This is a genomic window from Shewanella sp. KCT (assembly GCF_007636505.1).
In the GTDB taxonomy this organism is placed as follows: domain Bacteria; phylum Pseudomonadota; class Gammaproteobacteria; order Enterobacterales; family Shewanellaceae; genus Shewanella; species Shewanella halotolerans.
Genome location: NZ_LVDJ01000003.1, coordinates 115344 through 346029, shown reverse-complemented (window position 1 = coordinate 346029; position 230686 = coordinate 115344). Strand labels below are relative to the sequence as shown.

Below are 230686 nucleotides of genomic sequence, written 5' to 3'. Positions count from 1 at the left end.
CTGTCCATCTGCTTGAGCACAGATTCGGCGTCATCGAGCATGGCGATCATCACGCTATCGGGCTTACTCTCCTTGAGCTGCTCGCGCTGGCTGGCGATAAAGTCGAGCAGTGACTGCGAGCCATCGTCCCTTGGGATATCAAAGCCCGCCTGGCTCAGGCGATTAAGCTGATTTTCCGACAAGATGCCGTCCTGATGCAGACGCTGAATTAACTTGGGAATATCGCCGATGCCAAACTGCCCCTTGGAAAAGAAGTCTTTGGCCATCGCCTCTATCTTCTGCGCCCGCTCCGCCCTTGGCGAGAGAAATACCGCCTCCTGGGGAATATCTGGGCCTGTCGTTTTCGTCTTGGAGGCTTGATTTGACAGGGTCACCTTGTCACTGGCCGATGAGCCGTCGACATCGCGTGTGTCCTGACCCTGTGTATCAGGGCCATGTGCTTCTTGGCCGTGTGTATCTAGACCATAGCTGTTGGCAATCAGATTGGCTTGTGAACCATTAATGGCCTGGCTAATTGAATTCATTGTCAATTTTTCGACTACTGCAGAGAAATATCCCTACAAGCAGCAAAAACCAGGCCAGAGCTGCTAACCAGAGATCCTAAAGAGACAAGCCGTTAGGGAATCCTAGCCGTTTATTTAAACAACTCCTGTTTATAAGGACTGACACCTTAGGGCTAACAACTATGCACTCACGCCTAAAGGCTATTACTTAGGCTATTACTCAGGCTATTAATGACGCTCCAGCTCATCGATACGGGCGCGGATAATATGAGCCACCTGCTTGACGGCCTCTTGTCCTGCCTCGATCGCCTCGCCCGCGCGGTGGAACTCCATGGTGCCAATCTCCATCACGTTAGGGGTGATCAGGATATCCGGCGGATCCCCCATCAGGCGCACCCGCTTGTGGCGCTGCTCCAGGATATCCATCGACTGAGACATCACAGCCAACATGCCTGGCTCACTGCGATTACCGAGGGAAAACTTGTCGGTCAAGCCGCTGACATAATCCCGTCCCCGAGCCAGGAGATCCATGAAGCCGCTCTCCAGCTCCTTCTCGGCTTTCACCTGCTCAGCCTGACTGGCCTTCACATCGGAAGAGATGGCCACAGGTAGCTGCTGATGGCGGGACTTTCTGTGGGCATTAAGATCCACGGCAATCACCAAATCGACGCCCATGGCCCGGCTCACCGACACGGGCACAGGGTTGACTACGGCGCCATCCACCAACCAGCGCTCGCCAATACGCGCCGGCGGCAAGATCCCCGGCATGGAGCATGAGGCTCGCACCGCATGACGCAGGCTACCCTGCTTGAACCAGATCTCCTGGCCGGTATAGAGATCGGTCGCCACCGCCGCAAAGGGCATCTGCATCTGCTCGATATCCAGGTTGCCGATATGCTGCTGCATCACGTCGAACACCTTCTCGCCGCCAATCAGCCCGCCCTTGCGCCAGCTCAGATCCATCAGCCCCAACACATCCCAGCTGGAAAAGCTGGTCACCCAGGCCTCTAGATCGTTAAGGTTATCTTGCGCATAGGCGGCGCCCACCACGGCGCCGATAGAACAGCCGGCCACCTTGTTAGGGAAGACTCCCATGTTCGCCAGCTCGTTTAGCACACCTATGTGGGCCCATCCTTTCGCCGCACCACTGCCTAGTGCAATGCCGATATTCGCCATCTTCTCTGTTTCTCTCCCCGGGACGCGAGCCACTTAAGCTAGTCACTTAAGTAAATAGCTTGAGAAAGTCGCGTCTTATTGTCTTTAGTTTTCATCATAAGCCAATCTAGGCACTGGCACAGCCCATAGCGGTAAAAATTAATCTAAGCGCTGCGCCTTAGCATTGACTGGCGACGAGCCAGCGCGCAAGTCATGGCTGAATCGCTCACGGCGATGTATAATGCGCCCCTATCTATATTTCGGAGCACAGCATTGCAATTTTCAGATTTTTCACTCGATAAACGTCTACTGACCAGCCTTGAACACATGGGCATCGACACGCCGACCGAGATCCAAACGCAATCGATACCCGTAGGCTTATCGGGAAGAGATCTTATGGCATCTTCTAAGACGGGCTCGGGCAAGACCCTGGCCTTCCTGTTGCCAGCAATGCAGCGTGTCATCGCCACCAAGGCGCTAAGCAAGCGCGATCCCAGGGTACTGATCCTGCTACCGACCCGAGAGCTGGCCACCCAGGTCTACAGTCAGCTGCGCCTACTGGTCGCCAACACCCAATACAAGGCGATCAAGATCCTCGGCGGCGAGAACTTTAACGATCAGGCCAAGGCCCTGGCCAGAGACCCCCACTTCGTGGTCGCAACCCCTGGCCGTCTGGCGGATCATTTGGCCCAGCGTCACCTATTCCTCAACGGACTAGAGTTGCTTATCTTAGATGAGGCCGACCGGATGCTGGATCTTGGCTTCGCCGAGCAGCTCAGGGCGATCAACCAGGCCGCGGATCACAAGCGTCGCCAGACCCTGATGTTCTCGGCAACCTTAGATCACGGCCAGATCAACGAGATTGCCGCCGAGCTGCTCAAGGAGCCGGAGCATGTGGCCATAGGCGCCTCCCATGTGGAAAACCAGGATATCGCCCAGAAGATCTACCTGTGCGACAACCTAAGCCACAAGGAGCAGCTGCTCACCCGTCTGCTACAGCTTGAGCCCCACAAGCAGGTGATCATCTTCACCGCCACCCGTGGCGATACCGACCGCCTTGCTGGCGTGCTGGCCGAACAGGGCTTTAGCACCAGCTCCCTCAGCGGCGAGCTGAAACAGGCGGCGCGTAACCAGATCATGGACCAGTTCAGCCGCGGTCAGCAGCAGATATTGGTCACCACAGACGTGGCCTCCCGCGGCTTGGATCTGCTTAACGTATCCTTGGTGATCAACTTCGACATGCCAAAGTTTGCCGAAGAGTATATTCACCGCATCGGTCGTACCGGCCGCGCCGGCGCCAAGGGCGATGCTATCTCCCTGGTAGGCCCGAAAGACTGGGTCAACTTCAAGCAGGTACAAAACTTCCTGCGTAAAAGCTTTGAGTTCAGCGAGCTGGAGGAGTTGGCGCCTAAGTTTAAGGGGCTAAAAGACAAGCCGAGCCAGGAGAAGCGCCTGGGTAAGCAGCAGGCGAAACCTAAGGCCAAGAAGGCTAAGACTGCCAGCAGCGACAAGCCGAAGAAGCAGCGGGATAAGCGCTTCATCACAGGCGTAGATGTAGGCGATGCGCCTATGCTTAGAAAGCCCAAGGCAAAACTACAGGATACCCCTGAAGATTAACGCCTGGCCCCGAGCCTAAAACCTATGATTAGCGGTCACTTAGCGGGCACTTAGCGGTCACTGAGTATTCACTGAGGGCCGCATTTTATTGCCCGTTTTATCTATCGTCTATCTGCTCTCTATCTGTTCTGTACCCTTTCTGCATCTATTCTGTATTTGTGCTACATCTCCCGACGCTAATCGTATCGGGCGGTTATCTATGGCACATGCCACCGTAATTAAATCAAGCGGCAGACGATAGCGGCGATTTTCACCTAACAACTAGTGCTCAATCGGGCCAATTAAGGTTACAATAGCCGCCATTGATTTTTTTATATTAGGGTTATCATGAGAGTTTGTGGCGTTGAGTTAAAAGGTGGCGAAGCCATCATCTGTTTGTTGAGCTATGAGGGTGAGACCTTTAACATCCCAGATTGCCGTTCTCGCTCACTGACCATCTCTAATTCGGCCAGCACTGAGTCGATCAAAGAGTTCCACTTCGCCTTCAGCAAGCTGATGCAAGACTACAAGGTCGATCAGGTCGCCATCATAGAGCGCGAGCAGAAAGGCAAACTGGCGGGCAGCGCCACCAGCTTCAAGATGGAAGCGGCGATTCAACTTTGCGGCCTGCCTGTGCAGCTGATCTCACCGGTCAACATCAAGGAGCAGCTCAAGCGCAATCCACCTATGGTGGATTTCGAAGGACTGGATCTCAAGCGATTCCAAAAAAGCGCCTTCGAGGTCGCCTACTGCTACCAAAACAAGTGCATCTTCGCCAAGAAAGATTAAGCCTGTTGCCGGGCGCATCCCGCCCGGCGTTTTCTAATCGCTTCACCTTAGCCGTCATCCACTAGGCTTTCGCTTATGTCATCACTGCCCTATCTGCAAGGCTATCGGCCCGAGCTTATCAGCCAGGTCAACGAACTGGTCGAGACCAATAGACTGAGGAGCGTCCTCGAACGCCGCTACCCCGATGGTCACACGATCCGCAGCGACAAGGCCCTGTATGACTACACCATGGCGCTAAAGAACCGCTATCTTAAGAAGTCTTCGCCCCTGAGTAAGGTGATCTTTGACGATAAGATCACCCTCAAGAAGCAGGCTCTCGGCCTGCACAGCTATGTCGCCAAGAATCACGGCGGCAAGACCAAGTCTAAGAATGAGATCCGCATCGCCGCCCGCCTCAAGGAGGTGCCCGAGCCCTTGCTGCGCATGGTAGTGGTACATGAGCTGGCACATCTTAAAGAGAAGGATCACAACAAGGCCTTCTATCAGCTCTGCTGCCATATGCTGGGCGACTATCATCAACTGGAATTTGACCTGCGGCTATGGCTCACCATGCTGGATCTCGAGGCCCAAGGGAAAGCCTAACCATAAAAAAACGCCACATCATGTGGCGTTTTTCTATTCGATACGCAGTTATATCAATCGGTATAAATTAGCTTTTTAGCTTTGGCCCATCATCATCTGGCGCACCTTGACCAGCTGAGCAAACTCGCCCATCTGCTTCTTCGACAGCTTGCTCGCCATAGGGATATCCGCCTTCATAGGATCCACGGGGCGGCCATTGATATGAAACTCATAGTGCAGATGTGGTCCTGTGATGCGGCCCGTCTTACCCGACAGGGCGATCACCTGGCCTCGAGACACTCGCTGGCCCTTGTGCACCAAGGCCTTCGAGAGATGCAGATAACGGGTACGATACTTGTTGCCGTGGTCGATCACCACATATTTACCCGCATATCTATGGTCGGTCACCAAAGAGACGATACCATCGCCAGGGGCTACCACCTTAGTGCCAATCGGCGTGGCGAAATCTGTGCCGTTATGGGGCGCGGTGCGACCCGTAACCGGATGGTGACGATGGCGATTAAAGCGCGAGCTGACACGGTAGTTCTTCTGTAGCGGCACACGCTGGAAGGCCCTTGCCAGGCTGCGGCCCTGATCGTCATAGAAGTTGCCGTCGCTATTCTGGTAGGCGTTGATCGTGCTGCGGCCACGTTCTATGGTGATGGCGAGAATGTCGCTGTTACCCGTCACCTCACCATCGATATATTGATCGCTCTTAAGTACAGAGAATCGGTCGCCCGCGCGCAGATCCCGGGCAAAATTCAGCTTCTCTTTCAGCAGCGTCTCGATACGCTGGATCTCGCCGGCATTCAGGCCGATACGCTGAGCCGACAGATAGAAAGAGCCCTGGATCTCACCGCTTAAAGCCCTGTCCTGCCAAATCCCCTCGATATTGATCTCATCGACGCTGAATCCCCCCTCCTCGTAACGGCTAAACACCACCTGGCGCGCCGCATTGAAGTAGAGTTCGAGTTTCTCGAGCTGGCCCGAGTCATCAAGCCAAAAACGTATGATGTTGCCGGGTTTTAAGGTATCAAGGGCCAGGATGTTCAGATCCGCCTCCAATACCTTGTACATGGTCTGCTGATCCACATTGGCCTCGACAAACAAGCCACTGAGGGTATCGCCAGACACTATGGTCTTAACAAAATCGGCATGAGACACGGTTTCGACCGCTTCGTCTCCCAGGTGCAGGTTAGTCACCAGAGACTCAATATCCAGCGCCACCGGAATGCGTTGTGGCAGGGCCTGTTTCTGGCTTGGCCAGAGCAGCGCCGCGCCCACGACCAGCCCGGCCGCCAATAAGATCTTCTTGTGGGGCGAGGGTAATGCCATGATACGGGATTGAGACATACTCAAAAAAGAAATTTTACCTGCGCGCAACCTGTGCCTCATTTTTCATTATTATGCTTATCATTAGACCCCAAAACCCCATAAAACATGGGGTCGATGCCAAGTTATATCAAAAATAACGGCATTTACAAACTGATCGACAACACAATTTAATGGAATAAACAGAGGTTTTTGGCGACCAAACAGACAAAAAAACTAAAAAGGTGCTGAAAATCCCACTGATATCAGCACCCTTTTAATCTAGCTTAAGGTAAAACTAATTTAATCTCGCTACCCTCGGCACTCTTAAGGATATCGATGCGGCTAGCGATCTGCTCCTTCATCTCGGTCACGTGGGAGATCACCCCCACCATGCGACCGGCCGATTGCAGATCCATCAAGGTTCTGATGGCCAGCTCGAGAGAGTCCTGATCCAGGCTGCCGAAGCCCTCATCGATAAACAGGGTATCGAGCTTAATGCCGCCGGCATAGGCCTGCACCACATCCGATAGCCCAAGGGCCATGGACAGGGCCGCCATAAAGCTCTCGCCGCCGCTCAGGGTCGCCACTGAGCGCACCTTGGCGGTGTAGGCATCTTCCACCTCCAGCTCCAAACCAGAAGCCTTGTTGCCCTTGGCCCGCTCCTCCTTGCGCAGCAAGCGATAGCGCCCCTTACTCATCAGCTGTAGCCTGTGGCTGGCTTCCAGCAAGACATCGTCGAGCAATACGCTCAGCACGAAGCGTTGCAGGCTTATCTTGTTACCCGTGTTGCCATTGGCCACATCGGCCAGGGTACCGACCACGGCGTATTGCTGCTCGAGAGCGCCAGCCTTAAGATCCAGCGCCTTAAGCTGCTCCTGAGTCTGGTGGAGCTGCGCCGCCCTGGCGCTCAGTTTCTGCCACTGAGCCAAGGCCTGCTGCATCACCTGCTCGGCATCCATTTTTTGCTGCTCAAGCGCGCTCATATCCGGCGCCTCACAACCGGCTAAGGCCTCTTGGAGCTGAGACAGGTTGGCCTGATGAGTGATAAGCGCCTGCTCGAACGCCTTAATCTGATTGGACAGCTCGGCCTGATCGGCCTCGGTCAGGCAGGCCTGCTCGAAGGCGGCAACGCTTTCAAATTCCGAAGCCGCTAGCGCCTGTTGGAAACTCAGGCTCTCCTGCTCGGCTAGGGCATTCACCTCACCAAGACGACAGCTGGCCGCCTCCAGCGAAGCTTTGGCCGCCGCGTTGTCCTGCTCCGCCTTGGCATGGGCCGCCCTCACCGATTGCTGGCGCGCCTTAAGCTCTGAGATGGACTTGGTAAGCTCGGCAATGGCCGTGCTGAGCGCCGCCAGGTCGCTAAAGCCCTGTGGAATGGCCGCCCTTATCTGCTGATACTGCCCCTTGTCGCTGGCCAGCTGCTCAGCCAGTTTGCCGTAGTGGGCACGCGCCTCATCCAGCGCGGTTTGTAGCTCTCGTCCCTGGTGCTCGCTGCGCTCAAGCTGAGTCTCTAGCTGGGCAAGTGATTGCTGCGCCGCCTTGGCCCGCTCGAACTCGCTGCTGAGCTCTACAAGTCGCGCCTGATGCTCATCAAACGACAAATCTGCCGCCTCGCCAAGCTCCTCTTGTAGCTGAGATGCACTTAGCTGCAGGCTCGAAAGGGATTGCTGGAGCAGCTTATACTCGCTTCTGGCCTGATGCAGCAGATTGAGCGCGTCGCTCTCTCGCTGCTTGGCGCTCGCCAGTGCCTCGTCGCTCGGCAGGTCAAACTCGCCCATGGCAGGCTCTGGGTGTTCCAGGCTGCCACAGACGGGGCAAGGCTCGCCTGGCGATAACTCTGCCGCCAGGCGCGCCGCCTGACCACGATGCCAACTAAGCTCCAGACGCTTATGGGCATCGATCGCCTGCTTGTGCTTTTCGGCAAGCTCACTGCCTGCTGTCTTAGCCGCCGTTAACTTCTGCTCGAGCGCCGTTATTTCCTGCCCCTGCTGCTGCCAGCGCTCAAACACCTTGAGCTGGGCGCGGCCGTCGCTCAGAGATTGTTGCAACGCGAGCTGCGGCTCGGCGTCACGTTTGAGGGTCTCGCGGCGACTCACCATCTCTTGGCGAGCCATGTTAAGCTCATCTAGCTGTTTGGCGCTCTGCTTACCACTCGCCTCGGCCGCCTGCATCTTGGCCTGACCATCGGCGAGTCGCTCACTCAGTTGATTGAGCTGTTCAAGCTGAGGCGCTAGAGCCTCGAGCTGGGTCAGGCGCTGCTGCTGGCTCAATTGCTCTTGCTCGAGCGCGCCCAGCTGCTCGAATGCTTGCTGGCTCTGATTCAATGCCTGCTCGGCGCTTGCTTGCATCTGCTGACACTCATCTAAGTGCTGGCTTGCCGAGCGCTGCTCGCCGAGGCGGGACTGCATCGCCCGGTAAAGGGGGCTTAGGCTATTGGCGCGACCGGCCGCCTGCAGTCTCTGTTGCCACAAAGTCGCCTCATCCTGGCGAGCCTTGAGCCCCTCGCCCTCGCTTTGCAGCGCCTGCAGGCGATTGAAATCGCTCTGCAGCTTGAGGCCCTTGTCCAGATTCTGGTTGGCCGTCAGCAGTGCCTGCTCGGCTTGCTGCTTGTGCGCTTGGGCGAGTTCCAGCTCGGGGGCTATATTCGCCTGCTCATCGATAAGTGCCTGACCGCTCTCAAGCGAGGCGCCTTCCAGAATGCCACCGCGGCGATTGCGCATCGCCTCGACGTCACGGCGAATTCCGGCAGCCTGCTGCTTGAGGCGCTCCTCGATGCGGCGATAGATGTGGGTCTGAAACAGCTGGCTGAAGATCTTCTCCCTAGCCTTAGAGTCGGCCATCAGCAGCTCACGAAATTTGCCCTGGGGCAGCACCATCACCTGACGGAACTGATCCACATCCAGGCCGGTTAACTGCTCTATCTGCGCGGTAGCATCAGACACCTTGGCCGCCACCAGCAATGTCTCGCTGCCATCTTGTTCGAAGCGAGACAGCTGGGCCTCGCTCTTTTGCAGCGTCACCCCATCACCACTCTTCTTGGCCCTTGGCTGCTCGGGGACGCGGCGAATGAGATAACGCGTACTGCCCAGCTCAAACTCGAAGCTGACCTGAGTCAGCTTCTGCTCATCGGCCATGTCGCAGCGCATCTGGGTGCCTTCGCGCTCATCCCCCGTGGTCTTGCCATAGAGGGCGAAACAGATGGCATCGAGAATCGTCGTCTTACCCGCGCCAGTGGGGCCGTTGATTAGAAACAGCGGGTTACTGCCCAGGGCGGAAAAGTCTATGGTCTGCTCGTCGGCGAAGGGGCCGAAGGCGGTCATGGTCAGTCGCAGTGGTCTCATTGCGCCGCCTCCCCTTTGTGCAGCTCATCCAGTGTCTGTGTGATCAGCTCAAGCTGCGCCTCGTTAAGTGGATCGCCGGAGACCTGATTGAAGAAATCTTTAAACATCTCGAGCTCACCTTTCTTGATGTGATCCGAGGCGATAGCCAGCTGCTGATTATTGGCCATCAGGCCGGTGCGCTCCAGATGCAGCACGTTGGGATAGACGCTTCTGAGCTTACCCATGGCATCTAAGATGGCGTGTTTATCCAGCAGACGCACCATCAGATAATCCTCTCGGCCTGGATCTTTTACCCCTTGCTGCAACAAGTCATCGAGGGCACCCTCTATGATGCGCACATCACGAAGTGGGCTGAGCGGCAGCAGTGTCATGACAGCCTGGCTGTCTGCCGTGAGCTCCACCAGGGTAACCGACTTGTTCTGATGCTGCTCGCTAAAGGAGTATTTGAGGATGGAGCCAGAGTAGCGCACCTGCTCCGCCCCCTTGTATTGCGGGCCATGGAGATGGCCCAGGGCCGTATAGTCGAAGGGCACGAAATGCTTAGGCGAGATCTTGTCTGCGCCACCGATACTCAGTGGCCGCTCCGAATCCGATTCGCTGCCGCCGTCGAGGAAACAGTGGCCTATCACCACCTTAGGCAATCCCTGACTGTCATGGTCCTGCACCTGCTTGAGCAGCTCGACCATCGCCTCCTCATGGCTGCTGGCCTCGCATTCCAATTGCTGTCTGACGGTGGCGGGCTCGGCATAGGGCAGCGGATAAAAGATGGCATCACCGCTGCCTGAGCTTAATCTTATGGGGCTGACCTTGGGCGCCAATGGCCCTATGATATGCAAACCGCTGGCCTGCATCTGGCGTGCGGCAAACCCCAGCCGCTCATGGCCGTCATGGTTACCGGCGATCATGATGACGTCGATCCCAAGGGCGATGAATTCGTTGAGCACCTCATCTAGCAAGGCCACAGCGTTGGCCGGCGGCACGGATCTATCATAGATATCACCGGCGACAATCAGGGCATCGACTTCATGGGTCTTAGCCAGGGAGACTATCTGATCGAGCACATGACGCTGATCGTCCAGCAGGCTCTGATTGTGCAGCTGACGGCCGATATGCCAGTCTGAGGTATGGATAAATTTCATCTTTTCTCGTTTAAAAATGAGGAGGATAGGAAGAGAAGCTCTGCAAGCTATAGTAAGAAATGTCACCCCATTAGGCAATGCGCCAGCCTAGGCTTTCTAGTCGATGGTTATTGCCTTAGGCCAAAACCTAGCCTGCCATAAACTCTTGGCCAGCGTTTTATTTTTTATAAATAAAAAAAACCCACCTTAACGGGTGGGCCTTCTCTGTTTATCAAGCGTGTACGCGTAAGCTATTTATCCGGGGTCAATGCCAGCACGGCGTCGATATCATCAGCGCTGTGACGCTCGGCCAGCTGCTCCCAGGGCTCGCCCCAGGTGCGATTGACGATGCGACCGCGCTTCACCGCGTCCCGCGCGGCGATCTGCTCGGCCCAGCGCTTGAGATGCACGTAGCTGTCGACATCAAGGAACTCAGCCGCGTCATAGGCATGACCCAGCACCAGATTGCCATACCAGGGCCAGATCGCCATGTCGGCGATGGAGTAGTTGTCCCCGGCAATATAAGTGTGCTCGGCCAATTGCTTGTCCAGCAGATCCAGCTGACGCTTCACCTCCATGGAGAAACGATTGATAGGATACTCAAACTTTTCCGGCGCATAGGCGTAGAAATGGCCGAAGCCGCCGCCGAGGTAAGGCGCAGCGCCCTGCAGCCAGAAGAGCCAGTTGAGCACCTGAGTGCGCTCAGGACCAGTCGCTGGCAGGAAATGGCCATACTTCTCAGCTAGGTGGAACAAGATTGCGCCGGACTCGAACACGTTGACTTCAGTATCGCCCGTCTTATCCAGCAAGGCGGGGATCTTAGAGTTGGGGTTGACCGCCACGAAGCCGCTGGAGAACTGCTCGCCCTCCCCTATCTGAATAAGATGCGCGTCATACTCGGCATCCGCGCCGAGGGCGAGAAGCTCCTCAAGCATTATGGTGACCTTCTGGCCATTGGGTGTCGCCAGGGAATAGAGCTGCAAACCATGCTCGCCCTGGGGCAGTTTGGCCTCATGACGGGCGCCCGCCGTGGGGCGATTGATGCTGGCCCAGGTACCGCCATTTTCGCTGTCCATGGTCCACACTTTCGGGGGAATGTAGGTGTCTGACATACTGCTTCCTTTATCTTATTAGTTGGTGTCGCGATCGCGTCGCAATAGTTTCGAAATAGTTTCGAAATAGTCTCGCGATAGCTTCGCGCCATGCCCGCTGGGGACATACTCTGTCCTGGAGTGATCTCGAGGCGTATGCCGACAATTTAAACCCTTGTGGGGTCAATTGGATAGAACCTTTGGCTATAGAGCCAACTGAATTGGCATGAAAGAAAATCGCCATTCGCCGCTAGGCCACAACTGACAGGCGTTCGCTCAATAAAAGGCGTTTCAGACTGACTTAATCCGAATCCGCATCAGCATCCGACTCGCCGGCCTGTTTGGCCTGATACCTGTCTAAGATCCCGCTGCGGGCAAGTCCGCGATGCACATTGCGGCACAACTTGGCGAAGCGGCTCACCTCACCGAGTAATGGCGTGTCCCCCTGCTGGATGGCGCTTTCCCAATAGCGCATCTCGCTGTCGATCAGCTCGAGTAACTTCTTGGGGCAACCGATACAGGAACCCTGAGGGCCACAGACGAAGGTCTCGGGCTCATTGAGCGGCATCGCCTGCTTGACCTGATCGATCAGCTGTAACATGGCGGTGGTGCTATCTGGCTTGCGCGTCACGGGCGTTGAAATCTCACATCGAATCTGACGAAAAATAAGACGGCTATATTATCTTTCCCTTAGCTAACAAAACAGGACCTGGATCATAGCCCCTGGATCATAGCCCCTGGATCATAGCCCCCGAATCATAGCACCCGAATCAAGGCCGCTCGTAATAGATCTGCTGACCCGCAGCGTTAAAGTAAAACGCCTCGAGTAATTTCCCCTTGCCGTCGAAGCGCTCGCGTTTAATCAGGTTGCCCGATTCATCGAAGGTCTTCACCTCTGTATCCACCATGACCCCCTGTCGATACTCCTTGGCATTGATCAGCTGACCATTGCAGTGATAGGACTCGAATCGCCCCTGCTCGACGCCCATCTCATAGTGAGCGAGCTCCTCCAGCGCGCCGCTAGACTGACAGAAACGGCGCTGCTCACCGTGGCGCTCGATAAGCGGATCGAAGCCATATTGCTGCTGAGATTGAAGGCGACCGTTTGGCCAGTAGGTCTGCTGCGCGGCCAGATTGCTCTGCCTATCATAGGCATAGCGCGTCTTTATCTTACCGCTGGCATAGAAGGTTATCTCGCTTAGCCGCTTAAGATCCTGTTTACGAAACAGGGCGTCGCTGGCCAAGCTGCCATCTGGGAAATAGTGACGCAGGCGCTCACGCTGCTCGCCGTCCTGAAAGAAGAGGTGCGTCCAGGGGCGTCCCTGCTCATAGGTGATGGACTCGACTGTCTTATCGCCCTCCAGGCGGCGATAACTTTCTATGATGCCAGCCTCATCGAACAGGGCGACCGCCTGTTCCTCGCCATTCTTGTAGATGACCTGACGTTTCGGCCGCTGGCTTTGCACATGATAGTCCAAGTGCTCACCCTCTCTTTTCCCTTGGCGATACCAACTCTGGGACAGGATACGGCTGCCCTCGGCCGAGAAACTAAATCCATGACGTTTCCCCGCGAGATACTGGGTGGCGCCAAAGTAAGTCGCCGGCTCGCCCCGAGTCGCTATGCCGCTAAAGGGCTTGCCGCGATAGCCAGTGAGGCAGTCGGTCTCGACCCAGATCCCGTAAACCTGCTGCTTACTGCACGCGATTGGCGTAAGTAACTGCTCATCTATAGGCAGCTGAGGCGCCTGATGACAGCCGGGTAACAGCAAGAAGGCCAAGAACGCCGGAGAGATAAGCTTGACGCCAGGCTTCATCTTATCCCGGCTCCATCTTGTTTCTGCTTCGCTCGAGTGCTTGTTCCGGCTTTACTCGAATTGATCTGTTCCAGCGTCCTTTGTATAGGTGGCACGTATCTTCTTCTCATCTAGTGATGTTCCGTCTTGATCAGCTTGCCGAATTGATCATAGAAGGCCCAGTCGCCGGCCTGACGATCGGCGATATAGCTGCCTTCGCTGCGCAGCTCACCACTTGGCCAGTAGGCGCGCCACAAGCCTTCCTTACGAGAGCGCAGGAACGCCCCCTGCTCGGCCCGCTTGCCATTAGCGTGAAAATAGCTGGCCTCGCCTTCACGTTGCCCATCCAGCCACTGCTCCTTGGCCTGGGGCTTACCCGTTTGGAAGTAGCTCAGCTGCTCGCCGCTGAGCTTGTCTTTCTGGTAGTGGGCACGCACCTTTAACTGGCCATTGGGGTAATATTTGGCGTACTCGCCGTGAAGCTTACCCGCAAGATACTCGCCGCTTTCCGACAGCACGCCGTCTTCAAACCAGCTTTGCCAGAGTCCAACCTGCTCTCCGTTTAGCATCTCGCCCTCGCGCTTGAGTTGGCCGTTATTGGCGTAATACTCGCTGTAGTGGCCGCTGAGCTCACCCGCCTGATATTGCTCGCTGCGATAACGCACCTGCTTGAAGCTGTAATAGGCCCGCTCGCCATCGAGTTTGTCCTGGCGGTAATGGCTGACGCGATAGATGTTGCCCTCGGGAATGGGGCCAAAGCTGGGATCCTTCTCCTGGTAGCAATACTCGGTCCACTCGCCCTCCTTACGATCCTCAAGATAATGACCTGTTACCCGGCGACGTCCGTTATCGAACTCGCTGTAAGGCCCGTTTAGCTTGCCCGCCTCGAAGGTCATCTCGCGGCTCACTATGCCCTGACGATACTGACGCCAGGTACCCTGTTTCTCGCCATTCTTGTACTCGCCAGCCTCGTTGAGATCGCCGTTGGCATACCAGCGGGAAAACGCGCCATCGAGCGGATAGCGGCTACGGCCGGCGATTTTCTCATCGCTGTAATGGATAAGTTCTCTGGGTTTACCCGTCTCATAGAAGGATTCATATTTGCCGACCCATTGCCCCTCGATGCGGTTGCCGCGCTCCTTCAGGGTGCCGTCGTCGAAATAGCGCTCGGCCCTGCCTGTCTGGCGATTGTCCTGATACTGATCTAGGCTGCGCAGCTTGCCATTATCGTAATAGGCGATGAAATCTCCATGACGCGCGCCCTGACGCCACTGCTCCTGACGCTGCAACTTGCCCTGTCGATAGGTCTCGAACTTGCCATCTTTCAGCCCCAGATCGTAATGCTCAGTGGCCAGCAGGTTACCCGCCGGGTCGAAGCGCTGCTGCAGGCCATGCAAGGGATACTGCCCGTTGTCGGCCAGAATTTGATCCTGGTAGCGAATCACCTTCTTGGGTTTACCATCGTCAAAATAGGTCTTCTGCTCGCCCGCCTGCAGCCCTGCCTTATAGTTCAGCTCGCTCACCAGGATACCGGCGCGGTTAAAATAGCGCTGAATGCCGTTATGTTCGCCATCGAGGTAGTTTTCCTCCTCGAGCTTGACCCCGGTGTCGCTGTAATGCACCAGAGTGCCCTGGCGCAGATCCTCACTATACTGCCCCTGCAGCGATAACTGGCCATTGGGATAGTAGCTTAGACTCTCGCCGTGCAGGCGACCGGCGACGTAATGCTCGTCGCGCTCAGGCGTGCCATCATCATAGAACGTCTGCCAGCGGCCCTGGCGCTCGCCAGTGGCATCTAGCGTGCCAGTCTCAATCACCTGCCCCTCGCTGTTTTGCGCAAGATAAGGGCCGGACAACTGGTTGTTGGCATACTGCTGGCGCTGAGCCAGCATGCCGTTGGCATGGTAGGTCTCCCACACTCCGTGGCGCAGATTATCGACATAGGTCTCTTTGGCCTTAAGCTTACCGCTGGCGAAATAGCGCAGCACCTGGGTCTTTACTCCGGCCTCATAGACCGTCTTCTGATACAGATTACCCATGTCATCATATTCGGCCCACTCGCCGCTTGGCACGCCGTTGAGATAGAACTGCTCCTCACTCAGCTCACCATTTGGGTTAAACAGCTGCCAGCGTCCCGATTGCAGGCCACTGACATACTCACCGTCCACCAACTTCTGATTGTTGGGCAGATAGACCTGCCAGCGACCATTGGGCACGCCCTGTGCAAACTCCCCCAGGGTATAGCCTTGATTATCTCGCACTAGGGTCACCTGACCACTCAGCGCCATGCCGGTGGCCAGGTTATAGTAGGTGGCAATCCCTTCCTGCTGGCGGATCTCCACCATCAGACAGGAAAGATTCTGACTCGCCGCCACGGGGCTGGCGATAAAGCTAGACACGCCCAGGCCGATCCCAGCCAACAACACAGAATAAGCGCGATTAGAGTGCATATGAGCTTCCTTGTTCCTAACTATCTGTTCCGAACGATATGTTCCTAAAAACATGTTTCTAAAAGACGTCTAAAAAATAATATTTACTGAATAATGCTGGGCGCAGCCAGGCCCTGCTGTTATCGCCGAAAGATCAGCTCATGCTGAGTGCGATAGGGCCAGCTTTGTTCAGCCGCCACCAACTCGCCGTGGCGATATTCGCTGCGCTTACTCAGGGCGCCATCATCATAAAACGCATACTGAGTACCATGCAGGCGCCCCTGCTCATCGAAGCTTGCGATCGCCAGCCTATAGCCCTGGGCGCTGAAACGCTGCCATTTCCCCACCTGCTTACCTGCCCGATATCGGCCTTGCCAATACTCGCGCCTAGCCACGGGGCGCGGCGAATAATCCCCCTCGCTCGGCGGCACTATCCAATCGCCGTCACGCTGACCGTTAAGATATTGGCCACGCGCGTAGATCTCGCCGTCGCTATAGAAGCGCTCAAATTTGCCGATGAGCTCGCCATCGCGATAGTGGATTCGCTCCAACACCTGACCCGCCTCCCCCAGGGATAGATACTCGCCATCGAGCCGGCCATGACGGTTATAGTGGCACTGGGTGCGCATCTCGCGGCTCTGCATCACCCAATCACCCACCTGGTTATCGGCGGCATATTCTCCCTGATAGATGAGCCTGCCATCGCCGCTTCGTTTCTCGGCCTTTCCCTGCTTCACGCCATCGAGATAGTGGATCTTCTCTATCCAGGCGACTTGATTGCTCCGGCTGTGGTTATTATTAGCGGCGTGGCTATTGTTCGCGCCAAGCCTTTTGCTCCCGCCAAACCTGTTGTTACCGCCAAGCTTGGCCTCAATTTTTAATCCGGTGAGTTTACCCGCCAGTGTCTCCTCGCGGCCTATCGTCTCGCCCTCAAGATACTGGCTAACCAGACGCCACTGCCTCAGCTTGTGTTGCTCTATCTGCTTGACCAAGACCTCTTTTTGATAAAAGCGTCTCACCTCCTGGCGGTCGCCATCGGCGAGGTAGCGATATTCCACCTCGAGATAGCGCTCACCATTGTCGCGATACTCAACCAAGCTCTCCGTGCGGCCACGCTCATCGAGGATCTCGCGTTTGGCCAGGCGACCATCTTCGAAATAGTTCAGCTGCTCGCCCGTCTTGACTCCATTTTTCCATCTGTGATGCTGCTTGAGCTGACCGCTTTTAAAATAGGCAAAGTAATCGCCCTCCTCCTTGCCGTTACGATAGTCCTGGGTCACCTCCACCTTGCCATCCTGCCAAAAGGTTTCGGTGCCATGCTTGCGCCCATCGCGCTTCTGGCTTTCCATAGTCAGCTGACCCTGCGGGTTATAGAAGCGGTCACTGCACTGCCCGGTATGGCAGAGGACTCGCACCGGCGCCCCGGTCGGCGTATAGACCATCTCCTGCTGCACAGGCTTGCCCTGGTGATAAACAGACTCGCGCTTAAGCTCGCCTGTTGGGTAATACTCTTTCTGCGTGCCTTCTCTCTCGCCCCTATCGAACTGGCAGTCGCAGCTAAGCTTTCCATCCTCATCGTAAATCTTCACCAAGCCTTGGCGCTGACCCAGGTCATTAAACTCGCCCTGCTCGACCAGGGTGCCATCGCTGGCGAAGAATCTATAAGGTCCCAGGGGATGAGTGCCCTCATCTCCCAGGCGGTCACTGCTTAGGGCGCCACTAAATTGCTTGACCTTGGTGCCGAGATAATAGGGCTCGAAGCGAAACCGCCCGTGGGAGAAACCGGGCAGAGGCTCGAGCGGTTTCTTGAGATAAAACTTGGCCTCGCTCTTTAGCTCGGTCGGTTGCCAGTCCTTATCGAGCCAGTTGCTTGCTTCGGCGGCGCCCAAGCTTACACACAAGACGAGCACAAACAGTAAGATACGCTGCATACTCATCTCCTAGGGCAGTGGCTTGAACTTGAACTGATAGGGGGAGCTCAGCGGCTCATCGTCGATGGCGAGATAGGCCGCGCTGCTCGCCACGCCATCGACGCTGAGAAAACGCCCCTCAACCAAGGCCTTCTCCAGCCCCTCGGCATCCTTAGGCAGACGCGGCGACAGTGGTCGCCCTTCGGCGTCTGTTATCAGCAGCGAACGATATAAACGACTCACCTTAGCCTTGCGCTTATCCAGATTAGATAGCCAGGGAGTGAGGTCCACCAGCCAGGGACGACGCTTATCGCCCTGCCCAATACTCTGCCACTGGGGGCGCCCCTGACAGACAATGCTGCCCTTGATGCTTTTGTCGTAGAAATAGCGCCGGCTGCCATCTTGGCTAGCCAGCACATAGGCGCTCCGCCCCTGACCGTTATCGATAAGGCGCCACTGCACCGGCTTACCGACCTCATCAAATCCTTTATCTATCTGCGGCCGACACACCTCGGAAAGGGCGGTCGGCATGGGAATATAGAGATCGTTACCTGTGCGCGAGACGACCGATGGCTCAGCGAACTGCCATCTCTCTCTCGACTTAGCAGATGCATCGCTGTCAAAGCTGCCCCTTGAGGCTGGCGTTAGCGGTGGATTGGCGAGGTTCGCCTCATAGTCTGACTGAGTCACGAAGGTGATTGCTTTAGTCGTCACCCTATCTCTTAACTGCTCGCCATGGAGGATTGAGAGTGATGTGGGCACCTGGGCTAACTGCAAGATGTAGACATGAGAGGCCTGCTCGCGAAAAAAGAGTTCATCGAGCAAGAGTTGCTCTGTGCTCGTCAGCCACTTAGGCCCCTGACCTACTGGCGCTTCGAAGCCCAACTTGCCGTTTAGACCATTGAAGTCAGGCGACAGGCTATTAACTCCACGATTAGTCACAACCAGGCGATAGCGACCGGGTTTATTCAGTGCATCGAGTGTTAGCGTCGCCTCGCCGAAGCGATAAGGCTGCTTCAACAGCGCTTGCCAGGAGACTTGCTCAGTGTAAGTGCGTACCGGAGTAAAACTCACCTCGGCGCGGATCTGATAAAGCTCCTCCAACTTGGCCCGGCTTTCACCCCAACCGAGCGGCAGCAGATTAACCCCTGAACTGACCACACCCTCCAGGACGCTGGCGCCCCGGGCACTATGACGCCACAAGGGCAGATCTATCTCTCTGTCCCCCCAGTCGATAAGCTGGATATTTTGGTATTCGACCGAGGTGGCAAAGTCCCCCGCGACTAGGCCATGAATATAGCGCAGCTCGATATCATCACCGCCCCAACCCGCTGACATGATCCCTTGGTCTGGCTCCATCATAGGGAGGCTAGCATCAGGATCGTCTGGCGTCATGGGCAAGGTTGGGATCTCAAAGAGATCGTCTTCAGGTTCAAGGGGGAAGCCACTATCATCGATAGTGCTTCCATCATCCTGCCACAGCATGTCGCTCACATAGAGAGTCGATTTAGGTGCCAGCAGCCAGCGACGCGTCTGCCTCCTATCGCCTTTCTCCTGCTGTTCCACCAACAAGAGCCTATCTAGCCAGCCGGTATGCCTGTTGAACCTCAGCAGGCCATAGTGCCGGTTTTCTATTCCTTGTTGCACTCGGCTCTGCTCGAGTGTCGCCGTCACCCACTGCCCCTCGATGGCGGTTATCTGCCAGGGGGCTAACGCGTCTGTATCCGTTTGAATGAAATTACCGAGCTTAAGGGTGTCACCCACACTAGGCGCCTTTGCTTCCCTTTGAGCCAGGGGAATGAGTGGATTGAGCGTGAACAGGGATTTAAACGGCGCCAGCGCCCTGGTTGCCTCTTTGCCCTGCTTCGCCAGATAGGCATCCCACTCATCCTGGGCCTTGAAACGCACCTGACTTTGGCTTGTAGCGACCTTGTCAGCGACGCTTAACCGCATCCCCTTGCGCACTATTTTGGCCAGCGCCGCGCGGCGGCCGGCATCATCGAAACTATTGATATTGAGTCGATAGCCAGGGTCTTGATACTGCAGCATAGTCGGGATGACAGAGAGGCTGACGCCATTGCTGCTACTTGCCGTCGAATCTGTTTGATAGTTGAGGAGCGCCCGGGCCCGGACGCCGACTTGCTGGCTGTCACCATGAACATAGAGGGTACTCATGGTGACTTGATATTCATGGGGGCGGGCATCCGTTTCCCTGCTATTCGCCTCACAATAATGACTCTGAGACGCGAACAGGCTCAAACAGAGCGTCAATGCCGTACAAACAATCCTGTTTTGGCTAAAGGCCATCCTAACTTCCCTGGCTTTGCATGTTACTGAAATGTAATGAGATTAAACTAAACCTCCAGCCATTCTACACAAAACTCAGGTGAAATACACAGCATTCGATTTCCGCTGTCAGCTCCCCTAAGTCACTGACTTACGGCGACAACAGCCCTCTTATGTCAGAGAAAAGACTATAGATAATGCTCCAGCAACAACTTGCCACTCATGGCGATCGACATGGTCACCACCAGCGGGCGGATGATCTTACTGCCCTTAGTCACCACCATGCGCGAACCCAAGGTAGCGCCAATCGCCTGACCCAGTAGCATCACGCCGCCCAGCAGCCAGAGCACCTTGCCGCCTAGGGCGAAGAAGATCAGCGAGGCGATGTTGGTAGAAAAATTGAGCACCTTGGCATGGGCTGTCGCCTTCGCCAGCCCGTATCCGGCGAGCGACACGAAGGCCAGGGCGAAGAAACTGCCGGTGCCCGGACCGAAGAAACCATCGTAGAAGCCTACCCCTAACGCGGCCGTCAGGCCAAAGAGGGTTGGCGACATCACCTGATGCTTATCCTCTTCACTGATGGACTTGGAAAATAGGAAGTAGCAGCCGATTGCCAGGATCAAGAAGGGCAGCAGCAGCTTAAGCACACTGGTATCGATAAGCTGCACCGCCACCGTCCCTAGTGCTGCGCCAAGAAAGGCGCAGCAGATGGCCAATTTCATCTTACCGAGATCCACCATTCCCTTACGCACGAAGTAGAAACTGGCAAAGAAACTGCCGCCACAGGCCTGTAGCTTATTGGTCGCCAGCGCCGCCGTGGGTGGCAGGCCAGCCCACATGAGCGCAGGAATGGTGATCAGGCCGCCGCCTCCGGCGATGGCATCGATAAAACCGGCCAGGGCGGCTACCGCAAACAGCAGTGCCATCAGTTCATAACTCATTTCGAGGGACATGGGGACTCTATAAAGGTTTATTCACAATTGGCCGCTATTAAACGCGCTTTGCATACATTTAGCAAAGGAGTTATCCTCGCCTTAGTGTGAAATAATCTCACAAACAGAAGATGAATCAACTGACACTCCCGCCCCTCAATGCCCTGCGCGCCTTCGAGTCGGCGGCAAGGCACCTAAGCTTTACCCGCGCCGGGAATGAACTCTTTGTCACTCATGGCGCCATCAGTAAGCAGATAAAAACACTAGAGTCTTACCTAGATGTCAGCCTGTTCAGCCGCCAACATAGACAGCTCAGTCTCACGCCTGAGGGCGAGCGTTACCTGCGCCATATCAGCAGCGCACTGCAAAGCATCAGCCAAGCCACAGAGGAGCTGAGGTCACAACCGGGTATCGCGCAGGCACTGTCGATCAACGTCCTGCCCAGCCTCACCATTAACTGGTTGATCCCGAGGCTCGAGGAGTTTAAGGCCCGCCATCCCCACCTCTATGTGGATCTCTCCATCGGCGACTTTCAGGTGGATTTCAAGCGGGATAAGTATGATGTGGCCATTCGTAGCGCCACGGTGCGCCCGACCCATTGCCATGTACTCAAGTTGATGGATGAAGATCTCTGCCTGGTCTGCGCGCCGCAGCTTGCCGAGCAGATAGACAGCCTTCAAGCTATCAATCGTCAGACGTTACTGAAGCACACCACCCGCCCCGAGCTTTGGCCACTGTGGGCCGAGAAGGTGGGACTTAAGCTGACCACAGACAAGATGTTGGGGATGGAGCACTTTTATATGCTGAGTCAGGCGGCGGTCAGTGGCATGGGGCTTGCCCTGATCCCCCGCTTCTTCATCGAAAAGGAGCTGGCAGAGGGCAGCCTGGTGCTCCCCTTAGCTACCCAATTTACCAGCCCCTACGCCTACTATGTGTTGACGCCTAATCTACCGCCGTCAAAGCAAAGTGAGCGACCACTCAAGGTCCAGGCCTTTATCGACTGGCTGCTGGAGATCTTTGCCCCATACCGCCACCAAAGCGACGATCTAAGCTAGAACTTACTCGAGCAGATCGCTCGCGTCGAAGGCCTCGAGATAGTTAACGCCCTGGCCCACATCGAACTCGAAGTTGAGCACCTTGAGGCAGGTATCGAAGGTCTTCTCGCCAAACCACTCCCGGTCGAAGGCATGCAGCGCCTTGATGATCCCGGCCTGACCACCATCTCCCTGGAGTTTGACCGGCGTCAGGGTGGCGATAAAGCTTGCCACCAGACCGTAGAGGTCCTTCTCCGCCTCCCCTTCGGCAGCCCACAGCTGAGGGTCGGCGTAACGGCGAGCATAATGACTGGTGGCGATATCCAGCCCTATGCCGAAGTTCACCAGTACGGCCTTATCGTCGCTGCAGATGATGTTTTTCGGGCAGATGGCGCCGTGATAAATATCCATCTGATGCAGATACTGCAGCGCCGACAATAACTGAGTAAACCAGGTTGCCGGTTGCCCAAGCTGAATATCGCTCAGCTCATCCAGCGACACGCCGCGCTCCCAGGCGCGGCTGATAAACAGCTCATCGCTCTGGGGCAGCTGGCCGAAATTCAGCACTTGCTCCACGTGGGGGTGATAGAGTTTCGACAGACTGCGATAGAGGCTGCTGAGCATCAGCCAGTCGGTCTCCACCTTGGCATAGATGGAGACGCCGCAGGGATAATTGCCCTGAAGATGGCGCGCGCGCCAGAACTGGCTGTGCTCTGTGGCGGCGATGAACTGCTCCAGCTGATAGTGATGATCGATAATGGCGCCGCTGGCAATTTCGATCCGCTCCGGCAGGGTGTCGCAAACGCCGTTGTCGATCAATGCCGCGATATCACAGCGGATCATGTCCAGATCTGTGGTACCTCCACTGGCGGCCTGGCGAAACCATTGATAGATCCTCGGCTGACGGGTCTGCTCCGCCAATGAAAGAAAACTGGCGGCGAAGGCGGCGATATCTTGGCTGGCATTGAGGTTGTCCTTGATATCGATAAACTCGACATCGCCGAGATCCGAGACGAACAGACAGTTACTCTGCCAGCCGCCAACCGTGACTCCTCGGCGATGGATCTGCTGCAAGCCAGAGACGGCGCGGCGCAGGATCTCCAGTAGCTGATAGGTGGTTAACTGCTCATGTTCGAGCACATCCAGCGGTACGCCCCGTGGCATCCGAATGGGCAACACCAACTGCTCGCCATCTTGAATAAGCGGCGCGCATTGCGGCACACCGCTACAACCAGCCAGAGTCTGCAAGCGCTTAAACTCATCGCGCAGACGCAGCTCATATTGCAGCGACTCATCGCTGTTCTCAAACTGAGTCGGCACTAATACCTTGAGCAGCCAGGGCGCCGTCCAACCGCCGGGGCTGTACTCCGCCTGCCACACCTCAAGGCCGCTCTGGATGAAGAGACACTTGAGCTTAACGAAATCCTGGATCTTATTGTTGCGCTGCTCAACCAGGGCCACCTGGCCTATGGTCTCAAGCACCATCTGTTTCTGCTTGTCGGTCACCTGATGCTTACGCGGCGCCGTGAGGCCCCACTCCTTAGTCAGCGCGGCAACGATCTGACTCGGGGTATAGATGCTCAAAGAGCCCTGCTGTTTCTCAAGCTCAATCTCCTCGCCTTTTCGTCCGGTGACGAACACCATCCCCTGGCACCAGGGGGCATAGACGCCCACGGGGATCTTGTGTTTGACGTTGCCCGCCAGCACACGGGCCACATAGTTGGCCTTGGCCAGGCTGTTATCTACCTGACGGCCATCGAGCGACCAGGCATGCAGACCGGCGTCCAGGCGGCCGATATAGCCCTTCACATCGACCACATAGACGCCCCACTCGCCGATCACCAGTGCGTCGACCTCCATCGCCTGTCCCGACTTGGTGGGGATCTCCACATTGGTCAACAAGATGTAGTTGTCAGGCAACTCGTCGGCCAGCATGGCAAATGCCCAGCGCTCGGCGTCATTAACCGGGGTCCCAAAACTGATCTGCTTCGCCATCTGCTCTCCCTAATACCAGGCTTGCTTATCCTGTAGCTTACGTTACAGCAAAAAAAAGCCACTATAAATAGTGGCTTAATAAATTAGTTGCTTTTAAAATTAGTCGCGATTAATGATGACAGTCGTCATCGCATTCATGGTCATGGTCGGCAAACTCATCGTCACCTTCCTGATGCTGCATCACGCCCCAGCCGTCAGTCGCCCCACCGAACTCGGCGGCAAACTCGTTGAGCTCAACCTCCTGATCGACGATGGCCTGATATTCCGGCACCATGTTGATGCAGACAATCAATTCCCACTTGCCGAGCTCGTCGTTGAGGTGTAACTCCAACTCACCTTCGAGCTCTGATTGGGAAAGTTCTTCCACCGCAGATTCGGCGTCGCGCTGATCGTCAAAGATCAGGAAAAAATCCACATCCAAGGCCTTGGTTAAATCGATACCGGCCTCGGCCATGGCGGCTAACATCTTGCCATTATCATCATCTGGGAACTGCATAGTTTGACTCCTTCTGGATCTCTTGGCGACGAATCACTCAGCGACGATTGTCACGCTTTCGCCGTTGTAGCTGACCACCTGTCCGGCAATCACCTTCTTACGTTTACGGGTCTCGACTTCACCGTCGACGGTCACCAGGCCTTCGCTGATCACCATCTTGGCTTCGCCGCCAGCTGAGGTCATGGATTGCACCTTCAATACTTTATAGAGTTCGATAAACTCTTCACCCGGTAACAGGGTTAAGGTTTGGGCTTCTGTGGTCACGCTAACTACCTTTATTTAACTGAGTCGGCGGGAGTATATCACTCTGGCCTATTGCGGGCTATCACTGCGCTCCGAGGCGAGCAATCCATAATAGCGATCGTCCACCCAGGCATCATTTAGCCTGAAGTTATGCCTTAAGGTGCCCTCAAGGACGAAGCCACACTTCTCAAGCACCCGGGCCGAGGCCAGATTCTGGTCAGTACAAAGCGCGATAAATTTATGGGCATTAAACTGCAGACAGGCCCAATCGATCACCGCCCTGAGGCTCTCGGTGGCATAACCGCGCCCCTGGCCACTATTGCTTAGCATATAGCCCACCTCGACCTGACCCAGACTGGTATCGACACCGTAAAAGCCGGTAAAGCCGATAAACTCACCATCCTCAATGGTTTCGATAACCAGGGTCAGCCAGGCGCCAGACTCGTAATCCCAGGGCGCGAGACGCTGCTCAAACTTCTCCCGTAAGACAGGTTCGGTTTGAGGCGCCCTGACATAGCGACTTTGCCGCTCATCCTGATGGACCGACAAGAAGTGTGGCCAGTCCTCAGGCATGAGCGAGCGGATCTTTAAGTTGTCTGTATATAACTCGACAATCAAGAGATTAACCGCGGCTGGTCACTTCGAGTAGGTGGTAGCCGAACTGGGTCTTAACTGGGCCTTGCACTTCGTTTAGCGGCGCACTGAAGACCACCTCGTCGAACTCACGTACCATCATGCCTGGACCGAAAGAACCCAGGTCGCCGCCCTGCGCCCCTGACGGACAAGAGGAATGAGCCTTGGCCATCTCACCGAAATCTGCGCCGTCTAAGATCTGCTGCTTGATCTGTGCGCACTCTTCTTCGCTGCTAACCAATAGATGACGTGCTGTTGCTTGTACCATGTGGCACTCCTTTGATTTCCCTAAAAATGAATAAAATAAAACCCAGCAAGTATAAAACATTTGCTGGGTTTAAAAAGGTGTAACCCTCAGATTATGCTTTAGCGCCCTGAGCTTTTATCCAACGGTGGATTTTTTGCTCCATTACCGCCATCGGCAGCGAGCCTGAGGTTAAGATCTGATCGTGGAACCCTTTGAGATCGAACTTGTCGCCCAAAGCCTTTTCCGCCTCGGCGCGCAGGGCCAAGATTTTCAGCTGTCCCACCTTGTATGAGAGGGCTTGACCTGGGATCGCCATGTAGCGCTCGACCTCGGCGATGATGTCGGTCTCGGCCATCGGCGAGTTATCCTTCATATACTGAATAGCCTGCTCGCGGCTCCAACCCTTGGCGTGCAGGCCAGTGTCTACCACCAGACGCATGGCGCGCAGCATCTCATCGGATAGCTTACCGAAATACTGGTAAGGGTCTTCAAACAGGCCCATCTCGATGCCGAGATACTCGGCGTACAATGCCCAGCCCTCTTCGAAGGCGGTATAGCCGCTAAAGCGTTGGAACTCGGGCACACCGGACAGCTCCTGCTTGATGGCGATCTGGAAGTGATGCCCAGGTGCCGCTTCGTGCAGTGACAGCGTCGTCATCCCCCACTTAGGCTGCGCCTTCAGGTTGTAGGTGTTGATGTAGAAGACGCCAGGACGTGAACCATCGACCGCTGGTGCCTCGTAAGATGCACCGGCCGCTGACTGCTCGCGGAAGCTCTCAACCGGCTTGACCACATAGTCGGCCTTAGGCATGACATTGAAGTAGTTAGGCAATACGGCGTTGATCTTGTCCTTCAGTACCATGTAGCCATCGATCAGCCCCTGACGCTCGCTAAAGAAGTATTGCGGCTCAGAAGATAGTGAAGCAAAGAAGGCCTTGAGATCGCCCTTGAAGCCCACCTGCTCTCTCACCTTATCCATCTCACTGAGAATACGCGCCACCTCATTAAGGCCAATCTGATGGATCTCATCGACCGGCATGGTGGTCGTGGTGTGGGCATTGGCTAGGTGCTGGTACCAGAGTTTACCGTTAGGCAGCCCCCACCAACCATCGCTGGCTCTGGCCACAGGCAGATAGGTTTCCTGGAAATATTGCTTCAGCGACGCTAGTGCTGGGATCAGCTCTTTGCCGATCAGAGTGTCATATTGCTGAGTAAGCTTCTGCTTTTCCTCTTCACTAAAGCTCTCGGGCAGATTAGTGATAGGCGCATAGAAAAGGCTGTCGCTCGGCTGCTCGACTAACTGGGCATCCAACTGCGGAATGATGCGCTCGACCAAGACTCTTGGTAGCACGGCCTTGCTGGCAATCCCCTCGTCCATGCGTGCCTGGGCCAACTTAGTCCAGTTGATGAAGCCCGATAGACGCGATAGCCAGTTTTCATAGTCTTTAACCGTGTTAAATGGCTGAGCACTCTCACCGCTGCCCAGCTGCACCATGGTAATGACTGTGCTGTAGAACTGGTTCATCGGCATGAAATAGGATGGGAAGGTCTCGGACACCAGCGCCATGTTTCTGTCATAGGTAAACATGTCGTAGCTCAGCTGCAGCGGCTCGGGTAAGGCGCTGCGATCTATGGCCTTTACCGCCTTCAGGTAGCGACTGTTAAGCTCGTGACGCGACTTGAGATACTCCTCGGTCAGATCGCCGCCAAATTGGTCGTTGTAGTCATTGACGCCGACAAAGGTGGCGTACATTGGCTCTAGTTTGAGCATGTCGTTGAAATAACGATCCACTAAGGCGAGGTATTCCTGCTCTGCGCTTTGTGCCTGAGGCGCCACAGTCTGTTCTGGAGCAGGGGCATTGCTCTTGGCCTGGCTTGCACTGGTTTCCTTGTCTGAGCAGCCCACCACGGCCACTAAAGCTGATATCGTCAATGCGAGAAGCGTTTTGTTCATTCGAGTTATATCCTTCATATTCTGTGCAAGTGAGTGTTGTTTTCTATAATTACCTTAGGTGTATCTGAGGAGCGAGCTAATGATTTACTCATTTAGTAATTCTGGATTCAGAGATCCCGAAACTGGCGTCTACAACCAAACCTATTTTATGGAGGTGTTTAACCGTGAGTGGCACCGCCACATGCGCGAACGCCAGACGCTGGCCTTATTGTATCTTTGCCCACACATTCATGAAACAGTAAAGCAACCTCATTTACTGGAATTATTCATGAAACAGGTTCAAGAAGCGATACTTAGGACAACGGATATGGTCGCCAGACTGAATCAGGATAACTTTGCCTTGGGGCTGTTTAACATAGATAGAGAAGGAACCGAAATCGTTATCGCCCGCATAGAACAGAAAATAATGGATTTTAACCAGGATTATCAACGCAAACACAGCAACCGCATCGACTATGAGCTGGCCGGTTGTCTCTGCCAACCCGAGAGCGATCTCAACATCGAAAACCTGTTTGAAGATGTCCGCTCATTGACCCACACCTTAGAGGGGCAGAAGGAACACCATACGGCGATGCATTGCCTGAACTAACTTGTATACTTGTCTACCGGCATAAAAAAAGCCCCTTGCGGGGCTTTTTATTTTAAGGCTTAAAGTGCAACGTTATAGATACGTGCCTTTTCCTTGATATAGGCGAGATAACTTGTTGCTGAACGCTTAGTCTTCTCATCCTTAGCAGCCTTCAAGCAGGCATTGTATGCAGCTTTAATCTGCTTAGTACCTAAATAAGCCAAAGTTAGTTCAAACTCAACTTCACCTTCACTCACACCGCCGGCAGCCAATGCTTTTTTCAGCACAGGGATCGCCTCTTTGTGTTTCTCTTGCAGGGTCAGAAGACGGGCTTGTTTAAGGTAAAGTTTACCATCGTTATTGATGGCAGCAGCCTTACCATAATAATCTGCCGCTTCCTTTAGCTCTTTAGCATTGTGATAGAAGCCACCCAGGATAGATAAAGTTTTCTCATCTTCCTTAATCAGGCCACTCTTCATATGCTTTTCATAGATTTTCGCCGCGCGGTATGGTGAACCATTTTGCGCCAGCAGCTGAGACAGACGTGTGATGTTACCCGCAGTCTCTAAAAATCCATTCTTATAAGCTAAGTCGTAGGTTGCTAATGACTTATCATAGCTTTCAGTCATCAAATAAAACTGCGCTAACTGTACCCATAGACGGCCATCTTGTTGGAAAAGCGGCACCATAGTCTCTAGGACTTTAATCGCATTTTTATAATCTTTCTTGTTGAAGTAAGCAGTCAGCTTCATCTGGTACAAGCCTTTATCTGGCTTAGTACTGATAGACAGACCTTTATCGACAACGCCGAGCACCTTATCCCACTCTTTAAGTTCAGAATAAGCGATACCTATACGACGATACACTTGTGGATCTTCTTTACAGGTAAACTTCATCCACTCGTAGTAGTAAGGGATAGACTCTTTAAACTTCTTTTCCTGAATCAACAGGTCGGCATATAGACGTAGGGTTGCACCATGGTCTGTACCACCAAGAATGTCAGCGTCAACGGCTTGCTTCAGGTACTTGATCGCCGTACCCATCTGATTTTTTTCGGCATAAAAGTTACCCAACATACGGGCAATATAGGCCTTATCAAAAGCATCGCGTGGGCTGGCTTCAAGCAATACGGCAATCGCTTCGTCGATATTGCCTTCTTGATAAGCTTCGAAAGACTTTTGGACTTTCTTTGCCGAGCTTTGGCCTACGGCCTTAGACTGGCGCTTCTCAATGGGGCATTTTTCGGCAGCACTTGCCGCTGGTGCAACGACCAGGCTTCCACCGATGGCAAGCAATAGTGCGGCTGCAAGTGTATTAACCTTTTGCATCTCTATTTGCCTCCATCAAGTTTAAAGTCTAGTTGTACCGTCATACCAGGTTGCTTAAGGGCTTTACCGTCAACAATCTTTGGCTTGTACTTCCACTTCTTCAGTGCACGCTTAGCTTCTTTGTCGAAGATACGCTTAGGATCGGCGTTGATCACTTGCACATCTTCTACACCACCAAGTTCGTTGATAGTAAAACTAAGTTGTACCCAACCTTCCTTACCGTCACGTGCTGCAGCAATCGGGTACTGTGGCTCGATACGAACGATAGGTGTTGCATCACCGTCACGAGTCATCATGTTACCCAGCTTGAAGCCGGTAGATGCGGCACCCGCTACTACACCACTCATGTTGAAAGACATGTTGGTGTCTATGTCTGATGAGCTATCAGGCGGTGGCGTATCTGGTAAAGGTGGCTGCTCAGGTGGTGTAGGTGGCTTAGGTTTGACCCTAGGCTTGTCCTGCACTTTCGTATCCTGTTTATCCATACTGATCTCAATAACCGGAGATTCAGTGGCAGTGTCGGCGCGTTTCGCGCCGCCACTGACCAAGAAGGCCATGAAAACAAACAGGGCGAAAGTAACAGCACCACCAATTAATAATGATACTATTCCTCTCAGCATATTAGTCTTTCCCCGCTGATACCGAAATCTTGTTGATCCCAGCTTTCTTCACATTGTCCATAACCTTTACAACAATGCCGTGTTCAGCTTCTTTATCAGCTTCGATCAATACAGCCGCTTCTGGTGATTCAGCCAACATACGCTCAACGTTTGCTGTTACACGCTCGATATCAACCTGACGGTTTTCCATCTTAATTACGCCTGTCTTGCTCACACCGATAAAGATGTTTGCCGACTTCTGAGTTGTCGCTTGAGAAGCCTCTGGCTTGTTGTAGTCAAGACCAGATGGCTTAATGAACGACGTTGTTACGATAAAGAAGATCAACATGATAAACACGATGTCGAGCATCGGTGTCATATCAATTTGCGCTTCTTCTTCTATACTTGAATGCTTTTTACGTGCCATGTTCAATCTCTCTCTAGTGGTGTGGCAGGCTATCTTTTAGCTTTTCCATACTGATTTTCATCTTGGCGTCTAGGCGAGTACTAAAGAATACTCCCGATAACGCTGCGACCATTCCCGCCATTGTCGGCATGGTTGCCATTGAAATACCAGCTGCCATCATACGAGCATTACTCGTCCCATGAACTGCCATCACATCGAATACCTGTATCATACCGGTTACGGTACCTAGTAGACCGATCATTGGACAGATGGCTACTAAGGTTTTGATAATCAGCATACGAGCATTCATATCTTGTTTCGCTTGGGATACCCAAGCTTCACGGATACGGTGTGCATGCCAAGAGGTTGAATCCTCTCGCTTGTCCCATGCGGTGATAATGTTTTTGTGCTCTTTTGGCGCAATCAGATTGAGATACCAATAGCGCTCAAGCATTAACACCCACATGAGGAATAGCACTGCCGCAACCAACCAGAGGACGTCGCCCCCGGAGGCCATGAAGCCCCTGACGGAATCCCAGATGTCCATCAGGTATAGCATCATTAGGCGTTCCTCTTCTCAGCGTGCTCGGCAACAATACCCGCACTTTGCTCTTCAAGTACTTGAACAACTGACTTGCTACGTGCAATCACGATAGCGTGCATTAGCATTAGTGGCAGTGCAGCAACCAGACCTTGTACGGTCGTCATCAGTGCCATAGAGATACCACCAGCCATTAACTTAGGATCACCAGTACCGAATAGCTGGATGCTTTGGAAGGTTGCAATCATACCTGTTACTGTACCCAGTAGACCCATCATAGGTGCGATAGCCGCTAGCACCTTGATGATAGAGATACGAGTCTCAAGTGCTGGAGTTTCTTTCAGAATCGCTTCGTCAAGTTTCAGCTCAAGCGTTTCAACGTCAACATCTTTGTTGTCGTGGTATGCCTTAAGTACGCGACCCAGAGGGTTGTTACCTGGGTTGTCGATGTTCTTACGTTGTGCGTTAACTTTCGCGCCAACAACATACAGAGTCACCAGACGCTCGATAGAGATCAGGGCACCAAGAACAAGCAGACCGATGATGATGTAACCGATAGTACCACCGGCTTCGATACGCTCTTCAATAGTTGCCTTCTGAGTGAACACGTTTAGCAGTACACCACGTGCAGGGTCAACGAACAGCTTGTGAACGCCAGAAGTTTGACCTTCAAAGTTTTTAACGCTGGCAACTTGCTCGCTACCAGGCTGTTGTGAAAGCTGCTGAACCAGACCTAGATCGGCGTTATAAACAACATATTGACCATCTGCTAGCAGGTTGTAAGCACCAACACGAGTGATCTTGGTGTTGTGAACGTTACCGTCGATACCCGTTACGGCACCGTCAAAAGTAACCACTTTACCAGACTCAGCCATTTCGAATAGCTGCTCTTCCCAGAACTTCTCTAGCTCTTCGATTTTTGGCAGTTCTTTACGTGCACCTAGCTCAGCGATGAAAGCATCACGACCAGGGAACTGAGCGCTTACGTTTGATGAAACAAGCTTACCAGCGAAATCACCGGCTTCACCTTTAACAACACCGAACATCTCACCCAAGTCACCTTGAGCAATCTTACGGTCTTCTTCTAACTGAGCAATTTTACGCTCGTTATCGGCAAACGCTTGAGAAAGATCTTTACCGCGTTGTTCTTCAGCCGCTAGCGCCGCTTTTTCACGCTTTAGCAGTGCAGCTTTATCGCCACGCTCGGCTTGGAACTCGGCTTCACGCTTCTTGTTTACTTTAGCAGCGTTAGCACGATCGGTTTGAACTTGCTTAAGTAGCTGGTCGATGTTCTTAGGCGCATCAGCAGCGCTCACCATGCCAGCAGTTAAAGACAGACTTGCAGCAACGATTGCTGTAGAGATTAACTTTTTCATTATTGTGCAGCCTCCGCAGCTGGGATTGGTAACGCGAACATATCTGGAGCACCCTGGCCACGAGCCTGGCGAATTGCTTTAGTAATGTTACGTAGATAGCTATCTTCTAGCTTATCCCATGCTTTTGTCTCAGGATTGAACATCCATGCAGACTTTTGATCTAGGCTTTGTGCGTAGTAGGCAACGCGACCGAAGTTGATGAAATCAACCAGGATCTCTTTACCGTCAAGTTGCAGCTTACCGGTTTCAACATTCAACTTAGAACCGTATTCACGCTCGATGTTATAAGCATCAAGGATCAGACGATATTTTTCAGCCAGCGTTACGTTAGCTGTATCTAGAGTTTCACGAAGACGCTTGATACGGGCTTCACGAGTTTCTTTGTTAAATGGCAGATCCAGAGCAACAAACTGCTCTAGTGCATCAACCATCTTGAACATTAGCGGTACAACGCCTTGACGTAGCTTATCAACACCGTTGATGTCTTCTTGGATAAGCTTCATGGTGGCTTCTTGGTCTGCTACCAGGCCAGCTACATAATCGTTGTATGACTTAGTTGACTCACGAGTGTCTGCAACTTGGCCATATTCAAACGCCATGTCTTGCGCTTGATCGTAATACTTATCAACTTTCTTTTGAGATGCGGCTGCATCTGCATGAATTTTCGCATCCGCTTTCTGAACATCAGAAAGTGGATCGGCAACCACTAAGTTACTGCCTGCTAAGGCCAGCGCGCCAATGAGCGCCGTAGCGATTTTAGTTCTATTGCTTACCTTGGACATAGTTCCCAACCAATTTGAAGTGAAAAATAAAAGGTTTAACTTATTGGCAACACGGGTTTTCTGCTTATATTTGCACGAATTCCGCCACCATAAGTGTGCATTTCTCTTGTGATTGTTAGTTATTATCTTCCCTTTTCTACACCAATCAAGGTGTAGACCCGCAGGCATCATTTCACAAAATGTTGACCTGTGTCAACATTTGGAAACGGCTAAAACTAGCAGAAAAAGCTCTTAGGGGCTGAAAATAACACAAGAGGTGTTTTTTCAAACAAGTCAATATTTACAAATCTAATTCGCATGAGCCGACATAAACAACAAAGTATAAATAACTATATGATTTTATTTGCATAAGTGAGATAACAAAAACCAAATACCCTGTTAACATATTGTTAACCAAATAACTTTATCGCAAACGTTTGCATCAAATTATGTTGTGCTGGTATTACCACGTGGTCTATCTGAAACATCTTTTATACATATAGCGAATTGAGTCCCGCAGATACTAGATAGTTTTATTTATGACAATCTTCCAACCCAATATCTGACCATCGTTGTCTTCAATCTGGTTAATACTGCTTAAGTTCACACCCAGTTCAATTAGATTAGCTAACATGGCTGAAAGTGCCAATTCATCTAGAGATGCTTCGACGAGCTCGCCGAGGCGATCTCTTAATGTTTCAATCTGCTGACGAGCAAATATTAGATATTGCTGCTTCTTTGCCAAGGGCCAAAATAGACCTTGTTGAAAAAGGCTCGCCACATAGGTAAGCAACTCACTGTCCTTCAGTCCTTCCTCATCGGACTGAGCCAGGGTTGAAATCTCCTGATTCAATTGGTGGCGCAATCGCTCGCACTCGGTATCTTGCTTGATGCGCTGAACATCTTCTGCGTTGATAAGCGAGCCCATCTGCAAAATGAGCGATTCCATGGTCTCGAATACTTTGGTGATCGAATGCTGACTGACGACATTCAATATTCGCCGGTTACGATTAATGATCATCGAACGGCTATGGTGAGTCACCAAACTAAGTCTACCTCCGGGCTTAAGCACACGAATCGCCTCCGGAATGGAAAGGGCTAAATCAGAGTACTCTATACCATATTGAGAGATAACTAGGTCAAAACTATTGTCCTCAAAAGCCAAGCACGAACAATCTATGTGGGAAAGCAGTGATACCCTCACCTCCTCATTTAACGCTAACGCGTCTAAATTAGTGTTTATTTGGGCAAGGTCTACACCTATTACTTCACCTTTCTTATTAGCGCCTTTGAAATGTTGATTCAATAGCAGCGGTAGTGCCCCGTTGCCAGTAGCGAGATCCAGCACCTTAAAGTTATCTGCTAAGGCATTAAAATCCTGATGCCAATTTGTCTCTAGCACACCAGAGTAATTGCCAGAAAAACTGTCACCAAAAGATGTCAGATGTCCCTGTAGCCAGTATTCGTCCCAATGATGGCTCATAATGCTCGCCCTTTTGTCGTTTTTGTTACCGGCTTTTATTAATACCATAAAAAAAGGCCCTAAATAGGGCCTTTTTATCAGATATTTATACTAAAACTATTAGCTTACTCTTAGAACTTCAGAGTGTAGCTTGCGCGGTATTCGCGGCCATAGTTGTTGTACAGGTCAGCGTTTTCGAACTTACCGTCTGAAGATAGAACAGGATCTTCGTCAGTTAGGTTGTTAACACCTAGCATGATTGAACCGAATGAACCTGCATCATAGGTGTAGCTGATGTTGTGGATCAACCATGAATCTAAGCTACCTTCTGGAACAATAGTGTCACCAACTGACTTGCTTGACTCGTAAGTGCTGTCAGTGTAGTTCATGTTCCAAGATACGCGGTGGTCACCCATTGTATAAGTAGTAGTAAATACAGACTTGTACTCAGGCTGTCCTGACCAACCAGCAGTGTCGATTGCTCCTGAACCACCTTCAACTTCTTCAACATACTCAAGAACGAAGCTGTTAGTCCATGCGATACCGAAGTCACCGAAATCAGTTTCAAAGTTACCGTTTAGACCAACGTCGATACCTTTGATCTGTAGCTTATCGCTGTTGCCATAACCAGTACCAACTTCTAATGCCTTACCTAGTTTACCTGCTTCACCTGGAGCACGAACTACGTAGAAGGTATCAGATGGAGCCAGGTTACCACTTGCAATACCACGCATTACGTTAGTGATAGAGCGACGGCTGATAACGTCATCAATCTTCAGGTCGAAGTAGTCAACCTTAATACCAAAGTTATCTACGATATCCCATGCAAGACCCAAGTTGATGTACTCAGAAGTCTCAGGACCTAGGTCCTTGTTAGCACGGATGTAAGTATCGTATTGCTTCTCTGGACAATCAGCAATGCCGTTAGATACACAGTATGGGTAGTCAGTACCGTCATCAGCACTGAAAGTGGTTGCAGCATATAGCTGATCCAGAGCTGGTGCACGGAACGCTTCAGAGTAAGAAGCACGTACAACTAAGTTATCCAGAGCTTGCCAACGGACAGATGCCTTAGGCGCTACGTTGTTACCGAAATCGCTGTAATCATCGTAACGAGCTGCGATGTTCAGTTCGATGGTGTCAGTCAGAGGCATAGCCGCTTCATAGAATGCAGCCCATACTTGACGGTCGCCGCCAGCAGAGTTACCGGCGCTACCACCGATCAGACCCGCTTCAGATTGCGCGTCATAGATAGAAGCGAAATCTTGCTCGAAGTACTCCATACCGAAGTAGTGCGCAACAGCACCACCTGGCAGTTCAAATGCATCGAAACCGATACCAGCATTGTACTGGTGGAAGGTAGCACGGTCTTGAGTCAGAGTAGTGGCCTTCATGTTGTTTACACCAGCTTCAGAACCCAGATCGATTCCGTTAGCTTCGTTGTAAGCAAGACCAGAGTAGCTCAGGTAGTATTCACCGATAGACTTGTTATCGGCCTTGTTGTAGTGGTAGTAGAATTCCCAAGTCGCATCGTTCCACGCGCTGATAGAACCACGAAGACCAGTCAGGTAATCTTGGTTGTAGTCATCTACGTTACCGTCACGAGTACCGATACCAACCCAACGGAAGTAACCTTTAGTTTCTTCGCCGTAAGGGTTATGTGGGTTATCGGCAGACATATTGTTCCAAGCAGCAGCTGGAGGTGCATAACGACCGAAAGAGTTGTTCTGAGTGAACATGATGCGACCGAACCACTCTACATCTTCAGCGATTTCATAGTTTGCATCTACATATACAGTGTTACGGTCAACAGAAGCTTTGTTGTAAGAAACGTTACCGTATGCATACATACAGTAAGTTGAACCTGGGCCCCAGTCATCGTCAGCTTTAACAGTCTTGAATACGTTGTCGCCGTATTGTGCTGCTAAGTCATCACAAAGTGGTGAAGCTTGAGCTTCTGAGAAGTCTGGAGAAGCAATGGTTGCACCATAGATAGACCAGCCATCAGTTTCGCTGTAAGCCTGGATTTCACCGTCACCGTTCAGGTCACGCATCCAAGGAGCTGAGAAAGCACGGTCGCCGTCGGCGATACCCTTACGGTCTTGGTGGTCGAATGCAAAGGTAATGTTACCCTTGTCCATTTCATAACCAGCAACCACAGAGAATTCTTTACTTGTAAGGCCGCCATCACGGTCACGTGAACCGCCACCAACGTTGAATTCGATACCTTGGAAGTTCTTCTTCATGATGATGTTAACAACACCAGCAATCGCGTCAGAACCGTAAGTAGAAGAAGCACCGTCGGTTAGAATTTCAATACGCTCAACCGCTGCCATAGGGATGGCGTTAAGGTTAGCAGAAGAACCACCTAGAGTAGGTGAACCTGGGAAACGCTTACCATCGATCAGAACTAGGGTACGGCTTGAACCAGCACCACGTAGGTTGATTGTTGCTTGAGACTGAGCAGAGCTACCTGAACGCTCAGAGAATGAACCAAAAGAGTTTAAGTTACTGTTACGTAGCGCATCGGCTACTGTAAAGTTACCTTCAACTTTCATATCGTCTGCAGTGATCGTTGTTACAGGTGAAGCACCTTCAAGATCACTACGCTTAATGCGTGAACCAGTAACTTCAATACGTTCAACTTTATCTGCAGCTTGCTCGTCTGCCGCGAATACTGCTGGGGCAGTAAAAGCTGTCATAGCTGCACCGCTAACTAGTGCGAAACGCACTGAATTAGCTAATAAGCTGTTCTTATACATGTTGTTTCTCCCTGGACTTTATTTTTTATTTTTGTGTGAAAGTAAACACAAATAAACACCAATCGTTACACTTGTGCACATTCGCCAACAAATAGAACCACATGTGAAACATTTAATCAACAATCGCATCACTATTTTCACAGATTTAATTGGCGATCGCTCAATTTGTAGACGCCTGTCACAATAAGTCAGATTTTTGTTAGCTGTAACAAGTCAACGATTTTTGGCTAATATTGCCGTTACCAAGCATTACAACTAGAGAGACGAAACAGATAAACCGAATAAAAACAATCAAATACAAGACAAAAGCGTGCATAAGCCATAAGCAGAACAAACTAAATTAGCCAAGTTATTAATTAGCGGTTTATCAAACTAATGATCGACAAGATGTTAAATATAGGTAGTTGTCACAAAGAGCTTAATTGTAAAATCACGCTGTCATTTGGGTAAAATCGGCAACCGCACGTAAAGAATTGATTACAAATTAACCTGCTGGTAAAGGTTAAATCGCAGTAACTCTCACATAAGGCCAAAATTTGGCAGCATCAGGGGTAGTTAAGATCAAATAAGGTAAGGACTAAGTTTAAACCAAGACCCGACTATGACTAGAATCAGCGCAGATCGAGACTAGTCTAGAGTCAGGCAATGAGACCTAGCTTCGACTCTTGATAGACACTTAAATGGCGGCGTTCAAATTCTCATAAATAGAATGGATGGAAGGGCTTAAGGCGGAAGTATCACTCGCCATCAAACAGATAAGAATTGGGATTTTAGAAAGGTAATAAAAAAGCGCCTATTAGGCGCTTTTTTTGAATTGATCAGACTTTCACTCTTAATCACAAGGTGTATTACAGAGTGTAACGAATACCTATGGCTATACCGTCTTCTTCGAATTTAGCCTGGGCTTCAGCATCGGCACCTTCAAACTTACTGAAGTCTTTACGGCCTTCAACATAAAGCACTGTGTTGGCATCCCACACATAGTGCAGACCAACAACCACGAACTGACGCTTGAACGAAGAGTTAGGGTCAACATTGTTAGGCTGGATCACATAGTCCTTACCCGCATCTAAGATGTTGTACGAAACAAAAGGACGGAAACCGTTGTCGAACTTGTAAGAGAATAGCGTTTCGACACCGTACGAATCCTTGATCAGACGACCCAGGTTATCGGTATCGTGGTTCTCGTTCTTGTTGAAGTTAGCCGCGCCATAGAAACCGTCGGCGTCCCAGTTACCCCAGGTCACACCCATACCGTAGATCACGTCGATTGCGGTGATCTGCTCAGAAGTCTTTCTGAAGGTGACATCAAACTCACCACGGTTGATACCGGCAGAGACAGAAAGCTTGTCGTTAACCTGATAGGTCGCAGACGCACCATAGGTGTAGTTGTACTTAACTTCTTCTGAATCTAAGACAGGATCTTGGCTGTCCCAACGCTCTTTACAGTCGGTAGACAGGTTAGGATCATATTCACAGGTATAGAACTTATCGTTCTTTAGCTGCGCCTGAACCGCAAAGCTCAGATCGCCTACGCTGTTACGGTACTGAACGATCTTGTCACCACGACCCACACCGTTTACCGCACCATCTGCCTTGTTATAGGTGTAAACACCGGCAGCGTTACCGTCCCATACGAAACCGTAGTTAGTGTTGTAAACCACGTCATACCAAGCACCCCACTGCTTACCTATGGTCAGGCTACCATAGAGATCGTGGGCGATACCGACATAACCGAGACGGTTGTTAAGAAAGTCACCGCTCTTAGATTCGAAGTTACTCTCACTGCTGTAAACGATTTCGCTGTTACCGAATGGGTTAACACCCCACTCCAGCTTAGTGAACGCCTTCCAGCCGTCGCTCATCTCACGGGTGAAACCAAAATTGATCCGTGACGCACCGTTAACCACTTCAGTTGAACCTTGAGTGTTAATAACACGGGCATCAATAAAACCACCAATTTCTACCGCATTTTTATCGTCTTTATAGATTTCGATAGCGGATGCAGCGGGGACAAAAATGACAACCGCTAACGCTGTTGCTATTACACTCTTCTTCATCTGTTAGTCTAACCTTTTGTTATGTTCAGTTTGCTTTATCTTATTGTGCGACATTCCGTTGTTTTATTTCGTTCCAATTTCAGCTAAAGACTAGCAAAAGATTAGCATTCCCTCAAAGACGAATATCACAATAACGGCGCTATTTTTCACCAAGTTAACTAAAGAATGCCAGAAAACTCAGACTTTACACCAAACGTTAACAACTCATCACTATCTCAACAACCAGAAAACAACTAAATTAACGACATTTGCTTGGCCACAAGATTATTGAAACTAGTGTTTAAAATTGAAAGTATGGGATCAGAAATGGGTGCGATCTGTTTATTCAGATAATACTGATAATCGATCTTTCCGAGTAGATGCTGTACAGGTTCGGCGCCATTTTGCGTCATCAGGTAGCTAATTTTTTCGCCACGCTTACCATGACTGTCATCGCCACTTCGCTGGCACCAGAGGGTCGCCGCCTTCACATGGGGTGATGACTTGGCGGTATAGTCTTCGATGTTGCGCCTGAGGCGTTTAGAGAAGATCAGCTTGTCGTCGAGCTTTCCCTGCTGCAGCGCATCCACAATTTGTTTTAAATAGCCGAGCACATCCTGCTTGGCAAACAGGCGATAATAGAGCTCGGCCTGCACCTCCCGCGCCAAGGGGCTCCAGTCACTCCTCACCTGTTCCATTCCCTTGAACACCAGCTTGAGGCTTTGGTCCTCCTGCAGGTAGGCGCCCACATAACGCTTCTTTGAGCCCTCGGTCGAGCCACGCAGTGTCGGCATGAAGAACTGCTCAAAATGTCGCTCATATTCAAGCTCGAGATAACAATCTAACTGAAACTCCTGCTTGAGCTTGAGTCGCCATTTCTCGTTGATCGATGCGACCAACTCCCTAGCAAAGGCGTCGATATCACCGACACGCTCGGGCGAGGAGATATGCACGAAGGTAGAGTCGGTATCGCCATAGATAACGGTCAAGCCCTGAGCCTCAATCCATTGCTTGGTCTGCTTCATGATCTCATGACCCCTTAGGGTGATCGAGCTTGCCAGGCGCGCATCGTGGAATACGCAGCCGCGAGACCCCAACACTCCGTAGAGAGAGTTCATGATGATCTTTATCGCCTGCGACAGGGGGGCGTTAGCTTCGCGCTTGGCTTCTTCGCGCTTGGCAGACAGGCTTGCGATAAGCTCAGGCAGAATAGGAGAATTGCGACTAAACTGGGCGCCCAAAAATCCGGGCACGGTGTCATTGCCTTCACTTGCTCCCTTTACCTCAGCATTAGCCCCTTCTTTTAATCCTTCCACCAGCCCCTTGGGATCGATTAAGAAGGTTCTGATAATAGAGGGATAGAGGCTCTTAAAATCGAGCACCAATATATGTTGATAGAGACCGGGTTTGGAATCCATCACATAGCCGCCTGGGCTCTCTATGCCATCGCTGACCGGCACACTGGGCGCCACATAGCCGGCGCGGTGCAGATGGGGCAGATAAAGATTATTAAACGCCGCCACCGAGGCGCCGACCCGGCCGAGCTCTAAGCCGGTTAGACGCGAACGCTCCATCACAAAGGCCAGCAGATCGGTTTTGGCAAAGATCTCCCACACCAGGCGACAGTCGGTAATATTGTAATGGGCCAGCGCCGCCTTATCCTCACGAAACAGGATCGCTATCTCCTCGGCGCGGTGACTGACGTTGTGAATCGCCTTCCCCTCGCCGAGTAGCTCTCTGGCGACAGACTCAAGGCTAAAACTGTCAAACTGATAGAAGGCCGCCTTGAGCCAGTCGATGCCATCGAGCACCACACGGCCCGGCAAGATTAAGGTCTCGGGTCGATATTTGTTATCGACACGCCAAGAAAGCTGAGTGCCTAGCCTGCCAAGCGTCAGCGGAATATTGAGCACCTTGGCTCTGCGATACAAGAGCGCCAGGTCGAAGGTCACAACCGCCCAGCCTATGATGATGTCTGGATCATTGAGCTTAAACCAATCCAGCAGCGCCTTAATCAACGCCGCCTCATTGGGCACAAGCTCTAGATACTCAGGCGGCGAGTCACACGCCTCCCCCACCATGATCACCTGTTGATAGGGCTCGCCGCTGGCCGATTGGCCGTACAGCCCGACACTAAAAAGCTCTCCATCCATGGCACATTCGAAATCCAGCGAGACCACAGCCAGCTTAACTTCTCGATTAACATCTAGCTCACTCCGTCTGGCCCGCTCGGCGATGAGCGTAGGCGTGTCTAGTGCTTGGCTTTGCCAGCGGCCGATAAACTCTACGTCCAAGGCGATGTAACGTTCGATGAGATAACGCTGCTCGGCCCTGAGTTCAGACTCGTAAAGGGAGATCCCCTTATCGATGGCGATACGGCTTAGATGACGAAAGCTTTGATTATTGGCGAAATAGAGGGCGCTGACCGGCTCATCGTCGAAGGTGGTCAGGTTAAGCGCTTCGCTGCGTATCCAACTCTCATGGTTGCCGCCGAGCAGACTCAATTCATCCTGAGTACGACAAAAACAGATGCGCTCGCCATTGGGCACAATGACCCGAACCGGCCCTTCGGCCGTACTAAGGTAATAATGTAATTCGCTGCCTTGGTGGTGACGGGTTAAGATCCGCCCTTTTACGCTCACCAGCGGGGTGTTTAAATCATGCAAGCCTGGCTATTATCCAATTAATTTCAACACATTAGGTGACACGACAACAAATAAGTCGTGAATTCCTTACTTCAACTCTTCTTAGGCTATGTAATCACTGTTATTATGTACAGCATTATTTGCCAGCACTAAGCCTTCATGTTATCTGCCGACGTTAAAACCCAGATCCGAACGATTTACAAAGAGATTGCCGCCGCCCTGCCTAACTTTAGATCGCGCCGGGAACAAAATTATATCGTCGCCGAGATCTCCAAGACACTCGCCGGTGAATATGACAAGCATAGACGCATCATAGTGGTCGAGGCAGGCACTGGCATAGGCAAGTCACTGGCTTATATCTTAGGCTCGATTCCGCTGGCACTAGCGAGCAAGAAGAAGGTCTGTATCGCTACCGCCACGGTTGCCTTGCAAGAGCAGCTGCTCAATAAGGATCTGCCCTTCTTCTCCAAGCAATCTGGGCTTAATTTCACCTTCGGCCTGGTAAAGGGGCGTCAGCGCTATGTCTGTCTCTCTAAGCTTGAGATGCTGATCGGCGGCGATGACGGCACTCAGATGGCCATGTGGCAGACCAAGCCTGACCATAGCCAGGTCGAGCTCTTACAAGGCCTGCTGAAAGACTTTCACGAAGGACGCTGGAACGGCGAGCGAGACACACTGTCTCAGCAGCTGCCCGATCACCTGTGGCAGCAGATCGCCTGTGATAAACACAGCTGCCACAGACAACTCGCCAGCCACAGGCACTGCCCCTTCCATAAGGCCCGTGAAGATGTCGACACCTGGGATGTGCTAATTGCCAACCATAGTCTGCTGTTTGCCGATCTCGAACTGGGCGGCGGGGTGATTCTGCCAGATCCGGAAGAGCTCTATTATGTGATCGACGAGGCCCATCACCTGCCGATAGTGGCCAGAGACTTCTCCAGCGCCCAGGCAACCCTTAGGGGCGCCATCGACTGGCTGGAAAAGGTCGGCAAGACCAGCGCCAAGCTGCAGAACCAGCTCAAGAGCAACAACATCATAGCCCCCGCCCAGGCCATGCTAGATCACATCAACGATCTCACCAGCCTACTCACCAGCGTCGCCCAATATTGCGACGGCCAGGCGTCCAAATTTGATAACCCCGAGCGGCGCATCCGCTTCGAACACGGCAAGCTACCGGCGGCCTTAACCATGCTGGCAGAAAACCTGGCCACGGCGTCGAGCAGTGCGCTCAAGCAATTTAACAAGATGCTGGTGCTGCTCAACGAGGCGATTAAGGATGGCGAGCTACCTAAGCATCAATCTGAGCAGCTACTAAGCGAAACCGGCTTCATGTTACAGCGCCTGGAGAATCTGCAGAAGCTGTGGAAGATGATGGCCAAGGAAGACAGCGCCAAGGGAGCGCCCATGGCTCGCTGGGTCGAGCATCTGGTGGGTAAGCAGAGCGACTATCTGTTTAATGTCTCGCCGATCGAGGTGGGTTATATGCTCGAGAACCTCCTATGGGAGAAGGCTGCCGGCGTGGTGCTATGTAGCGCGACCCTGAGGGCACTGAACAACTTCAATCACTTTACCCATCAGGTGGGGCTCTCCATCAACGATGGCAGTCGCTATCTGGCCATGGACAGCCCCTTCGACTTCCAGCAGAACGCCACCCTGTATCTGCCCAAGATGCGCACCGAACCTACGGACGATCGCTATACCGACGAGCTGGCGGAACAGATCCTCACGCTTATCGACGGTGAGATGGCGACCCTGGTGCTATTTGCCTCCTACTGGCAGATGGAGAAGGTGGCCGATCTGGTCAGAAGCAAGATTAAGTCGCCGCTGCTTATTCAAGGGGAAGCCTCCCGTCAGCAGCTGCTGCAAGATCATAAGCAGCGCTGCGATAATGGCGAGGTCAGCATCATCTTCGGTACCGGCAGTTTCTCTGAGGGTCTCGACCTTCCCGGCGACTACCTGACGAACCTGATTATCACAAAACTACCCTTTGCCGTGCCCACCTCACCGGTGGAACAGGCACACGCAGAATACATTAAGGCAAAGGGAGGAAATCCCTTCTTACAGCTGACGATCCCAGATGCTTCGCGTAAACTGATCCAAAGTTGTGGTAGATTACTGCGTAAAGAAGAGGATTATGGCAGAATCACCATATTGGATCGCCGTTTAGTGACCAAACGCTACGGCAAATCCCTACTGGATGCCCTGCCTCCCTTTCGTCAAGTCATTGAATAAAAAGCTATCTAATAGAAAGCAACCGAATAGGATAACCATTGGATCTATTACTCGACCCAGGTAGCTGGGCGATTCTGGCTGCGACCGGCTTTATCGCAGGTTTTATCGATGCCGTCGCCGGTGGCGGCGGCCTGCTGTCGATCCCGGCCCTGCTCACCATAGGCATTCCACCCCATACGGCGCTGGGCACCAACAAGCTGGCGGCCAGCTTCGGCTCCTCCATGGCGGCCTTTACCTACTATCGCAAGCAGTTTTTCACTCCCAGGTTTTGGTATCACGCCTCCATCGCCACCTTTATCGGCGCTGTCATAGGCACCTTTGTGGTCTATCTTATCGACAATCAATGGCTGGAGAAGTGGCTGCCGCTGTTTATCATCGCCGTTGCCCTCTATACACTACTCAAACCTAACGCCATGGGCTGCCCCACCTATGAGCCACCGGTAAAGGCGCCCTCGAAGTTCAAGCAGTGGCGCCAAGGGCTACCGCTTGGCTTCTACGACGGATTTGCCGGTCCAGCGACCGGCGCCTTCTGGACCATCAGCAGTGTGTCTCAATATAAGCTGCCAGTGCTCAATAGCTGCGGCCTTGCCAGAGCCATGACGCTGATCAGCAACCTCACCTCACTGAGTGTATTTCTGGCATTAGGCCAGGTGAACTTGATGGTTGGACTGTCGATGGGGCTGTGTATGATGCTAGGGTCATTTATCGGCGCCCGCACCGCCATCAAGTTTGGCGTGCCTTTTATCCGCCCCCTGTTTATTAGCATAGTGATACTCATCGCCATTAATCTGGCCTGGGGAGCCTGGGCATGAAGACAAATGAACTTATCTACCGCCTGCGAGTCCAACTGAAACAGTTAGAGCAAGAGGTGCTGCAACACGACAGCCAATTGCCTAAGGGGCAGCGCAAGCTGCTGCAAGAAACCGAGCGATTTAACGACAATCTGTTTAATCAGGCGGGTGCTCAGCTTGGCCCCTGCATTGATCAGCTCAGTAAGAAGATTGCTCAGCTGGAGAAGTTGCTTCAGGGCAATATTTCGGCGACGACCATCGCCCTGGCCTGCGAAGGTATTCAGGACAGGTTTACCGCCCTGAGGCGCGCGTTGAATACTACGGCACTAGGGGTAAAGTCGGCCGAGCAGCAGAAGGCGTCTCGCATCGCCCACGCGCGCAAGCGGCGACAGAAGAGCCATGCCCAGAGCGGATTTAGTTGGATCGCGGCCGGCGTGATGAATAACAGCCACCAGCTCTATGAAGAATTGAACAAACATATGAACTGGGTTCACACCTTTGAACAAAAAATTGCGCATTTGCAATCTAAGCTTGAAAACTGTCATAGTGCTGACAAAATTGCACTGCAAAATGAAATACTTTTGGTCCATCGCCGCTTAGGCAAGTGCCGACAAGCTATCAGCTATATAGAAGATCGTATTCAGGCGTTCGAACGCCCATACAAGCATCAGAATCGTTAAGGAGCAACAATGAAATCAATCAAGCCAATCACCGCTTTAATCGCTCTGCTTGGTGCCTCATCGGCAATGGCTGCCAACCTCTCCATCCCCATGGCATTCGAATACCTTGCCCTAGATGGCAAGAAGGTAGAAGGCAGCCTGTTTAATCACAAATCTGATCTTGAGCTAAGCCAAGGCACGCACAAAATCGCTATCCGTTACCATGACATGGTACAAGACGACTTTAGCGACAGCGAAAGCTTTGTAAAATCATCTCCCTTCATCGTGACCCTGGCGGTTGACGGCGACTATGATTACCGCCTGCAGCCGGCCGAAGGCGAGATCATCAAGAAGCCCAAATCATTCGCCAAATCACCAGCGGTAGTGATCAGCCGTATCGATGGCGGCGCGGTCAACTACAAGGTGACTCACACCGAGCTCACTGAAGACAGCTTCGTCAGCAAGCTGTTTAACGGCAACTCGGGTCAGGATATCGAAACCGCAGCCGCAGCCGCGACAGGTACAGCCGTCGCCGCTCATGCTACTGCGCCTGTGCAACCAGCTGGTACTGTCGAAGCCGTCACCCTACCTGCCACGCTACCGGCCAATCCAAGTGCAAGCGATGCCGATCATGCTCAGCAGATGTTGCAATACTGGTGGCTACATGCCGACGACAAGACACGTAAAGAGTTTATGAGCTGGGCTATCAAACAGCTGTAACTTTTAGATGGTTCCACTCGTCTATCACGCCAGCTATTCACAGCTGGCGTTACCTCACCACCACAGATTTCCCATCACTAAATACCAGGCACTCTACCAATACCTGTTGGACAGACAGATAGTCGACCCGACCGCATTTCACTCCCCCGAGGCAGTCGGCCTTGAGTGGCTGAAATCAATCCATTGTCCCGACTATGTCATGCAATTTATCGAGCAGCGTCTGCCCGACAAGGCGGTGCGTCGACTGGGATTTCCTCTGAGCGAGCGGTTGACTCAGCGGACACTCTACTCTGTCGGCGGCAGCCATCTTGCCTGCGAGCTGGCGGTAAAACACGGCATAGCCCTGCAACTGAGCGGCGGTTATCACCACGCCCACTATCAATTTGGTAGCGGCTACTGCGTATTTAACGACCTGATCTCCGCCGCCCTGCATGCTCAGAGCCTGGAGGGGATAGAGACAGTGCTCATCTTCGACTGCGACGTGCATCAGGGCGATGGTACCGCCGCCATGGGCCAGGCCTATGACAACCTCTACACCTGCTCCATTCACTGCCAGGAAAACTTCCCCGCCCGCAAACAGATCTCAGATCTCGATCTGGAGTTGAGCCGCGGTGTCGGTGATGAGGAATATCTCGAGGCTGTCGCTCAAACCTTAGCGCTCGCTATTCGCCTCTATAAGCCGGATCTGATTATCTATGATGCTGGGGTCGATGTGCATCAGGATGACAGGCTAGGCCATCTCAATATCACCACTGAAGGGATCTACCAAAGGGACAGGCTGGTGCTGGACAACGCCAAGGCGGCCGGCATTCCCATCGCCTGCGTCGTCGGCGGGGGGTACAGCAAGGAGATAGAGGTGCTCGCCGAGCGCCACGCGCAAGTTTTTATTGCCGCTCATGCCATATGGTAGCAAACTAGATTATGCTTAGTTAAACCACAACGGAGCCTGAGGGAGAGACCTATGCAACTGGAAATTCGCAATTATTACGAAGTGCTGTTGATGGAGTTACTGTCTGATGAAGGATTATTTGACGAGCTACCCGAAGACTATTTAGCCGATCTCTGCTGCGTGACCCTAAACCAACTGCCGGTGCGCTATATACGTCATCTGGTGGATACCTATTTCTTCGAAGACTACAACGAACTCAAACAGATGAAGGAAGAGATCCAGACCGCACTGGAAAAATCGCGCGCCTTCTTAAAGTCAAAACTACCGGAAGAGCAGATTCAGGCAGAGTAGCCCAGGGGAAACGTCAGACAATTCTGGTGCATCGCCGTCATATGCAAAACCAACCGCCGGAAACTTTCTCTGGTGGTGAGCGACTTTCTGCTATCAGACTTCCCCAGAATAAATGGGCAGAATACCTTGTTAAACCATTGGTAGCTAAGCCTCAAGTAGCTGAGCCTAGAGCACGACAACTCACGCAAGCCAGATGCCTGATGTCCGTTACATCGACGAGATTGAAACAGATAAGGAGGATTTTTAGATAGACTATTTATCATCGAGTGTACCACCTGAGGTATTTCTGAGTTAACTCGTTGATAATAGTTAGGATTGGAGGTTCCCCTAGAGCCAACACCCCGGCACATGAGTCGCCTGCTGCGGTTGCTCCCTTCCGGGCCTGGCCGAGTTCACAAGTTATCATTGCGGGGGGACCCTAGGGTCACCATAGATTCTCAAGCAATTAAATCCTTAAGACGGCGTGCATTATCTACTATGGCAGCCCGGCAATCAAGTCAATAACCAAGAGTAATCGCCAGAATAGGCCCAACTGCCCATTCTATAAACAAAAGCCCGCGAGTGCGGGCCAAATTCCATCGACGCTCATGGTGTCTACAGGGCCAATATCGCCTTGTTCTGTTCGATCACCTTAGGGCCGATACCCTTTACCTGGGTTAATTCTTCAATACTGTTGAATTTACCGTGAGCATCTCGGTACTCGACTATGGCCGACGCCTTAGCTTCACCGATCCCCTTGAGCCGAGTCAGCTCCTGGGCGCTTGCGGTATTGATATTAACCTGGCTTAGGCTCGCCTGGGCCGTGTCGGCAGGTATCGAAACCTGTTCGGCAGCCAGAGCGGGAAAGAGGGAAAATGACGCTACGACGAACGCAGCTAAAAGTAGGTTCTTCATTGGGGCTCTCCTTAAATATCCTTATGCTGTTCATGGCCAACAATCCATTTTCCTCGGCCACCTCGAAAACATAGAACAGCTTCAAAAATTTCGCCAATTCGTGACCGACAAATATACCGAGCCGACCGCCGCGAGAGATAGATCACAAAATAAATTATATTAATTTATTTCAGTCTGTTATTAATTAGCGCCCCGTTACCCAGCCGCCGTAAAAAAAATTGATCGCCAGACGTCACTACAGCGTGATCAACACAGCAAACAGCCACAGAAAAGCGATCTGAATCACACCCAAATAAGTATGAAATGTAGTTTTGCCACAGAAAAAATTTAGTTGCGCCCCGCAACCGCTAGGCTAGTGTAGAGCGCCAAAATAATAATTAAGGAACCCCTATGTCCCTCGACACCACACAAGAGGCACTCGCCGCACCGCCAAAGCAGGCAGCCCAAACCAACTTGCCGATTCTGTTCGGCGATATAGTGCTGTTCGCCTTGCTCTATAACTTTCTGCCTTTCGAGCCAGGGGTGAATACCGGCATCGCTATTCTCGTCTTCGCCGCCGTGCTCTGGCTGACCGAAGCGATTCACATCAGCGTCACCGCCATACTGATCCCTATCATGGGCGTCTTGCTAGGGGTTTTTGAAACCAAGGCAGCCATGAGCAACTTCGCCAACCCTATCATCTATCTCTTCTTCGGTGGCTTCGTGCTGGCCGCAGCCCTCAACCATCAGGGCATTGATAGACGCATCGCCCAAAAGGTATTGACCGCCTCCAAGGGCAAACTCAGCATCGCCTGCATGTTGCTATTTGGGATCACAGCGCTACTCTCCATGTGGATCAGCAACACGGCCACGGCGGCCATGATGCTGCCTCTGGCCCTTGGGATCCTCAGGCAACTGGATTTCAAGGAGCACAGAAGCACCTATCTCTTCATGCTACTGGGCATCGCTTACTCGGCCAACATTGGCGGCATCGGCACCCTGGTGGGCAGCCCGCCGAACGCGATCGCCGCAGCCCAGGTCGGCCTGAGTTTCGCCGACTGGCTAGAGTTTGGTCTGCTTACCGTAGCACTCATGCTGCCTAGCATGTTGATTGCTCTCTATATCTACCTAAAACCCAACCTCAATGTGGTGTGTGAGATCCCCAAGAGCAACGAACATCTCGCCCTGCAGGGTAAACTCACCTTGCTTATCTTCCTTACCACTGTGTGCTGCTGGATCTTCAGCAAGCCTATCTCCACCGCACTGGGGGGAATTAAACAGTTCGATACCATAGTGGCACTGGGCTCAGTCGTTATGCTCGCCGGGCTTGGCCTGGTCGACTGGAAGAAGATTGAGAAAACTACTGACTGGGGCGTGCTGATCCTCTTCGGTGGCGGCCTCACACTCAGCGCCATCCTCAAAACCACGGGCACCAGCGTCTTCCTGGCCCACTGGGTCACCGATATCTTCGGCAACACCCATATGGCGCTGTTTACCTTTGCGGTGATCTTCTTTGTGGTGATGCTTACCGAATTTGCCAGTAACACCGCCAGCGCCGCGCTCCTGGTGCCTGTATTTGCCGCCATCGCCGAGGCGTTAGGCCTGTCACCTGTGATGCTCTCTGTGCTTATAGGTATCGCCGCGTCCTGCGCCTTCATGTTGCCAGTGGCCACACCGCCAAACGCCATCGTTTACGGCTCTGGCTTTATCAAGCAATCGGAGATGATGCGCGCCGGGGTGATCATCAACTTCATCAGTATGTTGGCGCTCTATGTGATCGCCCATCTGTTCTGGACCATCTAAAAACACAAAAGCCTGCAACTGCAGGCTTTTTTATTCTTCTATCTAAGGACTCACATAAGGCTCTAGGCTTTAACTTCCAAATTAGTCGTCAAATTAGCTGTCGATCTAAGCCTCGAAGGCTTGAGCCAGATCGGCAATAATATCCTCACTATCTTCAAGGCCCAGGGAGATCCTCAGCAGGCTATCGCCTATGCCGGCATCCATTCTCGCCTCTGGCGAATAGGGCGAATGTGTCATCGAGGCGGGATGCTGGATCAAAGACTCGGCGTCCCCCAGGCTGACCGCGATTTTAAACAGCTTGAGTCTATTAGCGAACGCCTTGGCAGTGTCGAAACTGCCTTTAAGTTCGAAGGCCACCACGCCGCCGGCTCGACGCATCTGTTTACCCAGCAAAGCATGCCCAGAATGTCCCTTGAGGCCAGGGTAATAGACTCTGGCCACCTCAGGATGCTGCTCAAGATATGCGGCGACCCGCTCGGCGTTATCGCAATGGCGCGCCAGTCTCACATCTAAGGTCTTGAGTCCTCGCAGGATCAGCCAGGCATCATGGGGAGAGATCACTCCACCGATATCCTTAAGCACCTCGAGTTTCACCTTAGTGATCATCTCCTCAGTCCCGCAGACGATGCCCGCGATCACGTCACCATGACCGTTGAGATACTTAGTCGCACTGTGGATCACCATGTCGATCCCCATGCTCAGCGGGCGCTGCAACAGCGGCGTCATGAAGGTGTTATCGACTATGCTCACCAGCTGATGTTCTTTGGCCAGCGCCGCGATAGCCTCAAGATCATAGACATCCAGATGTGGGTTAACAGGCGTCTCGCAAAACAACGCCTTAGTGTTGGGGCGAATGGCCTGAGCTATGTTGGCGACTTCGCAGAAATCCACCAGGGTCACCTCAATGCCGAAACGCTTAAACTGCTCCGTCATCAGGGCAAAGGTACAGCCATAGACAGCCTTGGAAGCGACCAGGTGGTCGCCCTGGCTTAGATTGGTCAGCAGGGCCGCAGATACCGCCGCCATGCCGGATGCGGTCGCCGCTGCGGCTTCGCTGCCTTCCAGCACCGCCATCTTACGTTCTAGTTCTGCCGTAGTGGGATTGCCAAGGCGAGTGTAGATATAGCCTTGTTGTTCGCCGGCAAAGCAATCACCGCCCTGCTCGACTGTCTCAAAGGTAAAGGTGGCGCTTTGCACCAAAGGGGATACCAAGGCGCCGTGCTGATTGGCCTCATGCCCTGCATGGATCACCTGAGTGGCAAGTTTCCATTTATCTTGCATACACTTTCTCCGTCATACTCGCAGCCTATTATTGTTGGCTTATATTTATTGGTTTAGCGTGGCAGCGATGCATTAACTTGCCCAGTTTAGGGACGCGGAGTAAACCTGCTTAGCGAAATTATCTCCTATTTGGATGTAAAATCTTTGTTACGAACAGTTGTTTTACCTAAGACGCTAACGGAGAAGTCTTTCAGCTCGCCAAGCAGGGCCGTATGTATCTTACTCAGCCTAGGTCGGGAGTCTGGGGTAAACACCACGGGGCGACACAGCCGCATGGTCTGATAGCCTAAACGCGCCGTGAGCAGGCCGCCGCCCAGCCCCTGTGCCAGTCTCGCAGAGATCTTACCTGACATCTCCAGTGAAAACAGCTGAGTCCCGATATCGGTGACAATCTCGCTCGTGCCGGCATAGATGATGTTAGTTATCACCGACCGGATAAGCTTGATGCGGCTCCAGTAACCCAGTTCTATGCCGTAGCAGCGCGCCAGCTCAGCTATCATCTTCTGATTGCGCCAGAGTATGATCGCCATATCCAGCACGGCGATAGGACTGGCCGCCAGCAAGAGTGCCGATTCGCTGGCATAGCGATGCACCAGTTTCTTTGCCTTGGCATCGACCTGCGGCAGCACGCTGCTCTCGAACAGTATCAGGCGTTCGGCGTCGTTATGCTCCTCGTGCACCAGGCGGTAATAACTATTGGTGTCAATTTCTTCTGGTAGGTTTGAGATGAGTCTGTCGATAAACTTGTCCGCCTCGCCCCTCTGCATGCTCTGAGATAAGCGCTCACTCACCGCCTGGGCCTCTTCTACCGCGCGTAGTCTGCGCAGTTGGCGCCACTCCTTCACGCCTATGGTGACTGCCCAAAGACTCACGATGGCGGTCACGCTACCATAGAGACCAAACAGCCAAGGGCTCTGAGCCCACGCTTCCCTTAGGGTCAACCCGAGCTCCACCAGCAAGATACTACCAATCCCGAGCAAGGACGCCTTGGCAAGCCATGACCATGAGCGCCGACGCGCGCCAGACGGCGACTTGCTAACGATACCATCAAGCTCAGGCACCAGCGCCTGGAGCGCCGCTTCGTCCAGTTCGCCTGTCTCGGCATCCTCGAACACCACCTGGTCATCGAAGCGCTCTGCCGCCTTAAGCTCGGTAACGCTTAACGCCTGCTCTGGCTCGAACACTTGCTTCTTTTCAATCTGCATATCGGCTTTACTCATAACGCTTTTCGGTGCCCTCATTGCAATGCATGCTTTCTAACCGCTATCTCTCCGCACTCTTGTGCCCGATTTAACTCAGCTTGTCGCCGAGCAAAAACTGCAACAGGTGATCCAGGCGTATGTGCTCAAACTGCGCCTGGTGGCCAGACTCGGCCAGTCGCGGCGGGGCGAAATCGACAAATTCGAACCCTTGCCTCCGCCAGAAATCGCCGCCGGGTAAGTGAGTGGGGACTTCGCCCGGGAACATGGTCACCTCTTGGTTTGAGGCAAGCTCTATCCCCTTCACCACCTCGACCGATTTCCCCTGGCTCTGCACCATGCCGTGCTGAGTCGCCTTGATGGCACTGATCGCCATCACCTCGACTTCACAGCCTTCAAACTGGGCATGTTGCTGGCTGCGTTTCACCAGATGAGACAAGAGCGATAACACATTGCCCTGCTGGTCCCGGGTGATGTGATCTACCTTGCTGGCAGCAAACAAGAGCTTATCAATCCGCGGTGCGAACAAGCGTCTCAGCAGATTCGATTGCCCGAAATGGAAACTCTCCATGATAGCATCGATTGCCCCCGTCATATCATCAAACTGCGCCTTGCCGTGATTGAGCGGCGTCAGGCAGTCGACCAGCACCAGCTGGCGGTCGAACTTGGCAAAATAGTCACGATAGAAGGGTTTCACCACCTGGCTAACATAGCTGTGATAGCGCTGCTTCAATACCTGATAGTAGCAATGCTTTGGACTCTCTTCTGCGGCGTCCAGTTCGGCCTCGCTCAGATGCAGCAGGGGAAAGAATGCCAGTATGGGGGTATCTGCAAGCTCACCCGGCAGCAGCATGCGCCCGGGCTGAGCATGGTAGAAGCCTTGCTCCTCGACAAGATCCACCAGCAACGCCTGATAAAGCCCAGCGATCTGCTTTAACTTAAGCTCATCGGCGCTTTGCTTGAGGTCTAGCTCCCGACAAGCCGCGACGAATGCCTGATAATGGGCGCTCTGTGACAACACAGCATCGCGGCGCGCCTGCACCTGGCACCAGTCCTTAAAACTCAATTTGAGCATAGGCAGATCCAGCAGCCACTCGCCTGGGTAATCCACTATGTCCAAATAAAGCGTCGCGCTGTCGGTAAATTTTGCCCTAAAGCCTGCCGAAGGCTGGTATCGAATGGCGAGGCGCAGCTCGCTGATGGTACGGGTCGATTGTGGCCAGGCAGGCGTCTCGCCGCACAAGGCGCTCATGGCGCCCTCATAGTCGAAACTCGCTATAGTCAGATCCGGCTGTAGGGCACGTTTCACCCCGTGTAGGCGCCCCTCACGGGAGACCTGCAGCAGCGACAATGCGTTGTGGCGCTGACCGACACCGGCATGCAACAGTTGATTAACCAGTCCGGTAATGAAGGCGGTCTTGCCTGCGCCCGATAAGCCGGTTACCGCCAGGCGAACATGATTGTCCGTGGTGCGTTTAACCAGTGACTTGGAGTGATGGCCGAGTTGACGAAGAGAGCGGTTAAATGAATTCATCATTTGCTTTTACTATTGGCTAAGGGCTTTATGGCTAAGAGCGTTACGGTTAAGGGCTTCTTACCTTAATACGGCTAAGGGCGGTATACACCGCCCATTGAAAGGATTTAAAGATTGTTGATCTGCTGTTTAAGATCGAAGCTGTCTGAGGTGACATGCCTTTCAAGATGCTGCAACCTGAGTTCTAAATCGCGGAACTGGTTGTTGACGTCTCTTAAGGCTGCCTTAGCCGGCTCTCCTGCCTGCCATACCTTCTTCTTCACCTCGATCTCCTTGTGTTGTTGCTTGTTCTTTGCGCTGCCGGGTTTGATATCCAAGATCATCCAGAGTAGTACGTAGATGATAAGAATAACCCCCGATCCCCCAAGCAAAAATATCGATGCGGCGACCACTCTGACCAACCAGGTTTCGAAGTTGAAGTAGTCCGCTATCCCTGCGCACACTCCAGCTATCTTGCCTGACTCGGGGATTCGATATAAGGGTCGTCCCTTAGATTCGCTCATCTCGATTCCTCCACTGCGGGGCCTCGCTATCTAAAATCGCTTCCAATGTCTCTATGCGTTGGGCCATTTTATCAGCTTTGCCGATTAGCTCATTCAGCTGAGCATACTCTTCTTCAGTGAGTCCCTGGCTCACTTGGCGTTTGCTACGATAGTGCAGAATCAGCCAGATGGGCGCCACCACTACCATAAAGATAATAATTGGGGCTATTAATAAATCCAAATCCATAACTCACCTCAGAATTGTTGTTATTTAGTCTGTTTCTTGGCTTTCGCTGCTTTTACCTTAGCCTTCAGGGCTTCTAGCTCTGCACTAACGGCATCTTCAGCTTCCAGCGCGGCGAATTCATCGTTCAGTGTCTTCTGGTTACCCAGATCATAGGCTTCCACCTGAGATTCAAGACCTTCGACACGACGCTCATACTGCTCGAAACGGCTCATGGCATTGTCAATCTTGCTCGAGTCCAACTGACGCTTCACTTCTAGGCGAGAAGACGCAGTCTGCTTACGCATAATGATAGTCTTCTGACGTGCCTTGGCGTCGGCCAATTTCTCTTGCAGCAGGTTCACTTCCTCTTTCAGGCGTGCGATCTGCTCTTCGACAACGACTAGCTCCTGCTCTAGGGTGCTTGCCAACTCACTGGCCTTTTGCTTTTCAAGCAGAGCAGCCTTAGCTAGATCTTCACGGTCTTTCGACAGTGCCAGTTCCGCCTTGTCCTGCCAATCCTGAACCTGCTCCTGCACCTTAGCGATACGGCGAATGATCTCTTTCTTCTCTGCCAGTACCTTGGCTGAGGTAGAACGAACTTCTACTAACGTATCTTCCATCTCTTGGATGATCAGGCGAACCATTTTTTCTGGATCTTCTGCTTTATCGAGTAATGCGCTGATATTCGAGTTAATAATATCTGCAAAGCGAGAGAAAATTCCCATAATACTGTCCTCAAATTTATGTTGGTTTCGCCTAGATTAATACATTAAGTGTGCCAACTTAACTATACCGATTAAAAACAATCAGTTAAACATATTTATAACTTTTTCTTTATTTTATTTCACAGGGCACATATTATAATTTTCACCAATAATTAGCGTGAAAGACTAAAAAATAAAGTGGCCAATCAATTTCAACAAGACAACCTCATAGGTCAGTCGAACGCTCTACTGGAAGTCCTTGAGCACGTTTCAAAAATTGCACCCTTATCTAAGCCGGTCTTAATTATTGGCGAGCGCGGAACCGGTAAAGAGTTGATCGCCGAGCGCCTACATTATCTCTCCAAACGCTGGGATCAAAGCTTTATTAAGCTAAATTGTTCATCGCTCAGTGAAAATCTATTAGAGAGCGAGCTCTTCGGCCACGATGCAGGCGCTTTCACCGGCGCCAACAAGAAACACGAAGGACGGTTCGAGCGCGCCGATGGCGGCACCCTGTTTTTAGACGAGCTAGCCAACACCTCAGGTTTAATCCAAGAGAAACTACTACGCGTCATCGAATATGGCGAGTTTGAACGTGTGGGGGGCAGCAAGACGGTACAGACAGATGTGCGCCTGGTGTGCGCCGCCAACGAAGATCTCCCCTCACTGGCCGAAGCGGGGGAATTTAGGGCCGACCTGCTCGACCGCTTGGCATTTGATGTGATCACCTTGCCACCACTGCGTCATCGCCCGGAAGATATTATGCCCCTGGCCGAATATTTCGCCATCGGTATGGCTCGCCAGCTGAAACAGCAGCAATTTGACGGCTTTAGTCGCAATGCCATCGAGCAATTACTGGATTATCACTGGCCGGGCAATATCCGTGAGTTGAAGAACGTGGTCGAGCGCGCCGTCTACCGTAATACGGATCTGGATGAACCGATCGACAGCATTATCATAGATCCCTTTGCTTCCCCTTATAGGCCGACCAACCGCGTCAAGACCAAGTCCCGTCAGGTGCAGAGTGAACAGGCCGTTGAGCAGGAGAGCCCAGCGACGCACGCTACCGAATCAGCCAGCAAGGCTAACGGCCTAGATATCAGCTTCCCACTGGACTTTAAAGAGCATTGTGAGCAGCAGGAGATCTTGCTGCTTAAGAAGGCGCTGGAATCGGGGCAATACAACCAAAAGAAGACGGCGGAGCTACTCGGACTCAGCTACCATCAGCTGAGAGGCATCTTAAAAAAGTACAACTTACTGGATAAATAAGCCCACCAGGGGCAGATGATGTTTGCCCCTAACTCCAGACCACTGTTAAAATAAACCCCTTCATTCAAATAACTATTACATCTGCTGATGAAAGAGCTGCTCAAACGTCTCACGTTAGGTTCGGCGTTTTGTTGTATCGTGCCACTGTTGTCGGCCTGTGGACCGACGCGAGTGCCCTCGGGATTGGTCTATTGCTCTGAAGGCAACCCTGAGTCCTTCAACCCCCAGTTGGTCACCTCTGGTACCACAGTCGATGCGACCTCACAGCAGCTTTACGACGGTCTGGTGGATTACGACGCCAGAACCGGTGAGATGACCCCGTCTCTCGCCACCTCCTGGCACCTCAGCGATGATGAGAAGGTCTACACCTTCGAGCTTCGCCAAGACGTGCAATTTCATCGCTCCGACATCTTTACCCCGAGTCGCAACTTTAATGCCGATGATGTGATTTTCTCTTTCAACCGCATCATAGATACCGACAACCCCTATCACTTTGTCTCTAAAAGCGGTTACCCCTTCTTCCAGAGCATCGGCTTTGCCGAGCTTATCGACGATATAGAGAAGATAGATGACTACCATGTCGCCTTTCATCTCAAGCATAAGGATGCCTCCTTCCTCTCCAACCTGGCGACAGGCTTTGCGGTGATCCTTTCTAAAGAGTATGCCGACCAACTGCAGCGCTCCGGTCAGGAAGAGTTGCTGGACAAACTGGCGATAGGTACCGGCCCCTTCAGGCTGATCGACTACGTGAAGAACGACTTTATTCGTTACTACCGCAACCCCTACTACTGGCGCCTGACCCCAGAGGTCGATCAGCTGGTGTTTGATATCACGCCAAAGAGCACTACCCGCCTGGCTAAGCTGATCACCGGCGACTGCAACGTCTCGGCCCTGCCTAAGGCCGGTGAGCTGCCGGTGGTGATCGAGAAAGAAGATCTCGAGGTGGAGTCGCTCCCCGGATTTAACGTCGCCTTCTGGGCTTTTAATACCGAGCGGATCCCCTTTAACGATGTCAGGGTGCGCCGCGCACTGGCCCACGCCATAGACAAAGAGAACATCCTCAGGGCCGTGTACCAGAAGACGGCCGAAGAGGCGGTGGGCCTGCTGCCGCCACTCTCCTGGGCATATTCGGCCAACGAGAAGATGATCGACTACGACCCAGAGAAAGCCCGCGAGCTACTCGACGAGGCTGGGGTGAAAAACCTCACCATAGATATTTGGGCCATGCCGGTCGCCCGTATCTACAACCCCAACGCCCATAAGACCGCCGAACTGATCCAGGCAGATCTGGCCAACATTGGCGTCAAGGTCAATATCGTCAACTACGACTGGAGCGTCTTCAATCAGAAGCTGAGCCAGCATGGTTACGATTCGGTACTCATCGGCTGGAACGCCGACAACAGCGACCCCGACAACTTCTTTACTCCCATTTTGAGCTGCGCCTCTGTGGGCTCAAACAGTAACCGTTCGCGCTGGTGCGACCCTGCCTTCGACCATATCCTTAACGCGGCTAAGTCAACCACAGACAGAGAGAAGCGGGCGCGTCTCTATCAGGAGGCCGAGCAGTATGTGGCCGAGCAGGTACCTATGCTGCCCTTCGCCCATGCCACCCGCATGGTGGTGAAACAGAAATCGGTGACCGAGGCTAAGCTGACCCCCTTTGGCGGCATCTCCTTCACCAAAACATCTGCCCAGCCTCGCCTTACCAGCGACAACAAGGAGAGTAACTGATGGCCAGATACCTGATCCGTAGGTTAAATCTTTTCCTGGCGACCTCACTGGTGCTTTTCCTGGTGATGTTTATCGCTACCGGTAAGTTTCCCGTCGCCCACACCTTTGCATTAACGGGCCTGCAATCACCGACAGCTCAAGAACTGACGCAAATTGCGCAAGATTATCAACTCGATAGCTCGCAGGCACATCAGTTTCTCGCCTACCTACAGCAGCGCCTGTCGGGTAACCTGGGCATATCGGCCACCTCACAGAACCCGGTGTTCGACGAGCTCACCGCCGTGCTGCCCGCCAGTTTTGAGCTGGGGATTGTCGCCGGGCTGATCGCCCTGGTGTTGGGCCTGCCGCTGGGAGTACTGGCGTCCTTGAGCAAGCATAAGATCACTCAGCACACCATCATGGCGATCACCCTGACCGGTTACTCCATTCCCGTGTTCTGGCTCGGCCTGTCACTGTCGCTCTGGTTTGGGGTACAGCTGGGCTGGCTGCCGATTTCGGGGCAGATCAATCTGCTGTATGACATACGCCCGGTCACCGGTTTTCTGCTGATCGATACCTTGCTGTCGGACTCGCAATATGCCACCTCGGCCTTTATCGACGCCCTGCTGCATATCATCTTGCCTGCGGTGACCCTGGCGGTGCTGCCTTTTACCGTAGTTGTGCGTATCACCCGCGCGGCGATGATATCCATCATGGATCAGACCTATATCAAAGCCGCCGAGGCCCGCGGCCTTCATACCAGCATCATAGTGCTGCGCCACGCATTGCCAAACGCCTTTATTCCCGTGCTGAAAAACCTCGGCCTCATGCTGGGCGCCTTTGCCAGCTATGCTATGGTGGTGGAAGTGATCTTTAGTTGGCCAGGCGTGGGCGCCTGGTTGGTCTCAGGGATCTATCAAAGGGATTATACTGTGATACAGGGCGGGATCCTCGCCGTCGCCTTAATCATCATCTTCTTAAGTATCCTTATCGAGGTGATCCATACGGCAATGAACCCCCTCAGCAGGAAAGAGCTCTATGCCGCAAATTAAAATCTATCAGGAAGATCACATCCCCTCGCCCCTGAGCCGGATCTGGTCCGCCTTTACCGATAACCCGTTCGCCTTCGCTGGGCTCTGGGCCGTCTGCTGTCTGCTGCTTTTGGCTCTGTTTGGCCCGCTTATCGCCCCCTATAGCCCTGAGCATCAAGACCCCTTGGCGCTACTACTGGCGCCCTCCTGGGAGCCCACGGGCACGGTGGAGCACTTCCTCGGCACAGACGATCTGGGCCGCGACATCTTCAGCCGCCTGCTCCATGGCGCCCACCTCACCTTCGGCATGGCGCTGGCAATCGTTATCACCGCCCTGCTGCTGGGTTTCATCATAGGCTCCATCTCGGGCATGATGAAGGGCCTCAAGTCGAGTATCTTGAGCCACCTGCTGGATGCGCTGCTGTCGATCCCCTCGCTGCTGATGGCGATTCTGGTGGTGGCGGTCACAGGACCAGGGCTTGGCAACGTCTTCTGGGCCGTGGGCATCGCGCTTACCCCGCAGTTTGTCCGCGCCATTCACCAGGCGGTGCACGAAGAGTTACAGAAAGAGTATGTCACCGCCGCCAGACTCGATGGTGCCAATAGTTTGCAGATCTTCTGGTATGTGATCCTGCCCAACATCATGGACACGATGATCATTCAGACCACCTTAGGGATCTCGGCCGCTATCCTTGATATCGCCGCACTGGGCTTCCTCAACCTGGGGGCCCAGGCCCCTAGCCCAGAATGGGGCGCCATGGTGTCTCAAGGCTTAGATAATCTGCTCACCGCTCCCTGGACGGTCACCATACCCGGCGTCGCCATCCTCTGTAGCGTGCTAGCCATTAACCTGGTGGGAGACGGACTGCGCTCTGCCCTCTCGCCGATTCGCTCCTAACGAGACGCAGCTATGCCATTACTGGACATTAGAAACCTCACCATAGAACTCGATACCCCCCACGGCCGCGTCAAGGCCCTGGAGCGTGTGAGCCTTACCCTCAACCCTGGCGAGGTTCACGGCCTGGTGGGCGAGTCGGGCTCGGGCCGCACCCTGCTGGCCAAGGCTATCTTAGGGATCCCGGGTCACAACTGGACCATACAGGCGGATCGCATGATGTGGGATGGACAGAACCTGATGGACATGTCCCCCAGCGAGCGCCGCGTGCTCATGGGCAGCGAGATGGCGATGATCTTTCAAGACCCCATCAGCAGCTTAGATCCAGCTATTGCCGTCGGCACCCAGATCATCGAGGCGATGCCGGAAAACAAGGAACTGCCCTGGTGGAAGCGCGGCAGCGACAAGCGCAAGAAGGCCCAGCAGTGGCTGCATAAGGTGGGTATAAAAGAGACCCAGAAGATCATGTCCAGCTACGCCTGGGAGCTCTCCGACGGTGAGTGCCAGAAGGTGATGATCGCCATCGCGGTAGCCAACCAGCCTAGGCTGCTGATTGCCGACGAGCCCACCAACTCGATGGAGGTGCGCACCCAGGCACAGATTTTCCGTCTGCTGAGTAAACTCAATCAACTACAAAACGTATCTATCCTATTGATTAGCCACGAGTTAGAGACGCTTTCTCAGTGGTGTGACCGTTTAACCGTGATGTACAGCGGTCAGGTGATGGAATCGGGAGTGACCAGCGATGTTATCGCCAATCCCTATCACCCTTACACCAAGGCGCTGTTGGATAATATTCCCGATTACTCCAATCCCGAGCACCACAAGACCATGATGCAGACCCTGCCAGGCTCGGCGCCTGCGCTACAACATCTGCCCATAGGTTGCCGACTCGGCCCGCGTTGCCCCCAGGCCCAGAAACTCTGTGTGAATCAGCCGAGCCTGTGTCACCAGAAAGACCGCTATTTTGCCTGTCATTTCCCTTATCACAATGAGCCATGCCATGAAGAGCCCCTTACTAAAAGTTAATCGACTCAGTAAAACCTTTTTCGCCGGCTATAAGGGATTTAAGCGCCAGTATAACCATGCCCTCGAGCCCATCTCCTTCGAGCTTAATCGCGGCGAGACCCTGGCAATTGTGGGCGAGACGGGCTCGGGCAAGAGCACCCTGGCCCGTATCTTGGTAGGCGCCGAGCAGCGCACCGATGGTGAGATTTTATTTGAGGGCGAAGCGCTGGAAAGCCGCAACCTGAAACAGCGTTGCAGGCTCATTCGGATGATTTTTCAGGACCCCAACACCTCGCTCAACCCGCGCTTGACTGTGGGTGAACTATTGGATGAACCCTTAAGATTCAATACGGATCTGGACAAGCAGGCGCGCTTCGCTCAGGTGGTGGATACCCTGCGCAAGGTCGGCCTATTGCCAGAGCACGCCGACTTCTACCCTCACATGATCTCAGAGGGGATGAAGCAGCGGGTCGCGGTGGCCAGGGCCTTGATGTTAAACCCAAAAATTATCATTGCCGACGAGGCGTTGACGGCGCTGGATCTCTCGGTGCGCTCGCAAATTCTTAACCTTTTGCTCAAGCTGCAGCAAGAGATGGGACTCTCCTACATCTTCGTGTCCCATAACATGAATATCATTCGCCATTTCAGCGATAAGATCATGGTATTGCACCAGGGCAAGATGGTGGAAAAAGCCACCACAGAGAAGCTGTTTAATGCCCCCGAGCATGAATATACCCAGCGGCTTATTCAGGAACAGACCATGTTTTCCTACAAGCGTTAAACTGCTCCAACCACTGGAACATTAACGTCTTATTATTAAAAAAGGTGTGCCATTTCAGCGTGGTTTAATTATCCTTATGGCACTTTTTCAAGAGAAGCAGAAACATGATAATCAAACCCAAAACACGTGGCTTTATTTGTACCACCACTCATCCGGTTGGCTGTGAAGCAAATGTACTAGAGCAAATCAACATCACTAAGGCAAAAGGCCCTGTCGCCAATGGCCCTAAGAAAGTATTAGTGATCGGCTCTTCAAGTGGCTATGGTCTATCTTCGCGCATTGCGGCAGCCTTTGGCAGCGGCGCGGCAACCCTCGGCGTCTTTTTTGAAAAACCAGGTACCGAGACTAAACCTGGTACGGCTGGCTGGTATAACTCAGCGGCCTTCGACAAGTTTGCAAAGCAAGACGGTCTCTATTCTAAGAGCCTTAACTGTGATGCCTTCAGCCATGAAGCCAAGCAGAAGGCTATCGAGCTGATCAAGCAAGATCTGGGTCAGGTAGACATGGTCGTCTACTCACTGGCCTCTCCGGTAAGAAAACTGCCTGACAGCGGCGAGCTGGTACGCTCTTCACTGAAGCCGATTGGCGAGACATACAAGTCTACCGCGGTTGATACCAACAAAGATCTGATCATCGAAACCAGCGTAGAGCCGGCCACAGAGCAAGAGATTGAAGATACTGTTACCGTCATGGGCGGTCAGGATTGGGAACTGTGGATCAATGCCCTGGCCGAGGCCGGCGTACTGACTCCAGATTGTAAGACGGTAGCCTACAGCTACATAGGCACAGAGCTGACCTGGCCTATCTACTGGCACGGTGCCCTGGGCAAGGCCAAGATGGACCTTGACCGCGCCGCACACGCGCTCAACGACAAGCTATCGGCCACCGGCGGCAGCGCCAACGTCGCCGTGCTTAAGAGTGTGGTCACTCAGGCCAGCTCGGCCATCCCTGTAATGCCACTCTACATCGCCATGGTATTTAAGAAGATGCGCGAAGAGGGTCTGCACGAAGGCTGTCAGGAGCAGATCAACCGTATGTTCCACGAGCGCCTATATCGCGCCGACGGTGCAGCACCGGCAGTTGACGAGGCTAACCGCCTGCGTCTGGATGACTGGGAACTACGCGATGAGATCCAGCAGCACTGTCGCGACCTATGGCCAACCATCACCACAGAGAACCTCAGCGAACTCACCGACTACCGTGAGTACAAGGAAGAGTTCCTCAAGTTGTTTGGTTTCGGTATCGAGTCTGTAGACTATGACGCCGATGTGAACCCAGAGGTGAACTTCGACGTCGAGCAGTTCTAAACCGCTCGCTCATCGATAAAAAGCCACGGCCATTGCCGTGGCTTTTTGTTGTCCGGCTTATTGTCCCTGAAGCGCCTCAGAGGCACTATCAGGCCGCGATTGATTCAAGCTACTATGTCGCCCCATAAAAGCTGTCTTCTCTCAACTCATCTCTTCTAAGCGGCGTTGTGAGTAGGCTAAAGACAATCTCCCTACCAATCCCGCCATAGAAGACAAATAAGAGTGATAACTGCAAAGGCAGATGCTGATCGCTACTGGCTAGAAGCCTAGACCATACACTCGATAGAAAGGCCGTTATCGACACCCACCTCCCCTAATGAAACGGCGAAAATGCCTTCTATGCAGCAACTCAGGCTGATCTCCCCCTCAGTCGGATTGCCACTCTGTACTCACAGGCAAACCGAATTGAATGGCCTCTGGCCAAACCTTAGCAACAAAAAAGCCAGTCACTAGGACTGGCTTTTGGCAACTCATCTTATTCTCAAGATAAATTATTCGGCTGGCGTGTAAACCACTTCCGCCTGAGCCTTCAGCGCGGCGATAAGCGCGCGGTAGTCGTTCTCACTGTACTGAGAGTTCAAACGTTGCTTAAGCGCTGTTACCAGGCTCTCATCGACACTCTCGGCTTGATTAACCTTATCTAGGATCACCACGGCATAACCGTTAGCCAGGGCTGCGGTATCAACCACAAACTGCTCGGCTGGCTGGGCCATCTCAAACGCCTTGCTAACGATAGAGGTATCGATACCTTGCTCGCCACGGCTTAGCTGAGTGCGAGTAATCATCTCGGCCGGGATCTCACCGCCCTTGATGGCTGCCATCATCTCTTGCGCCTTGTCGCGCGCCTGCTCGTTAGCCTTGTCTTGCTTGAGACGCTCGACAATGGTCGCCTTCACCTCTGCAAACTCCATGGTGCCCGCCGCAGCATGCTTGTTCACACGCACCACGACCACATGGTTGTCACCCAGCTCAATCACATCACTGTTCATGCCATCGAGCAGAACCGTGTTAGAGAAGGCCGCCTTAAGCACATCGGCAGAGTTTAGTGGCTCTGGCGCATTGTCGCGGGTAAATACTGGGCTGGTCTTGACCGCAACGCCCACTTCTTTAGCCGCTTCGGCCAGGGTATCAGGCACTTCGTAGCTCACGTCAGACAGGCGCTGTTGCAGGGTATAAAACTCGTTAACGGCCTTGTCTTGCTGGATCTGAGCAACGATCTTGTCTTTCACTGCCTCGAATGGCGAGGTCGATGCCGCTTGTAGATCGAGCAGCTTGATGATGTGGTAACCGAAGCTGGTCTTCACTATGTCTGAATACTGACCCTTTTCCAGCGCGAATAGTGCCTGATCGAAAGGTGCTTCCATCACGCCCTGTTCGAACCAATCCAGCTTACCGCCCTGCTCACCGCTGAAGCTGTCATCTGAATCACTCTTAGCCAGCGCTTCAAATTCTTCGCCCGCCTTGAGCTTAGTCATAATAGCTTCGGCCTTAGCCTTAGCTGCATCTTCATCATCACCCAGGCTCACCAAGATATGGGCGGCCAGACGCTTCTCAGGCTGCAGGTACTGCGCCTTGTTCTCGTCGTAATAGGTCTTAGCTTCTTCATCGCTTACCTGAATCGCCGACGCTAACTGATTGGCACTTAGCTCGATATAATCCAGCGCAATGGTTTCAGGACGCACGAACAGCGACTGATTTTGCTGATAATAGGTATTCGCTTCTTCGTCGCTCACGCTTACAGCGGCCAGCATAGGCTCGGCATCGACCACATGGTAACGAATGTCACGGGTTTGTCCCTGAATTTTTGCCAGATACTCGGCTTCACCAGGCAACACAAATTCAGAACCGACAACGGTCACCACTAGCTGACGACGTGTCATGTCACCACGCATCATGTCGCGGAAGCTGTTGGCTTGATAGCCTAGCTGGCGGATCAGGGCTAGGTAACGGTCGTTGTCAAACTTACCGTCGGTTTGGAAGGCGGGCTCATTCATGATAGCCGCTTTGATCTGTTGATCAGAGACTGTAAGCCCTAAGTCGGCGGCGGCTTGATCCACCAACTTGTCGGCGATCAGGCGCTCTAATACATTCTGCTTCACGCTAGCCAGGTAGCTTTCGTTGCTGGCCAAGGTGTCGTACATATCACCCAGTTGCTGCTCTAATCGAGCACGCTCGCTTTGATAGGCTTGCTCCAGTGCAGATTTACTGATCTCTTCACCATTAACCGTAGCCGCGCTCGGCTCCGAAGATGAACCCAAATAGCTACTCACGCCAGTAAATGCAAAGGACAAAATGACAAGAACGAGAATGCCTTTAGCAATCACGCCCTGTGAGCCTTCGCGAATCTTTTCTAACATCAGACTTCTCGCTCGTTGCAATAAAAATAAAAAGGCGCATCACCTATTGGAGGATGCGCCATTTTTGTAATTTGTAGACCTAGTTTACACAGTGCGTAATGTTAGGCCAACGGCTTGATAATGAGGGTTACATTATCAAAACCCCTACTCGTAAAAAGCACTGTCTAAACAGTGCTTATCAAACTACTCGTAAGGTTTACAAAGGCCACCTTAACTAAGTGCGTCTTAGTTTACAGCGTCTTTAAGTGCTTTACCGGCCTTGAATGCTGGAATGTTTGCTGCAGCAATCTTGATCTCTTTACCAGTCTGTGGGTTGCGACCAGTACGCTCTGCGCGTTGACGCACTTCAAAAGTACCAAAACCAACTAGAGAGATTTTATCGCCATCTTTTAAGCCATCAGTCACAGCAGAAATAAAAGAATCTAGAGCACGACCAGCGGCCGCTTTAGAGATATCAGCACCAGAAGCGATTTTCTCGATTAGTTCAGATTTGTTCATGTCATCCCCTTGAATTTAATTTTTGCGCCGCAACCAAATCCTTCTCTAGAGCGGTCTGCGGAGGCTTTTTATAACAAGCTTGAAACTAAAGTTCAAGCCAAATAGGAAAACCTAAGAAATAAAATTGGAATAAGCCTAAAAACCAGCAGCGCCAAGGGCTGCAGCTAAAATGCTATCCACAGACCTAGGCTACCACAGGTTTAGATTTTAAAAAGCCCCTTTTTGCATTTTTTTTAATGCAAATAGGCATTTTCTTGCGTTAGACCAAATTTTTAACAACTTCAAAGCCTTCGATTGGTCGTTCTAGCGCCAGCTTAAGCACTTCATCCACCCAACGTACCGGTCTGATCTCAAGGTCAGCCACGACATTGGCTGGGATTTCCTCGAGGTCACGCTCGTTCTCCTTAGGAATAAGCACCAGCTTAGTACCGCCGCGATGGGCCGCCAGCAGCTTCTCTTTCAGGCCGCCGATTGGCAAGACCTCACCGCGCAGGGTGATCTCACCGGTCATGGCCACATCGGCACGCACCGGATTGCCTGTGAGGCTAGAGACCAAGGCGGTACACATGGCCGCACCGGCAGAAGGACCGTCTTTTGGCGTAGCTCCCTCAGGCACGTGCACGTGAATGTCGCGCTTCTCGTAAAAATCTGGGTTGATGCCCAGCTGTTCGGCGCGGGCACGTACCACTGTCATGGCCGCCTGAATCGACTCCTGCATCACGTCACCCAATGAGCCTGTGTAGGTCAGCTTACCTTTACCCGGCACAGAGGTGGCTTCGATGGTGAGCAGATCGCCCCCCACTTCGGTCCAGGCAAGGCCTGTCACCTGACCAATCTGGTTGTTCGACTCGGCCTTGCCATAGTCGAAGCGCTGCACGCCGAGGAAAGACTTGAGGTTGTCTTGATTGACATCCACATGCTTCACCGACTTGTCGAGCAGGATCTGTTTAACTACCTTACGGCAGATCTTAGACAGTTCGCGCTCCAGCGCACGCACACCGGCTTCGCGGGTGTAGTAGCGAATGATGCCAATAATGGCGCTCTCATCGACGTTGACTTCGCTGGCCTTGAGGCCGTTACGCTCTATCTGTTTAGGCAACAGATGCTGCTTAGCGATGTTGAGCTTCTCATCTTCGGTGTAACCCGACAGCCGAATCACTTCCATACGGTCGAGTAGCGGGCCAGGAATGTTCATCGAGTTAGAGGTCGCCACGAACATCACATCGCTCAGATCGTAATCGACTTCCAGGTAGTGATCGCTAAAGGTCGCATTCTGCTCAGGGTCTAACACCTCAAGCAGCGCCGACGCCGGGTCACCACGCATGTCGCTGCTCATCTTATCGATCTCATCGAGCAGGAAGAGCGGGTTCTTAACGCCAACCTTAGACATCTTCTGGATCACCTTACCCGGCATTGAGCCGATATAGGTACGGCGATGACCCCGGATCTCGGCTTCATCTCGCACGCCGCCGAGCGCTACGCGCACATACTTACGGCCCGTTGCCTTGGCGATAGATTGTCCCAGCGAGGTCTTACCCACACCCGGTGGCCCCACGAGACACAGGATAGGTCCCTTGAGCTGTTTAACACGGCTCTGCACCGCCAGATACTCAAGGATGCGTTCTTTAACCTTTTCCAGACCATAATGGTCTGTATCCAGCACATCCTGAGCCTTGGCGAGATCGCGCTTGATCTTAGAGCGCTGTTTCCAGGGCACAGAGATCATCCAGTCCACATAACTGCGCACAACTGTGGCCTCGGCGGACATAGGCGACATCATCTTCAGCTTGTTGAGCTCGGCGGTAGCCTTTTCTTTGGCCTCGCTCGGCATGCCGGCTTCTTCAATCTTACGGGTCAGGGTCTCAAACTCGTCATGAGACTCGTCGATATCCCCAAGCTCCTTCTGTATCGCCTTCATCTGCTCGTTGAGGTAATACTCGCGCTGGCTCTTCTCCATCTGCTTCTTCACGCGGGAGCGAATGCGCTTCTCCACTTGCAGCAGATCGATCTCCGACTCCATCATGGCCATCAGATATTCCAGACGCTCGGAGACGTTAACCATCTCGAGCACCGCCTGCTTATCTTCAAGCTTCAGCGGCATATGGGCCGCCATGGTGTCGGCAAGGCGCGCGGCTTCATCGATCCCCGAGAGCGAGGTTAAGACCTCTGGCGGGATCTTCTTATTTAGCTTGATATAACCTTCGAACTGACCGATGGCCGAGCGCACCAATACTTCCTCTTCCTTATCGGCAAGTTCTTCCGATTCGAGGTACTGGGCGGTCGCCACAAAAAATTCGGTTTCTTGAGTGTACTTGTCGATACGGGCACGTTGGCCACCTTCGACCAGCACCTTCACTGTGCCGTCAGGCAGTTTGAGCAATTGCAAGATAGAGGCGACGGTACCGACCTCGAAGATATCATCGCTGGTCGGCTCATCTAATTCAGCATCGCGCTGGGCCACTAATATAATCTGCTTATCTTGCTCCATCGCCGCTTCCAGGCAGCGAATAGATTTTTCCCGACCGACAAACAGGGGAATAACCATATGGGGGTAAACCACCACGTCTCTCAATGGCAGTACCGGGAGTTCGATTCGCGCTTCACGCTCTAAGGTCATAGCTCGATTCCGTTTGGTAACAATATTAATGAGTATATTGGGGTGTTTCAGTGGGTTTCAATGGCAAATATAAAAAAAGGAGCCCAGTGGACTCCTTTATGTTTATTTCGCTTCGCGTTAGCCGAATTATTGTTCAGCCACGGCAGCTTGCGTCTCGTTGGCTTCGTAGATGAGGATAGGAGCGGACTCGCCCTTAACCACAGACTCATCGATAACCACCTTGGCCACGTTCTCGGTCGATGGCAGGTCGTACATGATGTCCAGCAGTATGCCTTCGACGATTGAACGCAGGCCGCGAGCACCTGTCTTACGATCCATCGCTTTCAGGGCGATCGCCTTGAGCGCATCTTCTCTGAACTCAAGCTCAACCCCTTCCATCTCGAACAGGGCGGCAAACTGCTTAGTCAGCGCATTCTTTGGCTCAGACAGGATCTGAATCAGCGCCGCTTCATCCAGCTCGGCCAGGGTTGCCAGTACAGGCAGACGACCGATGAACTCAGGGATCAAACCATATTTCACCAGATCTTCAGGCTCAACCTGCAGCAATACGTCAGAGATTGTGGCCTTATCGGCCTCACCTTTCACTTCGGCGCCGAAACCTATGCCGGTACCGACATGAGAGCGCTGCTCGATCACCTTCTCTAGGCCCGCAAAGGCGCCACCACAGATGAAGAGGATCTTAGAGGTATCGACCTGCAAGAACTCCTGCTGTGGATGCTTACGGCCGCCTTGAGGCGGTACGGCAGCCACTGTGCCTTCAATCAGCTTAAGCAGGGCCTGCTGCACACCTTCACCAGACACGTCACGGGTGATCGATGGGTTATCTGACTTACGGCTGATCTTATCGATCTCATCGATATAGACGATACCACGCTGGGCCTTCTCAACATCGTAGTCGCATTTCTGCAGCAGCTTCTGAATGATGTTTTCGACATCCTCACCCACATAACCGGCTTCGGTCAGGGTGGTGGCATCGGCCATGGTAAAAGGCACATTCAAGAACCGAGCTAAGGTCTCGGCAAGCAGCGTCTTACCACTACCGGTTGGGCCAATAAGCAGGATGTTACTCTTGCCCAGTTCGACACCATCTTTAGGCGTAGCATTCTTTAAACGCTTATAGTGGTTATATACAGCAACAGATAAGACTTTCTTAGCCTTCTCTTGACCTATGACATAGTCGTCAAGATGCGCTCTGAGCTCATGTGGCGTAGGTAATCTATCTTGATCTTGCTTTGGCGATATCTCACGTATCTCTTCACGGATAATATCGTTGCAAAGCTCTACACACTCGTCACATACATACACAGAAGGGCCGGCGATGAGCTTACGAACCTCATGCTGACTCTTTCCACAAAAAGAGCAGTACAGCAGTTTCCCGCTATCACCGTTACTTTTGTTGTCGCCCATTAGTTTACCTCTTTTGCAGTTTCACTCACTGCACAATTCTTCTCTTACGCCTTTTACTGATCATAGCTCAGCAAGCGACAAATATCAGCCTCGTTTATCGAGCACAGAGTCAACCAATCCGTACTCTGCGGCCTCGGTTGCACTCATGAAATTGTCACGATCCGTATCGCGCTCGATCACTTCCAGCGGCTGGCCTGTATGGTCGGCAAGCATCTGGTTAAGCTTGTTCTTAATGCCCAAGATCTCTTGCGCGTGAATCGCGATATCAGAGGCCTGACCCTGGAAGCCACCCAATGGCTGATGGATCATCACACGTGAGTTCGGCAGACAGTGACGCTTGCCTTTGGCACCACCGGCAAGCAGGAATGCGCCCATACTGGCGGCCTGGCCGATGCAGACAGTGCTGACGTTTGGCTTAATAAACTGCATGGTATCATAAATCGCCATCCCCGCAGTGACCGAGCCACCTGGAGAGTTAATATAAAGATAGATATCTTTATCTGGGCTCTCAGACTCGAGGAACAGTAGCTGAGCCACAATCAGGTTAGCCATATGCTCTTCAACCTGACCAACGAGAAAGATCACCCTCTCTTTGAGCAGACGAGAATAAATATCATATGAACGTTCCCCTTTGGCAGTTTGTTCAACGACCATAGGCACAAGTGCATTCAGTACTGATTCTGGCGCATTTTGCATTATTAACTTCCCTAAATAAAAACGGCCCGCATGAGGAGCCTCATACGAGCCATTATAAATGGCTAACAGCCATTTAAGTCAAGCATAGGTTACGCGCGACCGGTAGCCTTGTTCATAAATTCTTCGAATTGAACTGCTTTCTCGGTAACCTTGGCAGATTTTAGCAGTGCTTCAACGGCTTGCTCTTCTAGCGCAACGTTACGCATGTTCTGCATCATCTCTTGGTTGTTATTGTAATATTCAATAACTTCCTGTGGATCTTCGTAGGCAGAAGCCATAGAAGCGATCAGCGCTTGAACACGCTCGTCATCAGCTTTCAGCTCGTTAGTCTTGATCACTTCGCCAAGTAGCAGACCCACTTTTACGCGGCGCTCGGCTTGCTCGGTGAACAGGTCGGCTGGTAGCTCAGGCATGTTAGCGGCTTGGTTGCCGAAACGCTGCATAGCTTGTTGACGCAGAACGTTAACTTCGCCATCGATTAGCGCCTTAGGCAGGTCGATTTCGTTTTGCTCAAGCAGACCGTTTAGAACCTGATCTTTGACGTTAGCTTTAAGCGCTTGCTCAAGCTCACGGCTCATGTTCTTACGGATCTCAACTTTCAGCGCTTCCAGGCCGCCGTCAGCAACGCCGAACAGCTTAGCGAACTCGTCGTTCACTTCTGGCAGGTTAGCCGCTTGTACTTCTTTCAGGGTGATAGCGAACTTAGCTACTTTACCCTTCAGGTTTTCTGCGTGGTAGTCTTCTGGGAAAGTCACGTCGATATCGAATGCTTCACCGGCTTTGTGACCTTCAACACCAGACTCGAAACCTGGGATCATACGGCCGCTGCCTAGTTGCAGTTCGAAATCTTCAGCCTTGCCGCCTTCGAACTCTTCACCGTCGATAGAACCAACGAAGTCGATCTTCGCCTTGTCGCCTTCGGCAGCTTCACGCTCAACTGCTTCGAACGTAGCGTGTTGCTTACGCAGCGTTTCGATCATTGCATCAACGTCTGCGTCGGTAACTTCGGCAGTTGGTTGCTCAACTTCAATCGCATCTAGGCCTTTTAGTTCTACTTCTGGGTAGATTTCGAAGGTAGCAACAAACTGGAAGTTTTCAGCGTCGGTTTCACCAGGAACGAAAGTTGGTGCGCCGGCTGGGTTCAATTTCTCTGCGATGATGGCTTCAACGAAGTTACGTTGCATTACTTCGCCAGTGATCTCTTGACGAATCGCTTTACCATAGCGCTTGTTGATCACGCTTACAGGTACCTTGCCTGGACGGAAACCAGGAATACGTGCACGCTTAGCTTCATTTTTCAAACTATCAGAAACGGCTTTTTCAATCTGCTCAGCAGGAACAGAGATAGTTAGGCGGCGCTCTAAACCTTGTGTTGTTTCTACAGAAACTTGCATTGTTTTACCTCGAAATATGTCAAACGTCTTTTGTAATAGCCGAATCATCAACTATTAAGGTATTCGTTTCTTGATCTAAAAAAACGACTAAAATGCCTTGGTAACTGGGTTTGGCAGTCGTCGCACATAGTTGAAATTTATCAAGACGCGACATTATAGCCACGGTTTTCGGCATAGTCGAGCCTCAAAGCTCTAATTACGGGCGTAAAAAAAGCGACCAGAGGTCGCTTTTTTTATTTTCTTCGAAAGAAGTGGGGTGACTGATGGGACTTGAACCCACGACAACCGGAATCACAATCCGGGGCTCTACCAACTGAGCTACAATCACCACTGATTTGGTACGCCCGGCAGGATTCGAACCTGCGGCCATCCGCTTAGAAGGCGGATGCTCTATCCAACTGAGCTACGGGCGCGTCGTTATGAACTTGGTTCATATCCTAACAGGGCAAATAACGTCTCCACGTTATTTAAAAATTTGGTCGGTGATAGAGGATTCGAACCTCTGACCCTCTGGTCCCAAACCAGATGCGCTACCGGACTGCGCTAATCACCGAGAATCTTACTTCCTGACGATACTCTGGGTGTCGTCGAGAACGGAGCGCATATTATCCCCTCATATGGTTAGCGTCAACGATTTTTTTGCAATGCCGACGCGCCTGACTATTTAAGCAGCTATCCGCAACTTTATTAAACAATTCGCGTAAATATCTACAGAATTAATCAGTTTCATCCCCCTAAATATCCTTTTAAGCGTAGCGAGACATATCCCAACCCCATCCTATATTATCCATATATTAGAACTGACTGTTATCGAGCTAAGTCAATGACAGTTTCCGCCCCCCCTGTTAAAATGTCGCCGATTTTTTATTATCGCGCCATATTAAGGAAATCCACCCCCCATGACAGCACAAATAATCGATGGCAAAGCGATTGCTCAATCCATTCGAAAACAACTGAGTGCCAAAGTAACCGCCCGCAAAGAGGCCGGAAAACGTGTACCGGGATTAGCCGTTATCTTAGTGGGAGCCGATCCCGCCTCTCAGGTCTATGTAGGCAGTAAGCGCCGCGCCTGTGAAGAGGTTGGCTTCCTATCACAGTCTTTTGACCTGCCGACCGAAACCTCGGAAGCCGATCTGCTGGCCCTGATCGACAAGTGCAACGAAGATCCAAGTATCGACGGTATCTTGGTCCAGCTGCCACTGCCGGATCATATCGAAGAGTCGAAGGTGATCGAGCGTATTCGCCCGGACAAAGATGTCGACGGTTTCCATCCTTATAATGTGGGTCGTCTGGCTCAGCGCATCCCAGTACTGCGCTCTTGCACGCCAATGGGGATCATGACACTTATCAAATCCACCGGCGTAGACACCTACGGCCTGGACGCAGTTGTCGTTGGCGCCTCTAATATCGTCGGCCGCCCGATGACACTAGAGCTGCTATTAGCCGGCTGCACCACGACTACCTGCCACCGCTTCACCCGTGACCTTGAAGATAAGGTGCGCCGCGCTGACCTGCTGATCGTCGCCGTGGGTAAACCGAACTTTATTCCAGGCGAGTGGATTAAACCGGGCGCCATCGTTATCGACGTGGGCATCAACCGCTTAGAGAGCGGTCAACTCGTGGGCGACGTGCAATATGATGTTGCCGCCGAGCACGCCAGCCATATTACGCCGGTACCGGGCGGTGTCGGGCCTATGACCATCGCCAGCCTGCTGGAAAACACCCTGTACGCCGCGGAAAATTATCACGACTAGCTATCACAACTAGCTATCACGACTAAGCTATCTCGACTAACGTCGACGACTACATGTCGACAAGTATTAGCCGTCTGACTTGATTAGCTAAGCGACAGATACAAAAAAGCCTGCAATATGCAGGCTTTTTTACGCTTGTCACTTTTTAAGTGACGGCAAACGTCATAACGCCTTACTTCTTACGCCAGGTCGTTCCTTCCGGGCCATCTTCCAGGATCACCCCAAGGGCGTTGAGGCCATCACGCGCCACATCGGCCGCAGCCCAATCCTTCTCTGCGCGGGCACGGTTACGCTCGGCGATCAAGGCTTCGATCTGCGCCACCTCATCATCGCTGCCCTCACCCTTAAAGAAGCCATCGACATCCTGCTCTAAGATCCCCAACACGTCACCCAATTGCTTCATGCTAACCCCCAGGGCGGAAGCCGCCGCGAGGTCATCAACTTTTAGACGGTTGATCTCACGGGCCATGTCAAACAGCACTGAGTAGGCCTCAGGCGTATTAAAGTCGTCGTCCATAGCCTCTTTAAACTTAGCCACATACTCGTTTGCAGGCGCTGCCTCGACGCTCAAATCTAGTCCCTTCAGTGCAGTGTAGAGACGCTCGAGTGCCGCCTTAGCCTGCTTTAGATTATCTTCCGAGTAATTCAGCTGACTGCGGTAGTGACCAGACAGCAGGAAGTAACGCACGGTCGAGGCATCATAATGCGCGAGCACGTCGCGAATGGTGAAGAAGTTATTGAGCGACTTAGACATCTTCTCCTTGTCCACCATCACCATGCCGGTATGCATCCAGTAGTTCACATAGGGGGTGTCGTGGGCGCAGCATGACTGAGCGATCTCATTTTCATGGTGAGGGAACTGCAGATCTGAACCGCCGCCATGAATGTCGAAATGCTCACCCAGATGCTTGCTGTTCATCGCCGAACATTCGATATGCCAGCCTGGACGACCAGGGCCCCATGGCGAATCCCAAGTTGGCTCGCCCGGCTTAGACATCTTCCACAGCACGAAATCCATAGGATCGCGCTTGTTCTCGTCCACTTCTACGCGGGCACCTGCCTGAAGTTGATCCAAGTTCTGACCAGACAGACGACCATATTCAGGGAAGGACGCGACGCTAAAGAGCACATCGCCATTGTCGGCGATATAGGCATGGTCGCGCTCTAGCAGACGTTCAACCATCTCGATGATCTCAGGCATATGCTGAGTCGCACGAGGCTCGAAGTCAGGGCGCTTCATGTTCAGCGCATCGAAGTCGTGATACATCTCTTGGGTCAGACGCTCGGTGAGGGCGTCACAGCTCTCGCCATTCTCAGTGGCACGCTTGATGATCTTATCGTCGACATCTGTGATGTTACGGTGGAAATTCACATCGTAACCGATATATCTGAGGTATCTGACGATCATGTCAAAAGCAACAAACGTACGTCCGTGACCAATATGACACAAATCATAAATGGTAACCCCGCAGACATACATGCCGACTATACCTGGCTGTATTGGCTTAAATTCCTCTTTTTGGCGGGTAAGACTGTTGTATAGCTTCAACATTGATATTCTCTACAGATAATTGACAACAAATAGGCCGCTCAGTCTACCACCTGCAAACGGCCGCTTCCAGCGTGATTGCGTGAATCTAAAGCGTTTTTTGTGCCCCCGCACATTCTCTTAGTCGAATAGGCCAAAATGCGAGAGTTTATCGCGCCGCTAAGCTTGCTCCGGGGGAGAAAAGTCACACCATCCCTTTATGCGCCTTGGTTAATAGGCTAGAATCTGGCGCTATCTGAATAAGTAACCATGATGAGATACAGTCATATGATCACAATGCAAACCAACCACGGTGTTATTAAACTCGAACTTGATGCCGAAAAAGCCCCTGTAACCGTCGCTAACTTCATTAAGTACGCTAAAGACGGTTTCTATGACGGCACCATTTTTCACCGCGTAATCGATGGTTTCATGATCCAGGGTGGTGGATTCACCGAAGATATGTCGCAAAAGCGTTGCAATGAAGCAATCGAAAACGAAGCCAACAATGGTCTATCTAATGTTGTAGGCACCATAGCTATGGCCCGCACCTCAGATCCACATTCGGCCACCGCGCAATTCTTCATCAACATCAACGACAACACCTTCCTCGACTTCAAATCTGAGTCGGTACAAGGCTGGGGTTACTGTGTATTCGGTAAGGTAACCGAAGGCATGGATGTGGTTAACCAGATCAAGGCCGTTGCCACAGGCAACCGCGGCATGCATCAAGACGTACCGTTAGAAGCGGTTGTTATCGAAAGCGTGACCGTTGCTGAGTAAGCACAGGGTAAACAATTCTTGAATTACACCCTGTTTGTGGGCGATCTGCACCTCAGTGCCGATCGCCCCGATATCCTAAACGCCTTCCATCAATTTCTTAATCAAGATGCCAGCCATTGCGACGCCCTCTATATCTTGGGAGATCTATTTGAAGTCTGGGTGGGAGATGATATCGCCGAGCCTTTCGCTCTCGAGCTCGCCGAGCGTTTAAAAGCCTTCTCGGCGCACACGCCTATCTATTTTATCCATGGCAACCGCGACTTCCTGCTGGGTAAAGAGTACGCCAAGCGCTCAGGCATGACGCTGCTGCCCGAAGTTTATAGCATCGACCTCTATGGTGAGCCCAGCGTGTTGCTCCATGGCGATAGCCTGTGCACCCTGGATAAGGCTTATCAAAGATTCCGCCGCTTTAGAAACATGGCGTGGGCCAAGTTTATCTACAATCACCTGCCCAAGTCGAAACGCATCGCCATCGCCGACAAGCTACGCAGCAAGAGTAAGCAGAGTAATCAGCTAAAAAGCTATAGCATCATGGATGTGGAGCAGAGCGCGGTCGAGCAATTGATGGCTGAGACCGGAGCTAAGCGCATGATCCATGGTCATACCCACAGACCCGATATTCATCGCCTAGCCAATAACGCTGAGCGTATCGTGGTGGGTGACTGGTATGAGCAAGGCAGCGTGCTGAAAATTAGCCCCAAGGAAGTGAACCTGCATAGCCTGCCCTTTGGTGAAACAGAGGCATAGGCCAGCCTAAACAGCCTAATCCCCCGTTAGTTTACAGTGCGCCCTAACTAAGGTCTTTTAAGCTTTTCCTGTATCAACAGGCCTTCCCGAGTGAAACTTAAACTCACTGTCTGGCGCGCTGATAAGCTCTGCTTCCAGCTTGGCAAAGTGGGCTACACGTTCATCGATATTCTCGGGCGATATCGCCTGGGCCAGCACTAGATAGTCTTGATAGTGGCGCGCCTCTGAGCGCAGCAGCGACACATAGAACTTACTCAGGCCCTCATCGAGATGGGGCGCTAGCTTGGCGAAACGCTCACAGGAGCGCGCCTCGATAAAGGCGCCGACGATAAGCTTATCTACCAGGGTTGCCGGCTCGTGGGTACGCACCGCGCGCATCATCCCCTTGGCATAGCGGCCTGCGGTGAGATTCTGATAGGGAATGCCCCGTGCCTGCATGATCTCCAGCACCTGCTCGAAATGGTGGAACTCCTCTTTTATCAGGCGCACCATCTTGGCGATAAGCTCCTGGCCATAACCGACCCCATCCTTCGCGGTCAATTCCCCCACCAGCTCATTCTTTTTCACATCCCGCGCCAAAAAGGCATCGATATCCCGCGACTTGTTATAGACGAACTCCTCATAGGGCTTGGCCCACTCGAGCAGCTGATCGCCACTCGCCTTATCCACCGCATACTTACGGATCAAGAACATCGCCGTCTGCGCCGCCTTAAGCTCACAGTTACAGTGATCGATAAGCAGCGCAGCAAGCTGCTCCGGCTGACTGGCGAGCGCTATCCACTCATCTGGGGTTTCACATTGCAGGAACTGCTTTATCGGGGCTAGTAGGGTTTGCATCACACACTCGAGGGTTAAACGGACAGACGGTGGCTATTTTACCTATAAAAGCCAGCCTTGGGCAGGTCCATCCGCCTAACAGATGAAAGTTAGCTTGACTAGTCTAAGTTTATGTTCAATAAATAAACTATGTCAGTCCTCACAGGGCTGTTTGGGAGCCTAAGGTCTATTGGGTAGCAGACCAACAGGCAATGCGGGTTCGTCTGAAGTTTGGCGAGCACAATATGAAAGCTGAACAAGGATAATTATAATGATATTAAATCACTTAATGGGGTTATACACTCATCCGAAAGAAGAGTGGCACACAATTGAGAAAAACCACGAAGCGCTGAGAAGCAGTCTCAGCCATGTCTTGCTAATTGCCCTCATACCGGCCGTCTGTACCTATCTTGCCTCCACCATGTTCGGCTGGAACCTAGGGGTATCCGATCCCCTCTTCCTCACCAAGCAAAGCGCCATGATGATGTCCATCAGCATGTATTTCGGCCTAATAGCCGGCGTCTTCGCCCTGGCCTATCTGGCCTACTGGATGGCAAAGACTTTCGATGCTCAGCCTAGCTACACACAGGCGATCGAGCTGGCAGCCTATACCGCAACGCCTCTCTTTATGGTCGGCCTAGCGGCGCTGTACCCTGCGCTCTGGTTCATAATGGTCGTAGGTTTGGTAGGACTCACCTACTCTGTGTACCTGCTCTACACTGGCGTGCCTATCATCATGAATATCCCGGAAGAGAAAGGCTTCATCTATGCCAGCTCGGTGGTCACCGCAGGCCTGGTGCTATTGGTCGCGTTGATGGCCTCAAGCGTCATCCTGTGGAGCTTCGGCCTAGGCCCCATGTACCAGTAAACGGCATAGGCTAACACGAGATACAAAAAAGGCTTTAGGGTTCACCTAAAGCCTTTTTTAATACCAAGCATTCACTTAGTTAGAAGAATCTCGCAGGGCAACCGTCAGGTTAAACACCAGATGCTCAGGCGATGAGTCTTTGCTATCGGCGCAGAAGTAACCTTCGCGCTCGAACTGATAGGCCTTCTCGGCCTCAGCATTAACCAGGCCCGGCTCGACCAAACCATGCTTAACCACCAATGACTCAGGGTTTAGCACCTCATCAACCGTCTCGGCGGCCGCCGGATTCGGCTGATTAAAGAGTCTGTCATACAGGCGGAACTCGGCTGGCACGGCACTTGTGGCCTCAACCCAATGGATCACCCCTTTCACCTTACGACCATCGGCTGGGTTCTTACCCAGGGTCTGATCGTCATAGGTACAATAGATGGTGGTCACATTGCCCGCCTCATCTTTATCGCAGCGCTCGGCCTTGATCACATAGGCGTTACGCAGACGCACCTCTTTACCCTGAATAAGGCGCTTGTACTTCTTGTTGGCCTCTTCACGGAAATCGTCGGCATCAATATAGAGTTCGCGGCCAAAGACCAGCTCGCGCTCGCCCATAGACTCGATAGTCGGGTGCGCCGGTGCAGATAGCTTCTCTACCTGGCCTTCTGGGTAGTTTTCAATGATCACCTTAACCGGGTTGATCACCGCCATGGCGCGAGGCGCGTGCTCGTTCAGCTCTTCACGAATACAGGCGTCCAGCATGCTGACTTCGACCATATTCTCTTGCTTGGTCACACCGATACGACGGCAGAACTCGCGAATCGCCGCAGGCGTGTAGCCACGACGACGCAGACCGGCGATGGTCGGCATACGTGGGTCGTCCCATCCCGAAACCAGACCACGCACCACAAGGTCGTTAAGCTTACGCTTAGACATCAGGGTGTATTCCAGATTCAGGCGAGAGAACTCATATTGACGGGTACGGTTTGGCGCCTGGAAATCGTCCAGGTTATCCAGCACCCAGTCATACAGACGGCGGTTGTCCTGGAACTCCAGCGTACAGAGCGAATGAGTGATATCTTCCAGCGCATCGGAGATACAGTGGGTGAAATCATACATCGGATAGATGCACCACTTATCGCCTGTCTGATGGTGATGGGCGAAACGGATACGATAGATCACAGGGTCGCGCATACACATGAAGGGTGACGCCATATCGATCTTGGCTCTCAGTGCACATTCGCCCTCTTTGAATTCGCCCTTACGCATCTTCTCGAACAGCTCAAGGTTCTCTTCGACAGAGGTATCGCGATAGGGACTGTTCTTACCCGGCTCCTTCAGGGTGCCACGGTATTCACGGGTCTGCTCACCATTGAGAAAACAGACATAAGCCAGTCCCTTGTTGATCAGTTCTACCGCGTATTGGTGCAGCTGATCGAAATAGTTAGACGAGTAACGGATCTCACCATCCCACTGGAAACCCAACCAGTGTACGTCGGCCTGAATAGAGTTAACGTAATCGATATCCTCTTTCTCAGGGTTGGTATCATCAAAACGTAAGTTACATAGCCCTTTGTAGTCCTGCGCCAAACCGAAGTTCAAACAGATCGATTTTGCGTGACCGATATGAAGATAGCCGTTTGGCTCGGGCGGAAAACGAGTGTGCACACGGGTGTGCTTACCGCTCTCTAAATCTTCATCTATGATATTACGAATGAAGTTACTGGGACGTACTTCGGTGTCCACATGACTCATGGAAATCCTCTTTGCGAACTCTATTTCATCGGGCGCACAGGTGCCGCTCGAGACTAATGGGAGAAAACCTGCATATTCCTACAGATTTCGCTTCGTTACAACGGCCAAATCGCAAAAACTGCCATGATTTAGCGCAAAAACAGAAAAGCAGCGACTTATCGCTGCTTTTCTCGGTTTAACAAGCTGTTTTACATCAAGCTTAAATCTACTCGGTCACCACATTGATCACCGGAATAATAGTCTGAGCACGCTGTCCCTTACGCTTTAGCCAGAGGTAGAAGACCACCAGCGCGACCAGGAAGAAGGCGATCCACAGACCAGACTGCAGCGGGTGCGCCGCAAAGGTCATCGCCTGATAGAAGACGGTCGCTGTGCCATAGGCCAGGCCCAGGGTCCAGGTTGCCGCAAAGGTTGCCCAGCGAGGGCCAAACTCACCCACTAGAGCACCCATGGCCGCCACACACGGCGTATAGAGCAGGATAAACAGCAGGTAGGCAAAGGCTGCCGTCACGCCACTGAAACCACTCTGCAGCGCACTGAAAGTCGAGGTATCGACGTCCAGCTCACTCGATGCCGTCTCAATGGTCTGAATATCGCCAACCGAGATAGATAGCGGATCTTCAGGTGCGATGCCAAACAGATTCTCAGGGATAGTTGCCAAGGCTTCGCTAAAGCTCTCAGACAGTGGCGCCAAGGCTTCATCTTCACCGCTCGCAGTCGAGTAGAGGCTATTCAGGGTGCCGACTACGGCTTCTTTGGCGAAGATACCAGTGATGATACCCACGGTTGCCGGCCAGTTATCCTGCTCTATGCCCATTGGCGAGAAGAGCGGCGTGACCTTCTGGCTCGCCACACTCAACACAGACTCAGAGCTGTCCTCATGGCCGAAGCTGCCGTCGACACCGATAGCGTTGATAAAGTTAAGCAGGGTCACCACGATAACGATTGTCTTACCCGCGCCCAGAATAAAGCTCTTGGTACGCTTACCGGTTCTGGCCATCACCGCCTTAAGCTTCGGCTTCTCGTAGTTAGGCAGTTCCATCACCACGGCGCTGCTGCTGCCTGGTAGCAAGGTCGAACGTAGCAACAGGCCCGTTCCTATCGCGGCTAATACGCCTATGATATAGAGCAGAAATACCAGGTTCTGACCCGACTCGGGGAAGAAGGCCGCGGCAAACAGGGCATATACTGGCAGACGCGCACCACAAGACATGAAGGGTGCCATCATACCTGTCACGATACGCTCACGCTCGCTGCCTAAGGTACGGGTCGCCATGATGGCAGGTACCGAGCAGCCAAAACCGACGATCATAGGCACAAACGCCTTACCCGGCAGACCGATACGACGCATCAGGCCATCGACCACGAAGGCGGCGCGCGCCATGTAACCCGAGCCTTCCAGCACAGACAGTGCCAGGAATAGCGCGGCGATAACAGGGATAAAGGTGGCTACGGTTTGAATGCCCTGGCCCATACCGCCGGCAACTATGGTCACCAACCAGGCTGGGGCACCGATATTAGTCATCAGGGCGCCGAGATGATCGACAAACAGGGCGCCGGCCGTGATGTCGAAAAAGTCGATAAAGGCGCTACCGACATTGATACTGAACATAAACATTAGGTACATCACAAACAGGAATACCGGGACACCTGCGATGGGATGTAACACCAGCTTATCGAGACGGTCGCTCAGGGTAAGCTGGTCGCTGTCTTTCACCGATTGGTTAAAGACCTGCTGCACGAAATCGAAACGTGTGGTGGCCACCATGATCTCGATATCCTTACCCTGGGCCGCTAAGCGCTCGGAGCATTGGGACACCTCAGACAGCATCTGACCATTTTTGCACTGGCCACATCCAAGACCGTTACCCATCATCGCCAGGGCGCGGCCACGACTCAGCTGGCTATCACGCTCAAACAGCGCCTTAATACCCGCTTCGATCTCAACATCGTAGTCCAGCACCAGAGGCGCCTCGGACACCTTACCATCTAACAGGTCGACCACCTGGGCCTGTACCTGCTTGATATCATTCATATCGCGAGAGCAGACGGCGATCACGGGGCAGCCTAGCTGCTGACTCATCTTGTCGACATCGACCTCGATCCCATGGGCCTTGGCCGCGTCAATCTTGTTGATCACTACCACCATAGGAATGCCAAGCTCGCGTAGCTGCACCGTCAGATAAAGGTGACGCTCGATGTTGGTGGCATCAACCAGGTTGATGATGCCATCCATCTGCGCCTCGGCCAGATATTGCTGGGCAATCTGTTCATCGAGAGAACAATCGCAGCTGCTACCGGCAGGCAACAGATCGTAAATACCAGGCAGATCCGTCAGCAGTACCTGGGTATCGTTCAGGGTAAAGGCCCCTGTCTTCTTCTCTACCGTCACCCCGGACCAGTTACCCACCTGCTGGTTGGCACCGGTTAGCGCGTTAAAGAGTGTTGACTTGCCCGCGTTAGGATTACCAACGGTCACACAATGAAATTGTTTAGCCATGAGCCAGCTCCACCTCAATTACTTCAGCCAGGTCCTTACGCATGCATAACTTACTGCCACGAATGGCCAACTCTAATCCCGAGCCCAGTGGGGCGCGTCGTAACAGGGTCAGAGAGGTGTTGGGGGTGATCCCCATGGATAAAAGCTTGCGTTTCACCACCGCAGGCAGGCTAATCTGGCCAACCTCGGAGATCACTGCACTATCGCCAGGCTTTAATTCGCTTAATTTCATATTGCAACTCTACCTTTTCAGGTCTCGATAAATCTGAACTACACCAGATTCTAACGGAGCAAGGCTTCCAATAACTTTATCTAGATCAATATTTATGATTGGAAACGATAATAATTTTCAATTGTATTTTATATTATGTGACAGATATCTCAATCAGTAAACGAGATTATCAAATGAGAACCATTTTCATTGGCGGGCAATTCTACGTCGCAACTTACGAGCGCAACGTGATCCAGATCACATAAAGCGCTAATTCGCTCAAATACTTCATTTTTACCCGTCATTTATCGCCACAAAATTTACACATTCGTCACAAATCTTGCCTATTATTTAGCTTTGGTAAATTAGTAATTCATAAAGATAACAACTAAACGCCACACTGTGCTTGGATGGATGATGATGAAAAAGGAATCGACTTGGCTGCGTGCCCTTAGGCTAACGGCTCTACTCGCGCTATACCCTCTCTTTAGTTTGCTCGCTCAGGCAACCCCCTGGGACGAGATGCCCGCCGACGAGGTGGAGAAGATCCTCGATAGCAAATTCGCCGAAGGTCAATACTCGCCCAAAGGCGCCGATAGCTGCCTCATGTGCCATCGCAAGAACCAAACCGTCATGGCGCTATTTGACGGCGTGCATGGCAATCCCCAGGTAAAAGGCTCCCCCATGGCCGACCTGCAGTGCGAAGCCTGCCACGGCCCCATGGGCAAACATAATCGTGGCGGCAAGGAGCCTATGATCACCTTCGGCGCCAACTCACCCGTGCCTGCCGAGAAACAAAACAGCGTCTGCATGAGCTGCCATAACGACGACCAACGTATGGCCTGGAGCGGTAATCATCATGACAACGCCAATGTTGCCTGTAGCGACTGCCATCAGGTACACACGGGTCACGACCCCATTAGCGATAAGAGCCAGGAGGTCGCCGTCTGCACCACATGTCATACCCAACAAAAGGCCGACCTGCACAAGCGCAGCAGCCACCCACTCAAATGGCAACAGATGGTCTGTAGCGACTGTCACAATCCCCACGGCGGTTTGGGCGAGGCCAGCCTGCAACAGATGAGCATCAACGACAACTGCTACGCCTGCCACGCCGAGAAACGTGGGCCTAAGCTGTGGGAACATGCACCGGTCACCGACAACTGCGCCAACTGTCATAATCCCCACGGCACGGTCAACGAGGCCATGTTGATCGCCAAGCCCCCTCAGCTTTGCCAGCAGTGCCACGCCAGCGACGGTCACGCCGCCAATCCGGTATTTGCCAACAGCCCTAATGCCTTCAACGGCGGCCAAAGCTGCCTCAACTGCCACAACCAGGTGCATGGCTCTAACCATCCATCGGGCAAACTACTGCAACGTTAATGAGGGAGCATAGCGATGAACAGACTTAAAGGGACTCACACACGCGCTTGGCCACTCAGCCTGCTGACCCTCTCTATCCTCAGCAGCCTGGCATCGGCCCAGGGGTACGATCTCGCCTCCGCCAACCGCAGCTCGGTGAAGATGGATGCCTGGAAATGCCAGCGCTGTGAGGTCAAAGATGCAACCACAGGTGAGATAGGCGTCGGCGTCGCCTATAACGACGGCGGCGATAGCCGTTTTGGCAACACCACGGGCACAGACACTGATGGCGCCGTGGCGAGCCTGGAGGCAGATCTTACCCACAAGAAGGCCTCTGGCTACCAGACCCTATTTAAGGCAGACCACCTAGGCTACGACGCCGGCTCGGCCAGCCTAACGACCGGACGCAAGGGCCAGTACGAAGTAGCCGCCAGTTATCGAGGCTTTGCCCGCTTCGACAACAACGCGGCGCTAACCCCCTATCGGCTAGCGGCCGGTAGTTGGCAGCTCCCCAGCCAATGGCAGAGCGCCGCCACAACCAATCAGATGAGCAGCCTAAACGATAGCCTATTGGCGAGTGAGCTTAAGATAACCCGTGACCGCTACCGTCTCGACGCCGCCTATACCGGCAGCTTCTACGAGGCAAGCCTCGGCTACCAACATGAGCAGCGGCAGGGCAATCGCCGTGCCAGCGCCAACCTGCTCACCAACAGCACCATGCTGGCCGAGCGCGTCGACGACAAAAGCGATCGCATCGAAGGCAAACTCTACTTTCGCGGCGATCAGTGGCTGACCGGCATAGATGCCGAGCTCAGTCATTACAAGAACGATAGCAATGCCCTGCACTGGCAATCCGCCTTCAGCCCCACCTTCGGCGCCGCCTATTATGGCCAGAGTGCTGTAGCGCCCGATAACAAGGCCTATCGCGTGGCGGCCCACAGCAAATTCTCCGCCCCGGGGCAGCAGGTGCTGATGCATCTGGGTTTTAGCCGCATGACCCAAGATCAGGCGTATCTGCCGGCCACCATCAACGGCCCTTCCCCCATGCTGCCTGCGACCAATCTCGACGGCCAGGTAGATCTGCTGGAGATGAAGCTTAAGTATCTCGGGCGTCTCACCCCAGAGCTCAGCCTCAGGGCCGGCTACGACTATCGCGATCGCGACAACAAGTCTGAGATAGCGAGTTACCCGCAGATCATTACCGACAGCTACTACAGCGGCGATAAGCCTAATCAGGCCTATGACCGTACCCGCCAACAGGCGAATCTGGGAGCCAAGTACCGCTTTACCCGCAGCCTCTATCTGGATCTGCAATACCAGTATGAGCATAACAACTACAACGCCCTCGACCGCGACAGCCTGCAGACATCAGATGTTACGGCCAAGCTCCACTATCGACTCTCCTCCCAATGGCAAGCCTGGCTCAAGGCCGAATTTGAGGATCGCGGTGGCAGCGAATATCTGGGCTCGAGCGTCAACAATCGCCCCAACAACCCGCTGTTAAGGCGCAGCTATCTGGCCGATCGTGAGCGCCAGCGTTATGGCCTCTACACCAGCTATAACGGCGAGGCACTCAGCGCCACGCTCAACCTGCACCTGATGCAGGATGACTACGCAGACACCCAGATAGGTCTGACCCAGGTCGATAGCCAAGGCTATGATATCTCCGCCAACTATGCCCTGAATGAGCAGATTAACCTCAACGCGTTTATCAATCAGGATTGGCGCGACAGCGATCAGGCGGGCAGTAACAACTTCGGTAGTGCCAACTGGTTTGCCACCACCAAGGATAAGGCGACCCTTATCGGTGCCGGGTTCGATTACGACGCCTTGATGGAGAACCGTCTGCGACTAGGCCTTAACTACAGCTATAGCGACGGCCAGAGCGACACAGAGGTCAGCCAGGGTCTGCACAGCCCATACGGCAGCTATTACGCCACCCGGCACAATCTCAACGCTTTCGCCGACTTTAATCTCAGCGAGAGCCTGGGGCTGCGGCTGGATTGGATCTTCGAGCAGTACCAAGACGCCGACTGGGCCAACGACAACCTGATGCCAGACAGCATCCCCAACGTCTTGACCTTCGGTGACCTCAGCCATGATTACAACGCCCACTACTTTGGAGTGACCCTGAGTTACCAGCTGTAACTCTGGCGCCCCCTATGCCAAGGAAGCGATGATGAAGATGAACAAAACTTTCCATTATGCCGCCCTGTTTGGGCTAGTTTCGCTACTCTCCGCCTGTGGCGGCGACGATGGTAAACCCGGTAATCCTGGCGAGCCCGGCGGCCCACCCGCCATGGTGATCGACTCCTTAGTGGTCAGCTTCGATCCCGTGCAGATGCAATCAGGCGTCGCCACGGTGAACTACCGCGTCACCAATCAGGATGACGAACCTGTGGTGGGGATCCCAAGCGCCACCTTTATTGCCGCTCAGCTGCTGCCCCAGGGCTACACCAATGCGGGCAATGCCTCCCAGTGGCAATACTTCACCTCGGAGAGCTGCAACGACAGCTGCCCTGGGGAGTATGTGGATCATAAGAATGGCCGCTACAGCTACACCTTTAGCGCCGCCTTCGACGGCTTAAACGATGTCGGCTATCAGGCCGGCGCCACCCAGCGCATAGTGGTTAAGCTAGGCGGCGACAGCCTGGCCGACGGCACCAGCCTGCCCATCACCAATCAGCACTTCGACTGGCAGGGCGACAAAGACGGCACCAGCAGCGATCCGGTATACACACGTAACCTGATCAAGATAGAGACCTGCAACAGCTGTCACAGCGATCTGGCCTTTCATCGCGGTAACTATAACCAGATTGAGACCTGCGTGACCTGTCACAACGCCGATCGCGTCAGCAATCCAGACAACATCTTCCCGCAGATGATCCACGGCAAACACCTGACCGGCTTCCCCGGCTCGCTGGCAAACTGCCAGACCTGTCATGCCGAAGATGAGACCCTAACCGAGCAGATGAACTGGGCACGGGTACCCACCATGGAGGCCTGTGGCGCCTGTCATACCTATATCGACTTCAAGAAGGGTGAAGGCCATCCGGCGCAGCTCAATAACGCCAACTGCGTCGCCTGTCACAACCCGGATTGGACCGCCAGCGTCCACAACGACGGCGGCAACGCCCAGGCATTGGCACAGTTCAAACCTGTGATCACCAAAGCCATGCGCAGCGGCGATACCGTCTCCTTTACCCTGACACTGGAAAATCCTGCGACGGGTCAGCCCTACACGGCCAGCGCCGACCAACTCGATTTCGTCTCCGATCTTCGCGTCTACGCCAACTGGGGCACCAGCTTCGACTACGCCACCCGCTCGGCGCGCTCCATACGTGTGCATGAAACCGCGCCTATCTCCGGCAGCAACGGCAGCTTCAACTATCAGATAGCCGGGCTGACGGTCCCCGCAGGTAGCGAGATGGATAAAGGCACGCTAGCGATTCAAGGCAGAGTCTGCGCCGCCAACGGCGTGCTGGGCGCCTGTAGTGATGAGGCCAACAGCGAAGTGGTGATCAAATCCAGCCATCGCTTCTTCGCCACGGAGGCCTTGAGCGATAGCGGCCGCCGCGTGGTGGTCAGCAACGACACCTGCGGTAGCTGCCACGGGGATCAACAGCTGAACTTCCACGGTTCGCGCAACGATCTAGAGGGGCAGTGTCAGCTATGTCACAACCCCAACATGCAGGCCGAGGCCGCGGACAATCCGTCCCTCACCACGGCGGACTTCAAGCATCTTATCCACGGTATTCATAGTGGTCAGCGCACCGGTTTCGAAGGGATCAACTACCCGGGCAACATAGGTAACTGCGCCCAGTGTCACGCCGACAGAGATGGCGTGCTCTCGGTCGCCCTGCCGCTGGATCCCGGCGTGAAACCGCTGGCCATAGACGATAGCAGCTACACCAGCCCAACGGCCGCCATCTGTAGCGACTGCCACAGCAGCGAGACCAACAAGAACCATATGATCCAGCAAGGCGCAGTGTTCAGCGGCACTCTGTCCGATGCCACCGCAGGCACCGAGAGCTGCAGCACTTGTCACCGACAAGGCGCCGATGCCGATGTGCTGAGGGTGCATCCCATCAAATAAACCGGACAAGGCGCCAGGTCACTGGCGCCGATTCGACAACGCATTGAGAGATTGACTGAAATGGAAGGCACTATGATGGATATGAAGAAGAAGGTGAATCAATGGAGCCTCATCGCCCTGAGCTGCAGCGCGCTGTTACTGGGCTGTGGTAGCGACGGCAAGGATGGTAAAGACGGCCCCGACGGTGTCATAGGCGTCAGCATCACAGATACCCCAAGCGTGATGGCCCAGTTTACCCAGGCATCGGTAGAAGATGGTCAGGTCAGCGTGACCTTTAAGCTTGAAAATGCCAACGGCGTGGCCGTTCTCGGCCTGACCAAAGACTATGACCTCAGATTCGGTATCGCCCAGCTGGCCCAGGTAACAGAGACAATTGACGGCCAAGGCTTCGATCGCGGCTACCAGTGGCAGGCCTACATCAACAGCCTAAGACAGCCGGGTTCATTGCCAGATGACACCTCAGGCCTTAACCCCTCGCCTCAATATCAGGCCAATGTCGAGGCCGCCAGCGCCTGCGAAGACTGCCTGACGGACAATCTCGATGGCAGCTACACCTATAAATTTCAGCAAAACATCGCCAATGTCACCGAGCCTTTGGCCATCACCTACAATGGCGATAACACCCACAGGGTCACCCTGGAGCTGAAGCTGCCCCAGGCGACCGCCAATGCGCACCATGACTGGCAGCCCTCTTCGGGTTCGACCGACGGGATTCAAACCCGCAATGTGGTAAGTAAGGAGACCTGTCTTAACTGTCACCAGGAGGAGAGCCTAGCACTGCACGGTGGCCGCCGCATCAGTCTTGAGAACTGCGCCAGCTGTCATACCGCGACCTCAGGCGATCCCGAGAGCGGCAACAGCATCGAATTTACCTATCTGATCCATGCCATCCACAAGGGTCAGGACAGGGTCACCAGCACGCCTGAAGGCATTGTACCCGCCCCCTATAAGATAGTGGGCTTTGGCGGCAGTCTGCACGACTATGGCAAGGTGATGTTCCCGCAGAAGCCAGCAGCCAACTGCGCGGCCTGTCACAAAGAGGGGGACGGCGCCCCAAGCGACGCCGCACTGTTCAAGGCAGATAACTCCAGCGTCGCCTGTATCAGCTGTCACACCGAGAAACCATCGCAGAATCACTCAAGCACCAACTGCGTCGCCTGCCACAACGCCACAGATACCTATCCGGGCACAGGCAACGCCGAGAAGCGCCATGGCGATGTGCTAAAGGCCTACTCGCTGGCTCAGGCCATGGGCGTCAGCTTCAGCAACATAGGCCTGGATGGAGACGGCAAGCTGAAATTTGATCTCCAGGTAACCGACTCTGCCGGCAATCCGGTGGCTGCCGAATTTATCGAGCTTGGCACCCGGGTCGTGGTCGCCTGGGATGTAAATAAAGACTACCCGGCCTACACGGATGCCTCCTACAGCAATCGTCGCTTCAGGCTGTCCCAAGGCACCTATGACGATGCCAGCAAGACCTTCACCATAGTGGCCAGCAGCTTCGACATGCCAATGGATGCCACGGGCAAGACCTTCGAGCTCTGGTCCGCCGTAGAGGTCTGCTTCAACCACGGCGGCTATGGCGTTGCCGATGTGGTGATGACCGCCTGTAGCGATGATACCCGCTCGGTGGCGGTCAAAGAGGCGCCCTATCGTTTCATCTGGTCCGGCACAGGCGTTGCCGAAGATGGCCAGGTGGCCATGCGCCGCGCCATCGTCGATACCAGCAAGTGTCAGACCTGCCATAATCAGGAAAATCACCATTACAACAATGGCTATAACTGTCAGACCTGCCATACCTCGGATAAGACGACTCGTGGCGATGACAGCTATCCCGGCGGCCGCAAGCCAACCAGCTTCGCCTTTAAGGCCCACGAGGCAGAGGGTCACTACCTCAAGTATGCCGGCGTGCAATCGGGCACAGTGCTCAAGACCGACTGCCTCACCTGTCATACAGATGATGGCATCACACTTGGCCGCGCCAGCGACCGGGTCTGGCGCTATGGCGATACCACCACAGGCGTCGATATCTGGGTCTCATCCGATGCCGGCGCCTGCCTGAGCTGCCACCAGAAATACCTTAAAGATTCTGGTGCAGCCCATATCCAGGCCAACGGCGGTATCTTAGACGGTATGGACGCAGACGATGTACGCGCCCGGGCGGCAGAGACCTGCGCCACCTGCCATACGCCGGCTCAACTGTTAGGCATTCACCAGGAGTAGCATCGCACTATAAAAGATGGTGAGCGAAACACTGGATAAAAGGAGGCTACGACCTCCTTTTTTATCGCCCTACACCTATGCATGCCATCAATGCATGACGCCAAACGCCACGCCATCTAGCCGCTCCCTTCACACACCGATAACATCCCGCCCACAAACGCGGGAGTTTCACCGGCGAAATTGATCTATCCCCCAATGCCTATGCTTGCGTTAGATCAAAACTGCGATGAAAAAATCCCCTGCCACTTAAGCTTTATTTAAGAAAAGGCTTATTTTTAGGCCGCTGAAGTAAAAACCCCCTCACCCGGCATTTATAAGTCACTGTAAAATATTAGATTTAACAAGTTTATCAATTTACACCAAGCTTAATGGATCCGCTTCACGTTTGCGCCAGGTGGGCCGTTGCACCTACCCCCTTTTAAGTAATATGGCCCATAAGGTGCCGCCAAGTTGTTGAGGCAATAGCAATAACTCTGGCCACCTTGTTCATACCAAAAAAGAAAAAATTGAGTTCACTCTCATTCTCATGCAGGGGAAAAATGATGAAACGGTATTCAATCAGTACCGCAGTCAAAGCAGCATTCGGTGTCGGAGCCTTGTCTCTGGCGCTGGTCGGCTGTGGCGGCAGCGATGGAAAAGATGGTGAAGATGGTAAGCCTGGTGAGATCGCAGTCGATATCAACAGCGCGACTGCGGTCCAAACCAAGATAGAAAGCGCCAGCTATGATGCGGCGGCCAAGACCCTAAGCTTCGAATTTAGCCTGACCAATCCTAATGGCGTCGCCGTTACAGGATTGGAGGCGCTCACCGACCCGCTACGCATCGCCTTCGGTCGTATGGGCACCCGCAGCGAGGCCTTCACACCCTACAGCCTGGAAGATGGCACCCAGGTCACCGGCCGCGCCGACGGTGACGAGGAGATCTGGCTCTCTTACCGCAACGCCAGCAAGAACGGCGTACCTATGACGGGCACCAACAACTGGCGTCCAACTCGTGACTGCCCGGAAGGGCTTAGCTGCCTAAGCTACCTAGGCGAAGGCCGTTATCGGGTTACGGCGCCAGAGATCATAAACACCAACGGCCTGGATTACGACTATGATGCCAACCGCATTAATGGTATCTACCTGATCACCTATGGTGTGGGCCAAAACAAGCTGAAGAATGTCGAAGCCTACTACTGGGATCCTTTGACCGAGCAGTCGGTCGCTTCGCCTAAGAAAGTGCTGGAGATGGATACCTGTACCAGCTGTCACCTAGGTCAGGATCATATCCGCCATGGCAACTATGGTAATACCGCCGACGGCTGTGGTTTCTGCCACACAGACTATACACAGTACAGCGGCTCAGGTACCGATGGCGAAGGCAACACGGTCGAATTTAACTTTGATGGCTCCATCAAGGGACTGGTTCACGCCGTGCACACAGGCATCACAGAGGGAGATCGCCGCGAGCTGGCTAAATTCAACTCGGTTATCGCCAATGCCAACAACCCAGCCTTTACCTATGAGTTTGATGGTGCAGCGCTCGATAGCGAAGGTAATCCTAAGGCCGAGCTTAACTTCCCGGCCTCGACAGCCAACTGTCAAAGCTGTCACGTAAGCTACACCACCACAGAAGAGACGCTGCCCGAAGGCCTGACCGCTCACGCCCTGGCCTGGTTTGGCGATAAAGATGTGACCAGCTGTCAGAGCTGTCATGGCGAATATCATAGAGGCAGCAACCTGGTGGCGCCGGGTGAAGAAGGCGCAACAATGGTAGGTTGTGTCACCTGTCACAGCAGCCAAGATGGCAATACCCGTGGTGGCGCCTACCGTCACTTTGCCGGTCACCAGCAGGCCAGCAGCCAGGCCGCGTCACAGGCCGGTATTCTAGTCGGTGCTAGCTACAGCCAAATTGCCTGGGATGAAACCAGCGCGACCTTAAGCTTTACGCTCAACCTGAATAAAGGTGAAGAGGCGGTTACCAGCCTACATGTACCGCGCGTTACCGTGTACGTTAACGCCGTCGATGCGGTTAAACCTGACGCCTACCTGGCGGCGCGCACCAGTGGTAGCGCAACCGCGAACCCGGATGGCAGCTATAGGGTGACCGTCGATGCGTCTAAGCCTAACTATGGCCTACCTTCACTGGCAGAGGTTATTGCCAATGGTGCAGATCTGGCGATCACCTCAAGCTTTAGCACCTGCTTTAAGAACAAGTCTTCAACCTTGGTTGAACTTGACGGCGAAGGCAACTGCGCCGGCGTGTTAAGCCCCAACGCGGCCAAGACAGAGTTCGTTAAGCTTGACGGAACGCCTGGCGCAGTGCGTGCCAGCGCCGTGGACTATGACAACTGCGCAAGCTGTCACAACAACGACATGGTGGCCCGTAAAGGCGCCGCGCACTACCGCAACGCCGACGTACACACCTGTGCCCAGTGTCACGAAGCCGGTGACTACAACAGCCTGGTGGTGCGCGTTCACGGCACCTTCGGTAAAGCCCATGGCCGCGCCGATGTGCATCAACTGGTCAGCAGTGCCAACTGCTCAGCCTGTCACAGCGATCTCAACTTCGGTCTAGAGAATGCACGTTCAACACCGATGCGCTGGAACAAGGGCGATGCCAGCTACTCCAGCCCACAGGCCGGTGTGTGCGCCTCTTGCCACGTCTCATCAAGCTATGAGATCGGCGGTGGTAAAGATTCGGCCAAATCTCACATCGAGAGCATGGGCGGCGTCGTTGCCGGCAGCTATGAAGCGGCCATGCTAAACAGCGAGTCATGCCTCACCTGCCACAGCGCAGAGAAGGTCGCCGAGCTGCACAAGCAGAACTAAAACAGACGCCACTGTTTTAAAGACCCATTTAAAATAAGCTAAGAGTGTCAGGCATTACCTGGCACTCTTTTTTATCGCCGCTTTCTGTTCCACTTTATCTCCCATCTGCCGCAAGACCACAGGTGCGCATGGAGCAAACTCAGGGAAACACAAGGTCTACATACCCCCAAAGGCGCCACATTTTCGGCTACAGCAAATTAACAGGATGTGATTTAACTGGCTGACTTTCTTGACTGAAAATAAAAATTTCACCAAAAATGCATTTTTTTGCCTACCTCTAAAGAAATAGTCAGATCTCAATCACATAAGCAGACTGAAACACCTGCTAAAAAGTTGCCATTTCGATAGCCTTAGAGGTGGAAATTAATTCCACACACTAAGCGGGTGTTTTCAATAGACAAAACAAATGCTGTTCTCAATTTCAGTCCTTGTTTTTATTGAAGAACAATCAATTAGTGATGATTAAAACTATTGCAGGGAATAATCATGATGAAAAAGTTCAATGTTAATGCAGCGACAAAAGCTGTATTAGGTGCCGGACTTCTCTCTCTCGCCTTATCCGGTTGCGGCAGCGACGGTAAAGATGGTGAAGATGGTAAGGACGGTATCATTGGTGTCAACATCGACACTACACCTACCCTTCAGGCAACCTTTACCAATGCGACAATCGACGCAGGTAAAGTCACGGTCGACTTCAAGCTTCAAGATGCAAACGGCGTTGCCGTACTTGGGCTCACCAAAGACCACGACCTGAGATTTGGTGTCGCACAGCTGACCCATGTGGTTGAAACCAAAGCCGATGGCGAAACCGCCGATCGCGGCTTCCAATGGCAGGCCTACATCAATAGCGAGCAAGCGCCTAACCCAGACTGGGTACCTGAGGGCGATACCGACATCAATCCGTCTAACCAGTTCCAGGCCAACGTAGAACAAGCCGCCAAGTGCGACGACTGCCTGGTCGATAACGAAGACGGTAGCTATACCTATACCTTCCAGACCAACATCGCCAACGTCACCTCACCTGTCACTGTGACCTATGACGCCGATGCGACTCAGCGTATTACCCTAGAGCTGGAACAACCTAGTGTCACGGCTAACGCCAACTATGATTTCCAACCTTCTAGTGGCGCAACCGAAGGCATTCAAACCCGCGACGTGGTTTCTATCGAGACCTGTTACACCTGTCACCAGCCAGAGAGTCTGGCGCTGCATGGTGGCCGTCGTATTAACCTCGAAAACTGCGCCTCTTGCCACACCGCCACCTCTGGCGATCCAGAATCTGGCAACAGCATAGACTTCACTTACATGATCCACGCCATTCACCGTGGGGAAGAGCGCCACACCTATGATGCCGACGGCAACCAAGTGCCTGCACCTTACAAGGTGATCGGCTATAAAGGCAGTTTCCACGACTATGGCAAGGTGATGTTCCCACAAAAACCAGCGGCCGATTGTAGCGCCTGTCACGTAGAGGGCAGCAATGCACCGGCAAATGCCGACCTTTACAAGGCAGACCTGAGCAACACAGCCTGTATCGCCTGTCACAGCGAGAAACCATCTTCTCACCACAGCAGCACAGACTGTATGGCCTGTCACAACAGCACCGAACCATATGGCGGCACAGGTAGCGCCTTCAAGCGTCATGGCGACGTACTGAAAGCCTACCAAGATGCCGAGGCGATGAGCGTTAAGTTCAGCAACATAGGTGTTGATGCTAATGGTAAGTTCGTCTTCGACGTACAGGTACTGGGTGCCGATGGCGCCGCCCTGGATGGCGAGCTATTAGATCCGAAATCACGTGTGGTTGTGGCCTGGGATATCGACAAAGACTTCCCAGCCTACAGCGATGCCTCTTATAGCAATCGTCGTATCGCACTTGAAGAAGGGGTTTACAACGCCGAGACTAAGACTTACACCCTAACAGGTACTAAGTTTGATCTACCTGCCGATGCCAACGGCAAGACCTTCGAACTCTGGTCAGCGCTGAAAGTCTGCTTCAACAATGGCGGCTATGGCGTTGCGGAGATTAAGCCTACCGCCTGTGCAACCGAAGGCGTACGCAAGGTAGAAGCTAAACAAGAAGCGATGCACTTCGTCTGGAAAGATGGTGCCATCGACGACAGCGCAACAACAGCCGAGCGTCGTGACATCATAGACCCAAGCAAGTGTCAGGGCTGTCACAACCAGGAAAACCATCACTACAACAATGGTTACAACTGTCAAACGTGCCACACCTCTGACAAGCCGGTAAAAGAATCGGTTCGTAATTCAGGTATCTATGACAGTCCTACAAGCTATGCGTACAAAGCGCACCACGCAGCAGGACACGACATGAACGCCAAATGGGGTAGTGGGCTAAAATCTGGAACGGTAATGAAGACAGATTGTTTAACATGCCATACTGCACAAGACGACAGAAATAAAATCGACAATGGCATTACCTTAGGCAGATCGCCTGAGCGTGTTTGGAATTACCCTAACCTTGAGACTAAAGATAAATCAGGTATTTGGGTGTCTTCCGATGCAGGTGCTTGTATGAGCTGTCACCAGGCTCACCTGAGCGATGCAGCCAAGTCTCACATCGAGACCAACGGCGGTATCATAGACGGTGTTAGTGCCGATGACGTACGTACTCGCGCAGCAGAAACCTGTAAGACCTGTCACACACCAGAAAAGGTGATGGAACTGCACGGTTACTAAGAGGATTGACTCACTAACTCTCAAGGTTAGTGGGTCGACATCTACCTCGAAGGGAGGCACTCGCCTCCCTTTGTTTTTACTGTAGAACAGTGAACGCTAAAATAAGAACAAAAATCGCAAAACTGTTTCATTTTGCAACATTTTTTCCGCCAAGCCGCCCCATTCTTCGCCCGCCGGGCTACCCCTTTAGAAATAGAAAGATCTCGGTCACACATTAGACTCAGTCAGGCAGATTTTAGCCGTCTGTTACGTTAGCATTTCCTTGGGGATTTCTATTTCCAGCATCGACTTAGGTCGCACAACTTATAAACGAGAATCGGCGCTGTTAACAGGCCATGCACTTAAGACGATGCCAAACCTATGCAGGGAAAAAATGATGAACGTACAAAATAATAAATTTAAGCTGCTACTCGCAGCAGGTGCCGTCTCCATGGCTCTCACTGGTTGTGGTGGCAGCGACGGTAGTGATGGTAATCCGGGCAACCCAGGTGGCCCAGCGGCCGATGCCATTGAAGTACTTCACCTTGATGTCACCAAGGTTGAATACGACAACGGCACACCCACAATCACAGTCTTTGCGACCAACGAGGAAGATCTTCCCGTTATCGGTCTGAAAGATCTTGAAGTGAAAAAAGTGGTTCAACTGCTGCCACAAGGCGCAACCGGTGCAGGTAATGCCGCCGAATGGCAATATATCGGCTCACAAAAAGCCTTCACCGACCACAAGAATGGTAACTACACCTTTACCATCGAAGTGGAAGGCTACAACCCAGAGCTGACCCAAAGATACAATATCGTCGCCAAGGCCTCGACACTGCTCGACGGCGTCACCTTGGTGCCGCAAACCGAGATCGCCGAAGACTTCTCTGGTGAAGGTTATGAGCCACTCTACACCAAGAATGTGGTCTCAACCGCCAGTTGTAACAGCTGTCACGCCGAAGGACAGAAGATCTACCACAGCTACACCAGCGTAGAGACCTGTGTATCTTGCCACACCCAAGAGATGGCCGATGAGAAAGGTAAGCCACAAGTTGCCTTTAACCATCTGATCCACAACGTCCACAACGACGCTAAGATGTATGGCCGCAACATGGACAAGAGCGCCGAGACTGCGCACCACATTGTCCAGGACAACTGCCAAGCCTGTCACGTTCAGTCTGACGAGCTCACCGAGTGGGGCAACTGGTCACGTATTCCAACCATGGAAACCTGTACCAGCTGTCACGTCAACATCGACTTCGAGGCGGGTAAAGGCCACTCTCAGCAAAACGACAACAGCAACTGTGTTGCCTGTCATAACGCGAGCTGGACTGCCGAGCTGCATACTCAAGCTGGCAACGATAAGAAAGCCCTTATCGATCAATACGGCCTGAATGTTGAGTCAACCATCAACACCGAAGGCACTGCTGCCACCATCAGTGTTCAAGTGGTCGATGCCAGCGGCGCAGCCGTTGATATCAACACCATTCTGCCTATGGTACAGCGCGTCGAGATCGTGACTAACGTAGGTCCTAACAATGTGACCCTAGGTTATAGCGGTAAAGACTCTATCAACGCCGTGAAAAATGGCGTGGTCGATGCCAAGGCGCTAGTGGAAGATGGCAAGCTGGTTTACACCACTAGCAAAGATCTTAAGCTAGGTGCCAACGGTATCGACAGCGAGACCGCCTTTACCTTCGTTGGCTGGGCAATGTGCTCAGACAAGGGTGAGTTCGTCAACTGTGACGATCCTGCCTTCGACGGTAGCGACACCGACAAGTACACCGGCATGAAAGCCGACCTGGCCTTCGCCGCACTGGCAGACAAGGCGCCAAGCATGCGTCACGTCGACTCAGTGAACTTCACTGCCTGTGCATCTTGCCACACCAAAGAGTTTGAAGTGCACAAGGGTAGCCACCATGCAGGTTTCGTCATGTCTGAGCAGCTGTCTCACACCAAAGACGCTAACGACATGCCTATCATAGGTGTCGATGCTTGTGTGGCCTGTCACACGCCTGACGGCACATACGCTGGCGGCGCGAATAAGGGTGCCCTGGAGATGAAACTGCACGTAGTACACGGCGAGCAAGGCATCATCAAAGATTGTGCCCAGTGTCACAACGACTTCAACCTGGACGCCTTCAAGGCTAAGGGTGCCCTGGCAACAGCTGCTGGCCAGTACAGCACGCCTATCGCGGCGACTTGTACTTCATGTCACACCAGCGATAGCGTCAAGGCCCACGCCGAAAGCCAAGGTGCCATCATCAATGGTGCTAAAGATGTCGCTAACGATGCGGCGCAGCTAGAAACTTGTTTCTTCTGCCACGCACCTGTTATCGAAGATCACACTGCTGTGAAGATGTAATTTGCGCATCTCAAATTGAAAACCGGGGGAGTCTCCTCCCCCACTTTTCACGACTCATTTGTGCAAATTAGGATGCCTATTATGAAAATCACAAATCAATTCAAAAGCCTGTTTCCGGCGGTGATGGCAGTTGCACTGCTGTCGCTGGGCATAAGCCAGGGCGCGGTGGCGTCCAAGTGGGATGCCAAGATGACCCCGGACGAGGTGGAAGCCACCCTGGACAAGAAGTTCGCCGAAGGCCAATACTCGCCTAAGGGCGCCGACTCTTGTCTCATGTGTCACGGCAAGTCTGAAAAGGTCATGGACCTGTTCAAGGGCGTACACGGTGCTGCCGACTCGAGCAAGAGTCCGATGGCTGGCCTGCAATGTGAAGCCTGCCACGGCCCCATGGGTAAGCATAACCGCGGCGGTAACGAGCCGATGATCGCCTTCGGTCCCGACTCTACCCTGTCTGCCGAGAAGCAAAACAGCGTCTGTATGAGCTGTCACAAAGATGACAAACGTATGGCATGGAACGGCGGTCACCATGACAACGCCGATGTAGCCTGTGCCTCTTGCCACTCGGTGCACACAGATAAAGATCCTGTGCTCTCTAAGAACACAGAGATGGAAGTCTGTACCAGCTGTCATACCAAGCAAAAAGCCGATATGAACAAGCGCTCTTCTCACCCGATGAAGTGGGCGCAGATGGTCTGTAGCGATTGCCACAATCCACACGGTACCCTGTCGGACTCGGACCTGGTCAAGCCCAGCGTTAACGAAACCTGCTATTCGTGCCACGCAGAAAAACGCGGCCCAAAGCTATGGGAACATGCGCCCGTAACTGAAAACTGCGTTACCTGTCACAACCCGCACGGCAGTGTTAACGAGGGCATGTTGAAGACCCGCGCCCCGCAACTTTGTCAGCAGTGCCACGCTAGCGATGGCCATGCCAGCAATGCTTACATGGGCAACACTGACCAAGGTTCTACCGTGGGTGGCAATGCCTTTACCGGTGGTCGCAGCTGTCTGAACTGTCACAACCAGATCCATGGTTCTAACCATCCATCTGGCAAACTGTTCCAGCGCTAAGGAGACGAGAAGATGAAATTCAAACTCAATGTAGTCACCCTCGCCCTTATCGCTAATGCCGGTATCGTCATTCCCGGCATGGCACTGGCCGACGGCTATGGCATTCAAAACGCCAACACAGAAAAGGTGAAGTTCGACAAGTGGGACTGTAAACGCTGTAAGATTGAGACAGGCGTCAGTGGCACTATCGGTGCCGGCGTCGGTTACAACGACAGCGACGACATCCGCTCAGCCAACGCCTTTGCCGCCGAAAATGAATTTGTAGGCAAGGTCGACGCCGATGTGAGCTACATCAGCGAATCTGGCTACCGTGCCAGTATAGAGGCGCAAAACCTCGGCATGGAAAACGGCCGCCTGGATCTCGAGTCAGGCAAGGTAGGTCAGCACAAGCTGAGCCTCAACTACCGTCAGATAGCCACCTACAAGACCGATAAGGCAATGAGTCCTTATCAAGGCGTAGGCGGCGACCACCTGACCCTGCCAGACAACTGGCAGACGGCGGGTTCGAGCCAGGATATGAGCGAGCTATACAGCAGCCTCAACCCACTGGAGCTGTCGCTCAAGCGCAAGCGCGCCGGCATCGGCTTCGAATATCAGGGTGAAGAGCTGTGGAGCACCTACGTCAACTACCAGCGTGAAGATAAGACCGGCCTTAAGCAGGCATCGGGCAGCTTCTTCAATCAGTCTATGATGCTGGCAGAGCCTGTGGACTACACCACAGACACAGTTGAGGCGGGTATCAAGCTTAAAGGCGACAACTGGTTTACCGCCCTGGCCTACTCAGGCTCGAGCTTTAAGAACCAATACAGCCAGCTCACGTTCGACAACGCCTTTAATCCGACCTTCGGCGCCCAGACTCAGGGCACCATGGCCTTAGACCCAGACAACGAGGCACACACAGTATCGCTGATGGGCCAATACACGGCGGGTAGCACCATCATGAGCGGCCGCGTGCATTACGGTCAGATGAGCCAGGATCAGGCGCTGGTTACCTCAGGTTATGGTTACCAGACACCTGTGGACGCGTTGGATGCCAAGGTCGACATGAAGGGCGCTAATCTTAAGGTTGTGTCCCGCATCAACCGCACGGTTCGCGTTAACGCCAGCTATGACTATAGCGACCGCGATAACAAGACCAATGTGGAAGAGTGGACCCAGATCAGCATCAACTCCACCACAGGCAAGGTGGCCTACAACACCCCTTATGACTTCACGACACAAAGGGCTAAGTTGGGCGCCGATTTCCGTCTAAGCCGTGGCATGAAGCTGGAAGCGGGTTACGACTTCCGCCGTGACGAGCGTAGCTACCAGGACCGCGAAACCACAGATGAGAACACGCTATGGACCAAGTTCCACCTCAGCGCGTTCGACAACTGGGATATGTGGATCAAGGGCAGCTATGGCGAGCGTGATGGCTCCGAATATCAGGCCTCAGAGTGGACTTCGAGCGAGTCTAACAGCCTGCTGCGCAAGTACAATCTGGCGGATCGTCAGCGCACCATGGTTGAGGCACGTATCAGCCACACGCCAATCGATGCCCTGACCATAGACTTCGGTGGCCGTTATGCCCTGGACGACTACAACGAGACCCAGGTAGGTCTGACCGAGTCGAAAGATGTTAGCTACGACATCAACGCCAGCTACCTGATCAACGACGACATGATGGTGAACGCCTTCTACAATCGTCAAAACATAGACTCAGAGCAGGCAGGCAGCAGCAACTACAGCACGCCTAACTGGTTTGGTCTGGTGGAAGATCAGGTCGATGTGATCGGAGCCGGGTTCAGCTACAACAATCTGTTAGAGAAGAAACTGCGCCTGGGCGTGGACTACACCTACTCAGATTCGAGCAGCAACACCCAGGTAAAACAGGGTCTCAGCGGCAACTATGGTGATTACTATGCCAAGGTCCATAACGTCAATGTCTACGGTCAATACCAGGCCACCGACAATATGGCACTGCGTCTTGACTACAAGATGGAGAAATACAAGGACAATGACCCAGGTAACAGCATAGCGCCAGACGGGATCTGGAACGTGGTCGGCTTTGGTTACAACAGCCATGACTACAACGCTCACCTAATCATGCTGAGCATGAGCTACAAGCTGTAATTACCGTGCATTTATAGCTAGCTAAAAACCCGCGCCCGTCGCGGGTTTTTTATGCGCTATCGATGATTGCCATCTCGCAAAAACAGCCTCCCAGGCTTTTTCCCGTCGGGCTTTTGCCTTAAGCTCAACACACCACCTTCAAGATGACCCAGCGCCTTGTACTTTCTCGATAATCAACTCGCCCAGCAGATAGTCGATCGCACCATGGCGATCATAGGACACAACATCAATGTGATGAACAGCCAGGGGGTGATCCTCGGCTCGGGCGAGCCCCACCGCATCGGCTCCACCCACGAGGGTGCCCTGCTAGCCATCAGTCAGAACCGTACCGTGGAGCTTAACAGCGCCAGCGCCGCCAGCTTGCAGGGGGTCAAGCCCGGCATCAACCTGCCGCTGCATTATCAGGGGGAGATCATCGGCGTCATCGGCATCACGGGAGAGCCCGAACACCTCAAGGCCTTCGGTGAGCTGCTGAAGATGACCGCCGAGATGATCGTCGAGCAGGCCAACTCCCTGGATGTGGCCCAGTGGCGCGCCCGTCAGCAGGAGGAGTTTATTCTGCAGCTGATAAAGCCCGAGGGGCGGGATCTCAATCACCTGAAGATCTGGGCCCAGCGTCTGGATATCGATCTCGAGATGCCAAGGGTCGCAGCTGTGCTGCGTATCAGCGACGACGCCGGCGACGAGCTGGCCAACTCCCAGCTCAAAACGGTACTGCACCTGTTAGAGACGCCGTCCCGCGGCAACCTGATCGCCATGACCTCCATGACTGAGCTGGTGATCCTCAAACCCGCCTTCCTCGATGGCAAGGCCTGGAGCGCCGAGGCCGAGAGCCTGCGTATCGACCGTCTGCTCAAGCGTCTGCCCAGTGAACTAAACGCCAGATTGAAGATTTCCCTGGGCCACTACTTTCCCGCCACTATGGATATCAACCGTTCCTATCAGACAGCGCTGGAAACCCTTAATTTGGGGCAGCAGCTACACCCAGAGCAGAGCAAGTACCTGTATGAAGATCATGCCCTGCTGGTGATGCTCTCTGGGCTAAAACATGACTGGCGCGGCGAGCAGCTGCTGAGGCCGTTTCAGCGCCTCATCGACAGGGATAAAAACGCCCTGCTTCGCAAGACACTGGCCAGCTATCTGGGCCATTTCGGCGACCAGCAGGCCTGCGCCAAGGCGCTGTTTATCCACCGTAACACCCTGAGGTATCGCCTGGATAAGATAGCCCAGATCACTAAGGTGGATATTCAAAAACTCGACGGCCTGCTGCAGCTCTACCTGGGTCAGGTGCTGCTAAGCCGCGGTCAGGACCAAGGTTAAGTGATGACCATGGCAAACTGGCCTAGGCTAAGCTAGGCCAAAGCTAGACAGGCCATAGTTAGACAGGCCATAGTTAGACAGGCCAAAGTTAGACAGGCCTAGAAATCGGGATCGCAGCTAAAGCTGATTCGCTTGCCACTGATGGGATGGTTAAAGGCCAGATACTGGGCGTGCAGATGCAGGCGGTTGGCCTTAACCCCATAGAGGTCATCGCCTATGATGGGCATGCCCAGGCCATCTTGATGGGCACAATGCACCCTGAGCTGATGGGTACGTCCCGTCTTAGGAAACAGTGACAGCAAGGTCGTCCCCTCACCTCTGGATTTTACCTGCCAATAGGTATGGGCGTGTTTACCGTGCTCAAAACACACCAGCTGACGCGGCCTGTCGTCGAGATCCACCCGCAGCGGCAGCTTGATCTCGCCCCCGTCCCCCTGCACCTCACCCGCTACCCTGGCAAGATAACGCTTCTCCACTGTGCGGCCGATAAACTGCTGCACCAGAGCGGTATTAGCCTCGCTACTCAGGGCGATCACCATCAGGCCTGAAGTGGACATATCCAGGCGATGGACTATCAGCGGCCCGGTTGCCTTGGGAAAGGCCTGCCGCATACGGCTATAGACGCTGTCAGCTACATGCTTGCCCGGCACAGAAAGAAACTCCGCCGGCTTATTCACCACGGCGATCGCCTCATCCTGATAGATAATGGAGAGTTCTTTGCCCTCGGCGGGGTTGTTCAGCAGCGGGTTGTCATCCAGCGCTATGCCACTCAACATATGGGCCAAAATCGGCTCACACTTGCCATGACAGGCGCCATAGAACTGCTTATGCTGCTTCACCTCCGACTTGGGCGATGCCCCCCACCAGAACTCCGCCATGGCGATGGGCTTGAGGCCGTTGGCGAAGGCAAACTGCAGCAGCTTAGGCGCGGCGCACTCTCCAGCGCCTGCAGGAGGTAATCCTTTTGGCGACAGGCTAAATAGGGTGTTGAGATCTTTGAGCTCCCCCGCCTGATTCAAGAAGCGATACTGGGCAAACAGCTTGCGCTGCAGCGCGTTGGACTGATTAGCCCGCTGCAGCTTAAGCGCCTCAATCTCATCTAGCAGTGCGCTGAGGCGATGCTCACGCTCGGCGATCTGGCTATCCCAGTGCTCATTTAACTGCCTTAGTCTGTGCTTCTCGGCCACGCTCTCGCGGCCAAGTTGTTGCTGCAACGCCTCGAAAGCCTGGGCATCTAGCTGCTCACCGGCCACACGTCTGGCCTTACGTGCCTTACGGTTCTCGATGATCTCTGCCCGCAGATCGGCCACCGCCGCGGCTTTACCAGCGTTTAATGTGTTTAGCTCATCACTAAGCGATGCAAGTTCTGGCGCCTGCTGCAACGATTCAAGCTCAGTAGTTAACTGATTGATGGCCTGCTGCTCGCCGTGAAAGAAGCTGTCCTGGGTCAGCATGTCGAACACCGGCGGTACGAAGCCCGGCAGTAGATTCTGCTCGGCTAACTTACCGGAAAACGCCTTGAGATAGCCAAGCTCACCATCAGCTTTTTGCACCACCAGCACGCCAAACATCTTACCTATGGCGCCTTCACGCTGCCCCGTCAGGCCAAAGTTATGTTGCCAACTCTGTTGCTGCTCGAGGTGTGCTTGCAGCTCGCTGGCCGCCAGCTCACACAATATGTGGGGCTCATAATAAAAGGGAAAGGTAAACCGCTCAGGCAGCGCTATGCCCTCGATTGAGGCGCTAAAGGGGGTAAAACATTGCTGGGCACAGTACATGGCGTCTGACATCTTGAGTAATTAGGCGATAAGTGGGCCCATTTGGCATTAGGGCCCTTACTGAAAGCGGGGATTTTACGCGCTCACGCCGCTGAAGTCATGGGACTGACGTAATAATTTGCGCCTTGAGGACACGATACTAGCCTATCCGTAACATTAGGCTATCCGTAACATTAGGCTATTCGTGACACTAAGCTATTCGTGACACTAGGCCGTCCGTGACACTAGCCGCGGCTGTATCAGGAGGCTGTTGATATAACGCAGCGCAACATAGACCACCACAACTGTGGCCACCACCAACTCCAGCGCCGCGAGATCTCGCACCTGCTGCACATACTCGGCTTCTATCCCCTCTACTACCATCCAGTTGGCCATCTTAAACAGCGCCGTGCTGCCTATCACCATGGGGAAGGTAAACGCCGCATAGCCGGGGCTAAAGGGTAGCCTGAGGAGCTTATAAAAAGCCAGGTAGATAATGGCCGTCATCAACACCGCGATACCAAATAACAGGGCGATGATCACCGGCGATGGCGCCGCTGTCACCGTTAGGTAACCTGCCAACGATAGGCTGGCCGGCGCCGCCAGAATCGCCAACGTAGGCTTGGCCGCATCGGGCACCTCATGGGTGAACATGAGGCGATAGATCATCATGGGCAGCATCACGGCATAGGCCAGCATGCCGAAGACCAGAGTGCTTTGCGCTATGGCTGCGAGGGCTGGGTTACCGGAGAAGGATACATCCGCAACCACTATGCCCACAGGAGGCACAAACCAGCTGGGCACCATGTGGTGCAGCTCAAAATCCTTCGCCCTGTGATAGATAAAGCTCACCAGGAAAACGATATGCAGCGCCACAGCCGCCAACCACAGGGCGTCGCCCGCAACCGGAAAGAGTTGCCCCAATGAGTTAGACACCACCATGGTCGCCATCGCGAAAGTAGGCACCACGCTGCCGACGACCGGGTGGGCAAGATCTTGCCTTAAAAGATGGTTATGAAAGAAAAATTTAACGCTCAAGACGACTAACAAGACGCTAGCGATCACGGCGCCAGCCCACTGGCCATAGCCATTAAGCTCAGTAAAGTTTTCCCAACACCAACCCAGGCTTGCAATGCCCAGTGCCAAGCCCGCCATAGGTGTAGGAACGCCCATTACTGCCTTTTTCGTTTTATGAATCATCACAATCTCAATCAAGTTGCTTGCTGTGAAGCAATAATACGCTTGCCTTTTGTTTTGTTATATCTAATTATTTATAACTAATGTTCAGAATAACTAAACAACCTCCTTCTATGGCCAGCCACATCTCGCTCAAGCAACTCAAAGTCTTTAGCACACTCACCCAACACAAGACCTTAACCGCCGCGGCCGACAGCCTGTTTCTCTCCAAGGCTGCGGTAAGTATGGCGCTGTCGGAGCTGGAAAAGCAGCTCGGCCACCACCTGTTTGACCGGGTGAACAACCGTCTCATCCTCAATCAGGAGGGACACAAGTTGCAGCCTCTGGCCGATGAGCTCCTACACAGAGCCGGCGATATCGAGCAGCTGTTTAACGATGAACAGTCACTCTCGGGTCTGCTGCGCATCGGTGCCAGCGACACCCTGGGCAATCAGGTGGCCCCCTATCTGCTGAGTGACTTTCGCCGACATACCCAGCACGAATTGCAGAGCCTGTTTATCTCTAACTCAACGCAGATCTGCGACATGCTGATTGCCTACGAGCTGGATATTGCGCTGATCGAAGGTAAGATCCAGCACCCTGAGCTCGACGCGACCCCCTTCAGCTCAGATGAGATGTGCGTGATCTGCCCGCCAGATCATCCCCTGCCGGCAAATGCCGACATCCCCTTGCCTCAACTCGAGGCCAGTCACTGGATCCTGCGCGAAGCCGGCTCGGGCTCCCGGGAATTTTTCCTGCGGGTCATCGCCCCAAGACTGGAGCAATGGCATGAAGCCTTTCAGCTCAACAACACAGAGGCCCTGATCAACTCGGTCTCGGCAGGGCTTGGCCTCGCCTGCCTGTCACGTCTGTCCGCCGAACCGGCGATCCGCGACGGACGTGTAAAGCTGCTTAGCCTGCCGCTAAACATGAAGCGCCGCTTCTGGTTGCTGGTTCACAAGGAGAAGTACTTAAGCCCGCTGCTGAAAACCTTTATCGCCTTCTGTCATGACTGGGAACGGGAACATCTGCTATAGGGTAGTATTTAACGCCAATACTAAGGGGTTATTGGGGAGATTGTTTTGATCTAAGTCGGCTTGTTGTCAGGCTATGATCAGCCGACTGGGGATTATGATGGTGGCGTCTACCAGGGTTATTTTGTTGTAGCTTCTAACGACATGGTTCTGTGGAAGGCTCTTGAAGGTCGCACCTTCATGGCCACCCAACGCCTGCCCGGCGGGTATTTTTTTCCATTTGTTGCATCTACTATAAATCTTCTTTGAAAAGTATTTGAAGGTCTCACCTTAATAGCCACCTAACGCCTGTCCGGCGGGTGCTGAACATGGATGTACCAATGTCGTGATCACAGGGATGTGAAGGAACGACGAGCGTGCAAACACTATTTTGGCACGCTGTGGATATATCCCTATACGCTCCACGGCGACGTCCTGTCGCCGAGGGCCAAGATCGTGCTTACACAATAGCTCCAACGCCTCTTCGATTTAACGAAATTTATTGTGACTAGAGATTAAGTCTTGAGGTATGAGCAAAGATCCAACCCTACTCACGATTTAGGAAACAAAGCCCGTCGCTGTACCAAACATTAAGTACAGTCAGAGCAGGAGTAATGAACATGTCTATCAAGGTCGTTGGTATTGACCTTAAATCCCCCTTCAAAGAACAATCCAGGTAGACGCAAACATTTAAAATTCCCCGAAGCAAGCAACGCCAAGTAAATCAAACACAACCTGAGAATGAAATCAGGGGGGGGCTCGCCCTCTCCTCCTACCAGCACCAAAATGTAATTAATTACACTCACCACGTTTGACATAATGAACACCAATGGGCAGACTGGTGGTCAACAAATGTGCTTTACCACATTTTGCTATCCTTAAGAAAGGCGATAGCTAAGGCCTGTAGCGGGCTCACCAGGCTACACAGACGTCACGCATCGGGTGACATACAAATCGACCAAACGGGTGATCTATGCCAATAACACAGACTACAAGTGCTAAGAAATCCAAACCAATTATCTTGATGACCATGGGTCAGCAAGACAGGAACCAGCATCCCTACCAGGTGATGACCCACAAATATATGCAACCGATTGTGGAGATCGCCGGGGCCATCCCGCTGCTGATGCCCACCTGTTTCGGCGTCGAAGATGTGGACCGCTACCTGGATATGGTCGATGGCGTCTACCTCTCGGGCGCGGGCTCCAATATCGACCCCAGCCTCTATGGTCAGGAAAACCTCACCCCGGAAAAAAGCCAGGATGTGAATCGCGACACAGTCGATCTGGCCATCATAGCTGGCGCCCTCAAGCGTAAGTTACCTATCTTAGGGATCTGCCGTGGCATGCAGGAGCTCAATATCGCACTTGGTGGTACCCTGTATCAGAAGGTCTATAGCGAGGCTGGTTTCGATGATCACCGTGAAGATCCACAGACCCCAAACCATGTGCAATATGGCCCCAGACATGCCATCAAGACTGTACCCGGCAGTTGGCTGGCCAAGCTGATTGGCGATAAAACCATGGTCAACTCCCTCCACGGCCAGGGGATCTGTACCCTAGGTAAGGGGCTAGAGGCCTTAGCCTATGGCGAAGATGGCCTGATCGAGGCGATCCACGGCCCGGACTATGGTCAGTTTATCCTCGGCGTGCAGTGGCACCCAGAGTGGCAGGCCAATGACAACCCGGATTCGGTCAAGCTGTTCCAGGCCTTCGGCAGCGCCTGTCGCGGCGAGGTCAGCTGGCAATCGGCCAACGACGCTAAATTAACCGCCTAATCGAACACGCCTTGTCAGTCATTTTGTGATCTAGACCGACTTTATTCCTCTCCCCCAACCGATATTTGGGCAAAAGCACAAATATCGGTTGCACATAAGTTAAATATTAGGAAGCTGGCACGAAGCCAGATTGTCCGATTCTCCGGATAATAGTGCCAGCCTGAAAACCCTTTGCTCCCGCGCTAGGAGCGAGTTAACGGGTCATCGCTAGATCAAACCAACAAATATAGCCAACAAATATAACCCAATACAGGGACACCCTATGAGCCTAGTACTGATCTTGATCGCCGTGATAGCCTTCATCGTTATCGCGACATCCAAATTTAAGCTTCACCCCTTCCTAACCCTCATTCTCGCCTCTTTCATCGCCGCCTTTGCCTACGGGCTACCCAGCGCCGATGTGGCAAAAACCATCACCTCCGGATTCGGCGGTATCTTAGGCTATATCGGCCTGGTTATCGTGCTGGGTACCATCATAGGTACCATATTGGAGAAGAGCGGCGCGGCCATCACCATGGCCGACGTGGTGATTAAGCTGCTGGGAAAACGCTTCCCGACCCTGACCATGTCGATCATAGGTTACCTGGTCTCCATCCCGGTATTTTGTGACTCGGGTTTCGTGATCCTCAACTCGCTCAAGCAGTCGATGGCCAACCGCATGAAGGTCTCCAGCGTCTCCATGAGCGTCGCCCTGGCTACCGGCCTGTATGCTACCCACACCTTCGTGCCGCCAACACCAGGCCCGATTGCCGCCGCCGGTAACCTGGGGCTGGAGTCTAATCTGGGTCTGGTCATAGGCGTGGGTATCTTCGTCGCCGCCGTCGCCGCGCTGGCGGGCATGTTATGGGCCAACCGCTTCGCTCATGTCGAACCCGACGGTGAAGGCGCCGAGGAGCTGAAAAACAATGTGGAAGATTTCGAACAGCTCAAGGCCGCCTACGGCGAGCTGCCTAGTCCGGCCAAGGCGTTTGCCCCTATCTTCGTGCCTATTTTGCTTATCTGCCTGGGCTCAATTGCCAAGTTCCCCTCACAACCACTGGGTGATGGCGCCCTGTTCGATACCCTGGCCTTCCTGGGTCAACCGGTAAACGCCCTGATGATAGGTCTATTCCTATCGCTGAGCCTGCTCAAGAGTCAGGATAAGATCAAAGAGTTTAGCGATCGCATCAGCCACGGCTTAGTGGTGGCCGCGCCTATCCTGTTGATCACAGGTGCTGGCGGTGCCTTCGGCGCCGTGCTCAAGGCCACCGAGATAGGTAACTTCCTCGGCAGCTCACTCTCAGCCCTAGGCATAGGCATCTTCATGCCGTTTATCGTCGCCGCGGCGCTGAAATCGGCCCAAGGCTCATCGACCGTAGCCCTGGTGGCCACCTCGGCACTGGTAGCTCCTATGCTGGGCGATATCGGCCTTGCCAGCGACATGGGCCGGGTGCTGACCGTGATGGCCATCGGTGCCGGCGCCATGACAGTCTCCCACGCCAACGACAGCTTCTTCTGGGTGGTGACTCAGTTTAGCCGCATGAGTGTGAAGCAGGCCTATAAGGCGCAAACCATGGCGACCCTTATCCAGGGTGTCACCGCCATGATCCTTGTCTACCTGCTGAGTCTAGTCCTACTCTAAGCTAAACAAGCCGGCGCCATTGGCCTAAGCCTGGGCGCCGGACAACCCAGCTGATTTTTTTCAGATTTTGTAATCTATTCACCCCTCTTCACACAGGAAGCCTGCATGAAAATAGTCATCGCGCCCGATTCATATAAAGAAAGTTTGAGCGCCATGGAAGTCGCCACCGAGATAGCCCGGGGGTTTTGTGAGGTGCTTCCCGACGCCGAATGTATCAAGCTGCCGGTCGCCGACGGCGGCGAAGGCACGGTGCAATCTATGGTGGATGCCACCGGCGGCAAATTAGTCGAGCTTAAGGTCACCGGCCCCCTGGGTAGTCAGGTGGATGCCCACTATGGCCTGTTGGGTCAGGAGACGCACGGGCAGCGCACCGCGGTGATTGAGATGGCCTCGGCCTCTGGGCTGCACCATGTGCCGAGTCTCTTACGTGACCCTTTGGTCACCACCAGCTATGGCACGGGCGAGCTTATCTGTCATGCCCTCAACAGCGGCGTCACCCATCTGATCCTCGGCCTTGGTGGCAGTGCCACCAACGACGGCGGCGCCGGCATGCTACAAGCCCTGGGCGCGCACCTGCTGGACAATGACGGTAAGCCCCTAAGGCCCGGCGGCGCCGCGCTTGAGCACCTGGCCAGTGTCGATATCGGCGAGCTGCATCCACGGCTTGCCCAGGTAGAAATTGAGGTCGCCTGCGATGTAGATAATCCACTGTGTGGCGACAAGGGGGCCTCGGCCATCTTCGGACCGCAAAAAGGCGCAGATGAGATCATGGTCGCCAGATTAGACAAGGCCCTTAGTCACTTCGCCAATATCACCCATGCGGCAGGCCTCAATGAGTGCCGCGACATGCCGGGCGCCGGCGCCGCGGGCGGTATGGGCTTTGCGATGCTCGCCTATCTGGGCGCCAAGTTAAGACCCGGCATAGATATCGTCATGGAGACGGTTAGGCTGAGCGAACATCTCAAGGGGGCGGATCTTGTCATCACGGGCGAAGGCCGCCTCGACAGCCAGACCCTGCATGGCAAGACCCCCATGGGCGTCACCCGCGAGGCCAATAAACAGGGGATCCCGGTTATTGCCATCGCCGGCTGCGTCAGCGAGGATGCCAATGTGCTGCTGGACCATGGTATAAACGCCCTGTTTTCCGTGACCCCCAGGGCGTTGCCGCTGGAGGAGGTGCTGGCCGGCGCCCGTCATAATCTCTATAGCTGCGCGGTCAATATCGCCCGTCTCTATCGTCTGGGGCGTTAGCTGCCGCTTTGAGTTGACTCTAAATGCCCTGACGCCGCCTTGGCTCAGGGCTTTTTACTATCAGTACGTATAATAAGCTCAAGAACGGTCTCTAATAAGCCAGTCGCCCGCCAGCCATTTCACTTTTCCCCTTGATGCGGTATAAAGCTTACAGTAAAGTTAGCTCCCTTTTTCGATCGCCTGTTTTTTTCTATTTCAAAACAGACACAAGTTAAGCGACGCGCCTCGATGACATCAAAACAGACACGACAAGCGACCGCCTCTGAAGAGGCCTTGATGCGTATTTTCACTCTGCCCGAGGCACCGAATTCGACCCTGGGTAAGATAGAAAAAAACCTGTCGGAAAACCTGATGGGATTCCTCAAAGAGAGTATCGTCGCTGTCGAGAAGCCGCTGACCGAAATAGAAAAAGATTTCAAGGCCTACCAGATCCCTACAGCCCCCAGCTTCGTCTCCGACTATGCCGAGCAGATGATGCAGACCCTGATCGCCCACAGCGTGCACACCTCGGCTCCCAGCTTCATAGGTCATATGACCTCGGCCCTGCCCTATTTCGTGCTGCCGCTGTCGAAGATGATGGTGGGGCTCAACCAAAACCTGGTGAAGATAGAGACCTCCAAGGCCTTCACGCCGCTGGAGCGCCAGGTGCTGGGGATGATGCACCACATGGTCTATGGCCAGACAGAAGAGTTCTACCAGAGCTGGATGCACAGCGCCAGTCACTCACTGGGCGCCTTCTGCTCCGGCGGCACGGTCGCCAACATCACGGCGCTGTGGATCGCCCGTAACCGCCTGCTAAAGCCGGATGGCGACTTCAAGGGCGTGGCCCAATCTGGCCTGATGCGAGCACTGCGCCACTACGGCTATGACGATCTGGCCATTCTGGTATCAACTCGAGGTCACTACTCCCTCGGCAAAGCCGCGGATCTGCTAGGCATAGGCCGCGACAACATCATCAGCGTGCCCTGTGCCAGCGACAACAAGGTAGATGTGGCCAAGATGCGCGAGGCGGCCGAGCAGTTAGCCAAGCAGAACATCAAAGTAATGGCGATTGTCGGCGTGGCCGGCACCACGGAGACAGGTAACATAGACCCGCTCGATGAGCTTGCGGATCTCGCCGAGCAGCTGGGTTGTCATTTCCATGTGGACGCCGCCTGGGGGGGTGCCAGCCTGCTGTCGAACAAGTATCGCCACCTGTTAGCCGGTATAGAGCACGCCGACTCTGTCACTATCGATGCCCACAAACAGATGTACGTGCCCATGGGCGCCGGTATGGTGCTATTTAAAGACCCCGAATTTGCCAACGCCATCAAACACCACGCCGAATATATTCTGCGTAAGGGCTCGAAAGATCTGGGTAGCCAGACGCTGGAGGGCTCACGCCCCGGCATGGCCATGCTGGTGCATGCCTGCTTACAGATCATCGGCCGCGACGGCTACGAGATCTTAATCAACAACAGCCTGGAGAAGGCGCGTTACTTCGGTGAGCTGATTGCCGCCCAGGACGATTTTCAGCTGGTCTCCAGGCCTGAGCTCTGCCTACTGACCTACCGCTATGTGCCCGCCAAGGTGCAGGCGCTGCTCAATGAGGCGGTCGCAGCCGGTGACGCGGCCAGGGTGAGCGAGATCAACACACTGCTGGACGGCCTGACCAAGTTTATTCAGAAGCGCCAACGTGAGCAGGGCAAATCCTTCGTCTCCCGTACCCGCATCATTCCGGCCAATAACCTGGATCAGACCTCTGTGGTGTTCCGCGTGGTACTGGCCAACCCATTAACCAGCAATGAGATCTTGCAGCAGGTATTGGATGAGCAGCGCGACATAGCCAAGCTAGACGACCGCTTCCTACCTAAGCTGCTGGCCCTCTAGTTTTTCAACAGCTCAATCTAGAAAGTGCAATTGAGCACGCTCACTCGATAAATCGGCCCCTGTCTACCTTAGATGGCAGGGCGCAGGCTCTGCGGCCAAAGAGGCGATAACGCCGATTGGCTACCTGCCGATAACTCCAGTCTCGCAGGCCCCTGGGCAGTACTTTCAATACCCTTAACAGGGGCCAGAGGCCATCGAGTTGACTTGCCACCGCCAGCGCCGCCTCGCTCTGGGCTAACACGCCCTGCTCATCGAGCAGATAGAAGCTGCTGAGATCCTCAAGGTCCACGTTTATCCCACGATTTGCCAACAGCCGCTGGGCCGTCTCGCTCTGAATCGAGGCGAATTTGAAATGCTCGCGCCTGTCACGCCTGACGATAAAGCGCACCGCGCCGTGGCACAGGTTACAGCTGCCATCGAAGATCACTAAAGGATAGAAATCCCCCTGCAGGGCTCTATCCTCAATGTCAGTGAGTTGATTGTTAATTCGCTGACTCCTCATTTTTGCCGTTTTCTCGACTTTCGACTCACAACGTTCTCGGCTCTCGACTCGCTTCCCAAGCTATCAGCTATCAGCTATCAGTTCTCAGGGCTTGGAAAGCATTTGCGCTCGCCTCTCACCTGAGTGTACCACCCAAGGAACAGTGTCAGCCCAAGTCAGTTATAAACAGAGGCCAATTTTGTACAAAAACAGTCAACTCATTTAGGCTATGATGGCTAAGAGCCGATACAAACCAGTGACGAACCAGAACTATTGAGTACTAACCACTGAGCATAGGCCTCTCGACGCGAGTATAAAGTGATAGCCCAAACACCCATGAAGTCACCAGCAACTGAGTCAACAACCAAGCATGCCGCTGCTCCCCAAAGTCTCGGCCGTAAATCGGCAAAGGCCCAAACGAAAGCCCGAGAAAAGCAGCAGACAAAAGAGCAGGCCAACTTCAGCCTGGCAAAGGAGCTGGGCGGCATAGAGCTACTGGATGCCAGTTACCATCAGCAAAATTTCTCACGCCATTGCCATGAGGGCTATACGGTGGGCGTTATCGAAACCGGCGCCCAGCGTTTCTACCGCACCGGCGGCGATCACACGGCGCCGCAGCACAGTATCATATTGGTGAACGCAGATGAGGTGCATAACGGCCGCTCGGCCACAGACTTTGGCTGGTCCTATCGCGCCATGTATCCCCTACCGCAGCAGTTTGCCAGGGTCCATGATGAGCTAGGCGGTAAGGCTGGCGACGCGCCCTATTTTCCCGAGCCAGTGGTGCACGACAAGCCACTGGCTGAGCTGTTACGCCTCACCTTCGACACATTAAGTCGCTCTGATCATGCACTGCTGCGTGAGAGCCTCATCTACACCAGCCTGGCACGCCTGATGTCCCGCCATGGCGCCAGTCGCCCGGTCGAGAAGTCGCTGCGACCCACGGCGCAGCTGGCACTGGTAAAGCAATTTCTGGATGATATGCCGGCCGCCGATGTCTCCCTCGATGCCCTGGCCAAGCTGGCGGGGCTCAGCCCCTTCTATCTGATCAAGCAGTTCCAGCGCCAGTATGGTCTGCCACCCCACGCCTACCAGATCCAGGGGCGTATTCGATTGGCCAAACAGATGATCCGCCAGGGATGCAAGCTGCTGGAGGTGGCGCTGGCCTGTGGTTTTCACGATCAGAGTCACCTCAATCGTCACTTTAAACGCGCCATGGGCGTCACCCCGGGCCAGTATGCCAGAGAGGTCGAAGCCAGTAGGCCAAGAGGCTAGTAGCCCAATCGGTAAGGCAAAACAGGAAAAAACAGCGCAACAATGTACAAGCCAGGTGCGCCCTTTTCTAGTAAGGTCGAATAATTCCTCAATTAAAACCAGCTAAGATGACACGCGAACCTCAACCAGACCCGAATAAGCCTTTGCCTGACTCGGCCGTCGAAAACCCAGATGCCAAAAACGCAGATGCTTACAGCGCAAACGCCAAAAGAACTATGTGCGACAACGAAAGGCTAGACAACGAAAGGCTTGAAAATGGCTCACCGATACGTGCGGCGCTCAAGGGGGCGTTGGCCATCTCACCCCTGACACTGGCAGTCGTTCCCTGGGGCATACTCGCAGGTTCTTTTGCCATAGACGCCGGGCTCACGCCATTGCAAAGTCAGGCCATGTCGGCTCTGGTCTTCGCCGGTGCGGCCCAGCTGGTGGCGCTTGGGATGATTAAGGCGGGGATTGGCCTTGCCAGCATATTAATCACCACCTTGCTGATCACCTCGCGCCACCTGCTCTATGGCATGGCGATGCGCCCACAGATAAGCCCACTGCCACTTAAGTGGCGACTCACTCTGGGCTTTCTGCTCACCGACGAGCTGTTTGCCATCGCCAATCTGGGTAAGCAACGCAGTCTGGATCCCTGGTTCGCCTTCGGCGGCGGCTTTAGCTTCTATCTGGGGTGGAACCTGGCCACGGCAATGGGGATAACCCTGGGCCATAAGATAGAGAATTTGGACGCCTTGGGGCTGGATTTCGCCATCGCCGCTACCTTCATCGCCATTGTGGTGCCAGCGGTGAAACGCCCCTCAATCCTGGTGTGTGTGCTGGTCGCCATGGTGGCCAGTGTAGTGTGCGCGCTGATGGAGCTGCAGGCGGGGCTGCTTATCGCCTCTTTGACCGGCATGGCCTGCGGCCAGCTCTATGCCAAACTCAGCGGTGAATCCTGGAGGCAGGCATGATGATCTGGCTTACTATGCTCGCCATGACGGCGGTGATCTTCCTCAGTCGTTACCTGTTTCTCGAGCCAAAACTGCCACTGCGCCTGAGTAAAAATACCCTGCAGTTTTTGGGATATTCGGCACCTGCGGTGCTAACCGCCATCGCCGCTCCCATACTCTTCGTGCGCGACCAGCAGCTGGCGATCACATTCGATAACAGCTACCTCATCTGCGGCTTGGTAGCCGTGTTACTGGCCTACTTTACCCGCAACACACTGCTGACCGTGCTGGTGAGCATGGCGCTGTTTTTCATCATACATTAGGGCCTATTGAGCTTTGCTGTTTGTTTTTGCAGCAGTTTGAAGGAAATTATTACAAGGCAGAGCCTGTGTCGTGTAGTTATTCTACACAAACTGGCGATAACGCCGTAAAAATGGCCTACAAACGCTGCCCAAAGGGTTCATCTAAATGCGCCCTGCACTTTATGAAAGGCCTCCTGCCTTTCACCGCAGGCGGTCAGCTACGCTGTTAGAAATCGTTCCAGACGATTTCTTTGTTGTTCGCAATTCACATAGGGTAACTATGCTTCATTGCTGTCGCCTCGCGCAAAACGCGTTTAGATTGAACAAAAATCAAACTTGAAAGATCAACAGGCCCTAAGGAGAAATTAAGATGGCGGTAACCTGTCACGTGAAATACATCATCGACCCGGATAAGCAGGATATGTTTGAGCACTATGCCAGACTCTGGCTGCCTTTGGTGGCCAAGTTTGGCGGGCAACATCACGGCTACTTCCTACCTAGCGAGGGGGCCAACGATGTCGCCCTGGCGCTATTCAGCTTTCCTTCGCTGGCCAGCTACGAGCAATACCGCGAGGCCTCTGTGCATGACAAAGAATGTATCGCCGCCTTCGAGTACGCCAAGCAGCACAAGTTTATCCGCCGCTATGAGCGCAGCTTCATGCGACCGCTGCTGCCGGAATAATTTAAGGTACCACTAACAAGACCGCTAACACTCGCCATGTTGCGCCTGCATCATGGCGATATAGTCTGGCATCTCCTGGCCCGGCGTATGGGGGAAATGGCTGCCAAGGGGCAAGACGCCCACTATGCGATCGACCCGAAAGTTACGAAAATCACCGCGCAGCTCGCACCAGGCAAGTAGTGTCCAGACCCCTTGCCAGTAATAGAGCGCGAGGGGGCGAACCTGGCGCTCGCTACTGCTTTGCTTCACGTCTTGATAGCTCAATAGAATATATTCCCTCTCCCTTGCCATCCTGCGCAGCAGGTCGAGAAAGGAAAACAGCTGCCCGTCGCTGTAGAAGTCGGGGGCAAACATCAGGGATTGATAGGCCTTAAGCCGCTCGGGCAACACGGCCTCGACCTTGATCATCGCCTGCTTGGCGGCGCTGGCCAACTCGTGGCCCCCCTGGGCCTGCACCATACGCATCCCCACCTGTATCGCCTCCAGCTCCTGCTCGTTAAACATCAGTGGCGGTACATTCACCTCCTGGCGCAGCAGATAGCCGACGCCGGCCTCGCCTTCGATGGGGATCCCCGACAGGCAGAGATCCTGAATATCCCGGTAGATGGTACGGCTAGAGACCTCGAGTCGCTCCGCCAGCTGTTTGGCCGTGGTGAGGCGTCTGTGTCTGAGAATTTGTACGATTTGAAATAGGCGATCGGCGCGGCGCATGACTTACCTGAATTGGCCGCCCCTTGGACGGCCCGTGGTGACTATGACTGGACCTAGCTAATATCCCGAATTAACTAGACGTTGGCTAGACCTCTACCTATCTAAACTTCGACGTGGACGCCGATATAAATATCGACGCTGTCAGGCTGGGCGTAGCACTCGAAATCGGTCAGATACTGGCGACGATAGGGGCAATCGGGGCGCTGAAAATAGGCCCAGATCTGCTGCCAGAGTGAAATAACCGCCTGGGGCATCTCTCCTGTGGCGCTGAAACAGAGGTAGTTACCGCCCTCTAAGGTGAGCGGCGTTAACTTGTCGTCACGCTCTATGGTACCCGCCTCGACCGCCGTCATCAGGCTATAGTCGCCATCCATGTCGCTGGCATAGTCGTAATAGACCCCATATACAGGCAACTTACCGAAGATCTGCTCACCATACTGCCCCATGAAGGCCTGCCAGAGGGGGGCGATTTGTTGCGTCGCCGCTTCAGACTCGGCTCCATTGTTGGTACGAACACTCATGCCGACCAGTGACTTGGGGGCGAGGTTTATCGTCTTCATCTCAATTCCTTCTGTTATATCCTTTGCATAGCTTGCTTTAATAGCTTGAATTACATAGCTTGCAAGCGCCGCGGCGCTTGCATTTACCCTATCGTGTCAGAACTTTAAATGCGCTGGGACATGAGTCCACTAGCCTTTTAAACTCGGTGCCCAGAGGCCGACGCGATTGCCTTCGCTATCGACGATGACACAACTATAGCCGCACTCCCCTTCCTTGATAGCCATGGCAGGCAAAGCGATTTCAACATCATTTTGCTCCAACCTTTCAACCAGGGGTGCCAGGTGATCGCTAAGGTGTAGATAGAGGATGCTGCCGGCTCCACTTGGTCGCATCATATCATGTTTTACCAGGGCGATGCTGGCCGCCTGGGGCGCCTCAGTCTCTAGTATGGCCATCTCCATGCCAAACATCTGCTCATCGCGAAAACGCACCCCGAACTGAGTCTGGTAGAAGGCCTTAGCCCGCGCCATATCCTCGACGGCGATCTCGCCCCAGACTAGAGGTGCCTGCTGTAAAGGTGTCTGGTGTAACACTTGCTGTTCTTGCATCTTGCTCTCCTTAATGGGCCGAATGCGACGCTCAACCCTGAGCGTCTCCCTCACTCGACCAGTAAGAAGAGCTTAACGCCCCCCTACTGACAGCCTAGTGTCAGTAGGCTGGCAATCGGTTAACAAACCATGACTCGACTCCAGGCATTAGGCGCCAGGCGTTAGGCGTTAGGCGTTAGGCGTTAGGCGTTAGGCATTAGGCGTTAGGCATTAGGCGTTAGGCAAGCCCGCCTGATGCCGGGAGACAAATTCCGCCATGGCGGCCTCGGCGCGGCGCTGCACATCCGCAAGCCCCTCCTGCTCGCCGAAGGGCTCGACCACCTCGTAGTAACACTTCACCTTAGGCTCTGTACCCGAGGGGCGTACGATCACCCTGGCATTGCCCTCGAGGCGATAGATAAGCACGTCACTGCGAGGCAGGTCTATTGTCTCTTCGCGGCCATCGGCAAAACGGCGCACGCCCAAGCTGATGTCATCCACAGACACCAGGGCCCTACCGGCAATCTCGCGGGGATCTAATGCCCTTAGCTGCTCGCCTATGGTGGGCGCACCTGGCTCACCGCTGAGGGCGATACTCACCTGACGGTTGAGATAATAGCCATATTGACGATAGATGGTCTCTAGCCTGTCCCACAGGGTCTCCCCCTTGGCGGCCAGCTCAGCAGTAAGCTGCACGAAGGCAACCAAGGCTGATAGACCATCCTTGTCCCACACCATGCTGCCAACCGTGTAGCCGAGCGCCTCTTCGTAGGCGAACAGGAAGCGGTTCTCCTCAGTCTGTTTGCTCATGCCGACGTTGGTCAGCCACTTAAAGCCTGTGAGTGTGGTCTCGCAGCGGGCGCCGCAAGCCTCACTGATGCGAGTCAGCAAACTGGAGGAGACTATGGTGCAGCAAAGCAGTCGCTGATCATCACTGGCGTGGGAGAGCAGATAATGGCCCAGCAAGACCCCCACCTGATCTCCGGTCAGCATCTGATAGGCATCGGTGGAAGGCATCTCTGGCCTAGCGCCGGGTTTACGCACCGCTACCGCGAAACGGTCGGCGTCTGGATCGTTGGCGCAGGCCAGCATGGCACCATGCTTGTGAGCCTCGTCCATCACCAGATCCATGGCGCCAGCCTCTTCGGGGTTGGGGAAGTTCACCGTAGGAAAGTCACCGTCTGGCTCACGCTGGGCCGCGACCGAATAGACCTGTGTGACCCCGATATCCTTTAGCAGGGTCTCGGCCATTTCGGCGCCGACCCCGTGCATGGCGGTGTAGGCCAGGCTCACCAACTCGGGACGGGCGGGGCTTTGCAGCACGCCAGCGTTTAACACGCCCTGACGATAGGCCTGATAGTAATCCTCCTCGAGCATCACCAGCTTACCTGTCTCCAATGCCGTTTCCAGCGGCAACATATCCACCGGCGAGTTGGCCGCCAGCTCGATACGGGCCGCGATGCCGGTATCATGGGGCGGAATGATCTGCGCGCCATTGCCCCAGTAAACCTTATAGCCATTGTACTGCGGCGGGTTGTGACTGGCGGTCACCACTATGCCGGCCGCCGCCCCCAGATGCAGAACGCCGAAGGCCACCAGAGGAGTCGGCGCCACCTTGCTGGTGAGGAACACCTTGAAACCAGCGGCGGTAAGCACGCTGGCGGCGTCCTCGGCAAACTGCTTGGAGTCGTGACGGCCATCGTAGCCGATGACAACGCCGCGACTCACTGCATTTTCTACCTGAGCCTTGAGGTATTCGGCGACCCCCTTGGAGGTCTGCTGCACCACCAGACGGTTCATCCGCATGGGACCTGCGCCCACCACGCCACGAATGCCCGCGGTACCGAAGGTGAGACGGCCGGCGAATCTCGCCGCCAGCTCCTCCTGCGCCCCCTGATCGACCAGGGCCTGGATCTCGGCGCGACTCTTGGCGTCACTATCGAGACTCAACCAATGTTTTATCCTTGCCTGTATCTGTGTTTGCATAATGCCTCCGCTGCACCAGTTTCCCTTAACAGTATGTCTGCCTGAAGGGGTTAACAAGTGAATTTGCATTAAAGATTCATTATATAAACTATAGAAGAAACACCCGGATGCCCCAATTGAGGTGACCTGTTTCAAGCGTTGATTTAGCTATCAAAGTGGCGGCCTCCCCCTAGATGGTCGCCAGCGCCAGAATGAGCGCGTCGATAGCGGAGGTAAAACGCCTTAGCGAAAGTCTAAGGAATATAGCTCAGCTGATTCTTACCCTGGTCTTTAGCCTGATACAGGGCCATATCGGCGCGCCTTAGAGTATCCTGGTAAGAGGTATCGCCCGCCTTGATCCCCGTCATCCCCAGGCTGATGGTGGCCAGTAGCTCATCTTCGGCTAGGGCAGATAAGGCGTGATTGAAGCTCTGATGCAGCGCCTCGACCATGGCCATCGCCTGGGTCGGCTGCAGGCCCGGCAAGACCACCACAAACTCATCGCCACCGAAGCGGTAGGCATAGTCAGTCTTACGGAACTCGCGGCGGCAGATCTCGGCCACGGCTAGGATGTTCTCATCCCCCTTGTGGTGGCCCTTAGTGTCGTTGATCTGTTTCAGGTTATCGATATCCAGCATTAATATAGTGGTTGGCATCCCCTGTTCGCTGAAGTTGTCGAAATGCAGGGCAAAGTCACGCTCGAGACGGCGACGATTATAAAGGCCTGTCAGCTGGTCTGTATCGCTCAGCTCCCTGAGCCTTAACTCCAGCTCGTGGCGCTTAGAGATATTACTGGCGACCCAGAGCACCACCTCTTCGCCGTCGACGCGAAAATCCAGCGCCTGAATTCGCCCTTCAAACCAGATGGGCGCCACCGGCCCCTCGTCGGGCAGCCCCTTCACATCCTTGTTGCTCAGCTCATACTCTTCGATCAACAGGCGGCGGGTTGAGAGTGCCCTGTCTATGGTCTGCAGAAACCAGGCGGCCTTGGCGGGCTTGATCACCTCATGGAGGTAGGCACCTATGAGGCCATGACCATCGTGATAGTAGCGCGCATCGCTGCCGCCGAAGACGGCCACATATTTGCCGCTACTGGACAAAATAAACGCCGGATCCGGCAGTGCCTCAAGCACGGCGACCATCTGCTCATTTGCGATCATAACCACCCCATCAATGCAGCCTGACTCACTCTCATTAAACCCTATTTGACGCCAAATAGACAAGAATAGCCAGACAAATCAATATACTTAATCGAACCACAATTCAGGTTCGCTGAGCAGGTTCTTACTGGTCTGCGACAAGAATGGGTTATCCAGGCGAAACACACGTCGCTCGGTCAGCCTAGCCCGCCCCAGCATACCTTCTGTGATGGCATGATGATAAAAAAGTTCATCGAAGCTGCCATCGTTCAAGGCCGCACGCAGGCCATATTCGATCCGCTCCGCCAGCGCCAGATTATCAGGGCTGACAAAGAAATAGAGGGGCGCGGGATAGACGATGACAAACTGAGTATCCACCATCAGGTTTGGTCTGTCGGCAATCTCGTCCCAGGGCTCATGGAGTGCCCGCAGGAAATAGTCGAAGCGGCCCTTCTCAAGCATGGTCAACAGGCTGTGGGCCGCGCCCCTGACCAAGGTAAAACCCTGGCGCTGCAGGATATCGCTGTCTGGCCAGTCGCTACCCTGGCCAACAGGGATCCTCTGGAGCTCTTCTATCTGGGTAATGTTGGCGAAACGGGCCTCATCTTCGGTACGTATGATGGCGATACGATGGCCCATCAGCCCCTTGAGCAGGGGAAAGTAAACCGCGCGCAGCTGACGCTCCCGGTTGATGCTGGTCATGGTCCACACCACTTCCAGCTTGCCCTGTTCCACCAGCTTGATGGTGCGCCCCTGGGGCATATCCATCTCCACCGGCACCAGGCGATAGTCGCCATATTGATCTTGGCTCTTCTCCATGGCCAGGCGTAGCAGATCGATATAGTAACTCTGTTTGGGATCGACGAAATGGGTCGACAGGTTGTAGCGCACCTCAGTCACCTCGGCCCGCGCCGCATTTGCCGCTATGAGACAGGCGATTATAAAACAGGTCGTTATGAGAAAAGCAGTAAACAAGCAGGACTTTCTCAGACAAACGAATGTCTTGCACACCATCGCACTTTGCACTATCTCGCTCCTCCCTGATCCCACTGCCTTGAGTATAGCAGTCGATGCTGAGGTAGAGAGCTGATGTAGAGAGTTGAGGAGGGCGCTGAGAGAGTGCTTAAGGAAAGAGCCGAGAGCAGAACTTAACCAATGACAACAAGGCCAAGCGTCGGGCGCCGCAAAGGGGGCAAATATAGTGTAAACTGACGGGGTTTTTCGCCCAAGAGCTCACTCGAATCTAAAACTAAGCCTAAAAGGCTAAGCCTTAGAAGATAAGCACCTAGAAGATAAGCACCTAGAAGATAAGCCTGCCATGCAACCAGAGTCCAAGCTAAACCCTATCGAACATCACCTCAATGTCAGCCAGACAGAGACGGACGCCTGCACCCTGCTGGCCGAGGCGAGTCTGCTCTCCAAGCAGGAGATTAAACAGGCGATGGCAAAGGGCGCCGTGTGGCTCACGAGGGGCAAATATACCCAGCGTCTACGCCGGGCCAAGAAGGCACTTAAGCTTGGGGATCAGCTGCACCTCTACTACAACCCTAAGGTGCTGGCTCAGCAGGTAGAGGATGCCCAGCTAATTCTGGATAAGGGCGAATACAGTATCTGGTACAAGCCCTACGCCATGTTGTGTCAGGGCTCAAAATGGAGCGATCACACCACCATCAACCGCTTCGTCGAGACTCATCTCACGCCGCAGCGCCCCGCCTTTATCATCCACCGTCTGGACAGGGCGGCCACGGGATTGGTGATCATAGGGCACAGCAAGACGATTACGGCGGCGCTCGCGGCCCAGTTCGAGCATCGCGAGCTGGATAAACAGTACAGGGTGATCGTCAAGGGGGAGTTTCCCAAGGCCACGCGCACCATCACCACTGAGGTGGACGGCAAGCCGGCGTGCTCCCACGCCAGCCTGGTGGAATACGACAGCGAGCTGGATATGTCCCTGGTGCAGGTAAAGATAGAGACGGGCCGCAAGCATCAGATCCGCATCCACATGGCCAGCATAGGCTTTCCCGTGGTGGGTGACAGACAACATGGCGGCGCCGAGACGGGCGATGTGAATCTGCAGCTCACCGCCTGCTTTTTGGATTTCACCTGCCCCCTAAGTAAGCTGCCACTGCATGTGGCACTCCCCGAGGGGCTGCAACCTAGCCTAGCAGCGCTTAAGGCTAAAGCGACTTAAGGCTAGAGCGGCGCTTAAGGCTTGATCTGCTCATCACCAGGCGTCGATGGCAAAGGTTCTTCGACACGCTTGACTGTTAGGGGCTCATCGCCGTCCAGTAGCTCGTCATAGCCCTTGGGCGGCGGCGTCCAACCCCGCTCGCTCATGGCATACTTGTCGTTTCTATCCCTGGCCATGGCGGCCTTAATGGTCTCTTCCAGCTCGATAAACAGCTTGCGATAGTTGTTATCGAATCGCTCACCGCTGCTGTCATCTTTCCAGGCACCATAGAGCATATCGGAGCTGCGCTTCTCGATGCGTTTAAAGGTGTTCTTCTGCTGCTCCACATGGAAGGGGTGAAAGCCGAGACATTTCATGGCGTCGGCGCCTAGCTCAAGGGCCGAGAGCAGGGTCTCCTTCTGGATGAAGTCGGCGCCGGCATCCCGCAGCAGATAGGCATGACCGCGGTCGAACGCCCGGGCAAGCACCTTAACCTTGGGATAGGTATGCTTAACATACTTCACCAGCTCCACCGCGCTGTCGCGATTATCCATGGCCACCACCAACAGGGAGGCTTCCTCTATCCCCGCCGTATGCAGCAGGTCCGGGCGGGTCGCATCACCAAAATAACTCTTCACATTGATGCGCCGCAGCATATCCACCTGGCTAATCTGATGATCAAGCACCACAGTCTTGATGCCATTGGCACTGAGCAGGCGATTGATCACCTGTCCGAAACGACCTACACCTGCGATGATCACGCTGCCGTGCTCATCTATGGTGTCTGCCTCGCGATCCGCCTTGGCACTGCGATACCTGGGCTCAATAAAACGCTCGAACAGAATAAACAGCCCAGGGGTCAGCATCATGCTCAGGGCCACCACCAATGAGAGCTTCTGCGCCAGCTCACTTGGCAGCACATGATTTTGCACGGTGAAACTGAGCAGCACGAAACCAAACTCCCCCGCCTGGGCCAGACTGAGGGCGAACAGCCAGCGATCGCTTTTGCCTATCTTAAACACAGGCGAGATTAGCAAGAGCACCAAGGCCTTAAGCACTATGATCCCCAGGGTCAGCCCCAGGATGAGGCCGAGATCCTGCCACAAGATGCCAAAGTCTATGCCAGCACCGACCGTGATAAAGAAAAGCCCCAACAGCAGCCCCTTGAAGGGGTCGATATTGGACTCAAGTTCATGGCGAAACTCACTGTTGGCCAACACCACGCCCGCCAAAAAGGTGCCCAGAGCCGGCGAAAGCCCCACCAGGCTCATCAGGGCAGCGATACCTATCACCAACATCAGGGCGGTAGCGGTAAAGATCTCCCTCACCCCGGATGAGGCCACGAAACGAAACAGCGGGCGGCTCAGATAGTGGCCGCCCACCACTAAGATGGCGATAGCCGCGACGATCACTATGGCGTAGGCCCAGGGCGGCAAGCCGGCCACCAGACTTATCTCTTCGTGCTTGGTCGCCACCTGAGTCGCCGCCTGCTGCGCCTGCTCCACCAGCTCGGGCAAGGCCAACAGTGGGATAAAGGCCAGCATGGGGATCACGGCGATATCTTGAAATAGCAACACAGAGAAGGCGTTGCGGCCACCATCGGTGCGATTGAGCCCCTTCTCGTTGAAGGTTTGCAACACGATCGCCGTCGATGAGAGGGCGAAGATAAGGCCTATGGTAAAGGCGATGCTCCACCGCACCTCGAAATAGAGGGCAATGGCCGCCACGGCGGCCGTGGTCAGCGCAAGCTGCAACCCACCCAGGCCCATCAGGCGATTTCGCATGGCCCACAGCATCTTAGGTTCGAGTTCCAGACCCACCACAAACAGCATCATCACCACACCGAACTCGGCAAAGTGCTGAATGACTGAGGTCTCCTCTCCCACCAGGCCGATAACTGGCCCTATCACCACCCCGGCGATCAGATAGCCAAGCACCGAACCCAGGCCAAACCGCCTGGCCAGGGGCACGGCGATCACGGCGGCAACCAGATAGATAAAGGCTTGCAGGAAATAGTTGGTCATGGCGCTTACCCCGTGATGATCTGATCCAGATGGCCGTTAAGCTTCTCAAGCTTGGCAGCCAGACGGCGATTGAGCTTACCCGCCACCAGGGCGGTGAGCAGCTCGCGCCACTCCTCAAGGTGCTGCGCCATCAGGCCATCCTCGACGGCGGTGCGGGCACCAAACAGGGCGAACGGCGGCAGATAGCGCATACCGGTAAGGCTGGCGGTCTGCTCCAGCGGCGCCAGCAGCTGTCTCAGGGTGAAATGATTATAGCCCTCGGCCTGATAGGCCTCCTCCTTGCCCCCGGCTGTGATGGCGCAGAAGAAGCGCTTACCCTTGAGTGCATTGCCATCCGTGCCATAGGCAAAGCCATATTCCAGCACCAGGTCTTGCCACTCCTTCAGGATGGCGGGCGTGGAATACCAGTAGAGGGGAAACTGAAAGATCACCACATCATGAGCAAGCAGGCGCTGCTGCTCGCGCTCGATGTCGATATCAAATTCGGGATACTCGCCATAGAGATCCACAGTGGTGACACCGGGTATCGTCTTGGCCAGTTCAAACAGGGGCAGATTAACTTCAGATCTATGTTGGGAAGGATGCGCCAATAACAGGAGTACGGCTTGTTGTGGCTCTGACATGAGGATCCATTCTCGAGGGTGACGCGTCGGTTGAATACCGGGCGCTAGGTCTAGATAAAATAGCGCCTAACACCTTGTTCTTCAAGCGCAGCCAGCGCCAGTCTGGGCAATTTTTCCCGTTTAGCCTGTTATGTGCCAGGGATGTAATTTGCCAGGACTTTTATGTGCCAGTGCGTTATGTGCCAGAGCTGTTATTTACACGGGCTGCTAGGCCCCGAGGACTTAGCAAGGTTTTTGGGGGTGCGATAGAGGTACAGACGAACCCCGTCATCCTCGTAGCAGTCTATCTGCTCCATACCCGCCTTCTCCAGCACCCGGCTGGAGGCGATGTTTTCCACCATCACCTCTGCGTATACGCAGGCTATGCCTAATGTCTCTCTGGCGTAATGCAGGCAGGCGATCACGGCCTCGGTGGCCAGCCCCTTGCCCCAATACTCGGGCAGCATGCGATAGCCGATATCGACCCCGCCCTGCCCCCGGTTGAGCAGCGGCTCATACTTGACGCCGCAGAAACCGATAAGCTCATTACTCTGCTTATGGATCAGCGCGTAGCGGGCATAGCCTGGGTCGCGATAACCTGCGAGCCAGTAGTTCTCTATGACACGCCTGGCATCATCCAGGCTCTTGATATCATCGCCATCGCCGGTATAGCGCACCACCTCTGGGTTCGAGGCGAAACGGTACACCGCCTCGGCATCTTGCAGCACAAACTGGCGCATGATGAGCCTGGGCGTCTCGATCAGAGTAGGCGCTACGCCCGCATCCGCTTTAGTCATTGTCCTCGGCATCCTTGTACTCATGCTCCCAGGGGGTGATGGCGCTCATATCATGGAGATCATAAGGGGTCAGCTGGTAGACATAGTAGTTGAGCCAGTTGCTGACCAGCAGGCTGCCGTGACCATGCCAGCGGGCGACTGGCGCCTGACTGGGGTCATCGCCGCGAAAATAGTTTTTCGGCACTCTCGGGTTAAGGCCTTCGGCGAGATCTCGTTGATACTCGTCCTTCAAGGTGGATTTCTGATATTCGGGGTGGCCCATCACAAACAGGTTGCGGTTATTGCGGCTCAGCACCAGGTAGGCGCCCGCCTCGTCGGACTCGGCCAGTACCTGCAACTCCTTATGGGCCTTGAGATCGGCCACCTCCATCTCGGCAAAGCGGGAATGGGGCGCGAAGAACTCATCGTCGAAGCCCCGTAGCAGCGGAAAATGTTTATGGGTGCGCTGATGATTAAACACCCCGGAGCGCTTGGCCGAGAGCAGCTTACGTTGCAGGCCATAGAGGTGATACAAAGCCGCGTGGGCCGCCCAGCAGAGAAACAGTACTGAGGTCACATGGTGCTGGGACCAGTCGATGATCTCGCGAATATGATCCCAGTAGGTTACCTCTTCGAACTCTATCTGCCCCAGCGGCGCGCCCGTGATGATCAGGCCATCGTAATTTTTATGGCGCACCGCCTCGAAATCACGATAGAAGTTGTTCATATGATCGATTGAGGTGTGCTTGGAGACCTTGTCGTGGATGCGCAGCAGATCCACATCCACCTGCAAGGGGGTATTACCCAAGAGGCGAAGCAGCTGAGTCTCAGTCTCTATCTTGTTTGGCATCAGGTTGAGGATCAGCACCTTCATGGGTCTGATATCCTGATTAGCCGCCCGGGTCTCGGACATGACAAAGATATTTTCTGATTCGAGAATTTCCGCCGCTGGCAGATTATCGGGAATTTTTACCGGCATACCGCGCCTCTTTCGACCTGGTTAACAGAGCCCCACAATAGGCTAGGTGTCGCAAGCGGCGCGGTGTCTCGCCTTAACCGCCGACGCGCTGCACTAGCACAGAGATAGGCGCGCTATCGCCTAAATCTATGGGGTAGGATTGAGTATTGATAAACATCAGCTTGCCATCCAGGGTGATCTTGGCGCCCACGCTATAGGTGTGTCCCGCCTCGAACTGATCCCTTGGGATGACAAAACCAAAGGGTGCAGGTGTGGTCACATCGTCACGCTCCAAGGCCGCTAACACCACGGCAGGCGCATCCATCTTAGACACGTCCTGGATCTGCACCGACAGCACAGCCTGGGGTGGTAAGGCGATTCGCTCCTTAAACCAAACCTCCCCCTGGATCTCCACGCTGGCATTAGGGGTTGCACAAGCCGTCAACAGGCCCGCACTCATCGCCACTGCCGCTAGGGGTTTTAACCATCTGTTCATACTCTTGCTCCTAATCATACATCAAGACTTCTGGATGTCCATATGTCTATACTATAAATCTTGTTCTCTATCAGAGATCTTCATATCATAGGCGAACCATTTATTGAGAAATAGCCTCATGTCTCAAGCTACTGCAATAATTGTGGGCGCCAGCTCACTCGTTAGCCGTGAAATTGCCAAACAACTTGCCGAGCAAGGCGTCGAACTGGTCTTGCTGGCACAAGATACCGAATCCCTTATGGAATTTTCTCAGTCTCTGCCTACCCAGGTCAGCCTACATGAGCTGGCGATAGAGAGACCAAAGGATATCATCGCCACCCTGGAAAGCGTCTGGCAGCAACTTGGCGGTGCCCATCTCGTGATCGTCAATACCGGCCTCAATGGCTATGACGCCTCCCTGCCCTGGCAACTGGAACAGGATATCATTACCGTCAATGTGCAGGGCTATAGCGCCATATGCAATACGGCATTCAGACTATTTGTCGAGCAGGGCTATGGCCAGCTTGCGGCCATCAACTCCATCGCCGGACTAAGGGGCGGCCCAAGTGTGGCCTATCATGCCTCCAAGGCCTATGCCAGCAGCTACCTCGAAGGACTGAGCATGCATGCCCAGCGCCTCAAGCTGCCGATCACCATTAGCGATCTTCAGCTTGGTCTGCTTGACAAGGCGGCCATGCAGCAGAGCCGTCTCTGGCTATCACCGCCCCATGAGGTGGCACGCCAGGCACTCAAGGCGATGCAGAAAGGTAAGCGCCGCGCCTACATCACCAAGCGTTGGCGTCTGGTGGCCTGGTTAACCAAGCTGCTGCCGGAGTTTATCTACAACACCCGCCACTGGCGTACCAAGGAAGAGCGCAAGGCGGCCAGAGCGGCCAAGAAGGCGCAATAGGCCAAAGAGAGCAGAAAGTTAAAAAAAGGAGCCGATTGGCTCCTTTTTTTCATGTCGATATTTAGCGAGATTAGAAGGTGTAACCTACGCTCACCATGTAAACCCAAGGATCAATATCGGTTTCGATGCTAACCGCTTGACCGGCAAGCTTGAAGTTCACATCGGTATTGATCTTGGCGTACCACACAGAGGCGTTAACCAACCAGTTCTTGTTCACTTGATAGTCGATACCCGCTTGCGCCGCTAAGCCCCAAGAGTTGCTTAGGCTAAGGTCGGTCAATGCACCATCGAGGTCATTGGTAAATTCACTGTCGAAGAAGTTAGTGAAGTTCACACCGGCACCGATATAAGGACGCAGCTTAGAATCGGCCGAACCAAAGTAATACTGAGCCACTAAGGTAGGTGGCAGGTGTTTGGTCTCGGCAATCTTACCAACGCCTTTTAGCGATACATCATGGCTAAAAGGGGTAGCGGCCAACAACTCGATACCAATGTTGTCGGTCAGCATGTAACCGAAGTTCAGACCCAGCTGCGTATTGCTGCTGATGTTGAATTCGCCAAAACCAGCAACGTCTTCGCTCGACTCATTAGGGGCAACAACAACACCACCGGCACGAACGATGATGTCACCTGCTTGGTGAGCAGAAGCGGCAAATCCAGTAGACAGTAGGGCGGCAGCGATCAGACCTGAAACGATAGTTTTTTTCATCATACTACTCCATTAATACAACAGTTAACGTTGTTTTTATTATCAAAATCCTTACATTTGCGCGTATCCTGCCAGATAGGCACTGAGAAGTTATTGATCCAAATCAATAAGCCAGAGTAATACCCCTTTTTGTATAGCCGGGCGCGATCCAGATCACAGCAAATAAACAAATATTGACAATACCCCTTTAATTTCCGTGACCCATATCCGCATCGATCACTTGGTGATCAACCAAGGCGAACTCCATCAAGTTCAATTATTAACAAACTGACAACACAACATGAATTGGCGCTGCATTTAAGCATACGCCTCAAAAAAAGTGCTGATGGAAACTCTGCTAACAGGGGGAAGTGAGCAAGCGAAAACGACCTAGAGACGAACCGTAAACTTGGCAGATATGGCTTGTTGGGGTTAGCGCATCAAGCTGACCGGGCAACTCTGATAAACCGGGGCAACTTTAACAAGGCCTGGACCGTGCAAGGAATATGACGTTAGGAATACGGCGCTAGAAATAAGACACTAATAACTAGAGGCGCCTGTTTTCGCAGATCCCTGATGGCAAAGCTAAGGTGGCCCTTTTTTGATGACACACTCTAGATGCCAAGCTCACGAAGCCACGCTCGAAATGCCAAGCTCGAAATGCCAAGCTCGAGATGACACGCTTGAAATGCCACGCATAAGATAACGAACCTCAGATGACAATCCCTAGCTGAGCCCCTTAGATACCAAAATTAAGGCGGTTAGGCTGAGAGACCAGGCTCGAGACAACGGGCTTGAGACGGCAAACTTGAAGTGACTAGACTCGGCTAACCTGCCACAGAGATGGCGAATGTGAGACACAGCATCGCCAGGCTGAGCAGTATTAGGCTGGCAAACAGGGGCTCCTGAGCTTCAGGATGCTGCCAACTAGCACGCTGCTCACGCTTATCTTGAGTTCCAGCGCCCTGCTCTTCGGCGCCGGGCAAGCTACCTATGAGATGATGACTGCCGATAAACTGCATCTGCTCTTCCTTGATTTGTTATTATTATCACCCCACCCTATTGGATAAAATATATTTAATCAAGGTTCATATAAGGGCACCTGGCTGAAATTTACTCAAGTTAATACACACGGGACAAAGACGACGCGCCACAAGTGGAGATAACTTGGAGCAAAAATCGGAATATAAAATAGTGGAAAATAGAGCATAAAAAAGGAGCCCTTAGGCTCCCTTATCTATTCGTTAACAGCTTGGCTTATTTGACCAGCTTATTTGACCAGCTTCATCACCACTTCCGTGGTGTACTTGCCGTTGTTGATCACTGGGAACCTATCGTAGGTCTGGAAGATCACCTTACCCTGATACTGGATCATGGCGACCACACCATAGTTGACGTTCTTGTCTATGGTCTCGCGGGCGAAGGCAAACTTAAAGGGCACAGGCGCCCTGGCGATATCGAAGCTCTTCTGGGCGATGATGGCACCCGGGGTGTCGAGATCGATCACCGCAATGGTAATGCTACAGCCTTGCGGCAGGTTAACCTTCTCCAGATAACCGGCGGCGCCGTTGACGAATATCGGTGGCTCGGGCTCTACCGTCACACAACCCGCCAACATAATAAGCATCAAAGACGCCAGTATGGCTTTCATTTTCATCTTCATCACATTCAACCTTTCACTCACTGTTCGTTTATCCCTGTGTTAATCGAATCAAGCCTTCCTGGGTCGCCGAAGCCACCAGCTCACCACTCTGGGTGTAAAACTCGCCACGCACAAAGCCACGGCCGCCACCGGCATTAGGGCTATCTATGCTATAAAGCAGCCACTGGCTGAGATCCAGCGGACGGTGGAACCACATGGCGTGATCTATGGTGGCCATGCGCATGCCCGGGGTCAAGAAAGAGACGCCGTGGGGCTGCGCCGCCGTCACCAGGAAATTAAAGTCTGAGGCGTAGGCCAGCAGATACTCATGCACCGAGAGATCCTTGGGCACCTTGCCATTGGCACGGATCCATACATGCCTGATGGGCTCGCTCTGGTTGGGTTCCATAGGATTGCATGGGTTAACCAGGCGCATCTCAAGCGGCGAGTCCGCCATAAACTTCTCCAGCACCTTGCGAGGCACCTTGTCCCTCAGGGTCGAGGCCAGCTCCTGCTGATTCAGCAAGCCCTCAGGACCCGGCACATCCGGCATCTGGCTCTGGTGATTTAGCCCTTGCTCCGGCTTCTGGAAGGAGCAAGTCATGTAGAAGATGGGTCTGCCCTTCTGAATCGCCTTCACCCGGCGGGCGCTAAAGCTGCCGCCGTCGCGCATATTCTCCACGTCATAGACTATGGGTTGTTTCTCATCACCGGCGCGCAGAAAATAGGAGTGGAAGGAGTGTACCTGACGTTCGCTGTCGACGGTTTGCGCCGCAGCGCTCAGGGCCTGGCCCATGACCTGTCCGCCAAACACGTGGCCGAAGCCCAGATCTTGGCTCTGACCTCGATAGAGGCCTACCTCTATCTGTTCCAGCGATAAAAGGGATAACAGATCATCTAACACCTGACTCATGCAACCTCACCGATAACTCATCAATATTGGTCGTCAAGCTTACCTTAGATTCCCCTTATCTTGCTAGGGCCTGTTGATCTTTGCCGTTTGTTTTTGCAGCAGTTTGAAGGTGATTTATACAAGGCAGAGCCTGTGCCGTGAAGTATCCTAAACAAACTGGCGATAACACCGTAGAAATGGCCTACAAACGCTGCCCAAAGGGTTCATCTAAACGCGCGCTGCACTTTGTTGTTCGCCATTCACATAGAGTAACTATGCTTCATGGCTCTCGCCTCGCGCAAAACGCGTTTAGATTGAACAAAAATTAAACTTGGAAGATTAACAGGCCCTAGGGCAGTTAAACTTTCCTAGTGGTTCCTGCGGCAATTTGTCACTGACTCGTCATCTATTCGTTATCTGGGCCTACTCAATATCCACGTGGTGCTCGGCGGCGCTGCGCCTCGCCCAGGCGGTCACCTGCTCTTCGCCGGACTCATGAAAATGATAGGGCTGTGCCCGGTAAAGCTCATCCCAGCGCTGGGCGATCACCTCGGGCTTGCAGCCATCTTCCACAATCCGCAGCGGCTGAAACTCGACAAACATCCCATGGCTTACGCTACCGGCCGCGGCCAACAGGTGTTGGCCACTACAGGCATGAGAGGAACAGAGATAGAGTAGCGTGGCATTAACAGACGAGGTGCTAAACAGCGGCTTCACCAAAGGGCTGAGATGATGCGCCGTCATGACGGTTAAGGCCTGAGGCACCAGGGTATTGACCGAGATGTTGTAGTCGCGCCCCTCCTTTGCCAGGCTGTTGACCAGGCCGACAAGCGCCATCTTGCTCGTGCTGTAGGGGGTTTCATGCATGTCACCATAGAGGCCGCTGGCTCCCGCCGTCATGACGATACGGCCATAGTTTTGCCGTTTCATCTGCGGCCACACCAACTTGGTCAGATGGAAACTGCCGTTGAGATCCACATCCAGTTGCCGTTGCCATTGCTCGAAACTCAGGCTATCGAAGGAGACAGGCGTGTGGATGCCGGCGTTATTGATGGCGATATCTATGCGACCCCAGCGCTTGAGGACAGTCTCAATCGCGCTCTTTAGGGCCTGACTGTCGGTGACGTCTAACTGGAAGCTCAGGCAGTCGGCGCCCAGTTCGGCGAGGGTACGGGCGGTCTTGTTGAGGCCGGCGCCGGCATAACTCTGGCAGCGACTATCGCCGCAGCCCGAATCGATAATGGCCAAGCGCGCCCCGCGCTCGGCTAAAGCGATCGCGTAGGCTCGTCCTAAGCCAGCCCCCGCTCCTGTGACGACAGCAACCTGTTCATCAAAACGCATCATCCTGATCCTTGTCTATCGCCGCCGAAAGTCCTATTTAAGCCAAGTGCTAAATTTATAAAACCTATATAAATTAATTAGATAAGCTTAAAGCATTTCCAGCAGAATCCCACAGTCAGACAGCTATAACAGCACATGTCTGACAAGAGTTCTTTGAGGCTGGCAACAGATTTGACTGAAATAGGTGACAAAGATGTGCGCCGCGTCAAAAATACACAAATTTTTAACAAGGCGTTTAAGCTTTATTAAAGGCCCTGAGTATTAGGCTAAGGCTCCCTGAAAAATAAAACGAGACTGTTCACATAATGCTAATGCAAGCGCTTCATCGACTTGGGCTTTTTTGCTATGCTTGGGCTATATTTTCGAGCCTGGCTCAGTCCCTACCTAATAATTACGAACGCAGATAATGAATCCCTGGATCCTGGCGACACGCCCACGTACTCTTCCCGCAGCCATTGGCCCTATCTTAGTCGGTAATGCCCTTGCCCTGTCACTGACACAATTTAGCTGGCTAATCGCCGCAACTTCAATGTTGTGCGCCCTGCTGCTGCAGATTGCCGTTAACCTGGCGAACGACTACTTCGATTTTAAGAGCGGTATCGACACCGAAGAGCGACTCGGCCCGGTGCGCGTCACCCAGAGTGGCCTGCTCGACCCAAGCAAGGTACGCAACGCCATGATCGCCTGCCTGGTGCTGGCGCTGCTGGTGGGCTCGCTGCTCATCTATCATGGTGGCTGGCCCATCGCCATCCTGGCCGCAGCCTCTATCCTGGGCGCCCTGGGTTACAGTGGCGGTCCCTACCCGCTGGCCTCCCATGGTCTGGGGGAAGTCGCCGCCTTTATCTTCTTCGGCCTGGTGGCCGTGGTCGGCAGCTACTACCTTCAGGCCCATGACACCAGTGTCGCCGCCTGGATCTTAGGCTGCGCCATCGGCCTGTTTAACGCCGCCGTGATGCTAGTAAATAACACCCGCGACATCCCCACAGATGCCAAGGCGGGCAAGCGCACCCTGGCGGTTAAGATAGGTGAAGGTCAGGCCAGAGTCCTGTATCAGGCGCTTGTCTATCTGCCGTTCGCCCTCGTCATCGGCGGTTTTCTGCTTGGGACCTTACCCGGCCTGCCTGTGCTGCTCGGCGGTCTGTCGCTAGTCCTGGCGCGCAAGCTCAACAGCGAATTTAGCCAGACCTCGGGGGCGGCGTTAAACCCGCTTCTGGGACGCACGGCGAAACTGACGGTGATCTTCAGCGCCCTATTCAGCCTGGGGCTCGCCTTAGCCTAAAGCAAGAAACCGACATAGCCATAAAAAATGCCAGCAGTTGCTGGCATTTTTTATGGCGAGTCATCACACAATTTAGAGGCAGTATTCGGTTCCGTCTTTCGAGGTAAACTCTTTACAGTGTTGATCTGCCTGACCCGTGACCAGGCTGGTCCAGGTGCGCTGACATGGGCTCTGCTCGCTATTGACGATAGTCATCAGCGCCGCCTCGACCTGCACGTCGTTGATGCCGGCCAGATCATGACGTCCCTGCTCGCCGCGGCGATCCAGCGCAATCTCGACATGAAAGCCGTTGTTCTTCAGCACCAGAGAGCTTGGCTCGCACTTATGACCAGAGAGGGCCACAAATTGCTTGGGCTGTGCCAGACCGCTCTGGCTGCCATCGGCGAAGAAGGCCAGTAGCTGCTTGTAGTAGATCACATAGCTGCAGACATCCTGGTGAGAACCCTGACTCAATGGAAAGTACTGATCCAAGATCTGCTTGGCATAGGTCAGGCCATCTTGCTGCATCTGAGGTGCCAGCGCATTGTTTCCATTAATCTGTGTCATAGGCATTACCTGCTTGATGAAGTTGTAAATACTCTGGTCTAGTTGTTCTGTCTGTATATTCATCGCCTCATCCCTCTCACTTGTGCTATCTATTGCTATGTTCGACTCGCTGATGACATCTTTGCCCTACAGCTTTAAGTGGCGCTCCAAGGGATTTGTCGCTTCCCCGATTGCTTAATTTGTAGTCTAGCGGCTTTTTCATTACAATTTCACAATAGAAATTTCACAGTGTGAATTTTACAAAATGAAGACCAATAGCAGCTTGATGAGAAAATCGCATTTCCTGGGTACTAAGATACGCAATCTCAGGAAACGTAATAACCTAACCATGGAAGACCTGTCGGCCCGCTGTGTCAGGGTAGATGCGGATTCAGCCCCCTCTGTCTCCTACCTCTCCATGATAGAACGCGGCAAGCGCGTGCCCAGCGCCGGCATGCTGGCGGTGATCGCCGCCGTGTTTCAAAAGGAGGTGGATTGGTTTCTCGACGACGCCCCAGAGGAGCAGGCGATCACCCCGGTCAAGGGCTCTCGCGGCGGGATCAGCGGCATGGCGCTGGAGCCAAGCTTCCTGTTTTCCAACGAGATTTTGCAAATCGCCATCCCAGAGATGCTTTCCCAGACAGGGATCAGCGGCCGTCAATTTGCGCACCTACTGATCCGCGCCCATCAGGAACATCATCAGAATCATTTTCCCGATCTCGAGCGCGCCGCCGAAGAGGTGGGGCTCAAACGCATGCCCCTGAGCCTCGAGGATCTGCTGGCCATTGTCCAGCGTCTCGGCCTGGTAGTGAAATGGTTTACCCGGGCGCCCAAGGCGATCCGCGAAGAGGCGGGCGCCAGCAAGCAGCACATCATCACCTCCTATTTCGAGCAGCCCAACAAGATCTGCCTCAACCAGCTGCTCAACCAGCATACCCGCCGCCTCAAGTACGATCTTGCGGTCCATATCGGCCACAGCGTGCTGCACAACAAGGATGGCCTGAAGAGCATCATGGTCGCGGGGCGCAGCCATGGCACCAGCCTGGTGGATGAGGCGGACACTCGTGGGCAATCCTCCACCGTGGACGCCCAGGATATCCTGCATGCCTGGCGGGACTTCGAGTCCAGCTTCTTCGCCGGCGCCTTGCTCTGCCCTAAGGTGCCCTTCCGGCAGTTGCTCGACCGTCATGGCTATGAGATAGATGTGGCCAAGTTGGTGGATGTCTCTCCCTCGGTGGCCATGCGCCGCATGACGGCGGTCTCCCCCTACAGCCACTGGCACTATTTCGATGCCTATTCGCCCGGTAAGCTCAAGGCCGTATACCGAGGCAACGGCATCCCCCTACCCTGGGGCAACATGCGCCAGGTGGAAGATCCCTGCCAGCACTGGGCGGTGTTTAGGATGATCAACGCCTCAACCCAGGGCTCCTCGGCGCAGATCTCCATCCTGGATGTGGCCAACGAGCCCAAGATCTACTGCTGCGAATCGATTCGGGTGAAAGACCTGGCGGGCAATCCCCATGTGCTCTGCGCCGGTATCGACCTTAACCCGGCCATCGAGGCCCAGGGCGGCGATGCCAACCAGGTGGCGCAGCAACTCAAGGAAGTCTGTGTGGACAATGGCGGCTCGGCGCCCCTGCCCGGCAACATCAAGACAGACATCAAGCGTGTGGCTAAGATCCTCAACATCAACTGGGTGGAGCGCGGCATCGACAGCGAGGCTCGGCTCATCTGTTCCCGCGGCGCCAGCTGCCCGCGCAAGCCAAGCTGCTACGAGAGTGGTGGCTGTCAGGGCTAGGCGGCCACAACAACTCAGATAAAAAAACCGCTAGTCAGCAGCTAGCGGTTTTTCTCTTCTGTAGAAGCTTAGTGAAGCACTAGAGCTTCTCTAGCGTGCGCTCGCTATGGCTCCAGTTGAGGTGATACTTTTCGCCGGCGCCCTTATCGATACGCTCGAAGGTATGGGCGCCGAAGTAGTCCCGCTGACCTTGCAGCAGGTTGGCGGGCAGAGTCTCGCTGCGATAGCTGTCGTAGTAGGCCAGCGCCGAGCCGATACAAGGCACGGGCACGCCGCTCATGATGGCCCTTGCCACCGCGCGGCGCCAGTCTTGCTGCTTGGCCGACAAGGCCAGGCTAAAGGTCTCGGCCATCAGCAGGTTGTCGAGAGGCTCTCCCACCTTCTGCGCCTCTTGATAGGCCTGGGTGATCGATTGCAGGAAGGTGGCGCGAATGATACAACCGGCGCGCCAGATCTTGGCGATTTCGGCAAAATCCAACTGCCAACCGCGCTCCTGAGCATTCATGGCCATCAGCTGGAAACCCTGGGCATAACAGGCAATCTTGGCGCAGTAGAGGGCGTTTTCAAGCTCATCGATAAAGGCGGCGCGCTCATCGTCACTCAATGTCAACGGCTCGGGGCCTGCCAGTAACAGGCTCAGCTGCTGGCGCTGTTGCTTCTGGGTACTCACCGCTCTGGCGTATACGGCCTCGGCGATAGTCGGCGCTGGGCAGCCAATCTGCAAACTGCTGACCGCAGTCCACAGGCCAGTGCCCTTCTGACCCGCCTTATCCAAGATCATCTCCACCAACGGCTTGCCGGTAAGAGGATCGGCCTGTGACAGCACATCGGCGCTGATCTCCATCAGGTAGCTGTTGAGGCTGCCCTGGTTCCAGCGCGCGAAGATCTCACCCACCTCGGCGGCGCTCAGCCCAAGACCATCGCTCAGCAGCTGATAGGCCTCGCAGATCAGCTGCATGTCGGCGTATTCGATGCCGTTATGTACCATCTTCACATAGTGACCGGCGCCGGCCGGGCCTATGTAGGTGGTGCATGGCTCGCCCTCGGTCACAGGGTTACCCGGCTCCTGACGCTCGATGGGCAGGCCGGTTTTAGGGTCAACCTTGGCGGCTATCGCCTCCCAGATGGGCTTGATCCTGTCCCAGGCCTTTATATTGCCGCTCGGCATCAAGGAGGGCCCGAAGCGGGCACCCATCTCGCCGCCTGAGATGGCGCAGCTAAAGAAGATAAACTTGTCCTGATATTGGGCTTCGCGGGCCACGGTATCTGTCCACAGGCTGTTGCCCGTATCCACCACGATATCGTCCTGCTCTATCCCGGCCTCTAGCAGGGCATTACAGACGCCATCCACTGGCGCACCGGCAGGTACCGATAGGACCAACACCCGAGGTTTTGCGAGACTGGATAACATTTCTGAAAGATTGCTACATCCTAGGATGCGCTGCGCTTGCATGGCGGGACGCTCTTTTTGCTCCTGCTCAAGCAGGGCATCTCGCTTGGCTGAGTCGAGATCGAAGGCAGCGACGCGGTAGCGATTATCGGCAATGTTAAGCGCCAGGTTTTTGCCCATAACGCCTAGGCCTATCACGCCTATGTCGAGGAGGTCTGAGTGATTTTGCATGAGATTTTTCCCCATGGGAAACTGAGATTGTCTACACCTATCCTTTATTATAGTCTGGACTATCTGAGTCAAATCATAAGCTTAAATCGCTCAATTGCTTCAACTGCGAGCCACATAGTCGATAGGCACGAAATTGGTCGCGATTATACAAAGTTTGGTAAGTTAATTACTAGGAAAAGTCCAGGCTTACTAGCCGCTGTGCAGAACAGTGTTTTCTCATTTAAAAGGTAGCGCCATCAAGCACCTGAATAACTTGCTGAATCGACTATTTCTGATTGAGCTCATGGGTCAGGGTCAGACAAACTTGCCTTAGCTGTTCCAGCTCAATGTCAGACACGCTCACCTTCTCCAAAAGCTGCTGCTTCAGCGCCAGCGCCTCTTGTTTGAGGGCCTCGCCGGCCTGAGTCACCTGAATCACCTTCTTGCGCTCATCCCGGCTATCCACATGACGCACCACCAACCCCTTGGCCTCCAGACGCTTGACGATAGGGGTTAAGGTGCCGAGATCCAGCCGAGTCGCCTGGGAGAGATCCGTCAGGCTGGCATTGTCTTTGAGCCAGAGCGCCTGCATCGCCAGATATTGCGGATAGGTCAGATCGCACTCCTGAAGCAAGGGACGATAGGCGCGCACCAAGGCATTGGCGGCGGTATAGAGGGCGAAGCAGACATTATCCGACAGGCATTGCGCCCCTTCAGTTACTACTGCCGTCTCTGCTTCACTCATCTGCTTACTCATAGTGTTACCCATCTATCTGACTTAACTGTTACTCAACTTTTGCTCAATGCGCTACCGCTTAATGTGTTACTTAATGACTTAACGTCTTATTGCTTAAAAGTTTCATCACCTTTCCCGCATATGCTAGCTGCCCCAAGCTTTAGGGCGGCTATCTTAACAGAATTCAGGAGCAAGGAGCGGACATTAAAAATACATTACTTTGCGCACAAAGTATTTGCGTTGTACTCAATTTGTTTGTAGAGTCTACCACAATTAGTTAGCGCGCAAAGCAAAATGAGGTTAATTCCATGCAAGCACAAGAGATAACACTGGCCAGCCGCCCTGAAGGCATGCCAACCCAAGCCAACTTTGGCCTTAAGCAGGTGGAACTTCCGGCCCTCAAGCCGGGCGAATTCCTGGTCAAGAACCTCTGGATGTCGGTCGACCCCTACATGCGCGGCCGCATGATAGACAGAGAGAGCTATATTGCCCCCTTCGCCTTGGATGAAGTGCTGGAAGGCGGCGCCATTGGTGAGGTTGTAGAGTCGAACCATGAAGACTTCCCTGTGGGCAGCAAGGTCAGCAGCATGAAGGGCTGGCGCAGCCACTATGTCACCGACGGTACAGATCATACCCTGCTACCGGAAACCCCTTTGTCAGAATCTCATTTCCTCGGCGTCATGGGCATGCCTGGCATGACCGCCTGGACCGGCCTTAACCGCATCGCCCAGCTGAAGGAAGGTGAGACCCTGTTTGTCTCGGCCGCCTCGGGCGCGGTCGGCAGCGTCGCCTGTCAGCTAGGTCTCTTGATGGGCGCCAAGGTGGTTGCCTCGGTCGGCTCAGATGAAAAAGCCGAGGCCCTCAAGGCGATGGGAATCGAGCAGGTGATCAACTACAAGACCACGGCTAACCTGAGTCAGGCGTTGAAAGATGCCGCGCCACAAGGCGTTGATGTCTACTTTGAAAACGTCGGTGGCGAGCATCTGGCCGCGGCGCTGGACAACATGAACGACCATGGCCGTATCGCCGTATGTGGCATGATCGCCCAGTACAACGACACTAAGCCAACCCCAGGCCCAAGCAACCTGGCCTATATCATCATGAAGAAACTCAGAGTCGAAGGCTTTATCGTGTTCGAGCATTGGCAGCACTATGGCGAGTTCGCCAAGCAGATGGGTCAGTGGCTGGCCAGCGGTAAGGTTAAGGCCGAGCAGACCATCTACGAGGGACTCGACAACGCTCCGGCGGCCTTCATCGGCCTGTTTGAAGGCAAGAACCGCGGTAAGATGGTGGTTAAGCTGTAAGCATTCACCTCACAAGATAACACCACAAAGACCGGCTCCATAGGGCCGGTCTTTTTTTACCTTTATACAACAAAGTCTTGGGCATTCACGGCCCGCCATACACAAAGGCGACACAGGCTTACAAACTCATGATACTTATCTAAGTACCCAGCGAGTACATTGCTCTCAACCAATAAACAACTTCAAAGTGGAGTGAGCAATGAAGTACCTTCCCTTAGCCCTAGTTGCCCTTGGCAGCATCAATCTGGCCCAGGCCGCCGAGTCAGACACCTATATCAGCAATGGTCAGGTCTATCACAGCAAAGGCTGGGTGGTCGAGTTTGGCGCCGGCTACAACTCAGACATCATCAAAGAACAGAAGAACGACTACAAATTTGCCTTCGGCGATCACAACCGCTTCGGCCCCCGCGTAAATGTGGGCTACCACGGCGATCGCTTCAACGCGGATCTGGACAAGGGCATCAACTACCGCCTCTACGGTAAAGACAGAGACGCCATCACCTTCAGCACCTACCTGACCGGCAACGGCTTCTGGCTGGATAAGGATGTGTCTAAGGTGCTGGCCGGCATGGAAGAGCGTCGTATCAGCGTAGATCTGGGCCTGAACATGGATATCAAGGTGGGGCCGCGCGGCGTCCTCTCCACCAACTTCCAGCACGACATCAGTGGCGAATATAAGGGTTATGTGGCGGGTGTGCGCTATCAGCAGATCCTCAAGCTTGGCAGTCTGGATCTGGTGCCGTTTGTGAGCGTAAGTTACAACAGCGCCAAGTTTAATGATCACTACTTTGGCGTCAGCAAGAAAGAGGCTCTGCCCAAGCGTCCACAGTACGAGGCCAAGGCCGGCGTGAACTATGACGTTGGCTACCAGCTGATACTGCCGCTCTCGAGCAACTGGCGCATTACCCAGCAGACCAGCTACACCCGCCTGAGCAAGGAGATTGCCGACTCGCCCATTACCGATTCACGCAATCAGTGGTCGGCCAACCTGATGGCGAGCTACCGTTTCTAAAAAATTGGAAAAATTAGGCCTAAACCCCGCTCGGCCTAAGGGCAAAGGATCTGCCCAGCTTATTTGAAGCAAGAGAAACTCCCTGGAAAGAGACTCCCTGCAAAGAAACTTTTTCTGCAAAAATAAGCTCCCTGCAAAAGAAAAAAGCCTGCATCATGCAGGCTTTTCATCCAATACGCGCTTTCTTCCGGTTTGGTTTAGCGACATATATAACCTAAGAACTATTTCAGTTTCAGCAGGCCAACCAGCACGCAGATGGCGCCGCCGACCATGCCTGCCCAGGCCTCTATGGGGGTGTCGCCGTTAACCGCGCGGGTGATCTGCGAACTGGTAGAATCGTAGATGTTGTAGCCCCACCATGCCAAGGCCACGCCGATAACCAACAGGACAATCCCTAAATACTTACTCTTCATTTCCCCAACCTCTTGAAAAACAATCTTAGTCCCAGCATACGACAGCTTAAAGCCATATTTCAATGACAGGATTTATGCCTCGAGATTTATCCCGCAACAATTACGGCTGAAACGCTAAGCAGGCTCCCCCCCTCGGCGACCGCCCAAGACAGACCCCAGCTAATACAAGGGGCTAATACAAGGGGCTAGCAGCCTTCATCTAAAAGAGCCAACTAGAAGACTAGCGTCATGCTCTGCCCCGGTTTTAGGGCCTGCCAATGGCGGGTAAGCTCGGTGATCTCGGCAATTATCTGCTTGAACTCATGCTCACTCACTAGGGGAATGGCGAGCCCTCGCTGCTCACAGCCCTGGGCGAGCAGATAACAGAAACCCTCGAAGTTGAGCTCCTGCGACCAATAGAGCTACTGCAGCGCCTCCACCATGGATTCTGTCTGCCACACCTGGGTCTTATCGGCTATCTGCCGCGACAGCTGATTATGCTCCAGGGTAAAGCTGATGTTGGCACCAGCCTTTAGCTGACCATAGAAGGCGCCAGCAATCGCCAGGGTCTTCTCCACCACGTAATGGATCATGTCGTGGGGCGCGATCCCCTGCTCCGGCATCTGGGTCTCGGTGCGACTGGCGTCCTGACGAACACAGCAAAGTTTGCCGTAGCGGCCATCTCCCTTGGTAAAAATCACTTCCATATTTAATGCCTCACTCATTCCTTACAAAATAGCGCCTTACTCCTCGCTCACAGCAATGTCCGCTTCCAGCCTGACCCTTTGCTCCTCATGCTCGGAGACTAGCTCACCATTCGGGCTGAAGCGGCGCCATATACCGACCTTCTCGCCATCTCGGTATTGCCCCTCTACGGCGAGCTGACCACCGCGGTAATATTCGCGATAGCTGCCCTCTAGCTTGTCATTACGGTAGTTTTTCACCAGCTCCAGGCTGCTATCGTCATAAAAACGTGTCCAGGTACCGACCTTGCTGCCTGTGGCATAATATTCGATGCACTCCTTGGTGCCATTCTCATAAAACTCGGTCACCTCACCGTGAAGCTGACCCGTCTTGAAGTGGGCGATCCCCTGCAAGATGTCGGTATCCTGAAAATAGGTTCGCCACTCGCCATCTTCTTTGTCCTCGACCATGGTGCCTTCTATCACCACCTTGCCGAAGCTGTATTGCTGCCACAGGCCGTCACGCAGGTCGTCCACATAATGGATGCGATTTCTTAATCTGTCTGGATCCCAGTAACTCGTGCTCCAGCCGTTACGCTTGCCCTGGCGATATTCGATAGACTCAGACAGCAGACCGCCCTCGAAACCGTAGTGTTTTTCCGTGCCCTGTTTCAGCCCATCTTGATAGGGGATCTCCTTATTCAGGGTGCCATCTTCCAGATAGACACGGGTCACGCCCGTTATCTGACCATCGACATAATGCGTAACCGCCTGGACGGCACCACTTTCATAAAAGTCCTGCAGCTCGCCGTTAAGCTTGCCTTGACGGAGCATGGCTTGCTGCTTTAGCCAGCCATCATCGCCGAAATACTTGGCCTTACCGCTATAGGGCTCGACCTCACCGCGCAGATGAAAGCGGCCGTCGATCCTTTCAAGCTTCTCAAAGTCGACATAGTCTTTGGTCAGCTCATCCATTGCCATGTAGCCCAGGCCCAGAAAAGTCACGGCGATTAAAACCGCCGACAGCCTGTTAGGTTTTGTCATCCTTTTTCTCCAACTCCCTGACACCAGAGCTCGCCTTCTTCCCTATGTCACTCTTCACCATAGGCATGTCACAGCCAAGCACAAAATAAAAGCTATGATTTACAGCTAATTGGTCATGAGACACGCCGAGAATGCCGCTATAGTTAATAGATATTGGTCTTTTGGCAAGGTTTTTATGGGGAAGCTTATGAATATTAGAGACTTGAGTGTGGTCAAGAAGATATGGGCAAGTTATCTGGCCGTGTTTGTCGTGTTTGCCATCGTCGCAACCCTGCTGATCTTGAGCCTGTCGGCGCTCAATAACAACATCCGGGTGCTGACCGACAAGAGCCTGCCCTCGGTCGCCATTCTCAAGGGGATACAGGTCGACATCACCAAGGTGCGAAAAGATGAATTTTCGCTACTGCCTAACAGTGACAACCCCAAGATAGGCCAGTGGCTGCAAGATCTGGACAGATGGCGCGCCGACGTTCAGGCGGGCATTTCCGCCTATGAGGCGCTACGGCTCAACGAACAAGAGCGTCAATCCTTTAAGGTATTCAAAGACACCTGGAATCAGTATATACAGGAGACCAGCGCCTATAACGGCCTGCTCAATCAGGGAGATGCCGACAAGGCTAACCAGGTGGTGCTGGCGAGTTTCGGCACCTATTCCAAGGCGCTCAGCAGCCTGGACGACACCCTGGGACTCAACGATGAACTGGTCAAGCAGATAGGCATAAATGTGCACGACGAGGCGCTATCGACCCAATATAGCGCGGGCATAGGGGCGCTGGTGATCATCATAGTAATCGCCCTCGCCTCCACCTTGCTATCGCGGGCCATCTGCCGCCCCATCGACAGGGCCTTGACTTTCGCCGCCAACATTGCCAAGGGACAGCTTAACAACACCATAGACGAACAGGCCCTGACCCAGGATGAGCTTGGCACCCTGCTGCGCGAATTAGTCACCATGCAGAGCAATCTGCATTCTCTGGTCTCAGAGATCAACGACTCCACCATACAGCTGACCGCCGCTGTCGAAGAGGTGAGTGCCATCTCGGCGCAAAACGCCTCCAGCATGCAGAACCAACAGCTCGAACTCAGCTCGGTGGCCTCGGCCATGACCCAGATGCAAGCCGCCGTGGGTGAAGTGGCGCAGAATACCGAGAACGGCGCAACCTCAGCCTATTCGGCGACAGAGATCGCCAAACAAGGCACTGAGACACTGGCCCAGACTATCTCGGTGATCGAGCGGGTCTCCCAGACGATTCAGCAGTCGGACCTATTGGCCCAAGAGCTGGAATCCAGCTCCAACAACATCAATATGGTGGTGGATGTGATCCGTGGCATTGCCGAGCAGACCAACCTGCTGGCCCTCAACGCCGCCATCGAGGCCGCCCGCGCCGGCGAACAGGGCCGAGGCTTCGCCGTAGTAGCCGATGAGGTGAGATCTCTGGCACAGCGCACCCAGGATTCCACGGCGCAGATCGTGGATATCGTCAATCAGCTGCAGGAAAACAGCAGTAAGATTGGCCACTCCAGCCAGGAGTGCCAGACGGGCATAGGCCAGTGTGTCGAGCAGGTCAACGCCGCTGGCAGCCAGATAGGCGAGATAGCGCATTCGGTGGAAAACATCGCCCAGATGAGCACCCAGATCGCCACCGCCTGTAGCGAGCAAAATGCGGTCTCCGAGGAACTCAACCGCAGCGTGGATCATATCAACAATGTCTCTACCGAAATGACAGAGGGTGCCTCTCAGACCGCCATCGCCTGTCAGGAGATCAGCAACCTGGCCCACAGCCTCAAGGCCAGGATTGAGACCTTTAAGCTATGAGTCAGCAGCAAAAATGAGTACCGAAACAAAAAGGGCCCTAGGGCCCTTTATTAATAACGAGTAGAAGACGCGCTAGACGTGGGCGTCGGCGTAACCCATGCGGGTCAGGGCGTTGCGCACCAGTTCTAGGGTGTAGGGATCTTCTATGGTTGCCGGCATCTTGAACTCTTGATTGTCGGCAATCTTACGCATGGTGCCGCGCAGTATTTTACCCGAGCGCGTCTTAGGCAGCTTAGGCACGGCGCTCACCAGCTTAAAGGCGGCCACAGGGCCAATCTGCTCACGCACCAGGGCGATCAGCTCCTTGTAGAGCTGCTCGTCGCTGAGATCGCAGCCTTTCTTGAGCACCACCAGACCCAGAGGCACCTGCCCCTTGAGCTTATCGTCCACCCCAATCACCGCCGCCTCGGCCACCGCCTCATGCTGACACAACACCTCTTCGAAGCGTCCGGTCGACAAACGGTGACCGGCCACATTAATGATGTCGTCGATGCGGCTCATGATATAGAGATAGCCCTCATCATCCATGTAACCGGCATCCCCTGTGAGGTAATAACCCGGATACATGGAGAGGTAGCTCTCCTTGTAGCGTCCCTCGTTTTGCCACAGGGTCGCCAACGTGCCCGGCGGCAGCGGCAGCTTGATCACCACGTTGCCCGACTGATCCGGCGCCACGACATCGCCCATCTCATCGAGCACCTGCACATCATAACCAGGCACCGCCTTGGCAGGAGAGCCCGCCTTGACGGGTACCGGCGCCGTGCCCATCAGATTGGCGGCGACCGGCCAGCCGGTTTCTGTCTGCCACCAGTGGTCGATCACCGGCTTGTCGAGCTGCTGCTCGGCCCAGTGCAGGGTATCGGGATCGCAGCGCTCACCGGCGAGGAACAAAGTGCCGAGACAGCTAAGGTCCACATCCTTGAGGTAATCGCCCTCGGGATCGTCGCGTTTGATGGCGCGGATCGCCGTCGGCGCGGTAAAGAAACTTTTCACATTATATTTGGCTATGGTGCGCCAGAAGATACCGGGATCCGGCGTGCCCACAGGCTTACCCTCGAACAGTACCGTGGTGGCGCCAACCAGTAAGGGGCCATAGACGATGTAGGAGTGACCAACCACCCAGCCCACATCCGAGGCCGCCCAGAAGACATCTCCCGGGTTAATATCATAGATATGCTTCATCGACCAGGCGAGCGCCACGGCGTGGCCGCCATTGTCGCGCACTACCCCCTTGGGCTGACCCGTGGTGCCCGAGGTATAGAGGATATAAAGGGGATCGGTCGCCTCTACCGTCTGACAGTCGATGTTTGGCGCATCGGCCATGGCCCCCTGCCAGTCGACGTCACGGCCGTCGACTAAGTCTGCTTGCAGCTGAGGACGATTGAGGATCACACACTGCTCCACCTTGTGGCTCGCCTGCTCCAGCGCATCGTCCAGCAGTGGCTTGTAAGCCACCACGCCCGATGGCTCGACGCCGCAGGAGGCGGAGAGGATCATCTTAGGCTTGGCATCATCGATTCGGGTCGCCAGCTCGTTGGCGGCGAAACCGCCGAATACCACAGAGTGAATCGCCCCAAGGCGGGCACAGGCCAGCATGGCATAGGCTGTCTCTGGCACCATGGGCATATAGATGATCACCCTGTCGCCTTTGACGACGCCCTGGCTGGCCATGTAGCCCGCCAGTCGGCTCACCTGGGCCTGCAGCTCGTTGTAGGTGATCCCATATTCTGTGCCCGTAATCGGGCTCACATATTGAATCGCCACCTGCTCGCCACGCCCGGCCTCCACGTGTCTGTCGACCGCGTTATAACAGGTATTGAGCTGCCCGCCGCTAAACCAGCGATACATAGGTGCCTGACTGTCATCGAGTACCCTGTCGAACGTCTTGTCCCAGGCTAAGGCCCCGGCGGCCTCGCCCCAGAAGGCGTTAGGATTATCGATAGATTCCTGGTGTAACTGATTATGCAAATCCTTCATGTGATCTTCTCCGAATGACATGCGCCCGCCACTCACGGTCGACATATCGGCTTCCCCTTCCATACGATTTGGCTTATGCGCCATAGATCACATTATGGAGCCAAGTTGCACTTTTCCCATTAGACCTTTGCCTAACCTCACCCCAAACCCGCGGCTGGCGGTTATTTCACCAGTGTGCAGTGCAATTTTTACAGCCAGATAGACCATTAGCACCACCTAAAATCTTTACCTTTACGTAAACTTCATATATCGTGCTAGGAAAGTTAATCAATATGGTATTTTTTCGATGAGTGACAAACACAGTCCACAGACCACCTACTCTATCAGCGACCTGTCGAAGGAGTTCGATATTACTACCCGTAGTATCCGCTTCTACGAAGATCAGGGGCTGCTGAAACCTAAGCGCCGCGGGCAAACCCGCATCTATGGCCTGAAAGATCGCGTTCGTCTCAAGCTGATCTTAAGGGGTAAACGTCTGGGCTTCTCGCTCGCCGAAACCCGCCGTCTGTTCGAGCTCTACGACGCCGATAAGAACAGCAGTACCCAGCTTCACACCATGCTGGAATTGGTGGAAGAGAAGAAATCGGCCCTGCAGCAGCAGATGGACGACATCAAGGTGGTCTTGATGGAGCTCAACTCCGCCGAGCAGCAGTGCCGCGCCGCCCTGGAGCAGCAAGAACGCGCCTAGGCCGGGCACAGACCATATCGAGTTAACGCAGCAACAAATTGAACACAAGCAAGGTTGGGTAAACCGGCCTGATAACAAATTATAAAAGCATCTGACCTGTAGGATAAAACAATGACTCAACTCTACTCCTCTCTCAACTTCGGCCTCGGCGAAGATATCGACATGCTGCGTGACGCAGTGCGCAGCTTCGCCGCCAACGAAATCGCTCCTATCGCCGCCAAGGTGGATCAGGAAAACGCCTTCCCTAACGAGCTTTGGCCCGTGCTGGGCGAGATGGGCCTGCTTGGGGTGACAGTGCCCGAAGAGTACGGCGGAGCAGACATGGGTTACCTGGCCCACGTGGTCGCCATGGAGGAGATCTCCCGCGCCTCGGCCTCTATCGGCCTAAGCTATGGTGCGCACTCAAACCTGTGTGTTAACCAGATCAACCGTAACGGTAATGCCGAACAAAAAGCCAAGTACCTGCCTAAGCTGGTGAGCGGCGAGCATATCGGCGCCCTGGCGATGAGTGAGCCTAACGCGGGTTCAGACGTGGTCTCTATGAAGCTGAGCGCTCGCAAAGAGGGTGACCGTTATATCCTCAACGGCAACAAGATGTGGATCACCAACGGCCCAGACGCCGACACCTATGTGATCTACGCCAAGACAGACATGGACAAGGGCCCACACGGCATCACAGCCTTCATCGTCGAGCGTGGCTTCAAGGGCTTCAGCCAGGCGCAGAAGCTGGACAAGCTGGGCATGCGCGGCTCTAACACCTGTGAGCTGGTGTTCGAAGACTGTGAAGTGCCAGAAGAGAACATCCTTGGCGGCCTCAACAACGGCGTTAAGGTGCTGATGAGCGGCCTGGACTATGAGCGCGTGGTGCTCTCTGGCGGCCCACTGGGGATCATGACCGCCTGTATGGATATCGTGGTGCCTTACATTCACGAGCGTGAGCAGTTCGGCAAGTCTATCGGTCAGTTCCAGCTGGTACAGGGCAAGCTTGCCGACATGTACACAGGCATGAACGCCGCCAAGTCTTACGTCTATAACGTGGCCAAGTCATGCGATCGCGGCGAGACCACACGTAAAGACGCCGCCGGCGCCATCCTTTATAGCGCGGAACTAGCCACCAAGATGGCGTTGGATGCCATCCAGCTGCTGGGCGGCAACGGTTATGTCAACGAATACGCCACGGGTCGCCTGCTGCGCGATGCCAAGCTCTATGAGATTGGCGCCGGTACCTCAGAGATCCGTCGCATGCTGATCGGCCGCGAGCTGTTCAACGAGTCGAAATAGTCGAATGCGTAGAGTAGGCCGGACCCAGTCCGGCCTCGGGCGGGCAATCGCCACTTCCCGTTCACCACAGTCTTAAAAGGAACCAAGCCGTGACGCAACTGAGCAGTCAAATCAATCCCCGCAGCGACGAGTTTAAGGCCAAGCATCAACAGATGAGCCAGGTGGTCGCCGATCTCAAGTTAAAACTGTCTGAAATCGAACAAGGCGGTGGCGCCGTCGCCATGGAGCGCCATCTCTCCCGTGGCAAGCTGTCGCCACGTCAGCGTGTCGAGAAGCTACTGGATCCCGGCTCGCCGTTTCTGGAGATCTCCCAGTTTGCCGCCTACCAGGTCTATGACGACGTGGTACCGGCCGCGGGCATCATCGCCGGTATCGGCCGCGTCAGCGGCGTCGAGTGCATGATCATCGCCAACGATGCCACGGTAAAAGGCGGAACCTACTATCCACTGACGGTGAAGAAACACCTCAGGGCCCAGGAGATCGCCGAGCGCTGTCACCTGCCCTGCATCTATCTGGTGGACTCGGGCGGGGCAAACCTGCCGCGCCAGGACGAAGTGTTCCCCGACAGAGACCATTTCGGACGCATCTTCTATAACCAGGCCAAGATGTCCTCCAAGGGCATCCCACAGATCGCCGTGGTGATGGGCCTGTGTACCGCGGGCGGCGCCTATGTGCCCGCCATGGCCGATGAGTCGATAATCGTCAAGGAACAGGGCACCATCTTCCTGGCGGGCCCACCATTGGTGAAGGCCGCTACAGGCGAAGAGGTCTCGGCCGAAGAGCTGGGCGGCGCCGAGGTGCACACTAAGATCTCGGGCGTAGCCGACCATATGGCGCAAAACGATGAGCACGCCCTGGAATTGGCGCGCAAGTCGGTGACCCGCCTCAATCACAACAAGCAGATCGCCAGCCAACTGAGCCCGGTCAAGCCGCCTAAGTTCGATATCAACGAGCTCTACGGCATAGTGGGGACAGATCTGAAGAAGCCGTTCGATGTCAAAGAGGTGATCGCCCGTATCGTGGACGACTCGGATTTCGACGAGTTCAAGGCCAACTATGGCGCCACCCTGGTGTGTGGCTTCGCCCGCATCCACGGCTACCCAGTTGGCATCGTCGCCAACAACGGCATCCTCTTCTCCGAGTCGGCGCAGAAAGGCGCCCACTTCATCGAGCTCTGCTGTCAGCGCAAGATCCCGCTGCTGTTTTTGCAAAACATCACAGGCTTCATGGTGGGTAAGAAGTATGAGCACGAAGGGATAGCCAAGCATGGCGCCAAGATGGTGACCGCCGTTTCCTGCGCCACCGTGCCTAAGTTCACCGTGATCATCGGCGGCTCATACGGCGCCGGTAACTACGGCATGTGTGGCCGCGCCTTCGAACCGACCATGATGTGGATGTGGCCTAATGCCCGCATCTCTGTGATGGGTGGCGAACAGGCAGCCGGCGTGCTGGCAACCGTGCGCCGCGACGGTCTGGCCCGCAAAGGGGTGGACTGGCCAGCCGAAGATGAGGCCGCCTTCCGCGCCCCTATCGTGGCTCAGTATGACAAGGAGGGACATCCTTATCATGCCAGCGCACGCCTGTGGGACGATGGCATTATCGATCCGGCCCAGACCCGTGACGTGGTCGGCCTTGCCCTCTCTGCGGCGCTCAATGCGCCGATTGAAGACACCAAGTTTGGCGTGTTCCGCATGTAATGCGCCGCTAAGTCAACAATCGATAACGCAGAGGCAAGGAAGTAGACCATGACAAGCCAAACGATTACGCAAGAATTTGAATACTTAAGCTGCGCCCTAAGCGATGGGGTCGGCGAGATGGTGCTTGACCGCGCCGACAAACATAACGCCTTCGATGAGGTGATGATCGCTGAGATGATCGCCGCCCTCGACCTGTTCGCGGCCGACGACAGCTGTCAGTTGCTGGTGCTTAAGGCCAACGGCCGTAACTTCAGCGCCGGCGCCGACCTCAACTGGATGCGCAAGCAGGCCAAGATGGATTTCGAGCAGAACCTGAGTGACGCCAACGAGCTGGCGACCCTGATGCACAAGCTCGATAAGTTCCCCAAGCCAACCCTGGCCTTGGTACAAGGCGCAGCCTTCGGCGGCGCCCTGGGGCTTATCTGCGCCAGCGATATCGCCATCGCCGACAGCCGCGCCAGCTTCTGCCTGAGTGAGGTCAAGCTCGGGCTTATCCCGGCGGTGATCAGCCCCTATGTGGTACGCGCCATGGGCCAGCGCGCCTCGCGTCGCTACATGCTGACCGCCGAGCGTTTCGACGCCGAAACCGCGCTCAAGCTCAATGTGATCCATGAGATTAACGATGATCTCGAGGGTGCCAGCGCGCCTATCATAACCGCGCTCAAGGGCAACAGCCCTCAGGGCATGGCTTGGGTCAAGACCCTGCTGTCACGCCTCGAAGATGGTGTGATCGATCAGGAGACCCTGGCCTACACCAGCGAGCGTATCGCCCGCATTCGCGTCTCAGACGAGGGCCAGGAGGGGCTAAACGCCTTCTTCGAGAAGAGAAGCCCAAGGTGGAACGCCTAATGAAGCCAGAGATCATCTTTGACCCTATTGCCCTACAAGTTCGGGGAGCACGCTAACATGTTTACCAAATTATTGATCGCCAACCGTGGCGAAATCGCCTGCAGAATCATCAAGACCGCACAGGTCATGGGCATCAAAACCGTCGCCCTCTACTCGGACGCCGACAAGGACGCTCGCCATGTGGCCATGGCCGACGAGTCCTTCTACCTGGGCGGCAGCGCCCCGAGCGAGTCTTACCTCAAGGGCGAATTAATCCTAGAGATCGCCAAGCGCAGTGGCGCCCAGGCTATTCACCCTGGCTACGGCTTCCTGTCGGAAAACGCCGACTTTGCCCGCCAATGTGAGCAGGCCGGTATCGCCTTCGTCGGCCCAAGCGCCGATGCCATCGATGCCATGGGCAGCAAGAGCGCCGCCAAGATCATCATGGAACAGGCCAATGTTCCTCTGGTGCCGGGCTATCACGGCGACGACCAGAGCGACGAGGTGCTGCTCAAGGCCTCTAAAGAAATTGGCTTCCCTCAACTGATCAAGGCCGCCTACGGCGGCGGTGGTAAGGGGATGCGTATCGTCGAGTCCGAGTCTGAGGCCCTGGAGGCGATCAACTCGGCGCGCCGCGAGGCGGCCTCATCTTTTGGCAACGACAAGCTGCTGATCGAGCGCTACCTGAGACAGCCTCGCCACGTCGAGGTGCAGGTGTTTGCCGATACCCAGGGCAACTGCATCTATCTGTCGGATCGCGACTGCTCTATTCAGCGTCGTCACCAGAAGGTGGTCGAAGAAGCCCCGGCTCCTGGCCTGTCTGACAGCCTGCGCCGCGCCATGGGCGAGGCCGCCGTGGCCGCCGCCAAGGCGATCGACTATGTAGGCGCCGGCACGGTGGAATTTCTGCTGGACACCCATGCAACCGAGGAGAGCAACAGCTTCTACTTCATGGAGATGAATACCCGTCTGCAGGTGGAACATCCGGTAACTGAGATGGTCACAGGCCAAGATCTGGTCAAGTGGCAGCTGATGGTCGCCAGCGGCAGCGAGCTGCCCCTGAGCCAGGAGGATGTGCGCATCCACGGCCACTCCTTCGAGGTACGTATCTACGCCGAAGATCCGCAGAACGAGTTCCTGCCCGCCAGCGGCAAGCTCAACTTCCTGCGTGAGCCGGAGCAGAACCGCTATGTGCGTATCGATTCCGGCATCCGCGAGAACGATGTGATCAGTAACTTCTACGACCCTATGATCGCCAAGCTGATCGTCTGGGACGAGTCGCGCCCCCGCGCCCTGCAGCGCCTGGTGCACGCCCTGGAGTCATACCAGATCAGCGGCCTCAAGCACAACATAGAGTTTCTGGCCAACATCGCCGAGCACCAGGCCTTCAGTCAGGCAGACTTCAGCACAGACTTTATCGAGCGTTATGGCGACACCCTGATAGGTGCCAACCTGGATGGCGACAACAGCCATGAGCAGAATGGCGCCCTGGCCTTCGCCGCCCTCTATCACCTGTGCGCCCAGAAGGAACAGGCCAAGCTTACAGCGACCAACAGCCAAGATCCCTACTCTCCCTGGGGACAGGTGAGCGGCTTCAGACTTAACCGCAGCGGCATGCATCAGCTCTCCCTGCTGGACGATGAGCATGAGGTGCAGCACCTGACCCTGAGCCAGGTGGGCGATTGCTACTACCTGAACCTGAACGATCAACAACTGACCCTGAGCGGCGAACTGAAACAAGATCTGCTACACGCCGAGATCAACGGCCACAAGAGCAAGATCCCCGTCAGCCGCGAAGGCGATGACTTCACCCTCTTCCTGCCGAGCGGCAGCTATCACTTCCGCGCCCTGCAGACAGAGGTAGTGGAGGAGCAGGCCAACAGCGAAGACAAGCTCAAGGCGCCGATGAACGGCACTATCGTCACTCACCTGGTCGAGGTGGGCGATGAGGTCGAAGCGGGTCAAGGCCTGATGGTGATGGAAGCGATGAAGATGGAATACACCATAGAGGCGCCGTTCGACGGCAAGGTGGCGGCCTTCTTCTTCCAGCCAGGCGAATTGGTGAGCGATGGCGCCCTGCTGCTCGAAGTCACTGCGAAAGAGGACGCTTAACCATGTCCGCGACGAACAGCTTTCCAAGCAAGGTCAGTATCTTCGAGGTCGGCGCCCGCGACGGCCTGCAGAACGAGAAGGCGGTCACCACCGCCGACAAGCTGACCCTTATCGATCAACTGGGCGCGGCGGGCCTGACCCGCATCGAGGCCGGCAGTTTCGTCTCCCCCAAGTGGGTGCCGCAGATGGCCGACTCGGGCGATATCTTCCGCCAGCTCAGCAAACGCCCGGGCGTGGTCTACAGCGCATTGACCCCTAACCTCAAGGGGCTGGAACTTGCGCTTGACGCCGGGGCCGACGAGGTTGCCATCTTCGGCGCCGCCTCGCAGAGCTTTAGCCAGCGTAACATCAACTGCTCTATCGAGGAGTCGATCGAGCGCTTCATCCCTGTGATGGAGGCGGCTCAGGCGAAACAGATCCCCGTGCGCGGCTATGTGTCCTGCGTGCTGGGCTGTCCCTACGAGGGCGAGATCCAGGTCGAGGAAGTGGCTCGCGTGGCAGAGATCCTTTACAAAATGGGCTGCTACGAGATCTCTCTGGGTGACACCATAGGCGTTGGCACCCCCTTAAATGCCCGTAGAATGGTGGAAGCGGTCGCGTGCAGGGTGCCGGTGGAGAAACTGGCGCTACACTTTCATGACACCTATGGTCAGGCATTAGCCAATATTCTTGCCTGCCTGGAGACTGGCGTCAGCGTCATCGACAGCTCGGTGGCGGGCCTGGGTGGCTGCCCTTATGCCAAAGGCGCATCGGGCAACCTAGCCACGGAAGATCTGGTCTATATGCTCCACGGCATGGGAATAGAGACAGGTGTGGCTCTTAACGACCTGATCAAGGCGGGTAACACCATCAGCCAGGCACTGGGTAGAGTCAGTGGTGCCAAGGTCGCACGCGCGCTAACAGAATAATAGGGTTGGGCTCAGGCCCGACTCACGCTCAAAGGAGATAATGATAATGGCAGGACTCAATAAGCTGGTCGCCAGCTATGAAGAAGCATTGGAAGGTCTGACAGACAACATGACCGTCATGGTCGGTGGCTTCGGCCTCTGCGGTATTCCCGAAGGCTTGATCGCCCAGATGGTCAAGAGTGGTGCCAAGGGGCTCACCGCCATCTCGAACAACGCTGGGGTAGACGATTTCGGCCTTGGGCTGCTGCTCAAGAGCCGCCAGATCAGCACCATGATCGCCTCCTATGTGGGCGAAAACGCCACCTTCGAGCAGCAGATGCTCTCGGGTGAACTTAACGTGATCCTCACCCCGCAAGGCACGTTAGCCGAGAAGATCCGCGCCGGCGGCGCCGGTATCCCCGCCTTCTTTACCGCAACCGGTTACGGCACCCCTGTGGCCGAAGGCAAGGAGACCCGCGAGATCGACGGTCGTCACTATGTGCTGGAGCCTGCGCTGACCGCAGATTTCGCCTTGGTGCGCGCCTGGAAGGCCGATACCATGGGTAACCTGGTGTTTCGCAAGACGGCGGCTAACTTCAACCCTATGATGGCCACGGCCGGTAAGATCACTGTGGTCGAAGCGGAGCATATCGTCGAGCCGGGAGAGCTGGATCCCGACCATATCCATACACCAGGCATCTATGTGGATCGCCTGATCCAAGGTACGTTCGAGAAGCGTATCGAGCAGCGCACAGTGAAGAGCAAATAGGGAGGCGACACCATGGCTTTATCGAGAGAACAACTGGCACAGCGTGTTTCCCAAGAGCTACAGGATGGTTTTTATGTCAACCTGGGCATTGGCATCCCGACGCTGGTCGCCAACTATATTCCCGAAGGCATGCAGGTGATGCTGCAGTCGGAAAATGGCCTGCTCGGCATGGGTGAATTCCCCACCGAAGAGACCATAGACGCAGATTTGATCAACGCGGGTAAACAGACGGTCACCGCCGTCCCCGGCGCTTCCTTCTTCTCCTCGGCCGAGAGCTTCGCCATGATCCGCGGTGGTCATGTGGATCTCACCGTGCTGGGCGCCTTCGAGGTGGATGTGGAAGGCTCAATCGCCTCCTGGATGATCCCCGGCAAGCTGATCAAAGGCATGGGCGGCGCCATGGATCTGGTGGCCGGTGCCGACAATATTATCGTCACCATGATGCACGCCGATAAGCACGGCAACTCTAAGCTACTGCCTAAGTGTGAGCTGCCGCTGACCGGCTATGGCTGTATCAAGCGCGTGCTAACTGACCTGGCCTTCCTGGAGATCAAAGATGGCGCCTTCCACCTGCTGGAACGCGCTCCAGGCGTAAGCGTCGAGGAGATTATCGAGAAAACGGCTGGCAAGCTTATCGTGCCTGAGCATGTACCTGAGATGCAGCTCTAATCGCTAGGCACGAATCCTCAAAAAAAGCCCAGCGTTATCGCTGGGCTTTTTTATTACCGAAATCTAACGCTTTAGACATTCGCCAGGCATTGGTTAGGCATTAGCGCGGTGCACCGCCTGGCTCCAGAACTGACGCGCCAGCTGGCGTGACTCCATCGACTTGAGTGAGCTGCGCTCGCCAAGCTGCCGATCGGCCAGGGACTGGGCAAAGCCTTCGCTGGCCAGCTCGCTGATCGCCTGCAGCGAATCGCTGATATCCACCGCCGCCAGTCCCTGCTCCTGCATGGCATCGGCGCTCAGCTCCGTCATCTGATTAATCTTATCGATACGGGTCACCAGCTCGGCAAACACGGCCTCAGCTTGTTTCACCAGCTGCACCGCCTGAGTTGCCTGACGCTGACCCGCGGTCAGTGTGTTCGCCGCATTGGCCGTACTCTGCTGGAACTTGGCGATGATGGCATCGATCTGACTGGTGGAATCTGCGGTGCGCGCCGACAGCTGACGCACCTCGTCGGCCACCACGGCAAAGCCCCGACCCGACTCTCCGGCCCTTGCCGCCTCAATGGCGGCGTTAAGCGCCAGCAGGTTAGTCTGCTCGGCAATCTTAGTGATCACCTCCAGCACCTGATTAATCGCCACACTGTCATGCTCTATCTCGCTAACCACCTGGGCAAAGTTGCCCACCTCGCCGTGTAGCTCATCTATGCTGGCCACCACGGCATCGAGCTGCTCATAGCCCTGCAGCACAGCCGCCTGACTGGCTTCGACATCTGCCGAGACCTGCTTAAGCTGCTGACCCAGCTCATTAAAGCTGGCGGTCAACTCTTCCACTGCCGCCGCGGCCTGGGCCGTCTGTTGATTCTGACCATCGGCACGCTCGGCCGTGGCCGTGATAGAACCGAGCAGGGCGTCGCTGTCTCTGGCGATAACGCTTGAGGCATCTGTCATCCGTCCTACCACACCGGCGATCTCAGCCGTGGTGAACTCCATGGCAAATTGAATATTGCCCAGCTCGTCCCGCCTTCCGGCGTAGATGTGTCTGGCCACAGGGTCTGACACGATAGTGAGTGCATGGTCATTCAGGGCCCTTAGCGGCGCCAAGAGGAGCCTCATGCCAAACGCCAACAGCGGCGCGCAGACGAGCGCCAACCAGGGCGAGATATTACTCAGGCCGATGGCTAACATAAGGCAGAGAAAAGCGAATAGGGTCAACTTGCCGCCATAACTGAGCTTGGCATCCTTGATCTCGCTGCGCTGCTCCGACTTATTCAGGCTCTGATAGATATCGCTGGCGCGCTCTACCTGGGCCTGGCTCGCCCGGCGGCGCACCGATTGATACTCCTTGACCTGACCATTCTCCATCACGGGCGCCACATAGGCATTGACCCAATAGTAAGAGCCATCTTTACAGCGATTCTTCACCACCCCCAGCCAGGATTGCTTCTGCGCCAGGCGCTGCCACAAGATGGCAAAGGCGGCCTTGGGCATGTCGGGATGGCGCACTATGTTGTGGGGCTGCCTGACCAGTTCCTCCTCGGAAAACCCACAGATACGACAAAAATCCTCGTTGGCATAGCCGATATTGCCCTTGAGATCCGTCGTGGACAGCAGAATATCATCGTCGGTCAGCACGACCTCGTTGTCTATCACGGGTTGATTGTTTCGCATGCATTTTAATTAGTTATCCAAGCGGTGACTGAATTTTGACGCCTGACAATTCATTGGCAATTGATCTAAAGCAATGTTTCTGTATCAATTAGGGTTACAACTGTTGATTTTTTGAGCCAGATCTCATAGGAGGCGTCTTTCAACAGGTGCTAATCAAGGTGTTAATAATAAAGATTATTTTCACCTAATTCGTTGAATTTATGTTCACAAAACACCTTGTAACAGCTTTTGTTTGCCATTTACGTCTAATCCACACTATCATCATGGCCTTTAGCGACGACGCGCCTGCCAGGGTGGCCCATAGCGCGTTCGCCATCAAGATGACAAAACCGACTAGACTAAAGCCGTAAGAGTGAAATGATGAAATTAGCAGGCCACCTAGACTGATGCACTATTTTGCCTACAAGACGCAGCTCCTTGCTGCCCTCCTCCTCTGCTTAAGCCTGCCGGCGCTGGCGCAGCATACCCCAGCGACGCGCTGCGGTGTAGCCACTGGATTCCCCCCCTATCAGTTTTCCGCAGGCGGTGAGACCACAGGGTTTGATGCCGACGTGGCCAGGCTGATATTCAAGCGTCTTGGTATGCCGTTTCAGTTTCGGCAGCAGGCCTGGGATCTGGTATTCAATGAACTCAGATTCGGTGACATTGAGCTGATCGCTGGCATGGAGATCAACGCCCTCAGGACTAAGTTTTTCGACTTCACCCAGCCTTACTACTACCGATATGACGTGATCTTCATCCTCGAAGACAACCAGAAGATCACTAAGCTGGAAGATCTTCATAACCAGTTTGTCAGCGGCGATCGCCACTCTTACATAGAGACCCACTGGAAGGAGCTGGGGACTCTGTACGATTTTCGCATCATAGCCACCCCGAGCAAGGAGAGGTCGATGCAGCTGTTAAAAGAGGGCAAGATCCAGGCGGCCATCATGCCTAAGGCGGTCGGCCTCTATCTGGCGCAGCAGATGGAGATAGGAGTTAAGATACTGGACAATCCAGATCCCGGATCGCCGGTGGCCTTTGCCGTCAAGCGCGGCAATCATCAACTGCTGGCGCAGATCGACGAGGTGCTAGAAGCGCTGATCAGCGAAGGCGAGATCCAGCGCCTCTATGAGAAGTGGTTTCCCGAACATCCCCAGCGCCATGACGAGAAAGCCGACGAGGTGCAGGGCGTGCCACTCACCTCATAAACCTATTCATCTCATACTCTGACACAGCCCATAATCCCATGCAGCGGTTAGCGTCGCTGACGACCAAAGTATACTCAGAACATTAGGCCATTAAAAAAGCCACCCCAAGGGTGGCTACTTTACTGGCGCGATCACCAGGGCGGGTATTAATCCCAGAGGAATTCGCGGAAATGCTTACGGCAGACAGACTCGTAACTCTCGTTACCGCCGATGGCTACCTGCTCACCCTCTTTCATTGGGCGGCCTTCGCCATCGAGTCGCACCACCATGTTGGCCTTGCGACCACAATGACATATGGTCTTGAGTTCCACCAGCTTATCGGCCCAGGCCAACAGGTACTGACTGCCACTAAACAGCTCACCCTGGAAATCTGTCTTCAGGCCATAACAGAGCACGGGAATATCCATCACATCGACCACATAGGTCAGCTGTCTCACCTGCTCCTTGCTGAGAAACTGCGACTCATCGATCAAGATGCAGTGCAGGGTCTGCGCCTGACAGGCGGTTTTAACCATCTCGATCAGGTTATCGTCGCTGGCAAACACCTGAGCATCTGTCTCGATACCGATACGAGACGCCACCTTACCCACACCGTAGCGATCATCGATCGACGCCGTCATGACCAAGGTATTCATGCCGCGCTCACGATAGTTATAGGAAGATTGAAGCAGTGAGGTAGATTTGCCGGCATTCATTGCCGAATAGTAAAAATAGAGCTGTGCCAAAGCGAGTAGTCCCCTGATTATTGTTATCAAGCGATTCTATCACCATCTTGCGCCAATTAGCAGCGCCAAAGGCCTTAGCATTGGGCGATGCCGCACATTATCATGCTTTCCCCTCTCTTTATCCTTGACGGTAAACAAGCTCGAAGCAAAGCCATAGACAAAAGAGTGAAAGGGAAAAGGAGAGTTGAAAGGTGAAAGCTTAGGAGATAGACACTCGCCAATCGCCAGTCACCCGTAGCCAGTCGCCGATAGACACACGCCGAGCGATGACTTATTATCCAGAGTCAGCCTTTTTAAACCGGCCCCTTACGCGCCTACGGATAGCTCAGCAAGATAAAATAGTACTACAAGGAAAGTTATGTCTTTTACGCTAAAGCCCACACGTCTGTTCACCAAGATCTCAGCAATTCTTCTTGCCGCATTAAGCCTTGCCGCCTGCACCTCTGTGCCGACACCTGACTCTCAAGCGCCTTTGGCGCTACTCGACACACTGGATCTCAGCGACTTGGGCGAGCGACCCGACATAGTCTCGGTCGAGGAACTCCTCACTATTAACGACCAGGAGAAGGCACGCTTTCTCGCCTATTTTGAAGCCCATCAGGAGGTGAAGCGGCACCACAGGATCTATGACTATCTCGAGGGACGCCTGAGCACATTTAGCTATTATGGCAAGACCTACAGCGCCAACGAAACGCTCACACACAATGCCGGCAACTGCATGTCGCTGGCGATATTGACCAAGGCCTACGCCAGACTGGTCGGTATAGAGATAGATTATATCGAAGAGACCTCCTCGCCCCTCTTCTTCCAATCCGCTCAGCTCGGGGTGATCTCCAACCATGTCAAAACCAAACTGATGGATCCCAGCTTTGAGCCCAAGCCCGGCAGCTTCTATTTCTATGAGCCGGGTCTGGTGGTGGACTACTTCCCTAGCCGTAACAGTCTGTCCAAGGGCAACATCGACGAAGCCGAGTTTCTGGCCATGTATTATCAGAACCTGGCCGCCGACGCCCTGGAGCTGACCCATTATCGGCGCGCCGCCTGGCTTGCCATCGAAGGATTAACACTGGCGCCCGAGCGAGTGGAGCTGGTCAACCTGCTCGCCGTCATCTATCGTCATCTGGGCTCCCCAAAGCAGGCGGAGGCGCTCTATTTACACGGCCTCTCGTTAGCGGCCGACGATCTTAACCTTTTGACAAACTATAAGCTGTTATTGGCAAATCAAGGACGCCAGGATGAAGCCGCCAGCTTGCAGCGGCGCATAGATCAGGCCCAAGACCCCAGCCCCTTTCGCTGGCTCATGCTGGCCAACGACTATTACCAAGGCGCAGACTATCACACCGCCCTACGTTATTACACCAAGGCGGTGGAGCTCGCCCCTTACATGCCCCAAGGCTATGCAGGCCGGGCCAAGACGCTCTACCTCTTAGGCAAACAAGCTGAAGCCAAAGAGGCGATCACCCTTGCCATTGACAAGACACATCAGGTGGATCTCGAGCGCCGCTACCAGGCCAAGCTCGCCCTGCTATCCAGCCACTAAGCCTAAAAGGCGAAAGTGATTAGAGAGTAAAAGGATAACGAGACGGAGGAATAGGCGAGCTAGAGGCCTATTCCCTCGCTTGCAGGCCCCCTCTTAACTCTCAGCTTTTGGCGTTTGTCGCTTCGCCCTTTCCTATGGTTTACTCGACAATGCCCTTGCCCACTCAGTTGTTCCCTCAAATGTTCCTCCTAATGTCCCAACTAAAGTCCCTTCAGATGTCCCCAATGGGCCTTTAGCTATGCCCCAATTCAACATGTTACAAAAATGAAAACCAAAACTTAATTTAAACTTAATTCAAACTTAATTAACCTTAAATAAGTAGTTGATTTTTAATAAATTTAACAAAAATGAGATCTACCCCCAAAGAGATACACCTTCCTGTGAATTGGGTCAAATAACCAACAGAGATTTAACAATACACTCATTTTCGAATCGATAGCTTTAGCATCCATTTTCTTTATCAATAGATGCGTAGGCGTCGGTTTAAATAATAAATATAACCAGTATCCAAAAGGCTCAGGGTATGTGTTGAGACGAATGCCCTCCCCTGCAAGCAGTCGCCCTAAGGCATCACATCTGGCACTTTGGATCGAACGGAGATGAATGATGAAATTATTCACATCGAAAAAACTCGCCTACCTGGTCGCCGCCGTGCTGACAGGTGCGCTAGTAGGATGCAGTGGAGATGACGGTAAAGATGGTAAAGACGGAGTTGATGGTCAACCCGGCACACCGGGCGAATCTTGGAAACCACCGGTAGCCACAACAGCCTTGGAAACTAATGTTAAAGTAATTAACTATACATTTGGTGAAGGTACTATTAGTTACGAATTTGAGGTCACTAACGAAAATGGTGAGCTCGTTAACGGCTTGAAAAAAGCTGAGGGTAAAGTCGCTGCACTGACAGACAAAGGCTTTATAAATAACCGCACCGAAAGTCCAATCAACGAAGTAGAAGACAATGTTCATATCGGAGGTTACGGCGGGGTAAACATGGAGTCTTCCAGAACTCCCGACACCGAAGGGGCAACGCTTACTCAAATAGGCGATGGTCACTACGAATTCGTTCTCCCTTTGAAAGGCGTTAATGCGGGAACCGAAGGGATTGTTTGGCTACGTATCGGCGGCCATAGCGAATCGGGCATTGCTAGCTCAGGTAAATATGTGGTGAACAAGCCAGAAGGTGCCTTCTCAACCACTACAGAAGCCTGTTTCTCTTGCCACGTCGACTACTCAACCAGCCCGAATCGCCACTCAAGTTATGTGGCCCAAGGCATGGACGGTGAAGTCACCTTCGTCGAAGGTTGTATGGTCTGTCACGGCTCGGTCAGCCGCACTGCGGTTAACGAACAAGGCTTCTCAATAGGCGGCTACGCCAGCAATACCCTATCTAAGATAGGTCACATCAATCACCAGGAATTTGAGACCGGCTTTAGCGCCTTGAACTGTAGCTCTTGTCACAGTGAGCCAACCGTCAACGTCAACGTCGCTGGCCCAGGCTGTATCGACTGTCATGACACTGGCGGTATCCCTGGCGATATCGTTCTCGGCAATGGCTCAGATCTGCGAAAACTACACGAAGCCAAGAGCGCCATCACCTCTAACCAAGCGCTCAAAGATAGCTACAAGGTGACGGGCACGGCGCCAGCCTGGTTCCCAGACTCAGGTGCTGCGGGTCAATGGTGTACCACACTGTCGCTGTTTAAGGTCGATGCCGAAGGCAAGGAAACCTTAGTCGACCTACATGAACTGTTTGATGATACCCAGACAATTCATAACCCTGACAAGCCAATTAACTATGTGGGCTCATACCTGCACGGTGTGTATAACGACAGCGTGATTGGCCGTATTACCGAAGCCTATGATTACAGCTATGACGCCGAAGGTCGCAAGACCATGTGTTATGCGCAATCTGCAGGTCACGGTGTACCCCATGTGGTCGGCTCAACACCGGATCTATCGGCTTGGACTGATGCAGGCTTGATGGCATCGCTACGTGTCAGCTTCACCGCCAAAGACTACATGGGCGAAGAATCTGACGTGGTGACTATCCATGGCTACACAGATGTGGCATCACAATTCGATGGCGCTGTCACAGCCTACGAACGTCGTCACAACGTTGGCAGCGAGTCTTGCACCACCTGCCACAACAGCGAAGCCAACTTCCACAAGAATGGTAACTTTGCCGAAGGTGGTCTGGGCTGTGTAGCCTGTCACAACAATGGTCAGGATCGCCGCGCCGGCTACTCATCACCTGGCTTCGGTCCTATGGTGCACAGCATGCACTGGGGTGTGGGCAGCAAGAGCCTGGATGAGGACGGCAAGGAAGTGTCTAACTCTGCCAGCGTTATCGCGCCGCAGACCGGCTGTGTGGCCTGTCACGACAGCGGTGTGGTTGACCTGAAAGCCGTACCAAATCAGTTCATCAAGGCACGTGCCTATGGCGTAAGCGGCAAGATGGCCAGCCCAATCACGGCCAACTGTTACGCCTGCCATAACGATGAAAGCGCGCTGAACCACATGATGCAAAACGGCGGTACTACCACGGAAGATGTACCGGCTACCGAGTGGTACAAGCTCAGCACTACCGAGTCATGTGCGACCTGTCACGCCGAGGGCAGCAGTTTTGGTATCGAAAATTACCATAACTTTACCCGCTAACGCCTGAGGTGACAGCAAGGTAATTAAACATTATCCCTAGTTCCAACCAAAGGAGCCCTTCGCCAGGCTCCTTTTTTCTTGGCCCTGGTGCCATTTTCAGCCTGAGTTAATTTACAAAAGCTACATTAACGCCAAACTCGCCCACATAAAAATAACAATCGCAAATCTAAGGAAGTTGTACTAGATGAAATTGAATCTTATCGCCTTTGCCGTCGTCGGCGCCTTATCGACCACAGTCCTCCTCAGTGGTTGTCAATCAAGCAGCTCTACCACACAGGCCACCGCCAGCATCGAGGAGCAAAACCCGCTGATGCAACCAAGCCCCCTGCAATATCAGGCCCCAGATTTTAGCCAGATCAAGGATGAGCATTTTAAGAGCGCCCTAGAGCAAGGCATCAATGAGCATTATGCCCAGGTGCTGACCATTGCCGACAACAGCGAACCCGCCACCTTTGCCAACACTATCGTGGCACTGGAGACCAGCGGCGAGCTGCTGACCCGCGCCTCCAAGGTGTTCTATAACCTAACAGGGTCAAACAGCAACCCGGCGCTGCGTAAGCTTCAGGGCGAGATGGCGCCTAAGATGGCCGCCCACTCGGACAACATCCACCTCAACGGCAAGCTATTTGCCCGCATCGACAGCCTGTATCAGAGCCGCAACACCTTAGGGCTGACCGCCGAAGAGGTGCGCCTCATCGAGATCTACCACCAACGCTTCGTCATGGCTGGCGCCAAGCTGACCGAGGCGCAAAAAGCGCAGATACGTCTGCTTAACGAGGAGCAATCTAAGCTTACCAACGAGTTTGGTCAGCGTCTGCTAAGGCTCACCAAGGAGATCGCCGTCGTGGTCGACAGCGTCGATGAACTCAAGGGACTGTCAGACAGCGAGATCCGCGCCGCCAAGGCCGATGCCAGTGCCGCTGGCCATGAAGGCAAGTATCTCATCAATATCACCAATACCACCCGCCAGCCTATCCTGGCCAAGCTTGAAAACCGTGAGCTGCGCCAGAAGGTGTGGCAAGCCTCGTCGACTCGCGGCATGAGCGGTGACAACGAAACTGCATCGCTGGTTGCCCGCCTGGCACAGCTTCGCGCCGAGCGCGCCCAATTACTGGGTTACAAGAGCTGGGCCGACTACCGCCTGACGCCGCAGATGGCCAAGACCCCGGATGCCGTCTACCAGATGTTCGGCTCTATGGTGCCCGCCGTGGTGGCCAACACCCAGAAAGAAGCCGATGATATCCAGGCGATGATCGACAAGACAGGTGGCGACTTCACCCTGGCGCCATGGGACTGGGCGTTTTATGCCGAGAAGGTGCGCAAAGATAAGTTCGACCTGGACGGCGCCGCCATCAAGCCCTACTTCGAATTCAACCGCGTGCTGCAAGATGGCGTCTTCTTCACCCTAGAGCGTCTCTATGGTGTGACCCTCAAGCCGCGCCCGGATCTACCTGTTTACCATGAAGATGTGAAAGCCTACGAGATGTTTGACGCCGACGGCAGCTCTATGGCGATCTTCTACGCCGACTACTTTGCCCGCGAAGGCAAGCGCGGCGGCGCCTGGATGAGCTCCTTCGTGACCCAGTCTAAGCTGCTAAACCAGAAGCCTGTGGTGGTCAACGTGATGAACATCAAGAAGGCCCCAGAGGGTGAGCCGACCTTCGTCAGCTACGACGAAGTCACCACCATGTTCCACGAGATGGGCCATGGCACCCACGGCATGTTCTCTAAGGTGACCTACCCTAGCCTGTCGGGCACCGCCGTGTCCCGCGACTTTGTGGAGTTCCCCTCGACCTTCGAAGAAGATTGGGCGGCCCACCCCGAGGTGCTGGCCAACTACGCCAAGCACTATGAGACAGGCGAGGTGATCCCCGATGAGCTGCTGCAGAAACTGCTGAAATCACGCAGCTTCAACCAGGGCTTCGACACTCTGGAATATATGGCGGCGGCCCTGGTGGATCTCGAGTGGCACTCACTGAGCGCCGACACTCCGCTGCAAGATGTGGCCGAATTCGAAGCCAAGGCGCTTAAGAAACACGGCATCAATATCGCCGCCGTGCCGCCACGCTACAAGTCGACCTACTTTGCCCACGCCTTCCCGGGTGGCTATTCGGCCAGCTACTACGCCTACATGTGGAGCGAGATCCTGGCGGCCGACGCCTTTGCCTATGTGCAGACCCAGGGTGGCCTCAACCGCGAAATCGGCATGAAGTATCGCAAGACCATCCGCGAGGTGGGTAACAGCGTGCCACCTATGGAAGCCTACAAGGCCTTCCGTGGTCAGGCACCGACCACTGATGCCCTGCTTCAGCGCCGTGGCCTCAACTAATTCCTGCCTCAACTCACTCCCCAGTAATGGGGGTCACCCATAAAAAATGCCGCTCGATGAGCGGCATTTTTATATCAATTGAACCTTGATTTGGCGTAGCTGAATTAAGCCGGGCGATTAGCCTTATGGCGCAGCACCAGAACGCTCACCACAACCAGCGCACTACAGGCCGCCAGACCGGCACCCACGGATTCGGTGAAGCCCAGCACGGTATAACCCACCAAACTGATCCCCGCTACGATAAGGGCATAGGGCAGCTGAGTCAGCACATGGTCTATGTGATGACAGTTCGCCCCGGTAGACGACAGGATAGTAGTATCCGAGATAGGCGAGCAGTGATCGCCAAACACGGCGCCCGCCAGCACTGAGGCCAGCATAGGCAACATCATGTTGGTATGGGTGCCCATGGCCATGTCGGCGGCGATAGGCAGCATGATGCCGAAAGTGCCCCAGCTGGTGCCGGTAGAGAAGGCGGTCAGGCCCGCCAGCACGAACAGTACGGCCGGCAGCAGCGCGAAGGGAATATTACCGGTCGCCAGGCTGGCCATATATTTACCCGTCTCCATCTGGCCTATCACACCGGCGATGGTCCAGGCGAACAGCAGAATATAGATGGCGGGCAGCATAGAGCGGGCACCGGCAATCACGCCTTTAAGGATAAGCGCCTTATCCAGTCCCTGACTGACCACCAATACCAAGGTCGCGGCCAGGCCAACCACGGCGCCGAAGAAGAGCGATGAGGCAACGTCTGTCTTCTCGAAGGCACCAATGACACTAAAGGGCAGATTCTCCGCCGCCAAAGCGTCGGCACCGCTACCTATCATGAAGTAGATGGTGGCAAACACCAGCACAGTGATCGGCAGGAACAGACCTAAGATCTTACCCGAATCCGCCTCAGGCAGGTCGCTGTTAGCCCCTGGCGGCAGGCCCTTGGCCTCGTCATACAGGTTGCCCTTCTGGGCGTTGAGTTCATGCTGACGCATGGGTCCCACATCCAGCCCCATGAAGGCGACGCATAGCAGCAACACCAGGGCGAAGATAGCGTAGAAGTTCATCGGGATCATCTGAATAAATACGCTCAGATGACCGCTGTCGGTGAAGCCGTGGGCGGTGAGGATGCCGCCGATCAGCGCGATAATGTAGGCGCCCCAGCTAGAGACGGGCGAGATCACACAGATAGGCGCGGCGGTTGAGTCCAGCAGATAAGCCAGTTTGCTGCGCGAGATATAGTATCTGTCGGTGAGGGGTCTGGCGACACTGCCCACCACCAGGCTATTGAAGTAATCGTCGATAAAGACCACGCAGCCCAGGAACATGGTAAGCAGCTTGGCATCGCGTTTGTTGCGAATATGCTGGCGCGCCCAATCGGCAAAGGCCTTGGCGGCGCCGCTGACGGTAATGAGTGCGGTGATCATCCCAAGCAGAATCAAGAAACCCAGCAGATAAACGTTCCAGCTGTTTAGGGCGCCATCATCCCAAAACAGGCCCACCACCTGCTGTCCCAGGTATTGCCCCATATCCAGCGGTGAAAAATCGGCAATTAACAGTGCCCCCAGGAGGATCCCCACACCGAGTGAGAGCAGGACGCGGCGGGTAAAGATCGCCAGCAGAATCGCTACCACGGGCGGCAGCAAAGAAAGTGCCGAATCGGCATAACTCAAAGTTGTCATTGTAAAATTTTGTCTTCGTTAAAATACGAATGGAGGGCAACTGAACTGGTGGGATATAGCATGAGATATTACACCTGTCCTATCAGTAGCGCTCCATAGTGATACCCATTCTCGGTATACCTTCCACTTATCAATCCAGATAAGAAGCACTATGGCAGTGCTGCCTCTATTCGATGACAGCCCCAGCGGCAAGCCTTGATCAACTCCACCACTTCGGCACCAAATCCTTTCATATTCGCTTAACGGCATCACCCTAACGAATACTACTGATATTTAATGCACCTCTACGTCTCAGGACGCCTGCCAATGTCACTATCGGCAAACGTGAGGCACATAAAAACACAAGCGGCTTTAAGGACGCTACCTCAAAGCCGCTCCATGTGATCTATATCACACTAATTTTAGATGAACACCAAAGTGCTCACCAAGTATTTACATTTTATTAAAGAAGTTCGAGTAGCTTAGGCACTGCCTCGAACAGATCCGCTTCCAGACCATAGTCGGCCACCTGGAAGATAGGCGCTTCTGGATCTTTGTTGATCGCCACGATCACCTTAGAATCTTTCATCCCCGCAAGGTGCTGGATGGCACCCGAAATACCCACGGCGATATAGAGATCCGGCGCGACAATCTTACCCGTCTGACCCACCTGTAGATCGTTCGGCACGTAACCAGCGTCGACCGCGGCGCGCGATGCACCCAGTGCCCCGCCCAGCTTATCGGCCAACTGCTCAAGAATCGCGAAGTTCTCGGCGCTGCCCATGGCGCGGCCGCCTGAAACCACCACTGAGGCGGCGCCTAGATCGGGACGCTCTGACACAGACAGGGTCTGAGTCACAAACTCAACTTCGCCGCTGTATTCGCTGTCCAGAGTCTGCACCGAGGCGCTACCATCCTGACCTACCGCATCGAAGGCACTGGCGCGAACCGTCATCACCTTGATGGCATCCAGGCTCTGCACCGTCGCCATGGCGCTACCGGCATAGATAGGACGCACGAAGGTGTCTTCGCTCACCACTTCAACCACTTCAGAGATCTGCGCCACATCCAGAAGCGCCGCCACACGAGGCAGCACATCTTTACCGACGCTTGAAGCCGCAGCTAAGATGTGTTGATACTCGCTGGCCACTGAGACGATCAGCTGTGACAGGTTTTCGGCGATGGCGTTGGCATAAACGCCGCTATCGGCAACCAGTACCTGACGCACACCGGCAAGCTGCTTGGCGCTTTCGGCCGCGGCGCCACAGTTATGACCGGCCACCAGCACATCGACTTCGCTGCCGATCGCCTGGGCACAAGCCACAACCTTGGCGGTATCGAGTTTTAAAGTCGCATTATCATGTTCTGCTATTACTAGAATCGCCATTTAGATCACCTTCGCTTCATTCTTTAGCTTTTCCACTAGCTCCTCGACAGAAGCCACCATAATACCCGCTTGACGCTCGGCAGGCGGTGTCACCTTGAGCACCTTCTGGTGCTGCTTCAGGGTCACGCCCAGGCTGTCTACCGTCACGGTATCGAGCGGCTTACGTTTCGCCTTCATGATGTTAGGTAATTTGGCATAGCGAGGTTCGTTCAGACGCAGGTCTGTGGTGACAATCGCAGGCAGTGGCATCTTAAGGGTCTGCAGGCCGCCGTCGATTTCACGGGTCACCACAAGTTGTTCGCCTTCAACCTTCACCTCAGAGGCAAAGGTAGCCTGAGGCAGTCCAGCCAACGCCGCCAGCATCTGACCTGTCTGGTTGTTGTCGCCATCGATTGATTGCTTACCCAGCATGATCAGCTGAGCCTGTTCATTGGCTTGAATCGCATTAAGGATCTTTGCAATAGAAAGCGGCGCAAGCTCTTCGTCGGTTTCAACATGGATACCGCGGTCGGCACCCAGCGCCATCGCCGTGCGTAGCTGCTCTTGCGACGCCTTAGGCCCTATGGTTGCTACCACAATCTCGGTCGCAATACCTGCTTCTTTCAAACGTACCGCTTCTTCTACAGCAATCTCACAAAATGGGTTAATGGCCATCTTCAGATTTGCGGTATCGACATTTGTATTGTCAGCGTTAACCCTGACCTTCACATTAGCATCGACGACGCGTTTAACTGGCACCAATACTTTCATAAGGCTTCCTTCTTACGTCTTTATTCTGGATAACAAATAGTGCATAGCGAAACTATCACCAACTTATGCCACTTTACGTGCTGTTGACGTTAACGTCAACAGGAAGTCATCAGCAACTTTGTATCAGATCAAAAACAGGGTGTTTAGGGGGAAGTAAAGGGTCAAAAAGAGGCGAAAATAGAAAAGCTGAAATAAAATTTACATTAAAGCGTCAAATATTCATTTAATTCGTTTGATAAAACCTTTTTTAGTTTCTATTATTAGCCCTGTAATCCTATTTACTATTTTATTTTTAAGCAGGACATAATTAATATGAGCGAATTTCTAGATATATTGACGCATGGTCGTCGCTTTAAAGCTGCTGTTAAAGAATTGTCGGTAGAAGATTTAAAAGATGTAGCGGTTAAGCTTGAAAAAATCGTCACTGAGAAAGAGAAGCAAGCAGAAGAAGAAAGCGCGGTTATGGCCGAGCGCAATGCAAAGATAGAAGAGATTCGCCAACAAATGGAAGCTGTTGGTTTATCAATTGACGATTTAGGTACAGTGGCTGCTAAGCCAGCTCCTAAAAAACGTGCTCCACGCCCACCAAAATATAAAATTGAAGTGAATGGCGAAACGATCACTTGGACGGGTCAGGGTCGCACACCAACCGTATTTAAGAATGAATTAGATAAGGGTCGTTCACTCGAAGACTTCCTTATCTAAGCCTAAGCGCCCCACTTAGGGCGTCGCAAGCAAAAGCCAACCTCAAGGTTGGCTTTTTTATTTCTACTCTCTATTTGTGATTAAGCGCATTTTGCCCTTTTTGTCGCTCATTTACCTTGGCCATGTCTAGAGTATTTTATCTATCCTTATTTAGGTCATTCATTTAGGTCATTCTTCCGGCCATTATTCCTTGCTACTATTCCCGTCAAAGTTTGTCAATCAATAGCCTATCCTTTCGGATAACACCAGCCCTATGGTTTGACATAAACCGATACAGTTCCGCCCTTGGAAACTGTTCATGATATGGGATAATCTTGGGCTACTTTTGATCCCAGCCAATAATAATTAAACTCTATGCGAATCCATTTTCTCTCTGTGAGCGCGAGTCTGGCGGCCTGTCTCTTGGCGAGTCCGTACGCGATAGCGAATTCTCAATTAACTGATAACACGCCAAAACTAACGGCGCTGTCCCACGCCACCCTGATGATCGCCCCCGGCGAAACCAAGCAGGATGCCACACTGTTAATTGAAGATAATAAAATTAAAGCCATTATTCCCAACGACAAAATACCCGAGGATGCCTATGTTATCGACATGACGGGTAAGTTGATATACCCCGGCTTTATCGATCCCTACACCAATTACGGTATCGACTTTAAATATGACCAGCAGAAAGTGGCTCGCCCGGTATATGAAATTAAGCGTATCGGTGGCAACGCCGATAATGGTGCCGTGCACGCAGAGAAAGAGTGGTTTAACTATATTTATCCCGACCAGGAAGCGGCGAAGCAATGGATAGATAATGGATTTACCAGCGTACAAACCGGCATGTTGGATGGAATATTCAGAGGCCGGGCAGCGACTGTCTCGCTGGCGCCGTTAAAAGCCAATGACATTATTTATCGCGCAAAATCCAGCCACCTGCTCGCCTTCGATAAAGGCAGTTCGATTCAGGATTACCCCAACTCCTTGATGGGTAGCATCGCCCTTATTCGGCAAACTCTGGCCGATGCCAACTGGTATCAGGCCAATATCGATAAAGCGGACTCGGCCACCCAAGAGAAGAACATAGAGTTTAATATCGCGCTCGAACGCCTGAGCGATATAAGCAAGAGCCCTACGGTATTTGAAACCAAGAATTTAAATAACTTACTGCGGGCCGCTCACTTATTAAACGAGTTTAAATTGCCGGCGACTCTAGTCGGCAGTGGCCGAGAATATGCGCGACTCGATGAGGTGAAAGCCAGCGGCTTTAGCATAATTGCGCCGCTCAATTTTCCCGCGGCGCCCAATATTAAAGATGGCGATAAAGAGAGAGAGATAAGCCTGGCTCATCTGCGCCACTGGGAACGCGCGCCGAGTAATCCTCATGCACTGGAAACCGCCGGTATTCCCTTTGCCTTTACCCAACATGGCATCAAGGCCGACGCCTTCTGGCCTAGACTCAGACAGGCGGTCAAGCAGGGGCTAAGCCAAGAAACCGCATTGGCGGCGCTCACCACTGAGGCGGCAGAAATCGCCGGCATCTCGGCATTCAGCGGCAAGCTGAAACCCGGCTTCATGGCGGATCTTGTGGTCACAGATGGCGACATCTTTACCCAAGGCAAGATAGTCAGCGTCTGGCTGCAGGGCAGCGAGACCCAAAAAGTGCCCCGCGACAGACACTGGCTAAGCCAGGGCTATCAGCTGACCCTGGGCGAACTCACCCTAGATCTGGACTTGGTCGATGACGACAAGCTGAGCGGCACCCTGGCCAGCGGCGAGCAGGAGATCAAACTCAGCGATCTTAAGTATGCCAAGGAGCGTCTCACCTTTAATGCCGATCTCGGCGAGGCGGGTTACCCTGGCATCAGCCGTTTCACCCTCTGGTTCGACGCCCAGGGCATTCACGGCCGTATGCTGGACAAGGGCAATAGCCAACACCCCATAGCTGGTGTGGTGATGGCCAAAGACGCCATTGATGGCAGTGGTGAGAGTAATGAGAGTGATAACAGTGATGACCAGAAAACAACCGAGTCACCTGCGCCCGAACTCGTCTCTAAGCTGACCAAGCCCAACACCGCCTACGGCCTAACCGCGCAGCCCAAGGCTGAGCGCCTGCATATCAAAAACGCCACCCTGTGGACCTCGAGCGAGCAAGGGGTGCTGGAAGGCTATGATCTGCTTATCCGCGACGGTCGCATCGAGAAGATAGGCCAATCCCTCAAGACGCCATCTGGCTACCAAACCCTGGATGCCACGGGTAAACACCTGAGCGCAGGTATTATCGACGAGCACTCCCACATCGCCCTTAACGGCGGTACCAATGAAGATACCGACGCCGTCACCGCCGAGGTGCGTATCGGCGATGTGATCAATCCAGACGATATCGCCATCTACCGCGCCCTGGCGGGCGGGGTGACCACGGCGCAGATCCTCCACGGCAGCGCCAACCCCATAGGCGGACAGGCCCAGGTGATCCAGATGCGCTGGGGCGAGAGCGCCGAGGCGATGAAGCTCAAGCTGGCCCCCGCCAGCATCAAGTTTGCCCTGGGTGAAAACGTCAAGCAGGCCAACTGGGGCGACAACTACAACCGTCGCTTCCCCCAGAGCCGCATCGGGGTGAAGTCGCTGTTTGAGGAGGCCTTCAACGAGGCGCTCGCCTACGAGAAGGCCCTGGCCGACTATGATCGCCTACGCAGCAGTCAGCAACGCAAGCAGGTAGCGCCTAAGCCAAACTATCGCCTCGAGGCGGTAGCCGAGGTGCTACGTGGCGATCGTCAGGTACACATTCACTCCTATGTGCAATCTGAGATCTTGATGTTCCTGCGCCTCGCCGAGGCCTACAAGTTTAAGGTCGGCACCTTCACCCATATCCTGGAGGGCTACAAGGTGGCCGAGGAGATGGCCAAGCATGGCACCTACGCCTCCACCTTCTCCGACTGGTGGGCCTACAAGTTCGAGGTCTATGATGCCATTCCGCAAAACACCTGCCTGATGCACAACAAGGGGGTGCTCACCAGCATCAACTCAGACGACTATGAGATGCAGAGGCGCCTCAATCAGGAGGCGGCAAAATCCATGATGTATTGCGACATGTCGCCAACTGACGCCTGGAACATGGTCACCATCAACCCGGCCAAACAGCTTGGGATCGACCAGCTGACCGGCTCATTGGAGGAAGGCAAACAGGCCGACCTGGTGCTCTGGAGCGACTCTCCCCTCTCCGTCTATGCCAAGGTGGAGAACACCTGGGTGGGCGGCCGTCGCTACTTCGACCGCCAGCAGGATAAGCATACGCAACATGAGGTCGAGCAGGAGCGCGCCGCGCTGATCCAGGCGGTATTGACCAGGGATAAACCCGAGGTCCCTGGCGAGATACCAGAAGAGAAGAGCGAGCCCCAGTGGCACTGCGATACCCACTACAATGCCTGGGGCACAGCCATGAGCCAAGCAGCCCTGAGCGAGCATAAAGCCATGAACCAAAACAGCGCCCAGCAATTTAGCGCCCACAACCACGCATTCATGGAGGCATTCTAATGAAGCAGACACTCTTTGCCCTTAGCCTAGGCCTCTTCTCCTGTGCTGCGCTTGCCCACGACATGGTACCGGCCAGCGCCCAGAGCCAGCCGATACTGATCCACAACGCCCGCGTGCACACCGCCCTTAACGGCGTGCTGGATGCGACCGACGTATTGTTCGACAAGGGCAAGATAGTCGCCATAGGTCAACAGCTCTCACAAGAGGGTGCCAAGGTGATCGATGCCAGCGGGCAAGATCTCTACCCTGGGCTTATCGCGCTGGACACCTCTATCGGCATCGTCGAGGTGGAGATGATGCGCGCCAGCAACGACGCCTTCGAGGTGGGTGACAGCAACCCGCAGCTACTGGCCGTCAGCGCCTTCAATCCCGACTCAGAGCTGATCCCAACCATCAGGGTCAACGGTATCACCCATGCCCAGGTGGTGCCCCAGGGCGATGCCCTGGCCGGCCAGTCCTCTCTGGTCTCCCTCGACAGCTGGACGATAGAAGATGCCCTGGTAAGTACCGCGCCCCAGTTCCATCTCTACTGGCCCGCCATTCGTTATCTCTCCAAAGATAAAGAGGTCGCCGCCAAGCAGCTCAAGGCGCGGGATGAACAGATGACCCGATTAGCCGAGCAGCTCGAAGATGGCTACCGCTACTATCTGGCGGACAAGGCTGGAACTGTGCAGAAGCTGGATAACCGCTGGCAGGCGGCGCTGCCCCTGTATCAGGGCAAGGCGAGCCTGTTTATCCACGCCAATCGCAGCGAAGAGATAGAGCGCGCAATCGCCATGACCCGCCCCTACGGCTTCAAGCTGGTGTTTGTCGGCGGCTATGACGCCTGGCGCCTGGCAGATCAACTGGGCGAGATCGGCGCCTCGGTGATCTACAACCGTACCCTCAGCCTGCCAATGCGCAAGGATGAGCCGGTGGAGATGAGCTTTAAGATCCCAGCCCTGCTGAAACAGGCGGGCGTGCCCTTCGCCATCGGCTTTAGCGGTGACTGGAATGCCCGTAACCTGCCTTTTGCCGCGGGTCAGGCGGCGGCCTATGGCCTAAGCAAAGAAGAGGCGCTTAAGAGCATCACCCTGGATGCGGCTAAGATCTTAGGCGTGGATGACATGGGCGCCATCGCCGTGGGTTACCGCGCCAACCTGGTGCTCTCCAAGGGCGACATTCTCGATCCCGCCACGAGCAAGATAGATGCTGTGTTTATCGACGGTCGCCAAATAGATCTCAATAATCGCCAACAACAACTTTATCAAAAGTACCTAAAGCGTTAGACTTTTGCTTCTAAACGACTCAAAACTGGCCGGTTATTGGCCAGTTTTGAGCTCTCTTCCTAATACAGGCCCAAATCATGACTAATTCCGACCTGACCACTGCTCTTAAAATGGCTCCTAAGTCTGTCCTGCTGCTCTCTGCCCTGCTGCTCGGTGGCTGTGCGGGCGAATACACCTTCAACAGCAATTTAGATGGTCAGGCCATCGACGACTACTTCAAGGCCGGTGAGGTCCAGCTGTTTCAAGAGACTCAACCTAAGGGTCCTTATGAGCTCAAGGGAATGGTCGAGGGTGAATCTTGTCAGGAGCGCGCCCAGGATGTGCCGGCATCCATCAGCGAGGCCCGCACCATGGCCCGCCGCGCCGCCGCAGATAAAGGCGCCAACGGGCTGATCATCAAACGCTGCGCCCTCATCGAGGAGCCGAGCAAGGCCTGTGTTAGCCAAGCCCTGTGTGTCGGTCAGGCTATATTGTTGCCCACCACAGAAAAGTAGTTTTAGCGCCAAGCGCAATAGCGTGAACATAAGTCTTTACCATGACACTCAAGCGTGAAATTGAGGCGGTGGCTATCTGCCGCACCCCCTATAAGCAGAAATTTGGTATTCCCAGACAGCCGGGGTTGGTCACCGCCGCCCGCGGCTTCGTCGAGCTGCAGCCTCCCTATAACCATATCGATACCGTGCGCGGCCTGTCCCAGTACTCGCACATCTGGCTGCTGTTTACCTTCCATGAAAACCTGAGCCAAGGCTGGAAGACCACGGTCAGACCGCCGCGCCTGGGCGGCAACGAAAAGCTGGGAGTATTTGCCACCCGCTCTACCTTCCGCCCCAACGGCATAGGCCAGTCTGTGGTTAGGCTGCACGCCATCCACCAGCGTAAGGGGAAGGTGGAGCTCGAGATCTCCGCCATGGATCTGCTAGACGGCACGCCGATCCTGGATATCAAGCCTTACATCCCCTTCTCCGACGCCATCGAGGGAGCCATAGGCGGCATCGCCCATGAGGCGCCTGTGCTGATCGATGTGCGCTTTAGCGATGCGGTGTTGGGGCAGCTAGACAAGCTTTCCAAGGACAAGTACCCCAACCTAAAGGCCATCATCGAAGGGGTGCTGGCGCAGGATCCCCGCCCAGCCTACAAGAAGGCCAAGGAAGATCCTAAGCATTATCAGGTCGCCCTCTATGATCTGGATATCCTCTGGCATGTGGATGAGAAAGGCATCTTGGTCGATGCCGTGCGCCCGGTGCAGCCCGACGCCCTTAGGGAAGCAGATTAATCATGCAAACCCCATTAGCTAATCAAGTGGACTACCGTGAGCAACATAAGCAGCGCCTGGCCTACATGCCCTGGCTCTACTTCTCCTTGAAGCCCAAACATCTGGTCTGGGCCAAGCCCTGGCAGGATGAGGTGCAGCAAGCGCTGATGGCGGTCGAAACCGTGAGCATAGGCAAGGAGTGCTTTATCGCTCCCCAGGCAAAACTGTTTGCCGAGCCGGGCCGGGATATCCTGATCGGTGATCGCTGCATGATCGCCGCCGACAGCTTTCTGCACGGCCCCATCGTCATGGGTAACGAGGTGGCTATCAATCATGGCTGCTCCCTGGACGGCGGGCGCGGCAAGATAGTGATCGGCAATCAGACCCGCATCGCCAACAATGTCACCATCTACGCCTTCAACCATGGCATGCACCCGGACACGCCTATCTATCAGCAGAGCAGTCAGTCGAAGGGAATCGTCATAGGCAGAGATGTGTGGATCGGCGCCCAGGCGGGGATAGTCGATGGGGTGACCATAGGTGACTGCGCCGTGATCGGCATGGGCTGTATCGTCACCAAAGATGTGCCCGACTACGCCATCGTCGCCGGTAATCCGGCCCGCATCATAGGCGACAGACGCGATAAGAAATAAACGGCCGCACTATTTAGTCGCGCCATCACCGTGGATCAGCTTACCGGTACCATGGAAAATCACGTTGACGACTCCGCCGCCTAAGTCCTTATCTTCCACGCGATTATCCGGGTTATTGGGCCGCGACTCGGCGCTTTTCTTAACCCCATCGTAGAAGGCCTGATCGAGAGATTTATTACTGGCGCAGCCGCTCATGAGCCCTAAGCTGACACTTGCCATCAGCACGATTATCGAAGCCTTCATCGTCTTTTCCTTATCCCAAGTGACTTTCATCGTCATTCCCTGAATCCACTAACATGAATAGCGCCAAACAATGGCACACCTACATTCATCAATAGCTTAAAGCTAAAGCAGATTCTTTTAACAAGCAAACAAACTTAACAGATCTTTGCCCCGCCATCGCGCCCCTCTTGCATCAACCTTTCTGATGCACATATGATGACTATACCAATCGTAGTAAATAACTGAACAGGCTAGCTTGTTAAAACGTCCGATAACGGCGTTACTATTTTTGATTGTAGAATAACTACTTATCGAAAAATCATGCCTTGTTCTCGACCGTTTTTCCTACGCCACTTCTGATCACTTACTTACCCTGATTGGTATTGATCGTTTGCCATTACCCATGGCGGCGATCTCCAAATAATAAAACAAACATCACAAAAGGAAGTCGTCTGTGAATACCCCACGCCTCTTGGGCTTACTCGGCCTGTTGCTTCTACCGGCCGTCAGTGCCTCCCCCTTCGTCTTTGACCAACAAAGCTACCGTCAGGATGTTAAAACCCTCGCCAGCGATGAGTTTGAGGGCCGCGGCCCCCTCTCACAGGGCGAGACACTTACGGTGGAATATCTTGAGAATGCCTTCAAGAAGATGGGGTTAGCACCAGGTTTCGGCGACAGCTATCGCCAGAGCGTGCCCATGGCCAAGATCACCGCCAATCAAAATATGCAGCTAAAAGTCGGCGAGCTAGTGTTTAACAATGGCAGCGACTTTACCGCCCGCACCGAGCAGCTTCAGCCAAGCATCAAACTGGATAACAGCGAAATCGTCTTCGTCGGCTATGGCATCAACGCCCCCGAATACGGCTGGAACGACTACGCAGGTATCGATGTGAAAGGCAAGACGGTGATCCTCATGGTCAATGACCCGGGCTTTGCCACCCAAGACCCAGAGGTGTTCAAGGGTAATGCCATGACCTACTATGGCCGCTGGACCTATAAGTATGAAGAGGCCGCCAGACAAGGGGCCAAGGCGGTATTTATCATCCATGAAACCGCTCCCGCCGCCTATGGCTGGAACGTGGTGCAAAACAGCAACACCAATAGCAAATACAGCTTGGTAGATAAGGACAAAAACCGCTCCCATATAGGCGTTATGGGCTGGATCCAACATGAGGTGGCGCAGAAGATCTTCAGCGCCGCAGGCTTAGATTATGACAAGCTCAAACTTACCGCCGCCAAACCTGGTTTCAAGTCGCGCTCGCTACACCTCAAAGCCAACCTAGAAGTAAACAACGATATCGAGCTGGCCACCTCCTATAACGTCGCCGGTCTGCTGCCGGGCAAGGCGCGCCCAGATGAGTGGTTGGTGATGCACGCCCACTGGGATCACCTGGGTAAGACGGTCCATGAAGATCAAACCCATATCTACAACGGCGCGGTAGACAATGCCTCAGGCGTCGCTGGCGTATTGCAGCTGGCGCGTCACTTCAAGGAGCTTAGCACTACTCAGCCGCCTGCGCGCTCGATGCTGTTCAGCGCCTTCACCGCCGAGGAAACCGGCCTCATCGGCGCGCAATATTTTGCCGAGAACCCGCCAGTCCCCACCAAGCAGCTGGTCGCCTTCCTCAACATAGACGGCATGAATGTCGGCAAGGGAGTGGATTACATACTGCGCTATGGTGAAGGAGTCTCTGAGCTGGAAAACTACCTGGACAATGCTGCCAAAGCTCAAGGGCGCTGGGTCAAGGCCGATCCGCGGCCGCAAAATGGCCTGATGTTCCGCTCGGATCATTTCGCCCTGGCCAAGCAGGGAGTCCCCGGCCTGATGTTCATGAGCCTGGGAGATACCGACCCCGACTATATCGCCCACAAGTATCACCAGGGCGCCGATGATTATGACCCAAGTTGGACACTCGGTGGCGTCGAGCAAGATTTGGCGCTCAGCAGCGACATTCTGGAGAAGCTGGCCAACAATAACGACTGGCCAAAGTGGCTCGAGGCGTCAGATTTTAAGACCCGTCGCGCCCAGGATGGCCGCTAGCCATAGCCGTGATACTTACCGACAAAAGGAGGCTGCAGCCTCCTTTTTCATATTGTTTTTATTAAATAAAAACCTAATTTCACCTTTCTATCTATCCCCCGCTGTCAACTTAGTTCTTTAGTCTATAAACGCCATTCTTTGCTTGTGAGAAACCTCACACTTTGAGTAGTGTGTCCTCAGACCGCTATCGACACACCCTATGCACGGAGGCTCTATGTCTGCTGTAACGACATTTGCAACTGAGAACCAATTTCCCCTACAACTGAGCCAATTTGACGGCGACACCAGCACGCCGCTCATCGAACAAACCATAGGCGACTACCTGGATCAGATGGCCGCCAGCCACCCCGACCAACTCGCCATCGTCATGCATCATCAAGGGATCCGCTGGAGCTATCAGGAATATCAGTCCCACATCGACGAACTGGCCGCCGGCCTGCTGGTCATAGGCATCAAGCCCGGCGATCGCGTCGGTATCTGGTCGCCCAATAACATCGAGTGGTGTCTGACCCAGTTTGCCACCGCCAAGATAGGCGCCATCATGGTGTGCATCAACCCGGCCTATCGCCCCGAGGAGCTGCAATATGCCCTCAACAACGTGGGCTGCCGCGCCATCATCTGCGCCGAGAAATTTAAGTCCAGCCACTACCTCTCTATGCTCTACGAGCTGGCCCCGGAGCTAAAGCAGTGCCTGCCGGGACAGCTTGAATCGGCCAACCTGCCGAGCCTGGAGTTTGTGATCCGCATGGGCGATGAAGCTTCGCCCGGCATGCTCAACTTCAACCATCTCAAGCGTCCGCTCACCGAGAGCGATCGCAAGGCACTCAAAGACACCGCCGCCCAGCTTTCCCCCTTCGATGCCATCAATATCCAGTTTACTTCGGGCACTACCGGCAGCCCCAAGGGCGCGACCCTGAGCCATCACAACATCTTGAACAACGGCCTGCTGGTCGCCAAGGCGATGCGCCTTGGGCTGGAAGATAGACTCTGTATTCCCGTGCCCCTGTATCACTGCTTTGGTATGGTGCTGGGTAACCTCTCCTGCATCTCTGTGGGCGCCTCGGCCATCTACCCAAGCGACTCCTTCGATCCCCTGACAACTCTTGAGGTGGTCGAGGCCGAGCGCTGCACCGCGCTGCATGGGGTACCGACCATGTTTATCGCCCAGCTGGAGCATCCGGAATTTAAGCGCTTCGATCTTAGCTCGCTGCGCACCGGTGTGATGGCGGGGGCTACCTGCCCCGAAGAAGTGATGCGCAGGGTGCAAGATCTCATGTATATGAAAGAGGTGCTGATAGGCTACGGCCAGACGGAATGCAGTCCCATCAACAACATGACGGAGATAGGCTCGTCACTGGAGAAACGCGTCACCACGGTCGGCCGCGCCCTGGCTCACACCCAGGTGAAGATAGTCGATGAGTTCGGCGAGGTGCTCCCCGTCGGCCAACCCGGTGAGGTGTGCAGCCGAGGCTACTGCGTGATGCAGTTCTACTGGAACGACGCCGAGAAGACAGCCGCCACCATAGACAGCGAAGGCTGGCTCCACTCGGGCGACCTGGGTGAGATGGACAGCGAAGGCTATGTAAAAATTGTCGGCCGCATCAAGGATATGATCATCCGCGGCGGCGAGAACATCTACCCGAGAGAGATCGAAGAGAAACTCTACACCCACCCGGACGTGCAGGACGCGGCCATCTTCGGCGTGAAGAGCGAGAAATATGGTGAAGAGGTATGTGCCTGGATCAAGGTGCAGCCGGGCGCCAGCGTCACCGAGGAGGAGATACGTCACTTCCTCACCGAGAAATTTGCCTACTTTAAGGTCCCGAGATACATCAAGTTCGTCGAGCAGTATCCCATGACGGTGACCGGTAAGATCCAGAAGTTCAAGATGCGCGAGATGATGTATCAAGAGCTTTATGAGGCGATCAACTGCAACTAGCGATCCCAGCTAGCCCTTCGCCAGCCTATTCCCTAAACAGGCTGGCATTTTTTTGCCCGGCATCTGGTGCCTAGCATCAATTTAAAAGGCTGATTTTAGAGGCTGATTTTAGAGACTCAGCAGCTGGGCACCCACCCTCTCTACCCGCTTCTCGTTGCGGCTGATCACATAGCCCTGATCGATATAGCCATCGATACAGGCTTGATACTTGCTGTCTGACAGGCTGTCGCCAAAGCCAAGCCCGGTCCAATTCACCTCGCACTGCACCGTCTCCCCCTTGTCGTTGCTCAGGGTCGCCTTCTGATAGGTAGTCTCTAGCTTAGGCACCACAGCCAAGGCCCCAAGGGTCAGTCCGATGACAATAATAAATTTTGCTTTCATGGCTATCCTTAAATAACTGCACTCAAAACAACGGCCTAAATAACTATCCTTAAATAACTGTCCTTAAATAACTGCCTAAAATAACTGACCTAAAATAACTGGCCTTAATGACAGATGACTAGCGCCTGCTCTTTCCGGCGCCCATTGGCCGGACGAGGCTCACTCTAGCTGTATCCTGACATCTCGGGCACCGGCGCTCAGGCCAAGCTCCATCAGGCAGCGCTCCTCGATCTCAGACAGGCCGCCCTCACACATGGCCATAGGTTGGATGACGAGTTTTGGCCGCTTAAACAGCCCAATGCAACCCAGCTCATTCAATCCTTGCTTGAGGCACTGCTCGGCAGGGGAAAAATTGCCCACCAGCAAACGCCGGGTGGTAAATGGCGTACTCGGCGACAGGGCCGTTTGCTGCTCGCCATGACTCACCACGATACGGTCGGGATAGATCTGTGCGATCACTTCCATGTAACTGTTTACCTTTAAGCTGACAGTAGCTTATTACGAAAAACCCAATACTTTACGCGATTTATCCCTGTTGATCACTAGGGGTTGTTTATGTTTCAGGTTAAATTCTGTTTAATCTCAGCGCTATTTGCTCACGAGCCGAGCAATGAAATGGCCAGTGAAGCAAGCGGTGAGCTGGCTAATGTTGTGAATAGTGCGATAGCCAACAGGATGCAATGAGTGAGGTCAATTGCGCACGAACTGCACGCGATAACGCACAATAATCCTGAGCGCGTAAGATGCTCCTCGAGACCGCTTTTACCGGCCCTTTTTCAGGCTTATCACTCGTTTGGGCAGAAGAACTGCGCCACGCTAGCCCTACCCTGTATGAATCGTCAACACATTGCCACAAAGGCAAACAGTAGAGGTCTGAAGCCGCCTGCTTGCCGACACAGATCTCCCGCGGCAACTGGCCAACAAACTAGGTGACATCAAACGTCAGGGTGCTAAAATGTCGACCTATTTCATCACACAACTGGATATTGGGAATGCGAGTTAGCAAGTACCTGCTTTCAACACAAAAAGAGACCCCAGCAAACGCTGAGGTGGTCAGTCATCAATTAATGCTGCGCGCCGGCATGATACGTCGTAACGCTTCTGGCCTATACAGCTGGTTGCCGTCAGGCTTACGTGTGCTGCGCAAGGTCGAAGCGATCGTTCGCGAAGAGATGAACAATGCAGGTGCTGTTGAGATCTTGATGCCCATGGTGCAACCGGCAGACCTTTGGGTTGAAACCGGCCGTTGGGACAAATTTGGCCCAGAGCTGCTACGTTTCCAAGACAGACATAACCGCGACTTCGTACTGGGCCCAACCCACGAAGAGGTGATCACCGACATCATTCGTAAAGAGGTTAGCTCTTACAAACAGCTACCGCTGAACCTGTATCAGATCCAGACCAAGTTCCGCGACGAGGTACGTCCCCGTTTCGGCGTGATGCGTTCACGCGAGTTCCTGATGAAAGATGCCTACTCTTTCCATCTTGATCAGGAGACCATGGATGATACCTATCAGGCAATGTACACCGCCTACAGCAACATCTTAGGCCGTATGGGTCTGGCCTTCCGCCCGGTATTGGCCGACACAGGTTCTATCGGTGGCAGCATGTCACACGAATTCCACGTGCTGGCCAACAGCGGTGAAGACCTGATCGCCTACTCGACCGAGAGCGACTACGCCGCCAACATCGAAAAGGCCGAGGCGCCAATGCCTACCGAGCCTCGTGGCGCCGCCACCATGGAAATGAGTGTTATCGACACGCCAAACGCCAAGACCATCGAAGAGTTGGTTGAGCAGCACGGTATCGCCATCGAGAAGACCATCAAGACCATTATCGTTAAGGGCGCCAGCGAAGAGGCACCTTTGGTAGCCGTGATCGTGCGTGGCGACCATGAGCTGAACGAAGTCAAAGTCGAGAAGCTCGATGCCGTACTGGCACCATTTGAGATGGCCGGTGAAGCAGAGATCCGCGATGCACTGGGTGCAGGCCCTGGCTCACTCGGCCCAGTTGGCATGACCATCCCTGTGTATGTGGATCACAGCGTTAACGTCATGAGCGACTTTGCCGCCGGTGCCAACCAAGACGGTAAGCACTATGTGGGCATCAACTGGGAACGCGATCTGCCACAGGCAGAGGTTGCCGACCTGCGTAACGTTATCGAAGGTGAGCCTAGCCCATGTGGCAAGGGCACTATCGGCCTGCTACGCGGCATCGAAGTGGGTCACATCTTCCAGCTGGGCACCAACTACTCAAAAGCCATGGGCGCCAGCGTACTGGACGAGAACGGCAAAGCACAAACATTGCTGATGGGTTGTTACGGTGTTGGCGTGAGCCGTATCGTGGCCGCAGCCATCGAGCAGAACCACGACGATCGTGGCATCATCTGGCCAGCTGCCATCGCACCGTTCAAGGTTGGTATCCTGCCGATGAACATGCACAAGTCACATCGCATCAAAGATATGGCCGAGAAGCTCTATAGTGATCTTTGTGATGCCGGCATCGAAGTCCTGTTCGACGACCGTAAAGAGCGCCCAGGTGTGATGTTTGCCGACATGGAGCTGATTGGTCTGCCGCACGTTATCGTGATTGGCGAGCGCAACATAGACAACGGCGTATTCGAATACAAGAACCGTCGTACCGGCGAGAAGCAAGAGATCCCATTCGAGCAGATCGTCGACTTCATCAAGTCTGCCAAATAAGACGCTTACAGAACTCGAATATAAAACGCCCGGCAACTGCCGGGCTTTTTTATTATCTACTACAAAAATAATCTAGATATTAACGACTGACCTCGGGCACATCTTCTCGCACCTTAAAGGTGCCAGGGACCAGGGCATTGACCAGAGATTTAAACAGTGCGCCCCAAAAGAGAAGCAAGCCAATCCAAAAGTATCTTAGATAACTGGTTTGAAACTGACCTACCTTAGGCTTCATATACTTATAGGAAAGCAGAGTCTTATTAGCGGCTTTCAGCTGAAGTATCAGTCCAGCTTCATGCCAGATTGCGATCTTCTCTCCCACTTTAAGGCTTTGCGCTAGGCGATGGCACTTGCTCGCGCCGATATTGACGGCATAGAAGTTATCTTGAAAAGAGGTAATTTCCAGGTCGTAAAAAGTCCCCCCCGTCTCCTCATCGATAACCTCGCTACTACGGCACTGGATAGCATCTATCGTCGTCGAATATTCATGCACGTCTGCCAAATCGGCCACATGATATTTAGGCAACACATAGGCGAAAAAGACAAGGTTAACCATGAAAAATAAAAAGATAAACAAGTATCTGGAGCCCTTGGGGCCATCCGATGCGAACTCAATAAAAACATCGTCCTCATCATCATAAAGCCAATCTGGCAGCCCCTGCCTGCTAGTGGCAACCTCGCCAGCGGCCCTCCTACGTTTTATCTCATCTGTGAGTTGTTGATACCTATCTGGGTACTGCGCTTTATCTATGTTGTCGTTAACATCAAGCAGCTCATCCAAGGTACACTTCGAATAATCGACTGACACACTATCTCCCTTTACCAATTCCCTTTTCTATTTCCCTTTCCTAATTCCATGTTCTTTTGGCTTTTTCAGCAGTCTTTATCGAGCTTTTATCACCAAGCTCAATAAACTGATTCACTCGTAAAGGCCGAACTCCCCGACTCACCATGAAGTGACGAACTCATGAAGATCAGACAAGTAATCCCCTTGCAATTAGCAACTAATCATCTCCCAGAACCTAGACTACATGACATGAAACTAATTATTAATCAATATTTTGATCTAATTGAGGCTTACCCCAAGCTAAGCCCCAATTGAACATCATCAATGTATCAGAGGTTACCTTAACGATTAAGAGTGAACAGACTGAAAAGGTTTAATATCCATTTGGATTATCTATAACGTACACCCAGCCGTAATTTTGGTATTGCATGACTTCAAGCGCTGTCCCCTTTAAATCTGTACCCGAGATTTTCCATTGAGATCTAACCAAGGCGATATCGCCATTAATATGAACCGACTTTGACAAGGTCTGCATCTCTCCCTTGACCCCTAGATATTTTTCCAACTCGCTGACAATGGATTTTCTGCCAATGGCGGCCCGCCCCTTATCATCGAGAATGAATTTCGCGTCGGCAGCGAAAAGCGTCGATAAGCCTTGCAGATCCTTGTGCTTAAAGTACTGTGCAAACAACCCATGAAGTTCACTGGGCGACTGTGGCTTGGGGTACTCAACTGGTGACTCCGCGGCAACACTAAAAGCTAAAAAGACCAAAGCAATCGTTATTATCTTGGCGACTCTCATCTACATCTCCTGAAATACAGTTAAACAGTGCAGCAAAGATACCCAACACAGTTACCTTTAACCATTAGCTTCCAAAAAGTAACTAGTTACCTTATGGTAAGTAGAAGCCATAGTTAAAAATAGAAAACTGCCAGCCCCATGAAGCTAAGGAAGCCTCAATGGTTCACGCCACCGCCCCCGAAAATTACTGTAATGTCGATAAATATCTGTCCTTAATATCAACCAAATGGACAGCCCATATTATCTATCTCCTCAGTCAACACCCAGTGATGAGATTTGGTCAGATCCAGAAGCAACTCGCCCTCGTCTCCAGCAAGGTACTGAGTTCGCGTTTAAAGCTACTGGAGGCTGAAAAGTTTATCTGGCGGGAGCAGCAAGCGACCATCCCGGTAACAGTTAACTATGGATTGACACCAAAAGGGCAAGAGCTGGCCGATATCGTCCTCAAGATTGTCGAAAAAACAGAATCATGGAGCCTGGATGGCCACAAGTGAGATTCTAGATAACCAATTTATGAGACACTTGCGTTGGCGACAACGCTGATATCGCCCGATTCCCCTCCCCCCATAGTCCGAGAGCAAAGCGATTTAGTTGCATCGGAGTTAAGAGATTAGAATCGTAGACGGATAATACGCTCTAACATCTAGCCACATTGCCAATTGGCAATAAAGCCTTAACCATGGCTTTATGATGTATCAATTGTCTGCCGCAGGTGCAGTGCATGGATGCACCAATGTCGAGAACATTTTTGGCCATGCCTCGAAAGGTCACAAATGTGTTTACACCTGATTATCCGTCTCTTCGATTAAGCGACTTCTGTATCCGCGTATTCGCGACGATCAAACACCAAATCATTTTTGGACATTTCTGCGTTAGGACTTTTGCTCTACTATGTGAGTTTAAAATAAATATTTCTATGGCTAACGCTCGCGTAATAGACGCGAGCTTGCGAGCGTCCTGATTGACGCGTTTGTTAGATGGCTACTTGCCACGCATGATGTCAATTTGCTGCTGAATATGCGCATCAAGTTGAAATGCAGATTCATCAATCTTCGATCTTATATCTTCTGTCTGCCTCATAAAATCACAATATTTCTTTAAAGCCTTATGCTCTTCCTGCTCGTTAGATAGAGAATTAAGCCGAGACATCCAGCTTGGAATTGGGTCAGTTGGTACGGGCCAGTTATAATTCGCTATGAGCCATTCAACAAGACCACCTACTGTTTGGTTAGAGTACCCGCCCTCATGAGCGATCCGTTTACCCTCATCGGTAAATGCGAAAGGCCATGCTTGTGAATCAACAACAACTTCATCCCGATTTTTATCGTCTGGTCCGTCGGCAGACAAGAAGTTTATTGCATCATCAGTGGAATCAATAGTTGAGCGCATATCTTCGGTCAAATCGTAAATTAGCTTATTCTCCATTGAAGAGACTACTTCGCTAAGCCTATCGTATGCAGACTGAAAGGCCGCTTTGTGATCCATGAACCTAGTATCACCTAAGTACTTTCTAGCCCTATATGAAATTTTATCGTTGCTTGACCAGCACCAAAATTGTGGCTCATAAGCCTTTAACACTTCACAAGCACATTTAAAGTAGAACAATGCAAGGGAGTGCAATATAGCTTCGTGCCTTAAACCTTGGTGATAGGATGAATTTCTATATGAATGCAGATTAAGAATTGATTCGCACAGAGCGTGATCGAAAAAACCAAGTTTACGCGCTGCTTTAGCCTTTCCATCAAAGTTTTGACCTAATCCTTTCTGAATTATCTTTGGATCATGCTTTGGCTCGCTAAAACGCCCCCACATTTCATTCTCATTCGCTTTATCTTGTATAAAACGATGTAACGTAAGCTCCACTACGTTATCTACAAGCATCAATGCGAATCGATCGAAATTTCGGTCACAAACGGCTAATTGATCTAAAGCTAGATCCAGTTGGTCAATGTTGTCAGCTAGAAACTGAATCATAATTCTCCGATCATCTAACGCTTATTAGCGAGAATGCCGACTATGTAAATCAATTTCTACTAATGTACATCGCGGCAAACTTTTTAAATATCTGAAACTTATATCAATAACAGCATTACATAACAAGGACAAAATAAGCAGCCCGAAAATCAAGCGAGACTTGGCTTATTTGAGAGAAAGGGCGAGACCGTCACCACTTCCTATTAAAAGAAAATCGTTCAAACTTAACCCTTATTAATCAGCTCGTTACGGACTCCCAAAAAGCAAATCGAGAATCGAAAGATTATATAATAGGAAGTGAAAGTGGGGCGTTTTGGCAAAATCCCATTATCCCTGTATAGATGCGCAGTCTAGCGAATAGAGTTTGGCAACCTGCCGAACACTCATCTCGCCCTCCTACTCACGTCAAATGAAGCCAAGTCGAAGAGACGTTGGATACCGAGTGCAGATACGGCTGTGACCTTCGGTTTCAGTGATGAAACCGTAGAGCGGCCAGGGATGGCGCACAGCGAGTCACAGACGTAACTGCACATCCCCCCGCCGGGCAGGCGATAAAGGTACGACCTTCAACCCATTTAATTAATGATCATGTCGCCAAATGAAAACCAAGAAAACTATAGAAATGCCAAATCTTCATTCCAAGGCCAACACGCAATGGGGCAAAAATCAGTTAGCTTTCACGCCCTAAACACACCAACACCGCCAAATCGAAGAAACGTTAGATACACAGTGTAAGCACGCTTTTGGCCCTCGGCGGCATGGACGCCGCCGTGGAGCGTATAGGGACATATTTACAGCGTGCCAAAAGCGTGCTTGCACAGCCCTCGCCGGGCAGGCGTTAGGTAGCCATGAAGGTACGACTTTCAAACACCTAATCAATTCTAATACCACCAAACGCGATCACCTTGAATCACGACATTCGTACTTCCATGTACAGCACTCGCCGGGCAGGCGCTAGGTTGCGATGAAGGATAGACCTTCAGAAATTCTCCCAATACCCAACTAGCCAAACGTTCCCCCACACAAAAAAGAAGCCAAAAACAACAATGCCCAACCTCATCCAAGGCTAGGCATTGCAACTTGAGTAAACAATTATCCGCGTAGTGACATTAATGGATAAAAGCACTACACCAGAGTGCTATCTCAGAGCGCTACCTTTGATCCTCAATCACCACCCCATCATCCGCCAAGGTGCCTGGCGCCAGCAAGGCCACCTCGCCCGATAGCTGGGTCTCGGCGCGAATAGAGTCCTGCACCGCGGCAATATCCACCTGAGGGCGCATCGTCTCATCCACCTCGCACAGCAGCCGCATCAGATCGTTTTCCTGTTGGCGGGTGACCACTAAGCGCACCTTAGCGATACCGGGATGACGGCGACGAATCCGCTCCACCTGCTCGGGATGGACAAACAGCCCCTTCACCTTAGTAGTCTGATCCGCGCGTCCCAGCCAGCCCTTGATACGCACATTGGTGCGACCGCAGGCACTCGTGCCCGGCATGATGGCCGACAGGTCGCCGGTGGCGAAGCGCACCAGGGGATAGTCGCGGTTAAAGCTGGTCACCACTACCTCGCCTACCTCGCCCTCTGGCACAGGGGTTAAGGTGCCGGGCCGCACTATCTCGACGATGATGTCTTCGGCAACCACAAGGCCTTCGCCCGAGACGCTCTCGAAGGCGATGAGGCCAATATCGGCGGTGACATAGGCCTGCTTGACGTCGATATCCGCCGCCTCGAAGCTGGCCTTGAGGGAGGGGGTTAACGCCTCGCCCGACACCAGCGCCTTGGTGATGGAGCTGATGTCCTTACTCAGGGCCTTGCCCTTCTCCAGCAAGATATTGAGAAACGAGGGGGTGCCGCTGTAGCCATTTGGTTTAAGCGAGGCGATAAGGTCCAGCTGCATCTCGCTCTGCCCAGGCCCTGCCGGGATAACGGTGCAGCCACAGGCCCTGGCGCCCGAATCCATGATAAAGCCCCCCGGCGTCAGGTGATAAGCCAGGCAGTTCTGCACCAGGTCGCCTGCTCGAAATCCTGCGGCGAAGAAGGCCTGACCCATGCGCCACCAGTCATGGCCGTCACACTCGGGGTCATAGATGGGCCCGGGTGACTGAAAGATACGCCCGCTAGGCTTGCTTGGCGTCATGCCGGCAAAGGGCGGCTGCTTGGCCTGCAGGGCGATAAGGTCCGCCTTGCGGGTAATGGGCAGAGTCGCCAGCGCCTCGCGGCTATCGACGCTGCTCACCTCGATATCTGCCAGTCGCTCGGCGTAATAACGGCAGTTTGCCTTGGCGAAGCTGAGCTGCTCGGGCAGCGCCGCCATCAGCTGCTGCTCGCGCTGCTCGGGCGCAAGCGCCTCTTCGGGTTTGAAATAATCGGCCATATTGCCTCCCTACAGCCAACGCTTACGGCGTTTATACGACTTTAGGTTCTTGAAGCTCTTACGGGTTTCGTTGCCGCCCCCCAGGTAGAACTCCTTCACATCTTCGTTGTTGAGCAGCTGCGCCTTGGTGCCGTCGAGCACGATTTTGCCCGACTCCATGATGTAGCCATAGTTAGCCGCCTTGAGGGCGTAGTTGGCGTTCTGCTCCACCAGCAGCATGGTAATACCCTGCTCGCGGTTGATCTTCTCTATGATGCCAAACACCTCCTTGACCAGCAGAGGCGACAGCCCCATGGAGGGCTCGTCCAGGCAGATCATCTTAGGTCTGGCCATCAGGGCGCGGCCGATGGCCAGCATCTGCTGCTCACCGCCCGACAGGTAACCCGCCAGCCCGGTGCGCTCCTTGAGGCGCGGGAAGTAGTTGAATACCATCTCGATATCCTGGTTCACCTGACCGTCGCGGCGGGTATAGGCCCCTAATTTCAGGTTTTCGATCACCGTCATATCCTCGACGATGCGGCGCCCCTCCATCACCTGAAACAGGCCAGAGCGCACCACCTCATCGGCGTTCTTCACGTCGATACGCTCGCCCATGAAGTGGATGTCACCGCGGGACACCTCGCCATTTTCTGTCTTTAGCAAGCCGGAGATCGCCTTGAGGGTGGTGGACTTACCGGCGCCGTTGGGGCCCAGCAGGGTCACTATCTCGCCCTGTGGCACCTCTATGCTCACGCCGCGTAGCACCTGGATCACATCGTCATAGACCACTTCGATATTGTTGATTGCGAGAAGTGGCGTCTCGGGCTTTAACTGCACTGCTTGTGTCATAACAACTCCAAGGTCAAGAAGCGGGCCGGGCAAGACGGGCTTACCCGGCGCAGGGAAAAGAGATTAGTAGCCTAACCAGTCGACGCGGCGCTCAAGGGTCACCTGATTGACCTTCTCGACCTTGATGTCGCCATGGTTGTAGTTACCCTTGTAGATGTTGACCTGGTTGATGCCGCGATGATCTTCCGGCGTCCAGGTGGCGGCCAGGCAGACCCCCTCTAGCCCCTTAGGCACCCAGTCTTTGTGCACATACATGCCCTTCTTGACGTTCTCACCCGTAATGCCGCCGTGCGCCTTGGCCCACTCCATCGACTCCTTCATGAAGTAGGTCGAGCAGACGCCACGGATATAGTGGTGCAGACGCTCCTCTTTACCCGTGCTGTCAGACATCTTAGAGATCTCACGTACCAGCTTCATGCCCGGCACATCGTCGGTCCAGAACGGCGTCATGGTCGGGAAGATATAGTTCTTCACCCCTTCACCGGCGGCCTTGAACACCAACTTATCGCCACCCCAGATATTAGACATGAACTGGATATCGGTGCCGACAGTGTCGCAAGACTTGATCAGCGACTGCACCGAGCCCCCGAGGTTGCCGATATAACCATAGTTGGTACCTGAGCTCTTAAGACTCAAACACTGGGCCTTAAAGTCGCCCGGCTTCATGGAGATCACTACAGATGGCTGCACATCGAAGCCCAGCTCGGTTGCATACTCGGCGCAGGCCTCTTTAGGCGCATTAGGGAAAGGATGGTTGGCGCCGATATGGGTAAACTTAGGCTTGCCCTTACCGCCCTTGGCCTTCCAGTCGTCGGCGGCCCACTGCACCAGGCCGCGACAGGCGTCAGAGTAAGACGCGCCGTAGAAGAAGTTATATGGCGCCGGCTTAGTGGTGTTCGGGTTCTTACCCTGAGGGTCGGTCAGATGACCAGAGTAAGAGGCCGAGAAGATAGGCGTCTTATCCTTGGCGGCAAAAGAGATCAGCGCCTCGGTATCGGCTGTGCCCCAACCCTGCATGGCCACCATGTTCTTGCGCGACAGCCACTTCTTGTATGAGGCGATCGCCTGAGGCACCTTGTAGGCATAGTCTATGGTCTCATATTCCAGCTTAGTGCCATCGATGCCGCCATGGGCATTGATATAAGCCAGGGCATCACGCACACCGTCGGCGTATGGCTTACCCACGAAGGCCGTGGGGCCAGACATGTCGGCCAGGTGGCCAACAAAGACCGTGTCTTCGGCTTGGGCAGCGCCCGAGGCGAAGGCGAAACAAGCAAGCGTGGTGCTAAGTAGTATTTTTTTAGTCATCGTTATCTTCCTTCAACATGATCCAGATAGATTGAATGCGGTTAACGCAGCGCTACAGCCAGGATCAACGCTCATTGCTATTCAAACTGTGTCGGTTTTACATCAATTTCATTAGCCCTCGACTTAATAGGCGAAGGGGTAACATTTCCAATAGTTCTTAATTTGTCCCCAGCGATGGGCCAGTCCCTCGGGTTCGAAGATGAGGAACAGGATGATCACCAGGCCGATAGCCATCTCCTTGATGTAGGCCAGACCGTCGGTGACCATAGGCAGGTTGCCGTAGTCGGTATACTTCATCAGTCCCACCATGCCCTCTAACACCTCGGGCAGCAGCACCATGAAGACCACGCCCATCAGGGTGCCCTTGATAGAGCCCAGACCGCCGATGATCACCATGGCCAGGAACTGAATCGACATTAAGATGGTAAAGCCCTCGGAGGAGACATACCCCAGGTAGTGGGCGTACAGGGCGCCACCTATGCCGGCGTAGAAAGAGGAGATGCCGAAGGACAAGAGGCGATACTTGTTGAGCTTGACCCCCATGATCTCGGCCGATAGATAGTGGTCGCGCACCGCAACGAAGGCGCGGCCGTCGCGGCTACGCATCAGGTTACAGCCCCAGATATACATGAACACCAGGGCAAACAGGGCGATGAAATAGAAACTCATGTCGGTGTCGAAATCGAAACCGAACAGGCTGACGGGCGCCGCCATGGCACCGGACGCACCACCGGTAAACCATTCGGCGCGGCCGAAGAAGTCCTGAATGATGAACTGAGCCGCCAGGGTCGCAATCGCCAAATAGAGCCCCTTGATCCTTGCAGCCGGCATACCGAACATCATGCCCACGCCCATTGTGAGAAAGCCCGCCAGCGGAATACAAAACACCACAGGAATGTTAAAGCTGGTGTTGAGCCAAGCCGAGGCGAAGGCGCCGAAGCCGAAGAAGGCGCCGTGGCCTAAGGATATCTGCCCGGTAAAGCCCACCAGGATATTCAGCCCCAGGGCGGCGATACCTAAGTATGAAATCTGAATAAACAGGGTCAGAAAATAACCATCCAATACCAGGGGCGCTGCGCAGGCTAGCGCGATCACCAGAAAGGTCACCAGGCGTATGGTCTTGGTTTCAAAAATCGTATTGTCAGCTTTATAGCTGGTGCGAAAATCCCCGCACGGGCGCATCGCTAAACTAGACATAGAAAACTCCTTGAACTGCAATAGGGTCAAACGCAATTAGCTGTGTCATGGCCGTGCTCCTTAAATTCGCTCGATATCACGGGTGCCGAACAGGCCGTAGGGCTTGAACCAGAGGATCACCAGCAAGACATAGAAAGGCGCGATGTTGTACATGTTGCCGATATGCAGCCACTGGCTATCGAAGAACTCGGCGACGTTTTCCAGCACACCTATCACCACGCCGCCGATGATGGCCCCGACGATGGAGTCCAGCCCCCCCAGGATCACCGCAGGGAACACCTTGATGCCTATGGTGGACAGCGAATCAGATACGCCGTTGACCATGCCGATCACCACACCGGCGGTGGCCGATACTGTAGCGGCGATGCCCCAGCTCATGGCAAACACCTGCTTGACCGAGATCCCCAGGCTCTGGGCCACCTGTTGGTCGAAGGCGGTGGCGCGCATCGCCAGGCCGTGCTTGGAATACTTAAAGAAGAGGAAGAAGCCCGCCATGATCAATATCGCGATCACAGTACTCATCAAATAAGCCAGCTCTATGTTCAGGCCGAAGATGGCGATGGACTGAGTGTCGAACACCTGAGGGTAGCTCTGGGGCGACACGCCGAATATCCACTTGGTCAGCGACTGGAAGAAGATAGACAGTCCTATGGTCACCATGATCACCGAGATGATCGGCTCGCCTATCATGGGGCGCAGCACTATCATCTGCAACAGCACACCAAACAGCGCCATGAAGCAGAGGGTGAAGAGGAAGCCGACGAAAAAGGGCAGCTGGAAATAGGTCAAAAACGCCCAGCAGACCCAGGCCCCCACCAGCAAAAACTCCCCCTGGGCGAAGTTAACGATCTGGGTCGACTTGTACACCAGTACGAAACACATGCCCACCACGCCATACAGCAGGCCGACGATCAGGCCGTTGATAATTAATTGAATTAAGAGTTCAAAATTCATGATGCTCTCCTTTGACTCGCCTCGCCCTCGATGGACTGACGCGGGGCGATCACGGTCGCCACCTTGACTTGAGTTTGGATGCGCGACTTAGTGCCATCCTGGAAGGTGATCACTGTGTCGATATCCACATGGGACTGGTCGCCATAGATGGCCTCGATGATCTCGCCATACTTGTCGGCTATCACCCCACGTCTCACCTTACGGGTACGGGTCAGCTCGCCGTCATCGGCGTCCAGCTCCTTGTAAAGCAAGATAAACTTGTTGATCTTCTGCGCATCGGGCAGGGTCTCGTTCACCCGCTCCACCTCGGCCTGTAGCTGCTGATACACTTCGGGCAGGCTCGACAGGTTGGTGTAGTTGGTGAAGGCCAGTCCCTGCTGCTCGGCCCACTTGGAGACGATACTGAAACGGATACAGAGAATGGCCGACAGGTAGGGCTTGTCCTTGCCTAAGATCACTGCCTCACCGATGAAAGATGAGAACTTAAGCTTGTTCTCGATATACTGGGGCGAGTACTGAATGCCCTGGCTGGTCTTGGCCAGGTCTTTGATGCGGTCGATCACCACCAGGTGGCCCGACGGCTTGAAGTAACCGGCATCCCCCGTGTGCATCCAGCCATCTTTGACATCTTCATCATAGGCCGCCTGATCGCCCAGATAGCCGTTGAACATGCCTACGGTTCTGGCGATCACCTCGCCCACCCCTTCGCTGTCGGTGTTGATCACCTTAAGCTCGGCGGTATCGAAGGCCACACCGACCGTGTCGTAGTCCACGTCATGTTCGTCGTGTATGGTGTAGGCGCCGCACATCTCGGTCTGGCCGTAGAGCTGACGCAGCGGCACGCCGATCGCCTGGAAGAACTTGAAGGTATCCGGCCCCATGGCCGCGCCGCCTGTGGCCGCCGATTTGAGGAAGGAAAACCCTAGGCGATCGCGCAGCGCCTTCATCAAGATGATGTCGGCCAGCTTAGAGCGTCTGCCCTCGGCTAGTCGCTGCTCGGCGCGCTTCATGGCAAAGTCGAATAACTTCTGCTTGAACGGGGTCGAGTCCATCATGCGCGCCTTCACATCGGCGAGGATCCCTTCCCACACTCTAGGCGCTAACAAGACGAAGCTAGGGCCTATCTCGCGCAGATCCGCCATCATGGTTTCCTGCTCTTCGACGAAGTTGACGATCTGACGGGCGATGAGCGCCTGACCCACGGCGTAGACCTGCTCCATGATCCAGGGCAGCGGCAGTACCGAGACATAGTTGTCCCCCGGCGCGCGAGGATCGGCTCTGAGATAAGAGCAGCAGTGGTCGATAAACTTACTGCCCTGCAACAAGACAATCTTAGGCTTAGAGGTGGTGCCCGAGGTGGTGCAGTAGATGGCGATGTTCTCGGCCTTGCCCGCATCCACCAGGTTGTCGTAGTGGCGTGGCTGAGTGTTATCCACCTCCTGGCCGAGACGATAGATCTCCTCAACGCTGATAAGGCGTGGGTCGTCATACTTGCGCATGCCGCGCGGGTCACAGTAAACGATATATTTCACCGAAGGGATACTGTCCCCCAGCTCCAGCAGCTTGTCACACTGCTCCTCATCTTCGGCGACGATCACCTGGGCCTCGCTGCGATTGAGCAGGTAGGCCACCTCTTCGTGCAGCGAGTCTTGATAGATCCCCAAGGAGAAGCAGGCCAGTGCATGGGCCGCGACTTCGCCCCAGACCCACTCGGGACGGTTCTCGCCCAGCAGGGCTATGGTGCTGTGTGATTTAATGCCTAGGTGGTCGAAGGCTAGCGCCATCCACTTCACCCGGTTGTGATAATCTTGCCAGCTGAATTCGGTCCAGATGCCAAACTCCTTCTCGCGCATGGCAATCTCTTTGCCCCAGTTGGCCGCATTGTGGCGCAGGATCTTGGGAAAGGTATCGAGTGAACCCATGTCGAAGGCCCGCGCCGTCGACGCATTATTTACCTGAGTCATTAGCCAACCTCTTGTAATTGCTCGTCATCTTCAAGGCCCAGATAGGCCTGTCTCACGTGCTCGTCGGCCATCACCGCTTCGGGCAGGCCAGAGATCAATTTCTTACCGAAATCGAGCACCATCACCTCATGGGAGATATCCATCACCACCCCCATGTCGTGTTCAATCATCACCACGGTAATGCCAAACTCCTCGTTGAGATCCAGGATATAGCGGGCCATATCCTCCTTCTCTTCCAGGTTCATCCCCGCCATCGGCTCGTCGAGCAGAATCAGCTTAGGGTTGAGCGCCATGGCCCGGGCCAGCTCGACCCGCTTGCGCAGGCCGTAAGAGAGGGTGCCAGCGATAGATTTGCGCACATGGGAGATGTCGAGAAAGTCGATGATCTCCTCCACCTGACGGCGATGGGCCAGCTCCTCTTTCTGCGCCGGTGAGGCCCAGTACAGGGGGCCGGTGAGCCAGTTGTTTTTCATCAGGTGGTGACGACCCACCATGATGTTGTCCAGCACCGACATGTGGCCAAACAGGGCCAGGTTTTGAAAGGTACGTCCTATGCCGAGATCGGCACGGGCATTGGGTCTGAGATGAGTGACATCCTGATTATCGAAATGAATTGTCCCCTTCTGCGGACGGTAGCGACCCGAGATGCTGTTGAGCATCGAGGTCTTGCCCGCCCCGTTGGGACCGATAATTGAAAACACGGCGCCGCGCTCGACCTCGAAGCTCACATCGGTCAGGGCCTTTACCCCACCAAATGCGAGCGAGATCTGATCGACAGTTAAAATGGTATCTTTCACAACCCTACTCCTTTAAACGGCTCTGCCTGGGTGTTTCGGCGATGAGTCGCCCCGGCGGATGCCAGGACGAGGGTTAAACGGGTAAAAAAAGTGGGGAGGAAGCCCTCCCCCAAGAGCACTTACAAGGCGTAACGCATTGAGAACTGTGCGTAGTTAGAATCGACCTTCTGGTCGTCCAGGGCGAAGTTACCCACTTCGATGCCCACGGCCAGAGCCGGTGTCAGGTTCTGGAACAGGTTGACGCTCCACTGGCTGCGATCGGCATCTGACTTGTCGGTCTCGATGCGGCCATAGAGGAAGGTGCTGCGCAGGGTATCTGTCCAGTAGTGGCGGTAGGCGGCGAGATAAGAGGTGCTGGTTTCCACCTCTTCACCGATAAGATCTTTAGTCACCCCCAGCCCCACGTAGCGGCCCACTTCCCCTTGGTGGAACTGGAAGCGCAGATCATCTTTACCGAAGGTGTTGATGCGACCGGCAATCGAGCCACCGAAGGCGGTCTCGCTGTTGCCGCCCAGGGTGTTGAGCCTGCGACCCAGCGCCGAGATGGAGACATTACCCCAGTCGCCCTTGAAGTTATAACGGGCTACCACATCCGGCAGATCGTCGTTGGCGGTATCGCCACCGTCACTCTCAGGGTTCTCGATAGAGACCTGGAAGCCGCCCATGTCGTAACGGATCTGGCCCTGACGCACGAAGGCCAAACCAACAGTGGCACCGGCGAAGTCGGCGGTTTCCGGGATGGCGCTGGTGTTCATGAAGGTGGTCCAGGTCTGGCCCACGGTTAAGTCTTTGTACTTGATGAAGGCGTGGCGCAGACGCGGATGGGCCGAGTTAGACACCACCTGGTTGCCGCCACCGCCGAGGAAATCCATCTCGATGAAACCCATCACGTCGCCGTGAACATACTTGGTGTTGAAACGAGACTCGTTGGCGAAGATACGGAACTGTGACGCGCTCTCTTCGAGCGGCGTGCCGGTGCCAATCCAGAAGTCGCGATAGGCGACATCGCCATTAACATAGCGGGCATCGACCTTGAGGTAGCCGCCGAAAGACAGCTTGCCGTCGTCGCCGACGTTAAAGTCATAACCTGCCATGGCAGAACTGGCCATCAGACCGAGTGAAGTTGCGAGTGTGAGTTTTTTTATTGTTGATGTGAGCATCTTGATTATCCCCTTTTGTGGTTGCCTCCAAGATGGAGAAATGCCTCCTTTGCCTCAATTGGGAATAGGTAGTAATGCAGCGGTAGTAGGCCATAGGGCGCAATACCCGAGGATTAGGCAGTAAGCACTAATACTTAAGTCGATGGCTGTAAATGCCGACTTTCACCTTAACTGTGATATGTTGGCTTGAATAACAAAATAAAAGGAGTGAGCCGGGATGGCGAGATAAGCTCCTGAAAAGATAGGATAAGTGACAGATGTTCCCAAACTGGCTATTGGTTGCCATCAGCATCAGCTATATCGGCCTGCTGTTTTTAATGGCATTTCTGGGTGACAAGTACCGCGGCAAGTGGTTTGCCGGGCAGCACACCATCATCTACTCCCTGTCGCTGGGGGTCTACTGTACCTCCTGGGGCTTTCTCGGCACCGCCGGACAGGCCGCCAATAACTCCTTCGCCTATCTGCCGGTTTATATCGCGCCTATCTTGCTGTTTATCTTCGCCTGGCCCTTTATCCAAAGAGTGATCCGCGTCTGTCTCAAGCTCAACATCACCTCGATTGCCGATCTGCTGGCGGCCCGTTTCGGCAAGTCGCCCTTGCTGGCGGTGGTGGTCACCTTCGTCGCCCTGTTTGGCACCCTGCCCTATATCGCGCTGCAGCAGAAGGCAATCGTCAACTCCTATGAGATCTTGCGGCAAGATCACCTGCTCTCCTCCTGGCAGCTGGGCCTGGTGGTAAGCCTGATCCTCGCCGGTTTCACCATAGTCTTCGGGGTGCGCGCCATCGACGTGACCGAGCGCCACCCGGGCATGATGCTGGCCATCGCCTTCGAGTCCTTCGTGAAGCTTATCGCCTACCTCACCATAGGCATCTTCGTCTCCTTCTTCCTATTCGACTCGCCCATGGATATCTGGCGCCAAGCTACTGAGATCAAGCCCCTAGAGGCGGAGTTTAACTACCCCAACTTCATCTCGCTGTTTGGCCTGTTGATTATCGTGATGTCGGCATTTCTCTGTCTGCCGAGGCAGTTCCAGGTACTGATCGTCGAGCTGAAATCACAAAAGCATGTGCTCTGGAGCCGCTGGACCTTCCCCCTCTATGTGCTGGTGTTTGCCTTCTTCGCCACGCCACTGGGTCAGGCGGGCAATATCCTCTATGGCGACTCGCTCCAGAGTGACGCCTATGTGCTGTTTCTGCCGGTCTTCAGCGGCGATATCTGGCTGGGGCTGTTTAGTTTTCTCGGCGCCATCTCGGCGGCCAGCTCCATGGTGATCATCTCCACCATCGCCCTGAGTACCATGCTGAGTAACGAGATCGTCTTCCCGACCCTATTTAAGATCAACAACATACAGAGTAATGACTTCCACAAGTTCCGCTCGCACCTGCTTAATATCCGCAAGGCGCTGGTGCTACTGGTGATCTTCATGAGCTATGGCATGTTCCTGATCGCCCCGCCCGATACCCTGGCCTCTTTAGGTGAGGTGGCCTTCGGCGCCATCGCCCAGATAGGCCCAGCGCTGTTTGCCGCCTTCCTCTGGCGCCGGGTCACGCTGATCGGCGTATTGGTTGGGATCTCCAGCGGCTTCGCCCTCTGGCTGGTGCTTAACCTGTTGCCGCAGCTGGGCCTCTACGGCCACCCCTTCGCCGGCAGCGGTTATTCGATGACCACAATGGCGACTCTGGTCGGCCTGTTTGTCAACGTGATGGCGATCTGGCTGGTTTCCTCCTTTACCCGCCAGAGCGTGCACGAGCAGATGCAGATAGGCCACTTCATTGAGCGCCCGGAGCTCGACAAGGCGCTGCCCGAGGTGCCCAAGCATGTGAACCCGACCGAGCTAGAGCTACTGGTGGCCCGCTTCGTCGGCAAGGACAAGGCCGCCCAGGGCTTCTACTCCTTCTTCTCCTGTCAGCCCCAGCCAATTCAGGACAAGAACGCCCACAATCAGGCGCTGATCTTCTTTACCGAAAACATGCTCGCCAGCGTCATGGGCTCGGCCTCGGCGCGCCTGGTGCTCTCCTGCGCCCTCCATGGCCGCGACATCGCCATCGAGGATGTGGCCCAGCTGGTAGAGGAGGCCTCGAGCCATCGCAAGGAGTTCAGCCGCAGCGTGCTACACAGTGCCATCGAGAACGCCAGCGAAGGGATCTCGGTTATCGACAAAGACCTCAACCTGGTGGCCTGGAACCAGCAATACCTCAGCCTGTTTAACTACCCGGACGACCTGGTCTATATCGGCTGCCCGGTGCGCCAGCTAATCGAGTACAACCTCAAGTTCGGCAAGGGCTATATTCCCAACCTGGATGAACAGGTGGAGCGGCGCCTCAACTTCCTGCGCCAGGGGAGTCGTCACGCCACCGAGCGAATCCAACCCGACGGCAAGACGATTCGCATCCAGGGCAACCCCATACCCGGCGGCGGTTTCGTGATGATCTTCTCCGACATCAGCATGTACCGCGAGGCCGAGAAACTACTGAAAGAGAAAAACCTGGATCTGGAAGCCAGGGTGTTTGAGCGCACCAAGCGACTCGAACAGGCCAACCTGCAGCTGGCCAAGTCCAACGAAGAGCTGGCCGAAGCGCTACAGAAGGTAGAACAGGCGCACCAGAAAAAGAGTCAGTATCTCAAGGCCTGTAGCCATGATCTGCTGCAGCCGCTGTCGGCGGCGCGCCTCTTCTCCTCCGCCTTCGTCCAGGGCGGTCAGCTGTCCAATAAACAGAAACAGCAGATAGGCTATATCGACAATGCCCTGCAGGTGGCCAACGAGCTGCTGCTGGATCTCAACGAAGTGTCGCGCATCGAAGGCGGCACAGTAGTGCCCGAGATCACCGAGTTTGCCCTGCAGGAGGTGCTCGACTCCTTGGTGGAAGAATTCAGCGCCATGGCCAGCACCACACAGGCTGAGTTTAAGTGTATCAAGACCAAGCTCTGGGTGCGCAGCGACAAGGTGCTGCTCAGACGCATACTGCAGAACCTGATCAGCAACGCGTTTCGTTACGCCGGTGGCGGGCGCATATTGCTGGGTTGTCGCCGCCACGGCGACACCATCGCCATTCAGGTGGTGGACGATGGCCCGGGGATCCCCGCCGATAAGCAGGCGGTGATCTTCGAACAATTTACCCGTTTGCAGCACTCGGGCCATGAGGGCGTTAACGGCCTGGGACTGGGGCTGAATATCGCCCAGGGGCTGGCGGAGCTGATGCAGCATCGGCTTACCCTGTCATCGAAAGTCAATCAGGGCAGTATCTTTAGCCTGAGCCTGAATGTCGCCCAACCAAAACTTGTGGAGGAGCAGACCAGCCAGCCGGATATCCTTACCCTCAACGGCGTCAAGGTGCTGTGCGTCGATGACGACCCCAACGTGTTGGCGGGCATGGAGGAGCTATTGAAGGGCTGGAAGTGTCAGGTGCATACCGCCTCGTCGGCGCAGCAGGCCAAGGCCTGTGTAAGCCAGTTTGCCGGTAAGCTGGACATAGTGCTGATGGACTATCAGCTGGATAACAACCAAAACGGCCTGGATCTCATGGCCGAGCTACAGGCCCTTTCCAGCCGCCCCATTCCGGCGATTCTGATCACCGCCACCATAGACGAGGAGGTGGTGCAGCGCACCAAGGAGCTGGGTTATGGCTATCTGCGTAAGATCATCAAGCCCATCGCCCTGCGCGCCGTGATGAGCGCTACCCTGGCCAACAGCCTACACAACAACTATTCGGCCCAGCCGAGCCCCCACTTTATGGACCCGCTAACCGATTAAAAGCAAACGCCCCGCTTCGGACATAAACCGCTGCGGGGCGTTTTTATTAAATGTGAGGAACCTGTAAGCCCTAAACGACTAGACCTCTTCCACCTCGGCGGTCAGCGGCGTCTTGTCCAGATAGAGCTGACTCATGGCGATCACCGCCTGGGTGCGGGTATGTACCCCAAGCTTGAGGAAAATAGCGCTGGCGTGGGCCTTGATAGTGGCCTCTGACAAGCCTAACTCATAGGCGATCTGCTTGTTGAGCAGGCCGTCGGCAAACATCATCAAGATCTTGTGCTGACGCGGTGACAGGCTGGCTATCTTGCTACTCATGCTGTCCAGGGTCACCGCACTAAGGTCCTCACACCCCGGCGGCATCCATTGGCGGCCGGCCATCACGGCATTGATCGCCTTGACCATCTGCTCGACCGGCGAGGACTTGGGAATAAAGCCCGCCGCGCCGAAGGACATCGCCTTACCCACAGTGACTTTATCTTCCTGGCCGGAGATCACCACTATCCCTATGTGGGGATAGCTGTTACGAATATTGACTAAGGTATTGAATCCATGCGCATTGGGAATATTCAGATCCAATAAGAGCAGGTCTGCATCCTGATGCTGGGTTAAGATCTCATCCAGTGCCGTCACCGTTTCCGCCTCAAACAGCATAGGCTGATCGAACTGAGTGGTTAGGGTGTTTACGAGTGCTTGCCGAAACAGTGGATGATCATCAGCTATTATTATTTTTAGTGGCTGTAACATGTTTGATCCCTCATATGTACTCATTTCCAGTCTACGCGAACCTTAGAGATTATCAAACAGGCCCAAAACCCATGACCGAGGGACAACTTGTCAGTTAACATTTACATTACAAGTAGATAGCGGCATTGAGACACCAAAAGCGGCCACAGAGGCTTGAGTCAATATAGACTTATTATCTAGGTCGTCACCCTATTATTTGTGCTAGAGATGACGTATCGAGGCCTATTCGCAGCCTGTTAATCCCCAAATGCCCTAGAAGCTGCGTCGCAGGGGCGAGAAAATCATCCAGGGACGCCGGCTTGAACATGGCCCACGGCTCACATATTCTAATCAATATTGGCCTTGGCCATTGTAAGCAAGACAGCGCTAAGGGACGTTACCAACAGCCGGACATGACGAACTTGGCAAAGCTAGCAAGGGTATTGCAGCAGTAAAGCCTATAAAAATGACAAGCTGGTCCAGGCCAGCGCAGTCACAAGACTTGCCGCCAGGCGCGACACAATAGAATTCATTCAGAGGGAACTCAGTTGCCAGATAAGACAGCATTGGTGTTAGGGGGCGGCGGTGCGCGCGCCGCTTACCAGGTCGGGGTACTCAAGGCGATAGTGCAGTTCTATCCCCGTAACCACGGCGTGCCCTTTAAGATCATTTGCGGCACCTCTGCCGGCGCCATCAACGGTACCTCTATCGCGACCCATGCCTCCTGTTTTCATCTCGGGGTACGTAAGCTCGAGTGGGTCTGGCGCCACTTTAGCACCCACAAGGTCTACCGCTCCTCTTTTGGCGGCATCTTCTCTCACCTGGCGCAGATGGCGCTGATGGGGCTACAGGATGTGAAGATCAACACCGAAGCCGGTAGCCTGTTCGACAACCAGCCCCTGAGAAACCTGCTGAACAACCTGATTAACTTCGAGCGGATCGATCGCAATATCGCCAACGGCGCCCTGCATGCCCTGAGCGTAGACACCTCCTGCTACAACTCGTCGCGCTCGGTGAGCTTCTTCCAGGCCGCCAAGGAGATTGAAGAGTGGAACCGCGCCCGCCGTGGCGGCCAGCGCACTCATCTGCATACCGAACACCTGCTGGCCAGCGCCGCCATCCCCCTGGTATTTCCCTCGGTGAAGCTCAATCGCGGCTATTATGGCGATGGCTCAGTGCATCAGCTGGCGCCCCTGAGCAGCCCGATTCATCTGGGGGCGGAGAAGATCATGGTGATCAACCTGGAGAGCCCCCATAAGCAGGTACATAAGGAGTTTGAACATCACCCCAAGACGGCGACCATAGCCGGTCACCTGCTCGATACCATCTTCTCCGATACGTTAAACAGCGATCTCGAACGCCTGCAGCGGATCAACAGCACACTCAACCTGATCCCCAAGGAGCGCAGACATGAGGCGTCGCTCAAGACCATAGACACACTTGTGATAAAACCCAGCGAGGATCTCAGCCTAATCGCCGCCCAGCACTATCAGGATATGCCGATGGCGGTGAAGGCCCTGCTACGGCTAATCGGCATCAACCAGCAATCTGACTCGAGTATCGTCTCCTATCTGCTGTTCGAGCAGTCTTACTGCAGCGCGCTGATCAACCTGGGTTATCAGGATGCCATGTGTCAAATAGATGAGATCAAGGCCTTCTTCAATATTCGCTAAAGACTCTCAAAAGGCGTTAACTAGACTGGACGGGTGTCTTCAATAAGGTGCCGGGCGAGGATCGCCTGACTGGCGCATTCCGCCCACAGACGATAGCTGGCTGCGCTGGGGTGAAAGCCATCGCTGGCCAGGGCTTCTGACGTCAGAGGCAGCATGAGGGGCAGAAGCTGACAGGCCCCTTGGCCCTGGCAAAACTGCTCTAGCGCCCGATTGAAGCGCGCCTCCCGTCGCCGCAACACACCGGCGAGGGGCTGAGTAAATCTCGGAAAGTCCCCCAGGGGCGGCACCGGCGTCAGCAGCACCCTTGCGCCGGGTGAAGCCTCAAGTAAACCGCCTATCAGCGCGCCGATCGAGGCGAGCCAGCGCTGCACGTCTATGGGCGAGAGCAGATCGTTGACTCCCAAAGAGATAAGAATGACATCGACCCTATTTGGTGCCTGCTGGATAAGCTTGAGCGTCTGGGCCGTGGTCATGCCCGACTTGGCCAGTAAATGCCAGTTAAGGCGATAGTGAGGCGCCAGCAGACGAGTGAGCTGACCGCTCAGGGCCTTATCTTGGTGGGAGACGCCGATGCCCGCCGCGGCCGAGTCCCCTAGAATCAACAGCCTAAGCGGCTTCCCCTCCCCCAACTCACCACTGCGCTCACCATCGGGCTCGGGCAGCCTTGGCGTGCGCCACTTGACCCATAACGCCTGCATCAGCAGCAGCGGAGAGAGCACGATTAACAGGGCTGGTCGTACCATAGCGCTTTTACCCTCTCTTATCCGATTAGCCTTGAAGCAGGTAATGCTCGGCCTTCTCGATGCGCCGCGGCTTACCCAGGATGATGAGGATATCCCCGGGACGGATCAGCCAGTCAAGTTCAGGGCTTTCCACCTCGGCGCCGCTGCGGCGTACCGCCCTGAGCTCCACCCTGAGCTTGTCCCAGGGAATGGCAGAGAGCGGCTGGCCCACCACCTGAGCGCCTTTGGGCAGGGCGACGGCGTGCAGCAGCTCTAAAGTAAAGTCTGTCTCCTCACCGGAGAAGAAGCCGTGCAGATATTGATAATGATTGCGCCGCTCATACTCGAGGCGCTTGAGGATACGGGTCAGGGGCACGCCGCACTGATAGAGCACCTGAGACACCAGCATCAGACTGCCCTCCAGGGTTTCCGGGATCACCTGACTGGCCCCCGCCTCCTCCAGCGCCTCCATGCCCTCGTCGTCGCGGGTCCTCACCAAGATCTTGGCCTCGGGCGCCAGCTGACGGCACAGGGGCAAGACCTCATCGAGCACATGACTGCTGGTAAAGGTGAGCACGATCAGCTTGGCTTGCTTGATCTGCGCCTGCTTGAGGATCGCCCGCTTGGCCACATCGCCAAAATAGACTGGCTCTCCCGCCCGGCGCGCCTCGCTCACCCTGGTGGGGTCCCGGTCGAGCACCAGATAGGGGATCGCCTCCGTCTTCATGAAACGGGCTATGGTCTGCCCCACCCGACCATAGCCCAGAATCAACACCAGGTCGCTACTCTGCTCCGGGATGGGAATAGTCTCATGAGCACTCTGCTTAACCGACTTGACCCCATGCAGGCGTCTGGCGATATCTACGCTGTGGCGCACCAGCCAGGGAGCCACCGCCATCGACAGCACGGCCACCATCACCAGCTTAGTGCTGACGGTGATCTCCAGCAGCTGATAGTTAACCGCCAACGCCAGCACCACGAAACTGAACTCCCCCACCTGCGCCAGGCTGATGGCGGTAGCGACAGAGGTGCGAAACGACTCCTTGGCCGCCCTGAGCAGGCCAAAGACGATCAAGGCTTTGGCGATAATCACCGCCACCACCAGCAGCAGTACCTGCCACCAGAAGGTGATCACCAGGCTAAAATCGAGCAGCATGCCGATAGAGATGAAGAAGAGTCCCATCAAGAGATCCCTGAAGGGGCGAATATCTGCCTCCAGCTGGCGTTTGTATTGGCTCTCCCCGAGCAGCATACCAGCGATAAAGGCGCCCAGTGCCATGGAGAGTCCCAGCCACTGGGTCAGGGCGCCAGTGACCAGCGCCACCACCAGGGTAGAGAGGACAAACAGCTCGTTGGAGCGCGAGCGCGCCACCTCATCAAACACCTTGGGCAGCGCCCACTTACCCACGGCCATCAAAGCGATGAAGGCCAATACCCCCTCCCCCATGGCGAGCAAGATCTGATGCCAGCTCAGCATCTCACCGTCTGACGCCAGCAGAGGCATGAGGATCAGCAGGGGCACCACGGCCAGATCCTGAAACAGCAAGACACTCACCGACAGCTCGCCGTGACGCCGCCTGAGCCAGCCGCGCTCGTTGAGCAGCTTGAGTACGATGGCAGTAGAAGAGAGAGCGATGGCCGAACCCACCACGATGGACTCGCTCAGGTTAAGCCCCAACAGCATGCTGATGCACATGGTGAGAACGGCGGTGACAAACACCTGAGCGCTACCCAGACCAAATACGGTGCGGCGCATGGCCCAGAGTCTAGGCAGCGAGAATTCGAGACCTAGTGAGAACATCAGCAGTACTACCCCCAGCTCGGCCACCGAGTGGATCTGCTGCTGAGTGAACCAGTTGAACACAGAAGGGCCGCTGATCACCCCGGTGATCAGATAGGCCAAGATAGCCGGCAGGCCCGCCCGCCTAAAGAGGGCGATCGCCACTATGGCCATCATCAACATCAACAGGATCTTAATCAGTATGCTGTGTTCCATTACCGCTGCGCTCTCCTCTGCCTGCCCTCAAATACGCTCTTCCCAAAACTGTATGCCCAAAACTGTGTGCCCCAATGGGCCTGGACGCGATCACCAGCGTCAAGTTTCCTGCCCAAGTCAAAATACCGTCACCGACTAGGCCCCCTTCCCAGACTAACTCAATGACATATATAGACAAACTCATTATTTAGTATTAGGCACGTTTTTTGCTTTATATAACTTATCTCGGGTCCGTTACATTGTGGAGTAAAGATTATGGACTTTGCCTTAGCGACAGAATTTTCGTTTGACGAATATCGCTATCAGCCAGATCACCATCACAATACTGTCGGTGCGCCTAATCTGGTCACCGTCATGCAGCAGCTGCATGAGAGCCTAGATCCACGGACGGTATTTGCCTGCTACGGCAAACTCATGGGACAACACTTGCCAGTGCAGGGGATCACCCTGTGCTATAAAGAGTATCAGCTAAGCTGGGGCGGTGAGCAAGGTTTACTAATAAAACAAAACCTTAGCCATGATGGGGTGAGCATCAGCATCGCCTATCGTCTGTCGGCGCCGCTGATCAAGCCACAGACAGAGCTGCTGTATCAGTTGCAGTCACTGCTGCTGAGCCCTTTGGTAAACGCCATCGCCTACCAGCAGATGGCAAAACAGGCGATGCATGACTCACTCACCCATCTGGGCAACCGCCGCTACTATGAGCAGAGCCTCAAGCAGGTACTGGCCCGCGCCCAGCGCCATGGGGATGCGATCACCTTAGTGGTGCTGGATCTCGATAACTTCAAGAGCCTGAATGACAAGTATGGCCACCTGGTGGGCGATGAGGTGCTGAGTCAATTCGGTCACACACTTGAGCAAGCGATTCGCGACAGCGACCAAGCCTTTCGTATCGGCGGCGACGAATTTACCCTGCTGATCGAAGGCGATACCCAGGCGGCCAGCGTACTGTGTGAGCGGATCCTCGCCATGATGGAAGGCGATAGCCTGCTAACCAAGTTTCAGGTGCAGACCAGCATGGGCCTTGCCCAGTGGCAGCTTGGCAATGACGCCGAGACCCTGTACCTCAGGGCCGACAAGGCCCTCTACCGCGCCAAGGCGGCCGGACGTCGCTGCTACCGCGTCGATTAGAGTGGCATCCTGAATAGAGAGCCATATTGAGCTGAGATTAAAAGGGATTTAGAACAGGTTTAGCGCCGATTTATATACGCCGATTTATATAAGTCGCGATAAAAAATTCCCCGGCAGGATAGCGCCATCCTGCCGCCTAAATGTTAGGTATTGGAAGATTGGTATTAGATGTTAGGTATTAGGTATTAGATGTTAGGTATTAGGTATTAGGTATTAGCTGTTAAATACTAGATGTTAGCGATTAGATATCAGCTATTAGCCATTAACTTCGACAAGGCTGAACTGCCAGCCGCCCTCGCCTTCAGTGGCCAGGTAGCGTTTATCCACCCAGAGTCCCACAGCAGCAACTAATTGCTCGCCCGAAAAGACAAGCGGAATACGCCCTCGCTCCCAAGGCGGCACGGCAAACTCTTGCCACAACTTCTTAAGCTCCCGCCCCTTGTCCCGACCATGGGGATGACAGCGCAGGCTACCCGAGGCGCCAAAACGAAGCGTCATCTCGTCTGCCTTTTCTAGACGTAGCCGAAGCCCCGTCAGACTCCAGTTCGCCACAAGCTGGCTTTGGCTGTCAATAGGCCAGCTTAACGTCGAGCCTTGGGATCTCACATCCTCATCCAGGCCTTGCAGCACTTGGTTATGTCTAGGAATGACCTCTGCAGAGTCCAGATAGAGGGCGTGTTGAAAACGTCTCAGCACCATAGATCTGATGCGAATCGCCACCTGAGCGTCGTCTTTAGCCTCGAGCTGCGCCAAAATATCCCCCAGCTGCGCCGCCGAAGGTAAGGGGAAGCCGCGATGCTCGATAAAGCCCCGCAGCAGATGGGCACGCCAGCGCCCTGGCTGCTCTGCCAGCGCCTTCAGATCCAGCACGGTCGCCTGGCTATGGGGCACGCTTAGGAGCATGGCAGGTAAGCGAAGACTCACCTCTTCGTCGAGCAGCGCCTGCTGCTCGGCGCACAGCTGAGCGCTGCGACTGGCGGTGGCGGCAAAGGCTGGCCAGCGCGTCGTGAGGATCGGCAGCACCTGATTGCGCAAAAAGTTGCGGTCGAAACGACTGTCCTTATTACTCTCATCCTCGATATGGCTAAGCCCCTCGGCCTTGGCAAAGGCTTCTATCTGGGCGCGGGATCTTGTCAGCAGCGGCCTGAGGAGTGGGTTATCAGGGGTAAAGGCCTGCACCTCTCCCATTGCCGCCAGCCCCTTGGGCCCGAGACCTCGCTTGAGCGCCAACAATAGCGTCTCGAGCTGATCGTCCTGATGATGGGCGGTGAGCAGGATATCGCCGGGGGCTAACTCGCTTCGCAGCGCATCGTATCTCGCCTCACGGGCCGCAGCCTCGAGACTGATGCGGGCGCCGCTAGCCACTGTCACCCGCTTTACGCTGATCGGCAAGCCATACTCGCGGGCGCGGCGCTCACAATGGCTCTGCCAGCTATCAGCATTGGCGCTGAGACCGTGATGCACATGCACCAAGAGATAATTAAACTCGGGATGCTGCTTGGCATATCGGCTCAGGCCATGGGCGAGCACCTCTGAATCGACACCGCCACTGTAAGCCAGCACTAACTTCATAGCAGGCTTAGTGCAGGCCGCAGGCTTCACCCGCGCCAGCAACTGGGTCAGGGCATCAAATGGACAGAAGCTGTCGGGCGCCATCTAGAAGAGGATCCTTACCTTGTCAGACCCGGTCAGCGTTTCCAATGCCAGCATCAGCTCGTCGGTCGGATTCACCCGCCACTCATCCCCCAGCCTGAACTGGGCCTTGGCGGTGGGCTGGGCATAGTTGATCACTAAGGGGACACTGCCCGCCTTCCAGGGCTCGACCGCCTGCTGGAACTGTCCGAGCCACTCTGGGGTGATACTGGCGCCGTCCAGATCCACCTCGACCGCGTGGGCGAAGTGACTGCGCGCTTCACCCATGTCGATGATGTTGCGGGCCGTCATGCGATTGCCGCCGGAGAAGTCATCGAAACTCACCTCTCCTTCGACGATCAAGATTCTGTCTTTCTCCAGCAGCTCACCAAATTTCTCAAAGGCCTCGGTAAACAGCATCACCTCCAGGCGAGCACTCTTATCATCCAGAGTGACCAGACCCATCTTGGAGCCGCGTTTGGTCATCATCACACGGGTCGCCACCACGAGACCGGCGGCCTTGGTGGTCTTGCCCCGCTCGGTGGGATGCACATCCTTGAGTCTGCCCGAGGTGTAGTGCTTGAGCTCCTTGAGGTATTGGTTAATCGGGTGACCGGTGAGGTACAGACCTAAGGTCTCCCGCTCGCCCTCGAGCCACACCTTATCGGGCCAGGGCGTGCACTGCACAAACTGCTGCTTGTTGTCTTCCGGCTCGCTGTTGAGCAGGCCAAACATGTCGTGCTGACCAATCGCCTCGGCCTTGGCATGCTGATCCGCGGCGCGAATTGCCTCTGGCAGGGTCGCCATCATGGCGGCGCGGTGTGGCCCCAGGTTATCCAGGGCGCCGGCGCAGATCAGTTTCTCGATAACTCTGCGGTTAAGCTTCTTGAGATCGACCCGGGCGCAGAAATCGAACAGGTCCACGAATGGCCCATCCTCGCGCGCCTTCAGAATCGATTCCACCGGACCTTCACCCACGCCCTTGATGGCGCCGATGCCATAGACGATGTTGAGGTCGTCATCCACGGTGAAACGGAACAAGCCCTTGTTGACGTCCGGCGGCAATAGCGGCAAGCCCATGCGCTCACACTCATCCACCAGGGTCACGATCTTGTCCGTGTTGTCCATATCCGCCGACATCACCGCCGCCATAAACTGCGCCGGGAAATGGGTCTTGAGCCAGAGCGTCTGGTAGGACACCAGGGCGTAGGCGGCCGAGTGCGACTTGTTGAAGCCGTAACCGGCGAACTTCTCCACCAAGTCGAAGATCTTCATCGCCAACTCGCCGTCGACGCCGTTCTTCACCGCGCCTTCTTTGAAGACGCTACGCTGCTTGGCCATCTCCTCGGGTTTCTTCTTACCCATAGCACGACGCAGCATGTCCGCGCCGCCCAGGGTGTAGCCCGCCAGCACCTGGGCGATCTGCATCACCTGTTCCTGGTAGAGAATAATGCCGTAGGTGGGCTCCAGAATCGGCTTGAGGCTCTCGTGTTGCCATTGCTGGTCGGGATAAGAAACCTCTTCACGGCCGTGCTTACGCTCGATGAAGTTATCTACCATTCCCGATTGCAGCGGCCCGGGACGGAACAGGGCCACCAGTGCGATCATATCTTCGAAGCAGTCAGGCTGTAGGCGCTTAATCAGATCTTTCATGCCGCGTGATTCCAGCTGGAACACGGCGGTGGTTTCATAGCGCTGCAACAAACGGAAGGAGGCTGGATCATCCAGGACGATCGCCTCGATACGCACAGGCTCTTTGCCCTGCTTCGCAAGATGCGGATTGATCATCTGCAGCGCCCAGTCGATGATGGTCAGGGTCCTCAGACCCAGGAAGTCGAACTTCACCAGACCGGCGGTTTCTACGTCGTTCTTATCGAACTGGGTAACCGGGTTGTGCCCCTCGGCATCACAGTAGAGCGGCGCAAAATCGGTGATCACCGTCGGCGCGATCACCACGCCCCCGGCATGTTTACCTGCGTTACGTGTGACCCCTTCCAGTACCCGGCACATGTCGATGAGATCTTTCACCTCTTCGTCGGCGTCATAGGCCTCGGGCAACGCCGGTTCGGCCTCGAACGCCTTGGCCAGGGTCATGCCGGGCTCGGCCGGGATCATCTTAGAGATGCGGTCGACGAAGCCATAGGGGTGACCCAATACTCGGCCCACGTCACGCACCACGGCCTTAGCCGCCATGGTACCGAAGGTGATGATCTGCGACACGGCGTCGCGACCATAGAGTTCGGCCACGTGATCGATCACCTCGTCGCGTCTGTCCATGCAGAAGTCGACGTCGAAGTCGGGCATGGAAACACGTTCTGGGTTAAGGAAACGTTCGAACAGCAGGTCAAATTCCAACGGGTCGAGATCGGTGATCTTAAGGGCATAGGCCACCAGAGAACCCGCCCCCGAACCACGGCCGGGACCGATAGGGATACCGTTGTCTTTACCCCACTGGATGAACTCCATCACGATGAGGAAGTAGCCGGGGAATCCCATGTTGTTAATTACCGTCAGCTCGACATCGAGACGCTCGTCATACTCACCGCGGCGCTCGGCGCGCTGTGCCTCATCGGGAAAGAGGAACTCGAGACGCTCCTCCAGGCCCTTCTTGGAGACCTCGACCAGAAAATCTTCGATGGAGAGATCGCCGGTGGGGAAGTTCGGCAGGAAGTATTCACCGAGTCTCACGGTGACGTTACAGCGCTTGGCGATCTCCACGCTGTTTTGCAGCGCCTCTGGGATATCGTCAAACAGCTCACACATCTCATCCTGGCTGCGGAAATATTGCTGCTCGCTGTAGCGGCGCGGCCGCCTTGGGTCGGCCAGGGTGAAACCGTCAGAGATGGCCACGCGGATCTCATGGGCCTCGAACTGCTCAGGCTGTATGAACACCACCTGGTTGGTGGCGACCACGGGCAGGTCTTTCTCGCCTGCCAGCTCAACTGCCATATGCAGATAACGCTCCTCGTCGGGGCGCCCGGTGCGGATAAGCTCAAGATAATAACGGTCGGGGAAGTGGGTCTGATAGAAGGCGACTAGAGAGTCCACCTGGCCCTGGTTCCCCTTGAGCAGCGCCTTGCCCACGTCGCCATCTTTGGCGCCAGAGAGCAGGATCAGCCCTTCGCTGTAGCGCTCCAGCCAGGCCTGGTCGATCACCGCCCTGTCTTTCACATGGCCGCGCAGGTAGGCATCGCTGATCAGCAGGGTAAGGTTCTTATATCCCTCGTTGTTCATCGCCAGCACAGTCAGGGAGCAGAATTCATCCTCGAAACCCGGCACCAGCATGAAGAAGTCACAACCTACGATGGGCTTGATCCCCGCACCGTGACAGCCTCCATAAAACTTCACCAGACCGCAGAGGTTGGTGTTGTCGGTCAGGGCCAGTGCAGCCATCTGATCTTCACTGGCCTTGGCGAGAATGGGCTTGACCTTGGCGAGGCCATCAGACATGGAAAAATCACTATGTACGCGCAGGTGCACGAAACGAGGTTCTGACATAAGGAGGTTCTGATTTAGTTAGCTAATTTTCTAATATTTATACGGCGAACTATTCCCGTGAAAGAGTCGCCTTGAAAGAGTACCAGAGTCACACACAGGGCACCAGTCACTGGCGCCCACTGCAGACTGTTTAACAGGTGCCCAGGCGCTCCTTGACCGGCCTGAAACTCTTGCGGTGCTCGGCCAGCACGCCATGGGCCTCAAGCGCCTCGAAATGGGCCTTGGTGGGGTAGCCCTTATGCTTGGCGAAGCCATACTCGGGATAACGCTCATCCAAGGCTTCCATCTCTCTGTCGCGCACTACCTTGGCAACGATAGAGGCGGCGCTGATGGCCGGGATCAGGCCATCGCCCTTGATCACCGCATGCCCCTCCAGGGTCTCATCGGTAAAGTCCGGTACCCGATTGCCGTCGATCAATACTCTGTCTGGTCGGGCGCGCAGTCCGGCGACGGCGCGCTGCATCGCCAGCATGGTCGCGTGCAATATGTTGAGCTCATCGATCTCCAGCGGCGAGCAGCGTCCGACGCTGACATCCAGCGCCTTGGCGAGGATCTCCTCATAGAGAGCGTCGCGTTTCTTCTCCGACAGCTTCTTGGAGTCATTTAACCCCTCAATAGGATTGTTCGGGTCCAGCACCACGGCGGCGGTCACCACATCGCCCACCAAGGGGCCACGGCCCACTTCATCGACGCCAGCGTAGAAGCCGCAGCACAGTGCCTCGACCTGTTCGGCGGTAATTTGTTTATAAATAGCCACTATTTTGTCTCCACCAGCTCAATAACCGCCTGGGCCGCGCGCGCGCTGGCATTGCACCTTAGCTGTTGATGCAGCGTCATAAAGGTCTCCATCAGCGGCTGATGATCGCCATCGAGCTGATTGGACACGGCGTCGACTATCTTATCCGGTGTACAGTCAGCCTGGATCAGCTCAGGGATGATCTCCCTGCCTGCCAGCAAATTAGGCAAGGAGTAATGAGATATCTGCATCATTCCCTTGGCGATACGGTAGGTGATCGGCGATACCCGGTAGGCCACCACCATGGGGCGTTTCACCAGCATGGCTTCCAGGGTCGCGGTGCCCGACGCCAACAAGATAGCGTCGGCCGCGGCCATCACGGTGCGAGACTGTCCCTCGACCAGGTGTATGTCGAGATCCGGCGCATGGGTCTTGAGGGCCTGTTCAAACTGGGCCCGGCGCTTGGCATTAACCAGCGGAGTGACAAACTTAAGGTCCGGGTAACGCTGGCGTAATTTAACCGCCGCCTGCACGAAAGGCTCGGCCAGCTGCTTAAGTTCGCCGCCCCGTGAACCGGGTAAAATGGCGAGGTATTCGGCGTGGGGATCTAACCCCAGGGTCTCGCGGGCACTTAGCTTATCGCTCACCAGCGGAATATCGTCCGCGAGTGTGTGACCGACGAAGGTACAAGGCACATTATGCTTATCGTAGAAGGCCTTCTCGAAGGGCAGTAGCGACAGCACCATGTTGGTCGCCTTGGCGATCTTGAAGATCCGCTTGGGGCGCCAGGCCCACACAGAAGGGCTGACATAGTGAACCGTCTTGAGCCCCTGCGCCTTAAGCTTCAGTTCCAGGCCGATGTTGAAATCGGGGGCATCGATACCGATAAAGCAATCTGGCTTTAGGGCGGTCAACTCGTCGATCAGCGTTTTACGCACCTTAAGCAGGCGTGGCAGGCGCGATAGCACCTCGACCAGCCCCATTACGGCGAGCTCTTCGAAAGAGAACAGGGACTCAAACCCCAGGGCATCCATCTGCGGGCCGCCGATACCGACGAAGCGGGCATCCGGGTATTGCTGTTTCAAGGCCTTGATCAGGCCGGCACCGAGAATATCACCGGACAGCTCACCCGCCACCATGGCGAATACTTTTTGATTGCTCTGATTCATCTTCTGTTACTTGCTTACTGAAAATAAAAAAGCCCGTGAACACGAGCTTTTCTTCGATAGCTAAACCAATTAGCTAAACCGATTAAAGAAACCGATTAACGAATAATGCCTCGGCTCGAGTTGACCACAAAGTCCATCAGCAGCTTAACCTGCTCGTCCTCGGCATCCTCACCCAAGGCGACAACCGCTTCTTCTATGGTCAAGCCCTTACGATACAAGGTCTTGTAGGCGCGGCGCACCGCCAGTTGGCTCTCCTTGGAGAAGCCGCGGCGTTTCATGCCTTCGCTGTTCAGTCCTCTTGGGATAGCGGGCTGACCCGACGCCATCACAAATGGCGGCACATCTTGCAAGATCAGTGAATAACCAGCGGTAAAGGCATGGGCACCGATATGCACAAACTGATGCACACCCGTCATGCCGCCTAGGATCGCCCAGTCTCCCACATGGACGTGGCCGGCGATAGAGGCGTTGTTGGCCATGATCACATTGTTCCCCACCACACAGTCGTGGGCGATGTGCACGTAAGCCATAAACAGGTTGTTGGAGCCGATACGGGTCTCACTGTTATCCTGCACCGTGCCGCGATGTATGGTGACAGATTCGCGGATCACATTGTTGTCGCCGATGATCAGCCGGGTTGGCTCGCCAGCATATTTCTTATCCTGGCAGTCTTCCCCTACTGAGGCGAACTGAAAAATACGGTTACCCTTGCCGATAACCGTAGGCCCCTTGACCACCACATGAGAGCTCAGATGGCAGTCGTCGCCGATCTCGACATCTGGGCCGATGTAGGTCCATGGGCCTATGGTAACATTGTTACCGATTTTGGCATCTGGGTGTACAAATGCTAACTTATCAATCACTTGGCAATCTCTCTGCGGGCACACATGATCTCTGCCGAACAAACTAGTTCGCCATCAACCTTAGCTTCACCTGTGAAGACGCCAATCCCGCGGCGTTCTTTAATCATCTTAACTTCGAAATGAAGTTGGTCGCCTGGCTCGACCACACGCTTGAAGCGAGCGTTATCGATACCGGCAAAATAGTATAAGGCATCGTTAGATGGCTCATCGCTCATGGTTTTAAACGCTAACAGACCGGTCGCCTGGGCCATGGCCTCTAGGATCAATACACCTGGCATCACAGGAGCTACAGGGAAATGGCCCTGGAAGAATGGCTCGTTGATGGTGACATTCTTGATCGCATGCAGTGTTTCACCTGGCGTAAAGTCGAGGACTCTATCGATCAATAAAAACGGATACCTGTGAGGTAGGAACTTTAGGATCTCTTTGATATCCATCGTATTTAATTGATTTGACACTCAATAACTTCCTTAGCTGCCCTCGGGCAGTTAATCATCTGATTTAACGTTTTTTTCAAGCTGTTTGACGCGTTGGAACAGTTCATCAAGTTGTCGGAATCTGACGGTATTACGTCGCCACAACTTGTTTTCCATCGCAACGGTGGCAGAAGAGTATACACCAGGCTCGCGAATAACACTCGTCACATTGGTGCCACCCGAGATATGGGTACCGTCGGCAATCGACAGATGCCCTGCCACAGCGCTGCTGCCGCCTATGATACAGTATTTACCTATGGTACAACTGCCGGCAAAGGTAGAGCTACCAGCCAGCGCGGTGTTTTCACCCACCACCACGTTGTGTGCAAGTTGCACCTGATTGTCGATAATAACGCCATCGTGGATCTCTGTGTGATCCAGGGCGCCGCGGTCGATACTGGTGCAGGCACCGATCTCGACACGGTTACCGATACGCACCCCACCGGTTTGTGGGATCTTGATCCATTGACCACGCTCATTGGCATAACCAAAACCATCAGAGCCGATCACTGTGCCCGAGTGCACGATACAATCTGTACCCAGCTGCACGTCATGGTATAGGGTCACGTTGGCCCACAGGATGGAGTTTGAACCGACGATAACATCCTGACCAAGCACACAGCCGGGACCTATCTGAACATTCTCACCTAAGATGACGTTAGCGCCGATCACCGCATTGGCACCTATGGCGACGCCTTCACCCAACTGGGCACTAGGGTCGATAACCGCACTGAGGTGAATAGCCTCGGCGGCCTTAGGCGTGGTGTCGAGCAGCTGAGCGACTCTTGCAAACCCCACATAGGGGTCGGCCAACACTATGGCGTTGCCACTGTAATGTTCGGCCATCTTGGGCGAGAGCAACACGGCAGAGGCTGCCGTGCCTTCTAACTGACTCTGGTATTTGGGATTCGCCAGAAAGGAGATCTCCCCCGCCTGAGCCTTCTCCAGCGTGGCGACACGGTGAATAGTCACCGTCTCGTCACCCTTGACCTCGGCATTCAGATGGGCGGCGATCTCACTTAGGGTATAACTTGTCATCAATGCTTAGCCTTTGCTCAGAGCTTCAACCACTTTGCTGCTGATGTCTGATGTCGGCTTCACGTAGATCACGGCGCCGCGCTGTAGCACTACGTCATACTTCTCTTTCTCGGCGATAGCACTGATGGCTTTTTGAACCTTAACCAATAGCTTGTTTTGCTCCTCACCGTTACGACGACGCATATCTTCATCCAGCGCCTTACCCTTGAGCTGTAGCTCAGCCTTGAGAGACTCCATCTTGCGCAGCATCTCAGTCTTCTGAGTTTCGCTCATCAGGGCCGCGTCGCGTTGCTGCTTCTCTAGCATGCCGCGAAGCTCTTCCTGCATCTTCTGTACGCCAGCCACACGATCGCCGAATTCGGTTTTCAGTGTTTTGCTGACTTCTTCGCGCTGTGGTAGCTGCTCAAATACCGCCTGCATATCGACAACGGCGATCTTTTCAGCTTGTGCCGCGATAGGTGCACCTAACAAAACCAACACCATCATTGCGCGATTAAACATCTTATTCAAAATAAACTCCTTATAATCAGCAAAACTTGCCGATGACTTTTTATTTAAATTAGTTCTACTTTAGAAAGTTTTACCAATGTTGAACGAGAAGATCTCTGTGTCATCATCTTCATATTTTTTGATTGGCCATGCAAGACTAAATACCATAGGTCCCATTGGCGACAACCATTGTACGCTCATCCCCGCCGAGGCGCGGATACGTCCTGGGTCTGAATAGTCAGACAACTTGTCAAACTGCTCAGCCGGCAGGAAGCGATAGGCGTCATAGTCGAACTCGGTATCCCAAACGTTACCCGCATCGACGAAGAAGCTGGTACGAACCGAGTTAGTGTAGGCCTCATCCAGGAATGGGGTTGGCACTATCATCTCGACACTCGCCGTAGCGATGGCGTTACCACCGATAGAGCGACCACCGCTCACAGTGACACGGTTAGGATCCCCTGGCAAGGTACAAGTATCCCCTGCTGGATCTGGCGAGCACGGCTCACTACCACGATACAGGTAGAATGAGCGTGGGCCCACAGAGTTAGACTTGAAGCCACGCAGCGAGCTGCTACCACCTGAGTAATAGTTCTCCCAGAAAGGTAAGATCTGGTCATTGTCGTTGTACTGGCCATAACCGTTACCATAACCCAGACGCGCCTTGGTCAGGAGCACGAAGCTGTGGCTGCGGTTGATTGGCCAGTAGAAGCTGGTATCGAAATCTGTCTTAAAGTACTGCAGATCCGAACCTGGCACCGTCATCTTACCGCTCAAGCGCTGCGACGAACCATCGGTTGGGAAGGTGCCGCGGTTAAGCGTGCTGCGATACCAGCCGAGGGTCAGCTCGAAGTTATCGAACGACAGGTCGGCGTTAGGGTCGTTGGCATCACGATAGATGTTGTAGAAACGCAGGGCCTGCTCATAGGCCGAGATCTCCGAGATGCTGTTGTGGCGATAGCCGATACCACCGTTGATACGGTTGTATTCGTTGATCGGGAAGCCAGAGTTGACCGCAATACCGTAAGAACTGTTCTTATAGCGTTCGAGGTTCGCTTCCTGAGCGTCAAACTCGTTCCAGTAGATGCTACCACCCAGGCTCACGCCATCTTTGGTGAAGTATGGATCTGTGTAGTTGATGTTGACGTTCTTCGAGTACTTGTTGGTGTTAAGGTTGATACCCGCCTGGTTACCCGTACCCAGGAAGTTGCTCTGCTGCACACCAAACTGCAGGCTCAGGCCCGACTCGGTACCATAACCCACACCCGCGTTGAACGAGCCTGATGGCTGCTCCTTCACGGTAAAATCGACGTCGACCAGATCGTCTGTGCCTGGCACCTGAACCGTCTGGGTATCGACGGTTTCGAAGTACCCCAGGCGGTTAAGACGCGCTTTCGATTGCTCGACCTGGGCCGAGTTCAGCCAGGCGCCTTCCATCTGACGCAGCTCGCGGCGCATCACCTCATCTTTAGTGACCTGGTTACCGGTAAAGTTAATGCTACGCACATAGACGCGCTTACCCGGCTTGATGTTGACGTTGAGGGCGACCTCTTTGGTCTCATCATCGATCTCAGGATAGGTCTTCACCTCAGGGTAGGCATAGCCGAAACGGCCCAAATACTTGCCATACATCTCTTCAGTAAAGGTCACGTCTGCGCCGTTATAGGTATCGCCTACCTTGATCGGCAGAATCGCCTGCATCACCTCTTCGCGGCCCATGAGGTCGCCAGTCAGGTTAACTTCTTTAACCTTATACTGCTCACCCTCATCGACGTTGATGGTGATGTAGAGACCCTTACGGTCAGGGGTCATCGCCACCTGAGTCGAGGTCACCTCGAAACGGATATAACCACGGTTATGGTAGAAGGTCTTGATGGTTTCAAGATCGGCCTGCAGCTTCTGCTTCTGGTAGCGGCGCTCGCCGAAGAGATCCCACCAGGCCACATAGTCTTTCAGTTCCAGCATGCCGATCAGTTCGGCGTCGCTAAAGACAGTGTTGCCCACCACGTTGATCTGACGAATCTCTGCCGCCAAACCTTCGGTAAACTTAAACTTCAACTCGACACGGTTACGCGGCAGGTTGATCACCTGAGCCTCAACCTTGGCGCCATACTTACCCACGCCATAGTAGAAATCCTGCAGACTCTTCTCGATGCCGCTGAGCATGGTGCGATCCAGCGACTCACCGGCCTTGACGCCACTGCCGTCGAGACTCTCTTGCAGCTGCTCGTCTTTAATGTCCTTGTTGCCTTCGAAGGTCACTGTGCTGATGGTAGGCCTTTCTTTGACCGTCACCACCAAGACGCTGCCATCGCGGCTCACTTCGATATGCTCGAAGTTGGTCGAGGAATACAGGCTCTTGATCGCCTGCTGCAGACGCAGTTCGTCGACCGTGTCTCCCACCTTGATAGGAATATTCAACAGCGCCGCACCCAGTGCAACACGCTGCAATCCCTTAACCTGGATGTCGGTCACTTCAAAAGGCTGGAATGTATCGGCCCAACCCTTCCCTGATAAAGACGCACCGACTAATAACATCGAGGCAAAAATTTTATTCAATCTCATAGAGCACTTCTAATTATGTGTGTGTCCTTGCTCAGAGTCGGGAAAAATCATTGAAAAGGGCGATACTCATCAATATTAGCAGCAAGGCTGCCCCAAATCTGAATCCAATTTCCTGCACCTTTTCCGGTACAGGCCTGCCTGTGATCACTTCGATGAAGTAATATAACAGATGCCCGCCATCAAGCACGGGTAAAGGCAATAAATTAATAATGCCTAAATTCACGCTGATTAATGCCAGGAATCCCAAAAAGTAAACTAAACCATAGTTGGCGCTGTTTCCCGCGCCCTGAGCGATAGAGATAGGGCCGCTCAGGTTCTTCACCGATACGTCACCGGTAAAGAGCTTGCCGATCATCTTAATGCTGACCGATACAAGTTGCCATGTTTTATCGGCGGCGACCATGAGGGACTCGCCGACACCGTATTCCAGTTGCAGGCGCATCTCATCGGGCCAAGGCGCCTGGGTCGGTGCCACGCCAATCACGCCCTCAACCTTACCGCCGTCAATAGTGCGCGCCTTGGGAGTAACATTAAACTTGAGCTGCTCCCCGTCGCGTCTGATGGTCACGCTGAGCGGCTTATCGGCCGATGCCTTGATCTTGGCGGCAAACTGATCCCAATCACCATAAGATTTGTTATCGACGGCGACTAAGGTGTCACCTAGGCGCAAACCCGCGGCATAGGCGGCGCCACCTTCATCGACAAAACCCAGCTTAGGCGTGACGGCTGGCCTAAAGACATTAAGGCCCAGTGAAGTAATGGGCGACTCAGTCTCAGGATTAAACTTCCACTTGCGGGTATCTAACTTATAGGTGCGCTCCTCGCCCATCACGCCCGACAAAGGCGCCAGGGTGACGTCGATGGCATCATCGCCTATGTGACCGACCAAGGCGTAGGTCACCTCTTCCCAGTTACGCACGCTGCGATCGCCAACGGCAATCACCTGCATCGGCTTCTTGACCTGAATCACCGCCGCCGGCGAACCGGACTGTGTCGATTCGATCACAGGTTTAATCGAGGGCACGCCGATAAGGTACATGATGTAGAGGGCGAAAATGGCAAACACGAAGTTGGCCATGGGGCCGGCACCGACGATGGCGATGCGCTGCCAGACAGATTTACGGTTGAAGGCCTGGGGCTTTAGCTCGTCGGCAACGGTATCGACCCGTTCGTCGAGCATCTTCACGTAGCCGCCAAGGGGGATCATGGCCACCACGTACTCGGTACCATCGGCACCAATCTTGCGCCAAATGGCCTTACCGAAACCGATAGAGAAACGCTCAACTTTCACGCCGCAGCGTCTGGCCACCCAGAAGTGACCATATTCATGGGCCGTGATGAGAATTCCAAGGGCGATAATGAATGAGCCCAAGTTCCACAAAAAGTCTAGCATTCCTCTCCTTATCTCTGGTTATCTTTGCTTACGTAAGCCACGAAAGCCTTAAAACGAGCTGGCGCGAGCCTTACAGCTTGGCGACCCGCTCCTGCGCTGCACGCCGTGCCAGGCCGTCCAGCGCCAAAATATCTTCTATGGTGTCTAAGCTACGCTGCTCGACATGACTCAGGCAATACTCGTTTACCCGTGCGATATCGGTAAAACGTATCAATCCTGCCAGGAAGGCCTCGACCGACACTTCGTTGGCCGCGTTCAATACCGTGGTGGCTTCCTGTCCCTGCTCGCAGGCATCTATGGCCAACTTCAGACAGGGGAAGCGATTAAAGTCGGGTTCAAGAAAGCTTAACTGTCCGACTTTGAAAAAATCTAAAGGTTCAACGCCCGCCGAAATTCTTTGTGGATAGGCCATGCAGTGCGCGATGGGGGTGCGCATGTCTGGGTTGCCCATCTGGGCCAGCACGCTGCCGTCCTTATACTGCACCATAGAGTGGATCACGCTCTGGGGATGCACTACCACCTTGAGTTGCTCTTTCGTGGCATTAAACAGCCAACGGGCCTCGATATACTCGAGCCCCTTGTTCATCATGCTGGCAGAATCGACCGAGATCTTACGCCCCATCGACCAGTTAGGATGTTTGCAGGCCTGATCCGGCGTCATCTGACTCAAACTATCGAGATCTGAGGTGAGAAAAGGTCCGCCCGATCCGGTCAACAGAATATGAGAGATACCGGCACCGGCCAGATCGCAGGCACCAATGGCTTGCTGGGCAGGCTCTGGCAGACACTGGAAGATGGCGTTGTGCTCACTGTCTACAGGTAACACCTTGGCGTTTGAGCCCTGCATCGCATCGATAAACAGACGACCCGACATCACCAGCGACTCTTTATTGGCCAGCAGCACCCGCTTACCCGCCTTAACCGCCGCCAACGTTGCTGGCAGGCCAGCCGCACCGACGATGGCCGCCATGACGCAATCCACCTCGGGCAGCGCGACGATGGCCGCCAGCTCATCTTCGCCCGAAGAGACGGCAATCGCCAAGTGCGCCGGCAAACGCCGCTGCAACTCGGCCGCCGCCTGTGGGTCGACCATGTGAGCTATCGATGGATTGTACTTGATACACAGGTCGAGCATCTTATCGACACTCTTATGGGCGACCAGGGCAAAGGCTTTGTAGGCCTCAGGATTTTGCTCGATAACGCTCAGGGTACTGGCGCCGATAGAACCTGTGGCGCCTAGAATCACCATTTTCTGCATGGTTACATCCAAAATGCGATATAAATTAGGGTAAAGATGGGCAGCGCCGCCGTCAGGCTATCTATGCGATCAAGCACCCCGCCATGACCCGGCAATATGGTGCCCGAATCTTTAATGTCGGCCACACGCTTAAACATACTTTCCGATAGATCCCCAAGGGCCGAGACCAGAGCGACAAACAGGGTCACGCCGATCACGAGTCCCAGCTCCTGCTCTGGCGAGACCATCATCACGCCCGCCACGACCACCATGGTAGTCACCAGGCCACCGAGTAGCCCCTCGACGGTTTTCGCCGGGCTCACGTTAGGCATCAGCTTGTGCTTGCCCAGGGCCTTACCGGCAAAATAGGCGCCAGAATCGGTCGCCCACACGGTCAGCATCACCAGGAACACTAAGGCGCCGCCATAGTATGGCATGCTCGCTGTGCTCAGGGCCTTTAGCGCGATCAAGGCGGTAAAACAGGGCACTAAGGTCAGCTGACCAAACATGGATTTCAGCATGTGGCTCTTACCCCAGAGGGCAGCGCTTTTAGGGTAGCTGAGTACCAGGAGTAACGAGATGGCCCACCACATGGCGCCAATCAGTGTGATAGCCAGATAGACAGGATGTAGCTGTCCCTTAAACCAAACCTCTTCGGTGGGCACCAGGAGGTTTAACGCCACCAGCAAGATGCCTATGGTCAGGGTGAAACTCCACTGGGTCACATTACAGCGCTTGTCTATGATGCGTCCCCACTCTTTGGCGGCGATCAGGAACACAGCCACCAAAGCCCATGAAAAATACTCCACAGGGAAAAAGAAAATGGCTCCCATCACCAATGGGATCAACCATACTGCTGTTATTATTCTATGTTTTAGCAAAACTTTCCCTCTTAAATTTATTACTCAGCCTGCAAAGTCTCAATTTGAGAACCCGTCAATCCAAAACGGCGCTGCCGGGTAGCAAATACGGCTACCGCATCTTTAAAGGCCTGTTCATCAAAATCTGGCCACAACACATCAGTAAACACTAACTCTGCGTAAGCCGCTTGCCATAACACAAAGTTACTAATGCGAAAATCGCCACCGGTGCGAATCATTAAATCAACTTCCGGTTGATTTTGCATGCTTAAATGCTGACTTAGCGCCTCCTCGGTGAACTGACTGCTGGTCATTTCGCCAGATTCCACCTTTTTGGCTAAGGTTTGCGCCGCCTGCACTATGTCCCAGCGACCGCCGTAGTTGGCCGCCACATTGAGGATCAAACCATCGTTGTTGGCCGTCTTCTCCATCGCCGCGGCGATCTGCTTTTGTAAGCGGGCAGAAAAACGACTGATGTCCCCTATGATGTTGAGCCTTACCCCGTTTTTATCCAGCAGTTTTATTTCTCGTTGTAAAACGGTGAAAAACAGCTCCATCAAGAGGCTGACTTCTTTCTCGGGTCTGCGCCAGTTTTCACTGGAAAACGCAAACAGGGTTAACGAACCTATCCCCATCTCACGCGCCATACTCACCGCGCGACGAACAGTCTTTACACCGGCCTTATGGCCCACTACACGGGGCTTGCCCTGTGCCTGTGCCCAGCGCCCGTTGCCATCCATGATGATCGCCACGTGCTTGGGAATAGACTGTTTTACCAGCTCTGCGAGTGCTTCATTAGATAACTCAGAGCCAGATTGAGATTCGATTGACATCTATTACAACCCTTAAAAATAGCAAACGCCGTGTAGTATACCCCTACACGGCGTGCGAACTCTAGTAACGAAACAGGGAGATTAGACTTCCATCAACTCTGCTTCTTTTGCCGTCAAGATCTCATCGATCTGCTTGATGTGAGCGTCAGTAAACTTCTGAATCTCATCTTCAGTACGGCGTACATCATCCTCGGTACACTCTTTCTCTTTCTCTAGCGCTTTCACGTCAGAGTTAGCGTCACGACGTACGTTACGTACGGCGATACGACCGTTTTCAGCCTCGGCACGAACGACCTTGATCAGGTCCTTACGACGCTCTTCGGTCAGTGCTGGTAGTGGAATACGGATAGTCGTACCGGCAGACATAGGGTTTAGGCCCAGATCTGAACTCATGATCGCCTTCTCAACCGCTGCAATCATAGTGGTATCAAAGACAGTGATTGCCAGAGTACGAGAATCTTCAATAGATACGTTACCTACCTGCTTAAGCGGAGTTGGCGTACCATAGTAAGGCACCTTGATCGAATCAAGCAGACTTGGGTGAGCACGACCGGTACGTACTTTAGCCATTTGATTCTTAGTCGCTTCAACACACTTCGCCATACGGCTCTTTGCATCTTCTTTGATTTCGTTAATCACGTTAAATATCCTTAAATTCGTTCGTATCGGGTTATTTATTCGGCAGTCTTACGGCTACTTCTAATAAGCGTACCTTCATGGTCGCCCATGATAACACGTCGTAGCGCACCAGGCTTGTTCATATTAAACACTAAGATAGGCATATCGTGATCTCTTGCAAGGGTAAATGCCGCAAGATCCATCACTTTCAATTCTTTTTCCAGGACTTCGCCATAACCCATCTCGTCATATTTTACCGCTTCTGGGTTCTTGACTGGGTCATCTGAGTAAACACCATCTACCTTAGTGCCCTTGAGTACCACTTCGGCTTCGATCTCGATACCGCGCAGGCAGGCGGCAGAGTCTGTGGTACAGAAAGGATTACCCGTACCGGCGGCGAAGATCACCACGCGGCCAGATTTAAGCAGGCTAATCGCTTCGGCCCAGTTGTAGTCGTCACAGACGCCTTTCAAGGGGATGGCCGACATCAGGCGGGCATTCACATAGGCTCTGTGCAGCGCATCGCGCATCGCCAGACCATTCATTACGGTTGCCAACATGCCCATATGGTCGCCCACCACACGGTTCATACCGGCTTGTGCCAGGCCTTCACCACGGAATAGGTTACCGCCACCAATCACAACACCTACCTGAATACCAAGCTCAACCAGCTCTTTAATCTCTTGTGCCATGCGATCTAGCACCTTGGGATCGATGCCAAAGCCCTCTTCGCCCATCAGGGCCTCGCCACTCAGTTTGAGAAGAATACGTCGAAAAGCAGGTTTTGGATTTGTGCTCATAGTTGTTTATCCTGATAAATGCCGATGGGTAACGTGCCAATTATATAGAAAAAAAAGCGCTGTGCAGCAATCTAATTGGCATAATAAAACCGCAGCGAATGCTGCGGTTTTTAGGGTATCTTACAACTGGCGATTACGCCTTAGAAGCGGCGATTTGCGCTGCTACTTCAGCGGCAAAATCTTCTTCTTTCTTCTCGATACCTTCACCAACTTCTAGACGAATGAAGTTAGTTACTGTAGCGCCTTTCTCTTTAAGGATTTCGCCAACAGTCTTCTTAGGCTCCATGATGAAAGCTTGACCAGTCAGAGAAACCTCACCGGTGAACTTCTTCATACGGCCAGCAACCATCTTCTCAGCGATCTCTTGAGGCTTGCCTTCGTTCATCGCGATTTCGATCTGAACGGCTTTCTCTTTCTCAACAACTTCAGCTGGTACGTCTGATGGGTTAACGTATTCTGGCTTAGAAGCAGCAACGTGCATAGCAACGTGCTTCAGAGTCTCTTCGTCAGCTTCACCAGTTACAACAACACCGATACGGTCGCCGTGACGGTAAGAAGCTTGGCTAGCACCATCGATGTACTCAACGCGACGAACGTTGATGTTTTCACCGATTTTAGCAACTAGCGCAACACGAGTTTCTTCGAACTGAGCTTGTAGGTCGGCAATAGATACTTTGCCAGCTGCAGCAACATCCAGAACTTCGTTAGCGAAAGCCAGGAAGTTAGAGTCTTTTGCAACGAAGTCAGTTTGACAGTTAACTTCTAGAAGTACTGAGAAACCTTCGCCTTGCTTGATCAGGATAGTACCTTCAGCAGCGATGTTACCTGCTTTCTTAGCAGCCTTTGCAGCACCGCTCTTACGCATGTTTTCAATCGCTAGCTCAATGTCACCATTGGTTTCAGTTAGCGCTTTCTTACAATCCATCATGCCAGCGCCAGTACGCTCGCGTAGTTCTTTAACTTGGGCAGCAGTAATTGCCATTGTTAAATCCTCTATAGGTAACTCTACAAATCAAATGTGAAAAAACAGGGGCCTTAGGGCCCCTGTTCACCAATTATCTATCTTGGTTAATAAGGGCGATGAAATTCATCCCGCCTTTATTATTCAGCTTCTACGAAACCGTCTTGCTCAGCTTGTACCGCTAGGTCTTGACCACGACCTGCTTTAGCAGCCGCTGCTACTGACTCAGCATACAGACGAATTGCACGCATAGCGTCATCGTTACCAGGAACGATGTAGTTGATGCCGTCTGGAGAAGAGTTAGTATCAACAACAGCAACAACTGGGATACCTAGGTTGTTAGCTTCTTTAATAGCGATATGCTCATGGTCAGCACCGATAACGAAGATAACGTCAGGTAGGCCGCCCATGTTCTTGATACCACCAAGAGACTTTTCTAGCTTCTCAAGCTCACGAGTACGCATTAGCGCTTCTTTCTTGGTCAGCTTGTCGAAAGTACCGTCTACAGACTGGCTCTCAAGATCTTTTAGACGCTTGATTGATTGACGAACTGTTTTCC

The 230686-nt window shown here is 54.1% G+C and carries 185 protein-coding genes, 3 tRNA genes, 1 other RNA gene and 1 riboswitch (2 of these 190 only partly in view); of the genes, 74 read left to right on the top strand and 115 right to left on the bottom strand.

The window, feature by feature from the left end:
- Positions 1-524, bottom strand: the 5' portion of a protein-coding gene (locus AYI87_RS06420) for a hypothetical protein (RefSeq protein ID WP_144200566.1). 211 nt of this gene lie to the left of the window's left edge; the window shows 524 of its 735 coding nt (coding positions 1-524); the start codon lies at positions 522-524; its stop codon lies off the left edge, out of view.
- Positions 525-731: 207 nt separating this feature from the next.
- Positions 732-1679, bottom strand: coding sequence for a patatin-like phospholipase RssA (rssA, locus tag AYI87_RS06415; RefSeq protein WP_144200564.1), 948 nt, complete (start codon positions 1677-1679; stop codon positions 732-734).
- A 252-nt stretch (positions 1680-1931) separates the two neighbouring features.
- Between rssA and AYI87_RS06410 the strand changes: the two genes are divergently transcribed.
- The 3 genes from AYI87_RS06410 (at position 1932) to AYI87_RS06400 (ending at position 4625) form a co-directional block, all read left to right on the top strand.
- Complete coding sequence (locus AYI87_RS06410) at positions 1932-3275, top strand: DEAD/DEAH box helicase (RefSeq protein ID WP_144200562.1); 1344 nt, start codon at positions 1932-1934, stop codon at positions 3273-3275.
- Between the two features lie 327 nt (positions 3276-3602).
- Positions 3603-4043: a DUF3010 family protein gene (locus tag AYI87_RS06405; RefSeq protein ID WP_011866250.1), complete on the top strand. Its 441-nt coding sequence runs from the start codon at positions 3603-3605 to the stop codon at positions 4041-4043.
- A gap of 75 nt (positions 4044-4118) precedes the next feature.
- Positions 4119-4625 carry a M48 family metallopeptidase gene (locus tag AYI87_RS06400; protein ID WP_144200560.1) on the top strand — a complete coding sequence of 169 codons (507 nt, stop codon included), beginning with the start codon at positions 4119-4121 and terminating at the stop codon, positions 4623-4625.
- Between the two features lie 75 nt (positions 4626-4700).
- Here AYI87_RS06400 and AYI87_RS06395 read toward each other — a convergent pair whose 3' ends face one another.
- From AYI87_RS06395 to AYI87_RS06350, 10 genes are all read right to left on the bottom strand, one after another.
- Positions 4701-5957 (bottom strand): peptidoglycan DD-metalloendopeptidase family protein, encoded by a 1257-nt coding sequence (locus AYI87_RS06395; protein ID WP_144200791.1) that lies wholly within the window; start codon positions 5955-5957, stop codon positions 4701-4703.
- Between the two features lie 245 nt (positions 5958-6202).
- Positions 6203-9259: an AAA family ATPase gene (locus AYI87_RS06390; RefSeq protein ID WP_144200558.1), complete on the bottom strand. Its 3057-nt coding sequence runs from the start codon at positions 9257-9259 to the stop codon at positions 6203-6205.
- Positions 9256-10398 carry an exonuclease SbcCD subunit D gene (locus tag AYI87_RS06385; protein ID WP_144200556.1) on the bottom strand — a complete coding sequence of 381 codons (1143 nt, stop codon included), beginning with the start codon at positions 10396-10398 and terminating at the stop codon, positions 9256-9258. The genes AYI87_RS06390 and AYI87_RS06385 overlap by 4 nt, the downstream gene beginning before the upstream one ends.
- Before the next feature lie 230 nt (positions 10399-10628).
- Positions 10629-11489 (bottom strand): glutathione-dependent disulfide-bond oxidoreductase, encoded by an 861-nt coding sequence (gene yghU / locus AYI87_RS06380; protein ID WP_144200554.1) that lies wholly within the window; start codon positions 11487-11489, stop codon positions 10629-10631.
- 280 nt (positions 11490-11769) lie between these two features.
- Positions 11770-12099: a hypothetical protein gene (locus AYI87_RS06375; RefSeq protein ID WP_186300568.1), complete on the bottom strand. Its 330-nt coding sequence runs from the start codon at positions 12097-12099 to the stop codon at positions 11770-11772.
- Positions 12100-12238: 139 nt separating this feature from the next.
- On the bottom strand, positions 12239-13282 hold the full coding sequence (locus AYI87_RS06370; RefSeq protein ID WP_144200552.1) for a toxin-antitoxin system YwqK family antitoxin: 1044 nt from the start codon (positions 13280-13282) through the stop codon (positions 12239-12241).
- 110 nt (positions 13283-13392) lie between these two features.
- Complete coding sequence (locus tag AYI87_RS06365) at positions 13393-15711, bottom strand: toxin-antitoxin system YwqK family antitoxin (RefSeq protein WP_144200550.1); 2319 nt, start codon at positions 15709-15711, stop codon at positions 13393-13395.
- 119 nt (positions 15712-15830) lie between these two features.
- Entirely contained in the window at positions 15831-17621 is a 1791-nt protein-coding gene (locus AYI87_RS06360) for a toxin-antitoxin system YwqK family antitoxin (protein WP_186300567.1), read from the bottom strand.
- Between the two features lie 9 nt (positions 17622-17630).
- A complete protein-coding gene (locus tag AYI87_RS06355) occupies positions 17631-19775 on the bottom strand; it encodes a hypothetical protein (protein ID WP_144200546.1) in 2145 nt (714 codons plus the stop codon).
- Between the two features lie 299 nt (positions 19776-20074).
- Complete coding sequence (locus AYI87_RS06350) at positions 20075-20839, bottom strand: TSUP family transporter (RefSeq protein ID WP_144200544.1); 765 nt, start codon at positions 20837-20839, stop codon at positions 20075-20077.
- 110 nt (positions 20840-20949) lie between these two features.
- Here AYI87_RS06350 and gcvA point away from each other — a divergent pair, with 110 nt between their 5' ends.
- Complete coding sequence (gene gcvA / locus AYI87_RS06345) at positions 20950-21873, top strand: transcriptional regulator GcvA (protein ID WP_144200543.1); 924 nt, start codon at positions 20950-20952, stop codon at positions 21871-21873.
- A 3-nt stretch (positions 21874-21876) separates the two neighbouring features.
- Here the strand turns inward: gcvA and AYI87_RS06340 are convergent, their stop codons facing one another.
- From AYI87_RS06340 to AYI87_RS06315, 6 genes are all read right to left on the bottom strand, one after another.
- Entirely contained in the window at positions 21877-23847 is a 1971-nt protein-coding gene (locus AYI87_RS06340; protein WP_144200541.1) for an NERD domain-containing protein kinase family protein, read from the bottom strand.
- Between the two features lie 109 nt (positions 23848-23956).
- Complete coding sequence (locus tag AYI87_RS06335) at positions 23957-24343, bottom strand: ribonuclease E inhibitor RraB (protein WP_011866264.1); 387 nt, start codon at positions 24341-24343, stop codon at positions 23957-23959.
- A 33-nt stretch (positions 24344-24376) separates the two neighbouring features.
- A complete protein-coding gene (locus tag AYI87_RS06330; RefSeq protein WP_186300566.1) occupies positions 24377-24607 on the bottom strand; it encodes an RNA-binding S4 domain-containing protein in 231 nt (76 codons plus the stop codon).
- A gap of 48 nt (positions 24608-24655) precedes the next feature.
- Positions 24656-25201 carry a GNAT family N-acetyltransferase gene (locus AYI87_RS06325; RefSeq protein ID WP_186300577.1) on the bottom strand — a complete coding sequence of 182 codons (546 nt, stop codon included), beginning with the start codon at positions 25199-25201 and terminating at the stop codon, positions 24656-24658.
- A 7-nt stretch (positions 25202-25208) separates the two neighbouring features.
- Positions 25209-25487, bottom strand: coding sequence for a peptidylprolyl isomerase (locus AYI87_RS06320; protein WP_011866267.1), 279 nt, complete (start codon positions 25485-25487; stop codon positions 25209-25211).
- Positions 25488-25578: 91 nt separating this feature from the next.
- Positions 25579-27420 (bottom strand): DUF885 domain-containing protein, encoded by a 1842-nt coding sequence (locus tag AYI87_RS06315; RefSeq protein WP_144200537.1) that lies wholly within the window; start codon positions 27418-27420, stop codon positions 25579-25581.
- 79 nt (positions 27421-27499) lie between these two features.
- Here AYI87_RS06315 and AYI87_RS06310 point away from each other — a divergent pair, with 79 nt between their 5' ends.
- Complete coding sequence (locus AYI87_RS06310) at positions 27500-28009, top strand: GGDEF domain-containing protein (RefSeq protein ID WP_011866269.1); 510 nt, start codon at positions 27500-27502, stop codon at positions 28007-28009.
- A gap of 59 nt (positions 28010-28068) precedes the next feature.
- Here the strand turns inward: AYI87_RS06310 and AYI87_RS06305 are convergent, their stop codons facing one another.
- From AYI87_RS06305 to AYI87_RS06260, 10 genes are all read right to left on the bottom strand, one after another.
- Complete coding sequence (locus AYI87_RS06305) at positions 28069-29316, bottom strand: tetratricopeptide repeat protein (protein ID WP_144200535.1); 1248 nt, start codon at positions 29314-29316, stop codon at positions 28069-28071.
- Positions 29317-29318: 2 nt separating this feature from the next.
- A complete protein-coding gene (locus AYI87_RS06300; RefSeq protein ID WP_144200533.1) occupies positions 29319-29936 on the bottom strand; it encodes an energy transducer TonB in 618 nt (205 codons plus the stop codon).
- A gap of 1 nt (position 29937) precedes the next feature.
- A complete protein-coding gene (locus tag AYI87_RS06295; protein ID WP_011866272.1) occupies positions 29938-30342 on the bottom strand; it encodes an ExbD/TolR family protein in 405 nt (134 codons plus the stop codon).
- Positions 30343-30355: 13 nt separating this feature from the next.
- A complete protein-coding gene (locus AYI87_RS06290) occupies positions 30356-30883 on the bottom strand; it encodes a MotA/TolQ/ExbB proton channel family protein (RefSeq protein ID WP_011866273.1) in 528 nt (175 codons plus the stop codon).
- A complete protein-coding gene (locus AYI87_RS06285) occupies positions 30883-32238 on the bottom strand; it encodes a MotA/TolQ/ExbB proton channel family protein (RefSeq protein WP_144200531.1) in 1356 nt (451 codons plus the stop codon). Before AYI87_RS06285 ends, AYI87_RS06290 begins: the two co-directional genes overlap by 1 nt.
- Positions 32238-33020 (bottom strand): DUF3450 domain-containing protein, encoded by a 783-nt coding sequence (locus AYI87_RS06280; protein ID WP_011866275.1) that lies wholly within the window; start codon positions 33018-33020, stop codon positions 32238-32240. The genes AYI87_RS06285 and AYI87_RS06280 overlap by 1 nt, the downstream gene beginning before the upstream one ends.
- A gap of 502 nt (positions 33021-33522) precedes the next feature.
- Complete coding sequence (locus AYI87_RS06275; protein ID WP_260865092.1) at positions 33523-34482, bottom strand: class I SAM-dependent methyltransferase; 960 nt, start codon at positions 34480-34482, stop codon at positions 33523-33525.
- Positions 34483-34592: 110 nt separating this feature from the next.
- On the bottom strand, positions 34593-37223 hold the full coding sequence (locus tag AYI87_RS06270) for a TonB-dependent receptor (protein WP_144200527.1): 2631 nt from the start codon (positions 37221-37223) through the stop codon (positions 34593-34595).
- 848 nt (positions 37224-38071) lie between these two features.
- Positions 38072-39283, bottom strand: a complete 1212-nt coding sequence (locus tag AYI87_RS06265; RefSeq protein ID WP_144200525.1) for a porin — start codon at positions 39281-39283, stop codon at positions 38072-38074.
- Between the two features lie 233 nt (positions 39284-39516).
- The gene (locus tag AYI87_RS06260; RefSeq protein ID WP_409928962.1) at positions 39517-41928 is read right to left on the bottom strand and encodes a DNA polymerase II; all 2412 of its coding nucleotides are present in this window, start codon (positions 41926-41928) and stop codon (positions 39517-39519) included.
- 138 nt (positions 41929-42066) lie between these two features.
- On the opposite strand from AYI87_RS06260, the gene dinG reads away from it, so the two are divergent.
- Genes dinG through AYI87_RS06230 form a run of 6 tightly spaced genes read left to right on the top strand, consistent with a single transcriptional unit; the run spans position 42067 to position 47549 of the window.
- The gene (dinG, locus tag AYI87_RS06255) at positions 42067-44139 is read left to right on the top strand and encodes an ATP-dependent DNA helicase DinG (RefSeq protein ID WP_144200523.1); all 2073 of its coding nucleotides are present in this window, start codon (positions 42067-42069) and stop codon (positions 44137-44139) included.
- 38 nt (positions 44140-44177) lie between these two features.
- Complete coding sequence (locus AYI87_RS06250; protein WP_144200521.1) at positions 44178-44951, top strand: sulfite exporter TauE/SafE family protein; 774 nt, start codon at positions 44178-44180, stop codon at positions 44949-44951.
- Positions 44948-45610 (top strand): primosomal replication protein, encoded by a 663-nt coding sequence (locus tag AYI87_RS06245; protein WP_144200519.1) that lies wholly within the window; start codon positions 44948-44950, stop codon positions 45608-45610. The genes AYI87_RS06250 and AYI87_RS06245 overlap by 4 nt, the downstream gene beginning before the upstream one ends.
- Before the next feature lie 9 nt (positions 45611-45619).
- The gene (locus AYI87_RS06240) at positions 45620-46309 is read left to right on the top strand and encodes a DUF2057 domain-containing protein (protein ID WP_144200517.1); all 690 of its coding nucleotides are present in this window, start codon (positions 45620-45622) and stop codon (positions 46307-46309) included.
- 7 nt (positions 46310-46316) lie between these two features.
- Positions 46317-47219 (top strand): histone deacetylase, encoded by a 903-nt coding sequence (locus AYI87_RS06235; protein ID WP_144200515.1) that lies wholly within the window; start codon positions 46317-46319, stop codon positions 47217-47219.
- Between the two features lie 51 nt (positions 47220-47270).
- Entirely contained in the window at positions 47271-47549 is a 279-nt protein-coding gene (locus AYI87_RS06230) for a late competence development ComFB family protein (RefSeq protein WP_144200513.1), read from the top strand.
- A 324-nt stretch (positions 47550-47873) separates the two neighbouring features.
- Here AYI87_RS06230 and ffs read toward each other — a convergent pair.
- Positions 47874-47971: signal recognition particle sRNA small type (ffs, locus tag AYI87_RS06225), an RNA gene on the bottom strand.
- A 172-nt stretch (positions 47972-48143) separates the two neighbouring features.
- Positions 48144-48443, bottom strand: coding sequence for a ComEA family DNA-binding protein (locus tag AYI87_RS06220; protein ID WP_144200512.1), 300 nt, complete (start codon positions 48441-48443; stop codon positions 48144-48146).
- A 390-nt stretch (positions 48444-48833) separates the two neighbouring features.
- Here AYI87_RS06220 and AYI87_RS06215 point away from each other — a divergent pair, with 390 nt between their 5' ends.
- The gene (locus tag AYI87_RS06215; protein ID WP_144200510.1) at positions 48834-50225 is read left to right on the top strand and encodes a DASS family sodium-coupled anion symporter; all 1392 of its coding nucleotides are present in this window, start codon (positions 48834-48836) and stop codon (positions 50223-50225) included.
- 105 nt (positions 50226-50330) lie between these two features.
- Here AYI87_RS06215 and megL read toward each other — a convergent pair whose 3' ends face one another.
- From megL to pspA, 6 genes are all read right to left on the bottom strand, one after another.
- On the bottom strand, positions 50331-51506 hold the full coding sequence (gene megL, locus AYI87_RS06210) for a methionine gamma-lyase (RefSeq protein WP_144200509.1): 1176 nt from the start codon (positions 51504-51506) through the stop codon (positions 50331-50333).
- 125 nt (positions 51507-51631) lie between these two features.
- Positions 51632-52726 carry a TIGR01620 family protein gene (locus AYI87_RS06205; RefSeq protein WP_144200507.1) on the bottom strand — a complete coding sequence of 365 codons (1095 nt, stop codon included), beginning with the start codon at positions 52724-52726 and terminating at the stop codon, positions 51632-51634.
- A gap of 70 nt (positions 52727-52796) precedes the next feature.
- Positions 52797-54239, bottom strand: coding sequence for a YcjX family protein (locus AYI87_RS06200; RefSeq protein ID WP_186300576.1), 1443 nt, complete (start codon positions 54237-54239; stop codon positions 52797-52799).
- Between the two features lie 107 nt (positions 54240-54346).
- Positions 54347-54742, bottom strand: coding sequence for an envelope stress response membrane protein PspC (gene pspC, locus AYI87_RS06195; RefSeq protein ID WP_144200503.1), 396 nt, complete (start codon positions 54740-54742; stop codon positions 54347-54349).
- Positions 54729-54968 carry an envelope stress response membrane protein PspB gene (pspB, locus tag AYI87_RS06190; RefSeq protein ID WP_011866292.1) on the bottom strand — a complete coding sequence of 80 codons (240 nt, stop codon included), beginning with the start codon at positions 54966-54968 and terminating at the stop codon, positions 54729-54731. Before pspB ends, pspC begins: the two co-directional genes overlap by 14 nt.
- A 20-nt stretch (positions 54969-54988) precedes the next feature.
- On the bottom strand, positions 54989-55672 hold the full coding sequence (gene pspA / locus AYI87_RS06185; RefSeq protein WP_011866293.1) for a phage shock protein PspA: 684 nt from the start codon (positions 55670-55672) through the stop codon (positions 54989-54991).
- Between the two features lie 177 nt (positions 55673-55849).
- Here pspA and pspF point away from each other — a divergent pair, with 177 nt between their 5' ends.
- The 7 genes from pspF (at position 55850) to fabV (ending at position 63652) form a co-directional block, all read left to right on the top strand.
- The gene (pspF, locus tag AYI87_RS06180) at positions 55850-56920 is read left to right on the top strand and encodes a phage shock protein operon transcriptional activator (RefSeq protein WP_144200501.1); all 1071 of its coding nucleotides are present in this window, start codon (positions 55850-55852) and stop codon (positions 56918-56920) included.
- Between the two features lie 87 nt (positions 56921-57007).
- A complete protein-coding gene (locus tag AYI87_RS06175; protein ID WP_144200499.1) occupies positions 57008-58651 on the top strand; it encodes an ABC transporter substrate-binding protein in 1644 nt (547 codons plus the stop codon).
- Positions 58651-59682, top strand: coding sequence for an ABC transporter permease subunit (locus AYI87_RS06170; protein WP_144200497.1), 1032 nt, complete (start codon positions 58651-58653; stop codon positions 59680-59682). The genes AYI87_RS06175 and AYI87_RS06170 overlap by 1 nt, the downstream gene beginning before the upstream one ends.
- A complete protein-coding gene (locus tag AYI87_RS06165; RefSeq protein ID WP_011866297.1) occupies positions 59669-60559 on the top strand; it encodes an ABC transporter permease subunit in 891 nt (296 codons plus the stop codon). The genes AYI87_RS06170 and AYI87_RS06165 overlap by 14 nt, the downstream gene beginning before the upstream one ends.
- Before the next feature lie 12 nt (positions 60560-60571).
- Complete coding sequence (locus AYI87_RS06160) at positions 60572-61585, top strand: oligopeptide/dipeptide ABC transporter ATP-binding protein (RefSeq protein WP_011866298.1); 1014 nt, start codon at positions 60572-60574, stop codon at positions 61583-61585.
- Complete coding sequence (locus tag AYI87_RS06155; protein WP_011866299.1) at positions 61560-62345, top strand: ATP-binding cassette domain-containing protein; 786 nt, start codon at positions 61560-61562, stop codon at positions 62343-62345. Before AYI87_RS06160 ends, AYI87_RS06155 begins: the two co-directional genes overlap by 26 nt.
- Before the next feature lie 104 nt (positions 62346-62449).
- Positions 62450-63652 (top strand): enoyl-ACP reductase FabV, encoded by a 1203-nt coding sequence (gene fabV, locus AYI87_RS06150; protein WP_144200495.1) that lies wholly within the window; start codon positions 62450-62452, stop codon positions 63650-63652.
- A 491-nt stretch (positions 63653-64143) separates the two neighbouring features.
- Here the strand turns inward: fabV and AYI87_RS06145 are convergent, their stop codons facing one another.
- The 9 genes from AYI87_RS06145 to AYI87_RS06105 form a co-directional block, all read right to left on the bottom strand.
- Positions 64144-66009, bottom strand: coding sequence for a SurA N-terminal domain-containing protein (locus AYI87_RS06145; RefSeq protein WP_144200493.1), 1866 nt, complete (start codon positions 66007-66009; stop codon positions 64144-64146).
- Positions 66010-66234: 225 nt separating this feature from the next.
- The gene (locus tag AYI87_RS06140) at positions 66235-66507 is read right to left on the bottom strand and encodes an HU family DNA-binding protein (protein ID WP_011866302.1); all 273 of its coding nucleotides are present in this window, start codon (positions 66505-66507) and stop codon (positions 66235-66237) included.
- Between the two features lie 259 nt (positions 66508-66766).
- Positions 66767-69124, bottom strand: coding sequence for an endopeptidase La (gene lon / locus AYI87_RS06135; RefSeq protein ID WP_011866303.1), 2358 nt, complete (start codon positions 69122-69124; stop codon positions 66767-66769).
- Between the two features lie 126 nt (positions 69125-69250).
- Complete coding sequence (clpX, locus tag AYI87_RS06130; protein WP_011866304.1) at positions 69251-70531, bottom strand: ATP-dependent protease ATP-binding subunit ClpX; 1281 nt, start codon at positions 70529-70531, stop codon at positions 69251-69253.
- 84 nt (positions 70532-70615) lie between these two features.
- A complete protein-coding gene (gene clpP, locus AYI87_RS06125) occupies positions 70616-71227 on the bottom strand; it encodes an ATP-dependent Clp endopeptidase proteolytic subunit ClpP (RefSeq protein ID WP_011866305.1) in 612 nt (203 codons plus the stop codon).
- 89 nt (positions 71228-71316) lie between these two features.
- A complete protein-coding gene (tig, locus tag AYI87_RS06120; protein WP_144200491.1) occupies positions 71317-72621 on the bottom strand; it encodes a trigger factor in 1305 nt (434 codons plus the stop codon).
- Between the two features lie 252 nt (positions 72622-72873).
- Positions 72874-72949: transfer RNA gene (locus tag AYI87_RS06115), tRNA-His, on the bottom strand.
- 8 nt (positions 72950-72957) lie between these two features.
- Positions 72958-73034: transfer RNA gene (locus AYI87_RS06110), tRNA-Arg, on the bottom strand.
- A 63-nt stretch (positions 73035-73097) separates the two neighbouring features.
- A tRNA-Pro gene (locus AYI87_RS06105) sits at positions 73098-73174 on the bottom strand.
- Positions 73175-73520: 346 nt separating this feature from the next.
- On the opposite strand from AYI87_RS06105, the gene folD reads away from it, so the two are divergent.
- On the top strand, positions 73521-74375 hold the full coding sequence (gene folD / locus AYI87_RS06100; protein ID WP_011866307.1) for a bifunctional methylenetetrahydrofolate dehydrogenase/methenyltetrahydrofolate cyclohydrolase FolD: 855 nt from the start codon (positions 73521-73523) through the stop codon (positions 74373-74375).
- Between the two features lie 172 nt (positions 74376-74547).
- Here folD and cysS read toward each other — a convergent pair whose 3' ends face one another.
- Positions 74548-75927: a cysteine--tRNA ligase gene (gene cysS, locus AYI87_RS06095; RefSeq protein ID WP_144200489.1), complete on the bottom strand. Its 1380-nt coding sequence runs from the start codon at positions 75925-75927 to the stop codon at positions 74548-74550.
- Positions 75928-76191: 264 nt separating this feature from the next.
- On the opposite strand from cysS, the gene AYI87_RS06090 reads away from it, so the two are divergent.
- A complete protein-coding gene (locus AYI87_RS06090) occupies positions 76192-76686 on the top strand; it encodes a peptidylprolyl isomerase (protein ID WP_144200487.1) in 495 nt (164 codons plus the stop codon).
- An 18-nt stretch (positions 76687-76704) separates the two neighbouring features.
- Positions 76705-77433: a UDP-2,3-diacylglucosamine diphosphatase gene (locus tag AYI87_RS06085; protein WP_144200485.1), complete on the top strand. Its 729-nt coding sequence runs from the start codon at positions 76705-76707 to the stop codon at positions 77431-77433.
- Positions 77434-77490: 57 nt separating this feature from the next.
- On the opposite strand, the gene miaE is transcribed toward AYI87_RS06085, so the two are convergent.
- Positions 77491-78270, bottom strand: coding sequence for a tRNA isopentenyl-2-thiomethyl-A-37 hydroxylase MiaE (gene miaE / locus AYI87_RS06080; RefSeq protein ID WP_144200483.1), 780 nt, complete (start codon positions 78268-78270; stop codon positions 77491-77493).
- Positions 78271-78520: 250 nt separating this feature from the next.
- Between miaE and AYI87_RS06075 the strand changes: the two genes are divergently transcribed.
- Positions 78521-79117 (top strand): Yip1 family protein, encoded by a 597-nt coding sequence (locus AYI87_RS06075; protein ID WP_144200481.1) that lies wholly within the window; start codon positions 78521-78523, stop codon positions 79115-79117.
- Between the two features lie 75 nt (positions 79118-79192).
- Here AYI87_RS06075 and glnS read toward each other — a convergent pair whose 3' ends face one another.
- The 3 genes from glnS to AYI87_RS06060 all read right to left on the bottom strand — a co-directional run bounded on the left by glnS (position 79193) and on the right by AYI87_RS06060 (position 83595).
- Entirely contained in the window at positions 79193-80863 is a 1671-nt protein-coding gene (glnS, locus tag AYI87_RS06070) for a glutamine--tRNA ligase (protein WP_144200479.1), read from the bottom strand.
- Positions 80864-81068: 205 nt separating this feature from the next.
- Positions 81069-83363: a Fe(2+) transporter permease subunit FeoB gene (feoB, locus tag AYI87_RS06065; protein WP_144200477.1), complete on the bottom strand. Its 2295-nt coding sequence runs from the start codon at positions 83361-83363 to the stop codon at positions 81069-81071.
- Positions 83356-83595, bottom strand: a complete 240-nt coding sequence (locus AYI87_RS06060; RefSeq protein ID WP_011866315.1) for a ferrous iron transport protein A — start codon at positions 83593-83595, stop codon at positions 83356-83358. Before AYI87_RS06060 ends, feoB begins: the two co-directional genes overlap by 8 nt.
- Before the next feature lie 393 nt (positions 83596-83988).
- Here AYI87_RS06060 and AYI87_RS06055 point away from each other — a divergent pair, with 393 nt between their 5' ends.
- The 10 genes from AYI87_RS06055 (at position 83989) to AYI87_RS06010 (ending at position 103615) form a co-directional block, all read left to right on the top strand.
- The gene (locus AYI87_RS06055; protein ID WP_222116769.1) at positions 83989-84957 is read left to right on the top strand and encodes a DmsE family decaheme c-type cytochrome; all 969 of its coding nucleotides are present in this window, start codon (positions 83989-83991) and stop codon (positions 84955-84957) included.
- A gap of 15 nt (positions 84958-84972) precedes the next feature.
- A complete protein-coding gene (locus AYI87_RS06050) occupies positions 84973-87084 on the top strand; it encodes an MtrB/PioB family decaheme-associated outer membrane protein (protein WP_144200475.1) in 2112 nt (703 codons plus the stop codon).
- Positions 87085-87121: 37 nt separating this feature from the next.
- Positions 87122-89032 (top strand): OmcA/MtrC family decaheme c-type cytochrome, encoded by a 1911-nt coding sequence (locus AYI87_RS06045; protein ID WP_186300564.1) that lies wholly within the window; start codon positions 87122-87124, stop codon positions 89030-89032.
- A 75-nt stretch (positions 89033-89107) separates the two neighbouring features.
- Positions 89108-91255, top strand: coding sequence for an OmcA/MtrC family decaheme c-type cytochrome (locus AYI87_RS06040; protein WP_186300575.1), 2148 nt, complete (start codon positions 89108-89110; stop codon positions 91253-91255).
- A gap of 539 nt (positions 91256-91794) precedes the next feature.
- Entirely contained in the window at positions 91795-94068 is a 2274-nt protein-coding gene (locus AYI87_RS06035; RefSeq protein ID WP_144200469.1) for a multiheme c-type cytochrome, read from the top strand.
- Between the two features lie 486 nt (positions 94069-94554).
- A complete protein-coding gene (locus AYI87_RS06030; RefSeq protein ID WP_144200467.1) occupies positions 94555-96768 on the top strand; it encodes an OmcA/MtrC family decaheme c-type cytochrome in 2214 nt (737 codons plus the stop codon).
- A 373-nt stretch (positions 96769-97141) separates the two neighbouring features.
- Positions 97142-99112, top strand: a complete 1971-nt coding sequence (locus AYI87_RS06025) for an OmcA/MtrC family decaheme c-type cytochrome (protein ID WP_144200465.1) — start codon at positions 97142-97144, stop codon at positions 99110-99112.
- Positions 99113-99193: 81 nt separating this feature from the next.
- Positions 99194-100183, top strand: coding sequence for a DmsE family decaheme c-type cytochrome (locus AYI87_RS06020; protein ID WP_144200463.1), 990 nt, complete (start codon positions 99194-99196; stop codon positions 100181-100183).
- A gap of 12 nt (positions 100184-100195) precedes the next feature.
- Positions 100196-102295: an MtrB/PioB family decaheme-associated outer membrane protein gene (locus AYI87_RS06015; RefSeq protein WP_144200461.1), complete on the top strand. Its 2100-nt coding sequence runs from the start codon at positions 100196-100198 to the stop codon at positions 102293-102295.
- A 156-nt stretch (positions 102296-102451) separates the two neighbouring features.
- The gene (locus AYI87_RS06010; protein ID WP_144200459.1) at positions 102452-103615 is read left to right on the top strand and encodes a sugar diacid recognition domain-containing protein; all 1164 of its coding nucleotides are present in this window, start codon (positions 102452-102454) and stop codon (positions 103613-103615) included.
- Positions 103616-103713: 98 nt separating this feature from the next.
- Here the strand turns inward: AYI87_RS06010 and AYI87_RS06005 are convergent, their stop codons facing one another.
- A complete protein-coding gene (locus AYI87_RS06005; protein ID WP_144200781.1) occupies positions 103714-105393 on the bottom strand; it encodes an RluA family pseudouridine synthase in 1680 nt (559 codons plus the stop codon).
- 207 nt (positions 105394-105600) lie between these two features.
- Positions 105601-106572 (bottom strand): TDT family transporter, encoded by a 972-nt coding sequence (locus tag AYI87_RS06000; RefSeq protein WP_144200457.1) that lies wholly within the window; start codon positions 106570-106572, stop codon positions 105601-105603.
- Positions 106573-106682: 110 nt separating this feature from the next.
- On the opposite strand from AYI87_RS06000, the gene AYI87_RS05995 reads away from it, so the two are divergent.
- From AYI87_RS05995 to panP, 5 genes are all read left to right on the top strand, one after another.
- On the top strand, positions 106683-107585 hold the full coding sequence (locus AYI87_RS05995) for a LysR substrate-binding domain-containing protein (protein WP_144200455.1): 903 nt from the start codon (positions 106683-106685) through the stop codon (positions 107583-107585).
- A 949-nt stretch (positions 107586-108534) separates the two neighbouring features.
- A complete protein-coding gene (locus AYI87_RS05990; protein ID WP_144200453.1) occupies positions 108535-109338 on the top strand; it encodes a gamma-glutamyl-gamma-aminobutyrate hydrolase family protein in 804 nt (267 codons plus the stop codon).
- Positions 109339-109600: 262 nt separating this feature from the next.
- Positions 109601-110959, top strand: a complete 1359-nt coding sequence (locus tag AYI87_RS05985) for a GntP family permease (protein WP_144200451.1) — start codon at positions 109601-109603, stop codon at positions 110957-110959.
- Positions 110960-111064: 105 nt separating this feature from the next.
- On the top strand, positions 111065-112210 hold the full coding sequence (locus AYI87_RS05980; RefSeq protein WP_144200449.1) for a glycerate kinase: 1146 nt from the start codon (positions 111065-111067) through the stop codon (positions 112208-112210).
- A 228-nt stretch (positions 112211-112438) separates the two neighbouring features.
- Positions 112439-114079: a pyridoxal-dependent aspartate 1-decarboxylase PanP gene (gene panP / locus AYI87_RS05975; protein WP_144200447.1), complete on the top strand. Its 1641-nt coding sequence runs from the start codon at positions 112439-112441 to the stop codon at positions 114077-114079.
- 40 nt (positions 114080-114119) lie between these two features.
- Here panP and AYI87_RS05970 read toward each other — a convergent pair whose 3' ends face one another.
- On the bottom strand, positions 114120-114581 hold the full coding sequence (locus AYI87_RS05970; RefSeq protein ID WP_144200445.1) for a thiol-disulfide oxidoreductase DCC family protein: 462 nt from the start codon (positions 114579-114581) through the stop codon (positions 114120-114122).
- A 315-nt stretch (positions 114582-114896) separates the two neighbouring features.
- On the opposite strand from AYI87_RS05970, the gene AYI87_RS05965 reads away from it, so the two are divergent.
- The 4 genes from AYI87_RS05965 (at position 114897) to AYI87_RS05950 (ending at position 117751) form a co-directional block, all read left to right on the top strand.
- Positions 114897-115835 carry a helix-turn-helix transcriptional regulator gene (locus AYI87_RS05965; RefSeq protein WP_144200779.1) on the top strand — a complete coding sequence of 313 codons (939 nt, stop codon included), beginning with the start codon at positions 114897-114899 and terminating at the stop codon, positions 115833-115835.
- A 215-nt stretch (positions 115836-116050) separates the two neighbouring features.
- Entirely contained in the window at positions 116051-116788 is a 738-nt protein-coding gene (locus tag AYI87_RS05960) for an AzlC family ABC transporter permease (protein WP_144200777.1), read from the top strand.
- A complete protein-coding gene (locus AYI87_RS05955) occupies positions 116788-117090 on the top strand; it encodes an AzlD domain-containing protein (RefSeq protein ID WP_041407304.1) in 303 nt (100 codons plus the stop codon). The genes AYI87_RS05960 and AYI87_RS05955 overlap by 1 nt, the downstream gene beginning before the upstream one ends.
- Before the next feature lie 349 nt (positions 117091-117439).
- Positions 117440-117751 carry an NIPSNAP family protein gene (locus AYI87_RS05950; RefSeq protein WP_144200443.1) on the top strand — a complete coding sequence of 104 codons (312 nt, stop codon included), beginning with the start codon at positions 117440-117442 and terminating at the stop codon, positions 117749-117751.
- Positions 117752-117775: 24 nt separating this feature from the next.
- Here the strand turns inward: AYI87_RS05950 and AYI87_RS05945 are convergent, their stop codons facing one another.
- The 6 genes from AYI87_RS05945 to AYI87_RS05920 form a co-directional block, all read right to left on the bottom strand.
- Positions 117776-118462 (bottom strand): helix-turn-helix transcriptional regulator, encoded by a 687-nt coding sequence (locus AYI87_RS05945; protein WP_144200441.1) that lies wholly within the window; start codon positions 118460-118462, stop codon positions 117776-117778.
- 101 nt (positions 118463-118563) lie between these two features.
- Complete coding sequence (locus AYI87_RS05940) at positions 118564-119022, bottom strand: GyrI-like domain-containing protein (RefSeq protein ID WP_144200439.1); 459 nt, start codon at positions 119020-119022, stop codon at positions 118564-118566.
- Between the two features lie 129 nt (positions 119023-119151).
- Complete coding sequence (locus tag AYI87_RS05935) at positions 119152-119571, bottom strand: VOC family protein (RefSeq protein ID WP_144200437.1); 420 nt, start codon at positions 119569-119571, stop codon at positions 119152-119154.
- Between the two features lie 210 nt (positions 119572-119781).
- A complete protein-coding gene (locus AYI87_RS05930; RefSeq protein ID WP_144200435.1) occupies positions 119782-121536 on the bottom strand; it encodes a phospho-sugar mutase in 1755 nt (584 codons plus the stop codon).
- A gap of 233 nt (positions 121537-121769) precedes the next feature.
- Positions 121770-122675 carry a GGDEF domain-containing protein gene (locus AYI87_RS05925; protein WP_144200433.1) on the bottom strand — a complete coding sequence of 302 codons (906 nt, stop codon included), beginning with the start codon at positions 122673-122675 and terminating at the stop codon, positions 121770-121772.
- A gap of 87 nt (positions 122676-122762) precedes the next feature.
- Positions 122763-123545, bottom strand: coding sequence for a substrate-binding periplasmic protein (locus tag AYI87_RS05920; protein ID WP_260865090.1), 783 nt, complete (start codon positions 123543-123545; stop codon positions 122763-122765).
- A gap of 427 nt (positions 123546-123972) precedes the next feature.
- On the opposite strand from AYI87_RS05920, the gene AYI87_RS05915 reads away from it, so the two are divergent.
- Positions 123973-124845, top strand: a complete 873-nt coding sequence (locus tag AYI87_RS05915) for an RluA family pseudouridine synthase (protein ID WP_144200431.1) — start codon at positions 123973-123975, stop codon at positions 124843-124845.
- Positions 124846-124859: 14 nt separating this feature from the next.
- On the opposite strand, the gene AYI87_RS05910 is transcribed toward AYI87_RS05915, so the two are convergent.
- The 5 genes from AYI87_RS05910 to AYI87_RS05890 form a co-directional block, all read right to left on the bottom strand.
- Complete coding sequence (locus AYI87_RS05910; RefSeq protein WP_144200429.1) at positions 124860-126848, bottom strand: monovalent cation:proton antiporter-2 (CPA2) family protein; 1989 nt, start codon at positions 126846-126848, stop codon at positions 124860-124862.
- Positions 126849-126853: 5 nt separating this feature from the next.
- A complete protein-coding gene (locus tag AYI87_RS05905) occupies positions 126854-127471 on the bottom strand; it encodes an NAD(P)H-dependent oxidoreductase (protein ID WP_144200427.1) in 618 nt (205 codons plus the stop codon).
- A 191-nt stretch (positions 127472-127662) separates the two neighbouring features.
- Complete coding sequence (locus AYI87_RS05900) at positions 127663-128247, bottom strand: GNAT family N-acetyltransferase (protein WP_144200425.1); 585 nt, start codon at positions 128245-128247, stop codon at positions 127663-127665.
- A complete protein-coding gene (gene metA, locus AYI87_RS05895) occupies positions 128240-129205 on the bottom strand; it encodes a homoserine O-succinyltransferase (protein ID WP_011866348.1) in 966 nt (321 codons plus the stop codon). Before metA ends, AYI87_RS05900 begins: the two co-directional genes overlap by 8 nt.
- Positions 129206-129278: 73 nt before the next feature.
- Complete coding sequence (locus AYI87_RS05890) at positions 129279-129680, bottom strand: YbaY family lipoprotein (RefSeq protein WP_144200423.1); 402 nt, start codon at positions 129678-129680, stop codon at positions 129279-129281.
- Between the two features lie 118 nt (positions 129681-129798).
- Here AYI87_RS05890 and AYI87_RS05885 point away from each other — a divergent pair, with 118 nt between their 5' ends.
- A complete protein-coding gene (locus tag AYI87_RS05885) occupies positions 129799-130569 on the top strand; it encodes an SDR family NAD(P)-dependent oxidoreductase (protein ID WP_144200421.1) in 771 nt (256 codons plus the stop codon).
- 70 nt (positions 130570-130639) lie between these two features.
- Here the strand turns inward: AYI87_RS05885 and ompW are convergent, their stop codons facing one another.
- The 5 genes from ompW to AYI87_RS05855 form a co-directional block, all read right to left on the bottom strand.
- Positions 130640-131281 carry an outer membrane protein OmpW gene (gene ompW / locus AYI87_RS05880; protein WP_011866351.1) on the bottom strand — a complete coding sequence of 214 codons (642 nt, stop codon included), beginning with the start codon at positions 131279-131281 and terminating at the stop codon, positions 130640-130642.
- Between the two features lie 803 nt (positions 131282-132084).
- Entirely contained in the window at positions 132085-132279 is a 195-nt protein-coding gene (locus tag AYI87_RS05875; protein WP_144200419.1) for a hypothetical protein, read from the bottom strand.
- Between the two features lie 248 nt (positions 132280-132527).
- Positions 132528-132920, bottom strand: a complete 393-nt coding sequence (locus AYI87_RS05870; RefSeq protein ID WP_144200417.1) for a YbaY family lipoprotein — start codon at positions 132918-132920, stop codon at positions 132528-132530.
- Between the two features lie 28 nt (positions 132921-132948).
- Positions 132949-133812, bottom strand: coding sequence for an acyl-CoA thioesterase II (gene tesB / locus AYI87_RS05865; protein ID WP_144200415.1), 864 nt, complete (start codon positions 133810-133812; stop codon positions 132949-132951).
- A 402-nt stretch (positions 133813-134214) separates the two neighbouring features.
- Positions 134215-135132: an SDR family NAD(P)-dependent oxidoreductase gene (locus tag AYI87_RS05855; RefSeq protein WP_144200773.1), complete on the bottom strand. Its 918-nt coding sequence runs from the start codon at positions 135130-135132 to the stop codon at positions 134215-134217.
- A gap of 406 nt (positions 135133-135538) precedes the next feature.
- Here AYI87_RS05855 and AYI87_RS05850 point away from each other — a divergent pair, with 406 nt between their 5' ends.
- Positions 135539-136411 (top strand): 1,4-dihydroxy-2-naphthoate polyprenyltransferase, encoded by an 873-nt coding sequence (locus AYI87_RS05850; RefSeq protein WP_144200413.1) that lies wholly within the window; start codon positions 135539-135541, stop codon positions 136409-136411.
- A 72-nt stretch (positions 136412-136483) separates the two neighbouring features.
- Here AYI87_RS05850 and AYI87_RS05845 read toward each other — a convergent pair whose 3' ends face one another.
- On the bottom strand, positions 136484-137020 hold the full coding sequence (locus AYI87_RS05845; protein ID WP_144200411.1) for a malate synthase: 537 nt from the start codon (positions 137018-137020) through the stop codon (positions 136484-136486).
- Between the two features lie 181 nt (positions 137021-137201).
- Here AYI87_RS05845 and AYI87_RS05840 point away from each other — a divergent pair, with 181 nt between their 5' ends.
- Positions 137202-138734 carry a DUF3612 domain-containing protein gene (locus AYI87_RS05840; protein WP_144200410.1) on the top strand — a complete coding sequence of 511 codons (1533 nt, stop codon included), beginning with the start codon at positions 137202-137204 and terminating at the stop codon, positions 138732-138734.
- Between the two features lie 79 nt (positions 138735-138813).
- Here the strand turns inward: AYI87_RS05840 and gndA are convergent, their stop codons facing one another.
- Together gndA and AYI87_RS05830 are read right to left on the bottom strand one after the other, a co-directional pair.
- On the bottom strand, positions 138814-140355 hold the full coding sequence (gndA, locus tag AYI87_RS05835) for an NADP-dependent phosphogluconate dehydrogenase (RefSeq protein WP_144200408.1): 1542 nt from the start codon (positions 140353-140355) through the stop codon (positions 138814-138816).
- Between the two features lie 265 nt (positions 140356-140620).
- On the bottom strand, positions 140621-141091 hold the full coding sequence (locus AYI87_RS05830; protein ID WP_011866359.1) for a MarR family winged helix-turn-helix transcriptional regulator: 471 nt from the start codon (positions 141089-141091) through the stop codon (positions 140621-140623).
- 287 nt (positions 141092-141378) lie between these two features.
- On the opposite strand from AYI87_RS05830, the gene AYI87_RS05825 reads away from it, so the two are divergent.
- Positions 141379-142374: an NADP-dependent oxidoreductase gene (locus tag AYI87_RS05825; protein ID WP_144200404.1), complete on the top strand. Its 996-nt coding sequence runs from the start codon at positions 141379-141381 to the stop codon at positions 142372-142374.
- A gap of 199 nt (positions 142375-142573) precedes the next feature.
- Entirely contained in the window at positions 142574-143386 is an 813-nt protein-coding gene (locus AYI87_RS05820) for a MipA/OmpV family protein (protein WP_144200403.1), read from the top strand.
- 221 nt (positions 143387-143607) lie between these two features.
- Here the strand turns inward: AYI87_RS05820 and AYI87_RS05815 are convergent, their stop codons facing one another.
- From AYI87_RS05815 to AYI87_RS05805, 3 genes are all read right to left on the bottom strand, one after another.
- Positions 143608-143799: a DUF3185 family protein gene (locus AYI87_RS05815; RefSeq protein ID WP_144200401.1), complete on the bottom strand. Its 192-nt coding sequence runs from the start codon at positions 143797-143799 to the stop codon at positions 143608-143610.
- 401 nt (positions 143800-144200) lie between these two features.
- Positions 144201-144485: a hypothetical protein gene (locus AYI87_RS21400; RefSeq protein ID WP_260865089.1), complete on the bottom strand. Its 285-nt coding sequence runs from the start codon at positions 144483-144485 to the stop codon at positions 144201-144203.
- Between the two features lie 36 nt (positions 144486-144521).
- Positions 144522-145505, bottom strand: coding sequence for a toxin-antitoxin system YwqK family antitoxin (locus tag AYI87_RS05805; RefSeq protein ID WP_144200399.1), 984 nt, complete (start codon positions 145503-145505; stop codon positions 144522-144524).
- A 187-nt stretch (positions 145506-145692) separates the two neighbouring features.
- Between AYI87_RS05805 and AYI87_RS05800 the strand changes: the two genes are divergently transcribed.
- Complete coding sequence (locus AYI87_RS05800) at positions 145693-147321, top strand: methyl-accepting chemotaxis protein (protein WP_144200397.1); 1629 nt, start codon at positions 145693-145695, stop codon at positions 147319-147321.
- A 72-nt stretch (positions 147322-147393) separates the two neighbouring features.
- Here AYI87_RS05800 and AYI87_RS05795 read toward each other — a convergent pair whose 3' ends face one another.
- On the bottom strand, positions 147394-149298 hold the full coding sequence (locus AYI87_RS05795) for a propionyl-CoA synthetase (protein ID WP_144200771.1): 1905 nt from the start codon (positions 149296-149298) through the stop codon (positions 147394-147396).
- Positions 149299-149584: 286 nt separating this feature from the next.
- On the opposite strand from AYI87_RS05795, the gene AYI87_RS05790 reads away from it, so the two are divergent.
- The 8 genes from AYI87_RS05790 (at position 149585) to AYI87_RS05755 (ending at position 158229) form a co-directional block, all read left to right on the top strand.
- The gene (locus AYI87_RS05790; protein ID WP_011866366.1) at positions 149585-149986 is read left to right on the top strand and encodes a MerR family transcriptional regulator; all 402 of its coding nucleotides are present in this window, start codon (positions 149585-149587) and stop codon (positions 149984-149986) included.
- Positions 149987-150097: 111 nt separating this feature from the next.
- Positions 150098-151267 (top strand): isovaleryl-CoA dehydrogenase, encoded by a 1170-nt coding sequence (locus tag AYI87_RS05785; protein WP_011866367.1) that lies wholly within the window; start codon positions 150098-150100, stop codon positions 151265-151267.
- Positions 151268-151356: 89 nt separating this feature from the next.
- Complete coding sequence (locus tag AYI87_RS05780) at positions 151357-152964, top strand: carboxyl transferase domain-containing protein (protein WP_144200395.1); 1608 nt, start codon at positions 151357-151359, stop codon at positions 152962-152964.
- A 48-nt stretch (positions 152965-153012) separates the two neighbouring features.
- Positions 153013-153813 carry an enoyl-CoA hydratase-related protein gene (locus AYI87_RS05775; protein WP_011866369.1) on the top strand — a complete coding sequence of 267 codons (801 nt, stop codon included), beginning with the start codon at positions 153013-153015 and terminating at the stop codon, positions 153811-153813.
- Between the two features lie 57 nt (positions 153814-153870).
- Complete coding sequence (locus AYI87_RS05770; protein WP_144200393.1) at positions 153871-155904, top strand: acetyl/propionyl/methylcrotonyl-CoA carboxylase subunit alpha; 2034 nt, start codon at positions 153871-153873, stop codon at positions 155902-155904.
- 2 nt (positions 155905-155906) lie between these two features.
- Complete coding sequence (locus tag AYI87_RS05765; RefSeq protein ID WP_144200391.1) at positions 155907-156812, top strand: hydroxymethylglutaryl-CoA lyase; 906 nt, start codon at positions 155907-155909, stop codon at positions 156810-156812.
- Positions 156813-156858: 46 nt separating this feature from the next.
- Positions 156859-157560: a CoA transferase subunit A gene (locus AYI87_RS05760; protein ID WP_144200389.1), complete on the top strand. Its 702-nt coding sequence runs from the start codon at positions 156859-156861 to the stop codon at positions 157558-157560.
- Positions 157561-157572: 12 nt separating this feature from the next.
- On the top strand, positions 157573-158229 hold the full coding sequence (locus tag AYI87_RS05755) for a 3-oxoacid CoA-transferase subunit B (RefSeq protein ID WP_144200387.1): 657 nt from the start codon (positions 157573-157575) through the stop codon (positions 158227-158229).
- Positions 158230-158322: 93 nt separating this feature from the next.
- On the opposite strand, the gene AYI87_RS05750 is transcribed toward AYI87_RS05755, so the two are convergent.
- The gene (locus tag AYI87_RS05750) at positions 158323-159897 is read right to left on the bottom strand and encodes a methyl-accepting chemotaxis protein (protein WP_144200385.1); all 1575 of its coding nucleotides are present in this window, start codon (positions 159895-159897) and stop codon (positions 158323-158325) included.
- Positions 159898-160283: 386 nt separating this feature from the next.
- Here AYI87_RS05750 and AYI87_RS05745 point away from each other — a divergent pair, with 386 nt between their 5' ends.
- Entirely contained in the window at positions 160284-161087 is an 804-nt protein-coding gene (locus tag AYI87_RS05745) for a transporter substrate-binding domain-containing protein (RefSeq protein ID WP_144200383.1), read from the top strand.
- A 146-nt stretch (positions 161088-161233) separates the two neighbouring features.
- Here AYI87_RS05745 and AYI87_RS05740 read toward each other — a convergent pair whose 3' ends face one another.
- Positions 161234-161812: a thymidine kinase gene (locus AYI87_RS05740; RefSeq protein ID WP_144200381.1), complete on the bottom strand. Its 579-nt coding sequence runs from the start codon at positions 161810-161812 to the stop codon at positions 161234-161236.
- 358 nt (positions 161813-162170) lie between these two features.
- On the opposite strand from AYI87_RS05740, the gene AYI87_RS05735 reads away from it, so the two are divergent.
- The 3 genes from AYI87_RS05735 (at position 162171) to AYI87_RS05725 (ending at position 168342) form a co-directional block, all read left to right on the top strand.
- A complete protein-coding gene (locus tag AYI87_RS05735) occupies positions 162171-163352 on the top strand; it encodes a transglutaminase domain-containing protein (RefSeq protein WP_144200379.1) in 1182 nt (393 codons plus the stop codon).
- 606 nt (positions 163353-163958) lie between these two features.
- Positions 163959-166013 (top strand): multiheme c-type cytochrome, encoded by a 2055-nt coding sequence (locus AYI87_RS05730; protein ID WP_144200769.1) that lies wholly within the window; start codon positions 163959-163961, stop codon positions 166011-166013.
- Between the two features lie 184 nt (positions 166014-166197).
- Complete coding sequence (locus AYI87_RS05725) at positions 166198-168342, top strand: M3 family metallopeptidase (protein ID WP_144200377.1); 2145 nt, start codon at positions 166198-166200, stop codon at positions 168340-168342.
- Between the two features lie 104 nt (positions 168343-168446).
- Here AYI87_RS05725 and AYI87_RS05720 read toward each other — a convergent pair whose 3' ends face one another.
- From AYI87_RS05720 to AYI87_RS05710, 3 genes are all read right to left on the bottom strand, one after another.
- Positions 168447-170012: a Na+/H+ antiporter NhaC family protein gene (locus AYI87_RS05720; RefSeq protein WP_144200376.1), complete on the bottom strand. Its 1566-nt coding sequence runs from the start codon at positions 170010-170012 to the stop codon at positions 168447-168449.
- 78 nt (positions 170013-170090) lie between these two features.
- A riboswitch (Lysine riboswitch) is annotated at positions 170091-170307 on the bottom strand.
- A 147-nt stretch (positions 170308-170454) separates the two neighbouring features.
- Positions 170455-171378 (bottom strand): electron transfer flavoprotein subunit alpha/FixB family protein, encoded by a 924-nt coding sequence (locus AYI87_RS05715; RefSeq protein WP_144200374.1) that lies wholly within the window; start codon positions 171376-171378, stop codon positions 170455-170457.
- Positions 171379-172128, bottom strand: a complete 750-nt coding sequence (locus AYI87_RS05710; protein WP_011866381.1) for an electron transfer flavoprotein subunit beta/FixA family protein — start codon at positions 172126-172128, stop codon at positions 171379-171381.
- 312 nt (positions 172129-172440) lie between these two features.
- Here AYI87_RS05710 and AYI87_RS05705 point away from each other — a divergent pair, with 312 nt between their 5' ends.
- From AYI87_RS05705 to AYI87_RS05680, 6 genes are all read left to right on the top strand, one after another.
- A complete protein-coding gene (locus AYI87_RS05705; protein WP_144200371.1) occupies positions 172441-172833 on the top strand; it encodes an H-NS family nucleoid-associated regulatory protein in 393 nt (130 codons plus the stop codon).
- A 354-nt stretch (positions 172834-173187) separates the two neighbouring features.
- On the top strand, positions 173188-176352 hold the full coding sequence (locus AYI87_RS05700; protein WP_144200369.1) for an amidohydrolase family protein: 3165 nt from the start codon (positions 173188-173190) through the stop codon (positions 176350-176352).
- Positions 176352-177620, top strand: coding sequence for an amidohydrolase family protein (locus AYI87_RS05695; RefSeq protein ID WP_144200367.1), 1269 nt, complete (start codon positions 176352-176354; stop codon positions 177618-177620). The genes AYI87_RS05700 and AYI87_RS05695 overlap by 1 nt, the downstream gene beginning before the upstream one ends.
- A gap of 77 nt (positions 177621-177697) precedes the next feature.
- Positions 177698-178114, top strand: coding sequence for an Rcs stress response system protein RcsF (gene rcsF, locus AYI87_RS05690; RefSeq protein WP_144200365.1), 417 nt, complete (start codon positions 177698-177700; stop codon positions 178112-178114).
- A gap of 41 nt (positions 178115-178155) precedes the next feature.
- Positions 178156-178893 carry a tRNA (N6-threonylcarbamoyladenosine(37)-N6)-methyltransferase TrmO gene (gene tsaA, locus AYI87_RS05685; RefSeq protein ID WP_144200363.1) on the top strand — a complete coding sequence of 246 codons (738 nt, stop codon included), beginning with the start codon at positions 178156-178158 and terminating at the stop codon, positions 178891-178893.
- A gap of 2 nt (positions 178894-178895) precedes the next feature.
- Complete coding sequence (locus AYI87_RS05680) at positions 178896-179525, top strand: acyltransferase (RefSeq protein WP_144200361.1); 630 nt, start codon at positions 178896-178898, stop codon at positions 179523-179525.
- Positions 179526-179534: 9 nt separating this feature from the next.
- Here the strand turns inward: AYI87_RS05680 and AYI87_RS05675 are convergent, their stop codons facing one another.
- Positions 179535-179768 (bottom strand): hypothetical protein, encoded by a 234-nt coding sequence (locus AYI87_RS05675; protein ID WP_144200359.1) that lies wholly within the window; start codon positions 179766-179768, stop codon positions 179535-179537.
- 466 nt (positions 179769-180234) lie between these two features.
- Here AYI87_RS05675 and AYI87_RS05670 point away from each other — a divergent pair, with 466 nt between their 5' ends.
- Entirely contained in the window at positions 180235-181788 is a 1554-nt protein-coding gene (locus tag AYI87_RS05670; RefSeq protein ID WP_409928964.1) for a M28 family metallopeptidase, read from the top strand.
- Between the two features lie 214 nt (positions 181789-182002).
- Entirely contained in the window at positions 182003-183727 is a 1725-nt protein-coding gene (locus AYI87_RS05665; protein WP_186300562.1) for an AMP-binding protein, read from the top strand.
- Positions 183728-183835: 108 nt separating this feature from the next.
- Here the strand turns inward: AYI87_RS05665 and AYI87_RS05660 are convergent, their stop codons facing one another.
- Both AYI87_RS05660 and AYI87_RS05655 read right to left on the bottom strand, forming a co-directional pair.
- A complete protein-coding gene (locus AYI87_RS05660; RefSeq protein WP_144200353.1) occupies positions 183836-184108 on the bottom strand; it encodes a hypothetical protein in 273 nt (90 codons plus the stop codon).
- Between the two features lie 159 nt (positions 184109-184267).
- On the bottom strand, positions 184268-184573 hold the full coding sequence (locus AYI87_RS05655; RefSeq protein WP_144200351.1) for a hypothetical protein: 306 nt from the start codon (positions 184571-184573) through the stop codon (positions 184268-184270).
- A 527-nt stretch (positions 184574-185100) separates the two neighbouring features.
- Between AYI87_RS05655 and AYI87_RS05650 the strand changes: the two genes are divergently transcribed.
- Complete coding sequence (locus AYI87_RS05650) at positions 185101-186810, top strand: proline--tRNA ligase (RefSeq protein WP_144200349.1); 1710 nt, start codon at positions 185101-185103, stop codon at positions 186808-186810.
- Positions 186811-186889: 79 nt separating this feature from the next.
- Here the strand turns inward: AYI87_RS05650 and AYI87_RS05645 are convergent, their stop codons facing one another.
- Positions 186890-187618 carry a hypothetical protein gene (locus AYI87_RS05645; RefSeq protein WP_144200347.1) on the bottom strand — a complete coding sequence of 243 codons (729 nt, stop codon included), beginning with the start codon at positions 187616-187618 and terminating at the stop codon, positions 186890-186892.
- Between the two features lie 352 nt (positions 187619-187970).
- On the bottom strand, positions 187971-188399 hold the full coding sequence (locus AYI87_RS05640) for a YybH family protein (RefSeq protein WP_144200345.1): 429 nt from the start codon (positions 188397-188399) through the stop codon (positions 187971-187973).
- A gap of 158 nt (positions 188400-188557) precedes the next feature.
- On the opposite strand from AYI87_RS05640, the gene AYI87_RS05635 reads away from it, so the two are divergent.
- Positions 188558-188893: a winged helix-turn-helix transcriptional regulator gene (locus tag AYI87_RS05635; protein WP_144200343.1), complete on the top strand. Its 336-nt coding sequence runs from the start codon at positions 188558-188560 to the stop codon at positions 188891-188893.
- A 487-nt stretch (positions 188894-189380) separates the two neighbouring features.
- Here AYI87_RS05635 and AYI87_RS05630 read toward each other — a convergent pair whose 3' ends face one another.
- From AYI87_RS05630 to AYI87_RS05590, 9 genes are all read right to left on the bottom strand, one after another.
- Positions 189381-190373: a hypothetical protein gene (locus AYI87_RS05630; protein WP_144200341.1), complete on the bottom strand. Its 993-nt coding sequence runs from the start codon at positions 190371-190373 to the stop codon at positions 189381-189383.
- Between the two features lie 1151 nt (positions 190374-191524).
- Positions 191525-192751, bottom strand: a complete 1227-nt coding sequence (locus tag AYI87_RS05625) for a phenylacetate--CoA ligase family protein (RefSeq protein WP_144200339.1) — start codon at positions 192749-192751, stop codon at positions 191525-191527.
- 9 nt (positions 192752-192760) lie between these two features.
- The gene (locus tag AYI87_RS05620) at positions 192761-193579 is read right to left on the bottom strand and encodes an ABC transporter ATP-binding protein (protein ID WP_144200337.1); all 819 of its coding nucleotides are present in this window, start codon (positions 193577-193579) and stop codon (positions 192761-192763) included.
- A gap of 63 nt (positions 193580-193642) precedes the next feature.
- Positions 193643-194887, bottom strand: a complete 1245-nt coding sequence (locus AYI87_RS05615) for an ABC transporter substrate-binding protein (protein WP_144200335.1) — start codon at positions 194885-194887, stop codon at positions 193643-193645.
- 123 nt (positions 194888-195010) lie between these two features.
- The gene (locus AYI87_RS05610) at positions 195011-196084 is read right to left on the bottom strand and encodes a branched-chain amino acid ABC transporter permease (protein ID WP_144200333.1); all 1074 of its coding nucleotides are present in this window, start codon (positions 196082-196084) and stop codon (positions 195011-195013) included.
- Between the two features lie 60 nt (positions 196085-196144).
- The gene (locus tag AYI87_RS05605) at positions 196145-197038 is read right to left on the bottom strand and encodes a branched-chain amino acid ABC transporter permease (protein WP_144200331.1); all 894 of its coding nucleotides are present in this window, start codon (positions 197036-197038) and stop codon (positions 196145-196147) included.
- Positions 197035-199002 (bottom strand): long-chain fatty acid--CoA ligase, encoded by a 1968-nt coding sequence (locus AYI87_RS05600; protein ID WP_144200330.1) that lies wholly within the window; start codon positions 199000-199002, stop codon positions 197035-197037. The genes AYI87_RS05605 and AYI87_RS05600 overlap by 4 nt, the downstream gene beginning before the upstream one ends.
- Positions 199002-199799 carry an ABC transporter ATP-binding protein gene (locus AYI87_RS05595; protein ID WP_011866408.1) on the bottom strand — a complete coding sequence of 266 codons (798 nt, stop codon included), beginning with the start codon at positions 199797-199799 and terminating at the stop codon, positions 199002-199004. The genes AYI87_RS05600 and AYI87_RS05595 overlap by 1 nt, the downstream gene beginning before the upstream one ends.
- Positions 199800-199918: 119 nt before the next feature.
- Entirely contained in the window at positions 199919-200959 is a 1041-nt protein-coding gene (locus AYI87_RS05590) for a DcaP family trimeric outer membrane transporter (RefSeq protein WP_011866409.1), read from the bottom strand.
- 257 nt (positions 200960-201216) lie between these two features.
- Between AYI87_RS05590 and AYI87_RS05585 the strand changes: the two genes are divergently transcribed.
- Positions 201217-204711 carry a PAS-domain containing protein gene (locus tag AYI87_RS05585; protein ID WP_144200328.1) on the top strand — a complete coding sequence of 1165 codons (3495 nt, stop codon included), beginning with the start codon at positions 201217-201219 and terminating at the stop codon, positions 204709-204711.
- A 78-nt stretch (positions 204712-204789) separates the two neighbouring features.
- Here the strand turns inward: AYI87_RS05585 and AYI87_RS05580 are convergent, their stop codons facing one another.
- Positions 204790-205458 carry a response regulator transcription factor gene (locus AYI87_RS05580; RefSeq protein ID WP_144200326.1) on the bottom strand — a complete coding sequence of 223 codons (669 nt, stop codon included), beginning with the start codon at positions 205456-205458 and terminating at the stop codon, positions 204790-204792.
- A gap of 527 nt (positions 205459-205985) precedes the next feature.
- On the opposite strand from AYI87_RS05580, the gene AYI87_RS05575 reads away from it, so the two are divergent.
- Positions 205986-207110, top strand: coding sequence for a patatin-like phospholipase family protein (locus AYI87_RS05575; protein WP_144200324.1), 1125 nt, complete (start codon positions 205986-205988; stop codon positions 207108-207110).
- A 20-nt stretch (positions 207111-207130) separates the two neighbouring features.
- Here AYI87_RS05575 and AYI87_RS05570 read toward each other — a convergent pair whose 3' ends face one another.
- Positions 207131-207853: an SGNH/GDSL hydrolase family protein gene (locus AYI87_RS05570; protein WP_144200322.1), complete on the bottom strand. Its 723-nt coding sequence runs from the start codon at positions 207851-207853 to the stop codon at positions 207131-207133.
- A gap of 25 nt (positions 207854-207878) precedes the next feature.
- Entirely contained in the window at positions 207879-209828 is a 1950-nt protein-coding gene (locus AYI87_RS05565) for a monovalent cation:proton antiporter family protein (protein WP_144200320.1), read from the bottom strand.
- Between the two features lie 255 nt (positions 209829-210083).
- On the opposite strand from AYI87_RS05565, the gene AYI87_RS05560 reads away from it, so the two are divergent.
- Positions 210084-210959 (top strand): GGDEF domain-containing protein, encoded by an 876-nt coding sequence (locus tag AYI87_RS05560; RefSeq protein WP_144200318.1) that lies wholly within the window; start codon positions 210084-210086, stop codon positions 210957-210959.
- 255 nt (positions 210960-211214) lie between these two features.
- Here the strand turns inward: AYI87_RS05560 and tilS are convergent, their stop codons facing one another.
- The 17 genes from tilS to rpsB form a co-directional block, all read right to left on the bottom strand.
- Entirely contained in the window at positions 211215-212615 is a 1401-nt protein-coding gene (gene tilS, locus AYI87_RS05555) for a tRNA lysidine(34) synthetase TilS (RefSeq protein ID WP_144200317.1), read from the bottom strand.
- Positions 212616-216089 (bottom strand): DNA polymerase III subunit alpha, encoded by a 3474-nt coding sequence (gene dnaE, locus AYI87_RS05550; protein WP_144200315.1) that lies wholly within the window; start codon positions 216087-216089, stop codon positions 212616-212618.
- A 130-nt stretch (positions 216090-216219) separates the two neighbouring features.
- Positions 216220-216846 carry a ribonuclease HII gene (gene rnhB / locus AYI87_RS05545; RefSeq protein ID WP_144200313.1) on the bottom strand — a complete coding sequence of 209 codons (627 nt, stop codon included), beginning with the start codon at positions 216844-216846 and terminating at the stop codon, positions 216220-216222.
- A complete protein-coding gene (gene lpxB, locus AYI87_RS05540) occupies positions 216846-217994 on the bottom strand; it encodes a lipid-A-disaccharide synthase (protein WP_144200311.1) in 1149 nt (382 codons plus the stop codon). The genes rnhB and lpxB overlap by 1 nt, the downstream gene beginning before the upstream one ends.
- Before the next feature lie 95 nt (positions 217995-218089).
- Positions 218090-218857 carry an acyl-ACP--UDP-N-acetylglucosamine O-acyltransferase gene (gene lpxA, locus AYI87_RS05535; RefSeq protein WP_144200309.1) on the bottom strand — a complete coding sequence of 256 codons (768 nt, stop codon included), beginning with the start codon at positions 218855-218857 and terminating at the stop codon, positions 218090-218092.
- Positions 218854-219315, bottom strand: a complete 462-nt coding sequence (gene fabZ / locus AYI87_RS05530) for a 3-hydroxyacyl-ACP dehydratase FabZ (protein WP_011866421.1) — start codon at positions 219313-219315, stop codon at positions 218854-218856. The genes lpxA and fabZ overlap by 4 nt, the downstream gene beginning before the upstream one ends.
- A gap of 30 nt (positions 219316-219345) precedes the next feature.
- Positions 219346-220371 (bottom strand): UDP-3-O-(3-hydroxymyristoyl)glucosamine N-acyltransferase, encoded by a 1026-nt coding sequence (gene lpxD / locus AYI87_RS05525; protein ID WP_144200307.1) that lies wholly within the window; start codon positions 220369-220371, stop codon positions 219346-219348.
- Positions 220372-220377: 6 nt separating this feature from the next.
- Entirely contained in the window at positions 220378-220872 is a 495-nt protein-coding gene (locus AYI87_RS05520) for an OmpH family outer membrane protein (protein ID WP_011866423.1), read from the bottom strand.
- Positions 220873-220941: 69 nt separating this feature from the next.
- Complete coding sequence (bamA, locus tag AYI87_RS05515; RefSeq protein ID WP_144200305.1) at positions 220942-223425, bottom strand: outer membrane protein assembly factor BamA; 2484 nt, start codon at positions 223423-223425, stop codon at positions 220942-220944.
- Between the two features lie 31 nt (positions 223426-223456).
- Positions 223457-224818 carry a sigma E protease regulator RseP gene (gene rseP, locus AYI87_RS05510; protein WP_144200303.1) on the bottom strand — a complete coding sequence of 454 codons (1362 nt, stop codon included), beginning with the start codon at positions 224816-224818 and terminating at the stop codon, positions 223457-223459.
- A 70-nt stretch (positions 224819-224888) separates the two neighbouring features.
- Entirely contained in the window at positions 224889-226076 is a 1188-nt protein-coding gene (gene ispC, locus AYI87_RS05505) for a 1-deoxy-D-xylulose-5-phosphate reductoisomerase (RefSeq protein ID WP_144200301.1), read from the bottom strand.
- A 2-nt stretch (positions 226077-226078) separates the two neighbouring features.
- Positions 226079-226936: a phosphatidate cytidylyltransferase gene (locus tag AYI87_RS05500; RefSeq protein ID WP_144200300.1), complete on the bottom strand. Its 858-nt coding sequence runs from the start codon at positions 226934-226936 to the stop codon at positions 226079-226081.
- A gap of 20 nt (positions 226937-226956) precedes the next feature.
- Positions 226957-227748: a polyprenyl diphosphate synthase gene (uppS, locus tag AYI87_RS05495; RefSeq protein WP_144200298.1), complete on the bottom strand. Its 792-nt coding sequence runs from the start codon at positions 227746-227748 to the stop codon at positions 226957-226959.
- A gap of 81 nt (positions 227749-227829) precedes the next feature.
- Complete coding sequence (frr, locus tag AYI87_RS05490; protein ID WP_011866429.1) at positions 227830-228387, bottom strand: ribosome recycling factor; 558 nt, start codon at positions 228385-228387, stop codon at positions 227830-227832.
- A gap of 35 nt (positions 228388-228422) precedes the next feature.
- Positions 228423-229166, bottom strand: a complete 744-nt coding sequence (pyrH, locus tag AYI87_RS05485) for a UMP kinase (RefSeq protein WP_011866430.1) — start codon at positions 229164-229166, stop codon at positions 228423-228425.
- A 133-nt stretch (positions 229167-229299) separates the two neighbouring features.
- The gene (tsf, locus tag AYI87_RS05480; RefSeq protein WP_011866431.1) at positions 229300-230148 is read right to left on the bottom strand and encodes a translation elongation factor Ts; all 849 of its coding nucleotides are present in this window, start codon (positions 230146-230148) and stop codon (positions 229300-229302) included.
- A 119-nt stretch (positions 230149-230267) separates the two neighbouring features.
- Positions 230268-230686 carry the 3' portion of a 30S ribosomal protein S2 gene (gene rpsB, locus AYI87_RS05475; RefSeq protein ID WP_011866432.1) on the bottom strand. 310 nt of this gene lie beyond the right edge of the window, so only the last 419 of its 729 coding nucleotides appear in the window; its start codon lies off the right edge, out of view — the gene reads right to left on this strand; it ends in the stop codon at positions 230268-230270.

Coding starts and splice junctions, on each gene's coding strand:
- AYI87_RS05825 (WP_144200404.1), top strand. CDS start 141,379: ATGCAAGCACAAGAGATAACACTGGCCAGCCGCCCTGAAGGCATGCCA.
- AYI87_RS06025 (WP_144200465.1), top strand. CDS start 97,142: ATGATGAACGTACAAAATAATAAATTTAAGCTGCTACTCGCAGCAGGT.
- AYI87_RS05915 (WP_144200431.1), top strand. CDS start 123,973: ATGCAACCAGAGTCCAAGCTAAACCCTATCGAACATCACCTCAATGTC.
- AYI87_RS06060 (WP_011866315.1), bottom strand. CDS start 83,595: ATGAAATTAAGCGAATTAAAGCCTGGCGATAGTGCAGTGATCTCCGAG.
- dnaE (WP_144200315.1), bottom strand. CDS start 216,089: ATGTCAGAACCTCGTTTCGTGCACCTGCGCGTACATAGTGATTTTTCC.
- AYI87_RS05800 (WP_144200397.1), top strand. CDS start 145,693: ATGAATATTAGAGACTTGAGTGTGGTCAAGAAGATATGGGCAAGTTAT.
- metA (WP_011866348.1), bottom strand. CDS start 129,205: ATGCCGGTAAAAATTCCCGATAATCTGCCAGCGGCGGAAATTCTCGAA.
- AYI87_RS05650 (WP_144200349.1), top strand. CDS start 185,101: ATGCGAGTTAGCAAGTACCTGCTTTCAACACAAAAAGAGACCCCAGCA.
- AYI87_RS06045 (WP_186300564.1), top strand. CDS start 87,122: ATGAACAAAACTTTCCATTATGCCGCCCTGTTTGGGCTAGTTTCGCTA.
- AYI87_RS06390 (WP_144200558.1), bottom strand. CDS start 9,259: ATGAGACCACTGCGACTGACCATGACCGCCTTCGGCCCCTTCGCCGAC.
- AYI87_RS05960 (WP_144200777.1), top strand. CDS start 116,051: ATGTGCGACAACGAAAGGCTAGACAACGAAAGGCTTGAAAATGGCTCA.
- AYI87_RS06040 (WP_186300575.1), top strand. CDS start 89,108: ATGGATATGAAGAAGAAGGTGAATCAATGGAGCCTCATCGCCCTGAGC.
- AYI87_RS05660 (WP_144200353.1), bottom strand. CDS start 184,108: ATGAAAGCAAAATTTATTATTGTCATCGGACTGACCCTTGGGGCCTTG.
- AYI87_RS06140 (WP_011866302.1), bottom strand. CDS start 66,507: ATGAACAAATCTGAACTAATCGAGAAAATCGCTTCTGGTGCTGATATC.
- AYI87_RS05725 (WP_144200377.1), top strand. CDS start 166,198: ATGAAATTGAATCTTATCGCCTTTGCCGTCGTCGGCGCCTTATCGACC.
- AYI87_RS06200 (WP_186300576.1), bottom strand. CDS start 54,239: ATGAATTCATTTAACCGCTCTCTTCGTCAACTCGGCCATCACTCCAAG.
- AYI87_RS06335 (WP_011866264.1), bottom strand. CDS start 24,343: ATGCAGTTCCCAGATGATGATAATGGCAAGATGTTAGCCGCCATGGCC.
- AYI87_RS05615 (WP_144200335.1), bottom strand. CDS start 194,887: ATGACTAAAAAAATACTACTTAGCACCACGCTTGCTTGTTTCGCCTTC.
- AYI87_RS05580 (WP_144200326.1), bottom strand. CDS start 205,458: ATGTTACAGCCACTAAAAATAATAATAGCTGATGATCATCCACTGTTT.
- lpxB (WP_144200311.1), bottom strand. CDS start 217,994: ATGAATCAGAGCAATCAAAAAGTATTCGCCATGGTGGCGGGTGAGCTG.
- tesB (WP_144200415.1), bottom strand. CDS start 133,812: ATGAGTCAGGTGTTAGATGATCTGTTATCCCTTTTATCGCTGGAACAG.
- AYI87_RS06310 (WP_011866269.1), top strand. CDS start 27,500: ATGATTTACTCATTTAGTAATTCTGGATTCAGAGATCCCGAAACTGGC.
- AYI87_RS05585 (WP_144200328.1), top strand. CDS start 201,217: ATGTTCCCAAACTGGCTATTGGTTGCCATCAGCATCAGCTATATCGGC.
- AYI87_RS05870 (WP_144200417.1), bottom strand. CDS start 132,920: ATGAAGATGAAAATGAAAGCCATACTGGCGTCTTTGATGCTTATTATG.
- AYI87_RS06005 (WP_144200781.1), bottom strand. CDS start 105,393: ATGTACTGTGCCCAGCAATGTTTTACCCCCTTTAGCGCCTCAATCGAG.
- AYI87_RS06295 (WP_011866272.1), bottom strand. CDS start 30,342: ATGGCACGTAAAAAGCATTCAAGTATAGAAGAAGAAGCGCAAATTGAT.
- AYI87_RS05995 (WP_144200455.1), top strand. CDS start 106,683: ATGGCCAGCCACATCTCGCTCAAGCAACTCAAAGTCTTTAGCACACTC.
- AYI87_RS06035 (WP_144200469.1), top strand. CDS start 91,795: ATGATGAAACGGTATTCAATCAGTACCGCAGTCAAAGCAGCATTCGGT.
- AYI87_RS06160 (WP_011866298.1), top strand. CDS start 60,572: ATGCCATTACTGGACATTAGAAACCTCACCATAGAACTCGATACCCCC.
- AYI87_RS06020 (WP_144200463.1), top strand. CDS start 99,194: ATGAAAATCACAAATCAATTCAAAAGCCTGTTTCCGGCGGTGATGGCA.
- ompW (WP_011866351.1), bottom strand. CDS start 131,281: ATGATGAAAAAAACTATCGTTTCAGGTCTGATCGCTGCCGCCCTACTG.
- AYI87_RS05930 (WP_144200435.1), bottom strand. CDS start 121,536: ATGCAAACACAGATACAGGCAAGGATAAAACATTGGTTGAGTCTCGAT.
- AYI87_RS05940 (WP_144200439.1), bottom strand. CDS start 119,022: ATGAAGACGATAAACCTCGCCCCCAAGTCACTGGTCGGCATGAGTGTT.
- AYI87_RS05665 (WP_186300562.1), top strand. CDS start 182,003: ATGTCTGCTGTAACGACATTTGCAACTGAGAACCAATTTCCCCTACAA.
- AYI87_RS05625 (WP_144200339.1), bottom strand. CDS start 192,751: ATGGCCGATTATTTCAAACCCGAAGAGGCGCTTGCGCCCGAGCAGCGC.
- AYI87_RS06015 (WP_144200461.1), top strand. CDS start 100,196: ATGAAATTCAAACTCAATGTAGTCACCCTCGCCCTTATCGCTAATGCC.
- AYI87_RS05970 (WP_144200445.1), bottom strand. CDS start 114,581: ATGAGGAGTCAGCGAATTAACAATCAACTCACTGACATTGAGGATAGA.
- AYI87_RS06145 (WP_144200493.1), bottom strand. CDS start 66,009: ATGTTAGAAAAGATTCGCGAAGGCTCACAGGGCGTGATTGCTAAAGGC.
- panP (WP_144200447.1), top strand. CDS start 112,439: ATGACATCAAAACAGACACGACAAGCGACCGCCTCTGAAGAGGCCTTG.
- AYI87_RS05605 (WP_144200331.1), bottom strand. CDS start 197,038: ATGAATTTTGAACTCTTAATTCAATTAATTATCAACGGCCTGATCGTC.
- folD (WP_011866307.1), top strand. CDS start 73,521: ATGACAGCACAAATAATCGATGGCAAAGCGATTGCTCAATCCATTCGA.
- AYI87_RS05945 (WP_144200441.1), bottom strand. CDS start 118,462: ATGCGCCGCGCCGATCGCCTATTTCAAATCGTACAAATTCTCAGACAC.
- miaE (WP_144200483.1), bottom strand. CDS start 78,270: ATGCAAACCCTACTAGCCCCGATAAAGCAGTTCCTGCAATGTGAAACC.
- rssA (WP_144200564.1), bottom strand. CDS start 1,679: ATGGCGAATATCGGCATTGCACTAGGCAGTGGTGCGGCGAAAGGATGG.
- AYI87_RS06205 (WP_144200507.1), bottom strand. CDS start 52,726: ATGAGTAAAGCCGATATGCAGATTGAAAAGAAGCAAGTGTTCGAGCCA.
- gcvA (WP_144200543.1), top strand. CDS start 20,950: ATGAATCAACTGACACTCCCGCCCCTCAATGCCCTGCGCGCCTTCGAG.
- AYI87_RS05560 (WP_144200318.1), top strand. CDS start 210,084: ATGGACTTTGCCTTAGCGACAGAATTTTCGTTTGACGAATATCGCTAT.
- AYI87_RS05765 (WP_144200391.1), top strand. CDS start 155,907: ATGTCCGCGACGAACAGCTTTCCAAGCAAGGTCAGTATCTTCGAGGTC.
- AYI87_RS05600 (WP_144200330.1), bottom strand. CDS start 199,002: ATGACTCAGGTAAATAATGCGTCGACGGCGCGGGCCTTCGACATGGGT.
- AYI87_RS06385 (WP_144200556.1), bottom strand. CDS start 10,398: ATGAAATTTATCCATACCTCAGACTGGCATATCGGCCGTCAGCTGCAC.
- AYI87_RS05910 (WP_144200429.1), bottom strand. CDS start 126,848: ATGACCAACTATTTCCTGCAAGCCTTTATCTATCTGGTTGCCGCCGTG.
- AYI87_RS05840 (WP_144200410.1), top strand. CDS start 137,202: ATGAAGACCAATAGCAGCTTGATGAGAAAATCGCATTTCCTGGGTACT.
- AYI87_RS06090 (WP_144200487.1), top strand. CDS start 76,192: ATGATCACAATGCAAACCAACCACGGTGTTATTAAACTCGAACTTGAT.
- AYI87_RS05950 (WP_144200443.1), top strand. CDS start 117,440: ATGGCGGTAACCTGTCACGTGAAATACATCATCGACCCGGATAAGCAG.
- AYI87_RS06395 (WP_144200791.1), bottom strand. CDS start 5,957: ATGTCTCAATCCCGTATCATGGCATTACCCTCGCCCCACAAGAAGATC.
- lpxD (WP_144200307.1), bottom strand. CDS start 220,371: ATGACAAGTTATACCCTAAGTGAGATCGCCGCCCATCTGAATGCCGAG.
- AYI87_RS06075 (WP_144200481.1), top strand. CDS start 78,521: ATGATATTAAATCACTTAATGGGGTTATACACTCATCCGAAAGAAGAG.
- AYI87_RS05900 (WP_144200425.1), bottom strand. CDS start 128,247: ATGACTAAAGCGGATGCGGGCGTAGCGCCTACTCTGATCGAGACGCCC.
- lon (WP_011866303.1), bottom strand. CDS start 69,124: ATGACCTTAGAGCGTGAAGCGCGAATCGAACTCCCGGTACTGCCATTG.
- AYI87_RS06405 (WP_011866250.1), top strand. CDS start 3,603: ATGAGAGTTTGTGGCGTTGAGTTAAAAGGTGGCGAAGCCATCATCTGT.
- AYI87_RS05730 (WP_144200769.1), top strand. CDS start 163,959: ATGAAATTATTCACATCGAAAAAACTCGCCTACCTGGTCGCCGCCGTG.
- AYI87_RS05935 (WP_144200437.1), bottom strand. CDS start 119,571: ATGCAAGAACAGCAAGTGTTACACCAGACACCTTTACAGCAGGCACCT.
- AYI87_RS06235 (WP_144200515.1), top strand. CDS start 46,317: ATGGTTCCACTCGTCTATCACGCCAGCTATTCACAGCTGGCGTTACCT.
- AYI87_RS05570 (WP_144200322.1), bottom strand. CDS start 207,853: ATGGTACGACCAGCCCTGTTAATCGTGCTCTCTCCGCTGCTGCTGATG.
- AYI87_RS05640 (WP_144200345.1), bottom strand. CDS start 188,399: ATGAGAGTCGCCAAGATAATAACGATTGCTTTGGTCTTTTTAGCTTTT.
- rcsF (WP_144200365.1), top strand. CDS start 177,698: ATGACTAATTCCGACCTGACCACTGCTCTTAAAATGGCTCCTAAGTCT.
- AYI87_RS05830 (WP_011866359.1), bottom strand. CDS start 141,091: ATGAGTAAGCAGATGAGTGAAGCAGAGACGGCAGTAGTAACTGAAGGG.
- AYI87_RS06280 (WP_011866275.1), bottom strand. CDS start 33,020: ATGTCCAAGGTAAGCAATAGAACTAAAATCGCTACGGCGCTCATTGGC.
- AYI87_RS06300 (WP_144200533.1), bottom strand. CDS start 29,936: ATGCTGAGAGGAATAGTATCATTATTAATTGGTGGTGCTGTTACTTTC.
- AYI87_RS06285 (WP_144200531.1), bottom strand. CDS start 32,238: ATGAAAAAGTTAATCTCTACAGCAATCGTTGCTGCAAGTCTGTCTTTA.
- AYI87_RS05520 (WP_011866423.1), bottom strand. CDS start 220,872: ATGTTTAATCGCGCAATGATGGTGTTGGTTTTGTTAGGTGCACCTATC.
- AYI87_RS06315 (WP_144200537.1), bottom strand. CDS start 27,420: ATGAACAAAACGCTTCTCGCATTGACGATATCAGCTTTAGTGGCCGTG.
- AYI87_RS05905 (WP_144200427.1), bottom strand. CDS start 127,471: ATGTCAGAGCCACAACAAGCCGTACTCCTGTTATTGGCGCATCCTTCC.
- AYI87_RS06320 (WP_011866267.1), bottom strand. CDS start 25,487: ATGGTACAAGCAACAGCACGTCATCTATTGGTTAGCAGCGAAGAAGAG.
- tilS (WP_144200317.1), bottom strand. CDS start 212,615: ATGGCGCCCGACAGCTTCTGTCCATTTGATGCCCTGACCCAGTTGCTG.
- AYI87_RS05875 (WP_144200419.1), bottom strand. CDS start 132,279: ATGCAGTTTATCGGCAGTCATCATCTCATAGGTAGCTTGCCCGGCGCC.
- AYI87_RS05985 (WP_144200451.1), top strand. CDS start 109,601: ATGAGCCTAGTACTGATCTTGATCGCCGTGATAGCCTTCATCGTTATC.
- megL (WP_144200509.1), bottom strand. CDS start 51,506: ATGCAAGATAAATGGAAACTTGCCACTCAGGTGATCCATGCAGGGCAT.
- AYI87_RS06365 (WP_144200550.1), bottom strand. CDS start 15,711: ATGCACTCTAATCGCGCTTATTCTGTGTTGTTGGCTGGGATCGGCCTG.
- clpX (WP_011866304.1), bottom strand. CDS start 70,531: ATGGGCGACAACAAAAGTAACGGTGATAGCGGGAAACTGCTGTACTGC.
- ispC (WP_144200301.1), bottom strand. CDS start 226,076: ATGCAGAAAATGGTGATTCTAGGCGCCACAGGTTCTATCGGCGCCAGT.
- AYI87_RS05750 (WP_144200385.1), bottom strand. CDS start 159,897: ATGCGAAACAATCAACCCGTGATAGACAACGAGGTCGTGCTGACCGAC.
- AYI87_RS06350 (WP_144200544.1), bottom strand. CDS start 20,839: ATGTCCCTCGAAATGAGTTATGAACTGATGGCACTGCTGTTTGCGGTA.
- AYI87_RS06155 (WP_011866299.1), top strand. CDS start 61,560: ATGAAGAGCCCCTTACTAAAAGTTAATCGACTCAGTAAAACCTTTTTC.
- AYI87_RS06340 (WP_144200541.1), bottom strand. CDS start 23,847: ATGGCGAAGCAGATCAGTTTTGGGACCCCGGTTAATGACGCCGAGCGC.
- AYI87_RS06305 (WP_144200535.1), bottom strand. CDS start 29,316: ATGCAAAAGGTTAATACACTTGCAGCCGCACTATTGCTTGCCATCGGT.
- AYI87_RS05620 (WP_144200337.1), bottom strand. CDS start 193,579: ATGACACAAGCAGTGCAGTTAAAGCCCGAGACGCCACTTCTCGCAATC.
- AYI87_RS05675 (WP_144200359.1), bottom strand. CDS start 179,768: ATGAAGGCTTCGATAATCGTGCTGATGGCAAGTGTCAGCTTAGGGCTC.
- AYI87_RS06215 (WP_144200510.1), top strand. CDS start 48,834: ATGTCCCTCGACACCACACAAGAGGCACTCGCCGCACCGCCAAAGCAG.
- AYI87_RS05815 (WP_144200401.1), bottom strand. CDS start 143,799: ATGAAGAGTAAGTATTTAGGGATTGTCCTGTTGGTTATCGGCGTGGCC.
- AYI87_RS05695 (WP_144200367.1), top strand. CDS start 176,352: ATGAAGCAGACACTCTTTGCCCTTAGCCTAGGCCTCTTCTCCTGTGCT.
- AYI87_RS06170 (WP_144200497.1), top strand. CDS start 58,651: ATGGCCAGATACCTGATCCGTAGGTTAAATCTTTTCCTGGCGACCTCA.
- AYI87_RS06360 (WP_186300567.1), bottom strand. CDS start 17,621: ATGCAGCGTATCTTACTGTTTGTGCTCGTCTTGTGTGTAAGCTTGGGC.
- AYI87_RS05795 (WP_144200771.1), bottom strand. CDS start 149,298: ATGAAGGATTTGCATAATCAGTTACACCAGGAATCTATCGATAATCCT.
- AYI87_RS05785 (WP_011866367.1), top strand. CDS start 150,098: ATGACTCAACTCTACTCCTCTCTCAACTTCGGCCTCGGCGAAGATATC.
- AYI87_RS05745 (WP_144200383.1), top strand. CDS start 160,284: ATGCACTATTTTGCCTACAAGACGCAGCTCCTTGCTGCCCTCCTCCTC.
- AYI87_RS06290 (WP_011866273.1), bottom strand. CDS start 30,883: ATGATGCTATACCTGATGGACATCTGGGATTCCGTCAGGGGCTTCATG.
- clpP (WP_011866305.1), bottom strand. CDS start 71,227: ATGCAAAATGCGCCAGAATCAGTACTGAATGCACTTGTGCCTATGGTC.
- AYI87_RS05855 (WP_144200773.1), bottom strand. CDS start 135,132: ATGCGTTTTGATGAACAGGTTGCTGTCGTCACAGGAGCGGGGGCTGGC.
- fabV (WP_144200495.1), top strand. CDS start 62,450: ATGATAATCAAACCCAAAACACGTGGCTTTATTTGTACCACCACTCAT.
- AYI87_RS05710 (WP_011866381.1), bottom strand. CDS start 172,128: ATGAAAGTATTGGTGCCAGTTAAACGCGTCGTCGATGCTAATGTGAAG.
- AYI87_RS06000 (WP_144200457.1), bottom strand. CDS start 106,572: ATGATTCATAAAACGAAAAAGGCAGTAATGGGCGTTCCTACACCTATG.
- AYI87_RS05630 (WP_144200341.1), bottom strand. CDS start 190,373: ATGATTCAGTTTCTAGCTGACAACATTGACCAACTGGATCTAGCTTTA.
- tig (WP_144200491.1), bottom strand. CDS start 72,621: ATGCAAGTTTCTGTAGAAACAACACAAGGTTTAGAGCGCCGCCTAACT.
- AYI87_RS05565 (WP_144200320.1), bottom strand. CDS start 209,828: ATGGAACACAGCATACTGATTAAGATCCTGTTGATGTTGATGATGGCC.
- AYI87_RS05980 (WP_144200449.1), top strand. CDS start 111,065: ATGAAAATAGTCATCGCGCCCGATTCATATAAAGAAAGTTTGAGCGCC.
- AYI87_RS05925 (WP_144200433.1), bottom strand. CDS start 122,675: ATGATCGCAAATGAGCAGATGGTCGCCGTGCTTGAGGCACTGCCGGAT.
- tsaA (WP_144200363.1), top strand. CDS start 178,156: ATGACACTCAAGCGTGAAATTGAGGCGGTGGCTATCTGCCGCACCCCC.
- AYI87_RS05820 (WP_144200403.1), top strand. CDS start 142,574: ATGAAGTACCTTCCCTTAGCCCTAGTTGCCCTTGGCAGCATCAATCTG.
- AYI87_RS05635 (WP_144200343.1), top strand. CDS start 188,558: ATGGTTCACGCCACCGCCCCCGAAAATTACTGTAATGTCGATAAATAT.
- AYI87_RS21400 (WP_260865089.1), bottom strand. CDS start 144,485: ATGGAAGTGATTTTTACCAAGGGAGATGGCCGCTACGGCAAACTTTGC.
- AYI87_RS05705 (WP_144200371.1), top strand. CDS start 172,441: ATGAGCGAATTTCTAGATATATTGACGCATGGTCGTCGCTTTAAAGCT.
- AYI87_RS06165 (WP_011866297.1), top strand. CDS start 59,669: ATGCCGCAAATTAAAATCTATCAGGAAGATCACATCCCCTCGCCCCTG.
- AYI87_RS05885 (WP_144200421.1), top strand. CDS start 129,799: ATGTCTCAAGCTACTGCAATAATTGTGGGCGCCAGCTCACTCGTTAGC.
- cysS (WP_144200489.1), bottom strand. CDS start 75,927: ATGTTGAAGCTATACAACAGTCTTACCCGCCAAAAAGAGGAATTTAAG.
- AYI87_RS06400 (WP_144200560.1), top strand. CDS start 4,119: ATGTCATCACTGCCCTATCTGCAAGGCTATCGGCCCGAGCTTATCAGC.
- AYI87_RS06245 (WP_144200519.1), top strand. CDS start 44,948: ATGAAGACAAATGAACTTATCTACCGCCTGCGAGTCCAACTGAAACAG.
- AYI87_RS05655 (WP_144200351.1), bottom strand. CDS start 184,573: ATGGAAGTGATCGCACAGATCTATCCCGACCGTATCGTGGTGAGTCAT.
- uppS (WP_144200298.1), bottom strand. CDS start 227,748: ATGTCAATCGAATCTCAATCTGGCTCTGAGTTATCTAATGAAGCACTC.
- AYI87_RS05720 (WP_144200376.1), bottom strand. CDS start 170,012: ATGACAACTTTGAGTTATGCCGATTCGGCACTTTCTTTGCTGCCGCCC.
- AYI87_RS05775 (WP_011866369.1), top strand. CDS start 153,013: ATGACAAGCCAAACGATTACGCAAGAATTTGAATACTTAAGCTGCGCC.
- AYI87_RS06050 (WP_144200475.1), top strand. CDS start 84,973: ATGAACAGACTTAAAGGGACTCACACACGCGCTTGGCCACTCAGCCTG.
- AYI87_RS05770 (WP_144200393.1), top strand. CDS start 153,871: ATGTTTACCAAATTATTGATCGCCAACCGTGGCGAAATCGCCTGCAGA.
- AYI87_RS06030 (WP_144200467.1), top strand. CDS start 94,555: ATGATGAAAAAGTTCAATGTTAATGCAGCGACAAAAGCTGTATTAGGT.
- AYI87_RS05610 (WP_144200333.1), bottom strand. CDS start 196,084: ATGTCTAGTTTAGCGATGCGCCCGTGCGGGGATTTTCGCACCAGCTAT.
- AYI87_RS05965 (WP_144200779.1), top strand. CDS start 114,897: ATGAAGTCACCAGCAACTGAGTCAACAACCAAGCATGCCGCTGCTCCC.
- AYI87_RS05890 (WP_144200423.1), bottom strand. CDS start 129,680: ATGAACAGATGGTTAAAACCCCTAGCGGCAGTGGCGATGAGTGCGGGC.
- AYI87_RS05700 (WP_144200369.1), top strand. CDS start 173,188: ATGCGAATCCATTTTCTCTCTGTGAGCGCGAGTCTGGCGGCCTGTCTC.
- AYI87_RS05755 (WP_144200387.1), top strand. CDS start 157,573: ATGGCTTTATCGAGAGAACAACTGGCACAGCGTGTTTCCCAAGAGCTA.
- pyrH (WP_011866430.1), bottom strand. CDS start 229,166: ATGAGCACAAATCCAAAACCTGCTTTTCGACGTATTCTTCTCAAACTG.
- AYI87_RS06270 (WP_144200527.1), bottom strand. CDS start 37,223: ATGTATAAGAACAGCTTATTAGCTAATTCAGTGCGTTTCGCACTAGTT.
- feoB (WP_144200477.1), bottom strand. CDS start 83,363: ATGGCTAAACAATTTCATTGTGTGACCGTTGGTAATCCTAACGCGGGC.
- bamA (WP_144200305.1), bottom strand. CDS start 223,425: ATGAGATTGAATAAAATTTTTGCCTCGATGTTATTAGTCGGTGCGTCT.
- gndA (WP_144200408.1), bottom strand. CDS start 140,355: ATGCAAAATCACTCAGACCTCCTCGACATAGGCGTGATAGGCCTAGGC.
- AYI87_RS05715 (WP_144200374.1), bottom strand. CDS start 171,378: ATGGCGATTCTAGTAATAGCAGAACATGATAATGCGACTTTAAAACTC.
- dinG (WP_144200523.1), top strand. CDS start 42,067: ATGTTATCTGCCGACGTTAAAACCCAGATCCGAACGATTTACAAAGAG.
- yghU (WP_144200554.1), bottom strand. CDS start 11,489: ATGTCAGACACCTACATTCCCCCGAAAGTGTGGACCATGGACAGCGAA.
- tsf (WP_011866431.1), bottom strand. CDS start 230,148: ATGGCAATTACTGCTGCCCAAGTTAAAGAACTACGCGAGCGTACTGGC.
- AYI87_RS06355 (WP_144200546.1), bottom strand. CDS start 19,775: ATGAGTACCCTCTATGTTCATGGTGACAGCCAGCAAGTCGGCGTCCGG.
- AYI87_RS06240 (WP_144200517.1), top strand. CDS start 45,620: ATGAAATCAATCAAGCCAATCACCGCTTTAATCGCTCTGCTTGGTGCC.
- pspB (WP_011866292.1), bottom strand. CDS start 54,968: ATGGATTTGGATTTATTAATAGCCCCAATTATTATCTTTATGGTAGTG.
- AYI87_RS05955 (WP_041407304.1), top strand. CDS start 116,788: ATGATCTGGCTTACTATGCTCGCCATGACGGCGGTGATCTTCCTCAGT.
- AYI87_RS05735 (WP_144200379.1), top strand. CDS start 162,171: ATGTCTTTTACGCTAAAGCCCACACGTCTGTTCACCAAGATCTCAGCA.
- AYI87_RS05680 (WP_144200361.1), top strand. CDS start 178,896: ATGCAAACCCCATTAGCTAATCAAGTGGACTACCGTGAGCAACATAAG.
- rseP (WP_144200303.1), bottom strand. CDS start 224,818: ATGCTAGACTTTTTGTGGAACTTGGGCTCATTCATTATCGCCCTTGGA.
- AYI87_RS05990 (WP_144200453.1), top strand. CDS start 108,535: ATGCCAATAACACAGACTACAAGTGCTAAGAAATCCAAACCAATTATC.
- pspC (WP_144200503.1), bottom strand. CDS start 54,742: ATGAGCGAATCTAAGGGACGACCCTTATATCGAATCCCCGAGTCAGGC.
- AYI87_RS06055 (WP_222116769.1), top strand. CDS start 83,989: ATGATGATGAAAAAGGAATCGACTTGGCTGCGTGCCCTTAGGCTAACG.
- AYI87_RS05590 (WP_011866409.1), bottom strand. CDS start 200,959: ATGCTCACATCAACAATAAAAAAACTCACACTCGCAACTTCACTCGGT.
- AYI87_RS05845 (WP_144200411.1), bottom strand. CDS start 137,020: ATGAATATACAGACAGAACAACTAGACCAGAGTATTTACAACTTCATC.
- pspA (WP_011866293.1), bottom strand. CDS start 55,672: ATGGGAATTTTCTCTCGCTTTGCAGATATTATTAACTCGAATATCAGC.
- AYI87_RS06265 (WP_144200525.1), bottom strand. CDS start 39,283: ATGAAGAAGAGTGTAATAGCAACAGCGTTAGCGGTTGTCATTTTTGTC.
- AYI87_RS06175 (WP_144200499.1), top strand. CDS start 57,008: ATGAAAGAGCTGCTCAAACGTCTCACGTTAGGTTCGGCGTTTTGTTGT.
- AYI87_RS06230 (WP_144200513.1), top strand. CDS start 47,271: ATGCAACTGGAAATTCGCAATTATTACGAAGTGCTGTTGATGGAGTTA.
- AYI87_RS05805 (WP_144200399.1), bottom strand. CDS start 145,505: ATGACAAAACCTAACAGGCTGTCGGCGGTTTTAATCGCCGTGACTTTT.
- AYI87_RS05850 (WP_144200413.1), top strand. CDS start 135,539: ATGAATCCCTGGATCCTGGCGACACGCCCACGTACTCTTCCCGCAGCC.
- AYI87_RS05790 (WP_011866366.1), top strand. CDS start 149,585: ATGAGTGACAAACACAGTCCACAGACCACCTACTCTATCAGCGACCTG.
- AYI87_RS06220 (WP_144200512.1), bottom strand. CDS start 48,443: ATGAAGAACCTACTTTTAGCTGCGTTCGTCGTAGCGTCATTTTCCCTC.
- AYI87_RS06275 (WP_260865092.1), bottom strand. CDS start 34,482: ATGAGCCATCATTGGGACGAATACTGGCTACAGGGACATCTGACATCT.
- AYI87_RS06370 (WP_144200552.1), bottom strand. CDS start 13,282: ATGAAGCCTGGCGTCAAGCTTATCTCTCCGGCGTTCTTGGCCTTCTTG.
- glnS (WP_144200479.1), bottom strand. CDS start 80,863: ATGAGTCATGTGGACACCGAAGTACGTCCCAGTAACTTCATTCGTAAT.
- AYI87_RS05760 (WP_144200389.1), top strand. CDS start 156,859: ATGGCAGGACTCAATAAGCTGGTCGCCAGCTATGAAGAAGCATTGGAA.